This window comes from Ruegeria sp. AU67, from assembly GCF_900312795.1.
Classification (GTDB): Bacteria; Pseudomonadota; Alphaproteobacteria; order Rhodobacterales; family Rhodobacteraceae; genus Ruegeria; species Ruegeria atlantica.
Genome location: NZ_OMPH01000019.1, coordinates 1 through 229,375, shown reverse-complemented (window position 1 = coordinate 229,375; position 229,375 = coordinate 1). Strand labels below are relative to the sequence as shown.

224 protein-coding genes, 5 tRNA genes and 1 pseudogene (1 of these 230 cut by a window edge) are annotated in these 229,375 nt (G+C 57.8%); 116 read left to right on the top strand and 114 right to left on the bottom strand.

The features are described 5' to 3' along the window. The 3 genes from DK510_RS09415 to cls form a co-directional block, all read left to right on the top strand. Positions 1-111: the 3' portion of an arylsulfatase gene (locus DK510_RS09415; protein ID WP_109311849.1), read on the top strand. The gene continues 1,491 nt to the left of window position 1, outside the view; the window shows 111 of its 1,602 coding nt (coding positions 1,492-1,602); its start codon lies off the left edge, out of view; its stop codon occupies positions 109-111. Between the two features lie 102 nt (positions 112-213). Further along, entirely contained in the window at positions 214-1,203 is a 990-nt protein-coding gene (locus DK510_RS09410; protein WP_109311848.1) for an HAD family phosphatase, read from the top strand. 24 nt (positions 1,204-1,227) lie between these two features. Continuing rightward, a complete protein-coding gene (cls, locus tag DK510_RS09405; protein ID WP_109311847.1) occupies positions 1,228-2,640 on the top strand; it encodes a cardiolipin synthase in 1,413 nt (470 codons plus the stop codon). On the opposite strand, the gene DK510_RS09400 is transcribed toward cls, so the two are convergent. After that, positions 2,637-3,071: an ion channel gene (locus DK510_RS09400; protein WP_109311846.1), complete on the bottom strand. Its 435-nt coding sequence runs from the start codon at positions 3,069-3,071 to the stop codon at positions 2,637-2,639. The genes cls and DK510_RS09400 overlap by 4 nt on opposite strands. Before the next feature lie 170 nt (positions 3,072-3,241). On the opposite strand from DK510_RS09400, the gene DK510_RS09395 reads away from it, so the two are divergent. The 3 genes from DK510_RS09395 to DK510_RS09385 are packed head-to-tail and all read left to right on the top strand — an operon-like array spanning position 3,242 to position 7,330. Further along, complete coding sequence (locus DK510_RS09395) at positions 3,242-3,889, top strand: ABC transporter ATP-binding protein (RefSeq protein ID WP_109311845.1); 648 nt, start codon at positions 3,242-3,244, stop codon at positions 3,887-3,889. Continuing rightward, a complete protein-coding gene (locus DK510_RS09390; protein ID WP_109311844.1) occupies positions 3,886-6,300 on the top strand; it encodes an ABC transporter permease in 2,415 nt (804 codons plus the stop codon). The genes DK510_RS09395 and DK510_RS09390 overlap by 4 nt, the downstream gene beginning before the upstream one ends. After that, complete coding sequence (locus tag DK510_RS09385; protein WP_109311843.1) at positions 6,290-7,330, top strand: lipocalin-like domain-containing protein; 1,041 nt, start codon at positions 6,290-6,292, stop codon at positions 7,328-7,330. The genes DK510_RS09390 and DK510_RS09385 overlap by 11 nt, the downstream gene beginning before the upstream one ends. Before the next feature lie 14 nt (positions 7,331-7,344). Here DK510_RS09385 and DK510_RS09380 read toward each other — a convergent pair whose 3' ends face one another. The 3 genes from DK510_RS09380 to DK510_RS09370 form a co-directional block, all read right to left on the bottom strand. Then, positions 7,345-7,776, bottom strand: coding sequence for a universal stress protein (locus DK510_RS09380; protein ID WP_109311842.1), 432 nt, complete (start codon positions 7,774-7,776; stop codon positions 7,345-7,347). Beyond that, a complete protein-coding gene (locus tag DK510_RS09375) occupies positions 7,773-10,382 on the bottom strand; it encodes a TRAP transporter permease (RefSeq protein WP_109311841.1) in 2,610 nt (869 codons plus the stop codon). Before DK510_RS09375 ends, DK510_RS09380 begins: the two co-directional genes overlap by 4 nt. A 102-nt stretch (positions 10,383-10,484) precedes the next feature. Next, positions 10,485-11,453 carry a TAXI family TRAP transporter solute-binding subunit gene (locus DK510_RS09370; protein ID WP_058271718.1) on the bottom strand — a complete coding sequence of 323 codons (969 nt, stop codon included), beginning with the start codon at positions 11,451-11,453 and terminating at the stop codon, positions 10,485-10,487. A gap of 389 nt (positions 11,454-11,842) precedes the next feature. Here DK510_RS09370 and DK510_RS09365 point away from each other — a divergent pair, with 389 nt between their 5' ends. Further along, positions 11,843-13,336 (top strand): BCCT family transporter, encoded by a 1,494-nt coding sequence (locus tag DK510_RS09365; protein ID WP_234998995.1) that lies wholly within the window; start codon positions 11,843-11,845, stop codon positions 13,334-13,336. Between the two features lie 332 nt (positions 13,337-13,668). Here DK510_RS09365 and DK510_RS09360 read toward each other — a convergent pair. Beyond that, positions 13,669-13,754, bottom strand: a tRNA-Leu gene (locus DK510_RS09360). Positions 13,755-13,900: 146 nt separating this feature from the next. Here DK510_RS09360 and DK510_RS09355 point away from each other — a divergent pair. Beyond that, positions 13,901-14,479, top strand: coding sequence for a YqaA family protein (locus DK510_RS09355; RefSeq protein ID WP_058278010.1), 579 nt, complete (start codon positions 13,901-13,903; stop codon positions 14,477-14,479). Continuing rightward, complete coding sequence (locus DK510_RS09350; RefSeq protein ID WP_109311839.1) at positions 14,476-14,940, top strand: disulfide bond formation protein B; 465 nt, start codon at positions 14,476-14,478, stop codon at positions 14,938-14,940. Before DK510_RS09355 ends, DK510_RS09350 begins: the two co-directional genes overlap by 4 nt. A 6-nt stretch (positions 14,941-14,946) precedes the next feature. Here the strand turns inward: DK510_RS09350 and DK510_RS09345 are convergent, their stop codons facing one another. Then, complete coding sequence (locus DK510_RS09345) at positions 14,947-15,531, bottom strand: HNH endonuclease (protein ID WP_058278012.1); 585 nt, start codon at positions 15,529-15,531, stop codon at positions 14,947-14,949. 213 nt (positions 15,532-15,744) lie between these two features. Here DK510_RS09345 and DK510_RS09340 point away from each other — a divergent pair, with 213 nt between their 5' ends. Both DK510_RS09340 and DK510_RS09335 read left to right on the top strand, forming a co-directional pair. After that, positions 15,745-16,350: an rRNA large subunit pseudouridine synthase E gene (locus tag DK510_RS09340; RefSeq protein ID WP_109311838.1), complete on the top strand. Its 606-nt coding sequence runs from the start codon at positions 15,745-15,747 to the stop codon at positions 16,348-16,350. A gap of 31 nt (positions 16,351-16,381) precedes the next feature. Next, positions 16,382-16,807, top strand: coding sequence for a VOC family protein (locus DK510_RS09335; protein ID WP_109311837.1), 426 nt, complete (start codon positions 16,382-16,384; stop codon positions 16,805-16,807). Between the two features lie 4 nt (positions 16,808-16,811). Here the strand turns inward: DK510_RS09335 and DK510_RS09330 are convergent, their stop codons facing one another. From DK510_RS09330 to DK510_RS09315, 4 genes are read right to left on the bottom strand one after another with little or no spacing between them, the layout of a single operon-like run. Then, positions 16,812-17,114 carry a putative quinol monooxygenase gene (locus tag DK510_RS09330; RefSeq protein ID WP_109311836.1) on the bottom strand — a complete coding sequence of 101 codons (303 nt, stop codon included), beginning with the start codon at positions 17,112-17,114 and terminating at the stop codon, positions 16,812-16,814. After that, positions 17,108-17,611, bottom strand: a complete 504-nt coding sequence (locus tag DK510_RS09325) for a GNAT family N-acetyltransferase (protein WP_109311835.1) — start codon at positions 17,609-17,611, stop codon at positions 17,108-17,110. Before DK510_RS09325 ends, DK510_RS09330 begins: the two co-directional genes overlap by 7 nt. Positions 17,612-17,613: 2 nt before the next feature. Further along, positions 17,614-18,279, bottom strand: coding sequence for an alpha/beta hydrolase (locus DK510_RS09320; protein ID WP_058271726.1), 666 nt, complete (start codon positions 18,277-18,279; stop codon positions 17,614-17,616). Beyond that, the gene (locus DK510_RS09315; protein WP_109311898.1) at positions 18,276-18,908 is read right to left on the bottom strand and encodes a DNA-3-methyladenine glycosylase; all 633 of its coding nucleotides are present in this window, start codon (positions 18,906-18,908) and stop codon (positions 18,276-18,278) included. Before DK510_RS09315 ends, DK510_RS09320 begins: the two co-directional genes overlap by 4 nt. Before the next feature lie 97 nt (positions 18,909-19,005). On the opposite strand from DK510_RS09315, the gene DK510_RS09310 reads away from it, so the two are divergent. Continuing rightward, positions 19,006-20,223: an MFS transporter gene (locus DK510_RS09310; RefSeq protein WP_109311834.1), complete on the top strand. Its 1,218-nt coding sequence runs from the start codon at positions 19,006-19,008 to the stop codon at positions 20,221-20,223. Here DK510_RS09310 and DK510_RS09305 read toward each other — a convergent pair. Further along, the gene (locus DK510_RS09305) at positions 20,220-20,636 is read right to left on the bottom strand and encodes a MarR family winged helix-turn-helix transcriptional regulator (protein ID WP_109311833.1); all 417 of its coding nucleotides are present in this window, start codon (positions 20,634-20,636) and stop codon (positions 20,220-20,222) included. The genes DK510_RS09310 and DK510_RS09305 overlap by 4 nt on opposite strands. Positions 20,637-20,727: 91 nt before the next feature. Between DK510_RS09305 and DK510_RS09300 the strand changes: the two genes are divergently transcribed. Then, the gene (locus DK510_RS09300) at positions 20,728-21,318 is read left to right on the top strand and encodes a YceI family protein (protein ID WP_109311832.1); all 591 of its coding nucleotides are present in this window, start codon (positions 20,728-20,730) and stop codon (positions 21,316-21,318) included. Here DK510_RS09300 and DK510_RS09295 read toward each other — a convergent pair whose 3' ends face one another. The 3 genes from DK510_RS09295 to cysS all read right to left on the bottom strand — a co-directional run bounded on the left by DK510_RS09295 (position 21,319) and on the right by cysS (position 25,379). Next, positions 21,319-22,101, bottom strand: coding sequence for a squalene/phytoene synthase family protein (locus DK510_RS09295; RefSeq protein WP_109311831.1), 783 nt, complete (start codon positions 22,099-22,101; stop codon positions 21,319-21,321). Then, the gene (gene cimA, locus DK510_RS09290) at positions 22,098-23,732 is read right to left on the bottom strand and encodes a citramalate synthase (RefSeq protein WP_109311897.1); all 1,635 of its coding nucleotides are present in this window, start codon (positions 23,730-23,732) and stop codon (positions 22,098-22,100) included. Before cimA ends, DK510_RS09295 begins: the two co-directional genes overlap by 4 nt. A 72-nt stretch (positions 23,733-23,804) precedes the next feature. Continuing rightward, on the bottom strand, positions 23,805-25,379 hold the full coding sequence (gene cysS / locus DK510_RS09285) for a cysteine--tRNA ligase (RefSeq protein ID WP_109311830.1): 1,575 nt from the start codon (positions 25,377-25,379) through the stop codon (positions 23,805-23,807). Positions 25,380-25,595: 216 nt separating this feature from the next. Between cysS and DK510_RS09275 the strand changes: the two genes are divergently transcribed. Both DK510_RS09275 and DK510_RS09270 read left to right on the top strand, forming a co-directional pair. After that, a complete protein-coding gene (locus tag DK510_RS09275; protein WP_109311828.1) occupies positions 25,596-25,940 on the top strand; it encodes an MmcQ/YjbR family DNA-binding protein in 345 nt (114 codons plus the stop codon). 58 nt (positions 25,941-25,998) lie between these two features. Then, positions 25,999-27,186, top strand: coding sequence for a pyridoxal phosphate-dependent aminotransferase (locus DK510_RS09270; protein WP_109311827.1), 1,188 nt, complete (start codon positions 25,999-26,001; stop codon positions 27,184-27,186). Between the two features lie 6 nt (positions 27,187-27,192). Here DK510_RS09270 and DK510_RS09265 read toward each other — a convergent pair whose 3' ends face one another. Next, positions 27,193-27,711 (bottom strand): outer membrane protein, encoded by a 519-nt coding sequence (locus DK510_RS09265; RefSeq protein ID WP_109311896.1) that lies wholly within the window; start codon positions 27,709-27,711, stop codon positions 27,193-27,195. A gap of 417 nt (positions 27,712-28,128) precedes the next feature. Between DK510_RS09265 and DK510_RS09260 the strand changes: the two genes are divergently transcribed. Continuing rightward, positions 28,129-29,673: a trimethylamine methyltransferase family protein gene (locus tag DK510_RS09260; protein WP_109311826.1), complete on the top strand. Its 1,545-nt coding sequence runs from the start codon at positions 28,129-28,131 to the stop codon at positions 29,671-29,673. Between the two features lie 54 nt (positions 29,674-29,727). On the opposite strand, the gene DK510_RS09255 is transcribed toward DK510_RS09260, so the two are convergent. Together DK510_RS09255 and DK510_RS09250 are read right to left on the bottom strand one after the other, a co-directional pair. Next, entirely contained in the window at positions 29,728-29,973 is a 246-nt protein-coding gene (locus tag DK510_RS09255; protein WP_108859061.1) for a hypothetical protein, read from the bottom strand. Positions 29,974-30,517: 544 nt separating this feature from the next. Next, a complete protein-coding gene (locus DK510_RS09250) occupies positions 30,518-34,138 on the bottom strand; it encodes a vitamin B12-dependent ribonucleotide reductase (RefSeq protein WP_109311825.1) in 3,621 nt (1,206 codons plus the stop codon). A gap of 534 nt (positions 34,139-34,672) precedes the next feature. Between DK510_RS09250 and DK510_RS09245 the strand changes: the two genes are divergently transcribed. Beyond that, entirely contained in the window at positions 34,673-35,107 is a 435-nt protein-coding gene (locus DK510_RS09245) for a hypothetical protein (RefSeq protein WP_109311824.1), read from the top strand. 10 nt (positions 35,108-35,117) lie between these two features. Here the strand turns inward: DK510_RS09245 and DK510_RS09240 are convergent. The 4 genes from DK510_RS09240 to pdxH form a co-directional block, all read right to left on the bottom strand. Further along, positions 35,118-35,194 (bottom strand) — tRNA-Pro (locus DK510_RS09240). Positions 35,195-35,237: 43 nt separating this feature from the next. Then, on the bottom strand, positions 35,238-35,705 hold the full coding sequence (locus tag DK510_RS09235; RefSeq protein WP_108858523.1) for a DUF192 domain-containing protein: 468 nt from the start codon (positions 35,703-35,705) through the stop codon (positions 35,238-35,240). Between the two features lie 7 nt (positions 35,706-35,712). Next, positions 35,713-36,219 (bottom strand): cold-shock protein, encoded by a 507-nt coding sequence (locus tag DK510_RS09230; protein ID WP_369934646.1) that lies wholly within the window; start codon positions 36,217-36,219, stop codon positions 35,713-35,715. 142 nt (positions 36,220-36,361) lie between these two features. Then, entirely contained in the window at positions 36,362-36,967 is a 606-nt protein-coding gene (gene pdxH / locus DK510_RS09225) for a pyridoxamine 5'-phosphate oxidase (protein WP_109311823.1), read from the bottom strand. Positions 36,968-37,102: 135 nt separating this feature from the next. Between pdxH and fabI the strand changes: the two genes are divergently transcribed. The 5 genes from fabI to trpE all read left to right on the top strand — a co-directional run bounded on the left by fabI (position 37,103) and on the right by trpE (position 43,106). Beyond that, positions 37,103-37,909, top strand: a complete 807-nt coding sequence (fabI, locus tag DK510_RS09220) for an enoyl-ACP reductase FabI (RefSeq protein WP_109311822.1) — start codon at positions 37,103-37,105, stop codon at positions 37,907-37,909. A gap of 4 nt (positions 37,910-37,913) precedes the next feature. After that, positions 37,914-38,423, top strand: a complete 510-nt coding sequence (gene gpt / locus DK510_RS09215; RefSeq protein ID WP_058271741.1) for a xanthine phosphoribosyltransferase — start codon at positions 37,914-37,916, stop codon at positions 38,421-38,423. Between the two features lie 57 nt (positions 38,424-38,480). Further along, a complete protein-coding gene (locus tag DK510_RS09210) occupies positions 38,481-39,656 on the top strand; it encodes an aminotransferase (RefSeq protein WP_109311821.1) in 1,176 nt (391 codons plus the stop codon). A gap of 84 nt (positions 39,657-39,740) precedes the next feature. Continuing rightward, positions 39,741-41,582 (top strand): peptidyl-prolyl cis-trans isomerase, encoded by a 1,842-nt coding sequence (locus DK510_RS09205; RefSeq protein WP_109311820.1) that lies wholly within the window; start codon positions 39,741-39,743, stop codon positions 41,580-41,582. A 12-nt stretch (positions 41,583-41,594) separates the two neighbouring features. Beyond that, complete coding sequence (trpE, locus tag DK510_RS09200; RefSeq protein WP_109311819.1) at positions 41,595-43,106, top strand: anthranilate synthase component I; 1,512 nt, start codon at positions 41,595-41,597, stop codon at positions 43,104-43,106. Between the two features lie 45 nt (positions 43,107-43,151). Here the strand turns inward: trpE and DK510_RS09195 are convergent, their stop codons facing one another. Beyond that, the gene (locus DK510_RS09195; RefSeq protein WP_109311818.1) at positions 43,152-44,744 is read right to left on the bottom strand and encodes a divergent polysaccharide deacetylase family protein; all 1,593 of its coding nucleotides are present in this window, start codon (positions 44,742-44,744) and stop codon (positions 43,152-43,154) included. A gap of 195 nt (positions 44,745-44,939) precedes the next feature. On the opposite strand from DK510_RS09195, the gene DK510_RS09190 reads away from it, so the two are divergent. From DK510_RS09190 to lexA, 6 genes are all read left to right on the top strand, one after another. After that, positions 44,940-45,521: an aminodeoxychorismate/anthranilate synthase component II gene (locus DK510_RS09190; RefSeq protein WP_109311817.1), complete on the top strand. Its 582-nt coding sequence runs from the start codon at positions 44,940-44,942 to the stop codon at positions 45,519-45,521. Then, positions 45,518-46,537, top strand: a complete 1,020-nt coding sequence (gene trpD / locus DK510_RS09185) for an anthranilate phosphoribosyltransferase (RefSeq protein ID WP_109311816.1) — start codon at positions 45,518-45,520, stop codon at positions 46,535-46,537. Before DK510_RS09190 ends, trpD begins: the two co-directional genes overlap by 4 nt. After that, positions 46,534-47,346, top strand: coding sequence for an indole-3-glycerol phosphate synthase TrpC (gene trpC / locus DK510_RS09180; protein WP_109311815.1), 813 nt, complete (start codon positions 46,534-46,536; stop codon positions 47,344-47,346). Before trpD ends, trpC begins: the two co-directional genes overlap by 4 nt. Continuing rightward, positions 47,346-47,819 carry a cyclic pyranopterin monophosphate synthase MoaC gene (gene moaC / locus DK510_RS09175; protein ID WP_109311814.1) on the top strand — a complete coding sequence of 158 codons (474 nt, stop codon included), beginning with the start codon at positions 47,346-47,348 and terminating at the stop codon, positions 47,817-47,819. Before trpC ends, moaC begins: the two co-directional genes overlap by 1 nt. Next, the gene (glp, locus tag DK510_RS09170; RefSeq protein ID WP_109311813.1) at positions 47,816-48,988 is read left to right on the top strand and encodes a gephyrin-like molybdotransferase Glp; all 1,173 of its coding nucleotides are present in this window, start codon (positions 47,816-47,818) and stop codon (positions 48,986-48,988) included. Before moaC ends, glp begins: the two co-directional genes overlap by 4 nt. Before the next feature lie 78 nt (positions 48,989-49,066). Continuing rightward, positions 49,067-49,765 carry a transcriptional repressor LexA gene (lexA, locus tag DK510_RS09165; RefSeq protein WP_109311812.1) on the top strand — a complete coding sequence of 233 codons (699 nt, stop codon included), beginning with the start codon at positions 49,067-49,069 and terminating at the stop codon, positions 49,763-49,765. On the opposite strand, the gene DK510_RS09160 is transcribed toward lexA, so the two are convergent. Continuing rightward, positions 49,762-51,804, bottom strand: a complete 2,043-nt coding sequence (locus tag DK510_RS09160) for a ComEC/Rec2 family competence protein (protein WP_109311811.1) — start codon at positions 51,802-51,804, stop codon at positions 49,762-49,764. The two genes, lexA and DK510_RS09160, sit on opposite strands and share 4 nt — an antisense overlap. Positions 51,805-51,882: 78 nt before the next feature. On the opposite strand from DK510_RS09160, the gene gltX reads away from it, so the two are divergent. Both gltX and gltA read left to right on the top strand, forming a co-directional pair. Then, positions 51,883-53,283 (top strand): glutamate--tRNA ligase, encoded by a 1,401-nt coding sequence (gltX, locus tag DK510_RS09155; RefSeq protein ID WP_109311810.1) that lies wholly within the window; start codon positions 51,883-51,885, stop codon positions 53,281-53,283. A 121-nt stretch (positions 53,284-53,404) separates the two neighbouring features. Continuing rightward, a complete protein-coding gene (gene gltA, locus DK510_RS09150) occupies positions 53,405-54,700 on the top strand; it encodes a citrate synthase (protein WP_109311809.1) in 1,296 nt (431 codons plus the stop codon). Between the two features lie 54 nt (positions 54,701-54,754). Here the strand turns inward: gltA and DK510_RS09145 are convergent, their stop codons facing one another. Beyond that, a complete protein-coding gene (locus tag DK510_RS09145; protein ID WP_109311808.1) occupies positions 54,755-55,819 on the bottom strand; it encodes a PA0069 family radical SAM protein in 1,065 nt (354 codons plus the stop codon). Between the two features lie 300 nt (positions 55,820-56,119). Between DK510_RS09145 and DK510_RS09135 the strand changes: the two genes are divergently transcribed. The 3 genes from DK510_RS09135 (at position 56,120) to DK510_RS09125 (ending at position 58,749) form a co-directional block, all read left to right on the top strand. Continuing rightward, a complete protein-coding gene (locus DK510_RS09135; protein ID WP_058271755.1) occupies positions 56,120-56,818 on the top strand; it encodes a B12-binding domain-containing protein in 699 nt (232 codons plus the stop codon). A gap of 152 nt (positions 56,819-56,970) precedes the next feature. After that, entirely contained in the window at positions 56,971-58,005 is a 1,035-nt protein-coding gene (locus DK510_RS09130; RefSeq protein WP_109311806.1) for a Hint domain-containing protein, read from the top strand. A gap of 75 nt (positions 58,006-58,080) precedes the next feature. Continuing rightward, positions 58,081-58,749, top strand: a complete 669-nt coding sequence (locus DK510_RS09125) for a DUF1638 domain-containing protein (RefSeq protein ID WP_058278208.1) — start codon at positions 58,081-58,083, stop codon at positions 58,747-58,749. 3 nt (positions 58,750-58,752) lie between these two features. Here the strand turns inward: DK510_RS09125 and DK510_RS09120 are convergent, their stop codons facing one another. Then, on the bottom strand, positions 58,753-59,163 hold the full coding sequence (locus DK510_RS09120) for a SufE family protein (RefSeq protein ID WP_109311895.1): 411 nt from the start codon (positions 59,161-59,163) through the stop codon (positions 58,753-58,755). A 139-nt stretch (positions 59,164-59,302) separates the two neighbouring features. Here DK510_RS09120 and DK510_RS09115 point away from each other — a divergent pair, with 139 nt between their 5' ends. Continuing rightward, the gene (locus tag DK510_RS09115) at positions 59,303-59,827 is read left to right on the top strand and encodes a hypothetical protein (protein ID WP_109311805.1); all 525 of its coding nucleotides are present in this window, start codon (positions 59,303-59,305) and stop codon (positions 59,825-59,827) included. A gap of 6 nt (positions 59,828-59,833) precedes the next feature. On the opposite strand, the gene rnd is transcribed toward DK510_RS09115, so the two are convergent. The 3 genes from rnd to purM all read right to left on the bottom strand — a co-directional run bounded on the left by rnd (position 59,834) and on the right by purM (position 62,747). Continuing rightward, positions 59,834-60,991 carry a ribonuclease D gene (rnd, locus tag DK510_RS09110; protein ID WP_109311804.1) on the bottom strand — a complete coding sequence of 386 codons (1,158 nt, stop codon included), beginning with the start codon at positions 60,989-60,991 and terminating at the stop codon, positions 59,834-59,836. 116 nt (positions 60,992-61,107) lie between these two features. Continuing rightward, positions 61,108-61,704: a phosphoribosylglycinamide formyltransferase gene (gene purN / locus DK510_RS09105; protein ID WP_109311803.1), complete on the bottom strand. Its 597-nt coding sequence runs from the start codon at positions 61,702-61,704 to the stop codon at positions 61,108-61,110. Beyond that, positions 61,701-62,747, bottom strand: a complete 1,047-nt coding sequence (gene purM / locus DK510_RS09100; RefSeq protein ID WP_109311894.1) for a phosphoribosylformylglycinamidine cyclo-ligase — start codon at positions 62,745-62,747, stop codon at positions 61,701-61,703. The genes purN and purM overlap by 4 nt, the downstream gene beginning before the upstream one ends. 107 nt (positions 62,748-62,854) lie before the next feature. On the opposite strand from purM, the gene DK510_RS09095 reads away from it, so the two are divergent. Beyond that, positions 62,855-62,931 (top strand) — tRNA-Ile (locus tag DK510_RS09095). 480 nt (positions 62,932-63,411) lie between these two features. On the opposite strand, the gene DK510_RS22785 is transcribed toward DK510_RS09095, so the two are convergent. From DK510_RS22785 to DK510_RS09085, 3 genes are all read right to left on the bottom strand, one after another. Beyond that, entirely contained in the window at positions 63,412-63,582 is a 171-nt protein-coding gene (locus DK510_RS22785; RefSeq protein ID WP_158507028.1) for a hypothetical protein, read from the bottom strand. A 255-nt stretch (positions 63,583-63,837) separates the two neighbouring features. After that, complete coding sequence (locus DK510_RS09090) at positions 63,838-64,098, bottom strand: hypothetical protein (protein WP_109311802.1); 261 nt, start codon at positions 64,096-64,098, stop codon at positions 63,838-63,840. Positions 64,099-64,211: 113 nt separating this feature from the next. Further along, positions 64,212-65,531: an ATP-binding protein gene (locus tag DK510_RS09085; protein ID WP_109311801.1), complete on the bottom strand. Its 1,320-nt coding sequence runs from the start codon at positions 65,529-65,531 to the stop codon at positions 64,212-64,214. A 44-nt stretch (positions 65,532-65,575) separates the two neighbouring features. Between DK510_RS09085 and DK510_RS09080 the strand changes: the two genes are divergently transcribed. The 3 genes from DK510_RS09080 to DK510_RS09070 all read left to right on the top strand — a co-directional run bounded on the left by DK510_RS09080 (position 65,576) and on the right by DK510_RS09070 (position 66,847). After that, positions 65,576-66,490 carry an MBL fold metallo-hydrolase gene (locus DK510_RS09080; protein ID WP_109311800.1) on the top strand — a complete coding sequence of 305 codons (915 nt, stop codon included), beginning with the start codon at positions 65,576-65,578 and terminating at the stop codon, positions 66,488-66,490. A 77-nt stretch (positions 66,491-66,567) separates the two neighbouring features. Then, positions 66,568-66,642 (top strand) — tRNA-Asn (locus DK510_RS09075). Between the two features lie 130 nt (positions 66,643-66,772). Then, a tRNA-Asn gene (locus DK510_RS09070) sits at positions 66,773-66,847 on the top strand. Positions 66,848-66,867: 20 nt separating this feature from the next. On the opposite strand, the gene DK510_RS09065 is transcribed toward DK510_RS09070, so the two are convergent. The 4 genes from DK510_RS09065 to zwf form a co-directional block, all read right to left on the bottom strand. Next, positions 66,868-68,487, bottom strand: coding sequence for a long-chain-fatty-acid--CoA ligase (locus tag DK510_RS09065; protein WP_109311799.1), 1,620 nt, complete (start codon positions 68,485-68,487; stop codon positions 66,868-66,870). Between the two features lie 188 nt (positions 68,488-68,675). Then, positions 68,676-70,286 (bottom strand): glucose-6-phosphate isomerase, encoded by a 1,611-nt coding sequence (gene pgi / locus DK510_RS09060; protein WP_109311798.1) that lies wholly within the window; start codon positions 70,284-70,286, stop codon positions 68,676-68,678. Between the two features lie 5 nt (positions 70,287-70,291). Next, entirely contained in the window at positions 70,292-70,963 is a 672-nt protein-coding gene (gene pgl, locus DK510_RS09055; protein WP_109311797.1) for a 6-phosphogluconolactonase, read from the bottom strand. Continuing rightward, on the bottom strand, positions 70,960-72,414 hold the full coding sequence (zwf, locus tag DK510_RS09050; protein WP_109311796.1) for a glucose-6-phosphate dehydrogenase: 1,455 nt from the start codon (positions 72,412-72,414) through the stop codon (positions 70,960-70,962). Before zwf ends, pgl begins: the two co-directional genes overlap by 4 nt. 161 nt (positions 72,415-72,575) lie before the next feature. Here zwf and DK510_RS09045 point away from each other — a divergent pair, with 161 nt between their 5' ends. After that, positions 72,576-73,529 (top strand): radical SAM protein, encoded by a 954-nt coding sequence (locus tag DK510_RS09045; RefSeq protein ID WP_109311795.1) that lies wholly within the window; start codon positions 72,576-72,578, stop codon positions 73,527-73,529. On the opposite strand, the gene DK510_RS09040 is transcribed toward DK510_RS09045, so the two are convergent. Together DK510_RS09040 and DK510_RS09035 are read right to left on the bottom strand one after the other, a co-directional pair. Then, positions 73,530-74,225, bottom strand: a complete 696-nt coding sequence (locus tag DK510_RS09040; RefSeq protein WP_109311794.1) for a hypothetical protein — start codon at positions 74,223-74,225, stop codon at positions 73,530-73,532. Positions 74,226-74,316: 91 nt separating this feature from the next. Continuing rightward, positions 74,317-74,586, bottom strand: coding sequence for an usg protein (locus DK510_RS09035; RefSeq protein WP_058271768.1), 270 nt, complete (start codon positions 74,584-74,586; stop codon positions 74,317-74,319). A gap of 193 nt (positions 74,587-74,779) precedes the next feature. Here DK510_RS09035 and gyrA point away from each other — a divergent pair, with 193 nt between their 5' ends. Beyond that, complete coding sequence (gyrA, locus tag DK510_RS09030) at positions 74,780-77,509, top strand: DNA gyrase subunit A (RefSeq protein ID WP_109311793.1); 2,730 nt, start codon at positions 74,780-74,782, stop codon at positions 77,507-77,509. 54 nt (positions 77,510-77,563) lie between these two features. Here the strand turns inward: gyrA and DK510_RS09025 are convergent, their stop codons facing one another. The 4 genes from DK510_RS09025 to DK510_RS09010 all read right to left on the bottom strand — a co-directional run bounded on the left by DK510_RS09025 (position 77,564) and on the right by DK510_RS09010 (position 82,337). After that, positions 77,564-78,736: a DsbA family protein gene (locus DK510_RS09025; protein WP_234998992.1), complete on the bottom strand. Its 1,173-nt coding sequence runs from the start codon at positions 78,734-78,736 to the stop codon at positions 77,564-77,566. Between the two features lie 174 nt (positions 78,737-78,910). Then, a complete protein-coding gene (locus tag DK510_RS09020; protein WP_109311791.1) occupies positions 78,911-80,380 on the bottom strand; it encodes a carboxypeptidase M32 in 1,470 nt (489 codons plus the stop codon). A gap of 5 nt (positions 80,381-80,385) precedes the next feature. Next, positions 80,386-81,531, bottom strand: coding sequence for a heme A synthase (gene ctaA / locus DK510_RS09015; protein ID WP_109311790.1), 1,146 nt, complete (start codon positions 81,529-81,531; stop codon positions 80,386-80,388). A 62-nt stretch (positions 81,532-81,593) separates the two neighbouring features. Beyond that, positions 81,594-82,337 carry an RNA methyltransferase gene (locus DK510_RS09010; RefSeq protein ID WP_109311789.1) on the bottom strand — a complete coding sequence of 248 codons (744 nt, stop codon included), beginning with the start codon at positions 82,335-82,337 and terminating at the stop codon, positions 81,594-81,596. A gap of 153 nt (positions 82,338-82,490) precedes the next feature. Here DK510_RS09010 and DK510_RS09005 point away from each other — a divergent pair, with 153 nt between their 5' ends. The 4 genes from DK510_RS09005 to DK510_RS08990 all read left to right on the top strand — a co-directional run bounded on the left by DK510_RS09005 (position 82,491) and on the right by DK510_RS08990 (position 85,715). After that, complete coding sequence (locus DK510_RS09005) at positions 82,491-83,111, top strand: thiamine phosphate synthase (protein WP_109311788.1); 621 nt, start codon at positions 82,491-82,493, stop codon at positions 83,109-83,111. Positions 83,112-83,165: 54 nt separating this feature from the next. Beyond that, the gene (locus tag DK510_RS09000; protein ID WP_109311787.1) at positions 83,166-84,059 is read left to right on the top strand and encodes a PfkB family carbohydrate kinase; all 894 of its coding nucleotides are present in this window, start codon (positions 83,166-83,168) and stop codon (positions 84,057-84,059) included. Further along, positions 84,056-84,970: a pseudouridine-5'-phosphate glycosidase gene (locus DK510_RS08995; protein WP_109311786.1), complete on the top strand. Its 915-nt coding sequence runs from the start codon at positions 84,056-84,058 to the stop codon at positions 84,968-84,970. Before DK510_RS09000 ends, DK510_RS08995 begins: the two co-directional genes overlap by 4 nt. Positions 84,971-85,037: 67 nt before the next feature. Beyond that, on the top strand, positions 85,038-85,715 hold the full coding sequence (locus DK510_RS08990; protein WP_109311785.1) for a DUF502 domain-containing protein: 678 nt from the start codon (positions 85,038-85,040) through the stop codon (positions 85,713-85,715). Here the strand turns inward: DK510_RS08990 and DK510_RS08985 are convergent, their stop codons facing one another. Both DK510_RS08985 and DK510_RS08980 read right to left on the bottom strand, forming a co-directional pair. Then, positions 85,716-86,741 (bottom strand): patatin-like phospholipase family protein, encoded by a 1,026-nt coding sequence (locus DK510_RS08985; RefSeq protein ID WP_109311784.1) that lies wholly within the window; start codon positions 86,739-86,741, stop codon positions 85,716-85,718. A gap of 64 nt (positions 86,742-86,805) precedes the next feature. Continuing rightward, on the bottom strand, positions 86,806-87,579 hold the full coding sequence (locus DK510_RS08980; RefSeq protein WP_109311783.1) for a 3-hydroxybutyrate dehydrogenase: 774 nt from the start codon (positions 87,577-87,579) through the stop codon (positions 86,806-86,808). A 293-nt stretch (positions 87,580-87,872) separates the two neighbouring features. Here DK510_RS08980 and DK510_RS08975 point away from each other — a divergent pair, with 293 nt between their 5' ends. Both DK510_RS08975 and DK510_RS08970 read left to right on the top strand, forming a co-directional pair. Beyond that, positions 87,873-89,687, top strand: a complete 1,815-nt coding sequence (locus tag DK510_RS08975; protein WP_109311782.1) for an extracellular solute-binding protein — start codon at positions 87,873-87,875, stop codon at positions 89,685-89,687. A 469-nt stretch (positions 89,688-90,156) separates the two neighbouring features. Continuing rightward, positions 90,157-90,393: a hypothetical protein gene (locus DK510_RS08970; RefSeq protein ID WP_058271932.1), complete on the top strand. Its 237-nt coding sequence runs from the start codon at positions 90,157-90,159 to the stop codon at positions 90,391-90,393. Here DK510_RS08970 and DK510_RS08965 read toward each other — a convergent pair. Continuing rightward, entirely contained in the window at positions 90,382-91,005 is a 624-nt protein-coding gene (locus tag DK510_RS08965) for a helix-turn-helix domain-containing protein (protein WP_058271780.1), read from the bottom strand. The genes DK510_RS08970 and DK510_RS08965 overlap by 12 nt on opposite strands. A gap of 65 nt (positions 91,006-91,070) precedes the next feature. Between DK510_RS08965 and DK510_RS08960 the strand changes: the two genes are divergently transcribed. The 6 genes from DK510_RS08960 to DK510_RS08940 all read left to right on the top strand — a co-directional run bounded on the left by DK510_RS08960 (position 91,071) and on the right by DK510_RS08940 (position 97,126). Further along, the gene (locus DK510_RS08960; protein WP_109311781.1) at positions 91,071-92,588 is read left to right on the top strand and encodes a class I adenylate-forming enzyme family protein; all 1,518 of its coding nucleotides are present in this window, start codon (positions 91,071-91,073) and stop codon (positions 92,586-92,588) included. After that, entirely contained in the window at positions 92,585-93,244 is a 660-nt protein-coding gene (locus DK510_RS08955; RefSeq protein ID WP_109311780.1) for a DsbA family oxidoreductase, read from the top strand. The genes DK510_RS08960 and DK510_RS08955 overlap by 4 nt, the downstream gene beginning before the upstream one ends. Before the next feature lie 75 nt (positions 93,245-93,319). Further along, positions 93,320-94,528 (top strand): multidrug effflux MFS transporter, encoded by a 1,209-nt coding sequence (locus tag DK510_RS08950; RefSeq protein ID WP_109311779.1) that lies wholly within the window; start codon positions 93,320-93,322, stop codon positions 94,526-94,528. A gap of 53 nt (positions 94,529-94,581) precedes the next feature. Beyond that, positions 94,582-94,797, top strand: coding sequence for a hypothetical protein (locus DK510_RS22780; RefSeq protein ID WP_160116488.1), 216 nt, complete (start codon positions 94,582-94,584; stop codon positions 94,795-94,797). An 11-nt stretch (positions 94,798-94,808) separates the two neighbouring features. Further along, positions 94,809-96,473 (top strand): tetratricopeptide repeat protein, encoded by a 1,665-nt coding sequence (locus DK510_RS08945; protein ID WP_109311778.1) that lies wholly within the window; start codon positions 94,809-94,811, stop codon positions 96,471-96,473. Further along, entirely contained in the window at positions 96,470-97,126 is a 657-nt protein-coding gene (locus DK510_RS08940) for a hypothetical protein (protein WP_109311777.1), read from the top strand. The genes DK510_RS08945 and DK510_RS08940 overlap by 4 nt, the downstream gene beginning before the upstream one ends. On the opposite strand, the gene mfd is transcribed toward DK510_RS08940, so the two are convergent. Together mfd and DK510_RS08930 are read right to left on the bottom strand one after the other, a co-directional pair. Beyond that, positions 97,123-100,581, bottom strand: a complete 3,459-nt coding sequence (gene mfd / locus DK510_RS08935) for a transcription-repair coupling factor (RefSeq protein WP_109311776.1) — start codon at positions 100,579-100,581, stop codon at positions 97,123-97,125. The genes DK510_RS08940 and mfd overlap by 4 nt on opposite strands. A 19-nt stretch (positions 100,582-100,600) precedes the next feature. Continuing rightward, positions 100,601-101,128, bottom strand: coding sequence for a component of SufBCD complex (locus tag DK510_RS08930; protein WP_109311775.1), 528 nt, complete (start codon positions 101,126-101,128; stop codon positions 100,601-100,603). A gap of 119 nt (positions 101,129-101,247) precedes the next feature. Between DK510_RS08930 and hemB the strand changes: the two genes are divergently transcribed. The 4 genes from hemB to DK510_RS08910 all read left to right on the top strand — a co-directional run bounded on the left by hemB (position 101,248) and on the right by DK510_RS08910 (position 106,100). Then, positions 101,248-102,246: a porphobilinogen synthase gene (gene hemB, locus DK510_RS08925; RefSeq protein WP_109311774.1), complete on the top strand. Its 999-nt coding sequence runs from the start codon at positions 101,248-101,250 to the stop codon at positions 102,244-102,246. 142 nt (positions 102,247-102,388) lie between these two features. Beyond that, the gene (locus DK510_RS08920) at positions 102,389-102,961 is read left to right on the top strand and encodes a YSC84-related protein (RefSeq protein ID WP_058271789.1); all 573 of its coding nucleotides are present in this window, start codon (positions 102,389-102,391) and stop codon (positions 102,959-102,961) included. Positions 102,962-103,133: 172 nt separating this feature from the next. Next, positions 103,134-105,596, top strand: a complete 2,463-nt coding sequence (locus DK510_RS08915) for a penicillin acylase family protein (RefSeq protein WP_109311773.1) — start codon at positions 103,134-103,136, stop codon at positions 105,594-105,596. Between the two features lie 108 nt (positions 105,597-105,704). Then, on the top strand, positions 105,705-106,100 hold the full coding sequence (locus DK510_RS08910) for a nuclear transport factor 2 family protein (protein WP_109311772.1): 396 nt from the start codon (positions 105,705-105,707) through the stop codon (positions 106,098-106,100). A 12-nt stretch (positions 106,101-106,112) separates the two neighbouring features. Here DK510_RS08910 and DK510_RS08905 read toward each other — a convergent pair whose 3' ends face one another. The 5 genes from DK510_RS08905 to trkA all read right to left on the bottom strand — a co-directional run bounded on the left by DK510_RS08905 (position 106,113) and on the right by trkA (position 110,967). Continuing rightward, positions 106,113-106,397, bottom strand: a complete 285-nt coding sequence (locus DK510_RS08905) for a putative quinol monooxygenase (RefSeq protein ID WP_109311771.1) — start codon at positions 106,395-106,397, stop codon at positions 106,113-106,115. A gap of 18 nt (positions 106,398-106,415) precedes the next feature. Next, on the bottom strand, positions 106,416-107,687 hold the full coding sequence (gene hflX / locus DK510_RS08900; RefSeq protein ID WP_108858469.1) for a GTPase HflX: 1,272 nt from the start codon (positions 107,685-107,687) through the stop codon (positions 106,416-106,418). Beyond that, positions 107,687-107,926, bottom strand: coding sequence for an RNA chaperone Hfq (hfq, locus tag DK510_RS08895; RefSeq protein WP_005982826.1), 240 nt, complete (start codon positions 107,924-107,926; stop codon positions 107,687-107,689). Before hfq ends, hflX begins: the two co-directional genes overlap by 1 nt. Before the next feature lie 126 nt (positions 107,927-108,052). Then, on the bottom strand, positions 108,053-109,591 hold the full coding sequence (locus DK510_RS08890; protein WP_109311770.1) for a TrkH family potassium uptake protein: 1,539 nt from the start codon (positions 109,589-109,591) through the stop codon (positions 108,053-108,055). Further along, positions 109,591-110,967, bottom strand: a complete 1,377-nt coding sequence (gene trkA / locus DK510_RS08885; protein ID WP_109311769.1) for a Trk system potassium transporter TrkA — start codon at positions 110,965-110,967, stop codon at positions 109,591-109,593. The genes DK510_RS08890 and trkA overlap by 1 nt, the downstream gene beginning before the upstream one ends. Positions 110,968-111,063: 96 nt before the next feature. On the opposite strand from trkA, the gene DK510_RS08880 reads away from it, so the two are divergent. Continuing rightward, positions 111,064-111,546, top strand: a complete 483-nt coding sequence (locus DK510_RS08880; RefSeq protein ID WP_109311768.1) for a hypothetical protein — start codon at positions 111,064-111,066, stop codon at positions 111,544-111,546. A 12-nt stretch (positions 111,547-111,558) separates the two neighbouring features. On the opposite strand, the gene DK510_RS08875 is transcribed toward DK510_RS08880, so the two are convergent. The 5 genes from DK510_RS08875 to dusB all read right to left on the bottom strand — a co-directional run bounded on the left by DK510_RS08875 (position 111,559) and on the right by dusB (position 118,803). After that, entirely contained in the window at positions 111,559-112,968 is a 1,410-nt protein-coding gene (locus DK510_RS08875; protein WP_108858466.1) for a sigma-54 dependent transcriptional regulator, read from the bottom strand. Then, a complete protein-coding gene (locus tag DK510_RS08870) occupies positions 112,965-115,253 on the bottom strand; it encodes a PAS domain-containing sensor histidine kinase (RefSeq protein ID WP_109311767.1) in 2,289 nt (762 codons plus the stop codon). Before DK510_RS08870 ends, DK510_RS08875 begins: the two co-directional genes overlap by 4 nt. Before the next feature lie 99 nt (positions 115,254-115,352). Beyond that, complete coding sequence (locus tag DK510_RS08865) at positions 115,353-116,720, bottom strand: response regulator (RefSeq protein ID WP_109311766.1); 1,368 nt, start codon at positions 116,718-116,720, stop codon at positions 115,353-115,355. Between the two features lie 38 nt (positions 116,721-116,758). Beyond that, positions 116,759-117,823: a nitrogen regulation protein NR(II) gene (locus DK510_RS08860; RefSeq protein ID WP_109311765.1), complete on the bottom strand. Its 1,065-nt coding sequence runs from the start codon at positions 117,821-117,823 to the stop codon at positions 116,759-116,761. Next, positions 117,820-118,803, bottom strand: a complete 984-nt coding sequence (dusB, locus tag DK510_RS08855) for a tRNA dihydrouridine synthase DusB (protein ID WP_109311764.1) — start codon at positions 118,801-118,803, stop codon at positions 117,820-117,822. The genes DK510_RS08860 and dusB overlap by 4 nt, the downstream gene beginning before the upstream one ends. Positions 118,804-118,987: 184 nt before the next feature. Between dusB and DK510_RS08850 the strand changes: the two genes are divergently transcribed. The 6 genes from DK510_RS08850 (at position 118,988) to DK510_RS08825 (ending at position 124,967) form a co-directional block, all read left to right on the top strand. After that, a complete protein-coding gene (locus tag DK510_RS08850) occupies positions 118,988-120,118 on the top strand; it encodes a bifunctional 2-C-methyl-D-erythritol 4-phosphate cytidylyltransferase/2-C-methyl-D-erythritol 2,4-cyclodiphosphate synthase (RefSeq protein WP_109311763.1) in 1,131 nt (376 codons plus the stop codon). After that, on the top strand, positions 120,115-120,612 hold the full coding sequence (locus DK510_RS08845; RefSeq protein ID WP_109311762.1) for a phosphatidylglycerophosphatase A: 498 nt from the start codon (positions 120,115-120,117) through the stop codon (positions 120,610-120,612). Before DK510_RS08850 ends, DK510_RS08845 begins: the two co-directional genes overlap by 4 nt. Further along, positions 120,609-121,088, top strand: a complete 480-nt coding sequence (locus tag DK510_RS08840; RefSeq protein WP_109311761.1) for a CinA family protein — start codon at positions 120,609-120,611, stop codon at positions 121,086-121,088. Before DK510_RS08845 ends, DK510_RS08840 begins: the two co-directional genes overlap by 4 nt. Positions 121,089-121,245: 157 nt before the next feature. Continuing rightward, entirely contained in the window at positions 121,246-122,427 is a 1,182-nt protein-coding gene (locus DK510_RS08835) for an ammonium transporter (protein WP_109311760.1), read from the top strand. A gap of 143 nt (positions 122,428-122,570) precedes the next feature. Next, on the top strand, positions 122,571-123,251 hold the full coding sequence (locus DK510_RS08830) for an orotate phosphoribosyltransferase (RefSeq protein WP_109311759.1): 681 nt from the start codon (positions 122,571-122,573) through the stop codon (positions 123,249-123,251). A 225-nt stretch (positions 123,252-123,476) separates the two neighbouring features. Then, positions 123,477-124,967, top strand: a complete 1,491-nt coding sequence (locus tag DK510_RS08825; RefSeq protein ID WP_058278098.1) for a replicative DNA helicase — start codon at positions 123,477-123,479, stop codon at positions 124,965-124,967. Between the two features lie 3 nt (positions 124,968-124,970). Here DK510_RS08825 and DK510_RS08820 read toward each other — a convergent pair whose 3' ends face one another. Further along, the gene (locus DK510_RS08820; RefSeq protein ID WP_234998990.1) at positions 124,971-125,513 is read right to left on the bottom strand and encodes a GNAT family N-acetyltransferase; all 543 of its coding nucleotides are present in this window, start codon (positions 125,511-125,513) and stop codon (positions 124,971-124,973) included. A gap of 229 nt (positions 125,514-125,742) precedes the next feature. Between DK510_RS08820 and alr the strand changes: the two genes are divergently transcribed. The 7 genes from alr (at position 125,743) to DK510_RS08785 (ending at position 132,337) form a co-directional block, all read left to right on the top strand. After that, complete coding sequence (gene alr / locus DK510_RS08815; protein WP_109311758.1) at positions 125,743-126,777, top strand: alanine racemase; 1,035 nt, start codon at positions 125,743-125,745, stop codon at positions 126,775-126,777. Next, complete coding sequence (locus tag DK510_RS08810) at positions 126,774-127,556, top strand: ABC transporter permease (protein WP_109311757.1); 783 nt, start codon at positions 126,774-126,776, stop codon at positions 127,554-127,556. The genes alr and DK510_RS08810 overlap by 4 nt, the downstream gene beginning before the upstream one ends. Then, complete coding sequence (locus DK510_RS08805; protein WP_109311756.1) at positions 127,553-128,299, top strand: ABC transporter ATP-binding protein; 747 nt, start codon at positions 127,553-127,555, stop codon at positions 128,297-128,299. The genes DK510_RS08810 and DK510_RS08805 overlap by 4 nt, the downstream gene beginning before the upstream one ends. A gap of 534 nt (positions 128,300-128,833) precedes the next feature. Continuing rightward, complete coding sequence (locus DK510_RS08800) at positions 128,834-129,286, top strand: paraquat-inducible protein A (RefSeq protein ID WP_109311892.1); 453 nt, start codon at positions 128,834-128,836, stop codon at positions 129,284-129,286. A gap of 147 nt (positions 129,287-129,433) precedes the next feature. Beyond that, entirely contained in the window at positions 129,434-130,216 is a 783-nt protein-coding gene (locus DK510_RS08795) for a DNA repair protein (protein WP_109311755.1), read from the top strand. Positions 130,217-130,336: 120 nt separating this feature from the next. Then, positions 130,337-131,698 (top strand): DNA repair protein RadA, encoded by a 1,362-nt coding sequence (gene radA / locus DK510_RS08790; RefSeq protein WP_109311891.1) that lies wholly within the window; start codon positions 130,337-130,339, stop codon positions 131,696-131,698. Positions 131,699-131,737: 39 nt separating this feature from the next. Continuing rightward, entirely contained in the window at positions 131,738-132,337 is a 600-nt protein-coding gene (locus tag DK510_RS08785) for a CvpA family protein (RefSeq protein ID WP_058271814.1), read from the top strand. Between the two features lie 207 nt (positions 132,338-132,544). Here DK510_RS08785 and DK510_RS08780 read toward each other — a convergent pair whose 3' ends face one another. After that, positions 132,545-132,964, bottom strand: a complete 420-nt coding sequence (locus tag DK510_RS08780; protein WP_160116487.1) for a hypothetical protein — start codon at positions 132,962-132,964, stop codon at positions 132,545-132,547. A gap of 718 nt (positions 132,965-133,682) precedes the next feature. Between DK510_RS08780 and DK510_RS22775 the strand changes: the two genes are divergently transcribed. From DK510_RS22775 to DK510_RS08760, 4 genes are all read left to right on the top strand, one after another. Further along, positions 133,683-133,823, top strand: a complete 141-nt coding sequence (locus tag DK510_RS22775) for a hypothetical protein (RefSeq protein ID WP_160116486.1) — start codon at positions 133,683-133,685, stop codon at positions 133,821-133,823. A gap of 36 nt (positions 133,824-133,859) precedes the next feature. Further along, positions 133,860-135,383: an amidophosphoribosyltransferase gene (gene purF, locus DK510_RS08770; protein WP_058271817.1), complete on the top strand. Its 1,524-nt coding sequence runs from the start codon at positions 133,860-133,862 to the stop codon at positions 135,381-135,383. A gap of 268 nt (positions 135,384-135,651) precedes the next feature. After that, entirely contained in the window at positions 135,652-135,900 is a 249-nt protein-coding gene (locus DK510_RS08765; RefSeq protein WP_058271935.1) for a hypothetical protein, read from the top strand. A 41-nt stretch (positions 135,901-135,941) separates the two neighbouring features. Further along, a complete protein-coding gene (locus DK510_RS08760) occupies positions 135,942-136,586 on the top strand; it encodes an SDR family oxidoreductase (protein ID WP_109311753.1) in 645 nt (214 codons plus the stop codon). 60 nt (positions 136,587-136,646) lie between these two features. On the opposite strand, the gene DK510_RS08755 is transcribed toward DK510_RS08760, so the two are convergent. The 4 genes from DK510_RS08755 to DK510_RS08740 all read right to left on the bottom strand — a co-directional run bounded on the left by DK510_RS08755 (position 136,647) and on the right by DK510_RS08740 (position 139,158). Further along, the gene (locus tag DK510_RS08755) at positions 136,647-137,489 is read right to left on the bottom strand and encodes an ATP-binding protein (protein WP_109311752.1); all 843 of its coding nucleotides are present in this window, start codon (positions 137,487-137,489) and stop codon (positions 136,647-136,649) included. A 116-nt stretch (positions 137,490-137,605) separates the two neighbouring features. After that, positions 137,606-138,481: a twin-arginine translocase subunit TatC gene (gene tatC / locus DK510_RS08750; RefSeq protein ID WP_109311751.1), complete on the bottom strand. Its 876-nt coding sequence runs from the start codon at positions 138,479-138,481 to the stop codon at positions 137,606-137,608. Continuing rightward, positions 138,478-138,936 carry a Sec-independent protein translocase protein TatB gene (tatB, locus tag DK510_RS08745; RefSeq protein WP_058271821.1) on the bottom strand — a complete coding sequence of 153 codons (459 nt, stop codon included), beginning with the start codon at positions 138,934-138,936 and terminating at the stop codon, positions 138,478-138,480. Before tatB ends, tatC begins: the two co-directional genes overlap by 4 nt. Before the next feature lie 6 nt (positions 138,937-138,942). Beyond that, positions 138,943-139,158: a twin-arginine translocase TatA/TatE family subunit gene (locus tag DK510_RS08740; RefSeq protein WP_058271822.1), complete on the bottom strand. Its 216-nt coding sequence runs from the start codon at positions 139,156-139,158 to the stop codon at positions 138,943-138,945. A gap of 217 nt (positions 139,159-139,375) precedes the next feature. Here DK510_RS08740 and DK510_RS08735 point away from each other — a divergent pair, with 217 nt between their 5' ends. Further along, positions 139,376-139,684: a hypothetical protein gene (locus tag DK510_RS08735; protein ID WP_058278112.1), complete on the top strand. Its 309-nt coding sequence runs from the start codon at positions 139,376-139,378 to the stop codon at positions 139,682-139,684. 15 nt (positions 139,685-139,699) lie between these two features. After that, positions 139,700-140,371, top strand: coding sequence for a YafY family protein (locus DK510_RS08730; protein WP_109311750.1), 672 nt, complete (start codon positions 139,700-139,702; stop codon positions 140,369-140,371). Between the two features lie 61 nt (positions 140,372-140,432). Here the strand turns inward: DK510_RS08730 and DK510_RS08725 are convergent, their stop codons facing one another. From DK510_RS08725 to DK510_RS08690, 8 genes are all read right to left on the bottom strand, one after another. Beyond that, on the bottom strand, positions 140,433-141,602 hold the full coding sequence (locus DK510_RS08725; RefSeq protein ID WP_109311749.1) for a LysM peptidoglycan-binding domain-containing M23 family metallopeptidase: 1,170 nt from the start codon (positions 141,600-141,602) through the stop codon (positions 140,433-140,435). A gap of 63 nt (positions 141,603-141,665) precedes the next feature. Beyond that, entirely contained in the window at positions 141,666-142,316 is a 651-nt protein-coding gene (locus DK510_RS08720) for a protein-L-isoaspartate(D-aspartate) O-methyltransferase (RefSeq protein ID WP_058271826.1), read from the bottom strand. Continuing rightward, positions 142,313-143,095 carry a 5'/3'-nucleotidase SurE gene (gene surE / locus DK510_RS08715; RefSeq protein WP_109311890.1) on the bottom strand — a complete coding sequence of 261 codons (783 nt, stop codon included), beginning with the start codon at positions 143,093-143,095 and terminating at the stop codon, positions 142,313-142,315. The genes DK510_RS08720 and surE overlap by 4 nt, the downstream gene beginning before the upstream one ends. A 120-nt stretch (positions 143,096-143,215) precedes the next feature. Then, on the bottom strand, positions 143,216-144,301 hold the full coding sequence (locus DK510_RS08710) for an ABC transporter ATP-binding protein (RefSeq protein ID WP_234998988.1): 1,086 nt from the start codon (positions 144,299-144,301) through the stop codon (positions 143,216-143,218). Positions 144,302-144,381: 80 nt separating this feature from the next. After that, on the bottom strand, positions 144,382-145,428 hold the full coding sequence (locus DK510_RS08705; protein WP_109311747.1) for a methyltransferase domain-containing protein: 1,047 nt from the start codon (positions 145,426-145,428) through the stop codon (positions 144,382-144,384). A gap of 105 nt (positions 145,429-145,533) precedes the next feature. Next, a complete protein-coding gene (locus DK510_RS08700) occupies positions 145,534-146,646 on the bottom strand; it encodes a hypothetical protein (protein WP_109311746.1) in 1,113 nt (370 codons plus the stop codon). Between the two features lie 2 nt (positions 146,647-146,648). Next, complete coding sequence (locus tag DK510_RS08695; RefSeq protein ID WP_109311889.1) at positions 146,649-147,428, bottom strand: SDR family oxidoreductase; 780 nt, start codon at positions 147,426-147,428, stop codon at positions 146,649-146,651. Between the two features lie 68 nt (positions 147,429-147,496). Continuing rightward, a complete protein-coding gene (locus DK510_RS08690; RefSeq protein WP_109311745.1) occupies positions 147,497-147,859 on the bottom strand; it encodes a nuclear transport factor 2 family protein in 363 nt (120 codons plus the stop codon). A gap of 109 nt (positions 147,860-147,968) precedes the next feature. Between DK510_RS08690 and DK510_RS08685 the strand changes: the two genes are divergently transcribed. The 3 genes from DK510_RS08685 (at position 147,969) to DK510_RS08675 (ending at position 152,295) form a co-directional block, all read left to right on the top strand. Then, positions 147,969-149,576 carry a peptide chain release factor 3 gene (locus DK510_RS08685; RefSeq protein ID WP_109311744.1) on the top strand — a complete coding sequence of 536 codons (1,608 nt, stop codon included), beginning with the start codon at positions 147,969-147,971 and terminating at the stop codon, positions 149,574-149,576. A 189-nt stretch (positions 149,577-149,765) separates the two neighbouring features. After that, complete coding sequence (locus tag DK510_RS08680) at positions 149,766-150,695, top strand: glycosyltransferase family 2 protein (protein WP_200833227.1); 930 nt, start codon at positions 149,766-149,768, stop codon at positions 150,693-150,695. A gap of 184 nt (positions 150,696-150,879) precedes the next feature. Continuing rightward, on the top strand, positions 150,880-152,295 hold the full coding sequence (locus DK510_RS08675; RefSeq protein WP_200833226.1) for a DEAD/DEAH box helicase: 1,416 nt from the start codon (positions 150,880-150,882) through the stop codon (positions 152,293-152,295). Here the strand turns inward: DK510_RS08675 and DK510_RS08670 are convergent. From DK510_RS08670 to DK510_RS08660, 3 genes are read right to left on the bottom strand one after another with little or no spacing between them, the layout of a single operon-like run. After that, a complete protein-coding gene (locus tag DK510_RS08670) occupies positions 152,292-153,194 on the bottom strand; it encodes a DMT family transporter (RefSeq protein ID WP_109311742.1) in 903 nt (300 codons plus the stop codon). The genes DK510_RS08675 and DK510_RS08670 overlap by 4 nt on opposite strands. Positions 153,195-153,215: 21 nt before the next feature. Continuing rightward, positions 153,216-154,100 (bottom strand): fatty acid desaturase, encoded by an 885-nt coding sequence (locus DK510_RS08665; protein ID WP_109311741.1) that lies wholly within the window; start codon positions 154,098-154,100, stop codon positions 153,216-153,218. After that, positions 154,093-154,296, bottom strand: a complete 204-nt coding sequence (locus DK510_RS08660; protein WP_109311740.1) for a DUF2061 domain-containing protein — start codon at positions 154,294-154,296, stop codon at positions 154,093-154,095. Before DK510_RS08660 ends, DK510_RS08665 begins: the two co-directional genes overlap by 8 nt. Positions 154,297-154,402: 106 nt before the next feature. Here DK510_RS08660 and DK510_RS08655 point away from each other — a divergent pair, with 106 nt between their 5' ends. Both DK510_RS08655 and DK510_RS08650 read left to right on the top strand, forming a co-directional pair. After that, positions 154,403-155,266 (top strand): helix-turn-helix domain-containing protein, encoded by an 864-nt coding sequence (locus DK510_RS08655; RefSeq protein WP_058271837.1) that lies wholly within the window; start codon positions 154,403-154,405, stop codon positions 155,264-155,266. 94 nt (positions 155,267-155,360) lie between these two features. After that, positions 155,361-155,543, top strand: coding sequence for a hypothetical protein (locus tag DK510_RS08650; RefSeq protein WP_058271838.1), 183 nt, complete (start codon positions 155,361-155,363; stop codon positions 155,541-155,543). Here DK510_RS08650 and DK510_RS08645 read toward each other — a convergent pair. The 4 genes from DK510_RS08645 to DK510_RS08630 all read right to left on the bottom strand — a co-directional run bounded on the left by DK510_RS08645 (position 155,540) and on the right by DK510_RS08630 (position 159,082). After that, positions 155,540-156,301, bottom strand: coding sequence for an SDR family oxidoreductase (locus DK510_RS08645; RefSeq protein WP_109311739.1), 762 nt, complete (start codon positions 156,299-156,301; stop codon positions 155,540-155,542). The two genes, DK510_RS08650 and DK510_RS08645, sit on opposite strands and share 4 nt — an antisense overlap. Next, positions 156,298-157,764 carry a carnitine 3-dehydrogenase gene (locus tag DK510_RS08640; protein WP_109311738.1) on the bottom strand — a complete coding sequence of 489 codons (1,467 nt, stop codon included), beginning with the start codon at positions 157,762-157,764 and terminating at the stop codon, positions 156,298-156,300. The genes DK510_RS08645 and DK510_RS08640 overlap by 4 nt, the downstream gene beginning before the upstream one ends. An 8-nt stretch (positions 157,765-157,772) precedes the next feature. Next, positions 157,773-158,102 (bottom strand): hypothetical protein, encoded by a 330-nt coding sequence (locus tag DK510_RS08635; protein WP_109311737.1) that lies wholly within the window; start codon positions 158,100-158,102, stop codon positions 157,773-157,775. Between the two features lie 65 nt (positions 158,103-158,167). Beyond that, a complete protein-coding gene (locus tag DK510_RS08630; protein ID WP_058271842.1) occupies positions 158,168-159,082 on the bottom strand; it encodes a 3-keto-5-aminohexanoate cleavage protein in 915 nt (304 codons plus the stop codon). Positions 159,083-159,215: 133 nt separating this feature from the next. Here DK510_RS08630 and DK510_RS08625 point away from each other — a divergent pair, with 133 nt between their 5' ends. Further along, the gene (locus tag DK510_RS08625; protein ID WP_109311736.1) at positions 159,216-160,202 is read left to right on the top strand and encodes a GlxA family transcriptional regulator; all 987 of its coding nucleotides are present in this window, start codon (positions 159,216-159,218) and stop codon (positions 160,200-160,202) included. A gap of 85 nt (positions 160,203-160,287) precedes the next feature. On the opposite strand, the gene purD is transcribed toward DK510_RS08625, so the two are convergent. Further along, positions 160,288-161,550 (bottom strand): phosphoribosylamine--glycine ligase, encoded by a 1,263-nt coding sequence (purD, locus tag DK510_RS08620; RefSeq protein WP_109311735.1) that lies wholly within the window; start codon positions 161,548-161,550, stop codon positions 160,288-160,290. 74 nt (positions 161,551-161,624) lie between these two features. On the opposite strand from purD, the gene xseA reads away from it, so the two are divergent. Beyond that, positions 161,625-163,118 carry an exodeoxyribonuclease VII large subunit gene (xseA, locus tag DK510_RS08615; RefSeq protein WP_109311887.1) on the top strand — a complete coding sequence of 498 codons (1,494 nt, stop codon included), beginning with the start codon at positions 161,625-161,627 and terminating at the stop codon, positions 163,116-163,118. A 12-nt stretch (positions 163,119-163,130) separates the two neighbouring features. Here the strand turns inward: xseA and DK510_RS08610 are convergent, their stop codons facing one another. Beyond that, entirely contained in the window at positions 163,131-163,556 is a 426-nt protein-coding gene (locus tag DK510_RS08610) for a hypothetical protein (protein ID WP_282118867.1), read from the bottom strand. A 103-nt stretch (positions 163,557-163,659) separates the two neighbouring features. On the opposite strand from DK510_RS08610, the gene DK510_RS08605 reads away from it, so the two are divergent. The 5 genes from DK510_RS08605 (at position 163,660) to DK510_RS08585 (ending at position 167,960) form a co-directional block, all read left to right on the top strand. Further along, complete coding sequence (locus DK510_RS08605) at positions 163,660-164,298, top strand: lysoplasmalogenase (protein WP_109311734.1); 639 nt, start codon at positions 163,660-163,662, stop codon at positions 164,296-164,298. 58 nt (positions 164,299-164,356) lie between these two features. Beyond that, positions 164,357-165,520, top strand: a complete 1,164-nt coding sequence (gene ftsY, locus DK510_RS08600; protein ID WP_109311733.1) for a signal recognition particle-docking protein FtsY — start codon at positions 164,357-164,359, stop codon at positions 165,518-165,520. Positions 165,521-165,606: 86 nt separating this feature from the next. Then, positions 165,607-166,509: a DMT family transporter gene (locus DK510_RS08595; protein WP_109311732.1), complete on the top strand. Its 903-nt coding sequence runs from the start codon at positions 165,607-165,609 to the stop codon at positions 166,507-166,509. Positions 166,510-166,525: 16 nt separating this feature from the next. Beyond that, complete coding sequence (locus DK510_RS08590) at positions 166,526-167,131, top strand: inner membrane-spanning protein YciB (RefSeq protein WP_109311731.1); 606 nt, start codon at positions 166,526-166,528, stop codon at positions 167,129-167,131. A gap of 160 nt (positions 167,132-167,291) precedes the next feature. After that, a complete protein-coding gene (locus DK510_RS08585; protein ID WP_058274845.1) occupies positions 167,292-167,960 on the top strand; it encodes a Crp/Fnr family transcriptional regulator in 669 nt (222 codons plus the stop codon). Positions 167,961-168,180: 220 nt separating this feature from the next. Here the strand turns inward: DK510_RS08585 and DK510_RS08580 are convergent, their stop codons facing one another. The 6 genes from DK510_RS08580 to rpiA form a co-directional block, all read right to left on the bottom strand. Continuing rightward, positions 168,181-169,617 carry a Do family serine endopeptidase gene (locus tag DK510_RS08580; protein ID WP_234999003.1) on the bottom strand — a complete coding sequence of 479 codons (1,437 nt, stop codon included), beginning with the start codon at positions 169,615-169,617 and terminating at the stop codon, positions 168,181-168,183. Between the two features lie 185 nt (positions 169,618-169,802). Beyond that, positions 169,803-169,997, bottom strand: a complete 195-nt coding sequence (locus DK510_RS08575) for a DUF2065 domain-containing protein (RefSeq protein WP_109311729.1) — start codon at positions 169,995-169,997, stop codon at positions 169,803-169,805. Further along, complete coding sequence (gene hflC, locus DK510_RS08570; protein ID WP_108858947.1) at positions 169,997-170,893, bottom strand: protease modulator HflC; 897 nt, start codon at positions 170,891-170,893, stop codon at positions 169,997-169,999. The genes DK510_RS08575 and hflC overlap by 1 nt, the downstream gene beginning before the upstream one ends. Continuing rightward, the gene (hflK, locus tag DK510_RS08565) at positions 170,893-172,038 is read right to left on the bottom strand and encodes an FtsH protease activity modulator HflK (protein WP_108858948.1); all 1,146 of its coding nucleotides are present in this window, start codon (positions 172,036-172,038) and stop codon (positions 170,893-170,895) included. The genes hflC and hflK overlap by 1 nt, the downstream gene beginning before the upstream one ends. Positions 172,039-172,110: 72 nt before the next feature. Beyond that, a complete protein-coding gene (gene gor / locus DK510_RS08560) occupies positions 172,111-173,469 on the bottom strand; it encodes a glutathione-disulfide reductase (protein WP_109311728.1) in 1,359 nt (452 codons plus the stop codon). Positions 173,470-173,792: 323 nt separating this feature from the next. Continuing rightward, a complete protein-coding gene (gene rpiA / locus DK510_RS08555) occupies positions 173,793-174,578 on the bottom strand; it encodes a ribose-5-phosphate isomerase RpiA (RefSeq protein WP_109311727.1) in 786 nt (261 codons plus the stop codon). Positions 174,579-174,745: 167 nt separating this feature from the next. On the opposite strand from rpiA, the gene DK510_RS08550 reads away from it, so the two are divergent. From DK510_RS08550 to DK510_RS08535, 4 genes are read left to right on the top strand one after another with little or no spacing between them, the layout of a single operon-like run. Beyond that, positions 174,746-175,447, top strand: coding sequence for a glutathione S-transferase family protein (locus DK510_RS08550; protein ID WP_109311726.1), 702 nt, complete (start codon positions 174,746-174,748; stop codon positions 175,445-175,447). Between the two features lies 1 nt (position 175,448). Then, positions 175,449-176,822: an L-serine ammonia-lyase gene (locus DK510_RS08545; RefSeq protein ID WP_109311725.1), complete on the top strand. Its 1,374-nt coding sequence runs from the start codon at positions 175,449-175,451 to the stop codon at positions 176,820-176,822. A gap of 24 nt (positions 176,823-176,846) precedes the next feature. Further along, positions 176,847-177,257: a GFA family protein gene (locus tag DK510_RS08540; protein WP_109311724.1), complete on the top strand. Its 411-nt coding sequence runs from the start codon at positions 176,847-176,849 to the stop codon at positions 177,255-177,257. 39 nt (positions 177,258-177,296) lie between these two features. Further along, on the top strand, positions 177,297-178,211 hold the full coding sequence (locus DK510_RS08535) for a DMT family transporter (protein WP_109311723.1): 915 nt from the start codon (positions 177,297-177,299) through the stop codon (positions 178,209-178,211). Here DK510_RS08535 and DK510_RS08530 read toward each other — a convergent pair. Further along, positions 178,156-178,863, bottom strand: a complete 708-nt coding sequence (locus DK510_RS08530) for a thiamine diphosphokinase (protein WP_109311722.1) — start codon at positions 178,861-178,863, stop codon at positions 178,156-178,158. The genes DK510_RS08535 and DK510_RS08530 overlap by 56 nt on opposite strands. 121 nt (positions 178,864-178,984) lie before the next feature. On the opposite strand from DK510_RS08530, the gene DK510_RS08525 reads away from it, so the two are divergent. Next, complete coding sequence (locus DK510_RS08525; RefSeq protein ID WP_109311721.1) at positions 178,985-180,649, top strand: hypothetical protein; 1,665 nt, start codon at positions 178,985-178,987, stop codon at positions 180,647-180,649. Positions 180,650-180,723: 74 nt separating this feature from the next. Here DK510_RS08525 and DK510_RS08520 read toward each other — a convergent pair whose 3' ends face one another. Then, positions 180,724-180,966, bottom strand: coding sequence for a DUF2842 domain-containing protein (locus tag DK510_RS08520; protein ID WP_109311720.1), 243 nt, complete (start codon positions 180,964-180,966; stop codon positions 180,724-180,726). Further along, positions 180,966-182,261 carry an adenylosuccinate synthase gene (locus DK510_RS08515; RefSeq protein WP_109311719.1) on the bottom strand — a complete coding sequence of 432 codons (1,296 nt, stop codon included), beginning with the start codon at positions 182,259-182,261 and terminating at the stop codon, positions 180,966-180,968. The genes DK510_RS08520 and DK510_RS08515 overlap by 1 nt, the downstream gene beginning before the upstream one ends. Before the next feature lie 91 nt (positions 182,262-182,352). On the opposite strand from DK510_RS08515, the gene DK510_RS23280 reads away from it, so the two are divergent. After that, entirely contained in the window at positions 182,353-183,144 is a 792-nt protein-coding gene (locus DK510_RS23280) for a hypothetical protein (protein WP_234999007.1), read from the top strand. Between the two features lie 11 nt (positions 183,145-183,155). Here the strand turns inward: DK510_RS23280 and DK510_RS23275 are convergent. Further along, positions 183,156-183,212 (bottom strand): annotated as a pseudogene (locus tag DK510_RS23275) (hypothetical protein); the annotation flags it as partial. Between the two features lie 75 nt (positions 183,213-183,287). Beyond that, a complete protein-coding gene (locus DK510_RS08510) occupies positions 183,288-184,859 on the bottom strand; it encodes a UvrD-helicase domain-containing protein (protein ID WP_234998987.1) in 1,572 nt (523 codons plus the stop codon). 23 nt (positions 184,860-184,882) lie between these two features. Between DK510_RS08510 and DK510_RS08505 the strand changes: the two genes are divergently transcribed. Beyond that, a complete protein-coding gene (locus tag DK510_RS08505) occupies positions 184,883-185,182 on the top strand; it encodes a hypothetical protein (RefSeq protein WP_109311718.1) in 300 nt (99 codons plus the stop codon). A 358-nt stretch (positions 185,183-185,540) separates the two neighbouring features. Here the strand turns inward: DK510_RS08505 and DK510_RS08500 are convergent, their stop codons facing one another. Next, on the bottom strand, positions 185,541-186,848 hold the full coding sequence (locus DK510_RS08500) for a tetratricopeptide repeat protein (protein WP_109311717.1): 1,308 nt from the start codon (positions 186,846-186,848) through the stop codon (positions 185,541-185,543). Between the two features lie 211 nt (positions 186,849-187,059). On the opposite strand from DK510_RS08500, the gene gntH reads away from it, so the two are divergent. The 3 genes from gntH (at position 187,060) to DK510_RS08485 (ending at position 191,520) form a co-directional block, all read left to right on the top strand. Then, positions 187,060-188,388: a guanitoxin biosynthesis MBL fold metallo-hydrolase GntH gene (gntH, locus tag DK510_RS08495; RefSeq protein WP_109311716.1), complete on the top strand. Its 1,329-nt coding sequence runs from the start codon at positions 187,060-187,062 to the stop codon at positions 188,386-188,388. Positions 188,389-188,515: 127 nt separating this feature from the next. Then, positions 188,516-190,273, top strand: coding sequence for a hypothetical protein (locus tag DK510_RS08490; RefSeq protein ID WP_109311715.1), 1,758 nt, complete (start codon positions 188,516-188,518; stop codon positions 190,271-190,273). After that, entirely contained in the window at positions 190,270-191,520 is a 1,251-nt protein-coding gene (locus DK510_RS08485) for a HupE/UreJ family protein (RefSeq protein WP_109311714.1), read from the top strand. Before DK510_RS08490 ends, DK510_RS08485 begins: the two co-directional genes overlap by 4 nt. A 290-nt stretch (positions 191,521-191,810) precedes the next feature. On the opposite strand, the gene DK510_RS08480 is transcribed toward DK510_RS08485, so the two are convergent. Beyond that, on the bottom strand, positions 191,811-192,704 hold the full coding sequence (locus DK510_RS08480; protein WP_109311713.1) for an AraC family transcriptional regulator: 894 nt from the start codon (positions 192,702-192,704) through the stop codon (positions 191,811-191,813). A 168-nt stretch (positions 192,705-192,872) separates the two neighbouring features. On the opposite strand from DK510_RS08480, the gene DK510_RS08475 reads away from it, so the two are divergent. After that, positions 192,873-193,826 (top strand): SDR family oxidoreductase, encoded by a 954-nt coding sequence (locus tag DK510_RS08475; RefSeq protein ID WP_109311712.1) that lies wholly within the window; start codon positions 192,873-192,875, stop codon positions 193,824-193,826. Between the two features lie 85 nt (positions 193,827-193,911). Beyond that, entirely contained in the window at positions 193,912-194,040 is a 129-nt protein-coding gene (locus DK510_RS23495; RefSeq protein WP_255414866.1) for a hypothetical protein, read from the top strand. 73 nt (positions 194,041-194,113) lie between these two features. On the opposite strand, the gene DK510_RS08470 is transcribed toward DK510_RS23495, so the two are convergent. The 4 genes from DK510_RS08470 to DK510_RS08455 form a co-directional block, all read right to left on the bottom strand. Then, positions 194,114-195,160: an aldo/keto reductase gene (locus DK510_RS08470; RefSeq protein WP_109311711.1), complete on the bottom strand. Its 1,047-nt coding sequence runs from the start codon at positions 195,158-195,160 to the stop codon at positions 194,114-194,116. Positions 195,161-195,447: 287 nt separating this feature from the next. After that, a complete protein-coding gene (locus DK510_RS08465; RefSeq protein WP_109311710.1) occupies positions 195,448-196,641 on the bottom strand; it encodes an NADH:flavin oxidoreductase/NADH oxidase family protein in 1,194 nt (397 codons plus the stop codon). Positions 196,642-196,795: 154 nt separating this feature from the next. After that, positions 196,796-197,254: a DNA polymerase III subunit chi gene (locus tag DK510_RS08460; protein WP_109311709.1), complete on the bottom strand. Its 459-nt coding sequence runs from the start codon at positions 197,252-197,254 to the stop codon at positions 196,796-196,798. 4 nt (positions 197,255-197,258) lie between these two features. Further along, a complete protein-coding gene (locus tag DK510_RS08455; RefSeq protein ID WP_109311708.1) occupies positions 197,259-198,725 on the bottom strand; it encodes a leucyl aminopeptidase in 1,467 nt (488 codons plus the stop codon). A gap of 240 nt (positions 198,726-198,965) precedes the next feature. Between DK510_RS08455 and lptG the strand changes: the two genes are divergently transcribed. The 5 genes from lptG to rsmA all read left to right on the top strand — a co-directional run bounded on the left by lptG (position 198,966) and on the right by rsmA (position 205,361). Then, the gene (lptG, locus tag DK510_RS08450; protein ID WP_109311707.1) at positions 198,966-200,066 is read left to right on the top strand and encodes an LPS export ABC transporter permease LptG; all 1,101 of its coding nucleotides are present in this window, start codon (positions 198,966-198,968) and stop codon (positions 200,064-200,066) included. Continuing rightward, a complete protein-coding gene (locus DK510_RS08445) occupies positions 200,066-202,228 on the top strand; it encodes an LPS-assembly protein LptD (RefSeq protein WP_109311706.1) in 2,163 nt (720 codons plus the stop codon). Before lptG ends, DK510_RS08445 begins: the two co-directional genes overlap by 1 nt. Next, positions 202,219-203,472 (top strand): peptidylprolyl isomerase, encoded by a 1,254-nt coding sequence (locus DK510_RS08440; RefSeq protein ID WP_109311705.1) that lies wholly within the window; start codon positions 202,219-202,221, stop codon positions 203,470-203,472. Before DK510_RS08445 ends, DK510_RS08440 begins: the two co-directional genes overlap by 10 nt. Further along, the gene (pdxA, locus tag DK510_RS08435) at positions 203,469-204,434 is read left to right on the top strand and encodes a 4-hydroxythreonine-4-phosphate dehydrogenase PdxA (RefSeq protein ID WP_109311704.1); all 966 of its coding nucleotides are present in this window, start codon (positions 203,469-203,471) and stop codon (positions 204,432-204,434) included. Before DK510_RS08440 ends, pdxA begins: the two co-directional genes overlap by 4 nt. Before the next feature lie 84 nt (positions 204,435-204,518). Then, positions 204,519-205,361: a 16S rRNA (adenine(1518)-N(6)/adenine(1519)-N(6))-dimethyltransferase RsmA gene (gene rsmA / locus DK510_RS08430; protein WP_109311703.1), complete on the top strand. Its 843-nt coding sequence runs from the start codon at positions 204,519-204,521 to the stop codon at positions 205,359-205,361. Positions 205,362-205,420: 59 nt separating this feature from the next. Here rsmA and DK510_RS08425 read toward each other — a convergent pair whose 3' ends face one another. The 3 genes from DK510_RS08425 to prfA all read right to left on the bottom strand — a co-directional run bounded on the left by DK510_RS08425 (position 205,421) and on the right by prfA (position 208,146). Further along, a complete protein-coding gene (locus DK510_RS08425) occupies positions 205,421-206,011 on the bottom strand; it encodes a DUF4167 domain-containing protein (RefSeq protein ID WP_109311702.1) in 591 nt (196 codons plus the stop codon). Positions 206,012-206,248: 237 nt separating this feature from the next. Further along, on the bottom strand, positions 206,249-207,094 hold the full coding sequence (gene prmC, locus DK510_RS08420; protein WP_109311701.1) for a peptide chain release factor N(5)-glutamine methyltransferase: 846 nt from the start codon (positions 207,092-207,094) through the stop codon (positions 206,249-206,251). Next, positions 207,091-208,146: a peptide chain release factor 1 gene (gene prfA, locus DK510_RS08415; protein WP_058277596.1), complete on the bottom strand. Its 1,056-nt coding sequence runs from the start codon at positions 208,144-208,146 to the stop codon at positions 207,091-207,093. The genes prmC and prfA overlap by 4 nt, the downstream gene beginning before the upstream one ends. Before the next feature lie 63 nt (positions 208,147-208,209). Here prfA and DK510_RS08410 point away from each other — a divergent pair, with 63 nt between their 5' ends. Next, entirely contained in the window at positions 208,210-208,497 is a 288-nt protein-coding gene (locus DK510_RS08410) for a hypothetical protein (protein ID WP_109311700.1), read from the top strand. On the opposite strand, the gene DK510_RS08405 is transcribed toward DK510_RS08410, so the two are convergent. The 4 genes from DK510_RS08405 to DK510_RS08390 form a co-directional block, all read right to left on the bottom strand. Beyond that, on the bottom strand, positions 208,438-208,836 hold the full coding sequence (locus DK510_RS08405) for a DUF1499 domain-containing protein (protein ID WP_370246255.1): 399 nt from the start codon (positions 208,834-208,836) through the stop codon (positions 208,438-208,440). The two genes, DK510_RS08410 and DK510_RS08405, sit on opposite strands and share 60 nt — an antisense overlap. A gap of 72 nt (positions 208,837-208,908) precedes the next feature. After that, on the bottom strand, positions 208,909-209,856 hold the full coding sequence (gene speB, locus DK510_RS08400) for an agmatinase (protein WP_109311698.1): 948 nt from the start codon (positions 209,854-209,856) through the stop codon (positions 208,909-208,911). A 62-nt stretch (positions 209,857-209,918) separates the two neighbouring features. Beyond that, positions 209,919-210,887: an agmatinase gene (gene speB / locus DK510_RS08395; protein ID WP_109311697.1), complete on the bottom strand. Its 969-nt coding sequence runs from the start codon at positions 210,885-210,887 to the stop codon at positions 209,919-209,921. A 13-nt stretch (positions 210,888-210,900) separates the two neighbouring features. Further along, positions 210,901-212,064, bottom strand: a complete 1,164-nt coding sequence (locus tag DK510_RS08390) for a M20 aminoacylase family protein (protein ID WP_109311696.1) — start codon at positions 212,062-212,064, stop codon at positions 210,901-210,903. A 66-nt stretch (positions 212,065-212,130) separates the two neighbouring features. On the opposite strand from DK510_RS08390, the gene mazG reads away from it, so the two are divergent. The 3 genes from mazG (at position 212,131) to DK510_RS08375 (ending at position 214,439) form a co-directional block, all read left to right on the top strand. After that, positions 212,131-212,988 carry a nucleoside triphosphate pyrophosphohydrolase gene (mazG, locus tag DK510_RS08385; RefSeq protein ID WP_109311885.1) on the top strand — a complete coding sequence of 286 codons (858 nt, stop codon included), beginning with the start codon at positions 212,131-212,133 and terminating at the stop codon, positions 212,986-212,988. Positions 212,989-213,051: 63 nt separating this feature from the next. Continuing rightward, a complete protein-coding gene (locus DK510_RS08380) occupies positions 213,052-213,993 on the top strand; it encodes a nucleoside hydrolase (protein ID WP_109311695.1) in 942 nt (313 codons plus the stop codon). Then, positions 213,990-214,439: an N-acetyltransferase gene (locus DK510_RS08375; RefSeq protein WP_109311694.1), complete on the top strand. Its 450-nt coding sequence runs from the start codon at positions 213,990-213,992 to the stop codon at positions 214,437-214,439. The genes DK510_RS08380 and DK510_RS08375 overlap by 4 nt, the downstream gene beginning before the upstream one ends. Before the next feature lie 48 nt (positions 214,440-214,487). Here DK510_RS08375 and DK510_RS22960 read toward each other — a convergent pair whose 3' ends face one another. The 6 genes from DK510_RS22960 to DK510_RS08350 all read right to left on the bottom strand — a co-directional run bounded on the left by DK510_RS22960 (position 214,488) and on the right by DK510_RS08350 (position 219,023). Beyond that, entirely contained in the window at positions 214,488-214,655 is a 168-nt protein-coding gene (locus DK510_RS22960) for a hypothetical protein (protein WP_186437364.1), read from the bottom strand. A gap of 151 nt (positions 214,656-214,806) precedes the next feature. After that, a complete protein-coding gene (locus DK510_RS08370) occupies positions 214,807-215,346 on the bottom strand; it encodes a GNAT family N-acetyltransferase (protein ID WP_109311884.1) in 540 nt (179 codons plus the stop codon). A 46-nt stretch (positions 215,347-215,392) separates the two neighbouring features. Beyond that, on the bottom strand, positions 215,393-216,670 hold the full coding sequence (gene eno / locus DK510_RS08365) for a phosphopyruvate hydratase (protein WP_109311693.1): 1,278 nt from the start codon (positions 216,668-216,670) through the stop codon (positions 215,393-215,395). A 145-nt stretch (positions 216,671-216,815) separates the two neighbouring features. Continuing rightward, entirely contained in the window at positions 216,816-217,697 is an 882-nt protein-coding gene (locus DK510_RS08360) for a DMT family transporter (RefSeq protein WP_109311692.1), read from the bottom strand. Positions 217,698-217,833: 136 nt separating this feature from the next. Beyond that, complete coding sequence (locus DK510_RS08355) at positions 217,834-218,247, bottom strand: Fur family transcriptional regulator (protein WP_058277587.1); 414 nt, start codon at positions 218,245-218,247, stop codon at positions 217,834-217,836. 71 nt (positions 218,248-218,318) lie between these two features. Further along, positions 218,319-219,023 carry an endonuclease/exonuclease/phosphatase family protein gene (locus DK510_RS08350; protein ID WP_109311691.1) on the bottom strand — a complete coding sequence of 235 codons (705 nt, stop codon included), beginning with the start codon at positions 219,021-219,023 and terminating at the stop codon, positions 218,319-218,321. A 14-nt stretch (positions 219,024-219,037) separates the two neighbouring features. Here DK510_RS08350 and DK510_RS08345 point away from each other — a divergent pair, with 14 nt between their 5' ends. The 3 genes from DK510_RS08345 to DK510_RS08335 all read left to right on the top strand — a co-directional run bounded on the left by DK510_RS08345 (position 219,038) and on the right by DK510_RS08335 (position 221,173). After that, positions 219,038-219,220 carry a hypothetical protein gene (locus DK510_RS08345; RefSeq protein WP_109311690.1) on the top strand — a complete coding sequence of 61 codons (183 nt, stop codon included), beginning with the start codon at positions 219,038-219,040 and terminating at the stop codon, positions 219,218-219,220. An 8-nt stretch (positions 219,221-219,228) separates the two neighbouring features. After that, complete coding sequence (locus DK510_RS08340; protein WP_160116485.1) at positions 219,229-220,116, top strand: DMT family transporter; 888 nt, start codon at positions 219,229-219,231, stop codon at positions 220,114-220,116. Between the two features lie 85 nt (positions 220,117-220,201). Further along, positions 220,202-221,173: a cation transporter gene (locus DK510_RS08335; protein WP_109311688.1), complete on the top strand. Its 972-nt coding sequence runs from the start codon at positions 220,202-220,204 to the stop codon at positions 221,171-221,173. A gap of 11 nt (positions 221,174-221,184) precedes the next feature. On the opposite strand, the gene DK510_RS08330 is transcribed toward DK510_RS08335, so the two are convergent. Beyond that, the gene (locus DK510_RS08330; protein WP_109311883.1) at positions 221,185-222,603 is read right to left on the bottom strand and encodes a YdiU family protein; all 1,419 of its coding nucleotides are present in this window, start codon (positions 222,601-222,603) and stop codon (positions 221,185-221,187) included. Between the two features lie 85 nt (positions 222,604-222,688). Here DK510_RS08330 and DK510_RS08325 point away from each other — a divergent pair, with 85 nt between their 5' ends. Together DK510_RS08325 and DK510_RS08320 are read left to right on the top strand one after the other, a co-directional pair. Continuing rightward, complete coding sequence (locus tag DK510_RS08325; protein ID WP_109311687.1) at positions 222,689-223,108, top strand: cupin domain-containing protein; 420 nt, start codon at positions 222,689-222,691, stop codon at positions 223,106-223,108. A 3-nt stretch (positions 223,109-223,111) separates the two neighbouring features. After that, positions 223,112-224,014, top strand: coding sequence for a fatty acid desaturase (locus tag DK510_RS08320; RefSeq protein WP_109311686.1), 903 nt, complete (start codon positions 223,112-223,114; stop codon positions 224,012-224,014). A 96-nt stretch (positions 224,015-224,110) separates the two neighbouring features. Here DK510_RS08320 and DK510_RS08315 read toward each other — a convergent pair whose 3' ends face one another. The 3 genes from DK510_RS08315 to DK510_RS08305 all read right to left on the bottom strand — a co-directional run bounded on the left by DK510_RS08315 (position 224,111) and on the right by DK510_RS08305 (position 226,021). Continuing rightward, positions 224,111-224,503, bottom strand: a complete 393-nt coding sequence (locus DK510_RS08315) for a VOC family protein (protein WP_109311685.1) — start codon at positions 224,501-224,503, stop codon at positions 224,111-224,113. Next, positions 224,472-224,807, bottom strand: a complete 336-nt coding sequence (locus DK510_RS23615; RefSeq protein WP_109311684.1) for a winged helix-turn-helix domain-containing protein — start codon at positions 224,805-224,807, stop codon at positions 224,472-224,474. Before DK510_RS23615 ends, DK510_RS08315 begins: the two co-directional genes overlap by 32 nt. Before the next feature lie 155 nt (positions 224,808-224,962). Continuing rightward, positions 224,963-226,021 (bottom strand): anhydro-N-acetylmuramic acid kinase, encoded by a 1,059-nt coding sequence (locus tag DK510_RS08305; protein WP_370246267.1) that lies wholly within the window; start codon positions 226,019-226,021, stop codon positions 224,963-224,965. A gap of 209 nt (positions 226,022-226,230) precedes the next feature. Here DK510_RS08305 and DK510_RS08300 point away from each other — a divergent pair, with 209 nt between their 5' ends. Then, positions 226,231-227,499: an MFS transporter gene (locus tag DK510_RS08300; RefSeq protein WP_109311682.1), complete on the top strand. Its 1,269-nt coding sequence runs from the start codon at positions 226,231-226,233 to the stop codon at positions 227,497-227,499. Between the two features lie 91 nt (positions 227,500-227,590). Further along, positions 227,591-228,844, top strand: coding sequence for a tyrosine--tRNA ligase (gene tyrS / locus DK510_RS08295; protein WP_109311882.1), 1,254 nt, complete (start codon positions 227,591-227,593; stop codon positions 228,842-228,844). A gap of 102 nt (positions 228,845-228,946) precedes the next feature. Here the strand turns inward: tyrS and DK510_RS08290 are convergent. Further along, positions 228,947-229,375: hypothetical protein (locus DK510_RS08290; protein WP_200833225.1), on the bottom strand; the 429-nt coding region annotated here is incomplete at its 5' end.

Below are 229,375 nucleotides of genomic sequence, written 5' to 3'. Positions count from 1 at the left end.
GTAGGCCAGTTCCTTGATACTTTCGAAGAGTTCCCACCGCGGCAGAAGCCCGGTAGCTTTACGATTGGCGATGCCAAGGACAAGATCTTCAGTCAGGTTGGCTCGAAGTAAAACCGAAAAACCAGAACCCGCAGTACCCATCTGGCACTGCGGGTTTTTTTGATTTGTTTGCAGCATTTTTATTGCCGCAAGATGCGTCAAAGGTAACGAACCATGACACGAACACTCTCTGCTCTTGCTGTGGCAGTCGCTCTGAACAGTTTCGGAAATTTCACCGCGTCAGCGGACCCGCTGCCCTCTTGGGCGGAATCGGATTCGCGGGACCGCATTATCGAATTTGTCGCCGCCGTGACCGACCCGCAGCGCCCTGAATATGTGACGCCAGCAGAAAGGATCGCCGTTTTCGACAATGACGGCACGCTTTGGGCCGAACAACCTGTGTATTTTCAATTGATCTTTGCTATGGATCGGCTGGCTCATATGGCTAAGGATGACCCTTCGATCCTGACTACGCCCGTTTTGCAGGCCGCTGCGACAGGCGATCTGAAGACGGTCGCGGAAGGTGGTCATGATGCCTTGATCGAGGTGTTGAATGCCTCTCATTCCGGCGTCACGGTCGACGAGTTCCAAAGCGCCGTCGCCGACTGGCTGGAAACCGCCCGGCACCCGGAAACCGAACTGCCCTATGACCAGATGACCTATCAGCCGATGGTCGAGTTACTGCGGTATTTGCGAGACGAAGGGTTCAAGACCTACATTGTCTCCGGCGGTGGAGTGCACTTTATGCGCGTCTTCGCCGAGGAAGCCTATGGCATCCCACCCGAACGGATTCTGGGTACATACATGGACACCACTTATGACAGCGCGGACGGTGGACCGGTTATCACCAAAGCTGATGGCATCGCTTTTGTGGACGACAAGGAAGGCAAGCCGATCAACATCGAGCGCACGATCGGCAGACGCCCGATTCTGGCCGGGGGGAATTCGGATGGCGATTTTGCCATGTTGGAATGGACCACCACAGGCGATGGCCTACGGTTGGGTGTTCTGATTCACCATACCGATGCAGAACGTGAATGGGCCTATGACCGGGAAAGCCCAATCGGCAAACTGGTCGATGGATTGGACAAAGGGCCAGACATGGGTTGGGTGATTGTAGATATGGCGCAAGACTGGTCACGCATCTACACTGGGGCAAACTGAACCACCACGGAGCCCGATAACCCCATGTGGACACTGCTTGTTTCCGCCTTCGTCTTTGCGCTTTACACAACAGCAGTTTTCTTTTCTGTACGCGCGGCCCAAACCGCGCGGACACCTCAGGGCGCGGTCGGGTGGGTGGTCTTTCTGATCTCGGCCCCGATGTTTGGCGTGCCGCTTTACCTGTTTTTGGGACACCATAGATTTCGGGGCTACCGTATCGCGCGCAAGGAAAGCCAGCGCGTGGTTCAGGGGATCAAGACTTTCGCCGACTACTCAACGCCCGATGCCGACAAATTGCTTATCAACCCCAAACCGTTCGAGGCGCTGGCGCAAATGCCCGTGTCGCGCGGCAACGGGGCAGAGCTATTGGTGGATGGGCAGGCCACCTTTGATGCGATTTTTGAGGCGATTGATGCTGCCAAAACTTACGTTCTGATCCAGTTCTACATCGTTCGCGCCGATGCGTTGGGTCAGAAGCTGAAAGACAAGCTGATCGAAGCAGCCAAACGCGGTGTCAGCGTCCGGTTCATGATGGATGCCGTCGGCAGTTACGCCCTACCCAAGGACTACATCGAAGAGATGCGCGAGGCCGGTATCGCCGTTTCGGATCCGCATGAACAACGCGGACCAAAATTCCGTTTCCAGTTGAACTACCGCAACCACCGCAAAACCGTTGTTATCGATGGCGAAACGGGATTCATCGGTGGTCACAACATCGGGGTCGAATATCTGGGCCAGGACCCGCATTTCGGACATTGGCGCGATACCCATGTCAGGTTGACCGGCCACATTGTCCGGCAATTGCAGTTGATATTCATCGAAGACTGGCATTGGGCGCATGAAGAAGATCTGATCGACCAGTTGGATTGGGCCGGGTCCGAGGCGGACCAGGACATCAATGCGCTGCTAGTCGCGACAGGCCCCGGCGATGAAACCGAAACCGGGTCGATGATGTTCTTCGCCGCCATCACAGAGGCGCGGAACCGGATCTGGATCGCGTCCCCCTATTTCGTACCCGACATCGATATCATGACCGCCCTGAAACACGCGGCTTTGCGCGGTGTCGATGTGCGCATTCTTGTTCCTGATGTTATTGATCACCGCCTGCCGTGGCTGGCGGCTTTTGCCTATTTTGATGAAGTTCGCGCCTGCGGTGCACAAGTCCTGCGCTATACGGACGGGTTCATGCATCAAAAGGTCTTCGTTGTGGATGACTCACTGGCCGCAGTGGGCACGACCAATCTGGACAATCGATCATTTCGGTTGAATTTCGAGGCAATGGCCCTGTTCTTTGATCCCCAGACCACAGCCGCAGTCGATGCGATGCTGCAAAAAGACTTTGCCAAAAGCTATGAGCTGACGCGCTATCTGGAACAGCAACCAGTACACATACGCCTCGGCGCTCCGCTGGCGCGATTATTCTCACCCATCCTTTAAGCCATGAACCTTTCCTGAAACACCCGGGTCATAAGGGCGACCATGTAGGCCGTGGACAACCCAAAGGCCAACAGGCCTGTAACTGCAGCAAAAGTACCGAAAATCCGCAGATCTTCGCCCAAGACGATGTCGCCGTAGCCAAGTGTTGTGAATGAGACCAACGAGAAATAAAGCGCCGTGTTCCAGTCGGGCAATACATCGCCGAAAACCCAGACGATGGCCCAAATCCAGACCTGAATGGTGTGGGTCGCGACAATAAAGGCAAGCGCGGTTGCAATTGGACCGGCCGTTGCCAAAATTGCACCTCTGGCTTCCCAACGCTCGATCAGCCTGTTGATGGCCAGCGTGCACATTGTCAGAAGAAAGATTTCGACCAGAAAGCAAAGCCCGAGAAACGTGCTGCCCCAAAGGATCTGCTGTGACAAGGTCATGTTTTCGCATCCTGAATTGTACCGACGACGGATCGCCTAACAATGACCTGCACTTTCGGCTGAGACAACCCGCTCACCCATGTTCATAGTGCGGCGAAAGGAACCTATGACGTGTCAGCGCTGGACAGTTGGCGAAACTGTTGCAAATCCTTGTAAAAATGAGGGCGAACATGCTTGTGATATTTGACAAGGTTCAGAAATCCTATCCCGGTGGTCGGCCGGTCCTGTGCGACGTGTCATTGTCGCTGGATCGCGGCCAAACGCTAGCCCTGACCGGCGAAAGCGGCAGCGGTAAAAGCACCCTGCTGAACCTTGCTGCTGCATTGGACACTGTGGACAGAGGGGAAATCACACTGGACGGCGTAGCCCTGTCGCAACTGGATGATCCGGGCCGGGCCGCCCTGCGCCGCACGTCCTTATCGCTGGTGTTTCAGCAATTTAACTTGATCCCATCTTTGACAGCAGGTCAAAACCTGTCGTTTCATGCCCGGTTGGCCGGATGCCACGACCCCGATTGGTGCGCCCATCTGGCCCTGCGGCTGGGCCTTTCCGATCTGCTTGATCGATATCCCGAGAACCTGTCGGGCGGACAACAACAGCGCGTTGCCATCGGTCGTGCCATGGCCGCCCGGCCCAAATTGCTACTGGCGGATGAACCTACGGGAAACCTGGACGAAACCGCCAGCGCCACCGTTCTTGACCTCATGTTGGCTCTTGTTGCGGATACCGGGGCCGCGCTGCTTTTGGTCACCCATTCGCACGAGATTGCGGCCCGTTTGGATCGGCGTGTGCATCTGTCTGGCGGGCTTATCGCATGACGCTGACCGTCATTCAGGCGCTGGCTTCTCATTGGCGGGCGCACAGTCTGCAACTGGCGACCCTGCTGATCGGCCTGGCCCTTGCAACCGGTCTTTGGTCGGCGGTGCAGGCCATCAATGCCGAGGCCCGCGCCAGTTATGATCGTGCCGCCGATCAACTGGCACTGGGTCGGTTTGACGAATTGCACAACCCCGCCGATCCAATCCCCCTGTCGCGTTACGTCGAGCTGAGGCGCGCGGGCTGGCAGGTTGCTGCGGTACTGGAAGGCCCATTGCGGGTTCAAGGTCAGACATTACGGGTCCTTGGCGTAGATATGGTGGCCTATCCCGCCCTGCCCGCCGTCACACAGATGGAACAAAGCAGCACGCCACCCGACCCTGCCGATATGTTGACCGCGCCGGGGCGATTGCTGACGACCCCGGTTTTGGAGCCGCTATTGGCCGGCCAGACCGGTTTGCCTCCGATCCTGATCAGCGATGCCTTACCGCCCGATCTGATCCTGACCGACATCGGTGTGGCCGAGACGTTACTGAAGAAGCCGGGAGAGATTTCGCACCTGATCATTTTGCCGGATCAGCCCGGTTCAATTCCACCGCTGTCGACTATTGCCCCCGAATTGGAGCGGGTCCCGGCACAGGAACAACTGGATACCGCACAACTGACCGACAGTTTTCACCTAAACCTGTCCGCCTTTGGCCTGCTGTCCTTTGCGGTGGGTCTGTTCATCGTGCACGGAACCGTGGGCCTGGCCTTTGCCCAGCGGCGCGGCATGATCCGAACCTTGCGCGCTTTGGGTGTTTCGATGCGACGGCTGGTTTGGCTGATCATGGCTGAGCTTTCCGTGCTGGCGATTGTCGGCGGAATACTCGGTTTGGTGCTTGGCTTTTTCCTCGCAGGCGCGCTGTTGCCGGATGTGGCTGCAAGTTTGCGCGGACTTTATGGCGCACCTGTCAGCGGCCAGATCTCATTGCAACCACAATGGGCACTGTCCGGGTTGGCGATGGCCTTGGGTGGCACGTTTCTGGCCAGCGGACACGCCTTGTATCGCCTGTCGCGAATGCCGATTCTAAGCGGCGCAGGCTTGCAGGCCTGGCGTAGCGCGGCTTCGGGTAGCTGGGTCGTCGCCCTTGCCGGTGTCGCCGCTATTGTCGGTGGCATTCTGGCCCTGTTGTTGTTCGGGGGGTTGGTGGCCGGTTTCGTCATGGTCGCCGGGTTGCTGGTCGGATCCGCGTTGGTATTGCCCTATGCCTTGTCGCGCGTCCTGATCCTGTTTCAGCGATCAGCGAAAGGGCCAATAGCCCAATGGGTCTGGTCGGACATGCGCGCCCAACTGCCGGGCTTATCTTTGGCGCTGATGGCCCTGTTGCTGGCGCTTGCCGCGAATATCGGCGTAGGCACGATGGTTTCCAGCTTTCGGTTGACCTTTACCGGCTGGCTGGACCAGCGCCTTACATCCGAGCTCTACGTCACCGCTGCCACCGATCAGCAGGGTAAGGACATCGCAGAATGGCTGAACCCGCAGGTAGATGCCATCTTGCCGATCCGAAGCGTTGAACTGGCGAAATCGTCGGGGCCTCTGTTTCTCTATGGTATCATCGACGATCAGACTTATCGTGAGAAATGGCCGCTTATCAGCACCTCGGAACGTGTTTGGGACCGAGTCCACGACGGAACCGCTGTGCTGATCAACGAACAACTTGCCCGCCGGGAAAACCTTTGGCCTGGCGACTCTTTGGCCATCACACCCGCCGACACGATGACCATCGCAGGTGTCTATTCGGACTATGGCAACCCAACCGGTCAGGCCATCGTTTCTATGGCCCAACTTGATCAGATCGCGCCCGGCGCTGAGGCGCGCCGGTTTGGCATTCGTGTCGCGCCTGATCGGGCCACGGATCTGGCTCAGGCCTTGCGCGAGCAGTTCGACCTGCCCCGCCGAGCAGTCGTCCAGCAAGCTGCAATGAAGGCGCAATCCATGCAGGTGTTCGAAAAGACCTTCGTTGTGACCTCGGCCTTGAACATCCTGACGCTGGGGGTTGCAGGGTTCGCCATTCTGACCAGCCTGCTGACGTTGTGGACGCAGCGCCTGCCCCAAATTGCACCCATCTGGGCACTTGGGCTGACCCGTGCAGAACTGGCCCGGCTTGAACTTTTACGCAGCGTGCTGCTGGCCGCTTTGACCGCCTTGCTGGCTCTGCCGCTGGGGTTGGCTTTAGCGTGGACCTTGCTGACTGTCATCAATGTCGAGGCGTTTGGCTGGAGGCTGCCGATGTACCTGTTCCCTGTCGACTGGGTTTATCTGTTGGGTTTGACCCTGCTTGCGGCAACCGTTGCCGCGGCCCTGCCTGCCGCCCGTTTGCTGCGCCTGCCGCCTGCGGATCTACTGAAGGTGTTTGCCAATGAACGTTAGGATCTGGCTTATAGTCTTGCTGCTGGCCGTGCCGGGCATTGCCTGCGCGCAGGGATACGCAGGCCTGGGCGGTTCGGCTGAAGGGTTCACTGTGCCCCAGCCGGAATATGCGTTTCAATTCCCGCAGGATCATGGCCCCCACCCAGACTACCGGATCGAGTGGTGGTATCTGACAGCAAACCTGAAAGGTGAAGACGGGCGCGATTACGGTATCCAGTGGACCCTGTTTCGGTCCGCACTGAAACCGCATGAGGTCGAGGGGTGGCAAAGCCCGCAGATATGGATGGGCCATGCTGCGGTGACCACGCCCGACAAACACTATTTCGCGGAGCGTCTGTCGCGCGGCGGCATCGGTCAGGCAGGGGTTACGGCAGCGCCATTCGAGGCGTGGATCGACGAATGGCACATGCGCGGGTCAGACCCAAACGTGGTCAGCCTTTCTGCAAACGGCGCGGATTTCGGCTATGACCTAAAGCTCGAAGCCAACGGGCCGTTCGTGTTTCACGGCGAGAACGGATATTCGGTGAAATCCGGCGACGGGCAAGCCAGCTATTACTATTCCCAGCCGTTTTACGAGGTAAAAGGCGTTTTGCGGCTGCCAGATGGCGACGTGGCGGTCACCGGGCAAGGCTGGCTGGACCGCGAATGGTCATCACAACCTTTGGCCGCAGATCAAAGCGGCTGGGATTGGTTCTCGCTCAGCTTTGACAATGGCGACAAGATGATGGCTTTTCGGTTACGCGGCGACCGAGGTGATTTCACCGCGGCTACGTGGATCACCGCCAATGGTACGACGACCGCGATCCCCGATGGTTCGGTCACGTTCGAGCCGCTGACGACCGCGCCCGTTGCTGGCCGCGACGTACCTGTCAGATGGCGCGTCACATTGCCTGACCGGGATCTGGACGTCGAGGTATCAGCGCTGACACCCGACGCGTGGGTGGCCACCCGGTTTGAATACTGGGAAGGTCCCGTCCAGATCAGCGGCAGCCATTCCGGACGGGGATATCTTGAAATGACAGGGTACTGATCCGCCCAGTTTTCTTAGCGCACCACGTAGACAGAGACGTCTGAATGCCGCACGACCCGTGCAGCATTTGGGCCCAGCAGATAATCTTTCAAGTCGGGTTTGTGCGCACCGATCACGATCAGATCGCTGCCGGCGCTTTCTGCAGTTTTCAGGATTTCCTGATAGGCAGTACCTGTCGCGACCACGTGGCGGATCTTTTCATTCCGATCTGCCCCCAGTGTGGACACACACATCTCGGCTAGTTTGGTATGTGCCTCTTCCAGAGCCTTGTCGTGAAAATCACTTTCGAAAAAGCCAGACACCCAGCTTTCTCCGAAATCCGGCAGGACCGTCACCACATCCAGTTGAGCACCTTCCTGATCGGCCAGCTTCGCAGCTTTCTGTAGGACATGCGTATCAAGATCGCCGTTGCTGATATCGACGGCACAGAGCACAGCGTTTGTCATGCGGTCACCTCTTGTCTGGCGGCACGGCCGCGCTGAAGGAAAGCGATCAGACCCAGCAACAACATTGCCGGAATATAGATCAACTGTTTCGGTGGCTGACTGGCCGGCAAGCTGACCGAAGTCAGGCGCACCGCCTCATCCCCATAGTAGTCGAAGATATCCAGATCATCCGCGACCGGAGTTCCGAACAGCGGCTCTTCCAGTTTGACCAGGCCGTCTTCCTCAAGCAGCAGCAGGCCCATCGCGTCGACACGCGCTTGCCCACCCTCCTCGCTGCCAACGGGAACAACAACCGTCGTGTCCGTCATCTCAAGCGTGTCAAAGTCCGGCCCGCTGATGACCATGCGCACCTCGGTACCCGGAGGCGTTTCGCCGATGGTCTCCACAAACGCAGCAGGCTCAACCGAGGTAAACGGTGGCGCAATGCGGTTCATGAAGAAGTCGGGCCTGAACAGCGCGAATGCCACCAGGATCAGCGCGATGCTTTCATAGATCCGGCTGCGGGTCAGGAAGTAACCCATTGTGCCGGCCGTAAAGACGAGAATGGCGATTGTCGCAAATATCGCCACGGTTATGCCTTCGACCCACGTCACATCAATCAGCAGCAGGTCAGTGTTGAAGATGAACACGAACGGCAAGGCCACGGTGCGCAGGCTGTAAAAGAACGCGATGAAACCGGTTTTGATTGCGTCACCACCGGATACTGCGGCGGCCGCAAAGCTTGCCAATCCAACCGGCGGGGTCACGTCTGCCATGATCCCAAAGTAGAAGACGAACAGGTGCACCGCGATCAACGGCACGATAAGTCCGCTTTGCGCACCCAGCTCAACAACCACACCAGCCATCAGTGAACTGACCACAATATAGTTCGCAGTTGTCGGCAGGCCCATGCCCAGGATCAGGCTCAGCAGGCCGACCATAATCAGCATCAGGATCAGATTGCCGCCTGACAGGAACTCAACCAGGTCAGCCATCACTTGCCCGACACCAGTCAAGGTCACGGTGCCCACGATGACGCCTGCAGTTGCCGTTGCCAGCGCGATACCAATCATGTTCCGCGCGCCGTCGATCATGCCCTGCCAAAGGTCTGCGACACCATCAATGAACGTGTTGTAGACGTTGCTTTGCCCGCGGAATATCGCCTTGAGCGGCTTCTGCGTCAGCAGGATCACGAACAGCAGCGTCGTGGCCCAGAAGGCCGACAGACCCGGTGACTTCTGCTCGATCATCAAGAAGTAGACCAGCACGATAATCGGCAACAGGTAGTGCAGCCCAGCTTTGTAGATGTCGGCAATGACCGGCAAGGTCACTTCTTTGGCGTTTGGATCATCCGGCTCAAGATCCGGCACCTGAGCGGCCAGATACAGCAGTGCCACATAGATGGCACAGATGATCAGGCTGAGGACCAGCCCAGCCGATGACGGCACCCAGCTAGTGACTGCTTCGACCGGGAATTGAGAACCGTAGCACAGTCCGGCAAAGACCAGGAAGAAGGACAACATACCAACAACTGTGCGCGCCAGCTTTACGTCGCGGTCGCCCAGCGTGGGCATGTTCCGCTTCACGGCCTCAAGGTGCACGATGTAGACAAGCGCGATGTATGAAATCGCGGCAGGCAGGAAGGCGTGGGTGATCACCTCGACATAAGAAATGCCGACATATTCCACCATCAAGAAGGCCGCAGCCCCCATCACGGGCGGCATGATCTGGCCGTTCACGGATGAGGCAACCTCGACCGATCCGGCCTGTTCGCTGCTGAACCCAACACGCTTCATCAGCGGTATGGTGAACGTACCGGTGGTCACAACGTTGGCGATGGACGAACCCGAGATCAGGCCGGTCGCGGCCGAACCCACGACGGCCGCCTTGGCAGGACCACCACGCAGGTGCCCCAAGGCACCGAAGGCCATCTTGATAAAGTAGTTCCCTGCCCCGGCCTTATCCAGCAAGGCCCCGAACAGAACGAACAGGAAAACGAATTTGGTCGAAACCCCAAGCGCGATACCAAACACGCCCTCGGACGTGATCCACATATGGCTCATGGCCTTTTTCAGGCTTGCGCCTTTCCAGCGAATAACCTCGGGAACCCAATCAGAGGATCCGAAAAACACATATACCAGAAAGATCGTCGCAATGATCGCCATTGCGGGGCCAAGCGCACGACGCGCGGCCTCGAACAACAACAGCAGACCAACCAGGGCGACCCATTTGTCGGTGTCATCCGCAAGACCGCCTGCATCGACGATCTTGTTGTAAAAGAAATAACCATACAGCGCGACAAAGGCGCCCAGCAGCCCCATGATCCAATCCTGAACCGGGATATAGTTGCGCGGGCTTGATTTCAGCGCCGGATAGGCTGCAAAGGCCAGAAACAACGCAAAGGCCAGGTGAAACTGCCGCGCGTTGTTCACAACGCTGCCGGGCAGAACATAGTTCGCCAGAGGCGAGGCCAGGACGACCTGAAAGATCGACCAGATCGCGGCCACCACGGCCAGGAATATCCCGACATTACCGACCGGATTACGTCCACCCGCATCGGATGAGGCCACAAGATCCTGTAGCTCTTCTTCGGATAGCGGACGATTGGATTGTGTGTCGGAACTCATGAAATGTCTCCCCGTCGCGGCCATTTTTGGCCTTCTGATCCACCCGATTTGTTCGGGTTTGGGTCGCAGGGCGCCCGTTGGGCACCCCGCTTTAGGTCTGGCTTACTGAACCCAGCCTTTTTCTTTATAGTACTTCTCAGCACCCGGATGCAGCGGAGCCGACAGGCCATCTGCAATCATCTCTTCGGGCTTAAGGTTGGCAAATGCAGGGTGCAGCTTTTTGAAATCGTCGAAGTTCTCGAAGACCGAGCTGACAACCGCATAAACTGCGTCATCTGACACGTCTGCCGAGGTCACGAACGTCGCGCCCACACCAAAGGTCGAGGTGTCGCCATCCGAACCACGGTACATGCCACCGGGGATTGTCGCAGTACGGTAGAACGAGTTGTCGTCTACCAGCTTGCTGACGGCGTCGCCGCTGACGTTCACCAGAACCGAGTCACAGGCTGTAGTCGCTTCCTGGATCGAACCCGACGGGTGACCAACGGTGTAAACCATCGCGTCGATCTGATTGTCGCACAGAGCCGCCGACTGTTCAGCCGCTTTCAGCTCGGTCGCCAGTTCGAAATCGTCGGTGGTCCAACCCATTTCGCCCAGCAGGACTTCCATCGTGCCGCGCTGACCGGAACCGGGGTTGCCGATGTTGACGCGCTTGCCCTTCAGGTCTTCGAAGTTGGTGATGCCGGAATCGGCACGTGCAACAACGGTGAATGGTTCGGGGTGTACCGAGAAGACGGCGCGCAGGTTTTCGAAGGGGCCAGCCTCTTCGAATTTCGAGCTGCCGTTATAGGCGTGGTACTGCCAGTCGGACTGGGCAACACCAAACTCCAGTTCGCCTTCGCGAATGGTGTTGATGTTGTAGACCGAACCACCGGTCGACTCGACCGAGCAACGCACGCCGTGCTCTTTGCGGCCTTTGTTCACCAGACGGCAGATCGCGCCACCAGTCGGATAGTACACGCCGGTCACACCGCCGGTACCAATGGTGATAAACTCTTCTGCATAAGCGGCCGGAGCCATAAGAGCTGCGGTAACGACCGCGCCCAGGCTAAGCTTGCTGCTATTTTTCATTTTTGAGAACTCCCAACTCTTATTGTGGATGAGAGACAGTTCAGCGGCCCCCATCCAGGGACCTTGCCGGTACGGCAAGCGAACCCGTCTTGCAACGGGTCAAGCATCTGAAATTTAAAAGTCTCCCAACGCCTTTGACGTTTCATTCAGACACTCCGCTTGTCAACCCCTGCGCGGGGTATGAAGGCCCCGATCCGCAGATGTGAGGAGATTTCCGAAAGTTTCCCCCTTTAACGGGGCGGTTTCGCACAGATCGGCATCACTGGGCCGGATCATGAACAACCGTGCCAGCTAAATATCCAAAAACACTTTGAAAGTTTGGATTTCGCAACCTAGGCTTGGCCTAACGACCCGATGTTTCATGAATTTACGCGGAAGGGTTCTGGACAGTGGACGGCAAATCACCCAGCCCGATGCTTTTGATTGCTCTAGCCCTCAGTGCGGCCATCGCAATCTGGGGCATTGCTGACCCGCAAGGCTTGGGTCGCATTGCTGCATCAGCGGTTGAAACGCAATTCAACAGCCGCGGCTGGTTCATCATGCTTGAAGTCAGCGGGCTTTTGTTTGTGGTCCTCTACTTGGCCTTGTCAAAGTTCGGAAGTATCCGCCTTGGCCCAGACACAGCCGAACCCGAGTTTTCAACAACCGCCTGGATCGCAATGTTATTTGCTGCCGGGATGGGTGTCGGGCTGCTGTTCTATGGGGCGGCAGAACCCCTGACCCATTACGAAGTGCTGCGCCAGTACGGTAGCGATGCCGAAGCGGCCAGTTATGCGATGTTCGTGACCTACTTGAACTGGGGATTCCACGCCTGGGCGATTTACGGAATCGTCGGATTGGTCATCGCCTATTTTGCCTATCGCCGAAATCGCACTTTGTTACTGAGTGCCCCAGTCACCGACGCACTTGGCGAAGCAGGATGGACAAAAGCGCTGGGGTGGGTTTTCGATCTGCTCTCGATCGTCGCAATTGCCGTCGGGTTGGCGGGCTCTATGGCCATGGGGGTATTTCAGATCCAGACCGGACTGGCAGGCCTGTTGGGTATAGAAACCCCGGGCGTGCTGACGCTGCCCGTTTTTGCCGCGCTGTGTATTGCGTTCATCATACCGTTGCGTCGCGATCTGGGCGACGGAATGGCCCTACTGTCCAACGCAGCAATGCTGATCGCCGTCGGGATGATGGTCTATCTTCTGGTGCTGGGTCCCACATCTTATCTGATGGATGGCATCGTTTCGGGATTCGGACGCTATCTGTTCGGTGTCCTACCCGCAGGATTCTCGACCGCGGAATTCTTCGACGACCTCTTGGTCGACTGGTTCCACGGCTGGACGCTGAACTATATGATCTGGTGGCTGGCTTGGTCACCTTTCGTGGGCATTTTTATCGCCCGGATTTCCCGCGGACGCACGATCCGAGAGTTTCTGATCGGAGTCGTCGTCACCCCTACACTTTTCTCTATCCTGTGGTTCGGCGTTTTTGGCGGCTTGGGTTTTTTCGATGCTTTGCGTCAGGACGGAGCCTTATCAGCCGTCAACGCAGAGAACCTTGACGCAACAACATTTGCGTTGCTTGAGCGCTTCCCGCTAGATGGCATCACAAGAATAGCAACAATCCTGGCCGCGTTCCTGTTCGTGGTTACCAGCGTCGTAAGCGCCGGGTTCACCCTTGCGATGATAGGGACCGGAGGCGACGACAACCCCTCCCCCCGAATTCGTACGATTTGGGGCATTATCCTTGGCGCGTTAGGGATGGCGATGATTCTGGTGGGCGATATCTCGCTGGTAAGGTCCATAATAGCGCTGTCAGCCATCGCCTTCGTGTTTATCGTGCCAATTCTTGTTGTCTGTCTGTTCAAACGTTTGGCGCAGGAGGACCGATCATGAGTGGCCAATTGATCGACACCGCACTGAACCTAAGCGTTTTCGCCTATGTTGGGTTTCTGGCGTGGCTGATCCTGCGACGCAGTAAGTGAGCGCAGAAACTGGGAATGGATTCGGCATGAACAACCCTAGTTTGTTCGCTTTTTCCTGAGTTTGCCGGAAAACTTGCCCGAAAAAGCTGCGCGCAATCCGGAACTTAGATTGTCGCCAAGCTTTCCAACGACCGTCAAAACCCCGACATTTTCGGTACCGGACCAAAAGTGGCAACATGAGCATTCGAAATGCCAAAAAAGAAAAAACAGAGAGCAGGTTACCCTAACTCTCTGTTTTTACCTTGGTACCCAAGGCCGGACTCGAACCGGCACGTCCGTTAGGACGGGGGATTTTGAATCCCCTGCGTCTACCATTCCGCCACTTGGGCCACGAACACTGGATTAGCGCTCATAATCGGGAAGGTCCAGAGGCAAAAAACAACCGATATTCAGTTTGTTTTCTTCAGGCACGGTTGACGACCCATCAGGCGCATGGTTTGGCTGACGCAACAAGAGAACGGGATTTTAGCATCTGATGTTGCGATCGCTCTATGACTGGACCATTCGTCTGGCCGAACACCCGCACGCGCTTTGGGCTCTGGCCATTGTGGCATTTGTCGAAAGCTCGTTCTTTCCGATTCCCCCGGACGTTCTGATGATTCCCATGATTCTTGCGCGCCCGTCGCGCGCCTGGCTGATCGCGACGGTCGCCCTGGTGGCGTCGGTGCTGGGAGGCATGCTGGGTTATGCGATCGGCGCGTTCTTCTATGAAAGCATCGGCCAACCCATCCTCGAATCCATGGGCAAAGCGCATGCCATGGAAGAGTTCAACACCAAGTTCAACGACTTCGGATTCTGGGCCGTGCTGGGCGCAGGGATTACCCCATTCCCGTATAAGGTAATCACCATCATGTCCGGTTGGACGGGCATGCCGCTGGGCACATTCATCGCCACGTCGATTCTGGCCCGCGCGCTCAGGTTCTTTGTTGTTGCCGGGCTGCTTTGGGGCTTTGGTGAACCCATTCGCAACTTCATCGAAAAGCGTCTGGGGCTTATGTTCACTCTGTTTGTCATCCTGCTGTTCGGTGGGTTCTTAGCGGTGAAGTTCCTATGACACGCAAAAAACTGTTGATCCTGATTGCGGCGGGCGGTTCCGCTGCGCTCTTGCTGGGCGCATGGGCGTTTCAGCACCTGGGCGGTATGGCCCCGTGCAAAATGTGCATCTGGCAACGTTATCCTCACGGCGCGGCCGTTCTGATTGGGGTTTTAGCCTTTGCCTTTCCGGGCATTCGCCCCCTACCGCTTTTGGGTGCGGTTGCTGCGATGGTGACTGCCGGGATTGGCATGTACCACACAGGCGTCGAGCAGAAATGGTGGGAAGGTCCAACCAGCTGCACGTCGGGTGATATTGGCGGGTTGTCCGCTGAGGAGCTTATGGATCAGATCATGTCCGCGCCACTTGTGCGCTGTGATGATATCCCATGGGAGATGTTCGGCCTATCGATGGCTGGCTGGAACGCTGTGTTGTCGGCTGGTCTGGTTTTGGTCTGGCTGGCCGCGTTCCGCGCGAAATAAGCGTTACTACGCGTCCAGTTCGGCATCCCAATAAAGAAAGTCGATCCAGCTGTCATGCAGGTGGTTCGGGGGGAACTTGCGCCCGATGTTTCGCAGCGCCTCGGCATCTGGCTGACGCGGCGGTTTGCGCAGCGACATGCCCGCCTGCCGCAGCGATTTCGACCCCTTCCTTAGGTTGCAAGGGCTACAGGCCGCCACAACGTTCTGCCAACTGGTCACACCCCCGGCAGCCCGCGGAACAACATGGTCAAAGGTCAGGTTGTCACGGCTTCCACAATACTGGCAGCGGAATTCGTCCCTTAAAAATAAATTAAAGCGCGTGAAGGCCACGCGCTTTCTGGGTTTTACATAGTCTTTCAGGACAACGACCGAAGGTATTCGGATCTCGGTACTTGGGCTTCGGACGACCTCGTCGTATTCGGCCACGATGTCCACCCTGTCCAGCCAGGCCGCCTTGATCGCTTCTTGCCAGGGCCACAGGGATAAGGGGTAATAGGACAAGGGGCGATAGTCGGCGTTCAAAACCAATGCCGGATGGTGCTTTAGGGCACCCGGTTCCCTGACAAATTCGGTCCTGAATTCTCCGTCCATATCGGAATCGCTCCTCGCTCTGCTCTGCCCGTTATTGACACCAGAGCGGGGAACACCCGCCCCGGCCTTAACTTAACTATATATCGTGTTAAAACTCTGACAAGCCCTGAGTTTCCACAACATCTCGGGTATTGAGTATGCCTGTTCCGTAACAGAGGCGTGACAGTTATCCACAGGTTGCGTTCTCTGCCTCTGGCAGGCTATGGCGGGATCATGAGCTGGTTCATACGATTCAACAAACCCTTCGATGTGTTGCCGCAGTTTACCGACCGCGCAAATGCAGAGACGCCGCGCAGCACATTGTCGGATTTCATCGACCTGCCCGGTGTGTATCCGGCTGGCCGTCTGGATCGCGACAGCGAGGGCCTGATGCTGCTGACGGACAACGGCCGGCTGCAGGCGCAAATATCGGACCCCAAGCACAAGATGCCCAAGACCTATTGGGTTCAGGTCGAAGGTCTGCCCGATGCTGCTGCCCTGAAAGCCCTGCGCGACGGGGTCGATCTGAAGGATGGAAAAACGCGCCCTGCCAAGGCCCGGTTGATGGTTGAGCCCGAAGGCCTGTGGCCACGAAACCCACCTATCCGCGTACGCCAAACAGTACCGGACAGCTGGATTGAACTGACCTTGCGCGAAGGCCGCAACCGGCAGGTTCGACGCATGACGGCAGCGGTCGGTCATCCCACCCTGCGCCTGATCCGCGCCCGGATCGGGGACTATACGCTAGAGGGATTGGCGCCCGGTCAGTGGGACAGCCTGACAGCTCCTACATTGGTTTCCGCACCGAAGCGCAAACGGGACCGCCGACCGCGCAGGTGACAAAAACGTCCTTTTGTAATAGACTTAAGGCATGAAAGTCACCCGAAGCACACCATCCCCAGAGGGGATCCTTGAGGCCGCGCTTTACGTTGGCGACATAGACGCAGCCGAACGATTCTATGGTGAGATACTGGCGTTAGAGTGTATTCAACGCGTCGCGAACCGACATGTATTTTTCCGCGTCGGCGGATCGGTGTTGTTGCTGTTCAACGCTGATGAGACGGCAAAACCGCCGGAAAATCCAAACCTGCCCGTCCCGCCGCATGGCGCACGCGGTCCCGGTCACGTCTGCATGACTTTATCGCGGACAGAGATCGACGAAATGCGCAAGCATCTGCTGGAGTGGAACATCCCCATAGACGCCGAGTTCGATTGGCCAAGCGGGGCACGGTCGCTGTATGTTCGGGACCCCGCCGGAAACTCGGTGGAATTCGCTGAAGGTCACCTGTGGGACTAAGACCCTAGCGCAGCGGTTTCTTTTCTCCCCCGACAATCCGGTAGATGTCACTCGAGATAACGCCCACTTCGCCCAGAATAGCCTGAAACTGGGCCATATGCGGGGCAGCGAAATGCGCCTCGAGCGCGGCCTGATCCTGCCATTCTTCATACACGCGGAACTTGTTGGATTGCCCGAGTATCTGGCTGAATTCATAGATCAGGCAGCCGGACTCTCTTATAGTCTCGGCAACCATTTTCTGTGCGGCCTCAAGGGCTTTGTCGACACTATCTAGCGACACTTCAACCGTTCCGGTGACTATCAGCATGTCGTTTCCTTCTCCAATTCAAACCGTTTCGAAATCCTGTCGACTGGCGTCCCGCCTTGCAGAGAAACAGCATAAGTGACCGAATAGTCGCGGAAACCCATCTTGTCGTAATAGCTATGCCCCTGCCGGTTGTCGGCCCGGATCGTCGCGTTGAGCGCGCTGAACCCAAGGGCCGCGGCATAGGTCGTGGTTTCTGAGAACAACGCCCGCCCGGCCCCTTTCAACACCGGCTCTCGCCGGGTGAAAGCCGCGATATCCGCGCAACCTTCCGGCAGGTTCGCATTCGTGCCAAGCCATTGAAACCCGGCCACCTCACCCTGTTCATCAAGGGCAACGTGGCAACAGATTTTGTCTGCGCCGTTCAGGTAGACTTGGGCAAACAGCGCCTCAGAAAACGGTGTTTCAAACGCGGTCGTCCCGCCGATAGCAATGATTTCGTTGAGAATACGACAGGCAACGGTCACATCCTCAGGCATCATGGGACGGACCGCGATCATCGCTACAGGCTCAGCTTGTCGCGCATAAAGGCCAGCGCGACGCTAAGACCGTCCGGGGCAATCCCGTGGCCGGTGCCTTTCATGACATGCGCATATACTTCTTTGAAATCTGCAGCCTGCAGTGCTTCGGCAGCTTCGGGCAACGATTGTGGTGGAACCACGTCGTCGGCATCACCATGCACCAAAAGGATCGGCATTCGGCTGACGGTTTCGTCGGGCAGCAGGTCCGGTTCCAACAACCGGCCAGAGAACGCAACAATCCCAGCCACCGGGTCTTCGCGGCGCGGCGCGACGTACAGGCTCATCATCGTACCTTGCGAGAACCCAAACAGGACCACCTGCTCTGGCAGCACATCCTCATCCACCATAAGCGCATCGAGGAAGGCGTTGAAATCGTCGGCGGCCATTTCCATGCCACGGCGTGCTTCTTCTTCGGACGACCCGTCAATCCACGGGATCGGAAACCACTGATATCCGTTGGGCATTCCAGGAATCTGTTCCGGCGCATCGGGTGACACAAACAACGTGTCGGGCAGATGTTCCCCCAGCGGATCGGCCAGCCCCAGCAAATCGGCCCCGTTGGCGCCATAGCCGTGCACGAACACCACGACCGAGCGTGTATCGCCCGAAACCGGCTCTTTTCGGAGCGCATTCAAAACCCGTGTCATCTGATCCCTTCTCGTTCTTTTGCCACCCGGTAATAGGCCCACAAAACCCGCGCCGCAACCGACCGCCAAGGCGACCAGGCTTCGGCCATCTGGCGCAGCTGTTTGTCGGTCGGCCGATCGGGCAAATCAAAGAGGATGCGCGCAGCTTCTTGCAGCGCCAGATCGCCCGGCGCGATCACGTCAGCGCGGCCAAGCGAAAACATGGCGTAGATCTCGGCGGTCCAGACGCCAATACCCGACACCTCGGTCAGGATCGCCACCACGTCATCGTTTGAAACGTCCCGCAAGGCTTTGTAGTCAATGCGCGCCTCAGCCAAAGCGCGGGCGTAGCGAATTTTTTGCCGGCTCAACCCAACTGCACGCAGATCATCGTCGGTGGCCCACATGATTTTGCGCGGGCCGGTCAGTTTCGCATCCTTCAACCGGTTCCAGATCGCATTGGCCGAGGCCACACTCACCTGCTGGCTGACTATGGCGCTAAGCAGTTGCGCAAACCCGTCCGGGCGACGGCGCAAGGGCAACGGACCGGTCTGTTCCATCGCATAGGCCATGCGCGGGCAGCTTTCGGCCAGCCACGTAGCGCCTTCTTCTACGCAGTCGGGTGTTTCTATGATCCGTCCAACGGACATGTGCTCTCCGGCCTCGATGATCGACTGCACGTTAGGCCGCTTTGCCGCAGATGCAACCCGCTTGTGCACAATCGTTTTCGCCATTACGCATGTGCTCATGACGATGACCGCCACCCCCTCCGACAACAGTCAGGCCAAACGGAATGTCGCCGTTCTGGTGGCCGCGCAGGCCTTGCTTGGCGCACAGATGCCGATGATCTTTATCGTCGGTGGGCTGGCCGGACAGTCATTGGCAACCAATCCCTGCCTGGCGACTCTGCCCATATCTTTGATCGTCCTTGGCTCAATGCTGGCGGCGACGCCGATCTCGGCCATCATGCAACGGTGGGGTCGCCGGGCTGGATTTCTGGTCGGCGCGACGGCAGGGGCTTGCGGCGGGCTTGTCGGCGCTTATGGCTTGTTTCTGGGGTCATTCCCAGTGTTTCTTGCTGGCAGCCTGCTGACCGGCATCTACATGAGCGCGCACGGTTTCTACCGCTTTGCCGCCGCTGACACCGCATCGGACGATTTCCGTCCCAAAGCGATTTCCTACGTCATGGCGGGCGGTCTGGCAGCGGCAATCATCGGGCCTCAGATCGTCAAACTGACCTCGACCGCGTATGTCATCCCTTTTCTCGGTACGTATATCGCTGTCATCGCAGTGAACGTCATTGGCTCGGCCCTGTTCTTATTCCTCGACATTCCGACCCCGCCCAAGCCTGCGGCTGATGCCCCCAAAGGACGGTCCCGAATCGAGCTTCTGAAGACGCCGCGCATCGCGGTTGCGATCATCTGCGCCATGGTGTCCTACGCGCTGATGAACCTTGTGATGACGTCGACACCGCTGGCCGTCGTGGGCTGCGGGTTCAGCGCCAATGACGCGGCGGATGTCGTCACCAGCCACGTGTTGGCGATGTACATTCCCAGCTTTTTCACCGGACAATTGATTGCCCGCTTTGGGGTCGAACGGATTGTGGCACTGGGCCTACTCATTCTTGCCGCAGCCGGAGTGGTGGCTTTGCAGGGCGTTGAACTGGGTAATTTCTTTGTCGCGCTGATCTTGCTGGGCATCGGCTGGAACTTTGGTTTTATCGGCGCAACCACCATGTTGGCTGAATCGCACGACGTCAGCGAGCGCGGACGCATGCAGGGGTTGAACGACTTGCTGGTGTTTGGTGGCGTCACGTTTGCCTCGCTGGCTTCCGGTGGGCTAATGAACTGTTCTGGCGGCTCTCCGATTGAAGGTTGGACCGCGGTGAACGTCGCGATGATCCCCCTTCTGACTTTGGCGGGCGGCGCGCTTTTGTGGCTGACGATGCGGCCCCGAACGGCCTAATCGTTAAGGTTCAGTATCGGTGCAAAGGCACCTAATCTCTGTGCCTCGGCGATCCCCTCATCAATGTGCATGCGGTAGATATCCCACATCTGCCGTCTCAGGGTACGGCCTTTGTCGGTAATGCGCAGGATTTTTCCCCGTCCGTCCCCCGCCGCAGCATGGCGCGTCAACAACCCGTCCTCCGCCATCCGTGCGACCTGCCGGGAAAAGCTGGACTGATCAAACAGCAGCTGTTGCTCCAGCTGTTTAGGTCGCAGGCCGTCTGGCGCTCGTTCCAACTCCCACAACACGTCATACCAGTGCAGCCGTGGATATCCCGCTGCCACCAGCGCGCGCTCGGCCCGGGAAAAGATCCGGGTGCGTGTCTGGTTCAGTGCGATCCAAGCCGCCTCTCGCTCTTCAAATCCGCTCATCACGCCTCCGCGAGGATTGTGGTTTTTCTTTGCTCATCATTTTAGATGCATTTACATGTTAATTATCAACCCTGCAAATCAGAGAAATGTCATGAAGCTGTTTACCGCATCTGCCCTCGTCTTGGCACTGGCCACACCAGTCCTTGCCGAAACTTATCACTTTGATCAAAGTCACACCGAAATCCGTTTCTACTACAACCACGCGGGACTGACCGAACAATCCGGCGAATGGACCACCGTATCCGGCACCGTCGAGTTTGACCCCGAAAATGTCACCGCAACCAGCGCGGATATCACAATCGACGCCTCAAGTGTTGAAACCGGTTGGGGGCCGCTCAACGACCACCTCAAAAGCGGTGACTTCTTCGATGTCGAAGCTTACCCAAACATCAAATTCGTCTCGACCTCGGCGGTGCAAACCGGTGCAAGCACCCTGCAAATGATCGGAGATTTGACAATCAAGGATCAGACCAAGCCCGCAACGCTTGAGATCGACCTGACCTTCATGGGCGAACATCCCCTGGCCGGATTTTTCGATTATTACAAAGGTGACTGGGTTGGCGTCGAAGCCGCTGGCCAGCTTTTGCGCAGCGAGTATGGCGTCGGGATGTTTGCCCCGGGAACGTCAGACTTGGTGCAGCTGAAAATCTCGGCCGAAATGCGCGCCGGCGGCTGGGAGTAATTACCAGCGCCCCGTTGCCGCCTGCACCATCAATGACAGGCGGCGGCGGATTTCACCCGGCCCAAGGGTTCCAGAGGCGACCCTGTCCGGGCGCGCAATGACCTGCTTTAGAACCAATTCAGTTTGCCAACCGGCATGCAACGCGGCAGCAGCTTTTGCCGAAACCGAGTATCGCTGAGTACGTGCCCGTTTCAACCGCCTGTACGCTTTTTCGGCCAGACGCTGAACACCCGCAGGCGTGCCATCCAGCAGCGGAATTCGCCCACGCGCTTCCAGATCCGGAATGGCGCGCAACCAATTGGCAACCCCAACGGCATAGCCAAAATCCCGCACGACATCTTCATCCGCAGACCCAAGGGCCTGTGCCGCCACCACCGTGAGCGTGCCCGAGCTGTGGTTTATGTATGCGTCGAAATGATCTTCGTCCTCGAACGGGTCGCGATAAATATCCCAACGCCTTACGGCCACATATTCATCCATCATCGACGCAAGATGAGGGGACAGGACACGCGACAGCGGTGTGACGACCTCATGCCGACGCACGGTTGGACCTTCGGCAATCTCTTGCAAAGCATCGCGCCACCATTGCAGGCGCATCTCGGCAATCATCGGCTCTTGCGTCACCCAGGGTACCCGGGCGACTTCGATGTTCAGCGCATAGATCGGAAACAACACCGCCCGTGCGGAAACTAGGGCCGCCATGGCTGCCATGAATCGGTCGGGATCGGCCTTGTGCAACAGTGCAGCACAGGCCTTGACGTCATCGTCAAATGGCGCACTCACTCGGCAACTGCCGACTGTGGGCCGCAATCACGCACCAGCTTCCACTGAATCGCGTCCAGCAGCGCCTCGAACGAGGCATCGACTATGTTCGCGCTGACACCAACGGTGGACCACCGGCGCCCCTGCCCGTCTTCACTATCGATGATGACACGGGTCACGGCCTCGGTGCCGCCCTGCGTGATACGCACCTTGAAGTCGACCAGGTGCATATCATCCAATATCCGCGAATACTGCCCCAGATCCTTGGCCAGCGCCTTGGCCAGCGCGTTCACCGGACCCCGGTCACCGCCGGACCCATCCAGAGACTCGCTGACCGACAGCTTCTTTTCACCATCGACCTTCACCACAACAACGGCCTCGGACAAGCTGACCATCTTGTTGTACTTGTTCTTGCGCCGTTCAACGGTCACCTTGTACCGCTTTACCTCAAAGAATTGAGGCAGTTGACCCAGTTCATCCCGCGCCAGAAGCTCAAAGCTGGCCTGCGCGGTGTCGTAGGAATAACCTTCTGCCTCGCGCAGCTTGATCCGCTCGAGGATACGGCCCAAAGCCGGGTCACTGGGCTCGACCGACAAACCGGCCTCGATCAAGCGCTGGCGCAGGTTCGACTGCCCCGCCTGGTTCGACATCGGAATGATCCGTATGTTCCCAACCGACGCCGGATCCACATGTTCATAGGTCGTCGGGTCCTTGAGGATCGCGCTGGCATGCAGCCCTGCCTTGTGCGCAAATGCGGACGCCCCGACATAGGCCGATTGTTTGCTGGGCACCCGGTTCAGGATCTCGTCCAGCATGCGGCTGACGCGGGTCAGACCCGCCAGCGCCTCGACACTGACGCCGATGTCAAAATTTGATGCATAGGGTTCCTTCAGCAGCAGCGTCGGGATCAATGAGGTTAGATTCGCATTTCCGCATCGCTCACCCAATCCGTTCAAAGTTCCCTGAACCTGCCGCGCGCCCGCATCGACGGCCGCCAAAGAACAGCCCACCGCGTTTTCCGTATCGTTATGGGTATGGATACCCAATCGGTCCCCCGGTAGACCCGCCGCGACCATCTCGGACACAATCCGCGACACTTCTGCGGGCAAAGCGCCGCCATTGGTGTCGCACAGAACAACCCAGCGCGCACCGGCATCCATCGCGGCCCGGCAAACCTCAAGCGCATAGGTTGGATTGTCCTTGTAGCCGTCAAAGAAATGCTCGGCATCAAACAGTGCCTCGCGCCCCTGCGCGACTATATGCGCAACCGAGGCACGGACGTTCTCGACATTCTCCTCAAGCGAGATGCCGAGCGCATCCGTCACGTGATAATCGTGCGACTTACCCACCAGACAGACCGCCCGCGTGCCCGCGTTCATCACCGCCGCCAAAACATCGTCATTCTCAGCCGACCGGCCCGACCGTTTGGTCATCCCAAAGGCCGTCAAGCAGGCTGACGTTTTGGGAGCCGCATCAAAAAACGCGCTGTCCGTCGGATTCGCCCCCGGCCACCCGCCTTCGATGTAATCCACGCCCAACTCGTCCAGAGCCTGAGCGATCTGCGCCTTCTCAGCGGTCGAGAACTGCACACCCTGTGTCTGCTGCCCGTCGCGCAGAGTAGTGTCGTAGAGGTAGAGGCGTTCTTTGGTCATCGTTCTGGCTCTTTTGGTTTGATCGGCGGTACTCATTCACGCACTTTTTTTGAGCGTGGCACGTATACTAACTTAAGTCTCCGCAAGCAGGTTTTTGTATTGTTGCTCCAAACCTTCACGATCTTGCTTCATACGCGTAAGTGTTTCAGACCACTGCTTTTCTTTGGCCTGCTCTCTTCGCTCTGATGTAATGGCTCCGTCTGAAGTTCTTATGACAACGACATCAAACAGAGGAAGAACATTCCATTCAAAGCCGTCTTTTGTATCACGCGCTTCTATACCATAGACGCGAAGTTGATCCCGGATTTGATCAGACCAACCAAACAAAAGGCCACCAGTCTTTTTATCGCCAGATTTCATCAAATCTCTAGCATTTGATTTAATTCCGCTTCTGAGAGACATCCAACTCTCAACTTCATATTTTAAGTGCAAAGCATAATCGGCTCTTTCTTCTATCCAAGCCGCCATCTCTGGTTCTAAAAGCCCCAAGAAACGAGCGCTAGCCAAAAGTCCAGCCGCATCCCCTTCCTCAGCCAACCTGTGCAATTCGGCCAAGGCACCCGCGGTATTTAGATCATCCGCGACAGCGGCGGCGACCGCCGGCGAGGGGCTTTCGGCGGGCTCGACCCCAGAAGTAAGATCATGCCAAGACTCGAGTGTCTGCCGGGCCTCATCTCGCTTCTCTTTAGTCCAATCCATAGGCTGCCGGTAATGGGTCTGCAGGAAGACAAACCGGATCACCTCACCCGGAACGCCCTGTTCCAACAAGTCATGCACGGTGAAGAAGTTGCCCAGCGATTTGGACATCTTCTTGCCTTCCACCTGCAACATCTCGTTGTGCAGCCAGACGCGCGCGAACTCACCATGCGGATGGGCGCATTTGCTCTGGGCGATCTCGTTTTCATGGTGCGGGAACATCAGGTCGTTTCCGCCACCGTGAATATCAAAGCTCTCGCCCAGCAGCTCATAGCTCATGGCCGAACATTCGATGTGCCACCCCGGACGACCACGACCCCATGGGCTATCCCACCCCGGCAACTCATCGGTCGAGGGTTTCCACAGCACGAAATCCATCGGGTTCCGCTTGTAAGGCGCAACCTCAACCCGGGCACCGGCGATCATGTCATCCACCGACCGACCAGACAAAGCGCCGTAGTGCTCCTTCCAGCTGTCAACCGCGAACAGAACGTGTCCTTCGGCTGCGTAAGCGTGACCCTTCGCGATCAAATCCTCAATCATCGCAACCATTTGCGCGATGTACTGAGTCGCACGCGGCATCTCGTCGGGCTCAAGCGCGCCCAATGCGCCCATGTCGTGCAGATACCAGCCGATGGTTTCATCTGACCGCTCCTGCACCAACTGCTCCAGCGTGCCCTCAGCACCCGCTTTCTGGCGTGCCAGCGCGGTCGCGTTGATCTTGTCATCCACGTCGGTGAAATTGCGTACATAGGTCACGTGATCCGCGCCGTAGACATGGCGCAGCAACCGATAGAGCACGTCAAACACCACCACGGGCCGCGCGTTGCCCAGATGGGCGCGATCATAAACCGTTGGACCACAGACATACATCCGCACGTTTTCAGGATCGATCGGTACGAAATCCTCTTTCGTCCGTGTCCGTGTGTTGTGCAGTTTGATCGTCGTCATCGGTCGGCTCCTAAGAACGGCAAAGCGTGTCGCGTTGGCGCGGGCTTAGCAACTTGTCTCAGGGATGAAAACGAAAGAAACCGGCCCGCTTGATAAATCAGCAGGTAATGCAGCAGATAATGATGCAGGTCATACGGTTCATGTCCTTCCCCTAACATGGACAACGCGTTCAGCCAAGACTTGAGTTCAATCTCAAGGTGACGCACCCTTTCGACCATGAGCCGAGAATTCGTCAATTCAATCTGCCGCACGTTTCCAGGCGCTGACCTTTCCGACCCTTGGGGCGGAGGCCATGATGCCTGGAAGGTTGGCGGTAAGATGTTTGCCTGCATCGGCACTGCCAACGATGGCGTGTCCGTCAAAACGCCTGATATCGAGACGGCTCAGATGCTGATCGAAGCAGGTGTCGGTACCAAAGCCCCCTATTTTCATCGCAGCTGGATCCGCCTGCCGTTTGACTGTGACGAGGATGAGATGCGTCATCGGCTGGCCACTTCCTACGATCTGATGCGGTCTTCCCTGACGAAAAAAGTGCAGTCCACGTTGCCCCCACGAAGCTGATTGACATTTTCCAATGCCTCTGGCCCATTCTGCGCTGAAGACAAGATCGGAGCGTGCCATGAAACTGTCGCAGCGTATCACTCATCTGACCGGAGGTGGCAGTGATGGGTGGGATGTATTTTACCGCGCGCGCCGGATGATCAGCGAAGGGCACGTCATTACTGAACTCACCATTGGTGAGCATGACATTCGTACGCACCCGACCATTCTGGATGCCATGGATCTATCGGCGCGTCAGGGAAACACCGGCTACGCTGTGGTGCCCGGTTCCGATTTGCTGCGCGATACCGTTGCGGCGCGCATTCAGGCCCGCACTGGTCAGAAGACAAGCCGAAATAACGTGTTGATCACTCCGGGCGGCCAATCTGCCCTATTCGCAGCCCACGTGGCGGTGTGCGATCCCAGTGATGTCGGCCTATATCTCGATCCCTACTACGCGACTTACCCCGGCACGATCCGGGGCGCCGGTGCGACAGCCCGCGCCATCCAGACCACCGCTGAGGATGCATTCCAGCCGCGCGCGCAGCAGATCGATGCGGCGGCAGATGGTGCGGTTTCGCTGTTGATCAACAGCCCGAACAACCCCACTGGTGTCGTATATTCCCGCGAGACGCTGAACGGTATCGCAGATGTTTGCCGTGACCGCGACCTGTGGCTGATCTCGGATGAGGTTTATGACACGCAGGTCTGGGAAGGTGAGCATATCTCACCACGTACCCTGCCCGGAATGGCCGAACGTACTTTGGTCGTTGGTTCGATGTCCAAGTCACACGCGATGACCGGGTCCCGGTGCGGTTGGGTGGTCGGCCCCGAGGAGGTGATCGCCCATCTCATCAATCTGGCTACGCACACAACTTACGGCGTGCCTGGGTTCATTCAGGACGCCGCCAGTTTTGCCTTGAGCGCGGGTCATGATCTTGAAGAGGAAATCGCCGCTCCGTTCCGGCGTCGTCGCGCGTTGGCGGTCGAGATTCTTGCCACCCAGAACACCATTGGCCTCGTGCCGGCACAGGGTGCGATGTACCTGATGCTGGACATCCGCGCAGCGGGGCTAAGCGGTGAGGCATTCGCCAACGCATTGCTGGATACACACGCAATTGCCGTCATGCCCGGTGAAAGTTTTGGCACAGCGGCGGCAGGACACGTGCGGGTTGCGATGACAATTGATGACGACCGCTTTGCTGCAGCACTCAGAACAATTTGCGATTTCGCCGCCGCCCTGGCGGAAAGTCACGCGGCAGAATAGACGGCCTTAAAACCGGAAAGTTGTACGCAGGTTGAACACGTTGGCGTCAATATCGCCCTGACTTCGTGTGACGTCGTTAAAATCCTGACGCAAGGCCTCACCACTGATGACGAAACTGTCACCGATGGGATAGGCAATTCCGATGCCGTACACTGCAGCGGTGTCATTTTCCGGTGACGCATCCAATCGGGCCGCGCCCACGACGACATAGCCCAAGGCCGGTCCGAAATCATAACCACCGCGCAACTTAAGGCGGGTCAGACTGTCCACGCTGCCTTCACCCTGCCCCAAATCCAGAGAAAGCCGATTGTATTCCAGCTCACCGCCAAGAACGAAATTCCCGAAGTCATGGTCATAACCGACAAGCGGTCCAAAAGTCGTGTCGTTTCCGCCAGAGTTATTTGGGCCATCTACATCCGCATAGCCAAAGCTGAAGCCCGCATACGCCCCCGTCCAATCCTCTGCATATACCGGTGCATTGCCGATTGTCAGGCAGGTGGTCATGAGGGCCATCAGGGCTTTCATCAACCTCTCCAAAATTCCTTGCAGCGCGCCCACCAAACGATGGGCTTCATCACATAAAACTTGGTCTGCAATCGTTAAAAATCCATTGAGATCACGGACCACTCTTAAATAAGTGATAGAAGCTTAACAGATTTTCCCACATTCGGGAAAAAACTTTACCCCACGGCAAGAACGTGATGCCGACAAGGCACAACACTTCGTTTTTGGCCCCACAGGTCGCAAACAGGACAGATTATGCGCCTTCGTATTGAGAGAGTTTGCATCACCAATTGAGGACCCGCATGCAAAGTGACGTTTGGAAGATTCGCCTGATCAGCCGTACCATTGGTGCGGATCGCGGGCGTGCCGCGCGTGGGCGGCCAGTTGTGGTCTGAGTACACTCACCCTGAACGTACTTTTTCGACCGGACCTTAAATTATGAACGAACAAACCCGAAATTCATCGCGCAGCGGCGGTCGTGCCGCGCGCCGTGCGGCCCGTGCCACAGCGCTGCCCGAACATCTGCGCCCTATCCGCCCCGGCATGGAGAGCGGCATGCTGAAGGTGCTAACCCCGGCGCAGATCGAGCGTATCCACCAAGCCGCGCTGACCGCGCTGGAAACCATTGGTCTGGCGGACGCCCCGCAAAGCGGGATCGACTATCTTGTCGGCGCTGGCTGTATCTTGGGTGACGACGGGCGTATCCGCTTCCCCCGCGCCTTGGTCGAAGACACAATCGCCAAGGCCAATCGCTCGGTCACCTTGCATTCAAGGGATGGCAACTCTGATCTGGAACTGTCGGGCAACCGCGTCCACTTTGGTACTGCCGGCGCGGCTGTCAGCATGGTTGATGTTCACGGTCAGGAATACCGGGATTCGACACTTCAAGACCTGCACGACGCGTCTCGAATCTGTGAACAACTTGAAAACATTCACTTTGTTCAGCGCCCAATGGTGTGCCGCGACATCGCCGACAACCTCGAGATGGATTTGAACACGGTCTACGCCACCACGTCCGGAACGTTCAAACATATCGGCACGTCCTTCACCGAACCCAGCCATGTTGCCCCCGCGATCGAGATGCTGCACATGATCGCTGGTGGAGAGGATAAGTGGCGAGAACGGCCCTTTATGTCGAACTCGAACTGCTTTGTTGTTCCACCGATGAAATTCGCAACCGAAAGCTGCGAAGTCATGGAGGAATGCATCAAGGCAGGAATGCCCGTTCTGCTACTATCGGCCGGAATGGCCGGCGCCACCGCGCCTTCGACAATCGCCGGTGCTATTGCGCAGGCCACCGCCGAATGCCTGGCCGGATTGGTTTATGTAAACGCTGTAAGTCCCGGTGCACCCGCGATTTTTGGCACCTGGCCCTTTGGCCTTGATCTGCGCACAGGTGCGATGTCCATCGGGTCTGGCGAACAAGCACTCCTGACAGCGGGCTGCGCCCAAATGCACCACTTCTACGACTTGCCGGGCGGCGCGGCCGCCGGTGCATCGGATGCGAAACTGCCCGACATGCAAGCCGGGTGGGAGCAGATGTGCTCGAACGTCATGGCCGGGCTTTCGGGTTTGAACATGGTGTATGAGTCCGCAGGCATGCATGCCTCGCTGCTGGGATTCTGCCATGAAAGCCTGATCCTCAGCGATGATTTAATCGGGCAAGCACAACGCTGTGTACGCGGCATCGAAGTGACGGACGAAACGCTGGCACTGAATCAGATGGCCGAAGTCTGTATCGGCGGACCCGGTCACTATCTGGGAACCGATGCAACGCTGAGCCGAATGCAGGCGGACTATGTCTACCCGACTTTTGGCGACCGGTCGTCTCCGAAGGAATGGGTTGAAATTGGCAAGCCCGATTTGATCGAAAAGGCGGTGAAGCGGAAGGAAGAGATTCTCTCGACGCCGTCTCCGGCCAGATTCGATCCGCTTTTGGATGCCGAACTGCGCGGCAGGTTTAACATTTATTTGCCGGCGTAACCCATTGAAATATGGCGGCCCGCGGGGGTACGGGCCGCCGATGCCTTCGCAGGATTAACCGTTGCTGGGCGGTAGCAACCCTGCTTCCTGCGCGATGGCAATTTCATCTGCGTCCAGCGACCCGTCGCCGTTGGCGTCCATCGCCGAGAAACCATCGGCGTCAACCTCGGGCAGAACGGCCTGAACTTCTTCTATGGTCAGAACCCCATCGCCGTTGGTGTCCGCCGAGGACTGCGCGGCAGCCATCGCCGGCAGGCCCAATACGAATGCGGAAATGATTGCCAGGTTTTGCGGTTTCATTGTGATGCCTCCTAAGTGGTATTTGTGTGTGTTTTCGTCCGGACAGGCACCACAGACACCAAACCGATGAACCCCGTCACCCCAACCCGGCATCACGCCCTGTTTCGCGCCATTCTTCGCGTGTTTGTCCGAGTCGCGTCTGCAATCAACCGCTGGGCGAAATGTACAATCCACGTTTCGGCGGTTCTTGCCCGATGCGCCTGTGCCGTTCCGGCAAGGCCCTGCCTAAATCACCGACTCGGGGGGCAAAAAGAAAGGGGGCCGAAGCCCCCTGTCAGTTTCGCCATCCAGGCTCCATTCGTTGACCGCCCGGTGTTTTGTTTGCCTGCGGCCTGGACGTCGCATGGAACGAGCGCACCCGTCCCGTGAGAGAGTGGGAAAGAGCAAATATTCCGCCCCACCCTGTTCCCGGTCGACACGGGCATGTCGACCGAGTGGACCTAGGCGTATTTGGTAAGTCTCAACGCCTTGCTCCGTGTTCGTCGGGATCGGACATCCGAGGGGAAACCCTGATCCCTACACCCCGCCTGACGGGGCGTTTTCCTTAGCTACACCCGCTGGTTGCCCCGCAGGTGTTGCACTTCATGCAGGTGCCATTGCGCACCAGCGTGTAATTTCCGCATTCGCCGCAAGGATCGCCCTCGTACCCCTGCATCTTGGCCTTGGTCCGTGCGTCCATGCCCGTGGCAACGGCAGTTTCCGCAACCGGAGCTTCGAATTGCGCGGCCGGTTCTGCCATGCTGTTCACTTCCGGTTGGCCGCCGTTGAACACCACCAGATCCTGCGGCAGACGTTTGCGCAGATAACCGGTCGAGCTGATTTGTTTCAACACTTCCAAGGACTTGGACGCGGCGCTGTCGCTGATTTCAGATACGTTGGACAGACCATCTTCCTCGCCGCGGCCCAGATCATCAAATGTGGCACCTTCGGGTTTCACATGGGCCAGATCGGTGCGGTCCAGATAGGACACGGCAAGTTCGCGGAAGATGTAATCCAGGATCGACGTCGCGTTCTTGATCGAGTCGTTGCCCTGCACCATTCCCGCTGGTTCAAACTTGGTGAAGGTAAAGGCGTCGACGAATTCTTCCAGCGGAACACCGTATTGCAGGCCAACCGACACTGCGATGGCAAAGTTGTTCATCATCGCCCGGAAGCCAGCGCCTTCCTTGTGCATGTCGATGAAGATTTCGCCCAGTTTGCCGTCTTCGAACTCACCTGTCCGCAGATAGACCTTGTGGCCACCGACGATCGCTTTCTGGGTGTAACCCTTGCGGCGATGCGGCAGTTTCTCACGATGGCTGCGGATGATTTCCTTGACGACGACCTTCTCAATGACCTTTTCGGCGAGAACGACGGCCTTTTCATGGGCCGTGCCGCTCTCCAGCACCTCTGCCGCCTCGTCATCGTCCTCGACCAGTGCGGCTGCCAGCGGCTGCGACAGTTTAGAACCGTCACGGTATAGCGCATTGGCCTTCACACCGAGCGACCAGCTGAGCTCATAAGCCTTCTGGCAATCCTCGATGGTCGCGTCATTCGGCATGTTGATCGTTTTGCTGATCGCACCCGAGATGAAGCTTTGCGCCGCAGCCATCATAGTGATGTGGCTATCAACCCCAAGGAAACGCTTGCCTTTCTTGCCGCACGGGTTGGCGCAGTCGAAGATCGAGTAATGTTCTTCCTTCAGATGCGGCGCGCCTTCCAGCGTCATGGTTCCGCAGACATGGTCGTTGGCCGCGTCGATATCCGCCTTGGTAAAGCCCAGATGGCGCAGCAGATCGAAGGTCGGGTCATTCAGTTTGGTCGCCGGGATGCCCAGAACGCCGGTGCAGAAATCCTCGCCCAGTGTCCACTGGTTGAAGACGAACCGGATATCAAAGGCGCTTTCCAGCGCGGCATCCACCTTGGCCAGCTCATTTGGGCCAAACCCGTGACCCGTCAGCGAGGTGTGGTTAATCCCCGGCGCGTTGCCGATGGTGCCGTGACCAACCGCGTAACCCACGATCTCTTCAATCTGAGACGAGGAATAGCCCTGCTTCTCCAGCGCTGACGGCACCGAGCGGTTGATGATCTTGAAGTAACCGCCACCCGCGAGCTTTTTGAACTTCACTAGGGCAAAGTCCGGCTCGATCCCGGTCGTGTCGCAATCCATCACCAGACCAATTGTGCCGGTGGGCGCGATCACCGTGGCTTGCGCGTTGCGATAGCCGTTCTTTTCGCCAAGGCTCAGCGCCTCGTCCCAAGCCGACATCGCCAGATCGACCAGACGCTTGTCCGGGCAGTTGCCATGGTCCAGAGGCACCGGCTTCACGGCCAGTTTCTCATACCCATCGGTCACACCTTGCGAGGCACGGCGGTGGTTGCGGATAACGCGCAGCATGTTGTCTGCGTTGCGCTCATAGCCCTTGAAGGGTCCAAGCTCTCCGGCAATCTCGGCCGAGGTGGCATAGGCCACGCCGGTCATGATCGCGGTCAGCGCGCCACAGATCGCCCGACCCTCATCCGAGTCGTAGCTGTAACCCATGTTCATCAGCAGACCGCCGATGTTGGCATAGCCCAGACCCAAGGTGCGGAAATCATAGGACAGTTGCGCGATTTCCTTGGATGGGAACTGCGCCATCGTGACTGAGATTTCCAGCGTCAGGGTCCACAGGCGCGAGGCGTGCATGTAGTCTTCCGCCTGGAACTCACCATCCTTGAGGAAGGTCAGCAGGTTCATCGACGCCAGGTTACAAGCTGTGTCATCAAGGAACATGTATTCCGAGCACGGGTTCGAACCGCGAATCTCACCATCTTTGGGGCATGTGTGCCATTCATTGACGGTGTCGTGGAACTGAATACCAGGATCGGCACAAGCCCATGCGGCGTGGCCGACTTTTTCCCAAAGGTCGCGTGCCTTGACTGTCTTGGCAACTTTGCCATCGGTGCGGTTGATCAGTTCCCAATCGGCATCTTTCTCAACTGCGGTCAGAAATGCATTGGTCACACGGATCGAGTTGTTCGAGTTCTGACCCGAGACCGAGCTATAGGCTTCCGAATCCCAGTCCGTATCGTAAGTCGGGAATTCAATGCTGTCGTGACCCTGCTTGGCATAGTCCAGAACGCGCTTGATGTAAGTTTCTGGGATCGCGACCTTTTTGGCATCGCGAACCGCGTCCTTCAGGGCGTCATTCTTCTTGGGATCATACGCGTCGTCTTGCGCGCCGTCCCATGTGCGGATGGCCTCGAAAATGCCGTTCAGCATCTTCTCGTGCATCTTCGATCCGGCTACGATCGAGGCCACCTTCTGCTCTTCGATCACCTTCCACTCGATGAATTTCTCGATGTCAGGGTGATCAGCATCGACGATTACCATCTTTGCTGCTCGACGGGTTGTTCCGCCTGATTTGATCGCGCCAGCGGCGCGGTCGCCGATCTTGAGAAAGCCCATAAGGCCCGAGGACTTGCCGCCACCCGACAGCGCCTCGCCTTCTGCGCGCAAGTGGCTGAAGTTGGTCCCGGTGCCCGAGCCGTATTTGAACAGGCGCGCCTCGCGCACCCACAGATCCATGATGCCGCCTTCGTTCACCAGATCATCATCGACAGACTGGATGAAGCACGCGTGCGGCTGCGGATGTTCATACGCGGATTTCGATTTGGTCAGCTTGCCGGTCTTGTAGTCGACGTAGTGGTGACCTTGCGCGGGGCCGTCGATTCCATATGCCCAGTGCAGACCCGTGTTGAACCACTGTGGGCTGTTCGGCGCGGCGCGCTGGGTCGCCAGCATATAGCGCATCTCATCAAAGTAGGCGCGCGCATCCACTTCCGTCGAGAAGTAACCACCCTTCCAGCCCCAATAGGCCCAGGCGCCCGCCAGGCGGTCAAAAACCTGCTTTGAAGACGTCTCACCATCGAACTCCGCGTCATCGGCCGGGACCGAGCGCCACAGAAATTCGGGGACGTCTTTCTCTTTTACTTTCTTAAGCTTAGTCGGCACGCCCGCCTTACGGAAATACTTCTGCGCGATGACGTCGCTGGCAACTTGGCTCCACCGCGTGGGCACTTCGATGTTGTCTAGGCGAAAAACGATGGTGCCATCGGGGTTTCGGATCTCAGACGTCGCTGAGACAAAGTCCAGTTCCGCATAAGCGTCCTGCCCCGGTTTCGTAAATTTCCTGTCAATCTTCATGTCCGCACGCCCTAGATTCAATCAACTTGTCTTTCAGCGTCAGGTCCTCAGACGCGGACCGATCGCCATGCCGTATAAAATTGGGCGCAATAGACCAGCCGCTGCATTCTGCAGCGCAAAACCGATCAAACGGTTGCACGTTACTATGATGTGCTTTCCGACCCTTGCCCTGTGCCCTATTCTGGTTTTGATACCAGATTTTGTGGCAACCCTTCCGGCCCATACAACTTGGCGTATCGACCCATAGATCGTCAACGCCATTTTTAAGTCATTTTTGATATCTTTTGTGTTGACCCATTTCTGACAACTTGCATCCGGACACCCTGTTCTGATTCCTCCACAGGTTCATCCACCGGGTACACGCAGCGATTTCAAAAACCCGCAGGTTAATTAACTGTGTTTCCCGGCACAGTTATCGGAATTTGATAATCTAACGCTAAGATGTCTAAGTTGGATGAGAATCACGAAGCGGTCATTTTGATCCGCGGCGCTGGGTAAACAGCCAGGCGCGATCACACAAAGGGGAGCGGACAGATGTCGTTGTTACGTTTACTTCCGATTCTGGCCCTGATCGTGGCCTGCACACCACAAGATGTGCGCCCTCCGGCACGCAGCGCCCAGTTCGATGATTTCCCCAAAAGGCTGTTCGACACGTTCGAGATAAGCTGCGACGGCCCGGGTGAACGCTTTGAAAGTACCGGGAATCGGGTTTTCGAATGCACCGAGCTTCTACCTCCGGACATGACCGCTTTTCTGATTCTCAACTATGACGGTTACCCTCAGGATCTGCCCAAAAGCGTGATGCGGCTGACAACGACCAAGAACAACTCGGGCTACCGTGTCGATGCTGAGCTGTATTTCAACGTCCCACGCAAAAGCGGCCCGTCGGTCAAAGTACCAGTGGAAAGCGAAACGCTGGATAAGGCGCTTGGCGCGCTTTACCAAGCGTTGGGTGGATCACCAACATAAGTGAAAGAAGTGGTCGGGGCGGCAGGATTCGAACCTACGACCCCCTGTACCCAAAACAGGTGCGCTACCAGACTGCGCCACGCCCCGAACCGTGCGCCTTCCTAACCATGCCAATCTGATTTGAAAAGCCCTAACAGGACCAAATTGCAGGACCTTGCGAAAAAATTTCGTGCCGCATGACGGTTCCGGGCTTAATCGAGTAGCGCGCGGCCAGTCCGGCGTTGATTTCGAGAACCGCAAAGACGGAATCGCCACCCTCGATTGGCGTCAGATCACCGGGAATCGCACCTTGGTGGACATGCGTTACCGTACCGGCCCGATCGAGGAAAATGATGTCCAGGGGAATCAGCGTGTTCTTCATCCAGAACACCACGGGCTGCGGCGGGTCAAAAACGAACAGCATGCCCGAACGGTTTGGCAGCGACTCGCGGAACATCAAACCGCGCGACCGATCCTGCGGGCTAATCGCCAATTCGATATTGAATCGGATCTGAGCCGAGTCGTTCTTGATGTCGATCTGATCAGGCTTACAGGCAGCCCAGGTCATCCCGGACCAAAGCAACAAAACCGCTAAAAGACCCGGAAAAAACTTAGGCATGAAACACTCAGTCGTCCAAAGCAGCTTCCCAGGCCAGTACCTGAGCCGCCATACGTCCACGCTTGCCACTGATGACACGCATCGCGAGGGCCTCGCCCGGCTGCAGGTCCGACAGACCAGAGCGGCGCAGAACTTCGATATGCAGGAACACATCTTCACCACGGCCAAAAACATTGGCGAACCCAAAGCCTTTGCCTTTGTCGAACCATTTGACTCGCGCGGCCTCTAGCGGGGCAGCGGCGATCTCAACCGGATCAAGCTCGGCAAAATCAGCCAGCATCATCGTGTCCGTCCGCGCGGGCGGATCGACACTGATGACCTCAACCGCCTGAACACCACGGTCCGTGCGATGGGTCATGATTTCTATGCCCGCACCATCTGCGACCGAACTTTGGCCGAAGTTGCGCAACACATTGACGTGCAACAAAATATCCGGACCGCCCTCATCAGACACAACAAATCCGAAACCCTTTGCAGGGTCGAACCATTTCACGTGTCCACGGACGCGGTACATGTTGTTCAGATCTTCTGGCACGGCGTTCCCATCGCGAAAATTGTCATTTCGTTAAGGGTCCGATGTGTATGGGAATGGCTCGCAAATTCAAGCTGAAAAAACCCTTTGTTTTCGGCTTCTTGCATTTCACGATACGCGAACGTCATGGATTTAACCTCTGTATCTGCCAGTCGGAACCCACTTGATCCCGCTGCCATCGGAACCTGTCGTGCAACCGAAAGGCCCCATCGGCCCAGAATTCGATTTCGGTTGGCACCAGCCGATAGCCGCCCCAGAACGGCGGGCGTGGCGGGTTCGGGCCCAACTTGGCCGTCACCTTGGCCACCTCGGCCATCAGAACCGAGCGACTGCTGAGAGGCTGAGACTGCTTGGACGCCCAGGCCCCCAATCGACTTTTTAGCGAGCGGGACGCATAATACTCATCCGCCTGCGGCCCGCTTTCTCTGGTTATTGTACCACGAACTCGGATTTGCCGCCGCAGAGATTTCCAATGCATCACAAAAGCAGCTTTTCCGGCGCCGTCCAACTCGGCCGCCTTGGCACTTTCGTAGTTGGTGTAGAACACAAAAGCTGCCGGTTCGATCTCTTTCAGAAGAACCATTCGCACATTCGGCATACCGTCCGAATCGACGGTCGCCAAAGCAATAGCGTCCGGATCGTTCGGTTCGTTCTCTTTGGCCTCAGCCAGCCACCGCCCCGCTATTTCAAACGGATCGGTGCCGGCAAATATGCCGCTACGTTCGCTCATTCCCATCCCCTGGAAACTAATAAAGCCCACCCTAGGGCGAGAACCCGCCACGGGCAAGAGCGCGCGGCCTTGATGCAGCGCACCCAATGGCATAAACCATCCCAACATAACGCGAAGACAGGCGGAGAACCAAACATGTCAAATCAGTTGATGGCCGGCAAACGCGGCCTCATCATGGGACTGGCCAATGATAAATCAATCGCATGGGGAATAGCCCGTGCCTTGTCCGACTCCGGAGCAGAGCTGGCTTTTTCATATCAAGGCGACGCACTTAAGAAACGCGTTGATCCACTGGCCGCACAGCTTGGCAGCGAAATTGTTCTGCCCTGCGATGTAAGTGACGAAGAATCGATTGATACGCTGTTCACATCTCTGGAAGAGAAATGGGGCGAGCTGGACTTTGTTGTTCACGCCATCGGTTTTTCGGACAAGAACGAACTTCGGGGCCGTTACGTCGACACGTCGCGCGCGAACTTCAAACTGACAATGGACGTGTCGGTCTATTCCTTTACCGCCGTGATGCAACGGGCCGAAAAGATGATATCCGAAGGCGGCAGCGCAGTCACCCTGACCTATTATGGCGCGGAACAGGTGATGCCCCATTATAACGTGATGGGTGTTGCCAAAGCTGCGCTGGAAGCATCGGTCAAGTATTTGGCCGAGGATCTGGGCAAGGACGGTATCCGCGTGAATTCGATCTCGGCCGGTCCGATTAAGACGCTGGCCGCCAGCGGCATCGGCGACTTCCGCTATATTATGAAATGGAACGAGTATAACTCGCCCCTGCGTCGCAACGTGACCATCGACGATGTCGGCAAATCAGCTCTGTATCTGCTGTCTGACCTCAGCAGCGGTGTAACAGGAGAAAACCTGCACGTGGATTCGGGTTATCACATTGTCGGCATGAAAGCCGTCGACGCACCTGACGTCGAAAAGGGTTAATGACATGAGCGCCAAGGATCGCCTGCCCCACGAAAAAGGGTTTCACATCAGCTGGGATCAAATTCACCGTGATTCCCGCGCCTTGGCCTGGCGTTTGGACGGGCAAGGCCCGGATGACGGCGCATGGCGCGCAGTTGTGGCCATCACCCGTGGTGGTATGGCACCTGCGATGATCGTCAGCCGCGAGCTGGACATTCGCACCGTCGACACAGTCAGCGTGCGCTCGTACCACCATCAGGACCAAGGCGAAGCCGAGGTGTTGAAAGCCCCCGATGCCCAGCTGATGCGCGACGGCGAAGGTATTCTGATCATCGACGATCTGGTCGACAGCGGCAAAACGCTGGAGCTGGTGCGCGCAATGTACCCCAAGGCGCATTTCGCGACAGTTTACGCCAAGCCCAAGGGTCGTCCGATGGTGGACACGTTCATCACCGAGGTCAGCCAGGACACCTGGATCTTTTTCCCTTGGGATATGGCCCTGCAATATGTCGAGCCCTACCGCGGGACCGACTAAAAGAACCCTCTCAACCCACAAGGAGTGAGGCAAAGCCTTACAAAGGACAGGCCCGTCATGACCCAGTCCCGCACCACCGCGACTTTTGCCCCTCCGGTCATGGAGGCGCGGCGCTGGTTGGAGGGGGTGGAGTTTCCTGATGACCGTCCCCTGATCAACGTCAGCCAAGCGGCCCCGGTCGATCCACCGCCCCTGGCGTTGCGCGAAGCGATTGCCAGCTTTGCCGTGACCGAAGACAGCGCCCATCTTTACGGGCCGGTTCTGGGCAATCCTGCCCTGCGAGCTGAACTCGCCCTTCAGATCGGGTCGCACTATGACGCGCAGGTGTCCAACGATCAGGTGGCAATCACCTCGGGTTGCAATCAGGCATTTGCTGCTACGATCACAGCAATCACCGATCAGGATGACGAGGTCATCGTTCCGACGCCCTGGTACTTTAATCACAAGATGTGGCTAGACATGGCTGGCGTCCGAACCGTGGATCTGCCAACCGATGACGCTCTGCTGCCCGATCCGGACGCAGCCCGTGCTCTGATCACCGACAAAACACGCGCCATCGTTCTTGTGACCCCGAACAATCCCGGCGGAGTGGAATACTCTGCCCCTTTGGTGCGCGCATTCTTTGATCTTGCCCAGGAGGTCGGCATCCGGCTGATCGTGGACGAAACATATCGGGATTTCGACAGCAGCAGCGGCCCACCGCATGACCTGTTCGCCCAGCCTGACTGGGATCAAACCCTGATCCACCTCTATTCCTTTTCCAAAGCATACAGGCTGACCGGCCACCGTGTCGGCGCGATTGCGACCGGCACTGACCTGCTATCCGAGATTGAAAAGTTTTTGGACACGGTCGCCATCTGCCCAAGCCAGATTGGCCAGCACGCAGCCCTTTGGGGAATGCAGAACCTGTCGCAATGGCTGGCAGGTGAACGGGATGAGATCCTCGACCGCCGCGCCGCAATTGCCGAGCTGTTGCCAAGCCTGACGGACAAGGGTTGGCGGCTGCTGGGTCTGGGCGCTTATTTCGCCTATTTCGAACACCCTTTCGATATCCCATCGGACGAACTGGCCCAACGACTGGTCCCCGAGGCCGGCATCCTGCTGCTGCCCGGCACAATGTTCATGCCCGAAAATGATTCGGCCGGAAAACGTCAGGTTCGTATCGCATTTGCCAATCTGGACCGCGCCGGATTGGGGCAATTGTTCGAACGGCTGGCTGCTCTGTCCTTCTGAGCTTGCTCCCCGACGGTGCGCGTCGTATTCAGGGCCGCAACCGACGGGGCAGTTACCTGCCGACAAAAGCACGAAGAGGGCACAATGGCCGCAGGCGTAAAAAAGTTATCAAAGACCTTTGTCTGGATTCTCATGGGCCTTTTGATGCTCGGACTTGCAGGGTTTGGCGCAACCAGCCTCTCTGGCACCGTGCGTTCGGTGGCCCAGGTCGGGAACGAGGATATCTCGGTTGATGACTATGTCCGCGAGCTGCAGCGCGAGATCCGCGCGGTTGAACAACAGACAGGCCAGCCTTTGCAAATGTCGCAGGCCATGGAGTTTGGTCTGGATCGTCTTGCCTTGTCGCGCCTGACGGCGTTGGCAGCGCTGGACAATGAGGTCGGTTTGTTGGGTATCTCGATCGGTGATGAGAACCTGCAGGAAGAAATTGTTGCGATTCCGGCTTTTCAGGGCGTCAACGGCACATTTGACCGCGACGCGTATCAGTTCCAACTGGAACAGGTCGGCATGTCAGACACCGAGTTCGAATCGGACCTGCGCAAGGAAACATCCCGCACAATCGTGCAGAGTGCCGTGGTTAGCGGTGTGAAGATGCCCGAAACCCTCACGCAGGTGTTGACCGACTACGTTGGTGCCCGCCGCAGCTTTACCGTTGCAACTTTGGCGCCTGACGCCCTGCCCGCACCTGTTGCCGCCCCGACCGACGAGCAGGTCCAAACGTTTTATGATGAGAACACCGAGCTGTTCACCCTGCCTCGCACCAAAAAGCTGACTTATGCGATCCTGTCACCCGAAATGCTGCTCGACGACGTGGAAGTCGACGAGGATTCGGTAAAGCGTTTGTACGAACAGCGCGCGGCTGAATTCCAACAGCCCGAGCGTCGCCTAGTTGAACGCCTGACCTTTCCGGATCAAGAAGCGGCACAAACGGCCATGGCTCAGCTAGAGGTCGGCGGTGCAACCTTCGAACAACTGGTTCGGGATCGCCAGCTTGAGCTCAGCGATATCGATCTTGGCGACGTCACCCGCGAGGATCTGGGCGAAGCCGCCGATGGTGTCTTTGCTGCCGATCTGGACGCTGTCGTCGGCCCGCTGCCTTCCACCTTCGGACCGGCGCTGTTCCGCATCAATGGCTCGCTTGCCGAAAACAACACGTCGTTTGAAGATGCCGCCCCTGCCCTGCGCGAGGAATTGGCAGCCGATCGCGCCCGCCGCCAGATTGAGGCGCAGGCCGAGGATATCAATGACCTGCTGGCCGGTGGCGCGACTTTGGAAGAACTGACCTCCGAGACCGAAATGGAGCTGGGTCAAATCGACTGGACCGCGCAAACCGGTGAAGGCGTCGCCGCCTATGACGGGTTCCGCAGCGCAGCCGAAGCCGTGCAGGATGGCGACTTTCCCGAGGTCGCGTTTCTTGAAGATGGCTCGATCTTTGCCTTGCGTCTGAATGAGGTTCTTGAACCCCGGCCGGAACCGATTGATTCTGCGCGTGACCGCGTTGTTGCCGCCTGGACCCAGGCCGAAACCAACAAGGCGTTGGAAGAACAGGCAAATGCTGTTCTGGAGCAGGTGCAGACCGCTGGTGACTTTACGGCTACCGGATTGCCGTTCCGCGTCGAAAACGCCCTGACCCGCACGGCCTTTTTGGAAGATGTACCTGCAGACTTCATGACTCAGGTCTTTGAAATGGAGCAAGGTGTCCTGCGCGTCATTCCCGGTGCCGGAACCGCGTTTATCGTGCGTCTGGATGAACTGTTGCCACCTGCCGAAACAGATGAGCTGCGTCAGGTCCAAGCGGCCCTTACCGCGCAGCTGGATCAGGCTTTGGCACAGAACATCTTTGATGCGTTTGTCCGCGATGCACAGGTCCGTGCCCGTCCCGTCGTAGATCAGCAGGCCCTGAATGCTGTTCAGGCGAGCTATTAAAAGAGGCTGAATATGGCGCTGACCCCCGACTTTGACAGCTTCGCCCGCGCCTATGAGGCAGGCGAGAATCAGGTTGTATACACACGCTTAGCCGCTGATCTGGACACGCCGGTATCCTTGATTCTCAAGCTGACAGGCGCGCAGAAAGACGCGTTCATGTTGGAATCGGTTACCGGTGGTGAGGTTCGTGGCCGCTATTCGATCATCGGGATGAAGCCGGACCTGATCTGGCGGTGCCAAGGCGAGACGTCCGCGCTGAACCGTTCGGCCCGGTTCGACCCTGACGCGTTCTCGCCCGAAACGGGCAACCCGATGGATAACCTGCGGGCGCTGCTGGCGGAAAGTAAGATCGACCTGCCGGACGACCTACCCCAAGCCGCAGCCGGGCTGTTTGGCTATCTCGGCTATGACATGGTGCGGCTGGTGGAATACCTGCCTGATGTGAACCCTGATCCGCTCGGCCTGCCTGATGCCATCATGCTCAGACCCTCGGTCATTGCTGTGCTGGACGGCGTCAAGGGCGAGGTCACGGTTGTGTCGCCCGCATGGGTCAGCGAAGGGCAATCGGCCAAGGCTGCTTATGCACAGGCCGCAGAACGTGTTATGGACGCAGTACGCGATCTGGAACGCGCCATGCCCGCCGAAACTCGCGATCTTGGCGATGCGTCCGAGGTCGCGGCACCGGTGTCGAATTTCACCAAATCCGGGTATTTGGAAGCGGTCGAAAAGGCCAAGGAATACATCCGCGCGGGCGACATCTTTCAGGTTGTTCCGGCACAGCGCTGGACTCAGGACTTTCCGCAACCTCCTTTCGCGCTCTATCGTTCGCTTCGGCGCACGAACCCGTCGCCCTTCATGTTCTATTTCAACTTTGGCGGCTTTCAGGTCGTGGGGGCCAGCCCCGAGATTCTGGTGCGCGTCTTTGGCGATGAGATCACGATCCGTCCGATCGCCGGCACGCGCCCACGCGGCGCGACCCCCGAAGAGGATAAAGCCAACGAAATCGACCTGCTGGCCGACAAGAAAGAGTTGGCAGAACATCTGATGCTTCTGGATCTGGGTCGCAACGACACCGGTCGGGTCGCAAAGATCGGCACTGTGCGCCCTACCGAAGAATTCATCATCGAACGCTACAGCCACGTGATGCATATCGTGTCGAATGTGGTCGGTGAATTAGCCGAAGACAAAGACGCGCTGGATGCCTTCTTTGCCGGAATGCCTGCGGGCACCGTTTCAGGCGCGCCAAAGGTTCGTGCAATGGAGATCATCGACGAGCTCGAGCCCGAAAAGCGCGGCGTTTATGGCGGTGGTGTGGGGTATTTCAGCGCGGGCGGCGACATGGATATGTGTATCGCCCTGCGTACGGCCATCGTGAAAGACCAGAAGCTTTATATTCAGGCAGGCGGAGGCGTGGTCTATGACAGCGACCCCGAGGCAGAATTCATGGAAACCGTCCACAAATCGAACGCCATTCGGCGCGCTGCTGCGGACGCGGCCCGGTTTACCGGCTCTGGCAACTCTTAAAGAATAGCGGCTGACCTCATGGTCAGCCGTTTTTCATTATCAGCCTTACTGAGCTTCTTGCGTCATGACCGCTGAAATCGGGGCCATGGCCACGCGGCCACCGCGATCTTCCAGCCCCCATAGCAACAGGGCCGAGATCGTGTCCGGGCGCAGCCGCCCCAACATGACGACAGTTCCCTGCTGACCAGCCCGGAACGCCGCCTGATCCAAAAAACGTCGCATGATCGTGGGGTCCTGGCGGGCACTGTCGATGTCGCGAAAGATGACCCCGGAAGGGATGCCACTTCGAGCGGCCAGTTTCTGGACAGTGTTCAGGCCATTATCCTGGGTGATAAGCCCGCGCCCGGTATCACCGGCAATTGCGGCCACCTGATCGGCCAATTTGCGATTACCCTGAATGCCGGTTCCCACGCCTTCCAGAATACCAACGGTTTCCGGCAGAGTGTCCAGCCACACAGCCATCGAAACCTCAGCATCTTGTGCGCTGGCCGCCTTGGGCAGGTCGGCAAGGGCCAGAACCTCGAAACCCGCTGCGCGATGGCGGGCCATTTTTTCGGCCGCATCGGGGTCAGACGGGCTGACGGCAAAGCTCAGTGGGTATGGGAAATCCTTCAACGCCTCGGCTCCAAAGGCCCCTTCATCATCAATCAAAATGATCGACATAAGCGGTTTGGATTCGGGGTTTTCGAACTTGGCGGCATAGGCATCAATTGGCTTACCGGGCAGAAGTACCGCGGGTTGCTCGTCCGCTGAAACCGGCGCGTCATCGCGTTCAGTCAACGGGACGACTCGTTTGCCAACGGTCAGACCGTCGGCATCCGTTTCTTCACCGCCGATCTGTGGGACCGCTGCGATCCGGGGCAGCTTTTTAAGCTGTGGGTCTTCTTCCCCTTCTACGGCAATCGGGTTTTCCTCAAGCGGATCGACCTCGGGCTCCAGGGGTTCGATTGCCGTGGGTTCAGGCTGCGGCTCGGGTTCCGGTTGAACCGCTGCGACCTCGGGCTCGGGCTGAGGTTCTGGTTCAATTTCCGTTTCGGTGACTTCCGGCAACGGCTCTGCGATTTCAGGCTGGGTCTCTTTCACCTCGGGCTGCACCTGTTCCACTTCCGGCTCGGGCAGTATTTCCAGGACTTCGGGCGCGGGCTGCGGCTCAACCTCGGCAATGGTCTCTTCTTGCTTGGGTGCAACCGGCGGTTCCGGCGCGGTTTCCGAGATGATCGGCTCACCTTCGGTGCTGGGCAATGGCTGCAATTGCGCAGGTGGCTGCGGCACAACCGGAGCCTCGTTTGATGTGGTTACCTCAACCGTTTCAGGTATTTCGACCCCTTCGACCTGTGTGACCGCCTCGCTGATCGTCGGCTCAGAGTCTGGCACAGTCTCTACGTCCGCCAGCCCGGCAAGATTGTCCGTTTGATCCCCGGACGCATCGGATGTCACCGGCGCCGCGGTTACCAGATCGGCATCTGCCGCCGTCTCAGCCGCTTCGGTGCTGACTTCAGGGGTCGCAGCCGGTGCCGGCTCGGGGGCCTCGGCGTTTACAACCGGTTTCCGGGTCAAAGGGGTATTCAGGGATAGTACCACACCAAGCAGACCAACAACGACCGCCCCTGCGATCATCCCGCCTAAAAATCCGCCCATCTTAACTGCCTCTCGCCTTCATCCTGCTTCGATCGCCTCAACGCCGTTTACCGCGCCTTTGGCCTGCGATTGCGCCCTGAACAGGATGTCCTCTTGACGCTGCCCCGCAAGCCTGAGCATGTATGTCCCGACATTATACCGTGGCCAGGGGCTGTATCGCCAGTCCGAAATGCCCAAGCCGAGACAAGTGCCCAAATGCTGCTGCTGATCGACAACTACGACTCGTTTACCTACAATCTGGTACACTATTTAGGCGAACTTGGCGCCGAAATGGTCATTCGGCGGAATGACGCCCTGGATGTACAAGAAGCCATGGCGATGAACCCGGCAGGAATCCTTCTCAGCCCTGGCCCGTGCGATCCTGATCAGGCCGGAATTTGCCTTGCGCTGACAGAAGCAGCAGCCGAAACAAAGACACCGCTTCTGGGGGTCTGTCTTGGTCATCAGACGATTGGGCAGGTGTTTGGCGGCAACGTTGTCCGCTGCCACGAGATTGTCCACGGCAAGATGGGTATGATGCACCACACCGGTAAAGGCGTGTTCGCTGGCCTGCCCACCCCGTTCGAGGCGACCCGCTATCATTCGCTTATCGTGGATCGGGACACATTGCCAGATAGCCTTGAGATCACAGCAGAACTGGAAGACGGCACCATCATGGGCCTGCAACACAAAGCATTGCCCATTCACGGCGTCCAGTTCCACCCGGAATCAATCGCCTCCGAGCATGGCCACGCTCTGCTCAAGAATTTCCTGTCCGAGATGAAAGTTCCTGCATGAGCGACGCTCTGAAGCCACTGATCGGAGCCGCTGCCGATCGACCCTTAACGCGTGCGGAGGCTGAACAAGCATTTAGCATCCTGTTTGATGGCGAAGCCACGCCCAGCCAGATTGGCGGCCTGCTGATGGCGATGCGTACACGCGGTGAAACAGTAGACGAATATGCAGCCGCTGCCGCCGTGATGCGCGCAAAGTGCAATGCGGTCAATGCACCGGCAGGTGCGATGGATATCGTTGGCACTGGCGGCGACGGCAAAGGCACCCTGAACATTTCAACCGCCACGGCGTTTGTTGTGGCTGGGGCTGGTGTCACTGTCGCCAAACACGGCAATCGAAACCTGAGTTCCAAATCAGGTGCCGCGGACGCCTTGGGACAGCTGGGCATCAACGTTATGGTTGGCCCGCAAACCGTTGAAAAGGCTCTGCAAGAAGTCGGCATCGGCTTTATGATGGCACCCATGCACCATCCTGCGATTGCGCATGTCATGCCCAGCCGGCAAGAGCTTGGGACGCGTACGATTTTCAACATTCTTGGCCCGTTGACCAACCCCGCTGGTGTTCGGCGTCAACTGACCGGTGCGTTCAGTCGCGACCTGATCCGCCCAATGGCGGAAACGTTGGGACTGCTGGGCGCTGAACACGCCTGGTTAGTGCACGGATCAGATGGCACGGATGAGTTGACGATCACCGGCGTAAGCTGGGTCGCCGCGCTGGAAGATGGCGTTGTGAAAGAGGTCGAGCTGCATCCTGAAGACGCAGGGCTGCCGGTCCACCCGTTCGAGGATATCATCGGCGGAACGCCCGAAGAAAACGCCGTCGCATTCCGCGCCTTGTTGGACGGCGCGCCATCGGCCTACCGCGACGCTGTACTGTTGAATTCCGCCGCGGCCCTTGTGGTTGCTGGCTCTGCTTATGACTTGAAAGACGGTGCTGCCAAGGCGCGGGAAAGCATCGACAGCGGAAAAGCTAAAGACAAAATCGCGGCCCTGGCCCGAATTACGCAGGAGGCCGCATGACCGAGACGGTTCTGGACAAGATCAAAGCCTACAAACTTGAAGAAGTTGCAGCAGACAAAGCGCAGAAGTCGCTGGAAACGCTGGAAAATGAGGCGCGCAGCGCGCCCGAAATCCGCGGCTTTGCAGACGCGCTACGCGCAGCGGCGCGTCGGGGGTACGGCCTGATTGCCGAAGTCAAGAAAGCCAGCCCGTCCAAGGGTCTGATCCGCCCGGATTTCGACCCGCCTGCTCTGGCCAAAGCCTATGAGGAAGGCGGCGCTGCGTGTTTATCGGTGCTGACCGACATGCCGAGTTTTCAGGGTGCAAAAGAGTACCTGACCGAAGCCCGGGCTGCCACCGAGCTTCCGGCGCTGCGCAAGGATTTTATGTACGACCCCTATCAAGTGGTCGAGGCGCGTGCTTTGGGTGCGGATTGCATCCTGATTATCATGGCATCGGTAGAAGACGCCCAAGCCGCCGAACTGGAACAAACTGCATTCGACTGGGGTATGGATGTCCTGATCGAAGTTCACGACCAGGAAGAACTGGAACGTGCAGCAGAGCTGAAAAGCTCACTGATTGGGATAAACAACCGCAATCTCAAGACCTTCGAGACATCTCTTGACACCACACGACATCTGTCCAAGCTTGTACCTGCGGGCCGGACGATCGTCTGCGAAAGTGGTCTGAGCACGCCTGAAGATCTGGCCGATATCGCACGCTACGGCGCGCGCAGCTTCCTGATCGGTGAGAGCCTGATGCGTCAGGACGACGTGGCAGCTGCCACCCGCCACCTTCTGGCAAGCCCTCTGATCCCCGGAGTCATGTGATGCCCTTGACCCATTTTGATGCTCAGGGACAGGCCCATATGGTCGATGTCTCGGAAAAGGAAGTCACCGACCGCGTCGCCGTGGCGGCTGGCCACATCAAAATGGCGCAGGACACCTTTGATCTGATTTCCGAAGGCCGCGCTAAGAAAGGTGATGTTCTGGGCGTGGCACGCCTTGCAGGCATTATGGGCGCGAAGAAAACGCCTGATCTGATCCCTTTATGTCACCCGCTCCCGGTCACCAAGGTAGCTGTCGAACTGACGCTGGATCCCGACTTGCCCGGTGTGCAGGTCCAGGCCACGGTCAAAACATCAGGCCAGACCGGAGTCGAGATGGAGGCGCTGACAGCCGTGTCCACGGCTGCGCTAACGGTCTATGACATGACCAAGGCCGTGGATAAGGCGATGGAAATCGGCGGCATTCACGTATTGCTAAAAGATGGCGGTAAATCAGGACGTTACGAAGCAAAATGATCACCGTCGAAGAGGCCCGCGCGCTGTTGTTTGAACTGGTCTCGCCCCTTCCAGCCGAGACCGTTGCTTTGTCCGACGCCGCAGGTCGTGATCTGGCTCAGGATATCGAGGCCACCCGTGACCAGCCGCCTTTTGAGGCATCCTCGATGGACGGTTACGCGCTGAAAGCGACCGAGGTCGAGCTGCACGCGATGTTCAAGGTCATCGGCGAGTCGGCGGCTGGCAATCGCTACCCTGGTCGCGTCGGGCCCGGACAGGCAGTGCGTATCTTCACCGGCGCCCCGGTCCCCGCAGGTGCTGATTTCGTTGTCATACAAGAAGATACCGAACGTCGCGGCGACCTGATCACAATCTCGGACCTGCCCGGCCCAAAAACGAATATCAGACCTGCGGGCGTCGATTTCAAAGCAGGCACAAAAATCCCGGCCCCACGTCAGTTGCGCGCCGAGGACATCGCGCTGATGGCGGCGATGAACGTTGCGACCGTACCAGTGACTCGAAAACCTGTCGTCGCTCTGATCTCCACCGGTGATGAGCTGGTGATGCCGGGTGAAACCCCCGGCCCCGATCAGATCATCGCATCCAATACGTTTGGCTTGAAAGCACTGCTGGAAGACGCTGGCGCGCAGGTCCGCATCCTTCCGGTCGCGCGCGATACGGTCTCATCGCTTGAAACTGCCTTCGGACTGGCCGAAGGAGCAGATCTGGTGGTGACCATCGGCGGCGCATCGGTTGGAGACCACGATCTGGTGTCAGATGTCTCAACCGGGCTGGGAATGGAGCAATCTTTCTACAAGATCCGAATGCGCCCCGGCAAACCACTGATGGCGGGTCGATTGGGACAAACGGCAATGGTCGGCTTGCCCGGAAATCCTGTCAGTGCAATGGTTTGCGGCTATCTCTTTCTGTTACCGATGGTACGCCGGATGTTGGGTGTCGAACAGGTTCTGCCCCCATTGCGATCCGCAAGGCTTGCTGAACCGCTCGGCGAAAACGGTCCGCGTGAGCATTACATGCGGGCTATGCTGGATGAAACCGGCATTCGCGCATGTTCCGATCAGGACAGTTCACTGCTCAGTGTTTTGGCGCAGGCAAACGCTCTGTTGGTGCGGACTCCGCATGACCCCGCCCGACCTGCCGGGGATGAGGTTCAATACCTGCCGATCTAAATCCCGCTCAAATTCGTTGACACAAAACGTGAACATGCGTAGAACAAAAGAAAACGCATGACCGATGAGGTGTGAGCAATGTTGACCAAGAAGCAGTTGGATTTGTTGGAATTCATTCACAAACGCGTTCAGGCGGACGGTGTTCCGCCCAGTTTTGATGAAATGAAGGCCGCGCTGGACCTCAGGTCCAAATCTGGCATCCACAGATTGATTACGGCACTAGAGGAACGTGGGTTCATTCGGCGTCTGGCGCACCGTGCGCGGGCCATTGAAATCGTCAAACTGCCGGAAAGCCTGGGTGGAGAACCCACAGTGGCCTTCAAGCCACGTGTGATCGACGGCGACAAACCGTCCGGCCCCCGCCCCGCGAATTTTGAGCCGGTGACTGTGGATGCGATGGAATTGCCAGTGATGGGCCGCATCGCCGCCGGTGTTCCAATCGAAGCGATCAGCCACGTCTCGCACCGCGTCGCGGTACCCGGAACAATGGTTTCCGGAAAAGGAGAGCACTACGCGCTGGAAGTGCGTGGCGACTCGATGATCGACGCGGGTATCAACGATGGCGACGTGGTGGTAATCCGGGAAACCTCGGTTGCCGACAACGGCGATATCGTTGTTGCTCTTGTCGAAGATCAGGAAGCCACCTTGAAGCGGTTCTTCCGCCGCGGGCAGGCGATTGCGCTTGAGGCCGCGAACCCCGCCTATGAAACCCGCGTTCTGCCGGAAGATAAGGTCAAGGTGCAGGGTCGTCTGGTTGGACTGATCCGCAGCTACTAAAACTGCTTGGTATCCCGGTTCCCGGATGTGTTCGGGGACCAGAGCCTGTCGCCCATCACCTCTTTAGACGTTGTGATCTTGCCGCCCGACAGGGACAGGCTTCCCGTTTCCAGCAGCCGTTTCGGATCAAAGACTTCACAGCCACCGGACAGTTGCAGCGCCACGGCAGAAATCACGATCTGATCGGCATTGCAGGCACTGATCCCGCGCGCCGCGCGTTTGCCTGTAACGTGCAACACCTCTTTGCCCTGCCAGTCATACCGTTGAATGGTGCCGGAATCATGCGGCCAACGGCTGGCCGCATGCAGCTGATCTGCCCCGTCCCCATCATTTTCCAGCCAGACGGTTGCGACAAACCCGCTTCCCTTTTTCTTACTCAAGGCGCGTCCTTGTTCGGTCATCACGCCAACAAGACCACCACTATCCGCAACCAGTATTTCAGGGCGATTTCCCTGCCCCCATAATATCAACGCCACGGCCATTGGTGCCACCCCAACCCATTTGGCCCGTCCTTGCCACAGCGCAAGCCACAGGCCGCCAAGCGCAATTAGCGGCAGGACAGGGTGCGGCGGGCTGACAACATATCCTTGCGCGCCGTCAAATCCCGATACCCATTGCGAAACCGCAAGAATCCACTCTAAACCCAGCCCCATCACCGCCAGCGGCACCATCTCAAGACCGAATGGCGACAGCAGTGCTGCCACCACGGCCGAGGGGACGACAACCATGCCCATGACCGGCACCGAAAGCATGTTGGCCAGAAGGCCATAGTGAGACAATGTGTTGAAATGCGCCGCACCAATTGGCGCGGTTGCAAATCCCGCGATAGTCGAGGACATCAGCAGGCCCGCAACAGGTTTCAGCCACTTTGGCCCCGGCATCGGTCCAATGTCACGCAACGCTCCGAACACCGCCACAAGCGCTGTCGTTGCGGCAACAGACATTTGAAACCCCGGGCTAAGCAAGGATTCGGGGCGCAGACTGAGTACGATAAGTGCGGCGACCGCAACGGCCCGTAGGGAAATCGCGCGTCTGTCGATCAGTATGGCCATCAACATGACACTCGCCATGACAAAGGCGCGTTCCGTGGCGACATTCCCCCCAGACAGTAACAAGTAAATCGTGGCCGCGAACATCGCGCAGACAGCCGCCAGCTTGCGCACAGGCAATCTGAGAGCCAGCGCAGGAATGGTTGAAAACAAAAGCCTGCACATCAAGTAGACGAACCCGGTCAGCAAGCCCATGTGCAGGCCCGAAATCGCCAACAGATGCGCCAGGTTGGATGCGCGCAGTGACTTTAGCGTTTCTTGCCCCATACCGCTGCGATCACCCGTTGTGACGGCGGCCGCAAACCCGCCAATCTCACCCGGCAGGATCGTGCGGACATGGTTGGAAATCGCCATTCGCCATGCTGTAATGCGGATGCCTTCGGGCTGCGGGGGCGCAGCGATCAGCACCGGAACTCGGGTGTATCCCACGGCCCCCAGTCGTTGAAACCACGCGTGTCGCCGAAAATCGAACCCTCCCGGTTCCACCGGGCCTTGTGGGGGCGACAAATGGGCAGTGGTCATGATCCTTTGGCCGGGCGCTAGTGAGCGTGCGTCGCCGTGCAAGGAAAGCCGGACGCGCTGCGGCCGCCGGTCACCGGGCACATCCCCTATACGCACCCGATCCAGCGTAATCCGCAGCGCATCCGACGCAGAGCGGTCCATGGCTACAACCCGCCCCTCGACCGGGCCGTAATAACGCCAGGACAGGACCGGCTCTGCCACCGTGTGGGCGCGCCCGCCCGCCAGGATAAACCCGGCAGCGATCAGCGCCCCCCCTGTTGTCAACGCAGCCCAGCCAGACGGAAGCCAGCGCACCAAGCCTAAGCAAATCGCGATCACGGCAACGAGGCCTGCATAGACCATCCACCCCGGTTCAAACCGCAGGCTGAAATACAGACCAATACCGACTGCCAGACACACCGGAGACCACTGAAACAAATACCCTGTCTGGTTCAGTAATGCGGTCTCGACCCGTGCCAGAACACGCATGGTTGCCCCCGTCCTTCCGGCTCGTTAGACAGGCGCCAATCTATGCCCGACACGGTTACCAAAAGGTTAATCCACACAATGTCCGATCAGGTCGTCACTCGTTTCGCCCCGTCCCCAACCGGTTTCCTGCATATCGGCGGGGCCCGTACGGCGCTGTTCAATTGGCTTTATGCCCGCGGCCGCGGCGGCAAGTTCCTGTTGCGGATCGAAGACACCGACCGTGAACGTTCGACCCCCGAAGCAACGGCTGCAATCCTGCAAGGGATGGAGTGGCTGGGTCTTGATCACGACGGCGATGTAATTAGTCAATTCGAGGGTGCCGAACGTCACGCCGAGGTGGCGCATCAGTTGCTGGCTGAAGGCAAGGCGTACAAGTGCTTTTCAACGCAGGAAGAGGTCTCGGCCTTCCGCGAACAAGCGCGGGCCGAGGGGAAATCGACCCTGTTCCGCAGCCCTTGGCGCGATGCAGACGCGTCCTCCCATCCAGACGCTCCGTTTGCGATCCGCATCAAGGCGCCTCAGGACGGCACGACGGTAATCCGCGATCAGGTTCAGGGTGACGTGGCCATTCGCAACGATCAGTTGGACGACATGATCCTGCTGCGGTCTGATGGGACGCCGGTCTATATGCTGGCGGTCGTGGTAGATGACCACGACATGGGTGTGACCCATGTGATCCGTGGCGACGACCACCTGAACAACGCCGCGCGGCAGATGATGATTTATGAGGCTATGGGCTGGGACGTACCTGTCTGGGCGCATATCCCCCTGATCCACGGGCCGGATGGTAAAAAGCTGTCCAAACGCCACGGTGCTTTGGGCGCGCAGGAATATCAGGCCATGGGCTATCCAGCCGCAGGTATGCGCAACTATTTGGCGCGTCTGGGTTGGAGCCACGGTGATGATGAATTCTTTACGGACGCACAGGCCAAAGAGTGGTTCGATCTTGACGGAATCGGCAAAAGCCCTGCCCGTTTCGACCTGAAAAAACTGGAAAACCTGTGCGGGCAGCATATCGCCATCGCGGATGATGCTGCGTTGCGGCAAGAGATCGAAGCCTATCTGGCAGCGGCAAATTTACCTAACCTCACGGAAACACAATCCGGTGATCTGGAACGTGCGATGTATTGCCTCAAGGATCGCGCGCGGATGTTCCCGGAACTTCTTGAAAAAGCTCACTTTGTGTTGACATCTCGGCCAATTGACCCCGATGAAAAGGCTGCAAAAGCGCTGACCTCAGTATCCGATGGTATACTGAGTGAATTGACGCCGCACGTGCAAAATGCTAGCTGGACGCGAAACGAACTGGAGCAAACCCTAAATTCGTTTGCAGAAGCGAAAGAGGTTAAGTTCGGCAAACTGGCGGGCCCGTTGCGGGCCGTGTTGGCAGGTCGGGCAGTGACGCCTTCAGTTTTTGACATGATGCTTGTGCTGGGGAAGGAAGAAACCCTGGCCCGGCTTTCTGACGCAGCGACGTAAACCCAATCTTCATATTTGGGTAACGCTGCTCCGCTAACACCCGGACTGCGCGCCCGCGCGCAGCCGTTGCCCGCAAGGTCGGACAGCGATTCGACATGCGTAAGAATGAGGAAGGGACACTATGACCGACAGCAATAAAACAGCCACTCTGACAGTCCATGGTGAAACGTACGAGTTGCCGGTTCATTCTCCGACCGCTGGACCTGACGTCATCGACATCCGTAAACTGTACAGCGATGCCGGAGTGTTCACCTACGACCCCGGTTTTACGTCAACCGCAAGCTGTGACAGCACCATTACCTATATTGACGGCGAAAAAGGCGAGCTGCTGCACCGTGGCTATCCGATCGACCAGCTGGCCGGAAAATCGCATTTCCTAGAAGTTTGCTATCTGCTGCTGTACGGAGAGCTGCCGCAAGCCAAAGATCTAGAGCAGTTCGAAACCACCATCACGCGCCACACCATGCTGCACGAGCAGATGCAGTATTTCTACCGCGGCTTCCGTCGAGATGCGCACCCGATGGCGATCATGGTGGGCGTCGTTGGCGCGATGTCGGCTTTCTACCACGACTCAACCGATGTATCGGACCCTCATCAGCGCGAGGTTGCCTCGCACCGTCTGATCGCCAAGATGCCGACAATCGCCGCATGGGCCTATAAGTATCACATCGGCCAGCCCTTCGTTTATCCGCGCAACGATCTGGACTACGCGTCCAACTTCCTGCGCATGTGCTTTGCGGTTCCCGCCGAAGAATATGAGGTAAACCCGATCCTCAGCCGTGCTATGGACCGGATCCTGACTTTGCACGCGGATCACGAACAAAACGCGTCTACCTCGACCGTGCGTCTGGCATCTTCGTCGGGCGCCAACCCGTTCGCATGTATCGCGGCGGGCGTGGCCTGCCTTTGGGGCCCTGCCCATGGTGGCGCAAACCAGGCGTGTTTGGAGATGTTGGAAGAGATCGGTTCCGTCGATCGTATTCCGGAATACATCGACCGTGCCAAGGACAAGAACGACCCGTTCCGCCTGATGGGCTTTGGCCACCGCGTCTACAAGAACTTCGACCCGCGCGCGACTGTGATGAAGCAATCAGCCGACGAAGTGCTTGAACTGCTTGGCGTCGAGAACAATCCAAAGCTGCAGGTTGCCAAGGCACTGGAAAAGCAAGCGCTGGAAGATCCGTACTTTGCCGAAAAGAAACTGTTCCCGAACGTGGACTTTTACTCGGGCATCATCCTCGAGGCGATGGGTTTCCCCACCTCAATGTTCACGCCGATCTTCGCGCTGTCGCGCACCGTTGGCTGGGTCAGCCAATGGAAAGAGATGATCGCAGATCCACAGAACAAAATCGGTCGTCCGCGTCAGCTTTATCTGGGCGAAACGACCCGCGATTATGTGGACATCGAAAACCGCTGATTACCTGTAATAAATTCGAAACGCCTCGGATGTCTGTCCGGGGCGTTTTTCGTTTCAGAAAAGGGTCAATTGGTCCCCTGCCTGTGCGGGCCTGGAAAACAGATCGCATCGGAGCGGCAGTGTTCTTGTGGCCAACCCCAAACGTTTGACCGCGAGCTTGAAGCGCTTGGCCACCAGCCCGGCATACTCCCCCTCCCCCCGCATGCGGTGCCCCCAGCGCGGGTCGTAGTCACGACCGCCGTGCATTTCGCGCAGTTTGGACATGACCTTTTTAGCTCGCGCCGGCTCATGCTGATGCAGCCAGGATTGCCACAGCTCAGAGACTTCGCGCGGAAGGCGCAGCATGATCCAGGTCGCGGAATCAGCGCCCGCGTCTTGCCCGGCTTCCAGCATGGATTCCAATTCGTGATCCGTCAGACCCGGTATCAAAGGCGATGTCATGACGCGTACCGGCACACCTGCATCGGTCAACCGTCGGATCGTCGCCAGCCGTCTTACAGGGGATGGCGCGCGTGGTTCCATCCGTCGAGACAAGCCTGGGTCCAAAGTTGTCAACGAAATGCCGACCCGAACCAACCCAAGTTGCGCCATAGGGGTAAGGATATCCAAGTCCCGCTCGATCATCGCACCTTTGGTCACGATTGCGACCGGGTGCTGGAACTCTTGCAAGACCTGCAGGCAAGCCCTTGTGATTTGGTGGTATTTTTCGATCGGCTGATACGGGTCGGTGTTTGTTCCCATCGCAATGGTCGCCACTTTGTACCGGGCTGAGGACAGCTCTTTCCTCAGAACCTCTGCCGCGTTTGGCCGTGCAATCAGCCGGGTTTCAAAATCCAATCCCGGCGACAATCCCAGGTAGGCATGTGTCGGGCGGGCAAAACAGTACACGCACCCATGCTCGCACCCGCGATACGGGTTAATCGAGCGGTCGAACGGCAGATCGGGCGATCGGTTGTAGTTGACCACACTGCGCGCAACCTCTTCCCGGACCTCGGTTCTGAGCTGGGGAAGCTCTTCTTCCATCTCCCAACCATCGTCACAGGCCTCGGTCGCAAAGCGTTCGAATCTGCCTGATTCATTGCTGGCCACGCCGCGGGCCTTTATGTTGAGTGCAGGCATATTTGTTCCCGTTATGTTCTTACTCAGGAATCAATAGACCCTGAATCGCCATGCGACAAGGAAAACTGCGCGAACCGCCCTATTCGCCCCCGATCCTGGACGCCCAGTTTTTCCCCGGTTGTGAACAGATTGCAGGATGTTGTTGCAGATAATTCCATCGTGATCGCAAACAATTTGACGTATAGGTCGGTCCCGGAACTGCCAAGGTCGCAATCGTAACAGTCTAACTGCGACGAAATGGCCAAAACGGAAAAAATGCCACCACGGGCCGATGGCCCGCCCAGCACAGGGAAATGCCCCATGTCCGATGAAGAAGACATCGTCCTGTCCGAACTCAACGACGACGAACTTGTCGAGCAGATGTTCGACGATCTTTATGACGGCCTGAAAGAAGAGATCGAAGAAGGTGTGAACATCCTGCTTGAACGCGGATGGACACCATATGACATCCTGACCAAAGCATTGGTCGGTGGCATGACCATCGTGGGTCACGATTTCCGCGACGGCATCCTGTTCGTGCCCGAGGTTTTGCTGGCGGCCAACGCGATGAAAGGTGGGATGACGATCCTCAAGCCGCTGCTGGCCGAAACCGGCGCGCCGCGGGTCGGCAAGATGGTGATCGGCACCGTTAAAGGCGACATCCATGATATCGGCAAAAACCTGGTATCGATGATGATGGAAGGCGCTGGTTTCGAAGTCGTCGATATCGGCATCAATAACCCGGTCGAAAACTACCTGGAAGCCCTGGATTCCGAACAGCCGGACATTCTGGGCATGTCGGCCCTGCTGACCACCACGATGCCCTACATGAAAGTGGTCATCGACACGCTGATCGAACAAGGACGGCGTGAAGATTACATCGTACTGGTTGGCGGTGCCCCTCTGAACGAGGAATTCGGCAAGGCCATCGGCGCAGACGCCTATTGCCGTGACGCCGCCGTGGCGGTGGAAACGGCCAAAGACTTTGTTTCGCGCAAGCACAACCAGCTTGCCGGCTGATCCTGCTCACAAGGAAATGATCAAGGCCGCCCTTTAAAGGGCGGCTTTTTTCGTTTTTGGGCTTGTTACTCATGGAAATTTGGACAAATTAAACCTGTAGTTAAGGCCCAGTTTGTTACGCGGGTTTGGTTAAAGAGTTTTTGGGGTACGGAATGCCGACGACATTCAATGCTATTTTTCTTGGCAATCTTGCAATCATCGACCCGACTGAGGGTAACAACACCGCTGAAAACGCGGGCGCTTTGGTTGGACAAACTTTTGGTGGTCCGGGTGATCCATTACTTGACGACGCTGTCGTTTGGACACCGGTAGGAAACCCTGGTGGAACCTACGAAAACAACGCCAACTCTGACGTGGATTTTTTTGCAATTGATGGCGCTGCGACCACTTTCGATGCAGCTGTCGCCTACAATGCGACAATTACGTATGTCGACGGCACAACGGCAGACATAACGGCAGTCATCGCGCAAGACACGCTCGGGAACACTTTTCTGGTTCCAGAATTCTCAGCCAACAGCGATCAGGCCGCATTGGAATTTGCGGGCATCAGGTCACTAACGCTCAACAGTATAAACACCGCTACAACCACGGGTTTGAACGCTGACCGTGAATCCTGGGACATCGCCAGATGTTTCGCAACCGGCACTCTGATCAAAACGGAACGTGGTTTGGTCGAGGTCGAGAATTTGCGCGTGGGTGACAAAATTCCGACGCTGGATCATGGGTTTCAAACACTGCGTTGGATTGGCTCTCAGACCGCGCGTGCCGCAGGCGTGTTCACGCCTGTGCTGATCAAGGCGGGTGCGCTTGGCAATGATCGCGATCTCTTGGTCTCGCAACAGCACAGGATGCTGATCAGCGACTGGCGGGTCGAGCTGCATACTGGCCACGCTGAGGCGCTTGCGCCTGCCAAGCATTTGGTGAATGGCCGCGATATCGTGATGAAGCCCGGCGGTCTTGTGACCTATTATCATCTAATGTGCGATCAGCACGAACTGATCTGGGGCGAAGGGTGCCTGAGCGAAAGCTTTCACCCCGGAATTCAGGCGTGGAACAGTTTTGAGCATGAAACACGGCAAGAGATCCTGTCGCTGTTTCCGGAACTGGCCAGCCACGGGATCACCGCCTATGGTCCCCCTGCTCGCCCATCGCTTCAATCTTTTGAAACGCGTGCGTCGGTGGCCTGACACGGGATGTCGGAAGCGGGCTTGCCTTGATCCGGCATTCATTCTTTGATGCTGCAATCCTTCAAGGAATTGACGATGCAGCAGAACACCACACCGGATGACGCAAGCCTGACGACAAAAGGCTATACCGAAGACACTCGGCAAGGCGGCATACTGCTATTGGCATGCGGTGCGCTGGCGCGCGAAATCCTGCATCTGAAAAAGCGCAACGGCTGGGATCATATGACCCTGACGTGCCTGCCCGCCATACTGCACGTCCACCCCGAACGGATTACGCAGGCTGTCGAAGAAGCTGTTGCCAAGCACCGCGGTAACTTTGATCAGATCTTCGTCGTCTATGCCGACTGTGGCACCGGAGGGTTGTTGCAGAAGGCTTGCGAAGAGATGGGCATTGAGATGATCAAAGGCCCGCACTGCTATTCCTTTTTCGAAGGAAATCAAGCCTTTGAAGACCATGGCGATGATGAAACGACGGCCTTTTATCTAACGGATTTTTTGGCCCGTCAGTTTGACGCCTTTGTGTGGAAGCCGCTGGGTCTGGACCGCCACCCCCAGCTGCGGGACATGTATTTCGGGAACTATACCAAGCTTGTCTATCAAGCCCAAACAGACGACCCGGACCTGACGGCCCGAGCACAGGAATGCGCCGAACGCATGGGTTTAACGTTTGAACGGCGCTTCACCGGCTATGGCGATCTTGAAACCACCCTGACCGAGTGGGCCACCCGCAAGCCGACAGCCTGAACGTCAGGCGTTCTCTTGCGCGACCTCGCGGATACGCTCAATCATTGACCGCAAACCGTTAGAGCGTTGTGCGGACAAGTGATCATTCAGCCCAAGGCGCGCCAACTCGCCGCCCGCGTCGACCTTTGGGACTTCGCCAACAGGCAAGCCATTATACAAAGACCGCAACACCGCAATCAGCCCGCGCACGATCAACGCGTCGCTGTCACCGTCGAACCGGAAAACACCGCCGTCGATTACGGGATGTATCCACACCTGACTGGCACAACCATGCACCTTGGTGGCCGGCACTTTGAGCGCATCATCCAGCGGCTCCATCGCCTTGCCCTGATCGATGACATGGCGATACCGGTCTTCCCAGTCATCCAGAAACTCAAAATCCTCGACGATTTCCTCAAAGGCGGGCGTTGCCATTTCGCAGCGGTCCTTTTTGTTGCGATCACATTTGTGACCTATGCCTCTGTTGGGCACCTGTCCAGCCCCGGTGTGGGTTTTCAATCTTTGGAATTTACGATAACCCATTGCTGAAAATACTTCTCTGGGCTTTGGGACCATGAAAAAATCAACACCTCTTCTATTGGTCAGCACTCTGGCACTGGCCGCCTGCAGCGGCTGGAGCGAGTCGCGCGTGAACCCGACCAATTGGTTCGGGTCCAGTACACCTGCCCCTACTGAAGTATCCGTAAACGAAGCCGATGCTCTGGTGCCCGAAGGGCGTGACGGCCCGGGCCTGTTTTCGCGACCTGAAAAGGAAGTGATAGGCTTTGCCATAACCAAGGTAGATGAGCTACGCATCGACCCCACACCAACTGGGGCAATCATCTATGTCAAAGGTACGGCCTCAAGACAGGGGGCTTACAATGCGCGCCTTGTCCGCGTGGAAAGCGAAGAGAACGAAAAAAACGGCATTCTGGAATACACGTTCGAAGTCAGCTACCCAAGCTACGCAACCAATCTGGGCTCCGAAAGATCGCGTGAAGTCAATGATGCCACTACGGTTGGCCGGGCCGAACTACGAAACATCCGTCTGGTTCGCGTTCGCGGCGAACAGAATACATTGGAATCCCGGCGGCGCTAAAGGCCGCTAAAGCGACACGACTTGTACGGATTGCCCCTTGGCGGCCAGAGCGATCTTGCCGTCACACAGTTTCAGGGCATCTTCGCCAAACACCTCAAATCGCCAGCCTGACATTGAAGGCAGCTTGCGCTCGCCCGCAGCCAATTGGTCCAGTTCGGAACTTGTTGCGATCAGCTTCGCCGCCACGCCCGAGCTTTCGGTTTTGGACTTGAGCAACACGCGCAGCAGATCGGCAAGCGCCGGGTTGATCTTTAGCTTGTCACGGCTGTTATCGACTCGCGGCATTTGATCGGCAGGGCAATTTACCCCGCGTTTCACCGCCGCCAGAATACCATCGGCAATCGCGCCTTTGCGTGCCTCGCGCAGCAGCAAACGCGAACCGCCGAGATCCGATGGCGTTTTCGGCTTGGTTGAGGCAAGCTCGATCAGGGCGTCATCCTTGAACACACGGCTGCGCGGAACGTTGTTCTCCTGCGCATAGGATTCGCGAAACTGCGCCAACTCGCGCACAACGGCCAGGAACTTGGCCGAATTCGTCCGGGTTTTTACCCGCTTCCATGCATCTTCGGGACGGATATCGTAAGTTCCGGGCTGGGTCAGGGTGCGCAACTCTTCGGATACCCAATGGCTGCGCTGTGACTTGTTCAACTGGGCCGCCAGATATTCGTAGATCTGCCGCAAATGCGTTACATCTGCCAAGGCATAGGTCTTTTGTGCATCTGTCAGCGGCCGACGTGACCAATCGGTAAAACGCGAGGTTTTGTCGACGCCTTCCTTGCAGATTTTACGCACCAAAGTCTCGTAGCCCACCTGCTCACCAAAGCCGCAGACCATCGCGGCGACCTGGGTGTCGAACAGAGGTTGCGGGAACACGGACGCCTCGACCCAGAAAATCTCAAGATCCTGCCGCGCGGCGTGAAACACTTTGACCACGCTTTCATCACGAAACAGCTCATATAGCGGATCCAATGACAGGCCATCGGCCAATGGGTCCACCAGAACGGCACTGCCTTCATCATCAGATGGAACCGCAAGCTGCACCAAACAGAGTTTTGAATAGTAAGTCCGTTCGCGCAGAAACTCGGTATCTACGGTGACATAGTCATATTCCGCCGCGGCCTTGCAGAAATCGGCCAGCTCTTGCGTCGTCGTCAGGGTTTTCATGCGCGGTGCTGTTCTTGCTCTTGTTCTGTGCGGCTGATTGTCTGTTTCATTCCGTACCCAGCCGTATTGCGGACCATAGGATGAATTTGACGCGGGTGTAAATCATCCTGAGACGTTCAGGGCAGCAACACCGGAGTCCGATCCCCACTGGCGTAACGGCGCAACACTGTAGGGTAGAGTTTGTGTTCCCATACCAGAACCCGGGCGGCCAATGCCTCGGGCGTATCACGCGGTTCAATATTCACCCGCGCCTGCCCAAAGATCGGTCCGTCATCTAAAGCTGCGGTGACTTCGTGGACCGAACATCCATGTTCTGCGTCCCCGGCTTCAATAGCGCGCGCGTGGGTATTGAGACCCTTGTATTTCGGCAGAAGCGAAGGGTGGATATTCAGCATCCGCCCCTGAAAGCGCGAAACGAAATCACCGGTCAGAACGCGCATGAACCCTGCAAGGCAAACGATATCGGGTTGAGCTTCTTCCAGCGGTTTCAGCAACTCGGCCTCAAACGCGGCACGGTCGCACTTGAACGGTCTGTGATCCACCGACGCGGTTGGAATGCCACGCTCTGCCGCCTTTGTCAGGCCACCCGCGTTCGCATCATTGGACAGAACCAGACAAGGCCGCGCAGGGTGATCGCCGGTCATGCTGTCGACCAGCGACACCATGTTCGACCCCCCACCAGAGATCAGAATTGCGACGCGCTTGTGGCTCACAACAGGGTGCCCGAATAGGCCATGCCCGCTGTCCCGATCACAGTGCCGATCCGCGCAACCGTTTCGCCCGCGTCGGCCAGTAACGCCGCCAGATCATCCGCGCGATCCGCGTCACACGCGACGATCATGCCAATGCCGCAATTGAAGGTCTTCAACATCTCGGCCTCGACGATTCCACCGGTTTCCGCCATCCAGCGGAATACAGGCGGCAAGTCCCATGCATTCAGGTCAATCTCAGCGCCCAGCCCCTCGGGCAACACGCGCGGCAGGTTTTCGGTCAGGCCACCGCCAGTGATATGAGCCAGTGCATGAACGCCCCCTGCCCGGATCGCCTGCAACGCAGGTTTCACATACAGACGCGTTGGGGTCAGCAGCGCCTCACCCAGAGTGCCGTCGCTGAACGGTGACGCGGCATCCCAGCCCAGCCCCGAAATCTCGACCAGTTTGCGGACCAACGAATAACCGTTGGAATGCACACCGTTCGACGCCAGCCCCAAAAGCACGTCGCCGTCCTGAACTCCGGCCGGCAGATGCGCACCACGCTCCATCGCGCCGACCGAGAACCCGGCCAGATCGAAATCACCATCCGGGTACATGCCGGGCATTTCCGCAGTTTCACCACCGATCAAAGCGCATCCGGATTGGACACAGCCTTCGGCAATGCCTTCGATAATCCGTGCGGCTGTGTCTGTATCCAGTTTGCCGGTCGCAAAGTAATCCAGGAAAAACAGCGGCTCAGCACCCTGACAGATCAGATCGTTGACGCACATGGCCACAAGGTCGATGCCCACGCCGTCGACAACACCGGTATCAATGGCGATGCGCAGCTTGGTGCCCACCCCATCGGTGGCCCCAACCAGAATCGGGTCCTGATATCCAGCATCCTTTAGATCGAACAGAGCGCCAAAGCCGCCCAGCCCGCTCATCACACCCGAGCGGTTGGTGCGTTTTGCGGCCGGCTTGATCCGGTCGACTAGGGCATTCCCCGCATCAATATCAACGCCTGCATCGGCATAGGTGATTCCGTTCTTGCCCGTGGTCATGGCCAGCCCCTTATGAATGGTTCCCGCGCGGGTTATTCGATTGTGCGACTTGTTGCAACGGTCAGGCTTGACGCGGCCGTTCACCATGGTACTCAAAGCGCTCAGGCGGGCCTGTAGCTCAATTGGTTAGAGCAGAGCGCTCATAACGCTTTGGTTGCGGGTTCAAGTCCTGCCGGGCCTACCACCGTCTACTTTTTCATTGTTATCAGTTACAGATACTTGCCAGACCAGCAATGCACGGTGTTTCTACTGTACTGCTCAAACATAAGATGCATTCTTAATCTGCATGATTGCCCAGAAACTCTGAGCCTCATTCAAGCCCCTAGCGTACGGAGTCCCCGCTCAAGCGGAAGTGCCATTTGGTGCATACAAGAGAAATGACACACCCGCATACTATACTTTTGGATACATCACCTATTCGAATGGGTTTTTGGCTATCCCATTTCCATTCAGTGAAACTCGTAAATTCATGTTTTTATGATCTTGCACGTCCCATACATGTGCATCCCAGCCTCCGACCAGCATCCAGTAGGAGGAAATTAACCGGCTTCGCGACCCCTCCGCTCACTCGGACCGCGAAGCTGGTTTTTTTGTGCCGTTTTTGAAATGGAAATAGGTTTTCAAAGCCAAAGCGCACCGGCAAACCTCCAATTGAAGTCCCTACCTACTTTGGAGGTTCACCGAAGTATCCACCAAAGTATCCGACCATCGCACCCAATACGCCAACTACGATGACAATCGAGATCAATGCGCCACTGCTTTTTGAGTAATATCCAAGCGTCACGAGCCCGACGACAAATATACCAACCAAGAAATACAATACAGTGTTGTCCATACCTAAACCTATGCCGCAAAAGACGTTCTGTAACGTTACGATATAAATACGCCTCAAGTCTAATGGGGGAGCTATACCCCATTAGACACCAGGGTAGCCACTCGTTCCCGCTCCAAAAAACCCGCGTTGTTCGGAGGGAAACCGTTACAAACAACGCGGGAGGCAGTTGGGGTAGTGAAGGCGATACGGAGCGGGTCAAGAATTGGACCAAAAAACCCTGGGTAAAGCCGTTCGGTCTAATATGAGGCGGTAACTTTACTCTTCAGGATCTGTCGCTTCAGCCTTTTGGAAAACTGCCAAGGTGACAAACAACCCGCCGATCAGCAGCAAATGGCCCAATGCGGTTACTCCGAAAACAAAATAGCTACCAACCATCAGCGAGAAGATTGCGCTCCACATCCATGCCAACATCTGCATCAGCATGTGTGCTGTGGATAGAGAGTATTTTTTTAGTGGGTTTTTTGTTTCATCCATTACCGATACCCACGATGATTTCACGTCGAAACTATTGGTCATGACTTCCTCCCATTCTAAAGGTTGTACGGGGTGATCGGTGCTTTAGACCAAAGAAAAATTATGCGCGCCGCTTGTGGCTGCGACATAAATCATGAATTCCGGTCCTACCAAAATCATCGCCCAACAATGATATCTGCGCAAAGACCGCCCAGCCTTTCACTTTTACCAAGCCGCAGAACACCGCCATGTGCGCGGGCAATATCCGCAACAATCGCCAACCCAAGACCAACGCCACTGCCCTGATTCTGGTTGCGTGCGGGATCAAGACGCGAGAACGGTTTTACAGCCTCAGTGCGCTGCTCTACCGGAATGCCTGGTCCGTCATCTTCGACCCGGATGCGCGTGGTTTTGGGCGTCAGGGACAGGCTGACCTCGGCCCGGTTGCCGTATCGCACCGCATTGCCAATCAAATTTTCGACCGCGCGGCGCATGGCCATGGGGCGCAGCATCGCCGTGCCGTCACCTTCGACTGAGACCAATTCGGCCTGATGACCTGCCCGTCGCGCGTCTTCGACGATCTGACGCAACAACACTGCAGGTTCGATCGCCTCGGCTGGCCCCTCGGCGACACCACGTGAGAAATCAAGGAACGCATCCAGCAGCAATTGCATTTCGTCCACGTCCTGTTTAAGCGGTGCCGCCTCATCCTCGGGCAACATGGAAAGTCCCAGTTTCAGGCGCGTCAGCGGCGTTCTCAGGTCGTGGCTTACACCCGACAGCATCATAGTACGCTGTTCCATCTGTCGCTCGATTCTAGCCCTCATTTCCAGAAACGCACTGCCGGCTGCGCGCACCTCTATTGCGCCCCCCGGCGTATATGGCACCACCCTGCCCCGACCAAAGGCCTGCGCAGCGTCAGAAAGGCGGGTAATAGGCCGCAGCTGATTGCGCATATAGAGGAATGAGATCGTCGTCATCACAACGGCAAAGAACATCATGGTCACAATCAACTGATGCGGCGCCGTGGGCGACAGGCGGCGGCGATCTATCGTCAGCTGAAGCAGCCCCAGATCGGTTTCAAGATACAACAGAGCTTCATCACCCGAAGGCAAAGCCACGGCGACCAGATCGGGCAGCCCCGCTCGCAAATGGTATTCGACCTGTGGTGCGATAAAATCGTACCACCGACGCCTGTCCGCCATCGGGTTTTCGTCGCCGTCAACAAAACGGGCTTTCATATCAAGCACCGACAAATCCGGGCGTATCGCTGCCAGCGCCTGCTGCTGGGTCTCGGCCTTTTGCATGGTTTCAAGGACCAAGGTCACTTCGCGCGTGGCGGTTTCGGTCATCTGCGCGGTGACGTCCTCGAGATGCTTTTGCAAAAAAGCAATTCCAACCACCAACAACAGCACGACAACAGGAAGAACCAGAATTAGTGCGGCCCGGGCATAAAGGCTGCGCGGCATATATTGTTTGAGCCATCGACTGAACATGCGCTAAACCTAACGGGCTGATCCGCCAAGAGAAAGAGCTCAGAATGCAGGCGCCTGACGATTTCAACCCGCCCCCCGGTCTGGCGATCGACTTACAACCCGGGCTGCGGCGGATACTGGCCCCGAATCCGTCCCCGATGACCTATCGCGGTACGAACACGTACCTTTTGGGAGAACGCAATTTGGCGGTCATTGATCCCGGTCCTTTGAGCGATGCTCATCTTGAAGCGATTCTGGATGCGGTGCAGCCGGAGCAACGGATCAGCCATATTATTGTCACGCACAGCCATCTGGACCACTCGCCGCTTGCGGCACCATTGGCAGCACGCACCGGCGCGCCGATTCTGGCCTTTGGCGGACCGCAGGCCGGACGCAGCGAAGTGATGGCGCAACTGGCGCGGCAGGGTCTGGCCGGAGGTGGCGAAGGAATCGACACCGCGTTCCGCCCGGATATCGAGGTGGCAGATGGTGAGATTATTGCGGGCGATGACTGGCAGCTTGAGGTCATCCATACGCCTGGTCACTTGGGCAATCATATCGCGCTGGGCTGGGGTGATGTTTGCTTTACTGCCGATCATGTCATGGGATGGGCCAGCTCGCTGGTTTCTCCACCGGATGGGGACCTGACAGACTTTATGCAGGCGTGCCACAGGTTGCGTGCGCGGGATTGGGCCGTGTTTCACGCGGGTCACGGTGCAGAGATCACCAACCCTTCTGAAAGGTTGGATTGGCTGATCACTCATCGGCTGGCCCGCGAAGCGCAGATACTGGCGGCGCTGGAGGAGCAGCCCGGAAGCGCCCGACAACTTGCCGAGCGCGTCTATACCGACACGCCAGCCGCGCTTTTGCCCGCAGCTGAACGCAACGTGTTCGCACATCTAGTTGATCTTTATGGAAAATCTCAAGTTTACACTTCCGACGCACTTTCAGTCGATGCCATGTTTTCAAGGTCAGCATGAACACGCAGAACTTTTTTTCCGTTTGATGCAGTTCCCCTCTGGACGGGCAAAAAACGGGTTGTTATACGCCCCTCAGTTCCGGCGTAGCTCAGCGGTAGAGCAGTTGACTGTTAATCAATTGGTCGTAGGTTCGATCCCTACCGCCGGAGCCAAAATTCCCTAATATCAAGACCCTCATACAGCGCCAAATTTGGTACTATTCGGATTGATGCCATTTTAGCGAAAAAAATTCTGCCCCCCACTGGACGCCGTAGAAACGGGTTGCTATACGGCGCGAACCGTTCCGGCGTAGCTCAGCGGTAGAGCAGTTGACTGTTAATCAATTGGTCGTAGGTTCGATCCCTACCGCCGGAGCCATTTTCAACAATATCAGGCGCTTAGCCCATCAAGGCACTCTCGAAGTCTGCGCGCAGGTTGCGCTTTAGGACCTTGCCGGTCGCGTTCAGTGGCAATGCATCCACAAAGACTACCTTATCAGGCACCTGCCATTTGGCGATTTTACCGTCGAAGAAAGCTAGCAACTCCTCTTCGGTCGGGTCCGCGCCCTCGGCTTTGACGGCCACCAATAGGGGACGTTCGTCCCATTTGGGATGCGGCACACCAACAACGGCCGCAGTGGCAAGTTGCGGGTGGGCTACGGCGATGTTTTCCAACTCGACCGAGCTGATCCACTCGCCCCCGGATTTGATGATGTCCTTGGACCGGTCGCGGATAGACATGTACCCGTCGGGGTCCAGCGTTGCGACGTCTCCGGTCGCGAACCATCCGTCCTGCAGCAGGTCTTCATCCTGCATCTGGAAATAGCTGTCCAACACCCAATGCCCGCGCACCAGCAGATCGCCCTGCGTGACGCCGTCATGAGGCAGATCATTGCCGTCATCATCAACGATTTTCAACTCGACCCCATAAGGCGGACGACCCTGGCTTTCGCGCAGCTTGTGTTGTTCTTCAGGCGGAAGGTCCAGATGTTTGGCCAGTGGGTTGTTCGTGCTTCCCAGCGGACTCATCTCGCTCATGCCCCAGGCGTGAACCGTATCGACACCATAGGTCTCGCGAAAAGTTTCAATCATCGAGGGCGGGCACGCAGCACCGCCAATCACGGTGCGGTTCAAGCTAGCCAGTTTGCTACCTGACTTCTCGGCATGTGCCAGCAAGCCTTGCCAGATCGTCGGAACTCCCATTGCCAGCGTCACACCATATGTATCGACCAGATTCACTAGGGCTTCGCCATGTAGACCCGGCCCGGGCAGCACCATGCGTGAACCCGACATGGCGCAGGCATAGGGCGACCCCCAGGCGTTGACGTGGAACATCGGAACCACCGGCATCACGACATCCATAGCAGAAAAGCCTATGACATCACGCGTATTCGATCCAAAACTGTGCAGAACAGTCGAGCGGTGCGAGTACAGCACACCCTTGGGATTGCCCGTCGTGCCGGAAGTATAGCAAAGGCTGGACGCTGTGTTTTCATCGAAACTCGGCCACTGAAAATCGCCATCGCCAGTTTCGATCAGGTCATCATAGAACGCGATGCCAGGGATTTGGGCAACGGCGTCTTCATTCCGTGGGCCCATCAAAACGAAATGGCGCACTTCGGTCAGGTGTTCGTGCAGGGCCGCGACCAGAGGGATGAATGTCGCATCAAAGAACAGAACCCGGTCTTTGGCGTGGTTGATAATGTAAGTCAGCTGTTCCGGGAAAAGCCGGGGGTTCACCGTGTGGCACACAAAACCCGCGCCGGAGGTGGCATAGTAGATCTCCAGATGTCGCCGGTTGTTCCAGGCCAACGTGCCAATTCGATCCTGCGGCTCCAACCCCAGCTTGGTCAGCGCTGATCCCAGTTTTCGCGCGTTTTGCGCCACTTGCTCCCATGTGGTTTCGGTGACCGATCCATCGGTTTCGACCGAGTAGATCTCGGTCTGGCCATGATAGCGTTCGGCGTGATCAATCAGCGACGAAATCAGCAAAGGCTGCGTCATCATCTGTCCCAGCATGGACATCCTCCCATTATCAGCGTCGCCTCTATTGGGCAGTGCTGTCTGCTTGCCTGATGCCACTCGCCAGCGTGCGCAAGGCAAAGTGTTCAGGGCGTTCCCTAAGAACAGACCCTGCCAATCATTTAATTGTCTGACAATAAAAGAATGCAGCCTGCCTTCACGGCAGACTGCAAAAAACCGCGCTACTAACCGCGGTGGCGCATTGCATAGGCAACCAAGGCAGCGGTCGAGCCGTCTTTGCCGGATGCGCTTTCTTCTCCGTCGACGATCGGGCCGAGAGATGTCGCAAGTTCCTTGCCCAGCTCAACGCCCCACTGGTCGAACGAGTTTATGCCCAATAGGACGCCCTCGACAAGCACACGATGTTCGTAAAGCGCGATGATCTGGCCCAGAACAAACGGCGTGAGCATTGGATACATCAACGTTGTCGAAGGACGGTTGCCCGGAAAAACACGGTGACGGGCTTGCCGTTCCAGCTCGTCCCCTTCCAGCCCCTTCTCCGCCATCCGTTGCCGTGCTTCGCCCAAGGATCGACCGCGCATCAGCGCCTCGGACTGCGCCAGGCAATTGGCCAGCAACAGTCGGTGATGGTGGGTCAATTCCGGTTCGTGCCCCTCGGCCGCGACCATGAACTCACAGGGGATCACGTCGGTGCCTTGGTGGATCAACTGATAAAATGCATGCTGCCCATTGGTGCCCGGCTCCCCCCAGACGACGGGCCCCGAGGGAATGGTCAGAGAGTTGCCATCCATGGCAACAGATTTGCCGTTCGATTCCATCTCGAGCTGTTGAAAATACGCTGGCAATCGCAGCAAGCGCTGATCATAAGGCAGCACGGCCCGGCTGGCATGGCCCAGAACTTGACGATGCCAAATGCCGACCAAAGCCAGCATAACGGGCATATTTTCGACCCAGTCGGCGGCGCGGAAATGTACATCCATCGCCTGCCCGCCGCGCAAGAATGCGTCAAAAGCATTCGACCCTACGGCGATCATCACCGGCAAGCCAACCGGACCCCAGACCGAATAGCGCCCGCCAACCCAATCGGCAAAACCGAAAACGCGCTCTTGGGGAATACCAAAGGCTTGGGTTTTGTCCTGGGCGCTGGACACGGCGGCAAACTGTTTGCCCGGATCGCCGCCGCCATCTTCCATCCAAGCTCGCGCGGTTCGGGCATTGGTCATCGTCTCGATGGTCGTGAAGGTTTTGGAGGCAACAATCACCAGTGTCCGCGTTGGATCAAGCTGGCGCAACGTATCTGCGATGTGAGCACCGTCTACGTTCGATACATAATGCAGCCTTGGCCCATCGTGATACGGCGACAGCGCATGTGTTGCCATCACCGGGCCCAAGTCCGAACCACCGATGCCGATATTGACCACATCGGTAAAGGCGCCCCCTGCCCCAGTGAACGCGCCGCCACGCACCTCTTCAGCAAAGACGCGCATCCGTTGCAACGTGTCCAGAACGTCGGGCATGACGTCCAACCCATCGACTTCGACAGGACCACCGTCCAGATTGCGCAGCGCAGTGTGCAAAACCGCGCGACCTTCGGTTTCGTTGATCTTTTCCCCGTCGAACATCGCCGCGCGGCGCGAGGCCAGACCCGCCTCATCACACAAAGCTATCAGGGCCTTACGGACCTCATCCGTGATCTGAGTTTTGGAGTAATCAAACAGCAGATCGCCGGTCGATGCAGAAAATCTCTGCGCGCGGCTCGGATCGGTTTCAAACAGGCCTAGGATGGCTTCGTCCTGAGCGTCGGATGCAAGGGTTTTGAGCGGGTTCAATTGCATCTGCGTTACTCCGCCCAATGAACCGTCATGCCGGCCAGCGTAGCGGCGATCGGGGCCTCTTCTGGTGGCAGAGACATGGCTTTGTCCAGCGCATCGCGCTTAGCGGTGCCAAAAATAATCAGGTGTTTGGATAGCGCTCCATCCAACACGGGGCCAGTCAGTGTGATCCGCGACTCGGGTTGAGTTTCAGGACGGGCGACTGCAAGCGGTGGCGCGTGACTGTCCAGCGCGTCCTCAAGCCCCGCCATCCCGGGAAACAGAGAAGCAGTGTGCATATCTTCACCCATTCCAAGAACCAGAACAGACAAGGGCAAGACTGGTGTAATCAAGGATTCGATTTCCGGCAGGACATCGTCCGGCTCTTTACCTTCAACATATAGCGGCACATATTGAGCAGCCGAAGCACGGTTCGTCAGCAGGCGTTGCCGGATCAGCCGTTCGTTCGAACGGTCGCTGTCACCCGGAACACAGCGTTCGTCGGTGGGCAGTACCCGCACACGGTCCCATTCCAGATCAGCCGCGCACAGGCCATCGAATACCGGCCCGGGGGTCGTACCGCCCGGCACGGCCAATGAAACCATGTCTTGATGCAGCAAGGCAGCCTCCAACTCTCCGGCCAAGGCGTTTGCCACATCAATGGCCAGCATGTCGCGATCAGCATATTCCTGAATCTTCATGGGTTTATTCCTTGCCAGCGGCGACCATCTCGTTTCATCAGCAGCTCGGCGTCGCCCGGGCCTGTGCTGCCGCTTTCATAAGGTTTTGGAACGTCACCGCGCGCGTGCCAGCCCGCGATGATCGGGTCGGTCCAGGCCCATGCGGCCTCGACCTCATCCCCGCGCATGAACAGGGTCTGGTTGCCACGGATCACGTCCATCACCAGCCGTTCATATGCATCCGGCGGGTCTTGGTTTCCCGACCCCAGCGCCTCGGCGAAACTCATGTCTAAGGGCACATCGACCAGACGCATACCGCCCGGCCCCGGTTCCTTGATCGTCACCTTCAGCGTGATACCTTCGTTCGGCTGCAGGCGGATCGACAGGACATTCGCATGGCGTCCGGCCTCTTCGCCAAATATCGAATGCGGCGCATCCTTGAACATCACATTGATAACCGAAGACCGCGCCACCAGACGCTTGCCCGTGCGCAGATAGAACGGCGTACCCGCCCACCGCCAATTGCTGATATGCGCCCGCAGCGCCACATAGCTTTCGGTGGTCGAGCGCGGATTGCGCACGGTTTCGCGGTATCCGTTCCCGCTGCCGCCTCCATCGAACTGCCCACGCACGATATGATGCGGTTCGACCTGATCGAGGGCGCGAATGACCTTTAGCTTTTCATCCCGCACTGCGTCCGGATCAAACTTTGCCGGCGGCTCCATCGCGATCAGGCACAACAACTGCATCAGGTGATTCTGCATCATGTCGCGCATGGCGCCTGCGCGCTCATAGTACTCTTCTCGCCCGGAGATACCCACGGATTCGGCCACGGTGATCTGAATGTGATCCACATACTGGCTGTTCCACAGCGGTTCGAACAGCATATTGCCGAAACGAACCGCCATCAGGTTCTGAACGGTTTCCTTACCCAGATAGTGGTCAATCCGATAAATCTGGCTTTCTCTGAAATGCTCAGCCAGGGTCGCGTTCAACGCCTTTGCGCTTTCCAGATCGTGCCCAAAGGGCTTTTCGACGACAATCCGCGTATTTTGCGTCGCCAGATCATGTGCCTTGATCCGCTCGGCCAATGGTCCAAACAGACGCGGGCCAACAGAAAAGTAAAACGCCCGCACCCGGTCATGGTTCAGTTTGTCGGCAAGCTGTTCCCAGCCCTCATTCGAATACCCGTCGAGGGTCACATAGTCGACGCGGTCCAGAAACGCGCGCAATGCGCCCTCGTCTTGGCATTGCGCAGCCGCGTGGGTTCGCAGCGATTCGGCGACCATTGCCTGAAACCCCGCGCGGTCATGGACCGTGCGCGCCGCGCCTATGATTTGCACACCTTCGGCCCACTGCCCTGAACAAAAGCGCCGAAACAGGGCCGGTAGAATCTTACGTTGCGCCAAATCACCGGTCCCGCCAAAAATGACGAGATCGAACGGATCAACAGGTATGACGCGAGAAACCATGGTTTTTCCTTATCTTGCCCCGCCGGGCATGTCCAATGTTAGCGCAATCGGTCAGCGTAAATCCCCCATCATCAAAACTCTGTCAGGTCGCACTTGCCTGACTTAACTAATCCGAGTCGAGCAGCTACATCAGAAGTAACTTCAAAGAACCGGATACCGGAATGAAAGACAACGCGCCTCAGACCGCCAATATCGGCAAGTTTCAGAACAAATTGGTGACAGCAGATGGGCAAACCCGCGCTTCCGTAGCGCTAAAAAAACCCGAGACGTTGTGGTTCAATACCGGAACCCTTTGCAATATCGAATGCGTCAACTGCTACATCGCCAGTAGTCCAACCAACGACGCGCTGGTCTATATCACCACCGAAGAGGTGCGCGACTACTTGGACCAGATCGAAGAACGCGACTGGCCGGTGCGTGAGATTGGGTTCACTGGGGGCGAGCCCTTTATGAACCCGGAAATGATCGACATGACTCGTGTCGCGTTGGAACGCGGCTATGATGTTTTGATCCTGACGAATGCAATGCTGCCGATGATGCGCCGCAAGATGCGTGAAGGGCTGCTGGATCTGAAGCGCAACTATGGAAACAAGCTGACACTTCGAGTTTCCGTGGACCACTATCGCCCCGAACTGCATGACGAGGAACGCGGCAAAGGAAGCTTTGACAAGACGATAACTGGCATGGAGTGGTTGCACGACAACGGGTTCAATATCGCTATCGCAGGGCGCACGGTCTGGGGTGACAGCGACGCCGACAGCCGCGCCGGGTATGAGGCGTTCTTCAAGCGGCACAGCTTTGACATCGACGCACAGAATCCTGGCCAGACCGTTTTGTTCCCCGAGATGGACGAAACCGTCGAAGTCCCGGAAATCACAACCGCTTGCTGGGGCATTCTGAACAAAACACCCGAGGCTGTTATGTGTTCGAATGCCCGCATGGTGGTAAAACGCAAAGGCGCGGATCGCCCTGCCGTTCTGGCCTGCACCCTACTGCCGTACGAGCCTGAGTTTGAAATGGGCACCACACTGGCCGAGGCCGAGGCCGACGTACACCTCAACCACCCACATTGCGCAAAGTTCTGTGTTCTGGGCGGCGCCAGCTGCTCGGGCTGATCAGTTCAGCTCGGGCGACTTCCAGTATTTTGTGCCTGACGCCCCAGCCGAAACGCGCCAGCCCTTTTTGCTGAGCACAAAAAACGACCGCCCGTCTATGAACCTGAGCGTCTCATCGGTGCGCTCATCTCCATACATTGCGCCGGATTCCGCAGTCGCGTCGTAACCTTGCGTGATAAAACTGTCCAAATCTGCTTGGGTTTCAAACAGGATCACGAATTTGGTCTCGAACCCGCCGATACCGATCGCCGCGCCCACGCCGCCGGTTCCCATATTCATGTAGGTGTGCTGACCAGTGTCTTTGTTCACGGCAACACCGCGCCCGTACCCTGCGGACACCGGAAAAACTGTCACCTTGCGGGAATCGAACGCAGCATATCCCGCACTGACATCATATAGCGCTTGTGCTTGGGGATTTTCGGCAAGCAACTGCGCCAACACATCGACGGCCATGACATCCAGCTTGGCGCGTGTCTCTTCGGGCGTCGCCTCGTTGGACAGCAAATCAGAGGTGGACGTGATGGTTTCGTCAACCGCGTTCGCCCCTTTTTCGAGTGTCTGCCCGACGGTTTCTGCCCCGCGTCCGACAGCATTAGCCGTATTTTCAGCGCCCTTCTTGATTTTATCAAGGACACCTTCGGCCGACACCGGCCCGGCTAGGCAGATGGCAACTGCAATCAATAAAACTCTGGGCATTCCGTGTTTCCGCTTGTGGCCAATGACTTCGCCGCCACGATACCGGATGCACCGGAAATGTATATGGGTTTGGGCCTGATGCGCCCCGGCGTCAATTCACTCGGAATTCGCCTACCACGTTGCGCCATTCCCCAGGCGCGATCATCTTGCGATGTGTAAACCGCACGGAATGCAGCGGTCCTTCAATCTCTCGCTGCCAGAATTCAATAAAATCGAATAGTTTGGGATGATCCGGCGCAAGGTCGTATTCCTGCCAGATAAATGTATTGAGCACGTGAATATAGTCGGGCATGTGATAAAAAAATTCGGCCGTCGTCAGCCCATACCCCTTGAGCATCAGTTCTGTTTCGCTTTGCTCCATGCAGACCTCCAAAATTGTTGCAAGGTCTCTTCAGCATAACACAGAAACCACCTAACCCTTGGTTAACAATATGTTACCCCAGTGTTACGGGTGTTTTTTGCCCAGATTGCGCTGCTTGCTTGCACCTTATGTGCCGGGTCTGATAAGGTACATCCACAAGATATAGACCCAGCACAATAAACGGGCAGGTTACGTGAGCGATACGCCAGAAACCCCAGAAAACATGGATGAAACACCGCCCCAGCGTCCCGTATATGACGGCCCGACGGTATCCATCGAATCCGAGATGCGCACGTCCTACCTGGACTATGCGATGTCGGTCATCGTGTCCCGCGCGATCCCCGATCTGCGGGATGGCTTGAAACCGGTGCACCGGCGCATCCTCTATGCCATGCACGAGACGGGCAACACCCACGACAAGTCATACCGCAAATCGGCCCGTCCGGTTGGCGATGTCATGGGTAAATACCACCCACATGGTGACAGCGCGATCTATGACGCGCTGGTGCGGATGGCGCAGGATTTCTCGATGTCGCTGCCGCTGCTGGATGGTCAGGGCAACTTTGGCTCGATGGACGGCGATAACCCGGCGGCCATGCGCTATACCGAAGTGCGGATGGACAAGCCGGCCGCATCTCTGTTGGCCGATATCGAAAAAGAGACAGTCGATTTTCAGGACAACTACGACGGCAAGGACCGTGAACCGACGGTTCTTCCCGCCCGTTTCCCGAACATGCTGGTCAACGGTGCCGGTGGTATCGCCGTCGGCATGGCAACCAACATCCCGCCGCACAACCTTGGCGAAGTCATCGATGCAACGCTGGCGCTGATCGATGAACCGGATCTGACATCTGAACAGCTGATCGAATATATCCCCGGCCCTGATTTCCCAACCGGTGGTGTGATGTTGGGCCGTTCCGGCGCGCGCAAAGCTTATCTGGAAGGGCGCGGCAGCGTCATAATCCGCTCCAAGACCCGCGTTGAGGAAATCCGCAAGGACCGCTATGCCATCGTCGTGGACGAGATCCCCTATCAGGTGAACAAGGCCTCGATGATCGAAAAGATCGCCGAAGCCGTTCGCGAAAAACGCATCGAAGGCGTCAGCCACGTTCAGGACGAATCCGACCGCAATGGGGTGCGTGTCGTGGTCGAACTCAAACGTGATGCGACGCCCGAAGTTGTTTTGAACCAGCTTTTCCGTTTCTCGCCGATGCAGACCTCGTTTGGCTGCAACATGTTGGCGCTGAATGGTGGCCGGCCCGAGCAGTTGACCCTGCGCCGGTTCCTGACCTCCTTTATTGACTTCCGTGAAGATGTCGTCGCCCGTCGCACTGCGTACGACCTGCGCAAAGCCCGCGAACGCAGCCACATCCTGTGTGGCCTGGCCGTGGCCGTGTCGAACGTTGATGAGGTCGTCGCCACAATCCGGTCATCCGCTGACGCGGCGCAAGCGCGAGAAAAGCTGATGACCCGCCGTTGGCCCGCGGCTGAGATCGAAAGTTATCTGCGCCTGATCGACGATCCTCTGTCCAAGATGAACGACGACGGCACCTATAACCTGACCGAAGTTCAGGCCCGCGCCATCCTCGACCTGCGTCTGCAGCGACTGACTCAGATCGGTGTCAAAGAGGTCACGGACGAACTGGAAGAACTGGCAGCTAAGATCCAGGAATACCTCGATATTCTGTCCTCTCGAGAGCGCATCATGTCGATCATCGGAGATGAGCTGCGCAGCGTTCGTGAACAGTTTGCCGTGCCCCGTCGCACCGAGATCGTCGATTGGTCCGGCGACATGGAAGACGAGGACCTGATCGAACGTGAGGACATGGTCGTGACCGTCACGTCGGGCGGCTACATCAAGCGTACTCCGCTGGCCGATTTCCGTGCGCAAAAGCGCGGCGGCAAGGGCCTGTCGGGGATGCAGACCAAGGAAGAGGATGTTGTCACCAACCTCTTCGTGGCCAACACCCACACGCAGCTGCTGTTCTTCACGACGGATGGCATGGTCTACAAGCTCAAGACCTGGCGTCTGCCGCAGTCGGGGCGCACAGGCAAGGGCAAGGCAATCGTCAACATCCTGCCGATCCCGACCGGTGTTTCCATCGCCGCGATCATGCCCGTAGATGTACCTGATGAAGAATGGGAAAACCTGCAGATCATCTTTGCCACCAGCGCGGGCGACGTGCGTCGTAACCGTCTGTCGGATTTCACCAATGTCCGGCGCAACGGCAAGATCGCAATGAAACTGCCCGAAGATGTTGAGCTGGTGAACGCCCGCATCTGCTCGGAAGATGAAGATGTGATGCTGGTCACCAATTCAGGCCGTGCGATCCGCTTCCGCACCACCGATGTACGGGTGTTCAACTCGCGCGAATCCACCGGTGTGCGCGGTATCAGGCTGTCCAATGGAGACCGCGTGGTTTCGATGTCGGTGATCCGCCATTTCGAAGCGACCCCCGAAGATCGTGTGGCTTACCTCAAAATGCGCCGTGCGGTTGCAGGGCTTACCGAAGATGACGCTGGTGACGACGAGGAAGCCGCGGCGAGCAGTGATTTCAACCAAGAAAAGTATGCCGAGATGTCGGCAGCCGAAAACCTGATCCTGACAATTACGGCGGGCGGCGCAGGCAAGCTTAGCTCCAGCCACGACTACCCGGTCCGCGGACGCGGCGGGATGGGCGTGGCCGCCATGGACAAGGCGATGCGTGGTGGCGAACTCGTCGCCTCGTTCCCGGTCGATATGGAAGATCAGATCATGCTGGCGACGTCCAAAGGCCAATCGATACGGGTGCCGGTTGATGGGATTTCGTTCCGCTCCCGCTCGGCCGGTGGCGTGAAGGTCTTCAACACCGGCAAAGGCGAAGTGGTCGTCAGTGTTGCCTGGATCGCCGATCAGGGCGACGAGGACGAAGCGGAAGAGTAACCGACTGATCCATAACACTATTCAGGCGCTACACTTTCGGGTGTGGCGCCTTTTTTAAATCAAAAGGTCTTCAACAGCCCAAAGGCGATCCTGTCCCCAGACACTTTCCCCGGCGACGCGGAAACTTGGGACACCCCACAACCCGATCTCTTGCAGACGGTCCTGATTGACCGCTACCCGATCTCTCCATCGATCTGAGCTAACGTTCGGTTTCGCACTCTGCCAATCCAACCCCGCGTTTTTGACGATAATCCGAAGCCCCCGATCGGTTGCAGCATTCAGACCCTCTGACCAGACGCCGCGCAGGAAGGCGGAACAGAACTCAGGCAGTTTTTCCTGCGCTTCGGCGTAATCCAGTAAGGCATAGCCACGCTCTACCCCTTTGCCTAAAGGATCACAGATACGCCCAAATGGGATCCCCAACCGCCGCGCTTCGCGCACGCAATCATAAAGGATGTAGGAGGACTTGGGTGGAGGGACGGGTAAGCCTCGCATCAACATAGGCAAAACCAGCCTCAGAACCAGTCGTGCGTTGTAATGGCGTGCCAAATCGACAGCTCGGTCAAATGCCAGATACGAATAAGGGCTGCGGAAAGAAAAGAAGAACTCGATCTCCTGATCCTGAGACTTCTCTTGTTCCAATTGCACTGAAGGCAAAGACACTATCGGTGACGACCCGCTTCCCAGACCCGCGTGCAGCAACCGGTCTTCGAGATAATGAAGACGATCAACGCCCCAATACCATTCACCATCGTAGTGAAACGTTCCGCCGAGATAGTGACCCAAATCGGAAAGTTGTTGGTCACCATCCTCGATCAGCGCAGCCGGTAAGGGGTGATCCGAAGACGAAAAACCCTTTCCCGACCAAAGATCTTCGCTGATATCTCGGACATTGTTAACAAAGCTATCGTTCGTCAGTTCGGCTGCCATCTGTTTTTCCGCAACTGCAATGAAAGCCTCGTCAGGAACTGAGCCTTCAGGGGGGCTGAGACCAAGCTTTCGGGCCAGACTTGCCGCATCTTTGATGGCATTTTGCCGATATGCTGCCGGGTCCGGCAAAGCCTCTGCCGGAGGGCCCGAAATCAGATGCGGGCGCAGCTCGACATCATAGGTGTCTAGAAACTGCTGCAAGACCTGTGCGGTGAGGTGACAGTATGGGTCGGAAACATCATGGAAATAATGGACAACGCGCGGGCGGTTCAGCACGTGATGCTTTGCCTCCAGCACGCGCCTACGCGCCACCAGGCGCGTGTTGCTGGTCAGAATTGACGCTAAGTGTGGTTTGACATGTGTTGCAAAGAACAAGGTGGTTCCTTTGGTAAAACCGTTCGAACCACCCTACCCTCATTCAGGTCAAAACCAATGCACCTACACGGCAACTTGACGAAACGTTTTCTGACCTCAGAGCCCGTATAACCCGCCAAATTTCTGTTCCAGATACCCGAGTAACGGGTCAGGTCCGGGTTCCATACCGCTTGCACGCTGAATGGTCTCGCGTGGAGCGTAAAGCCCGCCATGTTGCTGCACATTCTCGTGCAGCCAATCGGTTGCGCCTGACGTGTCACCTGCTGCCAGTTGCGCATCCAGTTCCGGCACAGCGTTCCGCAACGCTTGGTAAAGGCATCCTGCATAGACATTGCCCAGCGAATAGGTTGGGAAATAACCAAACAGACCAACTGACCAGTGCACATCCTGCAGACATCCGTTCGAAGGTTTGTCGACCGCATATCCGAAATCCGCCTTGAAACGGTCGTTCCACGCGGCCTCAAGATCATCCACTTGGAGGTCACCGGCCATCAGCGCGCGTTCCAGATCAAAGCGCAGCATGATGTGGAGGTTGTATTGCACCTCATCCGCCTCGGTGCGGATATAACCGTTGTGAACACCGTTGACCGTTGCATAGAACGTATCCGCGTCGGTGATGCCAAAATCGCCAAACGCGTCTTTCATTTGGCCAAACAGCCAACCGGTAAAGGTTCGGGATCGGCCCAGTTGGTTCTCGTAAATCCGGCTTTGGCTTTCATGCACACCCATCGACACACCCCGCCCCAAAGGCGTCAGGGCGTAGGCTGGATCAATCCCTTGTTCATAGGCGGCATGGCCGACCTCGTGAATCGTCGAATAGAAACAATTGAACGGATCGGTTTCACTGGTCCGGGTGGTGATCCGAACATCCGAGCCACTGCCCGAGCTGAACGGGTGAACAGCCTTGTCGATGCGGCCTGTATTCAGGTCATACCCGAAAGTGGTTGCCAGTTTTTCCGACAATTGCATCTGTTTCCGCTCATCGAAACTCCCCGTCAAAGCCTGAGGCGCAGATTTTTCCAGAACAGCGGCGCGCAGCGCCACAAGACGCGGGCGCATCTGGTCAAAGATTTCGGCGATTTGCGACCCGGTCGTGTAAGGCTCATAATCCTCGACCATCGCGTCGTAGATATTGCCACCCTGCGCCAGTGCAGCGCCTTCTTCACGCTTTAGCGCCACGACCTCGCCCAAAACGGGCAAGAAAGCGGCGACATCTTCGTCTGCGCGGGCCTGCGCCCAGGTTCCCTGTGCTGCTGACGTCACGCGCGCAATGGCCGTTGCCAAATCGGCAGGCACCTTGACCGTCCGTTCATAGGACCGGCGGATTTCGCGCAATTGCGCCTGACCGACCTGGTCCTGAGGGTCGGCTTGTTCCAGCCATTCAGCCACACGGGAATCGGATCGGCGCGCGTGCAAAACCGCTTCAATCGCTGCCATTTCCTCGGCCCGCTGCGACGCGGCCCCCCGGGGCATCACCGTTTCCTGATCCCAGCCCAAACGCCCGGCAATTTCGCCGAGAGCCGAGGTTTCGCGCTGAAATGCCATCAGATCGTCATATGCACTCATGGAATTCAGGCTCCGCGCAAAGAGGTTGCTATTGGGTAAGCGGTAAGGAACCGCGCCCGCAGGATAAGGGTCCAGACGACGACGGCCATGAACTGGTGGAAGATGGCGATCTGCCACGGTGCTGCGTAGATCACGGTCGCGATCCCAATCACCACCTGCAGCGACAGCGCGGCAAAGGCTGCGTTGAAGGCAAAGCGCGTTTGCGGGTGAGCGCTGCTGCTGCCGCGCCGCCAAACGATGATACCGAAGATAAACAGCAGATAACCCGCACAACGGTGGATGAACTGAACCAGACCCGGGCTTTCAAAGAAGTTGCGCCACATCGGTTCCAGCATCGCCATGTCAGGCGGCAGAAGCTGACCACCGATCAGCGGCCAATCGGTATAAGACCGCCCGGCGTCGATCCCGGCGACAAGCGCACCAATGAGTATTTGCAAAAAGGCGAAATGCATCAACCCGGTGGATAGCGAGAACAATTTCGCCTCTTTGGCGCGTCGGGCCTGCATCAGGTCACGTTCGTCGCGGCCCAGCTCAAAGATGTACCATGCAAGGAAGCCGAGAATTACAAAAGCCAGCCCCAGATGAATCGCCAGACGATAGCTGGCCACAGCAATCATCCCCTCGCCCTGTGTCACGCCCGAGGCGACCATCCACCAACCGACTGCACCCTGAACACCGCCCAAAAGGCCCGGAATCAACAACTTACCGGTCCAGCCGGTTGGTATTTTCCGCGCGATAAGGAAGCCAAAGAAACCAAGCGCCCAGACCAGCCCAATCACGCGCCCTAGCTGACGATGGCCCCATTCCCACCAGTAGATGGATTTGAAGTCACCCAGCTCCATCCATTGGTTCTGAATGCGCCACTGGTCGATTTGCTTGTATTTGTCGAACTCGGCTTGCCAGTCCGCCTCATTCATCGGCGGGATGGCCCCGGTAATCGGCCGCCACTCGGTGATCGACAACCCGCTGTCAGTCAGGCGGGTCAGCCCGCCCACAGCGATCATGACGACCACCAGCGCAAACAGGATCATCAGCCAGGCGCGAATGGCCTTGCGCGCACCCCCGCGGCCACGATCGATCATACCCGGTTGAACGGCTTGTTGTTTTTCAGTGTCTGAGACGTCTTCGAAGATGCTGCGCTTACCGCTCATGCTGTCCTCTTGTGCCTTGGATTTTGTCGCAAGCTAGGGTGAAGCGGAACATAGGTCCAGCCTCAGCCTTTGTCTTTCCAGCGGACCATCTGCCGCATGACCCCATGCAGCATCTGCACATCCGCCCGCGTCATGCGCATCCGCGACCACAGGTTGCGCAGGTTGGTCTTCATACCCTCAGCCTTTTCGGGTGGATAAAAGAACCCCGCCTCTTCCAGCCGGTCTTCATAGTGTTCGACCAGTTTCTCCACCTCGATACCCGTGGCCCAGTCGCCCTTGCCCAGATCGGTGGCCTCATGAACCACATCGCCGGTTTGGCGCATCCACTCATAGGCGGTCAGCAACACGCACTGCCCAAGGTTTAGCGAGGCGTATTCCGGGTTTACCGGAACCGAGATGATGGCGTTTGCCTTAGCGATGTCTTCGTTTTCGAGCCCTGCGCGTTCCGGGCCAAACAGAACACAGACCTTTTCACCAGCAGCAACCTTTTCGGCAGCCAATTGCATTGCGCGTTCCGGGCTGTAGACCGGCTTTGTCAATCCACGCTGTCGCGCCGTGGTCGCAAAAACAAAAGTGCTGTCGGATAGCGCACCGGCCAGATCGTCATATAGCTGCGCCTCACCCAACAGACGCCCGGCGCCGCTGGACATCGCCACAGCCTTGGGGTTCGGCCACCCGTCCCGAGGTGCCACGATCCGCATCCGGTCCAGCCCGAAATTCCACATCGCCCGCGCGGCGGCGCCGATGTTTTCACCCATCTGCGGGCGCACAAGCACGAATGAGGGCTGAGATTTATCGCTGGGCATGGCTGTCTCCGAAGGTTCCGCCTGCTCTAATCTGCGCGCACAGGCAGGGCAAGCCATCCGCGCCTTCATTTGGGCCGGAAACCAGCATAAAAGTTTGCTTCCCCGCCGCAATCCGCTAAACCGCGCAAAAGACTGAAAGCGAAGGACGCGCCAATGGACACCCCCGAGCAGCCGCAGATTTACCTGATTACGCCACCGACCATCGAACTGAGCAGCTTTCCCGACCGCTTGGCCAGCGTGCTGGACGGGGCAGAGATCGCCTGTATCCGTCTGGCCTTGGCTGGTGGCGATGAAGACACCATCGCCCGCGCGGCGGATGCCTGCCGCGAAGTTGCCCATGCGCGCGATGTGGCGCTGGTGATCTCAAACCATGTTCTGCTGGCGCAGCGGTTGGGGCTGGACGGGGTGCATCTGGATGACGCCGCGCGCTCGGTCCGGTTTGCACGCAAGGAATTGGGCGCGGAAGCCATCGTTGGCAGCTTTTGCGGTGCGTCCAGCCATGACGGCATGTCGGCTGGCGAGGCCGGTGCGGACTATGTCGCCTTTGGACCAGTGGGCGCGTCAACGCTGGGTGATGGCACAATCGCCGAAATGGATCTGTTCCAGTGGTGGTCTGAGACGATCGAAGTTCCGGTCGTTGCCGAGGGTGGCCTGAACCCCAACCTGGTTCGCGATCTGACCCCCTGCACCGATTTTTTCGGTATCGGGGACGAGATCTGGTCACAGGATGACCCTCTGGCCGCGCTGAAGGGTCTGACCGACGCTATGCGTTGATCCGTGCGAGCGTTAACGCTTGCACCTACGCCGGGGCTGCGGCATGACGACGACATGACACAAAACAGCGACATCCTTTGTATCGGATCGGTTCTTTGGGACGTGATTGGCCGGTCCGCCAGCGCCATGCGGCAAGGGTCGGACGTGCCGGGGCGGATCACCCGCCTACCGGGTGGCGTGGCCATGAACATCGCCATGACACTGGTGCGTTTTGGCATGACCCCCACCCTGTTGACCGCCATCGGGCGCGATCCTGAGGGCGATGAGTTGGCAAATGCCTGTTCCCGACTGGGCATGGTGACGGATCACATTTACCGTTCGCAGGATTTGCCGACCGACCGTTACATGGCGGTCGAAGGGGCCAACGGCTTGATAGCAGCCATCGCTGATGCGCATTCGCTTGAGGCCGCGGGTGCCAAAATCCTGCGTCCATTGATGCACGGGCCTTTAGGGTACGAAAACGAGCCGTTCGAAGGCCCAATCGCGCTGGACGGCAATCTGACACTGAACTTGCTTGAGGAAATCGCCCAAAGCCCCGCCTTTGCCCGCGCCGATCTGCGTGTGGCACCGGCCTCGCCCGGTAAAGCCGAACGCTTGCTGCCGTTCCTGAAACATGCGCGTGCCACGCTGTATGTGAACCTCGAAGAAGCCGGCATCCTGTGCCAGCGCGAATTCAAGGATTCCGAAAGCGCCGCCAAAGGCCTGCTGGATCGCGGCGCGCTGCGGGTGTTGGTCACCGACGGCGGAAGCTCGGCCACGGTTGGTAATGCGGATGAAATCCTGACCCAAACACCCCCGTCCGTTCTGGTTACTCGAGTAACCGGCGCAGGCGACACATTCATGGCGGCCCACATCGCCTCAGAATCCGACGGAGCATCCAGCGCCGAGGCTCTGACCCGCGCCCTGAACGCCGCCGCAACTTACGTATCCGGAGAAACCCCACTGTGATCGACATTCAATATTCCGCCGAGGTCCGCGCCGCCAAGGACGCAGGCCAGCCTATCGTGGCGCTGGAAAGCACCATCATCACCCACGGGATGCCCTACCCTCAGAACATCGAGGTCGCGGCACAGGTCGAACAGGATATCCGCGACGCGGGCGCAATTCCGGCAACCATGGCCGTGATTAAAGGCAAACTGCATGTCGGGCTTGAGGCTGATGAGCTAAAAGCGTTGGGTCAGGCGCAGGGCGTCGCCAAGCTGTCCCGCGCTGATATGGCCGCCTGCATAGCAACCGGCGGCACTGGCGCGACGACGGTCGCAGCCACAATGATCGCCGCGCATTATGCCGGGATTGAAGTGTTTGCCACCGGTGGCATTGGCGGCGTGCATCAGGGTGCCGAGACGACCTTTGATATCTCAGCCGATCTGCATGAGCTGGCCCAGTCTCCGGTTACGGTTGTGGCCGCGGGCGCAAAGGCCATCCTCGATCTGGCAAAAACGCTCGAGGTTCTGGAAACGCTGGGCGTTCCGGTCATCGCCTTCGGGCAGGACGAATTCCCGGCCTTCTGGTCGGCCAAATCCCCTTATGCCGCGCCCCTGCGCATGGACAGTGCCGAGGACATCGCCACTGCACACGCCACACGCCGCGCGCTTGGCTTGCCTGGTGGCCAGCTGGTCGCCAACCCAATCCCGACCCCCGATCAGATCCCGGCCGAAGAACTGGCACCCATCATTGCATCAGCGCAGGCCGACGCAGGCGCGCACCGGATCAGCGGCAAGGGCGTCACGCCGTACCTGCTGCAACGGATTTACGAACAGACCGAAGGGCGTTCGCTGACGGCCAATATTGCCCTGGTTCGCAATAACGCTCGACTGGCGGCCGGAATTGCTCGGGCGCTGTCCGACCGAACCGATTGACATAAGCCTATTGTACCAAAGCACCCAACTGCTTAACTAATTTGGCAGAAAACCGCTCAGGACCGCAATGAACACGCCATTTGACGAAGAACCACATCGCCGCCCGGGCCTGTTTTCGCGACTGCGCGCGTCTTTCCTGACGGGCATCGTCGTGATTGCGCCTGTGTGGCTGACCATTTGGCTGATCTGGTCCGTGGTCGGCTGGATCGACAGTGCGGTTCTGCCCATAATTCCACAACGGTTCCAGCCGCAGGAATACGTGGGCATCAACCTGCGGGGCGTCGGCGTTGTCATCTTCCTGATCTTCACTGTTCTGGTAGGATGGATCGCCAAAGGTATTCTGGGCCGGTCCCTGATCCAAATTGCCGAAAGTCTTGTCAGCCGGATGCCCGTCGTCCGGTCTGTCTATTCGGGGATCAAGCAGATCTCGGAAACGGTTTTTGCGCAGACTGAACGGTCGTTCGAAAAAGCATGCCTGATCCAATACCCGCGTCGGGGCATCTGGGCGATTGGTTTCGTCTCTACCGCGGCAAAAGGCGAAGTCAGCGAGCGGGCTGAAACCGGGGGTGAACTGTTGGGTATCTTCGTCCCGACCACGCCCAACCCGACCTCGGGCTTCCTGCTGTTCTTCCCAGCCGAGGACGTGATCCTGCTGGATATGACCATCGAGGACGCCGCAAAGCTGGTGATTTCCGCAGGCCTTGTTTACCCCAACGAAAAAGACCCGACGCAGCCGCCCGAGTGATCAGCCAAACATCTCGGGCAGGTCGACGGTGCTGCGTGCGCCAAGATCAGCTTTGTGATCGCCAATGAACCGATGCGCCGCGGCGCGCCCGGCGTCCTTCAGTTTATGCAGTATCACAGGGTTGGGAACCGTCTTGGTCGCCACGGACAAATCGTTCATCAATTCGTCATCCGCGATCATGTGAACAAACACGCGGCTCATCTCTCCGGCCGTCAGCTTGCCGTCCGCCAGCAGACGTTGAACAAAATTGATCGCCCGCAGCTCGCGAAACAGGGATGAGTTAAAGCTGATCTCATTGATGCGGTTCTGGATCTGCTGCGGAGTTTTCGGCACCTCATCACGCTCAAGCGGGTTGATGTTCACGACCACGACGTCTTCAGGCAAATCACTGTTAAACAAAGGGTAAAGCGCCGGGTTTCCAGTGTAACCACCATCCCAATACGCCTCGGTCCGGCCCGAGCTGGGGTCAAATATCTCGACGGCCTGAAACAGGCTCGGCAGGCAGGCCGAGGCCAAAATGGCATCCGTTGAAATCTCTTCGCCGGTGAACACCCGGATCTTGCCGCTGCGTACACAGGTCGCGCAAACAAACAACTGGGGTCCTTGATCCGTGCAAATCTCATCAAAGTTGAACCGATCCACAACCGGTTCCAGAGGATTGCGATAAAAAGGACCATAGGCATAAGGCGACACCATTCGCGACCAGGCATCACCAACCGAGAATGGCAGTGAATACTCCATCGACTGGGCAATCTGCGCAGGCTCCAGCGCCTGCATCCAGTTGGCAAGGCGCATATCCCCCACCGCACCCATCCGTGCCCATAGCCCGTCCAGACAGGCCCGCGCGCCGTCGCGTCCGTTGTGCACCATCCCGGATTTGAACGCAGCGCCATTCAGCGCCCCTGCCGAGGTCCCAGTGATGGCTGCGACCTCGATATCCTCTTCGTCCAGCAGCCTGTCCAGCACGCCCCAGGTAAAGGCACCGTGCGCGCCGCCACCCTGCAAAGCCAGATTGATCCGTTTCACCGTCCTGCCCCTTCATCTTTTCCAAAATACTCCGGGGGTACGGGGGCAGCGCCCCCGTGAAACCTCACAACGCCGTCCAGCCACCATCCACGGAAATCGTCGTACCCGTGATCTGCGCTGCCGCATCCGAGCACAAGAAGATCGCGGTGCCACCCAATTGTTCGACCGTGGCGAATTCTTTCGAAGGTTGCCGTTCAAGCATCACGTTCTTGATCACGTCCTCACGGCTCATGCCGTATTCCTTCATGGTGCCTGGGATCTGTGCCTCGACCAATGGTGTCAGGACGTATCCCGGGCAGATCGCATTGCATGTTATCGGCTCCTGCGCGGTTTCCAGCGCCACGGTTTTGGTCATACCAACCACGCCGTGCTTTGCCGCTACATACGCAGCCTTGAACGGAGACGCCGTTAACCCGTGTGCCGAGGCGATATTCACAATACGTCCCCACCCGGCCTTCCGCATCATTGGCAGCGCGGCGGCCATCGTATGAAAAGTCGAATTCATGTTGATCGCGATGATCGCATCCCACTTTTCGACCGGAAACTGATCAACCGGCGCAACATGCTGAATGCCGGCGTTGTTCACCAGAATATCACAAGCACCCGCCTTTTCGATCAGCGCGCGGCATTCTTCACCTTTGGACATGTCCGCCTTGATATAGCGTGCGCTGGTAGCGGTCTCTTTCGAAATCTCAGCGGCCAGCGCATGATCTTCGTCGCGGTCGGTAAATGAATTCAGCACCACGTTAGCCCCGGCCTTCGCCAGCTCGCGCGCGACGCCTAATCCGATCCCTGAATTCGATCCGGTGATAATGGCTGTTTTTCCCGAAAGGCTCATGGCCGAACTCCCACAAAGTCAACTTTGGCGACACAGTGCCATGCTGCAGCTGCAAAGAAAACGGGGAAACATTCGGGCGACGCATCCTACGTCAGATCCGGACAAAAAAAACGCCCGCACGAAGCGGGCGTTAAGTTATTGAGGCAGGTTTCATACAGGCAAGAAACCTATCGAGCAGTGCATCCTTTATAAGCAATTTCTTGTGTTCGTCCAAGCTAAAAGTTTGAAAACAAGAAAAATCATAGCTACGATGAATCCCAACAAAATAAGGCCAGAGCAGGATTGTTTCCAAAATGAGCCCCGATTTTCTACGCCCCGTTCGTCCATTGATCGCGGGAATCACTGCACTTTTGAGCACGTCAATTGCTTATGCAGAATCGACCCATGGCATAGCTATGTATGGTGACCCCGCCTTACCACCGGATTTTGTGTCCCTGCCCTACGCAAATCCGGACGCGCCAAAAGGCGGGAAAGTCGTGTTCGGAAATACGGGCGGCTATAACAGTTTGAACCCGTTCGTGCAAAAAGGCAGCTCGCCCTGGCAATTGCGATTTTGGACCCATGAGGGCCTGATGGGTCGATCCTGGGACGAACCTTTCACTCTTTACGGGCTGTTAGCCGAATCAGTTGAGACCGCGCCGGACCGATCCTGGGTCGAATTCACCCTGCGTGAGAACGCCGAATTCTCGGATGGTACACCAGTCACAGTGGATGATGTCATCTGGTCGTATGAGACTTTAGGCACCGAAGGCCACCTGCGATATCGCGGGTTGTGGGGCAAGATAGACAGTATCGAACAGACCGGTCCCCGCACGGTGCGCATCACCTTCAACGAGCCCGACCGCGAGCTTGCCCTGATTGCAGGCCTGCGCCCGATCCTGCAGAAAGCCCAGTGGGAAGGTAAAGATTTTGCCAATGCCGGGTTGCATGACATTCCGGTCGGAACCGGGCCCTACATCGTCGACAGCTATGAGGCCGGTAGATACCTGAACCTCAAGCGGAACCCGGATTATTGGGGCACTGATATTCCCTTCCGTAAAGGCACCATGAATTTGGACGAAATGCGGATCGAGTTTTACGGCGACGGCACAGTTCTGTTTGAGGCCTTCAAAGCCGGTGAACTGACTGCGGTACGTGAATTCAATGCCGACAAATGGGCGAACCAATACAATTTCCCGGCCGTCCAGCGTGGAGATGTGGTCAAGACCGAGATCCCACACGGCAAGCCTTCGGGCATGACCGGGTTTGTCATGAACACCCGCAAAGCGCCGTTTGCCGACTGGCGTGTCCGCGAGGCGCTGACACTGGCATTCAATTTCGAGTTCATCAACGACACGATTACCGGTAACGCGCAGCCGCGTATCTCATCCTATTTCTCGGGCTCGGACCTTGCGATGCAGCCCGGCCCGGCAAGTGATCGCGTCGAAGAGCTGCTATTGGAGTTCAAGGACGACCTGCCCCCCGGAACGCTTGAAGGCTATACCCTGCCGGAAAGTGACGGATCGGCCCGCAATCGTTCGAACATCCGCGCTGCAACCAAACTGTTGGCTGAGGCTGGTTGGACCATCCAGGACGGCGTGCTGCGTAACGAAAACGGCGATGCTTTTACGCTGACCGTGTTGCTGCAACAGGGCGACACCGAAAGCGAAACAGCAATCGAGATCTACGCGCGCGCGCTGGAACGTCTTGGCATCGCTGTGAACACCGAACAGGTCGACAGCGCCCAGTTTACAAGCCGAACGTCGGCGCTGGATTTCGACATGACCTATTTCCGTCGCGCATTGTCCCTGTCACCCGGTAACGAGCAGCGCCTGTATTGGGGCAGCGAAAACGCGGACACTCCAGGCACGCGCAACTTGATGGGGGTGGCTTCGCCCGCTGTGGACGGAATGATTGACGCCATGCTGGCCTCGGAAAGTCATGAGGATTTCGTCGCTGCAACGCGTGCGCTTGATCGTGTGTTGACCGCCGGGCGCTATGTCATTCCGATCTGGAACTTTGATGTGGGCCGGATCGCCCACGCCAAGGAACTCAAGCAGCCGGAAAACTTGCCGATCTATGGCGATGGGCCCGAGTACATGCCGCAGGTTTGGTGGTACGAAGAGTAACCGGTCACGCGCGGCTCCAAAAGGACGTAGGCGGAAAACGGCACACAGCCATATGGCACCGCATATTGCGGGGCGAATTTCTGGCGCGCCGACATGTTGCAACTGCCCCTACGTTAAGTGTTCCCTAAAAAAACTCACACAAAAAGCTTTACTGAACGGGTTTTGGCGATATAGCTTGTACATATACTGCAGTGCGCTGCACGAATTGATTATTGCTTTGAAATTCAAAACGTAACTCTTCGTCCGGTGCGCAGCACATCGAATCTACGGACCGGCCTCCACTCACTCAAAAATCAGGTCCGTCTGCCCGTTGCGGATAGGCTGCAACGGGCACTTTCGACCCCGCCAAAAATCTATCCGCCATCCGACCCCGGGTGCGACATTTTGTCATGCCCGAACACCCCCATCACATACGTACGCTGGTTCTTGGGACGAGCGGTTTGAAACCATGAATACGGAAAGCTGTCTAATGTTGAAATGGACCGATCTGACGCAAGACTGGAGTGCAATGTATACCCGCGCCAAACGGCGCTTTCCAAACCTGCGGGATCAGGACATGGTGCGGTTAAGCCAAGACCGCAAATGTTTCGAAGCGTATCTGGCTGAACGCCATCAACTGACCATGAACGAAGCCCACGAAGAGCTTGAGGACTTTTTGTTCACGGAAGGTTTGAACCGGGAATTCAGCCGGTCGTTAAGTAAGTGATGTCACCCACAGGATCATTGCATCTTCGTCGCTGACCGAGATTACATTATGACCCATGCTCCCGTCGTAATAGGCGCTGTCGCCGCGGCGCATTTCGACTGGTTCATAAAACTCGGTATAAAGGCGCACAACACCCGTCAGGACATACAAGAACTCTTCTCCGTCGTGGCGGACCCAGCCGTCGAACTCATCCATTGACCGCGCGCGGACACGGGCCCGATAGGGCAACATCTGCTTTTTTGTCAGCGTTTCGGCCAGCAGTTCATGTTCATAGGTGGTTGTGGGATGGGCAGACCCTTCGCCCATGCGCGTCACGGCCATCCGGCCGATCACCTGGTCCCGCTGTGGCGCCGTAAACAGCTGCGGCACCGAAATCTCAAGACCGGTCGCAAGCTTTTTCAGCGCGTCATAGGTGGGCGACATTTGACCGTTTTCGATCTTGCTGAGTGTTGAACGCGCCAAACCGGCCTGCGTGGCCGCCTGTTCAAGCGTCCATTTCCGCGCTTTCCGCAGCTCGCGCACACGCGCGCCGAGGTCCAGTGGTTCAACTTCCGTATGTTCGCCCGAGTCCCGGGCAATGCGGATCAAAGATGTCTGGTCTTGGGTGCTCATGCGTCATTCTATAGGCGCAGCCCGTCGTGCTTGCAACGCAGCAGTGGTCGCGCTAGCCAGTTGCCATGCTTTCTATTTTTGATCAGGGGCCGCCGCCGGCCTGCCCGTCTCCGTTCAATCTGGCAGCGCATGTACTGCGCTGTGCGGACAGGCTTTCGGACAAGACCGCCCTGTCCGTCGTGGGTTCCACGGATGCCCGGAATTGGACGTATTGCGAGTTGCAGCAGGCCATTCTGGGCACTGGCACAGGGTTGTTGAATGCCGGTTTGGAGCCCGGCGATATCGCGTTGATGCGGCTTGGGAACACGGTCGATTTCCCGATTGCCTATCTCGGAGCGATTGCTGTCGGCATCATCCCGGTCCCAACATCATCGCAGCTGACCGAGCCGGAAACAGAGCGCATGATCAAGGATCTCAGACCTGCCGCCATTCTGCGTGACCCACAAGTTGCGTGCGCCGCGCACCCGGTTCAGATTGACCTGTCCAATTTGGCCGGAATGCGTGATCTGCCTGCTGCTGAGTTTCAAATGGGTGACCCGGAAAGGATGGCCTATGTCGTCTATACTTCGGGCACATCGGGAAAACCGAGGGCTGTGGCCCATGCCCATCGCGCCATCTGGGCGCGTCAGATGATGGTGGATGGCTGGTACGGGCTGCGTGAAACCGATCGCCTGTGTCACGCGGGCGCGTTCAACTGGACCTATACCTTAGGCACTGGTCTGATGGATCCCTGGACCATTGGCGCAACGGCTCTTATCCCCGCGCCGGGCACCGACCTGGACGCACTACCCGCCCTGCTACGCCATCATCAGGCCACCATCTTTGCTGCAGCACCGGGCGTATTCCGTAAGGTGGTGAGCTCAACAGACGACCTCGACCTACCGGAATTGCGGCATGGGTTATGCGCCGGAGAAAAACTGTCACGGCATCTGCATGAACAGTGGACGCAAGCGACCGGCACTGAACTCTACGAAGCTTATGGCATGTCCGAGTGTTCGACTTTCATTTCGTCCAGCCCGGCGCATCCAGCGCGGTCCGATGCATTGGGACAGCCGCAGCCTGGCCGCCGTGTGGCCATCCTGGGACCTGACGGTCCCGTACCTCAGGGTCAGGAAGGCACCATTGCCGTACACAGGTCCGACCCCGGCCTGATGCTGACCTATCTCAACGCCCCGGACGAGGCCGAAGCCCGGATGCAGGACGACTGGTTCCTTACCGGCGATCAAGGAGCCATGGCCGTGGATGGCCAGATCACCTATCTGGGCCGCGATGACGATATGATGAATGCAGGCGGCTATAGAGTGTCACCGGTTGAGGTCGAGGCCGCGCTGTCCCGATATCCCGGCATCGCGCAGGTCGGGGCTGCGGCAGTCGAGGTCAAACAGGACACATTTGTGATAGCAGCCTTCTATACAGGACCGGAAAAGCTGGACGACGACGCCCTGCGTACTTATGTCGAGGCAAATCTGGCGCGCTATAAGCAACCGCGCACCTTTATCCATCTGCCTGAACTGCCCACCGGCGGGAACGGGAAACTTCTGCGCCGGGCGCTGCCGGCCTATTTCAAGGCGACCAACCCATGACCGAGACCGTCAAGCTTGATATCATGTCCGACCCGATCTGCCCGTGGTGCTATATCGGCAAAACCCATCTGGACAAGGCGCTAGCGGCGATCCCGGACCATCCGTTTGTGATCGAATGGCATCCGTTCCAGTTGAACCCCGACATGCCGGATGCCGGGATGGATCGCCGCGAGTATCTCGAACGCAAGTTTGGGGGCAAGGAAGGCGCGGTGCGGGCCTATGCTCCGGTCGTTGATCATGCTGAGAGTGCAGGTCTTAAGATCGACTTCGAGGGCATGGAGCGTACGCCCAACACTCTGGACGCGCACCGTCTGATCCATTGGGCCGGGATTGAAGGCAAACAGAACGCCGTTGTCGACGCACTGTTCGATGCCTATTTCGTACAGGCCCGCGATATCGGCGATCATGAGGTTCTGGCGGATATTGCCGACAACGCGGGCATGGACGCCGCAGTCGTTCTAAAACTGCTGAAATCCGATGCCGATCGCGAGGATATCAACAACCGTGACAGCCATTCCAGGCAAATGGGCATCAGTTCTGTCCCGACGTTCATCGTTGCCAATCAACATGCCGTCCCCGGGGCGCAACCCCCTGAAATGTGGGAAAAAGTGATTGCTGAAATCAAGTCTCAACTTGAGGCTTCCCCTGCAAATTAGCACAGACCTCTGTGCAATTTGACACCTAGCGTCAACTGATTTGCCGTGATAGCGCGAACAGATCAGGAGGGCGTTATGGCTAATCGCATGTCACGGGGTGAGTTCGTAGCACTTGTCGCAATGATGTTTGCGACAATCGCGTTTTCGATCGATTCCATGTTGCCTGCACTGCCAAATATCGGCGCGCAACTCAGCCCCAACGACGTCAACAAAGCCCAGCTGATCCTGACTTCGTTTGTGTTGGGCATGGGGATTGGCACGTTTTTCACCGGTCCGCTGTCGGACGCCTTTGGCCGCAAACCAGTGATTTACGTCGGATCGGCACTGTATATCATCGCAGCGGCAGCTGCCTGGGCCAGTTCATCACTCGAAATGCTATTGGTCGCCCGTGTCTTCCAGGGGATCGGATGTGCGGCCCCGCGCGTGGTGGCCATGGCAATTATTCGCGACCTGTATTCGGGCCGCGAGATGGCGCGGATTGTATCGATTGCAATGATGATCTTCACCCTGGTACCGGCGATTGCGCCAATGCTTGGTGCCGGCGTGATCGCACTGACCGGATGGAGGGGTATCTTTGCCTCATTCATCCTGTTCTCACTGATCACCATCGTCTGGATGGGCCTGCGCCTTCCGGAACCCTTGTCGGTCGAGAACCGTCGCCCGCTGCGCCTGCCCCTTATACTGGACGCCGCGCGCCAGATGTTCACACACCCAACTGTCCGACTGTCGATCTTGGTTCAGACACTGTGTCTGGGCATGTTGTTCACCATGTTGACGATGGTTCAACCGGTCTACGATGTCATCCACGACAGTGCCGACAGTTTTCCGTTCTGGTTCGGGTTCGTGGCTTTGATGGCGGGCTCAGCCAGCCTGCTAAACGCGGCACTCGTTATTAAATTGGGCATGCGCCGGATCGTGACATGGGCGTTAGGCGCGCAGGTCCTCTTTACCACAGCCGTCATCGCCCTGAATGCGGCAGACCTTTCGCCCACGCTGTCCTTCGCCGTTTTTGTAAGCTGGCAAACGGCGGTTTTCTTTATGGCAGGCATGACTATGGGCAACCTGAACGCCATCGCGATGGAGCCTATGGGCCATATCGCGGGTATGGCAGCCTCGGTGATCGGAGCGATCTCGACCGTGTTTGCTGCCGCGATTGCGGCGCCTATCGGGCAGATGTTCGACGGGTCCATCACCCCGCTGGCTGTCGGTATCCTGGCCATGAGCGCCGCGGGCTTCGGCCTGATGCTGCATATGGGGCGGATCGAAAACAGGCTGCCAGCCTGATCTGTGCGACGGAAAAAAAGTACGCTAAACTTCCCTGAAATTATGGGGCACCAATGGCGAAGAACTTCCATCATCCCAACCCAAGGTCACGTAAACCAAGTGAGTTTGCGGGCACTTGGAAGGGTCGTGCTTACCGGCGCGGTGTCGCCAGAGCCCTATTGATAAACCTGTTGGTGTTTTTTGCGGTGTTCACGTTGGCAGTCTATGTCGTGCAGGTCCGGGAAAATGCACAGCAAAATCCCAAGGTTTGGACTTTAGGAACCCATTGAAGGGGGGATCAATGAGCGACTATTACGATCTTGGCGCATATTCCTGTCCGATAGCGACGGCTTCAACAGACGCACAGCTCTGGTTCGACCGAGGGCTGAATTGGACCTACGGCTATAACCACGACGAAGCAGTAGTGTGCTTTCAGCGCGCGCTTGAATTCGACCCCGACTGCGCGATGGCCCACTGGGGCGTGGCTTATGCCGCGGGCCCAAACTACAACCTTCCTTGGAACTTGCTGGATGACCGCGGGCAACGAAAGGCGCTGGCACTGGCCTATGATGCCACGCAGAAAGCCGTGGCTTTGGCTAAAGGGTGCAGCCCGACGGAACGGGCGCTGATCCGCGCCCTGCCCGCGCGGTATCCACAGCGCGATCCTGTCGACGACATGCATGGCTGGGATCACGATTTTGCCGCCGCGATGCGCGTGGCCTTTGCAGAGCAGTCGGATCACCTCGATCTGCGCACCATCTATGTTGAGGCGCTGCTCAACCTGACCCCCTGGCAGATGTGGGACCTGAAAACCGGTAATCCCGCTGAGGGCGCCGCGACGCTGGAAGCGCAAAAAGCCCTGGAAGACGCGATGGCAGACGATCCAGCGGCGATGTCGCATCCGGGTCTGTTGCACCTCTATGTTCATCTGATGGAGATGTCGCCAACACCGGAAAAGGCGCTGAAGGCCGGGGATATCCTGCGCACATTGGTCCCGGATGCGGGGCATTTGGTGCATATGCCAACCCATATCGACGTGTTGTGTGGGCACTATCAGAACGTCGTTCACTGGAATGAAAAGGCGACCGAGGCCGACTTGAAGTATTATGAGCGCGAAGGTGCGTTCAACATCTACACAGGCTATCGCCAGCACGACTATCATTTTGCCATCTACGGCGCGCTGTTCCTTGGCCAGATGGAACCCGCACTGCGCGCCAATCAGGGCATCTGGGACACCACCCCCGAAGAGATGCTGCGCACGGAAAGCCCGCCCATGGCGGATTTCTTCGAAAGCTACATGTCGATGGGGCCGCATATCCTGATCCGATTTGGCCGGTGGGAAGAAGCAAAGGCCCTGCCCTTGCCCGAGGATCAGGACCTCTACCGCACTGTCACCGCAACCACTCATTACGCACGTGCAATCGCCTATGCGGCCACAGGTCAGGTGGCCGAAGCAGAGGCCGAAGAGCAACTGTTCCTTGCCGCCAAGGATCGGGTTCCGGAAACCCGGCTGCTGCACAACAACCGCGTGATCGACTTGCTGGACATCGCCCGCGAAATGCTGCGGGGCGAGATTGAGTATCGCAAAGGCAATTTTAACGCTGCATTCGCCCATCTTAGGCGCTCGGTCAAATTGGACGACACGTTGCCCTACGACGAGCCTTGGGGTTGGATGCAACCCGCGCGCCACGCGCTTGGTGCGTTGTTGTACGAACAGGGCCAAGTGCCCGAGGCCGAAGCAGTGTATCGCGAAGATCTTGGGCTTGGCGGCACTCTGAGCCGCGCCTCAATCCACCCCGACAATGTCTGGAGTTTAAAGGGTCTGCATGATTGTCTGAAAGCACGCGGTGAGACAGCCGAGATCAAACTGATCAAACAACGTCTTGATCTGGCGCTTGCCCGCGCTGACCGGGCCGTCGGGGCCTCGTGTTTTTGCGCGCAGGCAGCAATGAAGGTCGCAGAATGACCCGTGCACTGCTGCTGTCTTTGTTGATTTGCGGCCCAGCCCTAGCTGACCGCCAGTCTTTTACGCCGGTCGATGAAGCAGACCGCGATCCTACCCTCGTGGCCTTTCGGGAGAGTTTGTTGGCGAGCGTGGCCGCACGGGATACCGAGGCCGTGATCGCAGCCGCTTGCTCGGACATCTACCTCAGCCATGGCGGAAATGGCGGGCCCGGGGAATTTCTTGAGTACCTCGCCCCGGAAACCAGCGACTCTCAAGAAGATCAGATCCGCCAAGCCTATTGGAGCGATCTGGAAACCACCCTGTCCCAACCGGGCTATTTCGACGACGAGGGCGAGTTTTGGATGCCGCATCAATGGCAGATCACTTTGCCTGCCTCATTGGACCCTTACGTGGCCTACTTTGTGACCGGTGAGGACGTGACCCTTCGGCAAGCTGCCGAGCCGGGCTCCCCAGCGCTGAGCCTCATCAGCCACGAGATCGTCATCGTCCCGAACTATCGCGACGGTGCCGACTATCAACCGGTGATGCTGACCGACGGCACGCGGGGATTCATGCACGGCGACTTTCTATGGCCCATGACAGGCCACCGCGCCGCATTCGTAAAATCCGACGCGGGCGAATGGCAGCTGTGCACCTTTGTCAGCGGAGACTAGGCTTTCGCCTTTTTCTTCTTCGCTGCCATGACCTTTTCCGCCAGATCGCGGGCGATGGCGAATGCGCCTTTAATCTTGTCACTGTCCTTATTCCAGTCGCGCCGCACAACGATCTTGTTGTCCTTAACCTTGGCCAAACCGCGCTGGTTCTGAATGAACTCTACCAAACCCTCCGGCGAGGCGAACTTGTCGTTGTGGAACTGGATTGTCGCACCCTTCGGCCCGCCATCCAGCTTGGCGATCCCTGCCCGCTTGCACATCGCCTTGATACGCACGACCAGCATCAGGGTGTTTACCTCTTTGGGCAGCGTGCCGAACCGGTCAATCAGTTCTGCGGCAAAGCCTTCCAATTCGACCTTGGTCGAAAGCGATGACAAGCGACGATAAAGCCCCAAACGCACATCCAGATCGGGCACGTAATCTTCGGGGATCAGAACCGGTACGCCCAGATTGATCTGTGGCGCCCATTGGTCGTCGGCTTCCGACAGGCCTTCCATCTCACCGGCTTTGATCTTGGCAATCGCCTCTTCCAGCATCGATTGATACAGCTCATAGCCGACATCGCGCATCTGGCCAGATTGTTCCTCGCCCAGCAAGTTGCCCGCACCACGAATGTCCAGATCCTGCGACGCCAGCGTGAACCCGGCCCCCAGAGTATCCAGCGAGCCCAGAACCCGCAGGCGCTTTTCGGCTGTCGCCGTCAGTTTCTGACGCGGCTTGGTGGTCAGGTACGCATAGGCACGGGTTTTAGACCGCCCTACCCGACCACGGATCTGATAAAGCTGCGCCAGCCCGAACATGTCCGCCCGGTGCACGACCATCGTGTTCGCGGTGGGAATATCAAGCCCGCTTTCGACAATCGTCGTCGCCAACAACACGTCGTATTTTCCGTCATAAAAGGCGTTCATACGATCATCGAGTTCGCCCGCCGCCATTTGCCCATGTGCCACCATATAAGTCAGTTCGGGCAGCTGTTCTTTCAGGAACTCCTCGATCTCTGGCAGGTCGGAGATACGGGGAACAACGTAAAAGCTCTGCCCGCCACGATAGTGTTCGCGCAATAGCGCCTCGCGGACAGTGACCGCGTCGAATTCGCTGACATAGGTACGAATGGCCAGACGGTCGATCGGCGGTGTGCCAATGATCGACAGATCGCGCACCCCGGTCAGTGACAGTTGCAGTGTCCGAGGGATCGGTGTGGCGGTAAGGGTCAGAACGTGAATGTCGCTGCGCAGCTGCTTAAGTCGTTCCTTGTGACCGACGCCAAAATGCTGTTCTTCGTCGATGATCAACAGGCCCAGATTGTTGAACCGGATACCCTTGGCCAGCAACGCATGGGTGCCGATCACGATGTCGACGGTCCCGCGCGCCATACCATCACGGGTCTGCTGTGCATCTTTCGCGGACACAAAGCGCGATAGCTGCCGCACCTCCAACGGGAAGCCCCGGAACCGTTCCTTGAAGCTGGCTGCATGCTGACGGGCCAGCAAGGTGGTCGGTGCGATCACGGCCACCTGAACACCGGACATCGCGGCGACAAAGGCCGCGCGCATGGCAACCTCGGTTTTGCCAAAGCCCACGTCACCACAGATCAACCGATCCATCGGCGCGCCGGAATGCATGTCCTCCATCACCTCGGAAATCGCGCGCAACTGATCATCGGTTTCCTGATATGGAAAGCGCGCGCTGAACTCCTCCCACGCGTGGGGCGGCGGATCCATGACCGGAGCTTTGCGCAATGCGCGTTCCGCAGCGATACGGATCAGCTTGTCCGCCATCTCGCGAATGCGTTCTTTCAGCTTGGCTTTCTTAGCCTGCCACGCACCTCCACCCAAGCGGTCCAGCAGACCTTCGTCATGGCCGTATTTCGACAGCAACTCGATGTTCTCGACCGGCAGATACAGCTTGGACTGTTCGGCATATTCCAGCAGCAGGCATTCATGCGCAGCACCGGCCGCCGTGACCACTTCCATCCCAATGTACCGCCCGATCCCGTGGTCGACATGCACCACCAGATCACCGGGGCTGAGCGATTGGGTTTCGGTCAAGAAATTCTCGGCCTTGCGGCGCTTCTTAGGCTGGCGGATGAGGCGGTCACCCAGCACGTCCTGCTCGGCGATCACGGTCAGACCGGGCGTTTCAAACCCGTGCTCAAGCGCCCAGACAGCCAGATGCAATCCGCGTTTGCCAATCCGGGTGCCATCGGTGACAGGGACGGCTTCGGCCAGGCCTTCATCCTCGATCAAGCCTGTTAGACGCTCTCGCGCCCCTTCAGAATAAGACGCAATCAAGACGGGCCCCTTGGCCATCTTGTCGGTGATATGGCTTGCCAAAGCACCAAACAGGCTAATGTTTTCCTGCTGCCGCTCTGGTGCGAAATTGCGGCCAATCCGCCCGCCTGCATCGATCACACCGGGACCGCTGGCCTGAGGCAGCGGGCTGAACTGCATCACCCGCCGGTCCCCGACCGCCTGCTCCCATGCGGCATCGTCCAGATAGAGCAATCCAGGTGGTGTAGGCTTATACACCGTATCCATGCGCGAACGATTTTCCAGCGCCAGACGCCGCGTTTCATACTGATCGGCAATTGTATCCCAGCGGGCAAGCCGCGTGGGTGTCACCTGATCATCCACAGTGATCGTCGCATCCGGCAGATAGTCAAACAGGGTTTCCAGCTTTTCGTGGAAGAACGGCAGCCAGTGTTCGATGCCCTGATGCTTGCGGCCCGCGCTGATCGCCTCATACAGCGGATCATCGGTGCCCGCCGCGCCAAATTCGATGCGATAGTTTTGGCGGAACCGCGTGATGGCGGCGTCATCCAGAATGACCTCGGAAACCGGAGCCAATTCGACAACATCCAGCTTTTCGGTCGTGCGTTGCGAAACCGGATCGAACCGGCGCGCGCCGTCCAGCACGTCTCCGAACAGATCCAGACGTACGGGACCGGTTTCGCCCGGTGGGAAAATGTCGATGATACCGCCGCGAACCGCGTAATCACCCGGCTCCATCACCGTCGGACTTTGGGTGAACCCCATGCGCACAAGGAAGTTCCGCAGCGCCGTTTCATCGACGCGATGGTTCACGCGGGCGGTAAAAGCAGCCTCGCGCAGCACATCCCGCGCAGGCACGCGCTGGGTCGCCGCGTTCAGCGTGGTCAGCAGAACAAACCGATCCGGCATCTGATGCACCAGTGCCGCCAAAGTCGCCACACGCGCCGCTGCTATGTCGGCGTTGGGCGACACCCGGTCATATGGCAGACAATCCCACCCCGGAAACACAAAGACCGGCATATCGGGGGCGAAGAAAGCCAGTGCGGCCCGCATCGCCTCCATCCGTTTATCGTCACGCGCGACATGGCAGACCGGCCCGCCAACGCGCACGATCTCACTCAGAACAAGCTGTGCGTCAAACCCTTCGGGAGCGCCGCCAACCGTCACATGGTTCGGAGCTGTCATCGCCTTGCCTTTCTGATTTTCATCCCCCGAGAACGCCGATCGAGACGTTCTGGTACATACCCCAAAGTGACGTGATGACAATTGAGATCATGCCGATGATCTGGGTGTAAATCCTGCAGCGCACAAGGATCTTCGACACGCTTCCGAGCACCGGCTCGATGCCTTGCAACTTGCGCGCGGCGCGAATGTTGATCAGCATCACCAAACTCACCGGGAACAGCAACAAAAACACGGCCTGTGCAAATTCAACGCCATAATAGAAACCCAGCATCGCAAGCCCGGTAAAAAAGAAACAGCTCAAGGCAAGAATAACCAGGCCTGACATATCAACGATGTACAGCATCCTGTTACGGTTGATCCTTACGATATCCAGCAGGTCCTGCTCGGACTGACCGCCAACACGACGGGCACGCACAAGCAGATCGTAGGGAACCCCCATCGCCCAGTGGCTGGCCGACGACCAGAGCACCGCCAACACAATCCAGTACCACAGATTCGAAAAGCTGCGCATGTCGATGAGTTCGAAAATCGAAGAGTGCAAATCCACGCATCAGCCCTTTGTTCATTGTCCTTGGGGCGTTCTTCGCGCAGGCGCGTCCAATGTTACCCTTGAGACCATCGGGAATTCATGCCACCCAATGCACGATTATTCAAGGAGAGCGCGACATGAAACCGACCATCGCCCCCTACCCCCTTACGCGATTTCGCCGGGCGCGCCAATCCGATGCCATTCGTGGGTTGGTAAGGGAAAACACGCTGACGACAGACGATCTGATCTGGCCGGTTTTTGTGCGCGATGGTGAAGGCATTGAAGAACCCGTACCTTCGATGCCCGGCGTTGTGCGGCGCTCGGTCGATCTGATCGCCAAGGCCGCAGTTGAGGCACAGGCTATGGGCATCCCGGCGATCTGTATCTTTCCTTATACTGATCCCAGCCTGAAAACCGAAGATTGCGCCGAGGCGTGGAACCCAGACAATCTGTCGAACCGGGCCATTCGGGCGATCAAATCTGCGGCCCCCGATATCGCCGTGATGACCGACGTGGCGCTGGATCCATATAACATCAATGGCCATGACGGCTATGTCGTGGATGGCGAGATCGTGAACGATCAGACCGTCGAGGCATTGGTCAAAATGACACTGGCGCAGGCTGAGGCCGGGGCCGACATCATTGGACCCTCAGACATGATGGATGGCCGCATCGGCGCAATGCGCCGCGCGCTTGAGGCTGCAGGGCACCACAACGTGATGATCCTCAGCTATGCCGCTAAATATGCCAGCGCATTCTACGGCCCCTTCCGCGATGCAGTGGGCGCGTCAGGTGCGCTGACCGGAGACAAGAAGACCTACCAGATGGACCCGGCCAATTCGAACGAGGCGCTGCGCCTGATCGAGCGTGACCTGACAGAAGGCGCAGACATGGTGATGATCAAACCAGGCATGCCCTATCTGGATATCTGTCGCCGCGTGAAAGACACGTTTGGCGCGCCAACCTATGCCTATCAGGTGTCCGGTGAATACGCGATGATACAGGCAGCTGCGCAGAACGGCTGGATTGATGGTGAGAAGGTCATGCTGGAAAGCCTGCTGGCCTTCAAACGTGCGGGTTGCGACGGAATCCTGACCTACTTTGCACCGCAGGTTGCTCGCGTTCTTCAAGGCTAAAACCCCGGGCGGTCGCGATTTTTCGCCGATTGTGAACGCTGTTGGGCCAGCTTTCCCGTGACACACAGGCGCAATCGGCGTATTCTTGCACACAAGATCGGGAACACCCGACACTTCAGGCAGTTTATACAGAGAAAAAAACATGAGCAGTTCCAACTCTCCCCGACTAAACCGTCGTGGCTTTGCGCTTGGCATGGCCGGGCTCACACTGACCGCAGCATGCGGAAACGGTGTAGGCAATTCCAATGCGGCCCAGATCGACGCCCGTGTGAACGTGACGCTGAACGAAATGTTCAGCAAGTACCCCAACACCGTCGAGATCGCCAACAAAGCTGACGGCATGCTGGTGATGCCACTAATCACCGAGGCCGGGTTCATCTTTGGCGGTGCCTATGGCCAGGGCGCGCTGCGCATTAACGGCGCAACGGTCGACTATTACTCGGCCCTATCCGGCAGTGCTGGTCTACAGATCGGCGCGCAACAATATGCGCACGTCCTGTTCTTCATGACCCAGGACGCACTGGATGACTTCCGTCGTTCCAGCGGTTGGACCGCAGGGGCGGATATCGGCTATGTCGTCGATGCGACCGGCGACTCGCTCTCGACCGACACAACCCAATTGCGTAAGCCCGTATTGGCCGCCGTTTTCGGACAGGCCGGCCTGAAATTCGGCGCGACCGTCGAAGGCACCAAGTACACGCGCATTATCCCCTGATACCGAATACCACCCCCCCTTTGCCACGGACCCCGCCACATGTTCAAAACCATGTGGCGGGGTTTTTCATCTCAACATGTTAACTCAACGTTCGCGCGGCGTTCCTCTTTCGGTTACCCGGTCCTTCCAGTAGGGTTCAGCCAGTAATTTCTTATGGGGATATGGGGCGTTCATGGGTCTTGTCTTTCGCTGGCTGGTTCGGATTGCTACGGGTCTGGTCCTGCTGGCCGTCGCGGCTGTAGGCCTTGTCTACTTTCTCGCCAGCCAGTCCCTGCCGGATTATGACCAGACCGTCCAAGTCAGCGGGCTGCGTGCGCCGGTCGAGATCGTGCGTGACACCGCCAATGTTCCGCATATTCTGGCCGAAAGCGACCCTGACGTATTCTTTGGCCTGGGCTATGCCCATGCGCAGGATCGCCTGTGGCAGATGACCGTGATGCGACGCACTGCGCAGGGCCGTTTATCCGAAGTGTTCGGCAAGCGCACTGTCCCTATCGACAAGCTCTTGCGCCGTTTTGACCTTTACAGTCTTGCCCACCGCTCGGTCGAGGTGCAGGACGATTACACCAAAGCTGCGCTGCGCGCTTATTCTGCGGGCGTCAATGCCCGGCTGGATGAGATCAATGAGAACGCATTGGGACGCGGCGCGCCCGAGATGTTCCTTTTCAACGCATCTGTATCGCCGTGGCAGCCCGGCGACAGCATTGCGATCATCAAACTGATGAGCCTGCAACTGTCTGGCCATTTGAAAGATGAGGTCCTGCGCGCCCGCACATCCCTGATGCTGAACGATCCAAAGCGGCTGGCCGATATCCTGCCAGACGTACCGGGCGCGGGTATTGCGGCGCTGCCGGAATATGCGTCTTTGTTCCCAGAACTGCCGCGCTATGCCGAAGGCACGCCAATGCCCGACACGCCGCTGTCACCATTCCCTAAACGCGGCTTGGCCGGGGCGTCGAACGCGTGGTCGGCCGCGCCCTCGCGTTCCGCGATCGGAGGCACCCTGCTGTCCAATGACCCCCATCTGGGTCTGACCGCACCGGGCATTTGGTACCTGGCACGGCTTGAGCTTGCCAAAGGCGGTGTTATCGGCGCGACCATTCCGGGCGTTCCGGCGATCATGACGGGCCGCAGTGATAGGTTGGGCTGGGGCCTGACCTCGTCTTACCTGGACGATCAGGATGTCCACATCGAACAGCTGAACCCGGAAAACCCAGAAGAATACCTGTCGCCTGATGGTTTCAAACGGTTTCGCTCGCGCCCCTCGATCATCGAGATCAAAGACGAAGCTCCCATCACCCTGACTCTGCGCTGGACCGAGAACGGACCCGTCTTGCCCGGTAGCCATTACGATCTGGAAACGATCACCCCGCCCGGGCACGTTGCCTCATTGGCCTGGACCGCACTTAGCCCGCGCGACACGTCGATGACGGCTTCGATGGCATTAATGAATTCGGACAGTGTGCGCGAAGCCATCGACGTGGCCGAACTGTTCATTGCGCCGTCGCAAAACCTGTCGCTGGTCGACAAGGACACGATCGGCATGAAGCTGATCGGCGCAATGCCTGGCCGAGACATTCGCAACCAAAGCCGCGGCCGTATCCCAACGCCCGGTTGGTTGGCCGAGAACCTGTGGCAAGGCCGCTTGCCTTATGCAAACAACCCCGAATTCGTGACGCCAGCAGGCGGGATTCTGGGCAATACAAACAACAAGATCATCGACCGCCCCTTTCCCAACCACGTCTCATACGAATGGGGCGACACCCAAAGGGTGCACCGTTGGGAACGCCTGATGCAATCGCGCGAGGTTCACACCCGCGACAGCTTTATCGAAGCGCAACTTGATACCGTCAGCTTTACCGCCCGTTCACTTCTGCCGCTAATCGGCGCCGATCTTTGGTTTACCGGAGCCTCTGCGCCCGAGGGCACACCGGAACGCCAGCGTCAGGTCGCGCTGGCCCTGCTGGCCGAGTGGAACGGTGAGATGAACGAGCACCTGCCTGAACCGCTGATCTATGCCGCATGGTTGCGCGCGCTGCAAATCCGGCTGATCTCGGACGAGCTGGGGCCGCTGGCGGCCGAATACAAACATGTTGAGCCGCTGTTCATCGAACGGGTGTACCGCGATATCGACGGCGCGTCGGTCTGGTGCGACGTGCGTCAGAGCGCACCCGTGGAAACCTGTACCGACATGGCACGACTGGCGCTGGACGATGCGCTGATCTGGATCAGCGAGAAATACGGTGGTTCGCTGGAATCCCTGCGCTGGGGAGACGCCCATCAGGCCACGCATGACCACCCGGTTCTGGGCACGGTTCCCGTTCTGCGGTTCTTCGTCAACATCCGCCAATCCACCAGCGGCGGCGACAACACCCTGCTGCGCGGGCGGACATCGGGCGAAGGGCCCAACCCTTTCCAAAACGTCCACGGTGCGGGATATCGCGGTGTCTATGATTTTGCCGATCCCAACAGCTCGGTCTTTATCACGGCAACGGGTCAGTCGGGTCATTTCCTGTCGCGCTACTACGACGATCAGGCCCAGCTTTGGCGGCGAGGTGAGTATATCCCCATGTCACTGGACATGGATCTGGCCCGCGCGGCAGCGGTCGGTGTAACCAACCTGACCCCGCGCTGATTTCACTGCTTCGGCAGGACCTTGCCCCTTTTGCAAGCTGCCGTGGACGCGCGCAGGTGTTTTCGCCTACGATCTGCAAGCCGACAATTCGGGACCTTGGGGGTACAGATGGCCAGTATTCGGGATATGATGAACAATCTCGCGCGCGATTACGCAATCGCGTGGAGCTCGGGCGACCCAGAGGCCGTTGCCGGCTTTTTTGCACCCGACGGGCAGATCACGATCAACCGGGGTGAACCAATTGTCGGCCGTGCCGCCGTCGCAGACATGGCGCGCGGATTCTACGCCGACTTCCCGGATCTGGAAGTGCGCTGCGACATGCTGCGTTGGGCCGGATCACACGCGATTTTTGTCTGGACGCTGGAAGGCCATCACTCAGAGACCGGCAACCACGTCGTCACGCGTGGTTGGGAAGAATGGGAATTGACCGCTGACAACAAGGTGCAAACGTCGCTGGGTTGGTTCGATGCTGACGAATATCAGCGCCAGATAGACGGGCAGTAGCGGACGCCCCGCCTAAACGCGCGTGATCTGGTAGTCGCGCGGAATGCCTTCTGTCACCTTGAACCAGGTCGAGGCTTTGGTTCGCGCTTGATGGGCGTCAAAGGCCGCTTGGTTTTCAAAAATTTCGTGTACGTTGAACCGACCGGGAATATCCGCGTTTTCTGTAACGTCGAATGTGATGCAACCCGGTTCGGCCCGAGTCAGGGCGATGTGGTCCGGCAACGCCTCCCGCACCTGTGTGACACGGTCGGCAGGCACCGAAATATGACCACGCAGAACCACCTTAACTTTTGCCATCGTGACCTCGCTTATCGATCAAAGCGCGGCGAACTGCGCCGCTTGCTTGTCGGTCCACAATACGGTGATCTGAAATCCGTCATCCGTCTGCTCTTCGGATTGCACGACATCCTGACGGAACAGCCACGCACGCTTGTTGCCTTCGGCAAACGCCAGCGTCAGAACTGTCTCGTGCCGAACCCCTTGCAAATTAACCGCGATCTCGGCCAGCAATGGTTCGATGCCTTCGCCCGTCACGGCGGAAATGGCAAAGATCGACGGGTCGCGGTCGGCCCGGGCAAACGTGGCCTCGCGCTCATCTTCGTTCAACAGGTCGATTTTGTTCCAGACCTCAAGCCGGGGCCGTTCATCATCAACGCCCAACGAGGTCAAAATGGTTTCGACATCCCGGGCTTGCGCCTCGGTGTCTTCATGGCTGATGTCACGCACATGCACGACGATATCTGCGCCCAAAACCTCTTCAAGTGTGGCGCGGAAGGCCGCGACCAGTTCGGTCGGCAAGTTCGAAATGAACCCCACCGTGTCCGACAGAATCACCTCGGGACCATCGGGCAGTTCAACCCGCCGCATGGTCGGATCCAGCGTGGCAAACAGCATGTCCTTTGCCATTACCTCGGCCCCGGTGAGGCGATTGAACAAAGTTGATTTACCGGCGTTCGTATAGCCCACCAGCGCAACAATCGGATACGGCACCTTTGCCCGAGCAGCACGGTGCAAGGTCCGGGTCTTGATTACCTTCTGCAATTGACGGCGCAGGCGCACAAGCTGATCGTCGATCGCCCTTCGGTCAGCCTCGATCTGGGTTTCACCGGGACCACCGACAAACCCCAATCCACCCCGCTGACGTTCAAGGTGGGTCCAGGCGCGAACCAGACGCGTACGCTGATAGCTGAGCGCGGCCATCTCGACTTGCAGCACACCTTCACGGGTACGAGCGCGGTCGCTGAAAATCTCCAAAATCAACCCGGTCCGATCGAGGATTTTAACCTTCCAAGCCTTTTCCAGATTGCGCTGCTGAACTGGAGTCACGGGACCATCGATCAGAACCAGCTCGACCTCGGCGTCATGAAACCGTTCGCCCAGCTCCTCGATCTTGCCGGTCCCGAACAACAGGCCTGGCTGGGCACGTGGCAGACGCACAATATCGGACCCGATCACATCCAGATCGGGCAAAGCGGCAGCCAGTGCCACCGCCTCTTCCAACGCCGGTCCAGGGACACGGCGCTGTTCATCTGATTTGATTTCCGGATGCAGCACCCAAGCCCGGGTGCGCGTCCTGTCGTGTTCCATCAAGAGGCGTCTTCGCCCTCATACAGGTTGATCGGCTGCGACGGCATGATCGTTGAAATTGCGTGTTTGTAGACCAGCTGCGACTGTCCGTCGCGGCGCAACAATACGCAGAAATTGTCGAACCAGGTGATGACACCCTGCAATTTCACACCGTTAATCAGGAAAATTGTGACCGGGACCTTTGCTTTCCGTACATTATTCAGGAACGCGTCCTGCAGATTCTGTCTGTCCGAAGCCATATTATTATAATCTCGCCATTGTTCTTGCTACGCGCTGCGGACCAACGCGCTCCCTCTGGCAGAGTATGGAGTGTCGTTAACCGATATTCCAGATGAAAAATAAGGTGTCGGCAAAGGTGAGGATTCTTAGTCTCGCCAGAGGGTTGGCGTAATCAGCGCAATGATCGCCAAAGTTTCCAACCGTCCGATCACCATCGCTGCACACATGGTCAGCTTTGCGCCCCAGGGCAAATCGACCAGACGGATGGGAACATCGGTGGCCAGTTCAATCAACGGCCCGGTGGTGCTGAGCGCCGCGACGCTGAGGACCATCGCCTGTTCAAACCCCGACCCCATCGCGGCCAGCAGCAGATTGAACAGTGCTGCGGTCAAGGCAAACATCATCAGGAAGATCCAGGCGATAAAGGCCCCGTCGCTTTGAATGCGACGGTTACCGCCGCCAATGCCACTAACGGATGAGGGATAGATCAACCGATCAATCTCGCGCGCGCCATTGAGGTACAGGGCAAAGACCCGCAACAGTTTGACCCCGCCCGCCGTTGTGGCCACCCCTCCTCCGATCAGGGCGAGGCCCATCAGGATCAGCCCGGGGGTGCCAAGGCCGGACAATTGCTGCGCATCGTTCCAGTTTGCGCTTTCGAATCCGGCTGTGGTCAGGAAAGACAACGCCGTAAAGATCATGCCCCAGATCACGCTAAGTGCCTGAAGCGGTTCCAACTGATTGCCGATTTCCAGAACGCCGGCCCAGACGCGCGCGAACAACAGTGCCGCGACGACACCCACAATCATCAGGCCAATCCGGAATTCGGGGTCTTGGTCCAGCCGGGAATAGCCTGTGGTTGCCGTATCGGTCGAAAAGGTCAGCCGCGACAAGGCGAAGAACAGGAATAGAAACAGGATCGCCTCGCCCGTTATTCCGGCCTGCGCCCCCTCCAGCCCGCCGACCGGAGATATCCCCGACGTGGCCATGGTTGACATGGCGTGACACACGGCAGTCAAACCGTTTTCGCCAGCGATCAGTAGCAATATCCAAATGGTTGCGGTCAGACCGGTATAGACTGGTGTCAAGGTCCGGGTCACACGGATCAGACGGCCGCGGGGGTCGACCTCTTCGCTTTGTGCGACGCCCGACACCGGGCGACCGGGCTGGCCGCGCGCCGTAATCTCGAACCCGCCCAGCGACAAGGGCGCCAGAATTGCGGCGGCAGCAATCCACATCAGCAAGCCGCCCATCCAGCCGACCAAAGCACGCCACAGGTGCAGCGGCTCGGTCAGGCGATCCGGGTCCGGAAACAGATCTGCACCTGTGGTGGTCACAGCGCTGACCATATCGAAATACGCATTCAAAAAGGTGGTGGTGCCCAAGGCATCATGCAGCGGAATCGCCAGAAACAGCGGCAAAACGGTAAAACACCCCAACAACACCGCCAGTTGCCCCAGCGTCCCACGTCGCGGCACGCGGTTTGATGCTGCCACAGCAATCGTGGACACCACGAACAACCCCAGAAGGCCGGAATAGAAAAACGATCGCGACGTGTCGTGATCATCCAAGGCCAGCGCGTAAATCGCCGGAATCCACATCGACAGCGCGGTGATTCCCCAGATTAACAGAAACAGCGGCAACCGCTGTATCAAAGTGATCTGTTGTCTCAGAGCGCGCGCCATCAGAAGAAATCGATTGAAACCTGCATCAGGCGCTCGACCTCGGGCACGTCCTTGGCCATCGCAAAGATCGCCACCACGTCCTTTTCGTCGATCCGCAGGCTGCCTGTCGGGCGCAAAAGCTCATCGCCTTTTCGTACAGCACCCACCAGAACGCCTTCGGGAAAATCGATATCCCGCAGCTTCTGCCCGGCCATGGGCGAGGTCGACAGCACCTCGGCCTCGATCACTTCTGCCTCGGCATCCCCGATAGAATACACCTGCCGCACCCGCCCGTGGCGAATATGGCGCAGGATCGAGCTGACAGTGGTTGCACGCGGGTTGATATAGGCGTCGATCCCCAGTGGGCCCATCAGGGCAACCATGCTGGGATCATTGATCAAGGCAATTGCCAAGGCACAACCTTCGGCCTTGGCCCGTACCGCAGCCAGCATGTTGGCGCGGTCGTCATCGGTGACCGCCAGCATCGCGTCGGCGCGTTCGATCCCGGCCTCGCGCAACAAGGCGGCATCAAGCCCGTCGCCATTCAGGACAATCGTCCGCTCCAGTGTTTCGGCGGCTATTTCAGCGCTTTGGCGATCACGCTCGATCACCTTGGCACGCACACGGCTTTCACGTTCTTCCAGCGTTCGGGCAACTTCCAGACCGACATTGCCGCCGCCCACAATTACCACGCGGTCCTGCTTTTTGTGGGTCTTGCCGAAAACCTCCATCGTGCGGTCCACGTCTTTGACATTGGTAAAGACATAGCATTCGTCGCCGACAAACAGCTGATCTTCGGATTCAGGCGCAAACAGCGTGCCATCGCGCCGAACTCCGACAACGATTGAGCTGAGCGTCGAAAACAGGTCCGTGAGCTGCCGCAGAGGTGTGTTCACGATGGGGCAATCTTCGTCGATACGGATGCCCAGAAGCTGCGCCTGTCCATCCATGAACATCTCAGTATCAAAGGCGGACGGGGCCGAAAGGCGGCGCATGGCAGCGGCTGCGACTTCGCGTTCAGGGCTAATCACGACGTCGATGGGCAAGTGGTCACGACGGAACAGATCCGAATGGATCGCCTGCAAATACGATTTCGCCCGCAACCGCGCGATCTTGCGCTGGATGGAAAAGATCGAATGCGCCATCTGACAGGTGACCATATTCACCTCGTCCGAATGGGTCGCTGCGATGATCATATCGGCATCACGCGCGCCTGCACGCTCAAGCACGTCAGGATAGCTTGCAAACCCAGCAATCCCCTGAACATCCAGCGTTTCCGTTGCCCGACGCACCAGATCGGGATTGTTGTCCACCACCGTTACGTCATTCAGTTCGCCCGACAAGTGACGTGCGATCTGCCAGCCGACCTGACCGGCACCGCATATGATGACCTTCATGTTTCTGGCCCTTCTGCCTGAAATCCTTGAATGACAGATGCCCCTATAGCGGTCAATTGAATTGTCATTCAGACAAAGCTGGGGCAAGATAACCCTATGAAATCAGTGCTTCACTTACTAATTCCGCTGACTATCCTGTCCGCTTGCAGCGGCCCACTTTCACTGTATTACCGCGAAGGTGAAAGCGTGTCGCGCGCGCAGTCCGAGACCACGCAATGTCAGGTTAAGGCGGTAAATGACGTTCCCGTGGCTAATCAGGTGCGGCAAAGCCCGCCCACATACTGGCCGGGACGCACTTATTGCGACAACCGTGGGCACTGCTATCGCTCGCCTGGTTGGTGGGAACCCGGGCGCGTGTATACGGTCGACGTGAATGCCGGTCTGCGCAATCAGGTCGAGGCCCAATGCATGGCTAAAAAAGGCTTTCGTCCGATCAGCTTGCCACCCTGCAAACAGAGCGTAAAGTCTCAGGTTCCACCTGCGCGCACAACGAAACTGCCGCCGCTGGGAACCCAATCCTGCTATGTGAAATTCGACGACGGCTCATTTCAGATCATCACCCCGGGTCAGGCAGGGTAAAGCCCCGGCGGATTATTCCGCCGGTTCCGGTTCGTCGATTTGCGCCACCCGCGCCCCGGATTTGTTCGAGGTCACAACACCAAGCGATTTCAGCTTACGGTGCAACGCGCTGCGCTCCATGCCTACAAAGCTGGCGGTTCGGCTGATATTGCCACCGAAACGGTTGATCTGGGTCAGCAGGTACTCACGCTCGAACGCCTCGCGCGCTTCGCGCAGCGGCAGAGTTGCCAGTGCACCAGACAAAACCACGCGACCCGAGTCGTCGGTTTTCTCTTCTTCGGTTGGCAATTCGCGGGCTTCGATTGGACCTGTTCCATCGCCTAGGATCAGGACACGCTCGATCAGGTTCTTCAGCTGACGCACATTGCCGGGCCAGGTCATGGTCTGCAACAATGCCACCGCCTCTTCCGAGATCTCGCGAATTGGCAAGCCTTGGGATTCGTTGCACATTTCAATGAAATGCTGTGCCAGAACCGGAATATCCTCGCGCCGGTCCTCCATCGAAGGCACGGCGATCGGCACGACGTTCAGGCGGTGATACAGCTCTTCGCGGAACCGGTCGGCTTCGATTTCGGCATCAAGATCGCGATTTGTCGACGAGATGACCCTCAGATCCACTCGCACCTTGTCAGACCCGCCTACCCGCTGGAATTGCTGGTCGACCAGAACCCGCAGAATCTTGGATTGCGTCCCTAAGGGCATGTCGGCCACTTCGTCAAAGTAGATCACGCCTCCGTGGGCCTCTTCCAGCAAGCCGGATTCGATCCCGCGTTCCGTTGACTCGCGCCCGAATAGCACCTCTTCGACGCGTTCAGGCTCGATCCCTGCGCAGTTAACGGTGACGAATGGCGCGTTTGCGCGGTTGGAATGGGCGTGGATGTAACGCGCGGCAATCTCTTTGCCCGACCCGGCTGGCCCGCTCAACATCACACGGCCGTTCGACTTGGTGACCTTGTCCAACTGGCTCTGCATCGCCCGGAACGAGGCCGATTTGCCGATCATGTCCGAGTTGGTGACCTCACGCCGCTTGAGCGAAGCATTCTCGCGGCGCAAGCGCGAGGTCTCCATGGCGCGGCGGATCACGACCATCAACTGATCAATGTTGAACGGCTTTTCGATAAAATCGTAAGCGCCCTGCTTGATGGCGGCCACAGCAATTTCGATGTTGCCGTGACCGGAAATGATCACCACCGGCACGTCGGGGTTGTCGCGTTTGACCGACTTCAGGATATCGATCCCGTCCATACGGCTGTCTTTCAGCCAGATATCAAGGATCAACAGACCCGGTGGCTCGGAATTGATCGACGACATACACTCATCCGAGTTTGCCGCCAGCCGGGTGGAATAGCCTTCGTCCTCCAGAATGTCGGACACCAGTTCGCGAATATCGCGTTCGTCATCTACGATCAGAATGTCGCTCATCTTTGGCCTGCTTTCAGTTTGTTAGTATGAATTGCCTGCTTTTGTGGCGCTGCAGTCTGGGAAATTTTGCCCCCCGGCAAACGGATCACGGCCATCGCGCCGAAATGGTCCTGTCCGTCAAAAACGGGCGCGTCTTCCAGGGTCAGCGCTCCGCCATGTTCTTCTATGATTTTCTTGACTATGGGCAGGCCCAGACCCGTGCCCTCGTCGCGTGTAGTGACATAGGGTTCAAACAACCGCGCCCGATCTTCGGGCAGCCCTATGCCATTGTCCGCTATTGTAATGACCGTCCCCGCATCATCGTTGGAAATGTCCACCTTGATCTGTGGCTTCAAATTTTCTGGCGGACCTTTTTTCTTAAGTGTTTCAATGGCCTCGCCCGCGTTCTTTATCAAATTGGTCAATGCCTGGTTCAACATCGTCGCGTCCACATCCGCCAGGATGGGCTTGTCCGGCAGGGTCGCGTCGATCTGCACATCCGGCTGTCCGGCTTGCTGCAACAAAACAGCTTCGCGCACCAAGCCGACGACGTCTTCCTCACGCCGATCGGGTTCAGGCATCCGCGCGAATTTTGAGAACTCGTCCACGATCCGCCGCAGGTCGTTGGTTTGCCGCACGATCACATCGGTCATGGATACAAGGCTGTCACAATCCTCTTCGTCCAGTTTGCGCGAGAATTTGCGCTTGATCCGTTCCGCGCTGAGCTGGATGGGTGTCAACGGGTTCTTGATCTCATGGGCAATACGGCGGGCCACATCGCCCCAGGCCGCCATACGCTGTGCACTGACCAGATCGGTCACATCATCGAAGGCCACCACGTAGCCCTCCAGCCCTCCATCTTCGCCGCGCCGGATCGCCATTCGCACCAGCAAGTTTTCCAACCGCCCTTTACGCGTGACCTTAACCTCACCCTGCACGGCCTCTTGACCGCTGGCTTTCAGATTCTCGAACAAGGGAAGGAATTCGGGAACTGCGATGCCGATAGCCAATTGTTCTTCACCGCGCGACCAGTCCAGAAGACGCTCGGCCGAGCGGTTTACGAATGTGACACATCCATCCGAATCGACGCCGACTACACCGGACGTCACCGAGCTCAGTACAGAATCGAACAGGCGGCGGCGGCGTTCAATTTGACGCGTGTTTTCCAACAACGTTTCGCGCTGCCCTTTAAGTTGCCGCGTCATCTGATTGAAATAACGACCTAACATGGCGATTTCGTCATCGCTGGCCTCTTCGATGACCTGAACGCTCAGATCCCCGGCGCCGACCCTTTGTGCGGCTGTAGTCAGACGGCCAACCGGGCGCGACAGGCGTTCAGCGAACCACATCCCCAACGACATCGCGGCAAGGATCAGGATGACCGCAAAGCCCAGGTACAAAAGTCCGAATTCAAAAAGAACCCGGCCCCTTTCACTTTCAAGCTGTTGGTAGAACTGAACCGTTTCCTTGGTGTCATCCAGCAATTTCAGCAGTTCGCCATCCACCTCGCGGCTAACATAGAGATACCGGTCCAGATACGCCTGCAACGGCGCCAGCGCGCGGAACTCGTTGTTTTGCCAATCGGCAATAATCAGAAGGCCGCTGTCGGTCGCTTCAACCATCTGTTCCGGTGTCGGTGGTTCATAGTTGAACAAGTAGGACCGGTCGCCACGGGATTTGATTTCTCCACTGCCATCAATGACATAGGCTTCGCGCAAGCCCCGCTGAATCTGCGATTGTCCCTGTGCCAGAACCTCGCGCAATTCTGCGTCCGAGATGTAGAAGTCCAGCGTTCGCGCATTGTCGAGGAATCGGGAAAGAACGATAGCGTCCTGTGTCAGGCCGCTACGGTGCTCGAGCTCATAGGCCTCGGCCGCCGACAGGGATGATCCGACAACCTGACGGACCCGATCCGAAAACCATCCCTCAAGCCCGATATTCACCGTAAGGCCGGCAAAGATCGCGACGGTCACTGTCGGCACCAGGGCCAGCAAGGTGAACGCACCGATCAGCCGCAGGTGCAGACGAGACCCGGCAGATTTTGCCCGGCGTGCAGCGATCAGGCTGAACACCTGCCCCAGAACAAGTGCTGCAACGACCAGCACATAGACCAGATCCGCCAGCAGAATCAGCCGAAGCGTTGGCGCTGCCGAACCCAAATCAAACGGACCGATGACCAGATATGTGGCCAACGCCAGAAGCGGCCCCAAAAGGACCAGCCCCAATGTGCTAAAATTGCGCAGTTTTCGGGATTTCCGCCACCGATCAATCGATAGGATCAGCCCGCTCTGTGCTCGGGTTGCCACCGTCTGCCCTCATCCTGATGTGCCGCTTACGCGGCGTACCGCCATATCTCGTGGTCGTTGCCGGGCTTGTACCCGGATGCCACGCTTTGTGTGGCGATATTACATCAGTTTGCGTCGTCGTGTCACCTGAATATCGAGATCGGTGATTTTTTTGCGCAGCGTATTCCTGTTGATCCCCAGCAAATCCGCACATTTCGCCTGATTTCCGCCGGTTGCGTCCAGTGCCTGCTCGATCAAGGGGCCCTCAACCTCGCGTAGGATGCGCTGATACAGGCCCGGAGGTGGCAACAAATTGCCGTGCAGATCGAAATAGCGACGCAAATGACGGGCCACAGAGGCCGAGAGTTTCTCCCTTTCGCCGTCACCAAGAATCGGTTCCGCTTCGGGCTGACTACCCAAAACCATCTCAACCTCGGCTTTCGATATTTCTTCGGCCCGGCTGGTCAGGCTTAAACGTCGAATCGCGTTTTCCAGCTGTCGCACATTACCGGGCCAGGAATACCGACGCACCAGCTCTACCGCCTCGGGGCTGAGCCAGCGCTTTGTGCCATGTTCCCGTTCCTCACGGGCAAGGAAGTGATCAACCAGCAGGGTGATATCGTCCACCCGCTCGCGCAGCGCAGGCACATGGATCGTCGCGCCGCACAGTCGATAATACAGATCCTGACGCACCCGCCCGCTTTCCATCGCTTCGGTCAGATCCGATTGGCTGGTCGCCATGAAACGCGGAAGATGATCGCCGGGCGTGTCCATCATCCGGACAATACGTGCCTGGACCTCATCTTCGATATCAGCGATTTCATCAATCAACAGAGTACCGCCCCGCACCCTGGCCATAATGCGCGCAGGCCCTTCGAGGTCACGCAGATCACCGGCAGTCGCAGTGACGAAGGGCAGCGTGCGTCGGTCCGAGAAATCATGAATAGCTCGTGCTATCAAGGACTTGCCGGTGCCACTTTCACCGGAAATCATGACCGAAAGATCGGTATTCATCACGCGTGCCACAAGGCGATACAGCGCCTGCATCCCCGGAGTGCGCCCAACCAGCGGCAGCTCCTCAGGACGGTCTTCGGCCGGTACGACCGCATCCGCCTGCACGAGTTGCTTTTGCTCCAAGGCCCGTGCGGTCCGCTTCATCAGGTCCGGCAGGTCAAAAGGCTTGGGCAGATAGTCATATGCGTCCGCTTCAGCCGCCTGAATGGCGGTCATGATCGTGTTCTGCGCCGAAATCACGATGACCGGCAGCCCCGGACGGTCCTGCGCGATCTTGGGCAACATCTCGAGCCCGTTGCCATCCGGCATGACGACGTCCGAGATTACAACATCCCCTTTGCCCTCACCGACCCAGCGCATCAGAGTCGTCAGCGAGGATGTCGCATGCACCTTGCACCCGGCTCGCGTCAGGGCCTGAGTCAGTACGGTTCGGATTGTGCGATCGTCATCTGCGACCAGTACTGTGCCATCCATCAGGTGCTCTCCTTACTATCTCTGCCCGGTTGTCCAACTCAGGTCGCGGCGCGCGGCGCGCGCCTGAGGGACAGACGGAATACGGTGTGTCCCGGAACCGACTCGGCCAAAATCCAGCCATCGTGGTCCGAGATGATTTTACTGACCAGCGCCAACCCAAGACCGGTGCCGTTTTCCCTGCCCGACACAAACGGATCGAAAATGTCGCTGCGGATCTTGTCCGGCAACCCCGGACCGTCGTCGATGATTTCAATCTGCAGGGGCAAAGAATGCCCCGAACCGTCGCTGCGGCGCAGGCGGAAGGAATGTTCGAAATACGTCCGCAGGCGGATCGTTCCGCCGTTGGGGGACGCCTCGGATGCATTTTTGAGCAGGTTCAACACCACCTGCAAAAGTTGATCTGGGTCACCATAGGCCAGCGGCAACGAGGGGTCGTAATCTTCGATAATCGTCATATGCGCGCCAAAACCCAACAGCGCTGAGCGCCGCGCACGGTCCAGAACGTCATGGATATTGACTGGTTTGAAATCTGGCTGGGTCAGGTTCCCAAATTGCTCGACCTGCTCTAACAGCTTCACTATTCGCCGGCTTTCAGCAACGATAAGATCTGTAAGTTCAAGGTCTTGTTGGCTGATATTCATACTTAGAAGCTGCGCGGCACCGGTGATCCCCGCCAACGGGTTCTTGATTTCATGCGCCAGCATTTCGGCCATGCCAATCGCCGATTGCGCAGCAGATTTTACCGTGTTGCCCCGCGTCATCCGCCCCGCCAGTTCGCGTGGGGACATGGTCATGATCATTGACCCCGGATGCCCAAGCAGCGGCGCAATTTGCAAAGCGCATTGCAGCGGCGCCCGATTACCTGACCCCACATCGACATCATTCACGAAAAGCGGTGTGCCCTGTTGGCGCGCACGCAAAAACGCTTCTTCCAGTGGGGCATCCACGGCTATCTGGTCCCAGACCGGGTGACCGATGACTGCATTGCGGGACGCATTCAGGAACCCCTCTCCGGCGGAATTCACATCGGTGATCCGGTCATCGGCATCAATGATGAAGGCCGGAACCGGCAGCGACGCCCAGATGTTCTGGTCCGAGGTCATGCTGCTGCCTCTGCGTCGCCGTGCAGGGCATCGCCCAACAGGCGCAGCACCTCGGCGGTATCCCGCGAGGTCAATACCGCACGGCGAAGGGTTGCCGGGGTCGCGGCCTCATCCATGTACCAGCCAAGATGCTTACGTGCCACGCGCAGCCCCAGATCGGTGCCGTAAAAGTCCAGCATCGCCTCATAATGAGCGCGCACCATGTCGATCAGGTCGCCATTGGCGGGGATGACCGGCGCTTGTGCGCCATACAAGTCGTGGCACATCTGCGCCAGCAGCCAAGGCTTACCCTGCGCCCCACGCCCAACCATGACGCCATCAGCGCCTGACTGGTCCAAAGCCGTGCACGCTGCATCAGTATCTACGATATCCCCGTTCGCGATGACGGGGATCGAGACCGACTCTTTCACCGCTCGGATCGCTTGCCAGTCCGCGCGTCCCTTGTAGAACTGGCACCGCGTACGCCCGTGGATTGTGACCAGTTGGATGCCCGCACCTTGCGCCCGGCGCGCCACATCTGGTGCGTTCAGCAAGTTGTCGTCCCAGCCCAGACGAGTTTTCAGAGTGACCGGAATGTCGACAGCCTCGACCACGGCCTCAATCAGCGTCAGCGCGTGGTCCGGCGTCTTAAGCAGCGCCGAACCGGAATAGCCATTCGTCACCTTCTTTGCCGGGCAGCCCATATTGATATCGATCACCCGCGCCCCGCGATCGGCCACCTGACGCGCAGCCTCGGCCATCCAATGCGCCTCGCGCCCGGCAAGTTGAACAGCGGTGTTTTCAACGTCAGCAGACAACTCGGCCCGTTCGCGCACGCCCGGTTTGGCCTGCACCATTTCCTGACTAGCGACCATTTCGCTGACGACCATGCCCACGCCAAAGCGCATCACCAGATCGCGGAACGGCCGATCAGTGATCCCGGCCATCGGGGCCAGCATGACCGGCGGATTCAAGGTTTTGTCGGCGAGGTGTAGGGTCAAAGTGCTTAATCCTTGGGCAGTTGCGACTTAGATATCGAATTCCGCGCATATGAACAACAAAACGGCAGGAAACAAGCTTGCAAAATCACCACTTGCCTATTTTTTAAGCAACTTGACGTGGGTGATTGCCTCTACATTCACCGCAGCTTAAACACTGCGCTCAAATCATCGGAGAATTCGCCCAATGACCACCGCCGCCATCATCGTCGCCGCAGGACGCGGATTGCGCGCCGGAGGCGGCATTCCCAAGCAATGGCGACCATTGGCCGGACGCAGAGTTGCAGACTGGACCATCGACCGCTTTCGCCATCAGGTCGATCATATTGTTCTGGTGCTGTCCGAGGATGATCAGACCGCTTGGGACGAGTTTTTAGGCTCTGATCTGCTGCTGGCAAAAGGTGGCAGCGATCGTGCCGGGTCGGTACGGAACGGGCTGGATTCATTAGATGGGCAGGGGATCGAACATGTCCTGATTCACGACGTCGCCCGCCCCTGCGTAAGCAGCCAGACTATTGCGGACGTCCTGACCGCCCTAGCCACGAATGAGGCTGCAGCACCCGGTCTGGCCGTTACAGATGCGCTCTGGACCGGTGACGAAGCCGCTGTGACCGGAACGCAGGACCGGACGGGTCTTTTTGCGGCGCAGACCCCACAGGGCTTTCGCTATGACGCGATTGTCGCGGCGCACGCGGCCCATTCTGGCGGCGCGGCGGACGATGTCGAGGTCGCCCGCGCCGCGGGCATGAACGTGGTGATCCTGCCGGGCGATGCCGATAACATCAAAATCACAAGACCCGAGGATTTTGCCCGGGCGGAACGCGTATTGGGGACGGACATGGATGTAAGACTGGGTAACGGCTATGACGTGCATCGCTTTGGCGACGGGGATCACGTGATCCTGTGCGGCGTCAAAGTTCCGCATGACCGGGGGCTACAGGGCCATTCTGATGCGGATGTCGGCACGCATGCGGTTACTGATGCAATCTATGGCGCGCTGGCGCAGGGCGATATCGGCCAGCACTTTCCGCCCACGGACCCGCAATGGAAGGGCGCAGCAAGCGAGATCTTCCTGCGCCACGCGGTCGAGTTGTCAGTCCAGATGGGTTACAGCATCTCAAATGTCGATTGCACGCTGGTCTGTGAATTCCCCAAGATCGGTCCACACGCACCCGAGATGCGTGCAGAAATGGCGCGCATCATGGGGTTGCGCGTCGATCAGGTTTCGGTCAAGGCGACCACGTCCGAACGCCTTGGTTTTACCGGGCGAAGCGAAGGCATCGCCTCGCTGGCCACAGCTTGTCTGGTGAAGTCATGAACGCCGCGCGATTGATCGGGACGGTTTGCGGCGTCGGATATCTGCGCCCGGCACCCGGAACATGGGGATCTCTGGCCGCCCTGCCCCTGGCCTGGGTTCTACATACGCTGGGCGGTTTTCCCTTGTTGGTCATCGCCACTGTCGCTGTTTTTGTCGGCGGCCTGTGGGCCACGCAGGTGATGACTGCAGGACAGGATGACCATGACCCGTCCGAAATCGTCATTGACGAGGTTGCGGGGCAATTCATCGCGCTCTGGGCTATTTCCTACCCATCTTGGGCTCATGGAATTGATATCACCGATCTTTGGCCCGGCTGGATCGCGGGTTTCCTTCTGTTTCGCTTGTTCGATATCACCAAACCCGGCCCTGTCGGTTGGGCTGATCGCAAAGGTGATGCGATGGGGGTAATGCTGGACGACGTTATCGCCGGCGCCTTTGCCGGGATCGGCGTTCTGGTTCTCGCCGGCATCTCACACGGTGTTCTGGGCCTATGAATGTCGCCGCCTTGCTTGACCGCGCCAAGTCGAAAGGCGTGATGATCGCGACAGCCGAAAGCTGCACCGGCGGCATGGTCGCCGCTGCGCTTACGGATATCCCGGGCAGCTCGGCCGTGGTGGATCGCGGGTTTGTCACCTACACCAATAAAGCCAAGCAGCAGATGCTGCGTGTGCAGCCCGAAACGCTGGAAACTCATGGCGCGGTGTCCGAGGAAGTGGCGCAAGAGATGGCCGATGGCGCGTTGAGGAATTCAGACGCGCAATTGACCGTGTCCATCACCGGCATCGCGGGTCCAGGTGGATCCGAATTCAAACCCGAAGGCCGCGTGTGCTTTGGATTGGCAGTGGACGGGCAGAAGACGATAACCGAAACCGTGGAATTCGGGGCGTTGGGGCGTGATAAGGTCCGGCTGACCGCCCGCGATCATGCCTTGGACCTGTTGTCGCGCGGCCTTTCGTCAATTGCTCAATAATCTAGCACCTCACTCATTTTGGCGCTCATTTAATCACCGGTTCACAAAAGGCCCTTAAAACAGGCATCAAAAACCACCTCTGCCTCTTTTTTCCCCGCCTTCTCTCCGCTTCAACGCCAGCTACGCAAGCTGAAGACGCCACAGAGGAGACCGGCTGATGAACGGAGCCGATACCGCCTGGATCATAGTTGCAACTGCACTGGTCCTATTCATGACATTGCCGGGCCTCGCCCTGTTCTATGGCGGCCTCGTGCGCGCCCGGAACGTGCTGAGCGTTTTCATGCACTGCTTCTCAATCGCCTGTTTGATGAGCATACTTTGGTTGGTCGCCGGATACTCGATCGCATTTGGTGACGGTGGGTCGGGCCTGTGGGGCGGTCTGGGCAAAGCCTTCCTGAACGGAGTTGATGTCGACAGCCTGTCGGGCACCCTGCCCGAGGTTCTGTTCTTTGCCTTTCAGATGACCTTTGCAATCATCACCCCCGCCCTGATCATCGGCGCGTATGTCGAGCGTGTGGGCTATGGCTTTGTGATGATCTTCTCGGGCCTGTGGATGCTGCTGTGTTACGCACCGGTTGTTCACTGGATCTGGGGCGGCGGCATTCTGACCGATGGCGGCATTCTGGGCGAGATCGGCGTGCGTGACTTTGCCGGTGGCATTGTGGTGCATGAAACGGCAGGTCTGGCCGCGCTGATCATCGCCGTGGTCCTTGGCCCGCGCCGCAACCGCACAACCCCGCCACACAACCCTGGCTACGTCATGATCGGCGCTGCGATGCTGTGGGTCGGCTGGTTTGGCTTCAACGGCGGCTCACAATTGGCGGCAGATGGCGGTGCCGCTATGGCGATAACAGTCACGCATATCTCGGCCGCAACCGCATCGCTGACATGGGCGCTGTATGAACGCATCAAATATGGCAAAGCCTCGATGGTGGGCCTGGTTACAGGTACGATTGCGGGTCTGGCTTCGATCACCCCAGCTTCGGGATATGTCGATCCGGTTCAGGCGCTGATCATCGGTGCCGTAGCAGGCGTGCTGTGTCAGGAGGCCGTGAACATTATCCGTAACAAGCTGAACATCGACGACACTCTGGACGTGTTCGCGGTGCACGGCGTAGGCGGCATCTTTGGCACCATCATGATCGCTGTGTTCGGCCTGGGTGCCTGGACCGCGCAGTTGGGCGGGCTGGTCATCGTAGGTGTCTTTACGGCAGTTGTCACATTTGTGTTGATCAAGGTGGTTGCGCTGATCACCCCGCTTCGCGTAGATGCAGAAACCGAGACAAACGGGCTCGATCTTTCGGTACACGGCGAGCGTGCCTATGACATGAGCAGCTAAGCCCACCTTGGCTGCCTCTTGCCCGCAAGGGCCAAAGCGGGCCTCTTCGTGAGGTCCGTTTTTCTTTTGCGCACACCCCTCTCGACTCTGGGTCTGAGGACAGGCTATCAGCCCGCAATGCCATTCAGCCCAGAGGTACCGTTATGATCCCCAGTTCATTCCCCGACAGCACCGAGATTGCCCGCCTGACCGCGCGGATGTTGCTGGAGATCAAAGCTGTCCACTTCAATTCGCGTGAGCCGTTCACGCTGGCCAGCGGATTACCCAGCCCGACTTACATCGACTGCCGCAAGCTGATCTCTTACCCGCGAATCCGGTCGACCCTGATGGATTTCCTGACCGTCACTGTGATGCGCGAAGCGGGTTTTGAGGCGTTCGACAATATCGCAGGTGGTGAGACCGCGGGCATTCCATTCGCCGCAATGGTCGCAGAGCGTATGGCGCTGCCGATGACCTATGTGCGCAAAAAGCCAAAGGGTTATGGCCGCAACGCCCGTATCGAAGGCGCGATGAGCGAGGGTGAACGCGTGCTGCTGGTCGAGGATCTGACCACCGATGGCGGTTCGAAACTGTCTTTCGTGGATGCGATCCGCGAAACAGGTGCCACTTGTGGGCACACGGCGGTCATTTTCTACTATGGCATCTTCCCCGAGACCGAAAAAACCCTGGGCGAACACGGCATCCAACTGCATCACCTGTGCACATGGTGGGATGTTCTGGCCGAGGCCAAAGCGCAGAAAGCCTTTGATCAGGAAACACTTGACGGTGTCGAAGCCTTCCTGAGAGACCCGCGTGGCTGGCAGGAAGCAAATAAATCCACGTAAACCTCTTGTGGACAGATTGGGGATAAGCCCAGAAGAATCGGTCGACCGGCCACGATATCTGGTGACTTTTCCCCCAATTCCTACATAATAAGCTACGCATACACAGGTATCCAAACTGTCAGGAAAGTTATCCCAAGGCTTTATCCATAGTTAGCCACAGGTATTTCCAGATAGCCGACACGCCAAAATAGCGTGTAGAAAGCGCCGCAGGGCAGCGGGGACAAAATGAACGAAATAAGCAGCATCGAGCAAGCAGCAGCTCGGATTCAGAACGCCGAAACCATGCCGCATTCCATTGAGGCCGAACAGCAGCTTCTGGGTGCGATCCTGACCAATAACGATCTTTATGATCGGGTCGCCTCAATCATCGGGGCCGAGCATTTCTATGACCCGGTTCACTCCCGGATTTATGAGGTCGCCTCGACCCGAATTGCTAAGAATGCACTGGCCTCGCCGGTGACACTAAAATCCTTCATGGCCGAGGATGAGGGCCTGCAGGAACTGGGTGGCCCGGCCTATCTGGTCAAACTGGCAGGCGCATCGATCAGCGCCTTTGCGGTGCATGACTATGCCCAGATGATTTATGATCTGGCCATCCGGCGCGAGCTGATCCGCCTGGGCCGCGATATCTCGGACAAGGCAGCGCGGGTCGACATCAGCAGCGAACCAAAAGAACAAATCGTCGAAGCCGAGCAACAGCTTTATCAGTTATCCGAGCAGGGCCAGACCGAACAGGGATTTCAATCCTTCCTCAAGGCGGTCACAGAAGCCGTCAACGTCACCAACGAAGCGTACCAGCGCGGTGGTGGCATGGCAGGGATTTCCACCGGTCTGGCCGACTTGGACAAACAACTGGGTGGCTTGCACCCGTCTGACCTGATCATTCTTGCCGGTCGTCCGTCGATGGGAAAAACCTCTCTGGCGACCAACGTGGCATTCAATGTCGCCAAGGCGTACAAACGTGGGCTGAAACCAGACGGCTCAGAGGGCGCGGTTGACGGCGGTGTCGTTGGCTTTTTCTCATTGGAAATGAGTGCCGAACAGCTGGCAGGCCGAGTTCTGGCTGAAGCCTCCGAAATCTCATCCCATAAGATCCGCCAGGGTGACATGACCGAGTCCGAGTTCCGCCGCTTTGTCGACGCGGCCAAGGAACTGGAAGCCTGCCCGCTTTTCATTGACGACACGCCCGCCCTGCCGATTTCGCAGTTGGCGGCTCGGGCACGCCGTTTGAAACGGACACATGGTTTGGACCTGCTCGTTATCGACTACCTGCAGCTGTGCCGGGGCATGGCCGAAAACCGCGTCAACGAAATTGCCGAGATTTCGATGGGCATGAAAGCCATCGCCAAGGAATTGCAAATTCCGGTGATCGCCCTGTCCCAGCTCTCGCGTCAGGTTGAAAACCGCGACGACAAGCGCCCACAACTGTCCGACTTACGGGAATCAGGCTCGATCGAACAGGACGCCGACGTGGTGATGTTCGTGTACCGCGAGGAGTACTACAAGGAACGCGAAAAGCCCGGCGATCACGAACTTGAAAAGATGGAAGAGTGGAAGCAGGCGATGGAACGTCTGCACGGCAAGGCCGAAGTCATTGTCGGTAAGCAGCGCCACGGTCCCATCGGCACGGTTGACCTCTCGTTTGAGGCGCAGTTCACCCGTTTTGGAAATCTGGTCAAACCCTGGCAACAGGACGGACAGATTGAGGGTTATTAACCCTCACCACAGCTCGGGTTTGTTGAATGCACTGACACAGTGAGATGACGCCTTGAACGGCGCCATCTCAGCCCCTGTCAACGATTGCCCCAACCACCCGTGCGGATGGCTTAACGGCAGAGGAGCTTGGGCGACTTTTTCTGAAATCGGAAAAAACCCGGTTTTGCCGTAGTAGTTCGGATCGCCGTAAGTCACCACAAAATCCACTTTGTCACGGCGCAGCTCGCCCAACCCAAACGCGATCAGTCGCTGCCCTATCCCCGCTTTCTGGCGATCTGTACGCACGGCAACCGGCGACATCAGGAACACCTGTCGCGGATCTTGGTCAAAGCGCAGCCGCGAAAACAGGATGCAACCCAGCAGTTGGGGGCCATCATGGGCAATGGCACCGTGCAGGTCATCTCTGTCCGTCGTCTCCAATAGATCGCTGACCAGCGCACTGATCACTGCTCCCTCTTCTTTACCCTCAGATGCCGTGAATACGTCGCGAAACAGTTCAGGCAGTTCGGTCGCATACGCATTGTAGTCCCAGGTCATTTTCAGCATGGAATTCCTCTCACTTCATCGTCCGGCTCTGAGTAAACGATTTACTTATACAACGTTCGTTGAATACGTGGCGGATACAATGTCGAGGCAGCTGTAATATTCCTAAAAGTCAGGAAAACCGCCATTGTCCCTGCCGTAGCGGCTAGAAGCCGCCCGGTACTCGCAAAATCTCCTCAAGAATTGCTGTTTACCCCCTTGACCTGCCGCAATCCAATGTCATGAACACTCCATGGGTACCGCACACTTAACGATCAATCTTCATGCGCTTGCCAGCAATTGGCGGGCACTGGACGCAAAAACAAAAGTCGAAACCGGAGCAGTTGTCAAAGCTGACGCTTATGGGCTTGGAGCTGGGCCAGTGTCTGCGACCCTGGCTGAAGAAGGGGTTCGCCAATTTTTTGTCGCCGCCGCCGAAGAAGGCGCCGCTGTGCGCGAGGCGGTAGGCCCCAAGCCGCAGATTTTCGTGTTCTCTGGTTTCATGGAAGGGGACAATGGGCTACATTATGCAGATAATCTGATCCCTTTGATCAATTCGCCGGAACAGTATAAGAGGCTCCGGCAGGCAATGCCGGATCGCCCTTTTGGGGTCCAATTGAACAGTGGCATGAACCGCCTTGGGCTTGACCCCGCAGACTGGGCTGAACTGCGGCCCGAGATGGAGGCCAATAGCCCGGTGGTAGTTATGTCACATCTGGCCTGCGCGGATGAGCCTGATAACCCGATGAACCAACAGCAGTTGAAAGCCTTCCGCGAGATGACAGATGGCGTGACTGCCCCCCGTTCTCTGGCTGCTACGGGTGGTACGATGTTGGGGTCCGAATTCCACTTTGACTTCTGCCGCCCCGGCATCGGCTTGTACGGCGGCATGCCCTTTGCCGAAGCGAAACCCGTTGTCGCGATCGACCTGCCTGTTATCCAAGTCCGCCCTGTCGACGTCGGTGAAACGGTCGGATACGGCAACAGCTGGATTGCGCGTCGTCCCTCTCGCATTGCAACCGTTGCCGCCGGTTACGCTGATGGTTTGCACCGCGCCATCGGTGGTGGGATCGACGTGTTTTTTGGCAACCAGCCCTGCCCGGTTGTCGGACGCATCTCGATGGACCTGATCACGGTTGACGTCACCGATCTGCCCGAGGATCCCAAACGCCTGCGCATTCTAAACGGACACCAAACAGTCGACGACCTGGCCGAAGCCGCCGGCACCATCGGATATGAAATCCTGACGTCGCTGGGCGCGCGTTATTCCCGGGGATACGTGGAATGAACCCTTTGGCCGCGCTGGGTGGGTTGGGCCATGCGGTCCTGTCCATGCTTGCCAATTTTGGCAAGGTGGGAATTTTCGCGCTGGACGCGATCTCACACATCTTTCGGCCACCCTATTACCCGCGCGAGTTTGCCGTTGCCCTGATGAATGTCGGCTGGCTGTCGCTGCCGGTTGTTGGCCTGACCGCAATCTTCACCGGCGGTGCGCTGGCCTTGCAAATCTATGCGGGCGGCGCGCGTTTCAACGCCGAGGCCGTGGTACCCCAGATCGTCGCCATCGGCATGGTGCGCGAACTTGGTCCGGTGCTGGTCGGCCTGATGATCGCCGCGCGCGTGACGTCATCCATCGCAGCAGAAATCGCTACGATGAAAGTGACCGAGCAGATCGACGCGCTGGTCACCCTGTCGACTCACCCGATGAAATACCTAACCGCACCGCGTGTTCTGGCCGCTCTGATCACCGTGCCCTTACTGGTCGGTATCGGAGATATCATCGGCATCGCAGGCGGCTATGTGGTTGCGACCCAAAATCTGGGCTTCAACGCCGCGACGTACCTGCAAAACACGGTCAATTTCCTTGAAACCAAGGACATCGTGTCATCGCTGGTCAAAGGCGCAGCCTTCGGCCTGATCGCAGCCATCATGGGCTGTTACTACGGCATGAGCTCGGGCCGGGGTGCGCAGGGCGTTGGCCGAGCAACCAAGTCCTCGGTCGAATCCGCTGCGATCATGATCCTCGCCGCCAACTTCATTCTCACAGGGGTGTTCTTCTCGGTATGATCAGGATGGAGAACGTAGCAAAAGCCTTTGGCGACAATCAGGTTCTGCAGAGCATGAGCCTTGAGATCCCCAAAGGCACCTCGATGGTCATCATCGGTGGTTCGGGCACCGGCAAGTCCGTGGCGCTGAAGTGCATTCTGGGCCTGATCAAACCCGATAGCGGGATGATCCACGTGAACGGCAAAGACGCGGCCAAGGGCGACCGCGATAAGTTTCTGGCCCGCTTTGGAATGCTGTTTCAGGGCGCGGCTTTGTTCGATTCACTGCCCGTCTGGCAAAACGTTTCCTTCCGTCTGCTACGCGGCCCGTTGAAGCGGCCCGCCGAATACGCACGTGAGATCGCCATCGAGAAACTGCGCCGCGTGGGCCTGAAATCCGACGTGGCCGACCGCTTTCCGTCCGAACTGTCGGGTGGAATGCAGAAACGCGTGGGCCTTGCCCGCGCCATCGCCGCCGAGCCCGAGATTATTTTCTTCGACGAACCCACCACTGGCCTTGACCCGATCATGTCCGGCGTCATCAACGACCTGATCCGCGAGATCGTGACAGAAATGGGCGCGACTGCGATGACCATCACCCACGACATGAGTTCCGTCCGTGCGATTGCGGACAACGTGGCCATGCTGCACGGAGGCGTCATCCAATGGACCGGCCCGGTCAGCCAGATGGATGCCTCGGGCGATCCTTACGTGGAGCAGTTCATTAGTGGGAGTGCTGAAGGGCCGATCGAGGCGGTGCGGTGAACCCAAATCCAAGCAGCAGTATTCTCAACAAGAACTGAATGTTGACGATGATTGTCTTACTTAGCTTACTTCTTATTTTGCCAACTACAGCCGCATTGGTCGCGGCTACACTTGGAAGAAAAATCAATAATAACACTACGCACCAGAAAGCTGGCCATATACTAACATGGTCACAGTGCTTCTGCTGCGCATGGATAGTGCTTTCAATCATCGTTCTCCTTAACTTGTCATACGTTCCAGACAAACTAATGAGTTCGAATCTCATTGGGAAATTGTTGGAAGTGATAGTAGTTACCCCGATTTTTGTAAGTACGATTGCAGCGATTGGCGCCGCAGCATTTTCAATCTACAAACGGCTCTACACGGCTCATGCATTTGCCTCAATCATCATGTGCATTTCAGTGATTTGGTTATTATTTTCGTGGTCATCAAGAATTTTTGGGTGATTGGGGTCACTCCCCATTATATCATGTTAAGGACGATATCAGATCAGAACAATTGCTTGGAATGCCGCAGTCTCCCCCCAATTTATCCATGCCCCTCCGCCTCGCTACTCTCTCCCTCCTGATCCTCTACCCCATCGCGTGGTTCGCGCCGCTGATGCGCGCGGGGTTCCTGCCGATCTTCGGCCTCAGCGAGATCAGCGTCATCACCGGCCTGCAGTCGCTGTGGAAATCAGACGTCTTTCTGGCACTGATCGTTACCATCTTCGCCCTGTTTGCGCCCTATATCAAAACAATCGGTACCGCCTTGATCCAATGGGACATGCTGGACCCACGAATCCAACCCGCACTCAACATCCTCGGGAAAGTGGCTATGGCCGACATTTTCCTCATCGCGCTATACATCACGCTGGCCAAGGGAATCTCTTACGCCACCGTTGAGACCGCGTGGGGTCTTTACCTGTTTACGGCGTGCATTCTGGCCTCGCTCGCATTGGGACACATTACCGAAATGACACGTGGTTCACGAAATCCTCAGACGTAATTGATTGAAAACGCTTATCTGAGTATCATCTTTATATTTCGAGCAGAAAATTTTTGTAGTTTCGGTCCTGAGCGGATCATTCTGTGTGTGTTAGATGTTCCCCGCTTTGGGCCGGTGTGTTCCGGTTTCAAAAGGAGTTCGTCTAAGATGACTGCCCTCCACAACATTACATTGCAATTTCAGAATGCCTTTTTACGACTGACTTTTTTCCTCATTTGCACTGCGGCATTTTTCCTGGTCGGTGCCTGTCTTTTATCCGCCTTGGGGGTTCTGCCCTGGCTGTCCATGCAGGCCGGTTTCGGCAACGATCCGGCTATGGACGCGGGCATGTATATCCAGATCGGCCTGACCGTGCTGATTCTCATGCTGGCGTTCTATCTGCCCGCTAATGCCCGGATGATGGCGCTTGAAACGTCACATCGTAAGTTCTCATTGAACATGTATGACGTGGCTCAGGCCTACCACTTGGCTCATTCAGCGGATCGCGGCGAAACGTTTCTGCTGTCCTCGGAATTCGACGCAGTTAAGGAAAGGATGGCCTTCCTGCGCCACCACCCCGACCTGCAATCACTCGAACCCGAAATCCTGGAGCTGGCCGCACAGATGAGCCATATCAGCCAAGAGCTGGCAGAAACCTATGGCGATGCCCGCGTCAGCCGCGCCCGCACGTTCCTGCAGCAACGTCAGGAAGAGATCGAAACGTTCCAGAAGCGGATCGAAGAAGCACAGGTCATCCAGCACGAGCTGCGCCAATGGACCCACGATATCGAGATGGAAGAATCCATTGCCAAATCGCAGCTGGCACGTTTGCGGGACGAACTGTTTGAACTGCTGCCCGAATTGTCGGCACAGCTTCAATCGTCCGTGGACGACCGCGATCCCAAGAAATCGAGCGTCATAGCGATGTCGCCGCCCCGCGCCGCCGAATAGGTGCGACGGCGCCCGCCGGGAACGATGGCCCATCGGGCCTGAGGACGCGGCGCGCCACCGGCGGAGGTGAAAGCCCTGCAAGGGCTTGAAGAACCGCCCGCGCTCGGGCACCAAGGCCGAATGGCAAAGACAACTTTCTCCTGCTCGGCCTGTGGCGCAACGCATTCCCGGTGGTCCGGGCGGTGCGACGGCTGCGGTGAATGGAACACAATCACGCAAGACGTGCCTCTTTCGGCTGGCCCTGCAAAGAAATCCCTCGGCGGCAAACGTGGCCAGTGCATTACACTCACGGACTTGTCGACCGAGGAAACACCGCCGCCGCGCACCTTGTGCGGCGTAGAAGAACTGGACCGCGTTTTGGGTGGCGGTCTGGTCCCGGCCTCGGCCCTGCTGGTTGGGGGCGATCCAGGTATCGGCAAGTCGACGTTGCTGTTACAGGCCGCAGCGCGGTTTGCACGTGCTGGCGTCAAGACGGTTTACGTGTCTGGCGAAGAAGCCAGCGCTCAGGTGCGCATGCGCGCGCGCCGTCTGGGTCTAGAGGACGCACCTGTTCAACTAGCCGCCGAAACCAACCTGCGGAACATACTGACGACGCTTGAGGCTGAGAAACCCGGTCTGGCCATCATCGACTCGATTCAGACCATGTGGGCCGACAATGTGGACAGCGCACCGGGCTCGGTGTCACAAGTCCGTGCCGCGGCGCATGAATTGACCACGTTTGCGAAACGACACGGTGTTTCAATCATCATGGTCGGCCACGTCACTAAAGAAGGCCAAATTGCAGGTCCCCGCGTGGTCGAACATATGGTGGACACAGTCCTATACTTCGAAGGAGAGCGCGGCCATCAGTTCCGCATTCTGCGGGCGGTCAAGAACCGCTTTGGCCCTGCGGACGAGATCGGCGTGTTCGAAATGACAGGCAAAGGCCTGGCACAGGTAACCAATCCATCGGCCTTGTTTCTGTCCGAGCGCGGCACACCCAGCCCTGGGTCGGCCGTATTTGCCGGGATCGAAGGCACACGCCCCGTTTTGGTTGAATTACAAGCGCTTGTAGCCCCGTCCCCGCATTCACAACCGCGCCGGACCGTTGTTGGTTGGGACAGTGGCAGGTTGGCGATGATCCTCGCCGTGCTCGAAGCACGCTGCGGCATCCCTTTTGCGGGTCTCGATGTGTATCTCAACGTCGCCGGCGGATTGAAAATTGGTGAACCCGCCGCAGACCTGGCCGTTGCCGCAGCCCTTCTGAGTGCCCGAGAAGACACAGCCCTGCCCGCAGATACCGTTGTTTTCGGAGAAATCTCGTTATCTGGGGCACTTAGACCGGCCCCACAGACCGAAAACAGGTTGAAAGAAGCCCAAAAACTTGGTTTCACATCGGCAATCGCTCCAGCGGGCGGCAAAACCGGTACTGTGGCAGGTCTGACACTCACCCGACCCTCTGATTTGGTTGGGTTTGTTGGCGAAACCTTCGGAGCAGGTTAAAGTCGCCCCCTGAGGGGCAGAAAAAAACAGGCGAGGGCCATGGAAGGTTTTACAATAATTGACGGGGTCGTTGCCCTGATCGTCGTCGTTTCAGGCATTCTTGCCTATTCGCGCGGCTTCTTACGTGAGGTTCTGGCCATCGCAGGCTGGGTCGCAGCCGCAGTGCTGGCCTTTATCTTTGCACCCCAAGCGGTGCCACTGGTCAAAGAGATCCCGGTTGTTGGGGATTTTCTGCGCGACAGCTGTGAATTGTCCGTCATCACGGGCTTTGCTGCAGTGTTTGCAGTTGCACTTATTATTGTCAGCATCTTTACGCCCCTGTTTTCGTCGATCGTCCAGCGATCTGCTTTGGGCGGACTGGATCAGGCACTTGGTTTCTTCTTCGGCATCGCCCGCGGCATCCTGTTGGTTGCCATCGCGTTCTTTGTCTATGACACGGTGATGACGGGTCAGTCCTATACGATCGTTGACGAAAGCCGCTCGGCCAAAGTGTTCGAACAGTTCAGCGACAAGATCGAAGAACAGAACCCCGAAGCGGCTCTTGGCTGGGTCACCCGCCAATATGAAGAACTGGTCGCCAGCTGCGCAGAAGGTTCCGCACCGGCCGAGGATCTGACAGCTCCCACGACTACGGAATAAATGCCTGGCACGGGTGCCACCCATGCTGCAATTGTTGAAACGAGCCGCCGCTTTGCCGGCGGCTCGTTTTCGTTTGTGCCCGTGCTTTTTTTGTAATTGTTTGGAAGATCTTTCCCTGAACGGTTGTCATTAAGTACTTCTTGGGTGTCTTGCCGGGTCTTCAAAAAACCCACACATCCCGATCAAAATCCTCCTAAAAGCGCACTTCTACTTGAGTTTCCAAGTGTTCTTTTTCGGTTGTCCGTTTTCGTAGATCCGAAACTCATTTGCGCCGATGCGTTCGACGCTCCAGCACTTTTGCCCCCAATTCCCTTTCTCACACCACTGATCGTTTTTGACGAACCAGTCCCCCGTGTATTTGTCCTTACCGTCCCAAAGCCCGTTGAGTTTGCCGTTCTTCTTGCTTGTTGCCTTGCTATATGCCTGAATCCACGGCGTCTTTCCGTCATTGTTAGAGACGCCAGACAACTGGCCGCCAGGTATTGTGGCAAGAAGCTCTTCCTGAGTCATGAACACCTGCGCAAACGCTGTTGTCGTCGTCATGGCTCCAAAGCCTGCAGCAATGACTGCCACGCTCAGAAATGAACGCACACTTTTGAGTTGAAAATTACAAAGTCCGTAAGACATGAAACACATCCTTTTCGACAAATCCGAGATTGTAATGACTACTTTTCCCGTTGAGCTACCAGAGAGTCTCAACGCTAGGATTGTATCACAATGACACCAAAACCCCAAAAACTGACGCTGATGGCGCACTGTGGAAGGAAATCACGTCTAATCCGGTCCCATTCCGGGCGCCCGACCAGACTCACCAGATACCCGCTTGTCAGAGCCCGGTACAAAAACAATTAGCTGAAGAGTTTTCGAGATATCTTTTCGACAAAAAAGGGCACTGGTTCGCAGCTACACCCGTTTATTTTTGCTTAGTAAATCTTCGAGTTCAGACGAACCCTTCGCCTGCACAAACCGTGCATCTAATCGTCTTCAAACCGAAACAGCCGTCGCAGCGATTGAATATCGGCTTTCCGTGAATGTCGCGACTTTTGATAACCTCTCCCGATCCGTTACAGATCTGGCAAGGTGCCCGCCCCATACCCCTGCATCGGTGACACCGGCGCTTTACCGGTTCTTCTTTTTTGTTTCCTTGTTTGTGCTGCCACATGGCGGGTATCCGATCGAACCTTTATCATTGCCGAAAACTCACTATGTCGACCATGACACCACATGCCTGCGGTCCCTGTCACCTTTTCATGTTGTTTTTGACAAAATCCGCATGCGTCAAATCGCGAATGTGATCCTTTGATGACACAGGCGCGCTTAGGCATTATGTGAGTGGCGAACTGACATGGAATCGGAGCTGCCGATCTTGCTGTATCTGTTTTCTTACGCGCTCGCCCTTGCGACGCTGGCGTGTTTGCGCCGCCAATCGGCCGGGCGACAATGCGTACAGATACCGCTGTCCAGACGGCCCGACCCGCACACCTAATCAACATAAACACGTCATGGAAATTGGAGCCCGTACATGTGTGGCATTTTAGGGATCGCAAGCAGGACACATGATGTCTTTGCCGAAATCTATGACGGGCTGCTGATGTTGCAGCACCGGGGTCAGGATGCCTCGGGGATCGTGACCTATACCGGTGAGTTCTTCCGTGAGAAGAAAGCGAACGGGCTGGTCAAGGACGTCTTTAACGCCAGTGACGCCGAGACCTTGCTGGGACAGGTCGGTATGGGACATGTGCGCTATCCTACGGCCGGATCGCTCAGCGCGGCTGAGGCGCAGCCGTTTTTCGTCAACGCGCCCTATGGCATCTATCTGGTCCATAACGGCAATATCACCAACACCGCCGAGCAGCGCGAGAAAGTCACCGCCAAATACAGCCGTCATCTGCGCACCACTTCGGATTCAGAGATTCTGCTGAATGTTCTGGCGGACAAAGTGGCCGACGCAATCAAGGTCAACGGCAATGCCGAACCCATCCGCAATATTTTTGCCGGTGTAAAGATGACAATGGAACGCGTTCAGGGTGCCTATTCAGTGATCTGTCTGGTGGCCGGCGTTGGTATGCTGGCGTTCCGCGATCCCTACGGTATTCGCCCCCTGTCAGTTGCCAAGCGCGATGTGGATGGGGACGGCGACGACTATGCCTTTGCGTCCGAAGACGTGGCATTCGGCATTAATGGCTTTGAAAAGCTGCGTGATGTGAAACCGGGTGAGGCCATCCTGATTGACCTCGACGGCAACATGCACACGTTCCAGGCAGTCGACGGTCAGCTGACCCCTTGTATCTTTGAGTACGTCTACCTGGCCCGTCCGGATTCGCTGTTGGATGGTGTTTCGGTCTACAAAACCCAGATGCGTATGGGTCAGACGCTGGCGCGCCAGATTGAGGCTGCAGGGCTAGAGATAGACCGCATCATCCCTGTGCCGGACAGCGCGCGACCTGTGGCACTTGAGGTCGCGAAAGCCACGGGCATTCCTTACCGTGAGGGTCTGGTCAAGAACCGCTATGTAGGCCGCACATTCATCATGCCCGGTCAGGAAGAGCGGCAGAAATCAGTGCGCCGCAAGCTGAACGCCGTTCCGTTGGAGTTCAAAGGCCATAACGTATTGCTGATCGACGATTCCATCGTGCGCGGCAACACGATCAAAAAAATCGTTCAGATGTGCCGCGAAGCCGGGGCCAAGAAGGTGTTCATCGCCAGCGCCTCGCCACCGGTAAAATTCCCCAACGTTTATGGTATCGACATGCCCACAAAGCATGAGTTGATCGCAAACGGTAAGAACATTGAGGATATCCGGCAGGAGCTGGGCGCAGACGCCCTGTTCTATCAGGATCTCGATGACCTGATTTGGTCCGCCAAGGAAGGTAACCCGGATATCGAATCCTTCGATTGCTCGTGCTTTGACGGGAATTACATTACCGGCAGCGTCAGCGAAGACTATCTGGACAGCCTCGAAAACAGCAGCCGGGTCAGCAAGAAAAAGCAGGACATGCAGGTGCCCGGCGGGTCCTGGAATGCGGCCAAACTGGCGTCCGGCTAAGAGTACGCGCCCGAATCAGACTGCAGTGATGGCCCGTTTCGCAATTGCGATGCGGGCCTTTTCACGTATGGGCCGCGCCTGATCGGTTGGTTTTCGCGCACAACTTTTCGATGAAGAAACCGCAATTGCAGGAGCTTTGGCGGCGCAGTTATTCAGCCGCGCTATCGCGCAATCCCCGCCTCTTTAGTTCCTGTCCTTCGTTTGATAGCGCATTTGCCGAACCACTCATAAAACAAGGGGTCAGGCCAACGTGGCCAGGCCGAAAATTATGTCAAACGCCAACGTCAAAAACGCGGCCACACAGACGGGCGCGCTAAAGAAGAATTCAGTCTCTGTGCTGGGCGTCTTTGGTCCAAAAGCTGACATGCGTGCGTTGGTGCGCCTGTCGTCAGGCCGGGTCAAAGAGGTCAAGCCCGGCAGCCGGGTGTCGTCAGGCACTGTGATTGCCATTGATGACGAAGGCGTCATGCTGCGACAAAGCGGCCAGACCAAGCGGATCGTCATCCCCGGAAGTTAATCTGTCTTGACGCCCTGCGCGCATGGGTTCAAACCGCCCTTATGACCGATCAGACTAAAATTGCCCTCATCACCGGGGCTTCGCGCGGATTGGGTGCTGCCCTGGCCGAAGCTCTGGCACCCGAGTATCACATCGTCGCCGTTGCCCGCACCACTGGTGGGCTGGAAGAGTTAGACGACCGGATCAAAGCCAAAGGTGGCGCGGCCACGCTTGCGCCGATGGACATCGCGGACCCGAACGCCATGGCGACCCTGTGCCGGGGAATCCATGACCGATGGGGCAAAGTTGATCTGTGGATGCACACTGCAGTCCACACCTCGGCCCTGACGCCTGTGCATTTCGTGGACCCCAAGGAATGGACGAAGGCGGTCAACATCAACGCAACAGCCACGTCGGTTCTGATCCCGTATATTGCGCCCCTGTTGGGCGACAGCGGCCATGCGGTGTTTTTTGACGATCCCAAAGCGGGTGAGAAGTTCTATGGCATCTATGGAGCAACCAAGGCCGCGCAACTGGCGCTTGCCCGCAGCTGGGCGGTGGAGACAGAACGCACGGGTCCGCGCGTGTTGATCGTGGAACCCGCGCCGATGCCCACGGCTGTGCGCGCTCGGTTCCACCCCGGCGAAGACCGCGATGTGTTGACTAGTCCTGCGGATGAGGCGGCCCGAATTCTGACGCTGTTATAGGAATAGCCCTTTAGGCCATGCGTCCGGCGGGGATATTTTTGGCCAGTTGAAGCGGGCGATCTACGCGATATGTACGCCGTTGCGCCCAGCCAGATCTACAAAGAACTGCCACGCCACGCGACCCGAGCGTCCGCCCCGAGTGGCTTGCCATTCGATGGCCTCGGCGCGCAGGATATCGGCGTCTACGGATACACCATGAGCCGCGCAATACCGATCGATCATCGCAAGGTATTCATCCTGATCGCAGGGGTGGAAGCCCAGCCACAGGCCGAACCTGTCAGAGAGCGAGACTTTTTCCTCGACCGCCTCTGACGGGTTGATTGCGCTGGAGCGTTCGTTTTCGATCATGTCCCGCGGCATCAGGTGACGGCGGTTCGAGGTCGCATAGAAAACAACGTTTTCGGGGCGGCCCTCGATGCCTCCGTCCAGCACCGCCTTGAGCGACTTGTAATGCTGGTCATCGTGGCTGAAAGACAAGTCATCACAGAACAGGATGAACCGGTGTGGCGCTGCCCGCAGATGGTTGAGAAGACGCGCGACCGAGCCCATGTCTTCACGCTGAAGTTCAACCAGTTTGAGGTCAGGAAATTCCGCCTGCAACGTACCGTGGACAGCTTTCACGAGGCTGGATTTGCCCATGCCCCGTGCGCCCCACAACAGCGCGTTGTTGGCCTTGTACCCGGCCGCAAAGCGGCGCGTGTTGTCCAGCAGCGTATCACGTGAGCGGTTGATGCCCACCAGCAGGTCCAGATCGACACGGTTGATCTGTTTGACCGACTCCAGCCGGTCCGGCTCGACTTGCCAGACAAAGGCCGGGGCAGCTTCGAAGTCGGGCGCGGCCAATGGGGCCGGTGCCATGCGTTCCAAGGCGTCAGCGATACGGTTCAGGGCTTGGTCGTTCATAGGCGCCTCCGGTCGGTTTTGCTGGTTTCAAACCATGTTCTGCCGGGTGCAACAAGAGCCGCGTACAAAAAAGGCGCGCCCCAACGGGCGCGCCTGATTGTTACCTATCATCAGGATTACTTGCCTTCTTCTTCCTGAATGATCTCTTCATCCGCTTCTTCTTCGTCTTCATAGTATCCATCGGCGCGCAGTTGTTCCTCGCGCTTCTTCTCAACACGTGCGACCAGGAAGATCGAAACCTCGTACAGCCCATAGACGACCACGAACAGGATGACCTGCGTGATCACGTCAGGCGGTGTCACCAGCGCGGCCAGAACCAGAATGGCAACCACAGCGTATTTACGCACGCCCCCCAGACCTTCGGCAGTTACCAACCCGGCTTTGCCCATCAGGGTCAATAGAACCGGCAGCTGGAAACACAGCCCAAAGGCCACGATGAACTTGATCGTCAGGTTCAGGTATTCCTGTGCCGAGCCCTGGAAGACCACGCTCAGCGGCGCTGTGACCGTGCCGTCAACCACTGCCTCGCCTTCCGCTCCGAACTGCTGGAAGCCCAGGAAAAAGTCGTAAGCCAGCGGCGTGACCACGTAAAACGCAAAGCTTGCCCCCAGCAGGAACATGAACGGCGACGCCAGCATGAACGGCAGGAACGCATTCTTTTCTGTCCGGTACAGGCCTGGTGCCACGAACCGCCACATCTGCATCCCGATATAGGGGAATGCCAGTATGAAGCCGCCCAGCAGCGAGACCTTGATGGCGACGAAGAACCCTTCCTGCGGTGAGATGAAGATCAGCCCACAATCCTGTCCGCGATCAGCAAGTACCTGACACAAGGGATTCGTCAGGAAGTTAAACAGCGGCGTAGCGACCGTGAAACAGATTATCATCCCGATCAGAAACGCCACGACGCAGTGAATCAACCGCGTGCGCAGTTCTGCCAGATGCTCGATCAATGGGGCCGAGCTGTCTTCGATCTCGTCGGTATTGCTCATGTCTTGCTTTCAGTATTCAGCGCGGCTTCGGCCTCTTCAGCCTTGGCTAGCGCATCCGCAGCTTCTTTGGCCTTACGCTCGGCAGCGGCACGCGCGGTCGAGGCCTGGATCTTCTTGGCCTGCTCGGCACGTTCAGCAGCCAGCTTGCCTGTCTCGCTGTCGGGGTCGAACTTGGTCGGGTCCATGCTCTTGGCCATTTCCTGCGCGGCTTCTTTGACACCGTCCATGGCGGTGTTCACGGGATTGGTGGCCGCATTCAGACCCTTCTTGATCTCGTTCACGCCCGCCTGATCCGCCGCCTCGTTCATGGCGCTGCTGAACTCGCGCGCCATGCCACGGGCCTTGCCAACCCAGCGGCCGACATTGCGGAACAACACCGGCAGATCCTTTGGCCCCACAACGATCAGGGCAACAACGCCGATGACCAGAAGCTCGGTCCACCCCAGATCAAACATCTGCGCTTAGACCTTGTCTTTGTCTGTCTCGGGCGTGACGTCTTTGGCCACCTCGGACGCGTCCTGCTCCAGCTCGTCCGCACCTTCTTTAACGCCCTTCTTGAACGAGGTGATGCCTTTGCCCACTTCGCCCATAAGCGAGCTGATTTTGCCGCGGCCAAACAGCACCAGCACCACAACGGCAATCAGCAGAAGACCGGGAAGTCCGATATTGTTAAGCATGTCTCTTCTCCTTTGAAGTCGGCGCAAGCGCGCCGGGAATGTGATCTGGCACTGTGTTTACGCCCGTGCGGTCCATCGCAAAAGCGTGTCGGCCCGGTTCTGTGCCCAAAAACGAACGGATCACGCGATTTTTGAGGACTCGCATTTCTCAACTGACAGGTTTATGTCAGTTGTAAACACGTACAACAGCCCTGTCTCATCAAAACAGGAGCATGACGTGACACAAATCGCAGAAACCGTAACCTTCAAACTCGCGGCCGATGTAACAAAGGAGGATTTCGTGAACATCATGAAAGGCACAGAATCCTTTGTTCGGAACGCGGACGGCTTTGTCTTTCGACGCCTCAGCGCAGGGGATGATGGGCTTTGGACCGACACAGTCATCTGGGCCGACATGGATTGCGCTCAATCCGCCGCCGCAGCCTTTCCAAAGCAGGATTTCGCTCCTGCGGTGATGGCTGCAATCGCGCCGGACACGGTGACTATGCGCCACGATGCAATCCATTGGACCATCGGAGCGTCATGACAAGCAGGACATCCCATGCGCCGCTCTGATCGGCTGTTCGATATCATCCAGATCCTGCGCGACGGTAGACTGCACCGTGCGCAGGACATCGCGGACCGGCTTGAGGTGTCGGTCCGCACCATCTATCGCGACATGGATACGCTGGTTGCCTCGGGCGTCCCGGTCGAGGGCGAACGCGGCGTGGGCTACATGGTGCGTGAGCAGATCACCCTGCCCCCTCTGAACCTGACCCCTGCCGAACTTGAGGCGTTGAACCTCGGTATGGCCATCGTAGCCGAAGCCGCAGACCCCGACCTCAAGGCCGCAGCCACGTCGCTGGCCGACAAGATCGATGCCGTGTTGCCCACGCAAGTAGTGGCCGAGGCTGACAGTTGGAAATTTGCAGTCTATCCCTTTGCCGATGCGGCGCGTGGGCTGGCGCATATGGCCCCGATCCGCGCCGCCATCAAATCCCGCCAGAAACTCCGTCTGTCTTACCGTCGGATCGACGGCGTTCTGACTGATCGGGTCATACGCCCGCTGCACATGGAATACTGGGGGCGCGTCTGGACCCTGACGGCATGGTGCGAGTTACGTCAGGGGTTCCGTGTTTTTCGCATAGACCTGATCGAAACAAACTTGCCCCTGCCCGAGGTCTTCGCAGACGAGCCCGGCAAGAGCCTTAGCGATTATGACCCGCACGCCTGACAGGTCTCGTCTTCTCTCGAATACTCTGGCAGAAGGCACATCCCGCTCGGGGCCATAACCCTCACCGCAGATAGGGTTCCGGATCGACAGATTCGAACCCTTTACGCACCTCGAAATGGACGTAGGCATTGTCGCCGCCGCGCAAGGAGGCGATCTTTTGGCCGCGCTTGACGCGAGCACCCTTTTTCACAGTGATGTTCTCGACATTCGCGTAGACGGTCAGCAGGTCGCTGTTGTGCTTTACCACAATGATCGGCACCTGATCCGCGTCCGCCGTGATTGCGGCAACAGTACCCGCAGCGGCAGCGTTAACCGGGCTACCCGGCGAGGCCGCAATGTCGATGCCTTCGTTCGAGCCCTTTTTATAGGTGCGGATGATCGTACCTGTGACAGGCAGTCCAAGCGCAGAATTGCTTTGCGTAGTTGGCGCTTCGGCGGTCACGTCTGGCGCGGGCTCGGCGGGCTTGATGACTTCATCCGGCAGAGGTTGCGTCGCGCTGGGTGGCGTCGGTGTCGGCGATCCCTGCCCAGGTTGGGTGATCGTAGTCGCAGGGACTGTTGTCACGGCGGCCGCCTCCTGACGGGGCGCAGGCTGGTTCTTGATAGGAATCAGCAGAAACTGTCCTTCACGCACGGTAAAGTCCGACCCCAGCCCGTTCCACTCGGCCAAGGCATCTACCGGCACGTTATACAGGCGCGCGATCGTATACGCGGTTTCGCCGCGCTTGACCTTGTGGCGAATGGGTTCGGGTCCCGCCGGCGCAGGGGCCGGAGCAGGCGCGGCGGTTGGTTGTGCCGGTTCCAGCGTCGATGTGCGCACCGACCCATCCGCCGGAGCTGCGTCAATCGCAGTGCCTGCAATTGTCGCGATATCGACAGAGCTGGCCGCGCTGACGGTACGGGGCAAGGCGACCACCTCGCCATCACGCAGCTGGTCCGCAGCTTGCAATCCGTTAAAACGCGCGACTTCCGCTGCCGGTAATCCGACCCGGGCGGCGACATCGCCAACCGTGTCGCCCCGGCGCGCAACGGCCACTTGATAATTGGGATAGGTGATCACGCCACGCGCATCCGGAGCAGGCCGGTTCGCGGTGGCCGCCTGCGCCGCATCGGCCGTAGAAAACCCGCCGACGTTGCCTCGCAGGTCATAATCTATGGGGCCTTCGCATCCCGCGAGGAACGCCAAAGACGCTACACCTGCTGCGACTGCTGATTTGGAAACTGCTCTCATTTTACTGTCCTCACCGCCTGCCCCTGTTGTCCGGGGTTCCAGCGCTTATCGCGAAATATTTCTTTACGCTCCGTCTTTGCCAAGCCCTTCTAGCAGGGGCACGAACCGAACGGGCAACAATTCATCATAGTCCAGGCCGGTCTCGGTGCGTCTGACCCGGATCAGAGTCTGAACCGCATCCGACTGTCCCACCGGCAAAACCATGATACCGCCGATTTTGAGCTGCGCCAAGAGCGGCCCGGGCGGGTCCTCGGCGGCGGCGGTCACAATGATACGATCAAACGGGGCTTGTTCCGACAAACCGAACGACCCATCCGACAGCATCGCCGTCACATTGGTCATCCCCAATTCACGAAATAGCTCGCCAGTTTCGCGCACCAGACGTTTATGACGTTCAACCGTATAGACCCGGCGCGCTAGCTTGGACAGAACCGCGGCCTGATAGCCCGACCCTGTACCAACTTCCAGCACCGTGTCACGAGGGCGCACATCCAGCGCCTGCGTCATCAGCCCCACTACCGAAGGCTGGCTGATCGTCTGGCCACAGGCGATCGGCAGCGGTGTATCCTCATAAGCGCGCTCGGCGAACAGACCCTTGACGAAACGGCCCCGATCGACCTGTTCCATCGCAGCTAGAACGCGCGCATCCGTTACCCCGCGCGACCGCAGGGCAAAGAGGAACTGCATGGTTGTTTCTGGATCAAGTCCGCTCATTCGATCGACTTCAGTTGTTCCAGAACGTCATGGGCCGTCAGGTCCGCACGCATCGGTGTGACCGAGATGTAGCCCCCAAGGTTAACCGCCGCATCGGTTCCGGGTGCGGTCGGGTTATGCTGATAGCCGCCCTTGATCCACAGGAACCGCCGACCGGACGGCGAACTGTGCGGTTCAACCGAGAAATTGGTATCCCGGCGAAAACCCTGCGGCGCGATGCGCGTCCCCAGAACCTCATCCGCCGGCACAGGTGGGAAATTCACGTTGTAAAACAGGCGGTAATCGCCCTGCTCTTCAGGCGTTGCTTTCAGTATTCGCCGCACAAGGTCGGCCCCGTAACGCGTTGCAGCCTCAAAAGGATCATCCAGACCCAGGTTGCGCGGCCCGAAATACTGCGACAAGGCAATTGCAGGAATACCCTGCAGGGCGGCTTCCATCGCCCCACCCACCGTGCCGGAATACAGCGTGTTCTCGGCCGAGTTGTTGCCGCGGTTCACACCGGACAACACCAGATCGGGCGGCGTGTCTTTCATGACGTCGTGCAGCCCGGCCAACACACAGTCAGCGGGTGAGCCTTCGGCGGCATAGCGGCGTTCGCCCAGCTTGGCGACCATCATCGGGTGGGTATAGCTGATGCAGTGGCCGACACCCGATTGTTCGAACGCGGGTGCCACGACCCAAACCTCGCCATCCGGGCCTGCCAGATCGGCGGCAATCGCCTCAAGTGCGATCAGCCCTGGGGCATTGATCCCGTCATCATTGGTCAGAAGTATACGCATAAGCCCCATCCACCCGGCGTTTTGCCCTTGATAGACCCGCCCCCGCGTCGCGGCAAGCAAAGCGCGCGTCCAATCTGATGCTTTCGCGCACCACTTGGCGCTAAACTGTGGCTTTCCAGCCTAAACCGGGAAAACGAAACACCTGTCACGTCGGATGGTCAGCCACATGACCCGTCCCGGACTGGGAACAAAGACATTGGGCACCGTCGCCCTCAGGATCGAGCCGTCATGGTCCATCCGAAATTCAACAAGGCTTTCGTTGCCCAAAAACCGTGCCCGCTCGACTACGCCCCGCGCGGCAACGCCGTCGGTCGGTGTCGGCAGCGGCCCCTTGCCGTTACGGTCAAAGTCCAGCCGCACGTGCTGAGGGCGGAATACGATTTCGACATCTGTATTGTCCGGAACGCCGGGTGCCAGAAATTGCCCGAATGGCGTTTCGGCCAAGGCTCCATTCACTTTGGATTGCAAAACATTGATATCACTAAAAAACGCCACCGCCGCCTTGTCCGCCGGGCGGGTAAAGACGTTGTAGGGCGCGCCTTGTTGCACGACTTTACCACGCCGCATCAGGGCGATTTCATCCGCCATGCGCATCGCTTCTTCCGGCTCATGCGTGACTAGAACAACTGCGGCGTCCTCTTCCTTGAGGATCGCAAGCGTTTCATCGCGAATGCCGTCCCGCAACCGGTTGTCGAGGCCCGAGAAAGGTTCATCCATCAGCATGATCCGCGGACGCGGGGCCAATGCGCGGGCCAGTGCCACACGTTGCTGCTCGCCACCTGACAGATGATGCGGGTAGTCATCGACGAAACGCATCAGGTCGACTTTGCGCAGCAGCGCTTCGACGCGGGCGCGCTTTTCGTCCCTATGCCCCTTCAGGCCAAAGGCCACATTGTCGGCAACGCTGAGATGCGGAAACAGGGCAAAATCCTGAAACATCAGCCCTATTTCACGCCGTTCGGGCGGCACACGAAACACCGTGTCACAGATCAACTTGCCATCGACATAGATTTCACCGGATTCCTGCATCTCGACCCCGGCGATCATGCGCAGGGTTGTCGACTTGCCGCAGCCCGAAGGCCCCAACAGACAGGTCACCTGCCCCGCCCGCACCGTCAGCGAGACGTCATCCACAACAACCCGCCCTTCATACCGGGCGATCAGATTTCGGATTTCCAACCGAGGAGGAGTAGCGTTTTCTGTCACCGATGGGCCCCGTTGCCTTTCCCGATCAATTCCATCGGGCTTAGGCGGGGATAACAACCCCGCCCCTCAGGCGCAAGAGATCAGCAACAGCTGCCGGATGGGGCCTCGCCCATGGCTTCAAACGGGCTTTCACCACCGCAGCCTTCGAAAATCCCGTAGTGGGTCGAGAAATCGCCAATGAAGTCGAAATGCCGGGCAAAACGGGTGTCTTTCAACATTATCCACGTGTTGCCGCAGACAGGAAAGACCCTACCTGCCTCGATCGCGTGGTGATCATCCAGTTCGAACAGATGCGGGGCGTTCGGGATGGTGCCCTTGTAGATCACGGCCTGGCCGTAATCTTCACACGCAGGCTCCAACTCGGGCAGCTTGAACAGGCGGTAGGTGGCGGACAGGAATTTAAGAGGCGCAACACGCTCTTCGAGCACCGCGTTTTCAATAGTCAGCGGACGATGCGTGACCCGGCGCGGGTCGCCAAAGCCAGCCTTGCGCGACATCGACAGAAAATCGTTCCAGTACAACGCGCCTGACAAGCATTCGCCGTACAAAACCTCATCCTCGGCCATCTCTTTGGGCACGCGGCGGTCTGAATAGACGTCCGAGAAATACATCTCGCCCCCGTCTTTCAACAACCGGTGCGCGCCGCGCAAAACAGCCTCTTTATCGGTGGCCAGATTGATCACGCAGTTCGAGACGATGATGTCAAAAGAACCGGGTTCCAGGTCAAGCTCATCCAGCTTTTCGATATAGCCATGGTGGAATTCCACATTGCTGGCAGAATGCCCAAAGGCCTGCGGGTGATAGTCCTGATGCGCCCGCGCGACGTCCAGCTGTTCCGGTGTCATATCCACACCCACAACACGCCCCTTTTCACCTACCATTGCGGACAAGGCATAAACATCACGTCCCGCACCACAGCCGAGATCCAGAATGCTCATCCCCTCAAGGTCGTGCGGAGCGATCAGACCGCAGCCATAGTAGCGCGTCAGAACTTCGTCATGAATTTTCGACAAGATCTTTTTGACATGATCCGGCATGTCATCAGGCGTACAACACGCGTTTGTCTGCAAGTCCGAGCTGCCCTGCAAGACTTCGCCATAGTAATTCTGCACTGACTCATGCTTCATCGCGGTTATCCTTTTGTCTGATGGCTGCATAGCAGCTAATGCAGCGCGGGGCTTGGCGCAATCCGGGCCTTTAGAATCTGACGAAAGCGTGAGGGCGTGTAGGGGTTATGCCATCAGTTCGAAATCAACGCCCGCGCGCAGTTTGCCGTTAACCTGTATCTCAAGCCGATGCGCACCGGGGATAAGTTTGAACGTGGTCGCGTCACCTTTGAGCTTGTGCTTTTTGGTCAGGGTAAGAGCACCGTCTGCCAACGCGGACTGTTTCAGCTTGTGCACTTTGGCAGAGGTTTTACCCCCAGGCCTTTGAAAATGAACAATGTAATCCACCAAAACAGGTTGGTCGCCGTTACCACTCAGCATTACATCGAATTCCAACGCGCCGCCGATCCTTGCATCACCCTTTATGGTAACATCGGCCGAAACCTTCGCATCCGGGTCAAAGCCCAGCATTTTCATGGCGCGCGGATGGCCTGCTTTCACAAGACCACGCAAGGTGTGCGAGGTCATCCAGTCCAACTCATCCTGATCCTGTTGCCCTCTCGTGTCCCACTCCTGCAACCGATCCAGAACCAGATCGGGATCTTTCTTGGAGATGTCGTTCAGGTGGTTGGCTACCGACCGCGTGACATATCGCGTCCCATCGGCATGCAGCCGGTCCAGTAGAGGCAGCGGATCGGTCAGGTCCAGCCCCACCGCCTGCCCCCAAGGCAAACGCGGTCTTGTGCCTTCGCTGACCAGTCGGCGCACGTGGTAACTGTCGTGTATGCACCATTCCTGCATCCGCGCCAGCACCTGTTCCTGATGGGTATTGAGGAATGGCCGTATGGCCCATTCCATTGAAAACCTCTGGGTCAGTTCCTCAAGCACATCCAATGACTGATCCGGATGATCCATCCCCACGGCAACAACCCAGTCACCCAGCGGCGCAAAGATGAAATCACCAAAATCATCATCCGTTTTGCCGGGATCCAATGGCGGCGGCAGAGCGCGCAGCAGCGTTGGTGCGATCTGAGGCACGTCGCCCGACACCGCATGTTGCAGACATTCGGCGATCCAGGCCATCCTCTCTTTCAACTCCAGATCCAGCAGACGCGACATGACCTGCGCCTCAAACGCCTCGGCATCAAAGGACGGGTCCGCGCCCGCGAAAAGTCCCGCCAAGTAGCGGGTCTTTTCGACATTAAACAGTTGATCTTTAAGCGAGAAGTTTTGTGCCATGATCACATCGTCAGGTTGGTGGCGCCACCATCCAGCAGTATGTTCTGCCCGACAATGAAACCGGCATTCTGCGAACACAGGAACGCACAAGCTGCACCAAATTCTTCACGCGTTCCATACCGTCGCGCCGGGATGGTTGCCGCGCGTTCAGCGCGCGCCTCGTCCATTGAAATTCCTTTTTGCTCAGCCACGCCACCATCCAGTGAGTCCGCCCGGTCGGTGGCGTGAATGCCCGGCAGCAAGTTGTTGATCGTTACACCTTTTGGTGCCACCTGACGCGCAGTTCCCGCGACATACCCCGTCAAACCGGTGCGGGCCGCGTTCGACAGACCCAGTGCGGGGATCGGCGCGCGCACAGATTGCGAGGTGATATTCACCACCCGGCCCCAGCCTTTGTCCATCATCCCAGGCAACAAAGCCTTCATGAACGCAATTGGCGTCAGCATGTTGGAGTCCAGCGCTTTGATAAAATCATCGCGATCCCAGTCCGACCACAAACCCGGGGGCGGGCCTCCGGCATTTGTCACAAGGATATCAACACTCTGCGCGACTTTTATCACCTGTTCTTGCCCGTCAACCGAGGTCACATCGCAGGCGACGGTTTGCACGTCCACCCCATGTTCAGATCGCAGGCGCGTGGCCTCGGCTTCCAAAGCCTCAGACCCGCGCGCGTTCATCACCAGATCAACGCCGGCCGCTGCAAGCGCCTCGGCACAACCCAGACCCAAACCTTTACTACTGGCACAAACCAGCGCACGTTTACCTTTGATCCCAAGATCCATCTGATCCTCCCTGTCTTTGCCGCACATCTAGCACCAGCCTTTCAGGGAAGACCAGAAACCAAAACACGTTAGTAAAAGAATTCTTCGCGCACGATCTTGCCGTCTGCGACATGGTAAATAGCGACTTCGCGCATATCAAAACTGTCGCCACTTTCCTTAACTGTGCCCTGCACTTCGAAGATCACGGCAAAGCGGTCGTCGCCATGCATAAACGGTTCGCTGACCGAAGCGCCGCTTACATCATGCGCGCCTTCCCACCATTCATGTTTGCCACGTATGCCATCACGACCTGCGGTTTCACGACCCATGCCCATGGCATCTGTCGCTTCGACCGAAATGGCATCGTCTGCATAGAGTTTGTCCAAATTCGCTTTGGCCCGGCCTTCCCGACATCCAGCGACCAGTTCGTCTGCAATTTTTTTTAAATTCATCACACCTCTCCACTATTTGTTCACTATATGTTCTCATTGCCAAAGCTCTGCGATTCGAACCAGTCCCTTTGTCTTGCCTCGGCAGGATTCCCCGCATATACGCGCGTTCATGCTTGATACCGCCACCAACCAACCCGTTTTGCCGCCCGAGATTGCTCGGCGCCGGACATTCGCCATCATCTCGCACCCGGATGCGGGCAAGACGACGCTGACCGAAAAGTTCCTGTTGTACGGGGGCGCCATTCAAATGGCAGGTCAGGTGCGCGCCAAGGGTGAGGCAAGACGAACACGCTCGGACTTCATGCAAATGGAGAAGGATCGCGGTATCTCGGTTTCCGCCTCGGCAATGTCGTTTGACTACGACAACTTCCGGTTCAATCTGGTGGATACGCCCGGTCACAGTGATTTCTCGGAAGACACCTATCGCACGCTGACCGCAGTGGACGCCGCCGTGATGGTTATCGACGGCGCGAAAGGCGTGGAAAGCCAGACGCAGAAACTGTTCGAGGTCTGTCGCCTGCGTGACCTCCCGATCCTGACCTTCTGTAACAAGATGGACCGCGAAAGCCGCGATACGTTCGAGATCATCGACGAAATCCAGGAAATGCTGGCCATCGACGTCACCCCTGCTGCCTGGCCCATCGGCGTGGGCCGCGATTTCATCGGCTGCTATGACATGCTGCGCGATCGGTTGGAACTGATGGACCGCGCCGACCGAAACAAGGTGGCCGAAAGCGTCGAAATCAATGGGCTGGACGACCCGAAACTTGCCGAACACGTGCCCGAGCATCTGTTGGAAAAGTTCCTTGAAGAGGTTGAGATGGCGCGCGAGCTGCTGCCCGCCATGGACCCGCAGGCAGTGCTTGAGGGGCATATGACCCCGATCTGGTTTGGTTCGGCGATCAATTCGTTCGGTGTCAAGGAACTGATGGAGGGCATCGGCGCCTATGGCCCGCAGCCGCAGATCCAGTCTGCCGAACCTCGTCAAATCGCGCCCGACGAAAAGAAAGTCGCCGGCTTTGTCTTCAAAGTTCAGGCAAATATGGACCCCAAGCACCGCGACCGCGTGGCATTTGTTCGTATGGCATCGGGCCATTTCAAGCGTGGCATGAAACTGACCCATGTGCGGTCGAAAAAGCCGATGGCGATTTCGAACCCTGTGCTGTTTCTGGCGTCCGACCGTGAATTGGCCGAAGAGGCCTGGGCCGGTGATATCATCGGCATCCCCAACCACGGGCAATTGCGCATCGGCGATACGCTGACCGAAGGCGAATCTATCCGGGTGACCGGCATCCCCTCATTCGCGCCTGAACTGCTGCAAACCGTGCGCCCCGGCGACCCGATGAAAGCCAAACATCTGGAAAAGGCGCTGATGCAGTTTGCCGAAGAAGGTGCGGCCAAGGTGTTCAAACCCTCAATCGGATCGGGCTTTATCGTTGGCGTCGTTGGCGCGCTGCAATTTGAAGTGCTCGCCAGCCGGATCGAGATGGAATACGGCCTGCCCGTTCGGTTCGAAGCATCTCAGTTCACCTCGGCCCGCTGGGTCAGCGGTGACAAGGCCGAGGTCGAAAAGTTCGTCAACGCCAACAAGCAGCACATCGCCCATGATCATGATGGCGACATCGTCTATCTGACGCGCCTTCAGTGGGACATCGACCGGATCATCCGCGACTATCCCGAACTGAACCTGACGGCCACGAAAGAAATGATGGTGTGATGTGTCAGGCTGATTGCACAGGCAACATGGCCTGTGCAATTTTACACGCATGAATGACGACCTCCAGACGCCCACAGGCGCAGTACACGGGTTCGGCGCCCAGAAAAAACTTTTTGAATTCAGTATGGAATCGCCCGACGCTCATTCTTGCGTTGCGCGTAAATATGGCGTCGCACAACAGGTCTGGGCATGACGACCTGGGGCATCGTCTCAATGGTTCGCGGATCGACCCGCGACATACTCAGGTTCGCGGCCCATCACCTCGATCTGGGTGCGGACTATCTGTACATCTACCTGGACGAACCCAACCGTGAGGCGCACCGGGCCCTCAGGAAACACCCAAAAATCAGAGCGCGAATCTGCGACGATGCCTTTTGGGAGAAACGCAAACGCGACCGCCCGGACCGCCATCAGGTTCGTCAGACACTTCATGCCACATTCGCCTATCGCAACACCGATCTGGACTGGCTGGCCCATATCGACGTGGATGAGTTCCTTTGGTCTTCAAAACCCATCCGTGAGCAGTTGCAATCCGTCCCCGCCGAAATCCCTGCCGTCCGCGTCCGGCCGATGGAGGAAATGTCAGGGGGCGAAGATCTGTTCAAAGCACATATCCCCAGCGGACCGGACCGTTCAGCCATAGTGCAGTCGATCTATCCCAACTATGGTGGCTTTGTTCTTGGCGGGTTTCTCAGCCATGTTCAGGGTAAATTATTTGTCCGTACAGGTATGGAAAAGCTGAACTTTCGAATCCACAATTTGTTTCAAAACAAAAAGCTTCTGCCCTGCAAATTTGAACTTCCGGGGTTAGAGCTGTGTCATCGCCACGCCCCGGATTGGAACCACTGGGCGGCGCATTATCAGTTCCGGATGGCGCGTGGGTCCTATCAACCCGGCATGTCCCCTAATGTTCCGCGCGAACTGGGCGGTCTGAACAAGAATGAGCTGTTCAACTGGATCGAGACAGAACAGGGCCAGGACGGCTTGCGCGCGTTCTATGACGAAATTAGCGGTGCCGATCCTGGCGTACGCACACGTCTCGAAGAATATGGGTTGATCCGGCACAGACCGCTGGATCTGGACGCGAAAGTTGTGAAACACTTCCCCGGAAGCTGCTGAATTGTTGCGGAAAATCTGCAGTGGGCGCTAGCGACGTCAGGTTAAGGGCTCTTCATTTGACCCTGCCCCATGATTTTGTTATGTCCGCGCAAAGCCGCAATGCGCCTGACAGCGTATGGCCATCCGGGCCCGGCATTCCATTGACGCGCGGGCTAGGTCTAGTGTCCGCATGAACCGGACATACATGACAAAATTTAACGAACTGAACCTGAACCCGAAGGTCCTCAAAGCCATTGAGGAAGCCGGATACGAAACGCCCACGCCAATTCAGGAAGGCGCGATTCCCGCTGCCCTTGAAGGTCGTGATGTTCTGGGCATTGCTCAGACCGGTACCGGCAAGACGGCCAGCTTTACGCTGCCGATGATCACCTTGCTGGCTCGTGGGCGCGCCCGTGCACGTATGCCGCGCTCGCTGGTGCTGTGCCCAACCCGGGAACTGGCCGCGCAGGTGGCCGAGAATTTCGACACCTACGCCAAACACCTGAAACTGACCAAAGCGCTGCTGATCGGTGGCGTTAGCTTCAAAGAACAGGACGCGTTGATCGACCGGGGCGTTGACGTCCTGATCGCCACACCGGGTCGCCTGCTGGACCATTTCGAACGCGGCAAGCTACTGCTGACCGGTGTTCAGATCATGGTTGTCGACGAAGCTGACCGGATGCTGGACATGGGGTTCATCCCCGATATCGAACGCATCTTCTCGCTGACGCCGTTCACGCGCCAGACCTTGTTCTTTTCGGCCACTATGGCGCCCGAGATTGAGCGGATCACTGACACCTTCTTGTCTGCACCCACGCGGGTCGAGGTTGCGCGTCAGGCCACCGCTTCGGAAACTATTGAACAGGGCGTCGTGATGTTCAAAGGCGGTCGTCGGGATCGTGAGGCAAGCCAAAAACGCAATGTCCTGCGGGCACTGATCGACGCTGAAGGCGAGAAATGCACCAACGCCATCATCTTCTGCAACCGCAAGACCGATGTGGATATCTGCGCCAAGTCTCTCAAGAAATACGGCTATGACGCCGCCGCGATCCACGGCGATCTGGATCAATCCCAGCGCACGAAAACACTCGACGGCTTCCGGGACGGGTCTTTGCGCCTACTCGTGGCCTCGGACGTGGCCGCGCGCGGATTGGATGTGCCATCCGTCAGCCATGTGATCAATTTCGACGTCCCCGGCCACCCCGAGGATTACGTCCACCGCATTGGCCGCACCGGTCGCGCCGGGCGTGAGGGCAAGGCGATCACGATCTGCTCTTCCCGCGATGAAAAGGCGCTGGCGGCGGTGGAGAAGTTGATTCAGAGAGAAATTCCCCGTCTGAACAACCCGATTGAGGCGGATGACTCCAAAGCCGATACCCCAAAGACCGAGAATCAGCCCAAAGCGGCGGACACCAAAAAGTCCGATCGGCGCAAAAGCGAGCCCCGTACGGAAAGAGAGCCTCGTAAGGATAGAGAACCGCGCAAGGATAGAGAGCCCCGTAAGGACAAAGAGTCCAAAGGCCGCGGTCGCAGAGACGACAGGGGCCCTGCAGTTGTCGGCATGGGCGATCACTTGCCCAGCTTCATCGCCCTCAGCTTTGACGAACGCCGTGCAGGCTAAATCGTAAGCACCAGTGCCAGTATCGAGGCACCAAGCAACGTCATCCCGGCGATCTCGCGCCGGGTGATTCTTTCGCGGAAAAACAATAGCGAGGCGAACAGGCTGAAGATCAGTTCGACCTGCCCGAGAGCTTTGACATAGGCCGCGTTTTGCAGCGTGAAGGCAAAAAACCAGCAGAACGATCCACATAGACTGGTGAGCCCGACAAAAACGCTCGTTCGGCGTGTGTCCCAAACTGCGCGCAGCTCGGCACGGTCGCGCCACAGCAACCACAGTCCCATGCTGAGGAATTGGAACGAAACCACCACGGCCAAGGTGACCAGTGCCCGAAACCAGGCGTCTAAATCCCCCAGTTCCAACGAGGCACCGCGATAGCTAACGGATGAGAAAGCAAACAGCACGCCCGAACCCAGCCCAAGGCGCGATGCACGGTTGGTGAGGTGTGCCCACCAAGCCCCTTCCCCACCAGGGCTTTTCGATAACAGCAAGACCGCCACCAGTCCCAGAACAATCGCAAACAACGCACCCGAGGACACCTGATCGCCCAGGACCAGAAATCCGACGATGGCGGTTTGGATAACTTCAGTCTTCTTGAATGTAATACCGACGGCAAAATTGCGTTGCTTGAACAGGGCCACCACGCAGATGGTCGCCAGTATTTGCGTAGTCCCGCCGATCACTGCAAACAACCAGAAACGCCCGGTCAGGGCCGGCAGGCTGAACCCGGTCAATTGCATCGCCACGATCAGCGCAAGAACGGCCAACGGCATGGAATAGGCAAAACGCGCAAAAGTCGCGCCGGCTGCCGAAAGTTTCACGGTGCTCAGCGACTTTTGCAGCATGAACCGCACGGTCTGAAATGCCGCGGCGGCGATGGTGATGGGAATCCACAAACTCATGGATTCCCTTGTGTCGTCAAATCAACCCTTTGGCCAGAGCGGATGCTCGACCGGGTCCTTGGTACGCCAGAAATAGGACCGGAAAATCTGCCCGTAAGACCGGTAGACATAAGCGTGGTTGCTGGCCAGATAGCGGTCTTTTCCGGCACGATAAAGCGCAGGCAACCGATACCACGGAGCACCGGGATTCATGTGATGAACGACGTGCAGATTGTTGTTCAGAAACAAAAAAGCCAACAATCCACGATCTTCAACGATGACGGTTCGGGCGCTGGAGTTTTCGTGCGCTCGGTGTTCAAGAAACGTCCGGATCTTGACCAGGCCCAAGCCAATGTAAGCAGACAGAACAAAGGCCCATACAGGCATTGGAGACCCAGCAACCACCCACAAAACCGCGGCCACCCCAACCAGGTGCAGCCCCCATGCCAACAGTACGGCTCTGTCTCCGCGTTTGGCGCCGCGCAACTCATCCCGAAAGAAGAGATACTGACCAATCGTCGGGCCCAACACCATGCGCCCGAGTAGTGTGTTGTTCGCCCTCAGGAGCCGCTTTTGCCAGCTTTTGAGCGTATTCCAAACCTTCGGGTCCAGATAGTTCGACTCGGGGTCGTCATAGGGGTCGGTCAGGGTCGAATCCCTGTGGTGCGCCAGATGTAGGTCGCGGAACCGGTTGTAAGGAATGAACAAGGTTAGCGGCAGCGCCATCAGCGCCTCGTTCAGCCAACGCGTGCGGAACGGGTGCCCGTGCAGCGCCTCGTGCGTCAGTGATGAGTGCAGCGCCGCGACCAAGCCCATGGCGGGGATTGCCAGCCAAATGGGAAGTGTGAATATCACCGTCAGCCACGCTGCATAACACGCAATGATCAGGGCAAAGGTGCCCCACTCGGGACCCGGCCGCTCAGACATTTCGACCCCATGAGATGCCTGCCCAGACACGCTCATAGATCACGTACATCGTCAGGCCGATGCCCGTGTTCACAATCGCCAACGTCCCACCAACTGCGGCAGAGCCTGTCGCGATAAGACCCACCAGAGTCATCATGACCAGGCCCATCGCATTCCACACCACAGCCTTCACGACCGATCTTCGTCGCGTTTCCATTCCGTCACCCATATTATTGTTATTTTTTAAGAATTACGGATCGTGGCCGAGTTGAAAATTCTGAATATGATTAACAAAATTCATCATCCATGATATAAATCAACATATGACGGATAAATTAGACAAACGAGACCGCGCTGCACAGTTTCGCCAACGCCTTGCCCGCGCGATGGAAGAACGTGACATCAGCCAAAGCGCGCTGGCCCGGGATATCGGTGTCGACCGATCGACCGTATCCCAACTTTTGACTGGCGAAGGTGCGCGCCTGCCGAACGCGCATGTCGTTGGCAGCTGCGCCACAGCGCTAGGTGTTTCGGCTGACTGGCTGCTGAGCTTATCGGATCGGCCAGAAAGCGCTGCAGAGCTTCTGGCGCTTTCTCTGAGTATGACCAAGGCGCCACGCGCGCTGGTCGATGAGCGCATTTTTGAATGGCACAAAGAAGCGGCTGGCTACAAGGTTCGCTATGTACCTGCCACCCTGCCCGACATGCTGAAAACCCGCGCTGTGCTAGAGTGGGAATACGCCCCCCATCTGGGGCGAACGGCGGATCAGGCCATCGGCGCATCAGAAGACCGGCTGACGTGGATGCGCAGTGCGCAATCAGATTATGAAATCGCCATGCCACTGTATGAGATCGACAGCTTTGCCCGCGCGACCGGATACTACGAAGGCCTGTGCCCAAAGATCAGGATGGATCAGATCGACCACCTGTTGGAGCTGAGCGACCAGCTTTATCCCCGAATGCGCATCTATCTGTTTGATGCCAAACGCCTCTATTCTGCGCCGGTCACGATTTTTGGCCCGCTGCTGTGTGTGTTCTACGCGGGCAGTCACTATATGGCCTTTCGGGACCGCGACAGAATCGAAGTTTTTTCCCGTCATTTCGATACGTTGGTGCGAGAAGCGGATGTGACGGCGCGGGACTTCCCCGATCATCTCAGGCAGCTGCGATCAACGATTTCCGCCTGATAACGGCCTCATAGATGCGTAAGCGACCAAGGTGTGATATCGTCACTTGGCGCGAACTTTCGAGCGATCCGATCACAGACGGAGGACCATAGGAATGGACGCATTAAAAACTGCTCAATACGCACGGGCGCTTTATTCCGCCCACGGAGATCAGGCTGAGGCGGAAGCCGCGCAGAAGATGCGCGAATGCAAAGACGCCGGGAACATGCAGCAAGCCCGCGACTGGCAGGCGGTTCGCCAGAGCATCCGCCAGATTCGCGGACCCAATCAGGGTTAGATTTTCGGGTCGGGGTTGACGGTGTGCCCATCAACGGCAATCACCTGCCCCGACACCAGCCGCGCCGCATCCGATGCAAGGAACACGGCCATATTGGCGATGTCGTGACCTTCGACAAAGCGACCCATTGAAGTGCCCGAGGCGTAACCGTCATAGACTTGGTCACGCGTCATGCCCTTGGCGTCGGCTTCTCGCTGCAGCACGCCTTCCATCCGTGGGCCTTCTACTGAGCCAGGGCAGATGACATTGCATCGCACGCCATGCGCGCCAAGCTCCATCGCCAGGGTCTTGGCCAGACCGATCATCCCCCACTTCGCAGCAGCATAAGGCGCGCGATTAGGGTACCCATATTGGCCAGCCGTCGAAGACGTAATGACCACCGCGCCACTGCCCTGACGTTTCAGGATCGGCGCCGCGTGTTTGGCGCACAGAAAGGCACCCTCCAGATTTACTGCAAGGCACATGCGCCAATCGTCCAATGCAACGTCTTCAACCGAAGCGGTTGGTCCCGCGATTCCTGCGTTTGCGCACAGGGTGTCCAAACCACCCCATTCCGCCTCGATGTCTTGGAACAAGGTGGCCACGGCATTCTCGTCCGCGACGTTCGCCTCGGACCGCCGCCAATGCGCCGGACAAACTGACAGCGCCTTCGGGTTGACGTCAGCCACCCAGACCTGCGCACCAGCTGCGTCAAAGGCTTTGGCCATAGCGCGGCCAACGCCCGAGGCGCCAGCCGTGATCAGAACGCGCCCACTCATGCCGGTTTGCGGATCGCAGCACCCGCACCTTCAGGATAAGGCAATCCAGCCTGAGCTTCGGCGATCCGGGCCATAGCCGCTTCGATCTCGGCCGAAGGTGCGCTCGGACGACGGGTTTCCAGACTTACATGCAGCAGGAAGCTTTCGCCCGTGGCCAAAAGCTTGTCGCCTTCGTACATGGAATGGAACACGTGCAGCTTCTTGCCCTGCCCCAAAAGCAACTGCGTGCGCACTTCGATCTTTGCACCCGCGTGGACTTCGTCGATATAGCGGAGGTGGTTTTCGGCCGTAAAGTAACTGCCACCCGAGGAGATGTAATCCGCATCGCAGCCCATGATTTCCATGAAGCGGTCGGTCGCTGCGGCGAAGGCTTCAAGGTACCGGGCCTCGTTCATGTGGCCATTATAATCCGTCCAATCCAACGGCACTGCACGCGCCAGTGTCAGAATTGGTTGGCTCAGATCGGCCTGATCCATCGTCGGCAAGGCACCCGGTTTCAGCGCCGCGTCATGCTGGTTCAAAACAGCACCGGCCCCATAATCTTGTGCTTTGAGGGCCCGCATCATGCCAACAAGGTTGTTGTCCCGAATACGCTCCAATTCGCGGATTGAGTGCATGCCCGATTGTGCGTCAGACTGATCCGCGATCATGTCGACCAGCTCATCAGTGAACTCGGGCACATCCATCAACTTGGTCCAGGGCCATTTCAGTGCCGGACCAAACTGCGCCATGAAATGCCGCATCCCCGCCTCGCCACCGGCCACGCGATAAGTTTCGAACAGACCCATCTGTGCCCAGCGAATGCCAAAACCCATGCGAATTGCTTCGTCGATCTCTTCAGTCGTGGCGATACCGTCCTTGACCAACCACAGCGCCTCGCGCCAGACGGCTTCGAGGAACCGGTCAGCAATATGCGCATCAATTTCTTTTTTGACATGCAGAGGGAAGAAACCCACCGATTTCAACAGGTCCTTCGCGCGGTCGACCAACTCGGGCGTGTTCTTGTCGGTCGGCACCAATTCGATCAGCGGCAGCAGGTAAACCGGATTAAACGGGTGTGTCACCACGATTTGTTCAGGGCGCAACGCGCCTTCCTGCAACTCGGACGGTTTGAACCCGCTGGTTGACGACCCGATGATCGCCTCCGGATCGCAGGCCTCTTGCAAGCTTTTGTAAACCTTCAGCTTCAGATCCAGCCGTTCAGGTACACTTTCCTGAATCCAAGTGGCCCCTTGCACGGCGTCCGTCAGATCGTCGTGGAAGGAAAGCGCCCCTTCAGACGGCAAAAGCACATCACTCAACCCCGGCAGAGACCGGCGCGCGTTGTCCAGAACTTCACCAATCTTGCGCTCGGCCTCAGGGTCCGGATCAAAAACCCGAACGTCCCAACCGTTAAGCAAGAACCGCGCGGCCCACCCGCCACCGATTACACCACCACCGATGATTGCTGCTGTTTGTGTCATTTCTTTTCCTAGTCGATACAGATCACCAGCTCGCGTCCCGTCTCATCCAGATGAGGAATGCACCCGAACTGCGGCGTGACCGCGCTGCATTGTTTGGTCTCGGACAGGCAAAAGCCTTGACAGTCCGAACCTTTTTCACAGGTCTTGCCCGCATCTGCCAGCGGCAGAACGCACACATATTGCTGGGCTTTGCCTGCAACCTCGTAGACACCGCCTTTGGCTTCGCAGGCCTGCCTCCCATTGTTCACAGAAGCCGCCTCCGCCTTTTCATCCGCCGGAAGGCAAGCCGCCATAAGCCCCGCTCCAACGACAGCCAGACACCGCAACATCACTTTCATGAGTCTCATTCCCTCAGTTGATGCCCCGGTGTCATGGCAAGGCGAACTTCCTACAAGGAGAAAATTCAACCCTTAGGTGCTCGTTTCACCAGCCCCAGCTTCTCACGCACTTCCTGCGCGCCGATCACCCGCGCGCCCATGTTCGAAACGATGGTGTTCGCCCGCTCAACCAGCTGCCAGTTTTCCGCAAGAACGCCTTTATCGAGGAACAGATTGTCCTCAAGGCCAACGCGCACATTGCCGCCCGCCAGCACCGAAGCCGACGCATATGCCATCTGGTTCCGCCCAAGCGCGAATGCGCTGAAGGTCCAGTCATCAGGCACGTTATTCACCATGGCCATAAAGGTGTTCAGATCATCCGGAGCCCCCCACGGCACGCCCATGCACAGCTGAACCAGTGCCGGGCTGTCCAGTACGCCGTCCTTCACCAGTTGTTTGGCGTACCACAGATGACCAGTGTCGAATGCTTCGATCTCGGGCTTCACGCCCAGATGCGTCATCATCCGGCCCATCGCCTGCAGCATGCCTGGCGTGTTGGTCATGACATAGTCAGCTTCGGCAAAATTCATGGTGCCGCAATCAAGAGTACAGATTTCGGGCAGACATTCAGCCACATGCTCCACCCGAGCAGCCGCGCCGATCATGTCGGTGCCGTCCGCGTTCAACGGCAGCGGAGATTCCGTCGGGCCAAAAATCATGTCGCCGCCCATCCCGGCGGTGAGGTTCAGCACAACGTCGACCTCGGCTTCACGAATGCGATCAGTCACCTCGCGGTACAGGTCCAGACGACGGCTGGGTGCACCGGTTTCCGGATCACGCACGTGGCAATGCACGATGGCCGCGCCTGCCTTGGCCGCGGCGATCGCACTTTCGGCAATCTGCTTGGGCGAACGCGGCACATGCGGGCTGCGATCCTGTGTTCCGCCCGAGCCGGTAACAGCGCAGGTGATGAAGACTTCGCGGTTCATTTCCAGTGGCATGGTGTTTTCCCCAACTTATACCCGGTTTTGACCTAAGTTATCCTCAGGCTTCTCCCCGGATTCCGATTTGCGTTCATCCCCGACTCTGGCGCAGCTTTATGGAAACAACTTGCCAGAATGCGAATCGAACTTGATGAAATCCGCAAAAAACATATTGCAGCCCGAACATCGCGCCCTAAAAACGGCCGTGCTGGTTCTGGATGAATGCAACACGCTCAGCTTTGCCTCGGCCGTTGATCCCATGCGCGCCGCCAACCGTCTGGCGGACCGCCCAGCCTTTGACTGGGATTATGTGACGGCCACAGCGGAACCGGCGATGCTGACCAGCGCCCTGAATGTTCCAGGCACACCGCTGGCTCGGTTGCAGGGTTGCGACCTGATGATCGTCATTGCAGGTTTCCAACTGGCCCGTCACGCCACACCCAGCTTGCTCGCCGGACTGCGCCGCATTGCCGGTACCGGAGCCACCATGGCTGGCATCGACGGCGGCCCTTGGCTACTGGCCGAAGCCGGCCTGCTGAACGGCCACTCCGCCACAACACACTGGGAGGATCTGGACAATTTCGCGACCCGCTTCCCCGAAGTCGATGTTCGCCCTGACCGATTTACTGTGTCCGGCAACCGGCTGACCTCAGGCGGGGCGATCCCCGCGGTCGAGATGATGCTACACATCATCGCCGCGCGCCACGGCGCAGGTTTTGCCGCCCGTGTATCCGGCCTGTTCCTCTACGATGGCGCGCCAAGCCCGACAAAACCACAAAGCCGCACTGGCGCACCGCATCGCCATACGGCCCTGACCGCAAAGGCGAACTCTCTCATGGAAAGGTCTCTTGAGGATCCGCTGCCATTGGCCAACATCGCCGATACCTTGGGCACCAGCCCGCGTACCCTGCAGCAGCAATTCCGCTTGCGCCTGAATACAACACCACAGGATCACTATCTGCAACTGCGCCTGGCCGAAGCGCGGCGTCTGGTAACCGATACGGATATGCCATTGATGGACGTGGCACTCGCCACAGGCTTTGCCTCACAATCCAGCTTTGCCCGTGCTTTCCGCACCGCCCACGGTCTGTCGGCCAGAGACCTCCGTCAGGACCGGATCCAGCCCACACATCACTGACCGGATCCGCTTCATCTGGCTAAAAATTTCCCGGGGGAGTCGCGCAAAGCGCGGCGGATGCAGAGCCCCCTGTCCTACCAACCACTCAAAGAGATCGCCAGCCGATATCGCGGCGGTAAAAGCCTTCGGGCCAATCCACACCTTCAACCATCGCATAGGCCCGGTCGCGCGCCTCTTGCAGTGTATTCCCGCGCGCGGTCACATTCAGAACCCGCCCGCCTGCGGCGTGAACATGCCCATCAACGGCCTTGGTGCCGGCGTGAAAGACCATGTTGCTGCTGTCCTCTGGTAGCGCATCCAAGCCCTTGATCGCAGATCCTTTTACGTAGGAACCCGGATACCCCTGTGCCGCCATCACAACGGTGATCGCATGATCGTCAGCCCAGTTCACCTGCGTCTCGCTCAAACGACCCTCGGCCGCGGCATGAAGCAGGTCCAGAACCTGGGCACCAAGCCGCATCATCAGAACCTGGCATTCCGGGTCACCAAAGCGGACGTTGTATTCGACCAACCTCGGTTGGCCGTCCTTTATCATCAGTCCCGCGTACAAAATGCCCTGAAACGGCATGCCCCGGCGCTTCATCTCGGCCATGGTCGGGCGCACGATCTCTTCCATCGCGCGCGCCTCGATCTCGGCGCTCAGGACCGGGGCTGGGGAATACGCCCCCATACCGCCTGTGTTTGGGCCCGTGTCGCCTTCTCCCACGCGCTTGTGGTCCTGCGCCGTGCCAATGGACAGAATATCTTCGCCATCACACAAGACGAAGAGAGACGCCTCTTCTCCCTCCATGAACTCCTCAATCACCACCTCGGCCCCCGCGCCACCAAAAGCGCCGCCGAACATGTCGTCGATGCCCTCCAGCGCGGTCTGTTCGTCCATGGCGACGATCACACCCTTGCCTGCCGCCAAACCATCGGCTTTGACCACGATCGGCGTGCCCTGTTCGCGGACGTAAGCCTTGGCAGGCTCGGCCTCAGTGAACCTTGCATAGCCTGCGGTCGGAGCGTTCGACGCGTCACAGATTTCCTTGGTGAAACTCTTCGATGCTTCCAACTGCGCCGCATCGGCGGACGGGCCAAAGACCAGCACACCCGCTTCACGCAGACGATCCGCGACGCCAGCGGCCAGGGGCGCTTCGGGGCCGACGACCACGAAGTCAATCGCGTTCTCTTCGGCAAAACTGACAACCGCGCCGCCATTCTCGATATCCAGCGCAGCACAATCGGCGATCTGCGCAATCCCGGCATTTCCCGGCGCCACGATCAGGCGGTCACATTTGGGATTTTGCATCACCGCCCAGGCGAGGCTGTGTTCCCGCCCGCCGCTGCCGAGAATAAGGATGTTCATGAAGGTCTCCGATCTGCTTGGCCTCGCCTTCCGGGCGTTCTAAGCTGGCCGGGCATTTGACACAAGGCGCTGAAATGTCCGACCTGCTTGATGACCCGATCCCGGGCCAAAACACCCCAGAATACTCCGTTTCAGACATCTCGGGCGAAGTGAAACGCACGCTCGAAGGCACGTTTGGACGAATCCGTGTGCGCGGTGAAGTCGGACGCGTGTTTACGGCGCGTTCGGGGCATCTGTACTATGACATCAAGGACGACCGGAACGTTTTGGCCTGCACCACCTGGAAAGGTCAGGTTTCGGGCCTATCCGTGGTGCCGGAAGAAGGTCTTGAGGTTGTCGTCACCGGTCGTCTGACGGCCTTTGGCGCGCAATCGAAATACAACCTGAACGTCGATGAGGTCGCGGTCGCCGGGCAAGGCGCACTTATGGCCTTGCTGGAAAAGCGCAAGAAACAGCTCGAGGCTGAAGGTCTGTTTGCGCCCGAACGGAAAAAGCCTCTGCCGTACCTGCCGCAGATCATTGGCGTGGTGACCTCACCATCTGGTGCTGTGATCCGGGACATCCTGCACCGCCTGCGAGATCGCTTCCCGCGCAAGGTGCTGATCTGGCCCGTCGCTGTACAGGGCTCAAACTGCGCGCCCGAGGTTGCGCGGGCCATCGAAGGGTTCAACAAGCTGACACCTGGCGGTTCACTGCCCCGCCCCGACCTGATCATTGTCGCCCGGGGGGGCGGGTCGATCGAGGATCTTTGGGGCTTTAACGAAGAAATTGTCGCGCGTGCGACGGCCGCTTCGGACATTCCTCTGATTTCAGCCGTTGGTCACGAAACAGATACGACGCTGATCGACTTTGTATCAGACCGCCGCGCGCCAACACCGACCGCCGCGGCCGAGCTTGCCGTGCCGGTTCGAATGGAAATACTGGCCTGGACAGGTGAGCAAGGCGCGCGTCTGTCTCGTGCCGCTTCGGATGCGGTTCAAAGGCGGTCTCAACGGCTTCGTGATCTGTCCCGCGCGTTGCCTCGCCCGAACAGTTTGTTGAACACTCCACGCCAACGACTTGATTTGATTGCAGATCGGCTGACGCCCGCACTGAATCGCGGCGTCCAGAACCGACGTCTGCAGGTCGTCGAGCTGTCCGCACATCTGCGCCCGTCGACGTTGCGCAATCTCGTTTCGACCAGAAACGAGGCCTTACGCAACCTGTCATCCCGTCTGTCTCTGCGCCCAATCCACAGAGAGATCGAACAACAAAAGCAGAATATCAACAGGTTGGCCGACCGTATGAACGCGGCACAGGCCACGCGCCTGGATCGGATGCGGCAACAGCTGGACGCCGCTGATCGCTTGCGTGAAACACTTAGCTACAAGGCGACGTTGCAGCGTGGCTACGCTGTGGTCCGAGCTGAAGGCGAGGTTCTGACAACCAAGAAACAGGCGTCAAAACACAGCGCATTCGAGATCGAATTCGCAGATGGTCTGCTGAATACGGGCCAACCCACGACTTCAGCGGCGGCACCTAAGAAGTCAGCAAAGAAAGATGCACCGGACCAGGGCTCGCTGTTCTAGCCGAATGCGCCTTCAGACCCCGACTTCGGGGCCGAGACAAACCATTTCTTCATTGATGTCCTCGGCCTCGTACAGCTCGGTGGCGTCCGAGTTGCCCTCGAACAAGGCGATCAGGCCCCCGTCAGACTTGGTAAAGACCCAGCATTGCGGGTCAATCCGGTCTTCGTAGACAAAGCAGATCTGGCCCGCTTGTTCGTACCAGACACCCTCTTTGCAATTGCCGTCCAGAAAAGACCAGATCACGCGGCGATTGGGCAAATAGCGTTCGACGCCGTAAACCGTTCCCTGAAACCCATAGAACATGGTTTTTCCGCGCGTATAACTGTCGAATTCAGCCCCAGACAAAGCTGACTGAGCCGCTGCCGTCTGCGCAGAAAGTGTCAGAAGAATCGCAATACGCCTGAGCATGGGAACATTCTGACAGATGCCGGTCAGCATCGCCAACAGACAATCCCCTAAACCGGCTGCCTTAACGTCACCGCTTGAGTTGTAATGGCGATCCCGGTGATGCTGCCAAAAAAAGCCAAATGGGGGACATTTGATGACAACCGCTTTTTTCTGGATCGCTGCCGCGAGCGCGCTGGCCTATTTGCCGATGTCACCGCGCCCGGCCAGCCCCCTGCGATCCCTCTTCAAGACGGCCTCTGTCGCGCTACTGGCGCTGGTTGCTGTCTTAAGTGGCGCCCCCATGCTACTGACCCTTGCGCTAGTCCTGTGCGCCTTGGGCGACGCGCTGTTATCACGCGAGACGGACTCGACCTTCATGGCAGGGATCGGTGCATTTGCAGCAGGCCACCTGGCCTATATCGCTCTGTTCCTCAGCCATCCATACAGCGACACCGCTCTGATCTTCGACAAGCCCGGCATCTTTTGGTCGCTGATCATCCTCGGGATCGTTGCTGCAACCCTGCTCGCCCCCCGCGCCGGTGACCTCAAGATACCGGTTCTGGGCTATATCCCGATCATCCTTGGCATGGGCATTACGGTCCTCGCCTTGCCCGAGGCGGGCGCGTTACGCTGGGCCCTGCCCGCCGCACTGGCCTTCATCGCGTCGGACCTGATACTGGCGACTGAAAAGTTTCTGCTGCCTGACGGCCATCCGGCGCTACGCATCACGCCCTATATGATCTGGGTCCTCTACTGGGGCGCGCAAGCGGGGCTGTTGATTGCGTTTTTGTGACCCTTTGCAACTGCCGCAAATCCGCATTAGGTGAGAGGAACACCTGCGGAGACTAAAAATGGCGTTTTTCTCAAAGCTCAAGGACAAGCTGTTCAAATCCTCGTCCCGCCTCGAACAGGGGCTGGATGCCATCGTCGAAGACGGTGGCGAGGAAACGACCGCCCCCGATCCAGTTATCCCCGAGCCTGAGCCGCAGCCGGAACCGGTTCCCGAAATTCCGCAGCCCGGGCCAGAGACACCTGAACCCGCCCCTGTGCCACAGCCGGTCGAAACACCTGAACCCGCACCGGTCGATCCAACCCCTGCCCCGCCACCACCTGAGGCCGCGCCATCCAAAGGGGTGTTGGGACGCCTATTTGGCCGGAACGAAGCCAAGGCCGTCATCCGTCGTACGTTGGACGACGATATGCTTGAGCAGCTAGAGGAACTGCTGATCGCCTCGGATATGGGCGTCGACACCGCACTGCGGGTCACATCAAACATGGCCGAGGGGAGGTTGGGTCGAAAGCTCTCCACGCAAGAGATCAAGCAATTGCTGGCCCAGGAAGTCGCGCGCGTAATGGAACCGGTTGCCAAGCCCCTGCCCATCTACCCCAAGCGCCCGCAGGTCGTTCTGGTCGTTGGCGTCAACGGGTCCGGCAAAACCACAACCATCGGCAAACTGGCCAGCCAGTTCAAAGGCGCCGGCAAAAAGGTTGTCATCGCCGCCGGGGACACCTTCCGCGCCGCCGCCGTCGAACAGCTCCAGGTCTGGGGCGACCGCGCCGGTGTGCCGGTGCTGACCGCACCCGAGGGGTCTGACCCGGCCTCATTGGCTTTCGACGCCCTGACCCGCGCGCAGCAAGACGGCGCAGACCTGCTGATGATCGACACTGCCGGTCGCCTGCAAAACCGATCGGACCTGATGGAAGAACTGGCCAAGATCGTCCGCGTGATCCGCAAAATCGACGAGACCGCCCCGCACAACACGCTGCTGGTGCTGGATGCCACCACTGGCCAGAACGCGCTGAGCCAGGTCCGGACATTCCGCGACCTCGCTGACGTGTCAGGCCTGGTAATGACCAAACTCGACGGCACCGCCAAGGGTGGCGTATTGGTTGCACTGGCCGACAAGTTCGGCCTGCCGATCCATGCCATCGGCGTCGGAGAACAGATCGACGACCTCGCCCCCTTCGACCCCGAAGAGTTCGCCGCCGCCCTCACTGGCCTGGACCGAACCTGATCCCCCCTTCATCTGGCCCCAAATATCCTCCGGGGGTCTGGGGGTGGAAAACCCCCAGCCTCTCCTCCCAGCGAAAAGACTGACATTTGAGCGACTGGCTGATTTCTCTCGAAGGCACCGAAGCGGGCCATCAGCTGGCTCTTGGCCTCGCTCTGATGGCCGCCTTCCTGCATGCGGTATTTGGCGCACTGCAGAAAGGCCGTCACGATCCCTGGCTGTCCCGAGGTGCAATCGACGCCTGCTATTGCCTGATGGCCGCCCCTTTTGCCATTTTCGTGGTACCGTGGCCTGAACCCTACATGTGGTCCATCTTCGCCGTGGTCTGGGTGATCCACATCGCCTACAAGGTCCTTCAGGCCATGGCATATACAAAGGGTTCATACACTGTCGTCTACCCGGTCGTACGAGGCACTGGCCCCCTATTCACGGTCATTGGCGCCTATCTGCTCTTTGGCGAGACCTTTACCGGGATTCAATGGTTTGGCGTTTTGGTCCTGCTGGCCGGTATCTTCGGTCTGGCCGCCTATAACTTGCGTTTTCTGGAAACCAACCGGGAAACGCTGGGCATCGCGCTGATACTGGCCATCGCAACCGGCCTGTTCGTCGCGCTCTACACCACTTATGACGCCTATGGCATCCGTGCCACCGCCGACCCGTTCACCTTTCTGGCGTGGTTTTTCATGATCGACGGTTTTGCGATGCCGATTTACGCATTCCTCAGATGGCACGCCATGATCAACCGCCCAGCCGTCGGCCCATTGATGTTGCGGGGCTTGGCCGGAGGCATCATCGCCCCTATGTCCTTCGGAGCAATCATGCTGGCCACCCGCCTGGACAAGGTCGGCGAAGCCGCCGTTCTGCGAGAAACCTCGACAGTCTTCGCGGCGCTTATCGGGTGGCTGGTGTTAAAAGAAACTGTGGGGCCAAGACGGGTCGCGCTGATGGCATTGATTGCATTGGGCGCCGTAATAGTTGAAATGGGCGGGTAAAAATCAGGAAACCGACATGTCAGGCAAAAAAGAAATCAATCCGTTTCTGAAACAGGCGTTGGAGCTTGGGCCCCCTCTGGCCTTTTTCTTCATCTATCTACGCCTGCGTGACGACAGTTTCCTGATCGGAGGCATCGAATATTCCGGCTTTATCGTCGCCACGATCATCTTCGTCCCGCTGATGCTGGCCGCCATGGGCATCCTCTGGGTCCTGACCGGCAAACTTAGCCGGATGCAGATATTCACCGCCTTCATGGTCATCTTCTTTGGGGGCCTGACCGCTTGGTTCAATGATGAGCGGTTCTTTAAGATGAAAACCACGCTGGTTTACGGTTTTTTCTCGGTCATCCTTGGAATTGGCCTTCTGCAGGGGAAATCCTATCTGGCCTATGTCCTCGAAGACATGCTGCCGATGCGCCATGAGGGCTGGATGATCCTGACCCGTCGGTTGTGCGGCTGCTTTGCGGTTCTGGCCGTTGCCAATGAATTTGTCTGGCGAACCATGTCGACGGACCTGTGGGTCAAAATTGAAACTTTCGCCTTTCCGATCGCGCTGATGGCGTTCCTGATGCTTCAGTTCAGTCTGTTGCAACGCTACATGGATGATCCAGACCACCAATAGGCGAACTATGATAATCGGTGCGCAGCTTATGCGTTTGCTTTCATATTGAGCCGTCACACAGCGCGCAATCAGACAAACCAATAAAAACCTTGGAATAATAGCCCGGCTGTGGAACATTGGGGCACCACTCAACACCAGCAGCTGGAGACCCCTCAACCACATGAAGGCACTCCCAAACAGCGGATTCCTGTCCGAGGCATCAGACCGACTCAGGGCAATGCTTTCGGCACTCGCGACCGAGATTTCCTTGGATCAGGGCCAGGTGCTGTTTGAGCAGGGGGACGAAGGCGATGCGCTGTATGTGATTTCTGAAGGTACGCTCGAGGTTTCATTCCTTGCGATGAGCGGGCGCAAGCTGTCTTTGACCCTTATGAAGCCGGGCGAAGTGTTTGGCGAAATTGCGTTGTTCGACAGCGGGCCGCGGACCGCCACAATAGCAGCGGCCGAGCCATCTAGCGTGCTGCGCGTGCGCCGCAGCGACGTGATGGACCAGATCCGCCAGCACCCCGATCTTGCCGTCGACATGATCCGTCTGGCGGGCCTGCGCATGCGCTGGATGGGGTCACAGCTAAACGAACAAGTGTTCTTGCCGATGCCCATTCGTCTGGCGCGCAAATTGCTGCATCTGTCTGCCCTTCAGGACGACCCCGCCATGCGCATCACCCTGTCCCAAAGCGAATTGGCCGAGTTCGTCGGTGCCACGCGCGAGGCCGTATCCAAGACGATTTCCACTTGGAAACGCGACAATGTTGTCGAGGCATCCCGCGGCGGGTTGATGATCCAGGACTTTAACGCCCTGAAAGAACTGGCCGAATCCGACTTAATCTGACCTTGTGACCTCCTTCACATACGGCGCATGCCAAAATAGCTAATGTCTTAGTTGTTACCGTAGGGGGCCAGAGAATCATCCCCGATATCTGTCCACTGGCCTCTCCCTGTACCAGAGCCATGCGCCTCCCCGGCGTGTGGCTCACTTACTTTCAGCGCCACGTGGAACGGAAAAGGCCGAGGCATTGCCCCGGCCTTGTCACAACGTTTGATGTGGTGCGTTACTCGCCCAAGCTCAGCGCCACAAAGCGGGGGTCGCCACCGCGTCGTACAAGCAACAACAGCGATTTACGCCCGGCCTCACGCGCTTCTTCCATGCGTGCTTCCAGGTCTTCAATCGACGTCACCTTTTGCTGTCCAGCCTCGGTGATCAGATCGCCGGCGCGCAACCCTTTGGAAAACGCCTCAGAGGCTTCATCCACTTCGGTCACAACCAGCCCATCGGCGTCTTCTTCCAGACCAAGATCCGTGCGTAGCGTGTCCGTCAGCGGCGAAATGGTCAGACCAAGAATGTCAGCATTCTCTTCCGTTGGAGCCTCAGACGTTTCCTCGTCGCCCTGATCGGCCCGTTCGGCATCCTCACGACGACCCAGAGTAACCAGGACGGTCTGTGTTCCGCCATCGCGATGCACGACAACACGCACGGCTTTGCCCACGGTTGTCTCGCCGACCTGACGCACAAGGCCGCGTGTATCTTCGACCTCGACCCCATCAAAACTGAGGATCACGTCACCAGCCAGCAGACCAGCATCTTTCGCCGGCCCATCCGGAACATCGCTGATCAGCGCACCGCCCGGCTTGGCCAACCCCATTGCCTCGGCCATGTCCTCGGTTACGTCCTGAATGCGAACCCCCAGCCACCCACGGCGGGTTTCGCCGAATTCACGCAGTTGGTCGACCACCTTGACCACGACGTTGGACGCCATTGAAAAGCCGATCCCGATCGAGCCGCCGTTGGGCGACAAAATCGCTGTATTCACACCAATCACTTCGCCATTCATGTTGAACAGCGGACCGCCCGAGTTGCCCCGGTTGATGGCCGCGTCGGTCTGGATGTAGTCGTCATACGAGCCGCTCAGCGCCCTGTTGCGGGCCGAAACGATCCCGGCCGAAACCGAGAAGCCCTGCCCCAACGGGTTGCCCATGGCAATAACCCAATCACCGACACGGGCGACGTCACTGTCGCCAAACTGCACGTATTGCAGCGGGCCCGGGGCCTCGACCTTCAGCAGCGCAATATCGGTTTTCTCGTCCGTGCCGATCACCTTGGCAGGCAGTTCCTCCGGCGGCTGTCCATCACCGGGGAAGAACTCTACCAGGATTTCATCGGCCTCGGCGATCACGTGGTTGTTGGTGACGATGTAGCCGTCCTCGGAAATCACGAACCCCGAACCCAGCGCGTTGCTGCGGCGCGGGCGATTTTCATCATCACCGTTCCGGTCCTGAAAATCGCGGAAGAAATCCTCGAAGGGCGACCCTTCGGGCACAATGCCCTGCGGGCCGGTCTGGCCTTCAATCAACGTTGAGGTGGTAATGTTGACCACGGCCGGGCTGATCTTTTCTGCCAGCGGCGCCAGACTTTCGCTCCGCGCCTGTGCTGCGACGGCTTGGGCCAGAACAAGAATCATCCCCGCAATGGCCAGCCACATCAGCCGCATGAAACCAACACCCTCATCCTGCCGGACTGAAATACTGCGTGCTTGTGCCTGCACTTGGGAACTCCTTGTCAACAAGTCTTGTAAAACTGCCTTCGGGCAAATCTTCTCAGGAACCAATGTAGTCGGTTTGTCCTTGCCCGCAACTCGGGATCGCGGGGAAATCACTTGCAAGTGAGGTCACAGCGTCAAAACCCAACCTGATAAGCCCCCCATAGCAAGATAAAGCCACTGACTACGCTCAGCAAACCGGCCAGCCGCCGCGCCTGCTCGGGCATTGACCGCAATGCCTCTAACATGCGCTCAATAAGCGAAGGGGCCAGCGCATAGGCCAGCCCCTCTACAATCAATACCAGCCCGAAAGCCAGAAGGATCAGCCCCATTATTCGGAGGCCGCAGCAGCCGGAGCTGGTCGTCCGGTCGGCGAAGCGAGGTAGTTGAAGAACTCGGAATCCGGGCTCAGAACCAACGAGCTATTGCCGCCCTGCAACGCGTTCTCATACGCGGTCAGCGAACGGTAGAATTCAAAGAACTCCGGGTCCGCGCCATAGGCTTCGGCAAAGATCGCGTTACGTTCGGCGTCCGCTACACCACGGGTGATTTCGGCCTCACGACGTGCATCTGACACCAGTTCGACCACGGTCCGGTCAGCTTGCGCACGCACACGCTGCGCCGCCTCGTTACCACGGGCACGTTCGTCTGTTGCTTCACGTTCCCGCTCAGCCTTCATACGGTCGAAGGTCGCCTCAAGGTTGGCCTGTGGCAAGTCGGTCGCCTTCAATCGCACGTCGATTACAGTCACGCCCAGCGCCTGTGCTTCGGCAATCGCGCTGTTTCGGATGCGCAGCATCAGCGCCGCACGGTCCGAGCTCAGGATGTCACGGGACGAAACCGAGCCCAGAACTTCGCGGGTTTCGGCCCGCAAAATACGATCCAGACGATCCTCGGCAACCGGGATACCACCGACACCAACGGCCTGGCGGAACTGGTTCAAATCTGAAATCCGGTAACGTGCGAATGCATCGACAACCAGACGCCGATCGTCCAGAGGGGTCACCTCAAGGGGCTGTACGTCAATAGACAGGATACGGTCGTCATAGCGGACAACTTCTTGAATCACCGGGATTTTGAACGCTAGACCGGGGTCTTCCTTGACCGCGACGACACGACCAAATTGCAAGACCAGCGCGCGTTCACGTTCATCCACGATGAAGATCGAAGACAGGCCAACGACGCCAAGGATCACGACAAGAATGAGGATAATGGGTGATTTACGCATCAGTTGCTCTCCCCGGCAGGGCTACGACGCAGCTCGTTCAGCGGCAGATAGGGCACAACGCCCTGCCCTTGCCCAGATGAGTTCTGGTCCAGAATGATTTTGTCAACGTCGCCCAAAATCTGCTCCATACGTTCCAGATATAGACGCTTGCGCGTCACATCGGGTGCTTTGGAATATTCCTCCAGAACTGCACTAAAGCGGCTGGCTTCACCCCGCGCACTGTTGATCTGTTGGGCGCGATATCCTTCTGCCTCTTCCAGAACCTGCGCAGCTTCGCCGCGCGCTTCTGCCAACACCTTGTTCGCATAGGCATCGGCTACGTTCTGCAACCGGTCCCGTTCTTGCGCAGCAGCCTGAACGTCGCGGAAGGCGGCGATCACGTCCTGCGGCGGGTCGGCTTTGTCAAAGTTGACGCGGACGATATTGATCCCTGAATCATAACTGTCCATCGTGGATTGGATAAGTTCCTGCAAGCGATCCGCGATAACACCACGATCCCGGTTTAGGATCGGTGCAAGCTCGCTTTGAGCGATAATCTCGCGCATCGCTGATTCCGACACCGCACGGATCGTTTGGCGCGGATCACGCAAGTTGAACAGGAACTTCGCAGGGTCATTGATGTTCCAGACGACTTGATAGTCGATATCGACCACATTTTCGTCGCCGGTCAGCATCAAACCATCATCACTGCCGCGGGCGCCGCCCATATCTTCGTTTTGTTCGCGGGTGACCGGGATTACCTCGGCGGTAACGAAAGGCCACGGCGCAAAGTTCAGACCCGGATTTCCGACGGCCGAGAATTCGCCGAGGAACAACTCAACCGACTGTTCTTCGGGCTTGACTGTGTAAAAACTGGCCGCCCCCCACAATACCGCCGCGACGACGACACCAATAAGAACCGTACCTTTTGTGAAGATGGGGCCACCGCCGCCAGAGCCCTGACCGTTGCCACCTCGGCCTGAACCGCCGCGGCCGCCCATCAGGACGCGCAGCTGTTCCTGGCCTTTCTTCATCAGCTCATCAATCTCGGGGATCTGCGGACCATCGCCTTCGGGGGGCTTGCGCCCATCACCGTTGTCACCCCGATTTCCTCCGCCGCCCGAGGAGCCTCCGCCCCCCCAGGGGCCGCCGCTATTGCCCGCCATATGTATCTATTCCCTTGTGTTGGACCGTGTGATCACGGGTTCCCTTGTAACTTGTGTGCGCGCGGTTGCAAATCAAGCAGTGCGCACAGGTTGCCGCATTGTTACCAATTCCTCTGCCATCACTGGATGAACGGCAACCGTGCGGTCGAAATCTTCCTTGGTTGCGCCCATTTTGACGGCGATGCCAGCCAACTGGATCATCTCACCCGCGCCCGGCGCGACGATGTGGCAACCCAGAACCTTGCGGGTCGCCTGACTGACGATCAGCTTCATCAGCACCCGTTGTGTTCCACCAGCAAAAGCTTTTTGCATTGGCTTGAACGATGTCGCGTAAACCTCAATCGGTTCCTGTGCCGCGCCTTCTTCTTCGCTTAGGCCTACCGTTCCGAATTCCGGTTGGGTAAAGATCGCGGTCGGGATCAGTTCATGATCCACTGGAGTCGGGTTGCCTTTGAACACGGTTTCGACAAAGGCCATCCCCTCGCGGATCGCGACGGGTGTCAGGTTCACGCGGTCGGTCACGTCGCCGATGGCATAGATCGAGGGTACGCCAGTCTGGCTGTACTCATCCACCACGATCTCACCTTTGCGGCCACGTTCCACGCCCAGCGCCTCGAGGCCCAAATTATCCGCATTCGGGGCACGCCCGGTGGCGTACATGACCACGTCGAACTGATCCTCGGTGCCATCGGTGGCCTTGACGCGGATATTGTTGCCTTCTTTTGTCATTTCCAGCACGTTGGTGCCCAAACGAACATCGATGCCGTTCTGGCGCATCTCTTCGCAGATCAGGCCACGTGCTTCTTCGTCGAAACCTCGCAGAATTTGCGCACCGCGATAGAACTGAGTGGTCTTGACACCCATCCCGTTCATAATCCCCGCGAATTCGCTGGCAATATAGCCGCCACCGACGATCAGAATGCTTTGGGGCAGTTTTTCGAGGTGGAAGATCTCGTTCGACGTAATCGCCAGGTCCGATCCTGGGAACTCGGGCACGACCGGACGACCGCCTGTGGCGATCAGGATGTGCTTGGCTGTCTTGCGTGTCCCATCCGCCAATTCGACCGTATGTGGATCCACAACGGTCGCCCGTTGGTCAAAACTTTCGACACCGTTGTTCTTCAGGATATTGCGGTAGATGCCTTCAAGCCGGTCCAGTTCAGTCACCAGCTTGCCGTGAAAAGTATCCCAGTTCAAAGCACCGGCCTGAATGTCCCAGCCATAGGCCTGCGCATCCCCGACCATGCCCGAGAATTCACTGGCGAAGACCATCAGCTTCTTAGGCACACAGCCCCGGATGACACATGTGCCGCCGTAGCGGTCTTCTTCGGCCAGCCCCACTTTGGCACCGTTCTCACCAGCTGCCACACGTGCGGCCCGGACCCCGCCTGAGCCTCCGCCGATAACGAACAGATCATAGTCAAAGCTCATTTGTCCTGCCTCTTCCAAATTTCCGCAAGCGCCCGCAGGCCTTGCATGGGGTGTACTCTATCTCGCGCTGCTGTCCAGAGTGATCGCCGGGGCGCCAGCCTCTTCGATTTCTCGAACTTGCGCAGGGAACCGCTACAGCGTTGTGAACAAACGCCCAGATATGGTTGCTTTTGTTTTATTCAACGACGGCCTCCGCGTCTCGGATTGGTCAAACCAAGTGCCAATTTGTACGTGTCCCAAATCGTTCGCGGTCGCGACTTCACTCAAAGCAATGTAGCGTCCGAATAAAACGAGTGAAGAAAAGCGATCTGTGTTTGCTCCGCTTAATCCGCCAGATCCGAGAACAAGTTCTCGCCTGCCTCCACTGACTGATCAAGTTCGATCGTTCCATCGTTGATATCGCGCAGCTCGACCCGACCATCGCCGTGGCCGATCACAACTCTGTCACAGATGTCGATGAACAAACCATTCTCGACCACACCCGGAACCTGATTAAGCACCAGCGCCAGTTGCCTGGCATTTCCGATGCGCTGAAGGTGGAGGTCCAGAATGTGATTGCCCTCATCCGTGACAAACGGCGCCTCTCCGTTCATGCGCAGCGCGGCAGAAGTGCCCAGAACGTCCATCGTATCCAACGCCTCTTGGATCAGCGTTCGCGTAGTCTGCCAGCCAAAAGGGATAACCTCGACCGGCAACGGGAATGCGCCCAGCGTTTCGACCTCTTTCCCGGCATCAGCAATAACGATCATCTGATCGCTTGCCGTGGCAACGATCTTTTCCTGCAGATGCGCGCCGCCCCCACCTTTGATCAGGTTCAGATCGCCGTCAAATTCATCCGCGCCGTCAATGGTCAGGTCTAGCCAACCCGCCTGATCCAGCGAGACAACCTCGATCCCTAACTCACGGGCCAGTTGCGCGGTACGGGTTGAGGTCGGAACAGCCTTGATCCGCAAACCTTCCTGCTGCACCCGGTCTCCCAGACGGCGGACCATCCAGGCGGCCGTTGATCCGGTGCCCAGCCCAACGCGCATCCCGTCCTGAACTATATCGGCGGCCCGTCGCGCCGCGACAAATTTGGCTTTGTCTATGGGTGACAAATCTCCGGTCATTGTTGCATTCCCCCTTGGTATTGCGGAATTTATACGGAATGTCCGACCCAACTGCGAGCGCCAATTCGCCGATCCAGCGGGCCAACTTGTCGCGAAACTACGCGTTTCCTATTGGAAACGTCGCAATCGAGACGTTCGACATCCCAGCTGGTGTATAAATACAGCCCATGAACGCGCCCTATAGATTGCACTTTGCCCCCGACAATGCCTCTCTGGTGATCAGACTGGTGCTGGAAGAGATGGGCCTGCCTTATGAGACGGCTTTGGTGGATCGACGGCAAGACGCACAGGATGGCGCGGCTTACAGAGGGTTGAATCCGAATGGTCTGATCCCGGTTCTTGAAACACCGCAAGGCCCGATCTTTGAAACAGCCGCCATCCTGTTATGGCTGGCAGATACACATGCGCAACTGGCTCCCGCCTCTGACAACCCGGATCGGGCTGCGTTCCTGAAATGGCTTTTTTTCGCATCGAACACTTTGCATGCCGATCTGCGCATCCTGTTCTATGCCGAAAAATACATCGACGCGGCACAGGCCGAAACTTTGCGCAACGGTATCCGCCCGCGCCTACGCCAACATCTTCGGGTTCTGGATGACGTTGCTAAAACTGCGCCCAGCTGGTTGCACGCCGATCAGCCCTCGGTCCTTACATACTACCTTGCCTGCCAGATGCGGTGGATGTCCCTTTACCCGGAGCGCGCTGATCGCAGTTGGTATCAATTGGCGGATACGCGTTACCTGCAATCCATTCTGATACGCCTGGAAAACCGTCCCGCAACCCGGGCTGCCATCGCGGCCGAGGGGTTGGGGGTTACCCCCTTCACCAGTCCATCTTATGCTCACCCTCCAGAAGGCTCTGCTACCTGATATGTTCTTGTCTGTTTTTGATATGTTCAAAGTGGGCATCGGCCCGTCCTCGTCACACACAATGGGGCCGATGGTTGCCGCCGCACGGTTTCTGGACCTGATGCGCGCCTCGCCGTTTGAATTCGCCGGTCTTCGCGGATCGCTGCACGGATCGCTGGCTTTTACTGGCGTAGGTCACGCAACAGACCGGGCTACGATCCTTGGGCTGGCCGGGTTTGTTCCTGACACCTATGACAACGACAAGGCCGAGGCCGCGTTGGCTGCTATTGCTGAAACGCACTCAGTCACGCCCGAGGGGTTGCCGACCCTGCAATTCGATCCAAAGGCCGATCTGATCTTTGACTACGACCACAACCTGCCGGGTCACGCCAACGGTATGATCCTGATGGCTACCGACGCACAGGGCGACGTGATCCTGCGGCAGGTCTATTATTCCGTAGGCGGCGGTTTTGTCCTGACCGAGGAAGAACTGGCCGAAGGCAAAGCGACCAATGACGGCCCCGCCGTGCCTTTCCCGTTTCACTCGGCGGCCGAAATGCTGGAGATGGCAAACGCTAGCAGCAAAAGCATCGCCCAGATGAAGCGCGAGAACGAAATCGCGCGGGGCTGTGCGGACAGTTTCGCCAAAGGCACCGCGCGACTTTGGGAAGTCATGAACAACTGTATCGAACGTGGACTGAAGACGGATGGCATTCTACCCGGCGGCCTGAAAGTGCGCCGGCGCGCCAAGGGCATCCACGACGCGTTGTTGGCCGAACGGGGTATGAACCTGAACGCGCCGCACACCATCAACGACTGGATGAGCGTCTATGCGATGGCGATAAACGAGGAAAACGCGGCTGGCGGGCAAGTCGTCACTGCGCCCACAAACGGGGCAGCTGGTACGATGCCTGCCGTACTGCGCTATTACCTCGATCACGTTCCGGGTGCCTCGGAAAGCCATATCGAGGACTTCCTCCTTACGGCAGCGGCCATTGGCGGGTTGGTCAAATACAACGCCTCGATCTCAGGCGCTGAGGCTGGGTGTCAGGCTGAAGTTGGAAGCGCCTCGGCAATGGCTGCAGCGGGCCTCTGCGCCGTGATGGGTGGTACGCCCGAGCAGGTCGAAAACGCCGCCGAAATTGCATTGGAGCATCATCTGGGCATGACCTGCGACCCGGTCGCTGGTCTGGTGCAAGTTCCTTGCATCGAACGCAACGGTTTGGCGGCCATCAAAGCCGTCTCGGCTGCTTCACTTGCGCTGCGTGGCGATGGGAAACACTTCGTGCCGCTGGATTCAGTGATCGAAACCATGCGCCAGACCGGGCATGATATGCATGAGAAGTACAAGGAAACGTCTCTGGGCGGGTTGGCCGTAAACGTGCCAAACTGCTGACAGTGACAGCAATGGAGGTCAACGATGCAAGGACATTGCCTGTGCGGCACCATCCGCTACGAGGTTGATCCTCCGGTCCTGTCCTGCGTGAGCTGCCATTGCGATAGTTGCCGCAGGCAATGTGCGGCCCCGATGACGACCTATTTTGGCGTGCGCGACGGGCAATGGCGCTGGACTGGCGAGTCTCCGAAAACCTTTAATTCCTCGCCCGGTGTCGAGCGCAGCTTTTGTCCCAATTGCGGCACGCCGATCTCGTTTCGATCCCAAGCAATGTCGGACGTGCTGCATTTGTATGTCGCCACATTAGAGGATCCCAACCAATTGCAGCCCACACTGCACGTGGCCCATGAAGAACGGCTGGATTGGCTGAAACTGGACGACGACCTGCCCGTCTGCATCGGACCCGACTACACGAAGGTGCAGCCGATTTCATAGAAGCTTTCAACCGGGTGCCAAAACCCGTAGCGTCGCCGCATGACCCAGGATCGTCCCGTCTTTGGCATCTTCTTGATGCTGTGTTTTTGCGTGCTTGCACCGATGGGCGATTCCATCGCCAAGCTGCTGGGTGAGACGACACCGGTCGGCGTTCTGGTGTTTATTCGCTTTGCCGTTCAGGCGTTGATCCTGATACCTTTGGTGGCCCTGACCAGGCGGCACTGGCGCATGCGTGGACGTCTTGTGTGGCTGGCGTTCATCCGAACGGTTCTGCATATCGTCGCTATCGCGGCAATGTTCAGCGCACTGCAATACTTGCCGCTGGCGGATGCAGTCGCCATCGCCTTTGTCATGCCCTTCATAATGTTGTTGCTGGGCAAGTACGTGCTGGGTGAAGAGGTCGGTATGCGCCGCCTGATCGCCTGTGTTGTCGGGTTCGTGGGCACTCTGCTGGTCATCCAGCCCAGCTTTGTTCAGGTCGGTGCCGCCGCTCTGTTACCCTTGGTCGTTGCGATTGTCTTTTCCCTTTTCATGTTGGTGACACGACAGATTGCCAAGGAAACCGACCCAATATCCTTGCAGGCCGTATCCGGAGTGATGGCGACGGTTCTGCTGCTGCCGGTTCTGGCGCTGGGAACACTCGGCAATGTTTGGGAGCTGTCTTTCATTGTTCCCGAGCGTGAAAGTCACCTGCTGCTGATCGGAATCGGTGTCCTGGGCACTGTCGCGCATCTATTCATGACGTGGTCGTTGCGCTATGCGCCGTCCGCCACGCTGGCCCCCATGCAGTATCTTGAGATCCCGGTGGCGACGTTCTTTGGCTGGTTGATCTTCCATGACCTTCCGGATGGCATGGCCGCTGTCGGCATTGGTATCACCGTCGCCGCAGGCCTGTATGTCATTCTGCGCGAGCGGGCCAGCGCCCGGTCTGCCCCGACAGAAACGCCTGCATAACCTGATCCAGAGCGTATCGCGGCACCATCACCAGCAATCCCGGCGCATCCACCGTCAGTTCAACATCCGCCAGCGCGCGGTTGGATGTGCCTACCTGCCCGCCTGGTTCCATCACCAAATCGTCGATGGGCCACTCCAGCCCTCTGCTGGTACCGGTTACCCGCTGAAACGGAAAAAATGAAACGACATCGCCAGGGGTGATACACAGGGAAATCTGTGGAGGCGCGTGGAAGACGACCTCGGTCTCGCCCAACAGGACACAGGGGCGATCCTGTCTCTGAACCAACGTGTTAAGAACAGCAAGCTGATGGTCCAACCTCCCGCCCAAGAACCCTGCCCCCAACACAACAGGCGCGTCGATGCTGCGCAGGGCCTTGTCAAAATCCGTGCTGTTTTGTTCCCGTATGGGATACAACCGGTCCACTGGAATTTGGTCTTTGTGTCGGCTGTCCAGCGAATCGAAATCACCAATCACGGCATCAGGGAGGCGACCCGATTCTACCAATGGGGCGGCTCCACCATCGGCCGCCACGACCGTATTGGCGCGAATCAGCATCACCTCCAGGTCGTCAGGGCCGATTTCCCCACCTCCGACCAGTGCAATTGGCTCAAATGACCGTACAATTGGGCGTTTTTTACTTAGATTGATCATTTTTCCCGGATTTGGACACATTGAGACCACAAAATGATAGGTTCATGCAGAGAGTTCCGAGCCAATAGGTGTGCCTGCATAAGGTGGTTGGCTCTCGTAGTTTGTAGAGGACGTGCGTCTGATGGTACAGAACAACAAGGTATTGACCGTTTCTTATGGAACCTTCTCCTGCACTTTGGAAGGATTCGACGATTCATTCGAAACGATGAAAGCAATCGCAGAATACTTCCGCGATCTTTCTGCCGATGATCGGTATTTTGGTTCTGAACCCCCACAACCTGACGCAGAAATGCTGACCCGGATCGCAAAGCGCGACGCCGCAAAACATGTAGAAGCCAGCCAGAGCGATTCCGGCCTGTTGTTGCGCGCGACCCAGCAGGCTGCAAAGCCAACCCCTGCTGTGGTTCCAACCGCTGCGCAAGCAGACCCCCAAGTGATGAGCCCCAGTGCCACCCCCCCTGCACAAGGGGCCGGGTCGTTCTTTGCTGATGCCGAGCCGGTTGAAAGCGCGCCTGCCCCAGCTGCCGACAGCATTGCCGCAAAACTGCAGCGCATCCGCGCCGTCGTTTCGCATTCCGAAGAAAATTCGGTTATTTATACCGAGGACGAAGACACAAACCTGGGTAATCAGCCAGCTGCCCCGAAGGATGCAGTCGCCGCCGCGTTTGAGATGGGCTCGCTCGATTCGTCGGACCTTACCGAAACGGACGAGCCCGAAGAGGCCATTGAACCTACGGCGCCGGCTTTTGAGGCGGAAAACCTCGAGGATAACCCCTCTCTGGCTGAACCTGTGGCAGAGGCCGTAGCCCCCAAGGAACCGTCAGAAGCTGAGGTCGTAACATCCAAAGAACCGGAAGAACCCGGTCAACCGATCTCGATGCAGCAGTACACCGACTACGAAGACGAGGAAGAGGCGCCCACACCCTCTGCCCTTTTCACTGATCTTGAGGAAACGGCCGAAACCGATGAGGCCAGCAATATACTAAGCGAAGACGCCGAAGAGGATCAGATCGAAGAGGTCGTGGAGGCAAACGATGGTTATCTGACCGCCGAGGATGAGGCCAATGTTCTAAGCGAGATCTCGAAGGTCGAAGCCGCAATGGACGGTCAATCACCGAACGAAACTGCCCTGGATCAGGATTTGTCCCGCCTGATGGACAAGGCCGACAGCCAGATGGATGACCCGGCGACCAGCACGCAGCGCGAAACCTATTCGCATCTGCGCACGGCCGTCGCCGCAACCGAAGCTGAGCGCGAGGACCGACCCCAGCAAGAAGAGTCCGAGGAAAGCGGATATCGCGGGGATCTGACCTCGGTCGTCAGCCCGCGCCGCCCCGAGATTCAAGTCACCAGCATGCGCCCTCAGTCGGACACCTCGTCGCCGCTAAAACTGGTTGCGGAACAGCGTGTCGACGCAAGGGAACAGGACTCCGGTCCAGTGACCCCGCGCCGCGTTACGTCCAAGTCAGAAGACGAAGCAGGCGACTCCAACGAAGAAGGTGGTTTTGCCCTGTTTGCACAGGAACAAGGCGCACAATCGCTGCCCGACCTGTTGGAAGCTGCAGCCGCCTACTTGTCGTTCATCGAAGGTCAGGAACAATTCTCGCGCCCACAGCTGATGAATAAGATCCGCTCGCTCAAGCAGGACGACTTCAACCGCGAAGAAAGCCTGCGCTCGTTCGGTCAATTGCTTCGGGACGGCAAGATCGAAAAAGCCGGTGGAGGTCGCTTCGCTGCATCAACGCAAATCGGGTTCCGTCCTGACGATGAGCGCGCCGCAGGCTGAACTTAAATAATCAAAAGAAAAAGGGGCCGATGCAATCATCGGCCCCTTTTTTGTAGGGGAAAAGAAGCACTCTCTCAATCTTCCGACTGATCCGGGTCTGCTTGCCCAACGCCTTTGAACACGAACTTGAAGGGCAAGGCCCACACGATGCCCAGACCGACATAGACCAGCAGTTCAAGCCAGATCGGCGGGCGATCAAGCCAGTTCACAACCGTCACCACAGCCACGATGTAAAGCGGCAAACCAATCAGTAAAAGCGCCAGAGACCAGCGGCGGCGCGCCTTATAGCTGAGGCCTTGTTTCTGTTCCTCTGCCATTAGTCTGCAAACGGGTCTGTCACCAGAATGGTGTCATCCCGCTCCGGGCTGGTAGACAAAAGGGCGACGGGACAATCGATCAGCTCTTCGACCCGGCGCACGTATTTGATGGCATTGGCCGGCAGATCCGCCCAGCTGCGCGCCCCTTCGGTGGATTCGCTCCAACCCGGCACCTCTTCGTAAATCGGCTTGCAGCGCCCCTGTTGGTCGGCGGCGGTCGGAAGATAGTCCAGACGTTCGCCATCCAATTCATAGCCAACGCAGATTTTCAGGGTTTCGAATCCGTCCAAAACGTCCAGCTTGGTCAACGAGATACCGTTCACACCGCTTGTCGCGCATGTCTGGCGCACCAGGCAGGCATCGAACCAACCACAACGACGTTTGCGGCCTGTGGTCGTCCCGAACTCGTGCCCACGCTCACCAAGCCGTTGACCATCGTCGTCTTCCAGCTCTGTCGGGAACGGACCCTCGCCTACACGGGTTGTGTAGGCCTTGACGATGCCCAGAACGAAGTCGATGGACCCCGGACCGATACCCACGCCCGTCGCAGCCTGACCGGCAATAACGTTGGACGAAGTCACGAACGGATAAGTCCCGAAGTCAATATCCAGCAAAGCGCCTTGCGCGCCTTCGAACAGGATGCGTTTGCCGGCCTTGCGCTTTTCGTTCAGCACTTTCCAGACGGGGGCCGCGAAGGGCAGAATTTGCTGTGCAATCTCTTTCAGCTGAGCGATCAGCGAATCCCGATCAACTGGCTCGATCCCCAACCCTTTGCGCAGCGGGTCGTGATGTTGCAACGCACGGTCGACACGTGCCTCAAGCGTCGCCTCATCTGCCAAATCAGCAACACGAACAGAGCGACGACCAACCTTGTCTTCGTAGGCCGGGCCGATGCCCCGCCCGGTTGTCCCGATCTTGGTGCCTTTGCTGGCGGCCTCTTCCCGCGCACGATCCAACTCACCGTGGATCGGCAAAATCAAAGGTGTGTTTTCGGCAATCATCAGCGTCTCAGGCGAGATATCAACGCCCTGCGCCTGAATGGTTCCGATCTCTTTGATCAGGTGCCAAGGATCCAGCACAACACCGTTTCCGATGACACTCAGTTTTCCGCCGCGAACAACACCGGACGGCAGCGCATGCAGCTTGTAGACTTCACCATCGATGACCAGCGTGTGACCGGCGTTATGTCCGCCCTGAAAGCGTGCAATTACGTCTGCCCGCTCACTGAGCCAGTCGACGATCTTGCCTTTTCCTTCGTCACCCCACTGGGCGCCGACAACAACCACATTGGCCATATCCGGTCCTTTTGCGCTGAGTTATCAAACTCGGCTCGTATAGCGGGGGGAAAGCGACAGGGAAACCGGTAATTCGACGCATGCAGAGATCGTGCTGCGCACGATGCCTACGGCGGGGATTTTTTTTGGCCAGATGAAGAAACGGATTCTCCGCTTTATCCGGCTAAAAAAAATCCCGGGGGAGTCGCCCGGCACGGGTGGCGGGGGCAAAGCCCTTAGCCCGTTCGATAGTTGTACTTTCAGTTGTGGTCGAGAAGTTATCACGCCTGATTACGATCTCTGTGGCATTGCCCCAGGCGCGAACGTCAAAATCGGCCCTGAGCGGCCCTTTATCGCAAGTGCAGCGAATGAGCGCTTGACCGCCCTACTTGTCGTTCTGATCTTTCCCGAAAACCCTATCAGCCCCCTTGACCTCCTCAAAGACCAGTTCAGGCACAACGACTTCTCAATTGGCACGTTTCATCAGGTGATGAAAACGCTCAGCGGCATCTTCCTTGCGCCGGTATATGATGGCCGCGATCTCGCCGGTGACAAAATTCGTGCCTATCGGGGGCGCGAATGCCTTTGCCATCCGCCCGAGGGGCCGCCCTTGAAGATCCTCGACCTGCCAGCGATCTCCGACACTGGAGAGCCTGATTGGCGCGCCGACCTGCGCTTCAGAGATCGCCTGGTGAACAATGTGCCGATCACCTTGGCGGCCTGCAAACGACAGGTCGACCATCCTCATTTCGGGCGATTGAAAGAACCGGCGTGGGCCAGGGACTGTCGCCAAGTCGGGCATCATGTGCCGCATGACGACGGATGGCGACTCGCTGGGAAGGTATTCGTGTTGTCGTTACTCATGACGATCAAATTGCGCCGTGCACGTGTCATGGCGACATAGAACAAACGCCTCGGGGCGTCCTGATCTTCGTTTCGCGAGGGCCGTTCCCAACCGCCATCCAGGATCACGACATCGTCAAATTCGAGACCTTTCGCGCTGTGCGCCGTCAACAATTTGAGGCCACGCTGCTCGCCCCATGAATCCTACGACCATTCAGCAAACCATTCGATCACATCAGGGCTCGGGAGCGCTTTGCCATCAACTTCACGCGCAAGTTGGCCAAGTCCCTCGCCTATCCGGTCAGTCCAACGGCTTGTGGGTATCGCATTTAGGGTTTCAGTAAGGTCGCCCAAGCTGACCAAAGCTGCATGCCTCTCGCGTAGGCCGCCGATGAACCTCCGCATCTCACGGGTGCGCCACACACTAGGCAAGTTTTCGTTCGCCATTTCGACTGGAATTCCATGCCCCTCGGCAAAGTCGCGGACTGGCAGAAGCTTGCGCCAATCACGAGAAATGATTGCCGCGCCCTTCCAGCTCCAATCCGGGATCAGTTTTGACAGGCGGATCATCTCGTTGACCGCCGCAAGGGCCTGAGCGTCATTTCCGGCTGGGCAGCCAAGGATTTGGACCCGCCCCTGCGCGACCGGGTCGAGGCTTTCCATGATACTCCCGGCCGGGTCCTTTTGCCTCGATTCGTCGACAGTAATACCATGCCCTGTTTTCATACGTTCCCGAGACCTTTCGATTACGGCGTTCGCCGCAATGATGATGTTCTTTGACGAGCGGTAATTGTCGGTCAGAAAAACCGGCTTGGCTGAATAATCTTGTTCGAATTGCCGAATGTGGCGTACCGATGCGCCGGCAAACGCATAGATATTTTGGTCGTCATCGCCGACCGCGAACAGTTTGATCCGTTGATCAGGGTCGTCGATACTGCGACCGGCCACTGCTGCGATCAGCGCGTATTCCTCGGGTCCTACGTCCTGATATTCGTCCACGAGAATCCATCGGAACCCTTGGATCAAGGTTTCTCGCAAGGCTTCGGCCTCGACTTTGTCCAGCCCGTCGCCACGCAAGAGACGTGCCGCATCGATCAGAAGCGTTTCGAAATCAGGTTCGTCGGCCGCCAACTGTCCGGCGAAACTCGCGCCAATCAACCTCATGGCTAAGGCATGGATGGTCAAGACCGTCACGAAGCGAGCATCTTCGCCTATCAGTAGACGCAAGCGTTCCCGGATCTCGGCGGCCGCGTGGCGATTGTAAGCGAGCACCAGTATTCCGTTTGGATCTTCGCGTTTAATCCTGACCAGATAGGCAACGCGATGGACCAATACGCGTGTCTTGCCCGATCCCGGCCCCGCGAGCACCAGCACATTGGTCTGTTCGCGGTCGTCACGAACGATCTGTTCTTGTGTCGAATTCCCCAGATTGTCGACGATCTCAGCGTAAGACTGAGGCGTTGCCTGCCGTCTGAACTCCGAAATTTTCCCCGGCATCCAAGCTTTCATGAAGTCGGACTGCTCCATTGCGAAATAGTCATGCGCGAGTCGCTGGGCCTGATCGATATCGTCGATGCCCTTGCTCGCATAGGCCGCCATCACGTGGGTCTGGACGGTCTGTTCGGTGTAGTGGTCTTCGAGCGGCGCGAAATTCTGAGTGGTAAAAGCGCCGCCTTTCCGATTGATGTGCAACGTCATGGCCGAGCGGAACACGGACAAACCCTTGCCCAGAGTCACCACCTGTTGTTCGTGCAACCATAGAAGCGCCCGGTCCATCAGCTTTGCAGGATCAATGACAGATGTACGCGCTTGGCATCATTGCAAACATCGGCAAAGCGCAAGCCGAGGACGCCGCAAAAATCATGGAGGCATTTGCGGATACGCTGCCTGCATTCCTTGAAGCCGCGCTCGAAGACGAAGCCTTCGGGCGCAAAGTCTTCGTGCCCTTTGAAGCCGTTGTCAAAGTCGGCGCCGCTAAAAAGATACAGCGTTATCCGCTGCGTCCAACAGGCATAGTCCAAGAGGTCGAGACACTGCGGGAGGCGAAAAAGAGCAAGTCGAAGGTGAAGGTAAGGCCAGATTCCGGACCCAAGGGGTAAGCGGCTAACGGCACCCAAAAGCAAAGAAAAAGGGCGCGGCTCAAGCCGTGCCCTGCTTCGGTGTGGTGGCATTTTCTGCCCTGGCTATTCCGGGCGCTCACAGTGTCTAAAGCGGACCTTCACCGCGTAGTCCTCAAAGTCGGCTTTGCGGACTTTCCCGACTTTCCAACACCTGAAGTCACCTTGTGCTTTCGGCCCATTCCTGCCTTTGATCGCTCTAAGGCATTTCGGTAGCTTTCTGGGCATTGCTGCCCTTCGCGGCATGCGCGAGATTGAGATCTCGCTGAATCCACGGTCTGACTAACAAACCTTACTTACAATTTTTGGAATTGCCATGAAGATTTCTCTACGCGTGAAATCAGTCCGGATTGTTGTCCAAACTTCTTATGTTTCTCATAACTTTCTCGACATGTGATGGATCTCTAAAAATGCCAGCCAGCATCTTTCCTACGTCGGCATCAGGCCAGGATTTCCTTAACTCGGCGTATTTTCGAGCGGCTTCTTTGGTATTACCCAATTCATTCAATGCGGCCGTTTGATAGGCGAAGGACGGGGCGCTGATCGGGTCTCCGTACTCTGCGGCTGCCGAAAAGGAATCCAGTGATTTCTCGTAATTTTCCAAGTGGAAACTCGCAGCACCAAAAATGTTTCGATTGGCAAATCGCTGGTTGCTTCGACCTCCGTTCATGGCTTTGGCCGCAGAGCTCGCAGCTTCGGCAAAATGACCTGAGAACAATGCGATCGAGCCATGTATGTCCAACACATGCTCATCATCTGGTGCAAGTGTCGCGGCTCGTGTTGAGATTCTCATGGCCTCATCAAATTCTCTGTTAGCAAATTTAACCCAAGCCTGAGCTGACTGGGCCCATGGATCTGTCGGAGCAAGGCGGCGTGCTTGATCAGCCATGGTCACTGCTTCGTCGAGCAGTGCATTTTTTTTCGGGCCTGGCGGGGTTAGGATTGCCAGATTTCCGAGCGCCTGAGCCGCACCGGCATAGCCGCCATGGTAATCGGGGCCAAGTTCGATAACCCTGCGGAAAACTTCAGCCACCAACTGTTGGCGCGGCGCATCAAATATGGGAAACATCATGCTTCTTGCCTGATTGGCCAGATTCATGGCCTGCAATGAAGACGCCGATTGTTCGATGACGGCCTGACGCTTTAGCGTGTCTTGTATTGGAAACTCGGCTCGGGTTTGGCCGGGATCAGAAGGGTTGTTCTCGATAGTGATGGAAGCAACGGCGATGCCGATAGCGGTTCCCGTGACGAAAGACATGGCAGCCCAACCGAACGCGCGACGGGAACTTTCGTGCCCGGATGCGGCAACTTCGACCCGTTCAAACCTTGGTCTGTAACCCCCGGTGTCAACGAATATTCGGACGGGATCGGCGGTTCCTGCCGTGTCATAGTAGTGTTCAAGATTTTGCCTCAGACGCCGCGCATCCACCCTGACAACATTGTTTGCATCCCCTTCTTCAGTCGGATCGCGATCATACACATCCTGAGCAATTGTTTTGCCCATAATGAGCTCACCGCGGCCTTCCAATTCTTCGGTCACGATGTACTTCAAAAAAGCACAAAGCCGATCCAAGTGAGAAAACAACTCACTTTTGCACACCGCCTCCAAAGCATTACTCTTGTCGATGTCCTTAATGTCTGAAGGCATTTTTACCCTTTAATTACAAGGTTACACCAATCGTATTCAGATATTATAATGCACTTCTGACCTGCGTGAGTCACCCCTGTGTCACAGTGAGTCCGTTACTCAGCTGAAAATCCTGAGGAACACTAACCTTGCATCGCGACCGATGTCCCGTCGGTGACGGCCTCTTCGATATTCCGGAGTTGTCGGCGAGTTTTGCAAGGGAGTGTTAATCATGAATAGACGAAAACGACTATTGAAGTACTCAGCCTATCTGGTGGCCGGGTTGACGTTTGGGTTCTGGCTGGCCGCCCCGAACGGAGGGCTGAAGATCCTAAGTTATACCTTCGGCCCTTCGATGGCCTTGGCTCAGGAAACGCCAGAAGTGTCCCCGGTCAAGGCGAGAGAGAGAGATACGTATTACCCAAACAGTGAGGACCTGAAACCTGACGAAATGCGGGTGATTGCCTGCGGGACCGGGATGCCGACCACCCGAGCGGCGCAAGCGGCAGCCTGTTTCTTGGTAGAACTTGGAAACGGTGACAAGTTCCTGTTCGATATCGGTTCGGGATCAGCCGAGCGGATTTCGTCGCTGCAAATCCCCTACAACTACCTCGACAAAGTGTTCATCGGGCATTTGCACACCGATCATTTCGGTGCGCTGCATGACCTATTCATTGGTGGCGCTTTGATGGGACGCAATGTTCCTCTTCGGGTATGGGGACCCAGCGGCGCAGTGCCGGAACTTGGCACGGCCTATGCCTTGGACCGTATGCAGGAAATGCTGTCGTGGGACTTGGCAGGCCGGGCCGGAAACGTGGATTTCCGCGGCTATGTCATGGATGTGACCGAGTTCGACTACAAGCTTGAGAATGAACCGATCTACGAGGAAAACGGCGTTGTTATTCGCACATTTCCCGCGATCCATTCCATTGATGGCTCGGTCAGTTATGCGCTGGAGTGGAATGATCTGAAGTTCGTCTTCAGCTCGGACACCTACCCCAACAAATGGTTCGTCGAATATTCCAAGGACGCTGACCTGGTAATCCATGAGTGCTTTATTGCTGTGCCCGAACTGGTCAGCAAAATGAAGTTCACACCGGAATCAGCATTGCAGGTGGGCACACAAGTTCACACTGCACCAGAGGCGTTCGGCAAGGTCATGAGTGAGATCAAGCCACGCATGGCAGTCGCGTACCATTTCTTCAATGACTTTGACACCGTCAATGGCGTGTATGAGCGTATACGATCCACCTATGACGGCCCGCTCAGCATGTCCGAAGATTTCATGGTCTGGAACGTGACCAAGGACGACATCGTCGTGCGCATGGCTGCAACCGAAGAACGGACCTGGGCACCGCCGTTGGCGGCCCCCGCAGAGGCGCCAAAAGTAGAAGACAAAACTGCGATGGCGGAACAGCTCGGGGTGGAAACCCTCGATTTCAGTGACTTTGTCGCAAGTGGGGTTTGGGATGTCGAGGATGTCCTACGCCCAATCTACGAGGAGGCCAGCGAAGCTATGGGGCAAGAGTATCCATACCCGGAGAAGTCCGAACCCAAATAAGTCCTGAAAACAAACCGGTGCCTTTTGGCATGCCATCCGGCACCGGCCTCTGTGCTTCTTTTTTCAGGCAAAACCTCGGGCTTGGATCAGGAAGCACAGAATAGGGCCTGCAAAGGAGTGTTCTCTCATGATGCCTTTTAAACCTTTGATCATTCTTGCCGTCTTTTTACTCTTGCGCCCGATACCAACGCAAGCCGACTTGCTGCCAGCGAATGGTGCGGAAACTGCTGCTAACTTCGCCGAAATTTCTGTTCTGGAAGACCGAGTCCGGGTCGCGTTGGAGATCGACCTTGGTGATGTTCACGGCTTTCTGGCGAAACCTGGGGACGGTGAAGATCAGGTCAGCAGCCTGACCGAAAGAACAGGCAAAGCGTTGGAAGTTCATGCAGATGGCACGGCCCTTGTACCCGAAACCTATCAGCTTGAAGTGCGCCCCAGAAAACCGAGGGTAACAGCGTTCAGGCCAAGCTACGGCCTGCCTTCAAATGACGAACGATCAGCGCAGGTCGTTTCCGTCGTCCTTGACTATCCTTTTACTGACCAACCAACGGAAATTGAATTCAAACCGCCGCTCACATCTGATGGAATTCCAACCGCGGCCATCGGGGTGATCTTCGATCACCTTGGCGTGGCCGTCACAGATTATCGATATCTTTCCCGGTCTGAGGTGTTTTATCCCAACTGGAACGACCCCTGGTACAGTCGGTTTGAGAACCCGAACCTGACCAGGCACCACAAATCAGCGCTCATGTCCTTCGTGTCTGTTGAGCCGCGAGAAGTTCGCCACGAGGTGATCTTCCGTCTGCGTGATTTGGAAGGCTGGGTCGATCTAAGACTTGGAGAAACGACAGACCTTGATGCCGCTGCGATGGCCAATATTGAGCAGCAGGCCATCGATTTGTTTTTGAGTAGCAATCCATTGACAATTGACGGTCAGCCTATCGTTCCAAGCGCGGCAAAGGTTGAGCAGCTTTCTGTTGGCGTTAATGGTTTGAAAGTTCTTGAAAATCCGTTGAATACAAATCGGGATACTGCCCTGCTTGGCATAGTTCTGTCTTACCCCCGCGATACATTGCCCAATGAGGTTTCCTTGAAATGGGACTTATTTACTGAAGAAGCAGAAACCATACCTGTTCAAATTTCGGATCCCGCCGGGGCTGTGCCCGGGCAAGTGACCCGAGATGTGCCCGACATTTCGTGGAAAAACTATATTCTGAACTGGAGTGATCCAAGAACACAGCCGGTCAGGGTTGCCGCTGTGCGCTCTATACCGGTTCCGGTCTGGTCACTTGGGCTTGTTGTCTTTGCAGTATTCCTTGGGGCGTTTGCATGGCGAAACCGCTCGGGTCAGTGGCAGGGATGGGCTGTGGGTGCCCTTTCAATCTGTCTCGCTGCCACCGTTCTGAGGACCGCGACGTGGGAAATGACACTTCCGGCCGGTACGCTGGCCAACACAGATGCAGCTGTCGAGATTACCGAGAAAATTGTCTCAAACCTCGCAACTGCGCGATTGGAGACGCAGGGCCCCCAGATGTCAGAAGTCCTGAATGCTTTCGTCACCGCACAGGCACTGAATGACGTCGGGGCAGAAATCCGGCGCGGTTTGTCTGTATCTCTGCCATCGGGTGCCACCGCTCAGATCGAATCCACTGAAGGGTTGGTGGTAGAAAGCGTCGATCCCAACGCAGATGGCAGCAATCAGGTATTGGCCCGCTGGAACGCCACGGTCAGTGGCGGTCATTGGGGCCACTTGCATCGTCGCACCGTGTCGTATCGCGCATTGCTGGAAGTCCGGCAGTACGAAGACGCATGGTTCTTAACAGGTCTGACAATTCTTGAAGCTCGAGTGAATCGTCAATTCACATCGGAAGGAGGCAACTCATGAGGCATGTCTTCATATTTCTTGCAGCCGTTATCAGCTTGCTCACTCAGCCCGCATTGGCTCATTTCAAGCTGAATCAGAACGTACGAGTGCATCACGTGTCTCATTCCGGCGATGGGTTGGACATCTATCTACGAATGCCGATGTCCTATGTTATGGCGGGTCTGGTCGGGTCTGAAGATTCCGAGGGCCTGCCCACCCCGGCGCCATATACATACAATCAGATCGAAGGTGGTGTTCTGATGCACTATCTGGATCAACACGCGCTGCGAAGCGATCCGGAAGGATTGGCAGCTCTTGCAGCCGATACTGTTGATTTGTCGGTCGAAGGGCACGCACAACCCGTAACTGTCGTATCCATGCGATTGCATCCCCTGGGGTCTGAGCTGGGGTTTGCCACCCTGGAAGAAGCACAATCCGCGGTAACTGGTAGGAACGTATTTCCGCGCGCCGTAGGCGAGACCTATGTCGGCGACGTCATGCTGGATCTGCACTTGCGCTACAATATCGGTCCCGTTGACACATACAGCCTTTCACATAGATCAAACCCCGGACTGCCGGGGCAGGAAGATACAGCGAACCTAATCCTTGATTACAATGGAGAGCTAATCCGCACTTTTCGCGCGACCGGGCTTATGCACGATCCGGTCACCGTTTCCGGATCTGCAACCGCTGCCGCTTCGACCTTTGTTGTCGAGGGCATTCGACACATATTGGAAGGCCCCGACCATGTTCTATTCGTACTTTGTATGATCATCGGAGCGCTGAACCTGCATAGCCTGTTGGCGCGCGTAACGGGATTCACCCTTGGCCACACGGTGACGCTGATCCTCGGCTTTTTTGGCATCGCCCCAAGCGGCGCATGGTTCATCCCGACAGTCGAGTTGGCAATTGCTTTGTCAATTATCTACGCCGCCATAATGGCCGTCCGTCCTTCTGACCAAAAACATGGTGATCTAAAAGCTTTTGCCATCACCTCAAGCATTGGTCTGCTGCACGGATTTGGCTTTTCCTTCATGCTGCACCAAATCCTGCGGGTTGATGCGCCAAATGTCTGGCACAGCTTGCTTGCCTTCAATGTTGGTGTCGAAATAGGGCAGTTGATGATCGTTTTGCTGATCTGGCCTCTTGTTCTGTTTCTACGCAAGTTGCCGGGCCGCGTATGGGTCGGGTCGCGAGCCGCCGTTGCCGCCTGTGCCAGCCTGATCGCCATGATTTGGGTTGTAGAGCGGGCGGAGTTTTTCGTGTGATGCGGTCTGGGATTATGGCAGCTTATGTGTGCATTGTCGCCGCTGTTTTAGCTCCCAACACTCGTTACTATGGGCACTGAGCCGAATTGCTGTGGCGATGCTCAGACTCCGAAATGCTCGCCGAGAATGACCGGAATGTGCCCTGGACGACAAATGCTGCACTCATCACCTAAGTCGTCTTTGGGCTCGATGCGGTCATTCGCAGAATTTTTGTGTGCGTCTGTTTCGCGGACAAAGCGCCATTCCGCTGCGGCTGCGCCAAGGTCTGCTTTTCTATCAAAAAAACAACCTCAAGCAACACCCGCCTGTAGTTGCTGTGCATCACCCCATTGTCTTGGCGATTGCCCATACATGCGCCTGAACTCGCGACTGAATTGGGACGAGCTGACATAGCCTACGTCCATTGCGGCTTCGTTTACGGGCATGCCACCCGCGATCTTCATGGCGGCGTTGTTGAGGCGCATCGACTTAACGAATTGGATTGGTGCCATCGTCGTGACCTGCTTGAATTTTCGATGGAAGACCGCCCGGCTCATGCCCGCCCGGCTCGCCATATCGTCAATCGAGATTGACGCATCCAGATTTGATGACACATGCGCAATTGATCGCGCAATGGCATTACCTGCGCGGAATGCCTGCCGGGCGAAAGTGCCAGCTTCTCCCTTCAGGATCGAATAGAGCACCTCGCGCAATCGCGCCTCGCCGAGAACCGATGTATCCGTCTCGCTGTCTCCGAGCCGCAGTAGCCGCAACAGCGCTTCCGTGAACCCATCGTCCCATCGCGCGAGCCTAATTCCCGGCTCCCTCAGCTCTCCTTTGACCGAAGGCAGAGCGCCCCCGGCATTTTCCATCTCCATTTCCAGCTCGGCCATGGCGCGTTGCTCAAGAGAGATCATGACCCCGTAGAGTGGGCTGTCATGTGACGCCAAAGGCGTCCCCGCCTTGACCGGCATCGACATTGGGCAGCAGAGATACTGGCTGTTGTCGTATTCGTATCTTCGGCCATCCAAAACGGCTTCCTTCACCCCGCTGACAATGGCCACGACGCAGGGTTCGTAAACGGCCGGAACACAGGGGATTGATTGCTTGGCACGAAAAAACCGCACACCCTTGATGCCCGTCTCCGTCACGCCGTCCGTTTCGGTTCGGTCTGCGATGATTTGCTTGATCTGATCCTTGCTCATAAGAGCGATGTAATGGCTCCAGGTCGATGCTGGCAACTACCTTGATACAATCGGGCAAGTATTTGCGATGATCTTGCCTGTTTCTGCATGCTGGCGAGAGCTATCTGCATTTCCATGCTTAAACAAAGTTCGCTTGGCCCATGCGCCAACGCGGATAGGAGACAAAAGATGCCAGATACCACATTTGGACCCAAAGGCTGGATGCCTGTGCGCCTCGGCGACCTCTCCGGCAAGACCTACCTCATCACGGGTGCCAACGCTGGTGCCGGGTTCCAGGCCGCGCGGACGCTCCTCAAAAAGAACGCCAAGGTTGTGATGTTGAACCGCTCGGCTGAGAAGTCTCAGGCGGCAGTTGCGAACCTGAAGAGTGAGTTCGGCAGCGAGGCGGAAGTGAGCTTCATTTGCATGGACCTGGCCTCGCTTGCAAGCGTACGCGAAGCTGCGGACGAGGTTCTGAATTCCGTTCCCCGGATCGATGCGCTCATCTGCAATGCTGCTATCGCGCAGGTGCCAACCCGCAAGCTGACAAAAGATGGGTTCGAGAGCCAGCTTGGCACAAACCACTACGGTCACTTCCTACTCTGTGGTCTTCTGTTTGAACGGATTGAAGCCTCAAAAGGTCGGATCGTTGTTGTCGCCAGTCTTGGCTACAACATGGGTCTGAAGACGATCAAGTTTGACGACATGAACTGGGAAGAGGGTTACGGGCCTAATACCGCCTACTCACAAAGCAAGCTGGCGCAAATGATGTTCGCCTATGAACTACAGGACAGGCTTGCCGCCGCTGAGCGCACCGAGGTCGACGTCTATGTCTGCCATCCCGGCTCGTCGGCAACGTCACTGATCAGCACGAGTGGCAACCGGACGATACGGTTCATCTGGTGGCTCATGACCAAGACGCCGATGGTTCAAACGGCCGAGCAAGGGTCCTATCCCGAAGTCATGTGCGCCACCGAAGAGACTTTGACCGAACAACGCGCGCTTTACGGGCCGACGGGCCGTATGGAAGCGGTTGGCCAGGTCGGTAAGGGTACATTGAATCCGCACGCGTATGACAAACCCGTCATGACAAGGCTTTGGGACGTGACTGAAAAAGCGACAGGGTTCAGCTGGGAACTTTAGCCCAACCGGGTGCAACGCGATTGTCGATGCTCAGCCTCAAGAGCGGAAGTTCGTGCGCCGCGCAGCATCCGGAGGAACGGGCTCTATGCTTACGTTCGCCACGGCAATGGCCAATGTGTGCAAAGGGCTGTCCGCGGCGTTCAAGTATCCTGAACATCATTATCTTGATAGCGCGTTTATCGCCTTGACGGTCAACAATGTGCGCGGGCGCTAAAAATTTTGACCCAAGCCGACAATTGCGAGGAGGTGCCAACCAGAAGTGCAATCGACGACTTGGCAGCGCGCCCCTAGAACGGCATCGGATGCGCGCGATGCGCGGCACCGATATCCGCCAGAACGTCATCCGCCAACACCACCTCTGTGCCCGCCAAAATATGGGCCAGCTGCGCAACCGTAGTCGCGCCAAATATGGCAGACATCATGAACGGGCGTGTCCGGCACCATGCCAGCGCCATATGCACCGGATCCAGGCCATGCCGCTGCGCGATCTCCAGGTAGGCATCGACGGCCCCAAACACACGCTCGTACTTACGCCCACCCATGGTCGGAACCAGATCCATGCGCGAACCTTTAGGCACCGCTCCGCCCTGATATTTGCCCGTCAGAAACCCTGCAGCCAACGGAGAAAACGCCATCAGGCCGACATCCTCGTGCACGCTTAGCTCGGCCATATCGGTGTCGAAATGGCGGCACAGCAGAGAATACTCATTCTGAACCGAAGCGACCCGAGGCGTGCCCATCTGCTCGGCCAGCCGAAGCCATTGCGCGGTGCCCCATGCGCTTTCATTCGACAGGCCGAATGCGCGGATATTGCCCTTGTCGACTTGCTGTTGCAGGGCTTCAAGACATTCCTGCATATTCGCCAACACCTCATCGGTGTTGTGACCAGACGGCGCATAGTCCCAGTTCTGTCGAAACATGTAACTGCCGCGATTGGGCCAGTGAAACTGATACAGATCGATGCAATCTGTCTGCAAACGACGCAGAGATCCCTCGATCGCTTCGGGAATCGTTTGCGCAGAAATCGGTGCCCCGTCGCGGGCATGGGCGAAACCTGCACCGGAATGTTTGGTCGCCAGAATGTATTCCGCCCGCCGCGCGGGGTTCACCGCATTCCAGTTGCCCAGGATTTCCTCGGTCCGCCCCACGGTCTCTTTCAAGACCGGGTTCACCGGGTACATTTCAGCAGCGTCAACGAAATTGATCCCCGCCTCCAGCGTCATATCGATCTGGGTATGTGCATCGGCCTCAGAGGTCTGCGCGCCAAACGTCATGGTTCCAAGGCACAGATCCGTCACTTCAATACCAGTGCGCCCCAATGGGTTCTTTTTCATCTCAAAATCCTTCTGCTCGCAACGTGGCGCACCCTAATGCAGAGAACAGGTAGGGCAAGGGTGCAGGCGAGCAATTCCGGTGCAACAAGGGGTTGGGCTTATTCAAACCTCTCTGCAAAAAGCGGAATAAAGCCAAACGCAGCACACGGCGTTTCTGCCCCCTGTGATACGGGTATCCATGCCGATTCCAGCGAATGCGCTTTTTTTTAAGTTTTGGTCCGCCATGCGGACCAATGCTGCCGGTCACTGCGGCTGCGCCAATGTCGGCTTTAGGTTGCTCGTGAAGTTCACCTGAAATGAGAATTCCAAACCTCTCGTCGAACCTCATCTCTGGCCTCGTATGCCGCTATTGCTTCCTCTAGCTCGTCGGGTTCAAGCGCGTTTTCCCCCCTGGCGATCCGCGTGACTTGCATCGTGTACCATGCAGTCACACCGCCTTCCGGAGGGTTTTTGAAACGTGGGAATTGCGGCTCGTCGCGTTGATCGGAAAGCCAAAATGATGGCAATTCTGGATCAACGACCAATGCGCGGGCCAATCCAACGAGATCTGCCTTGCCTTCTGCAATGGCGCTTTTGGCCTGTGCAAGCGTCTTGAAACCGCCCGTCACCATAAGGGGAATGTTCGTTTTCGCACGCGCACGTTCAGAAAAATCAAGAAAATAGGCACCGGAACCCGCACGATCCGATGATGACGCAGCACCCGGAAAATATGTGCCACCGCTGACATCAATCAGATCAATTGTTGTTTTGTCTAATGCCGCAATGACCTCAAGGGATTCATCTTCAGCGAAGCCGCCTTCAAGTTGATCCGTCGCGTTCAACTTGATGCCCACAGGGAAATCCGGGCCAACGGCATCACGCACGGCGCTGATCACTTCCAGCAGCAGTCTCATCCGGTTTTGCAAAGCACCGCCATAGGCATCTTCGCGTTTGTTGAATAGCGGAGACAGAAACTGGTTGAGTAAGAATCCATGGGCCGCATGCAACTCAACGCCACCGAACCCGAGCTGCTTGGCAAGGTTTGCCGTGCGTGCAAATTCGGCCGGCAGCGCGTGGATGTCATCCAAGGACAGCACGCCGCATTTCAGACCAGGCAAATCAAGTCTACTCGGACCCTTCGGCGAGCTGATCGGAGCATCCGCCATCGCACCTGCATGTCCAAGTTGCGGCCATAAATGGGCGTCGTTGGTTGCCCCTGCCTGTGCAAGTTTTCTTAGAAATGCGAAATCGGATTGATCGTTCATAACCAAATTGCCGGGCTTCTCTGCAAAATGAGGTGTGCCTTGCACTTCGCCGATGATCGACAGGGCGAGGCCGCCAGTTGCCCAACGCTCATAGAGCTTGATTTGATCATCACTTGGATTGCCTTTGCCATCACCAAGCGAGTCAGACATCGCCGATTTAGCAATACGATTTTTAAGAGTTACACCGCAGGGCAGAATTAGCGGCTGGCGCAAGAGAGACTGGGCTTTATTGGACATTTGGTTCCTCAAACTTAGGCCTTAAAGATTGAAAGCAGTCATTTTTGCCGTGTACCGCATCCGTCAATTTGGACTTCAATTCGGTCATTGAGGCGTTTCTGATCCCACATTCTTGCGCAATGACCACCATACCTTCCGGAAAGTGGCTCGGGCCCTAAGCCTCAGCCTTCTTTTCCCAGCGCCCGGATTCTTCGGACCAGTATTGGGCGGAACATCCCGCACCGGTCAAAGCCTTCCACTGCCCGCGCGCGTGTTGAACGGCCTCTGCGTCATTGCCATCGAACAAGATACATACACGGTCCAATTTCTTGATCTCTTCGGGGTCGACCGCCGCGCCATCTACCGCCATGACACAAGACGGGTCATTGGCAGCCTGCGCCTCGGTCGTCAGCAGGATCGGCTGCGCGGCATCGCGCGGACCGCCTGCGCGGCCATGTGGCAGAAACCCTTCCTCGGGCCCCTGCCAAAGCTTTTCATCCAGCCAGTCCATCCGCGCGGGATCGCTGCCCCGCACGGCAATCTTCCACCCGGCCTGCCGTGCCTTGTCCAGCAGCACCGGCAAGGTATGCTCCAACGGTTGGCGGGTCAGGTGATAGAAATAGACGGCACCCATCGGCTTACTCGAAGTTGTCCTGAACGAAACGGCTCAGCGCGCGGACACCCCAGCCGGTTGCGCCCTTCGGGGCGTAGGATGTCTCGGACGAGACCGAAGCAACACCAGCAATATCCAGGTGAATCCAGGGCATGTCTTCTTTTACGAACCGCTGCAGGAACTGCGCCGCCGTGATCGAACCCGCAGGGCGTCCGCCCACGTTCTTCATGTCGGCGATCCGCGACTTCAGCTGCTTGTCATAGGCTTCGCCCAACGGCATTCGCCATGCGCCTTCGTCCTCGGCCCCTGCCGCCTTCAGGAAGGCATTACAGAACGTGTCGTTGTTCGAAAATACGCCCGCGTTCTCATGCCCAAGGCCGATAATAATCGCTCCGGTCAGGGTGGCCAGATCGACCATGCCCACAGGCTTGAACCGTTCTTGCGCGTACCACATCACGTCGCACAAAACCAAACGGCCCTCGGCATCGGTGTTGATGATCTCGACCGTGTCGCCCTTCATGGATTTGACCACATCACCCGGACGCGTGGCGTTGCCCGAAGGCATGTTTTCCACCAATCCGACCAAGCCGACAACGTTGGCCTTGGCCTTGCGTTTAGCCAGCGCGCGCATGGTGCCAGCAACGACACCCGCGCCGCCCATGTCCATGGTCATGTCTTCCATGCCACCCGCAGGTTTCAGCGAAATACCACCGGTGTCGAACACCACGCCCTTACCGACCAAAGCCAGCGGCGCGTCATCTTTGTCGCCGCCATTCCATTGCATCACCACAACCTTCGAAGGGCTGACCGACCCCTGCCCCACGCTCAGCAGCGTACGCATGCCCAGCTCAGCCAGTTTGTCTTCTTCCAGCACTTCGACCTCAAGCCCCAGTGCCTTCATCTCGTCCAGACGGTCGGCGAATTCGGTGGTGGTCAGGATATTCGCAGGCTCGTTGGTCAAATCGCGTGTCATGCGGACACCGTCGGCAACGGCGTAGAGCGGTGCAAACGCAGCCTCGATCTCATCCGCCTTCTGGTGGGTTATGATGACTGAACCGGCCTCATCAGACTCCTTGGTTTTGTGCGCATCAAAATCATAGCTGCGCAGCGCGATGCCCATGGCCAGAACCTCGGCCTTGACCTGATTGCCCGACATCACCAGCAGGTCCTTGCTGCCCGCCAGCTTGGCCAGCGCGGCACCGGCCTTGCGGGCCTCGGCGGGTTCGGGGCGGCGCGGCAGGACCAGAACGTCCAGCGCCTCGGCTGCCATGCCGGATGGCCACGCCATCGAGATCACGTCACCGGTTTTCACCTTTTCGAACCGCTCGCTTTCGACCAGCCGTGTCACAGCTCCGCGGGTCAGGCGGTTGGCGCGACGGGCGGCGGGGTTCATTTTGCCGTCGGACGGGATGATTATGGCCACGCGCCCTTCGGCCTGCGCCATCGTATCCATGTCGGGGTCCTGGAAATGGATCGGTACAAGACTGCTCATTGCGAACTCCTCAAAATCAGTTCCCCAAGACCTAGCCCGCGCCGCGCGGCTTGACCAGATAGCAGTTTTCCCCGGCCCGCATTTGGATTACAGTCCCGGAAAAAATCCGACAGGCTCGGGGGAGAAGGTTTTGGCAAGACAGAGCAGGCATAGGCCGTCGCGCACAATTGCGTGCAGCGGTGATTCTGGTCTGCACCCGACCAAAGGCTGTTTGCGCGTCTTTTCGGCAGGAGTTCCTTCGTGATCCTCGACCGCTACTTCGCCCGCCGATTCATTCAAAGTTTCCTGGTCATCGGCAGCATTTTCCTGACACTGATGATTCTGATTGACCTGATCGAACAGGTGCGCCGCTTTGACGATGCAAATCTGTCCTTTGGTCAGCTGTTGCAGTTGACGTTGCTGAATACGCCTGCCGCGATCAGCGAAATGCTGCCGTTGCTGGTCATCCTGTCCACGATCGCGTTGTTTATCGGTCTGGCCCGCAGTTCGGAACTGGTTGTGACCCGCGCCACCGGCCGATCAGGCATCCGCGCCCTGTTGGCCCCTGTGGTGATCGCCCTGATCATCGGCGCACTGGCGGTTGGCATGCTGAACCCCATCGCAGCCGCCACGTCGGAAGAGTACAAACAGCTTGCCGAATCCTACAAAAATAACGGCGGATCAACGCTGTCGATCAGCGCCGACGGCCTTTGGTTGCGGCAGGGATCGGCCGATGGCCAATCCGTGATCCATGCCCAGGATACATCCAACGGCGACAGGTTCACCCTTAATCAGGTAACGATCATTACCTTCGCCCCGGACGGAACACCGACCCAGCAAATCGTGGCCGACCAGGCCGATCTGGAGAACGGTACATGGGTCCTGACCAATGCCAAGATCTGGGCGCTTGAAGGCGGTGTGAATCCGGAAACCCACGCCGTTGAACATGTCCGGCTTGAGGTTCCCACATCGCTGACACGCCAGCGGATTCTGGACACGCTTGGCGATCAGGATTCCGTATCGGTCTATGACCTGCCGGAACTGATCCGTGACCTGCGCGAAGCCGGGTTTTCGACCAAGCAATATGAGGTCTGGTTGCAGGTTCAACTGGCCCGCCCCTTGTTTCTGATGTCGATGGTCCTGATCGGTGCGGCCTTCACCATGCGCCACGTGCGATTTGGCGGCACCGGGATCGCGGTTTTAACCGCCGTCCTGCTGGGATTTGGTATCTACTTCATTCGCAACTTTGCCCAAATTCTGGGGGAAAACGGTCAATTGCCTATCTTAGTCGCGGCCTGGGCCCCGCCCTTCGCAGCCATTCTTCTGTCCCTCGGCCTTTTGCTGCATGCGGAGGACGGCTGATGCGGCTTATTGCCAGTTTGTTTCTGTCCGGTGCAGTCGCACTGACCATGCCCGTGGGCGCATTCGCGCAATCTCAACCCGCTGCCGATGCCGCACAGGTTGCCACGCAAGAAGATCAACCTGCCCTCCTGGTGGCCGACCGGATCTTTATCACACCCGAGCGTAATCTGGTGGCCGAAGGGAATGTCGAAGCCTTTCAGGGCGACACCAAGGTCACGGCCACGCGCATCACCTATGACCGCGAAACCGGCAATCTGTCGCTGGAAGGCCCGGTCCGCATTGATCAAGGCGGCGAAACCACGTTGCTGGCTGATTCCGCCGAACTGGATGACGGGATCATGAACGGTCTGCTGATCGGAGCCCGCATGGTGTTCGATCAGCAGGTTCAGATCGCCTCGGTCCAGGCTGCGCGCGCGGGGGGGCGTTACACACAGTTCAGCAAGGTCTCGGCGACGTCCTGCCATGTCTGCGCCAATGGCAAACCGCCGCTGTGGCAAATCCGCGCCCGCAAGGTCACGCATGACCAATTGGAACGCCAACTGTATTTCGAAGGAGCACAGTTCCGGATACTGGATTTCCCGGTTTTCTACTTCCCCTATCTGCGCCTGCCCGACCCGACACTGGACCGCGCAACAGGATTCCTTGTCCCGTCGATTCGCACCACATCGCAGCTGGGAACCGGCGTGCAGGTGCCGTATTTCTTTAAGCTTGGCGACCACAAGGACCTGACGCTGACCCCCTATATCTCGGGGAAAACAAGAACACTGGGCTATCGCTATCGCCAGGCATTCAAACGCGGACGGATTGAGCTGAACGGCGCTTTCACCCGCGACGACCTGCAAGAAAACGAGGATCGGGGCTATCTTTTTGCCAACGGTTATTTCCTCCTGAACAACGACTTCCGCCTTTTGTTTGATGTGAAGACAACTTCGGATAACGCTTATCTCGCGGATTATGGCCTGCCCGATTTTGACCGGTTGCGCAGCGAAATCGCGCTTGAGCGGATCAAACGCGATACCGCCTTCCGCACCAGTTTCATCCATTACAAATCCCTGCGAGACAGCGAAAATGAGGAAGTGATCCCATCACGGATCTTCGACCTGTATTTTCAGAAACGCTACTTCCCAACCTCTGTCGGCGGTGAAGTTCGCTTGGGCTTTGTGGCCCACAATCACACACGCACCAGCGATCAGGATATCGTTGGCCGCGATGTCGCGCGTGCCACATTCGATGCGGACTGGATGCGCAGCTGGATTTTCGCATCGGGCCTCAGGGCTGATGCCCGGTTCGGGACATCGGTGGATATCTTTGACATCCGAGATGACAGCCAGTTTCCTGACCAGGTGACTCGCGCGGCCCCCCGCGCCGCACTCACACTGCGTTATCCGATGACCCGTCGGGAAAAGTCAGGCGCCACGCAGGTGCTTGAACCCATCGCGCAAGTCGGTTGGACGAACGTGACAGATCAGGACGTTCCCAATGACGAAAGCACCTTTCAGGAATTCGACCAGGGGAACCTGTTGTCCCTGTCACGCTTTCCGGCCCCGGATCGCCGCGAAGATGGCGCGACGGCGGTGTTCGGGGTCAATTGGGCGCGCTATGCCGCAAATGGCTGGCGCGCGCTTGCCACTGTCGGACAGGTCTTCCGCTCGACCGCTGACCCCAACTTCAACCTGACGTCGGGCCTACAGGGTACCGCCTCCGACGTGTTGTTGGCCGGTCAGTTGCAAACCGCCAATGGCTGGTCTTTGGCGGGACGTGGACTGTTGAACGGTGATTTCAGCTTTTCCAAGGCCGAGATGCGCGCTGGCTGGAACAAACGGAATGTCGGCCTTACCGGCAGCTATGTCTGGCAAGAACCAGACCCGGCGGAAAATGCGGATGATGAGATATCCGAGATCCGCATGAATGGGCGTTACCGTGTCGACCAAAACTGGTTGACGCAGGCCTATGCGCGCTATGACCTCAGCGAATCCGAACCGATCCGATATGGGCTGGGCGTTACCTACCAGAATGAGTGTGTAAAAGTTAACATGACCGTCAGCAGGCGATTTACCTCATCATCAAGTATTGAGCCTTCGACAGAATTCGGGTTTACCGTTGCCCTGACAGGTTATTCCGTCGAGGGTGACGGCCAACAGTACAAGAGAAGATGCAGTTGATTTCACGTTTCTCGCGAATAGTCCGTTCCGGTTGGTTAAAGCCGGTTGCACCGGCACTGGCTGCCGCTTTGCTGGCCCTGTCCACTGGTCACAGCCAGGCTCAGAGCCTGTTTTCACCTGCGATCAAGGTCAACCAGGACATTGTCACCTGGTACGAACTTCAGCAGCGCCAGCAATTCCTGACTGTTCTGGGTGCCCCTGGCGCCACCGAGGACGAAGTCCGCGACTCGCTGATCGACGAACGACTGCGCAAACAGGCCATGCGTGACGCAGGAATCGAGGTCGCACCTGAAGACATTCAGGTGGGCATTGATGAGTTTGCAGCCCGTGGCCGTCTTTCGACCGATGAGTTCCTGCAATTGCTGGGCGAATCTGGCGTTTCCCCCGAAACCGTGCGGGATTTCGTCGCTGATCAGCTGTCGTGGCGCGACTACGTCAGTTCGCGCTTTCTGTCGCAGGCCAGGCCGAGCGAAGACGAGATCAACCGGGCTTTGGGACAGGCCGGGAGTGGCGGGCTTCAAGTCCTGATGTCGGAAATCATTATTCCGGTCACGCCGCAGACCTTGGCCCAAGCCGAATTGCTAGCCGAAGAGATCGCACTGCTTGAAGGTTTCGATGCGTTTTCCTCTGCCGCCACACAGTATTCCGCAGCTGGCACACGCGATGACGGCGGGCGTTTGGAATGGCTTAACCTGACCGACTTGCCGCCTGCCCTGCAACCCGTGATTCTAGGTCTCAAAACGGGCGACATCACACAGCCCTTGTCGTTGCCCAACGCGATCGCCTTGTTCCAGCTGCGCGGATTGCGCGAAGTAAGCACCAGCGCGCCGCGTTACTCCAAGATCGACTACGCGATTTACAACATGGCCGGCGGTCGCAGTGCCGAAACCCTGGCCAAAGCCGCCGAGTTGCGCGAACAGATTGATAACTGCGACGACCTCTACGGTATCGCCAAGGATCAACCTGCCGGGGTACTGCAACGTGTCGAAGCCAGCCCGTCCGAGATCCCCCGCGATGTGGCGCTTGAGCTGTCCAAGCTGGACCTGAACGAAGTTTCGACGACGCTGACGGGAAACAATGGCCAGACTCTGAAGTTCCTGATGCTATGTACGCGCACATTGGACCGGGGCGAAGACACGACGCGCGTGGATGTAGCCAACGCCCTGACACAACAGCGCCTTCAGGCCTTTGCCGAAAGTCTGGTTGAACAGCTCCGCGCCGACGCGACGATCATCGAGCAATGACCGCGCCCATCGCGCTTAGTTGTGGCGATCCCGCTGGAATAGGCCCTGAAATCGCCGCCAAAGCCTGGTCAAAACTGCGCGCGAGCTGCCCGTTTTTCTATATCGGCGACGCGGCGCATCTGCCGGCAGGCACGCCTACGCAGCGGATCAGCGATCCGGCACAGGCCATTGATATCTGCGCGAATGCCCTGCCTGTTCTGCAATTGAGCTTTCCCGCCACAAACGCAGCAGGCCAACCGGACCCGTCCAATGCGCCCAGTGTGATCGACGCAATCGAATCCGGTGTTTCCCTGGTGCAATCCGGTGCCGCATCGGCGCTGTGCACTGCACCGATCCACAAAAAGGCCCTGATCGACGGGGCCGGGTTCGCCTATCCTGGCCATACCGAATTTCTCGCCGCTCTGGCCGGGCGCAAGCGCGTCGTGATGATGTTGGCCAGCGAGCAGCTTCGCGTGGTGCCCGCAACGATTCACATTCCGCTGTCGCGCGTCCCGTCCGAGCTCACCCCCGACCTGCTGCGCGAAACCATCGCCATTACCGCTGAAGGCCTGCGCAGACAGTTTGGTATCCCCCATCCCCGCATCGCCATTGCAGGCCTCAACCCGCATGCGGGCGAAGGCGGTAAAATGGGGCATGAAGAACTGGACTGGATCGCCCCTCTGATATCTGATTTGCCGGGCGATACCTGCACGGTTACCGGCCCATACCCGGCGGACACGATGTTCCACGCTGCCGCCCGCGTCCGATATGACGCCGCAATTGCCATGTATCACGATCAGGCATTGATCCCGATCAAGACGCTCGACTTCGACCGTGGCGTCAACGTGACCCTCGGCCTGCCCTTCATTCGCACCTCGCCAGATCACGGCACGGCACTGGATATCGCCGGACAGGACATGGCAAACCCCACCAGCCTGATCGAGGCGCTGAAACTAGCCCAACGGATGGCACAAAGCGCTTGATCCTTCACCTGGCTGAAAATATCCCCGCCGGAGGCAAAAAATCACTGGCGTTCCCCCCCGGACACGCGCCACGGTAATCGGATCATGAGTTCAATCGACACCCTTCCCCCTCTACGCGAGGTTATCGCGACACATCAGCTCTCGGCGCGTAAATCGCTGGGGCAAAACTTTCTGCTGGACCTCAACCTGACGGCCAAGATCGCGCGGCAGGCGGGCGATTTGACAGAATGCGACGTGCTAGAAATCGGCCCCGGCCCCGGTGGTCTGACCCGTGGCCTGTTGTCCGAAGGTGCGCGCAAGGTCGTCGCGGTCGAAAAAGACACCCGCTGTATCGCTGCCCTGAATGACATCGCTGCTGCTTATCCGGGCCGTCTTGAGGTCATCAACGGCGACGCCCTGGAAATCGATCCGCTGGCGCATCTGACCCCGCCGATCCGCATCGCGGCGAACCTGCCGTATAACGTTGGCACCGAATTGCTGGTGCGCTGGCTGACCCCGCCCGAATGGCCGCCGTTCTGGCAAAGCCTGACGCTGATGTTCCAACGCGAAGTCGCAGAACGCATCGTTGCCCAACCCGGGGGCAAAGCCTATGGCCGCCTTGCGATCCTTGCCCAATGGCGGGCCGAGGCGCGCATCGCCATGTCCCTGCCCCCCGGGGCTTTTACGCCGCCACCAAAGGTCTCAAGCGCGGTTGTGCACCTGACGGCGCTGCCCGAACCGCGCTATCCGGCGGATGCCCGGGTTCTGTCGCGTGTCGTGGCCGCAGCTTTCAACCAGCGCCGCAAGATGCTGCGCGCATCGCTAAAAGGCGTGGCGCCGGATATCGAGGACCGCCTGCTCGCGGCTGGGATTCAACCAACAGAGCGCGCCGAACAAGTCCCGCTCGAAGCGTTCTGCGCGCTGGCCCGAGAAGTTCAAAAAAACTAATGTGCAAAGAAAAAGCCCGGGAGCGTAATCCTGGGCTTTTTTGAACTCTATGACGGAAATTACTCAGCCGCTTCCGGTGCATCACCGTTGCTTGTCGGCGCGTCCTCTGCCCCCTCTGGCGCAGGCTTTGGCTTGCGCGTACGCGGGCGACGCGGTGCTTTTTCTTTTTTCGCCGGTGCTTCGGTGGCAGCAGCAGCATCCTTGCTCTCCGGGGTCTCAACCAAACCGGATTCCGGGGTAGCTGCCTCGGGTGTGAAATCCATCACGTCCGGTTGCGGCGCTTCGGCCGGGTCCGACTGACGGGCGGCAGCTTCGCGCTCCTGGCGCTCGGCGCGTTCGCGATCCCGCTCAGCCTGACGCTCGCGGTTCTGGCGGTCTTGCTCTTCGCGTCGCGCTTCCATTTCGCGCTGTGCTTCACTCAGCAGGCGCAGATAGTGTTCTGCGTGCTGCTGAAAGTTCTCAGCGGCCACACGGTCATTGGACAGTTGGGCGTCGCGCGCCAACTGATTATACTTGTCGATAATCTGCTGGGGCGTACCGCGCACCTTGCCTTCGGGACCCGAGCTATCAAAAACCCGGTTTACGACATTACCCCCAGAAGGGCGGTTGCGGTTATTCTTGACCCGAGAGCGGGATTTGGAAGATCTCATTTACTTTACGTCAGCCTTGTCATTCGCTGTCGATCATCTCGCATCCTGCACTGCTCAAAAGCTTAGCTGTGACGCGATGTCGACCATTTTGGGCTTGGCGTCCGGGGCCCGCTGAACCAGCGTCATCCCTCCGACTGGTGTTGAGTAAACACGTCCTGTGCGTGCAGACAAGGGGGTTGTCCAAAAATTCGCAGCTTTTTTACATTAATCGGCGTATTTCGGCCTCAGGTTGCCGCATTAAAGCGGCATTTTGGCAAAAACGACGCGATCGCGGCCGTCCAGATCGGGAACGATCCGTGTGGTTGTCAAACCCGCCGACTCGAACAAAGCCGCGACGCTTTGCCCCTGCGTTGGCCCGATTTCCACCAACAGGCGACCGCCGGGCAATAGAAAGTCCGGCGCACCCGCCGCGATGCGGCGATAAGCGCCCAGCCCGTCCCCTTCGTCCGTCAGCGCCATGCGCGGTTCATGCACGCGCACTTCTGGCGAAAGGTCGGCCATTTCTTGCAGTGAAATGTAGGGCGGATTCGAAACGATCAGATCAAACTGGCCGTCAATATTCTGAAACCAGTCAGATTTCAGGATTTCCACCCGACCCTGTACCTGATGTTGCACTGCATTTGCGCTGGCCTGCAGACAGGCGGCCTCGCTCAGGTCCGCACCCACGCCCGAGGCACTGGCCCGTTCAGCCAGCAACGTGATCAGGATACAGCCTGAGCCGACACCCAGATCCAGTACATGATCGAACGGTTCGCTGAGCGCGGCTTCGATCAGCGCTTCGGTTTCCGGCCGTGGGTCCAGCACATCGCGACTGACGCGGAACCGTCGGCCATAAAACTCGCGCTCGCCCAACAGGTGCGACACCGGAACACGCACCGCACGCAGCGAGATCAACTGATCATAACGCTCTGCAATCTCAGGAGACAGCTCTTCGGGCGCGATCAAAGTGACCCGGCTGGCTTCGATCCGCGCCGCATGGGCCAGCAAAACGCGCGCGTCCCGTGCCGGGTCGGCTACGCCTGCCGCCCGCAATCGCGCCGTGGCTGCGACCATCGCCTGTGCTGCTGTCAGCGCGGCGATCATTGCGCCATATCGGCCAGCAGCCGCGCCTGATCATCGGCAGTCAACGCATCGATCACCTCATCCAGATCGCCCTGCATCACCTGATCCAGCTTGTATAGCGTCAGATTGATGCGGTGATCGGTCATGCGCCCCTGCGGAAAATTGTAAGTTCTGATCCGTTCAGATCGATCCCCTGACCCCACTTGGCTGGCACGATCAGCCGACCGCTCACTGTCGATCCGCTGACGCTCCTGATCATACAGCCGGGTTTTGAGCACCTGCATCGCAATCTCTCGGTTGCGGTGCTGCGATTTCTCCGAGCTTGTCACAACGATCCCCGTCGGCAGGTGGGTAATCCGAACCGCCGAGTCGGTTGTGTTCACGTGCTGCCCCCCAGCGCCCGAGCTGCGCATGGTGTCGATGCGAATATCATTGGCGTCGATCTGGATGTCCACATCCTCGGCCTCGGGCAAAACCGCGACCGTCGCAGCCGAGGTGTGAATGCGTCCGCCACTTTCGGTTTCGGGCACACGTTGCACCCGGTGCACGCCGGATTCGTATTTCATCCGGGCAAACACGTTTTCGCCCTTGATATGCGCCACGACCTCTTTAATCCCGCCCAAGTCCGAGGCCTGTTCTTCGATGATCTCAAACTTCCATCCCCGCGCTTCGGAATACCGCTGGTACATGCGCAGAAGGTCCCCGGCGAACAGCGCGGCCTCATCTCCGCCAGTTCCGGGGCGGATTTCCAGCATCGCCGGACGCGCATCCGCCGCATCACGGGGCAACAACGCAAGCTGCAAGGCGTGTTCGGATTCGGGGATGCGGGTCTTCAATGCCGGAATTTCTTCTTCCGCCAGTTCTTTCATGTCCGGGTCGGCCAGCATCGCCTCGGCCTCGGCCAGATCGGCGACCAGTTGACGCCACGCCATGATCTGATCCACAACCGGTTTGAGGTCGGAATATTCTTTGGCCAAGGCCGCAATATCCCCACCCGAGGCACCATCTGCCATGGCCGCTTCGAGGTACTGGAATCGCTGGGTTATCTGTTCAAGTCGTTCTTCGGGGATCATCCGGGCGGTGTCTATCAATCCGGCCCTTTGGTCAAGGCCCCTCACTATGCTAGGCTATTGCACATGAAACGGTTGATACTTGTTTGTACACTGCTCGTAACGCCCGCCCTGGCCGACGTGGTCGGCCCCGGCGGCAAGGTTCAGGACTGCTATTGCACCGACAAATCCGGAACCCGCGTCGAACTGGGCGAAATGATCTGCCTGCAGGTCGACGGCCGCATGTTCATGGCGCAATGCCAGATGTCTCTGAACGTACCGATGTGGCGCGAGGTTCAGGAGGGGTGCTTGTCCTCAGGGCTGCAACAGAGCAAGCCACTCATCAACACGAGCGCGGTTTACCCCAAAATCTGACCGGCCAAACCTGAGACGAGCGTAGATGCGAAGCGTGTCTCCGTCCTGTTGCACTGTCGCGTAGTCCGGAAAGCCGATCACTTTCGTGCGTGTGATGTAGGTAATCATCCCTTCATCAACAGACCCGGCCAAAACTGATGTTCGGTCTGAAACGCGTGCGAACGCATCCAGCCGCAGCAGGCCATCCGGCCCCGTTTCGACCACACGGACGACACCTCCATCAAGATCACGGTCCTGATCACCTATCGGTGCCACATGCCATTTTGCCGGGTCTGATGGTGCAAAACGAATGTATGCTCCAAGCAAAATTACCAGAACAACAATCAGCCACAGCGCCATTTTTTTCATCCCCGGACCAGCCCTTTCGCCGACCATATTCGGATCGCTTTGGCAGACAAGGTGCGAACTCTTTTACCGTGACGTCACGCCTGGCAATATGCACAGCAGTTCGAACAACAAGTTCGCTGCAGTCAGCGCCGTGTTGCCTGACGGATCGTATGGCGGCGACACCTCGACCAGATCGCATCCGACCACTTTCACACCCGAAAGCGCATGAATCAGCTGCAACGCTTGCGGCGTGGTCAGCCCTCCGATTTCAGGTGTTCCGGTGCCGGGGGCGTAAGCCGGGTCCAGACTGTCGATGTCATAGGTGATGTAGACCGGGTGGTCGCCGATCGTTTTGCGGATTTGTGAGCCGATCTCAGTCAGGTTCTGCTGCCACAGCTCCCACGCCGGGAATTGGCGAAAGCCCCAGTCCTGCGCCTCAGTGAAGTCGCTGGCCGCGTAACCCGAACCGCGAATGCCGATCTGAAAGGTCTTGTCCGGGACGATCAGCTTTTCTTCATAGGCGCGGCGAAAGACAGTACCGTGCGTTTCACGCTCGCCGAACATCTCTTCATTCACGTCGGCATGAGCATCCACATGCACCAGCGCGACCGGACCATGCTTGGCCGCAATAGCGCGCAAAATCGGCAGCGTGATCGAATGATCGCCGCCCATCGCAACGGGAATCACCGCCTGATCGAGTATTGAATCGTAGCTTTCCTTGATGATCTTCAGGCTGTCGGCCAGCGAGAACGTATTGATCGCCAGATCCCCGATATCCGCGATCTGCAGGCTGTCGAACGGAGCGGCCGAATTGGCCATATTATAGGGCCGGATCATCGCGCTTTCGCTGCGGATCTGTTTTGGCCCAAACCGCGTGCCGGACCGCCACGAGGTGCCGATATCCATCGGGATGCCCAGCACGGCCACATCCAGACCGGCCAGCGAGTCAGCCTGCGGCAACCGCATGAACGTGTTCGGCCCAGAAAACCGCGCCAGATCATTGCCGCTGATCGGTTGGTTAAAGTCTGTCATGCCCGTATTTCTCCCGTCCGGCTTTTGGTTAATCAGATACCGGAAAGATGGCTAACCAAAGGTTAATCCTGCACCAGCTTGTTCCACCCCAGCAGGCAAATGATCTGAGTCGCCACATGAGCACCTGCAATGGCCGTGGCACCTGACGTGTCGTAGGGCGGCGACACTTCGACCACGTCCCCGCCTTTGATATTAATCCCGGCAATGTCGCGCAGGATGATCTGCGCCTGAATGGAACTCAGTCCGCCCCAAACGGGCGTGCCGGTGCCGGGGGCAAAGGCCGGGTCCAGGCCGTCGATGTCAAAGCTCAGATAGACCGGGCTGTCGCCCAAAATACCTTTGATTTTTTTCGCCACTGCGGCGGGGCCGGATTCGTAGACTTCGCGCGCGTCGATGATGTTGACGCCCAGAGTATCCTCGTTGGTCGTGCGGATACCAACCTGAACCGAGCGTTTCGGGTCCACGATGCCGGATTTCACCGCCTTGTAGAACATCGTCCCGTGATCCACGCGGGACATGTCGTCATCGGCCCAAGTGTCGGTATGCGCATCGAATTGCAGCAGAGACATCGGCCCGTATTTCTCGGCATAGGCCTTGAGGATCGGGAAGCTGATATAGTGGTCCCCGCCTAATGTGACCGAAGACACATCAACGGCCAAAATAGTGCGGATGTGGTCGGTCAACGTATCGGGAAAGGCTGGGATATTGGCATAGTCATAAGCCATGTCTCCATAATCCACGATTGCCAGTTCGCTGAGCGCATCGAAGGGCCAGCCGTAGGGCGCATCGGGCGATTGCAAAGCGCTGGCCTCGCGGATTGCGCGGGGGCCAAGTCGGGTGCCGGGTCGGTTCGTCACGGCCTGATCAAAGGGCACACCGGTCACGGCGATATCCACGCCTTTCAAGTCCTTGGTATAGAGACGGCGCAGGAACGATGTCGCGCCGCCAAAGGTGTTTTCGTAGGACAGCCCTTTGAGATCAGGGTTGGTGAAGGCCTCGTCTACCTGATTTTTTGCGTCTTCCAGTGCCATATCTTCCCCCCGATCAGCCCAGCGGCTGTGCCTTTTCGACGATCCGCGCAAAGAACGAAGCGCCGACCGGCGCGATCTCGTCGTTGAAATTGTATTTCGGATGGTGCAGCCCGGCGCTCTCGCCCTGCCCCAAAAACAGATAGGCGCCGGGGCGCGATTGCAGCATGTACGAGAAATCCTCGGCCCCCATTTCGCGGCCCATGTTGCCCACCACACGCTCGGCCCCGGACACGTCGCGGGCCACCTCGGCGGCAAATCCGGCCTTTTCGCCATCGTTGATCGTGGCCGGGTAGTTCTTCTCGTAATCCAGCCGCGCCTCGACTCCGTATGAGGTCGCCTGCCCCTGTACGATTTGCTCCATACGCTCGATCACCATCTGCTGAACATTTGGATCGAAGGTTCGGACAGTGCCGTTGATGAAAGCCGTATCGGGGATCACGTTATTCACCGTCCCGGTGTGGATTTGCGTGACCGAGACGACCAGGTCGTCCAGCGCATAGTTGTTGCGGCTGACAATCGTCTGGATCGCCTGCGCAATGCCGCAGGCCGCCATCACCGGGTCTCGGGCTTCATGCGGCATGGCACCGTGACCACCAACGCCTTGAATATGAACCTCGAACGTATCCACCGCCGCCATGATCGGCCCCGGAGTGGTGTGAAACGCGCCAACGGGCAGGTTTGGCGCATTGTGCAGAGCGTAGACCTGAGAAATATCGAACCGATCCATGATGCCTTCTTCGACCATCACGCCCGCACCGCCGCCTTCTTCTTCGGCTGGCTGAAAGATCAGCGCCACGCGGCCACGAAAGTTCCGTGTCTCGGCCAGATAACGCGCCGCACCCAACAGCATCGTAGTATGCCCGTCATGACCGCAGGCGTGCATCTTGCCCGGATTGGTCGAGGCGTATTCGACGCCCGTTTCCTCAGGGATCGGCAGCGCGTCCATATCGGCCCGCAGACCAATCGTAGGCCCCTCACCCCGCCCGCTGATGATCGCGACGATCCCGGTCTTGGCAATACCTTCGTGCAGCTCGTCCACTCCGAATTCGCGCAGACGGTCCGCTACGAACGCTGCAGTTTCATGGCATTCGAACTCCAACTCGGGGATCGAATGCAAGTGTTTGCGCCATGCGGCCATATCGGCTGAGTAATCGGCAATTCGGTTGACGACGGGCATCTGGGGTGGACTCCTGATCGGGACTGCGGAATGGATGCATCTGACACCGGAACGAAAGGGTTCGCAATGGCCGAAAATCCTCTGATCCACGACAGCGATGCAGGTATCGAGCGCCTGTTGGAAATCATGCGCCGTCTGCGTGACCCGCAAACGGGCTGCCCGTGGGATATCGAACAGGATTTTGCCACCATCGCCCCCTACACGATTGAGGAGGCCTATGAGGTCGCCGACGCCATCGAGCGCGAAGCCTATGATGAGCTGAAAGGCGAGCTGGGCGACCTGCTGTTCCAGTCGGTTTTTCACGCACAAATGGCCGAAGAAGCCGGGCATTTCACCTTTCAGGACGTGGTGCAGACCATGTCGGACAAGATGGTCGACCGTCACCCGCATGTATTTGGCGATGAATCCCGCGATAAATCAGCGGACCAGCAGACCGTGGATTGGGAAACCATCAAGGCGGCAGAGCGCGCCGGCAAGGAACAGAAAGGCGCGCTGGACGGTGTCGCGGCCAACCTGCCTGCCTTATTGCGCGCGCACAAGCTGCAGAAACGCGCGGCCCGCGTGGGGTTTGACTGGCCTGATGCCAGCCATGTGCTGGCCAAGATCACGGAAGAGGCTGCAGAGCTGGAGGAAGCGCGCAATGCTAAGGACGCAGACGCGCTGGAGGATGAATTCGGCGATCTTCTGTTCGTGATGGTCAATCTGGGCCGTCATCTGGGCATCGAACCCGAGGCCGCCCTGCGCCGCACCAACGCCAAGTTCACACGCCGGTTCGAGCAGGTCGAGGCGCGGCTGGCTGCGCGCGGAAAAACGCCGTCGCAAAGCGATTTGGAAGAAATGGATTCGCTGTGGGACGAGGTCAAAATTGAAGAGCACCGCGCCAATGGCAAACTCCCGCCGGTAGGTGCGACGACCGAGGTCTGAAACCGCTGGACAAGCGTGGTGACACTTGCGAGTGTCCGCGCTTCAATACCCCGGAGGCAAAGCATGGCACCGCGCAAGATCATCATCGACACCGATCCCGGGCAGGACGACGCAGTCGCCATCTTGCTGGCATTGGCAAGTCCGGAAGAGATTGATGTTCTGGGCATTACCGCCGTTGCCGGGAACGTGCCGCTGGAACTGACGGCCAAGAATGCGCGGATCGTCTGTGAACTGGCCGGCCACACACATATCCCTGTTTATGCTGGGTGTGACCGCCCGCTAAACCGCCCTCTGGTCACCGCAGAACATGTGCACGGCAAGACCGGCCTAGACGGCCCCGTCCTGCCCGATCCGGAAATGCCGCTGGCTGACGGGCACGCGGTCGACTTCATCATCGACATCCTGCGCGCGCATGAGCCGGGAACCGTAACGCTTTGCCCGCTCGGCCCGCTGACCAACATCGCATCCGCCTTTCAAAAAGCGCCAGATATTGTTGATCGGGTACAGGAAATCGTTCTGATGGGCGGTGCGTATTTTGAGGTTGGCAACATCACCCCGGCAGCGGAATTCAACATCTACGTCGATCCCGAAGCTGCTGATATTGTGTTTAAATCCGGCGTTCATGTCGTCGTTATGCCGCTAGACGTGACCCACGATGCGCTGGTCACGAAACATCGCAATGACGCCTTCCGCGCGCTCGACAGTAAGGTCGGGCATGCCGTGGCCGAGATGACTGATTTCTTCGAACGTTTCGATATAGAGAAATACGGCTCGGAAGGCGCGCCGCTGCACGACCCGTGCGTGACCGCCTATCTGATCCGGCCCGAATTGTTTTCAGGCCGACACATCAATGTTCAGATCGAAACGCAATCCGAACTGACGATGGGCATGACCGTCGCTGATTGGTGGCGCGTGACAGACCATCCGCCCAATGCAATGTTCATTGGGGAAATCGACGCTGACGGTTTCTTTGCCCTGCTGACCGAACGGCTGGCCCGACTATGAGCGCCGCACTTCGCCTTGCGCGCCCCGAAGATCTGGACCGCCTGATGGGCCTGGTGACCGCGTTCCACACCGAAGCAGGGATCGCGCAGGACATGGACCAGACCCGCAATGCGCTGATCCCCTTACTAGAGGGTATTCCCCACGGTTGCGTCTATCTGATCGGCCCAGGGCGCGCGCCGCTGGGCTATGTCATCCTGACCTTCGGCTGGTCGGTCGAATTTGGCGGCATGGACGGCTTCATAGACGAAATCTACATCCGCCCGGCCGTTCGCGGCCGTGGCATCGCCACCGAAGTGCTGCTTGACCTGCCCAAGGCTCTGGCCGAGGCCGGTCTGACCGCCCTTCACCTAGAAGTTGATCGCACGAACGAGGCTGCGCATAAGCTGTACTTGCGCACCGGCTTCAAACCGCGCGATCGCTATGTCTTGATGAGCCGAAAGCTCTAAAACGGTCAGATACTTACGGGCGTCGCCGCCCGTCCCCCCGTGAAGGCCCTAGCGGGCTTCACCGCGATACATGTATGACGGCGTTTCCATACCCAGAACCGGGTCACTTGCGGACACCGCCTCCCCGGTGATCGGATAAGTACCAGGCCCTGCACAGGCCGCCAAAAATACAGTGCTGATCACTGAAGCTACGAGAAGGATTTTCGAACCAGTCATGTCGTTTCCCTTTCTGTAATGCAAGCACATTACGAGACACCGGGATCGGACAAATAGGTAAAAGTTCACACAAAATTGAATTTATGTAGGTGTATTTCTAACAAGATTGATTTTTACAAGCGATAACAACGCGTAAGACTTTGAAAAAAAATCACTCGATTTGCGAATTTTCCGCCTGAGCACCGGACAAAGGCATCTCAAAAAACAATAAGGTGTCTTTCGCGATCTCCGGAATCTCGGAATATGCGTCGCGCAGTTGGAAGCCCATCGACAGGTACAGACGCGTTGCCGATTCCAATGGTTTGCCCGTGTCCATGCGAATGCAGTCAAACCCCTGTTCACGGCACTGTTCAATCAAGGACATCATAACCGCATATCCTGCCCCTGTCCCTCGGGCGGCGTTATTTACAAACACCCGTTTTATTTCGGCAATGCCCGGCCCGATTGTCCGGAACATTCCGCACCCAACGGCATGTCCATCCTTTAGAACCAGCCGCACACCACCGCCCGGTGGGGCGTGTTCGACTTCGATCTCGTCCATCAGCCGGGCATAAACGTCGCGGGGATAAAAGGTTTTTACGACGCGCACGGACTTGGCGTCCAACGTCAGCAGGAAGTCGCGATATTCCCAACACAAACGCCGAACCTCATCAAAGTGGTCCGGCGTTTCAGCTTCGATGACTTTAAGCAAAACACGATCCTCGAAAAACACGAGGATCAGTCTAGCATTATTGACCTCAGTTGCGAAGGATCGACGCGCCTGCGTATTCCGCAACTTCACCCAGCGATTCCTCGATGCGGATCAGCTGGTTGTACTTGGCCAACCGGTCCGACCGCGCCAGCGAGCCGGTTTTGATCTGACCGCAATTGGTCGCAACCGCCAGATCGGCAATGGTCGCATCCTCGGTTTCGCCCGAGCGGTGCGACATCACGTTGGTATACCGTGCACGGTGCGCCATATCGACGGCACGAAGTGTTTCAGTCAGCGATCCGATCTGGTTCACCTTGACCAGCATCGAGTTGGCACAGCCGCGCTTGATCCCTTCGGCCAGACGCACGGGGTTGGTCACGAACAGGTCGTCGCCCACCAGCTGCACCTTGTCGCCAATCATGTCGGTCAGAGCTTTCCAGCCGTCCCAGTCATCTTCGGACATGCCATCTTCGATGGAAATGATCGGATAGTCATTGACCAAAGCCGCCAGGTAAGCCGCATTCTCGTCCGAGCTCAGAGAGATCCCCTCGCCCGCCAGCACGTATTTGCCGTCTTTGAAGTATTCGGTCGCCGCGCAATCCAGCGCCAGATGGATTTCCTCACCCGGCTTGTAGCCTGCCTTTTCAATGGACTGCAGGATGAAGTCCAGCGCCTCGCGGGTGGACGCGATGTTGGGCGCAAAGCCGCCCTCGTCGCCAACACCGGTGGCCAGACCAGCCGCCGACAACTCACGTTTCAGCGTGTGGAACACCTCGGAGCCCATGCGCACAGCTTCGCGGATATTCGCGGCCGAGGTCGGCATGATCATGAATTCCTGAATGTCGATCGGGTTGTCGGCATGCTCACCACCGTTGATGATGTTCATCATCGGCACTGGCAAAACGCGGGCCGACGTACCGCCGACGTAGCGATATAGAGGTTGCGTGGTGAAATCTGCCGCAGCCTTGGCTGTGGCCAGCGAGACGCCCAGAATGGCGTTTGCGCCCAGACGGCTCTTGTTCTCGGTCCCGTCCAGTTCGATCATTGCGCCGTCGATGGCGACCTGCTCGGTCGCGTCATAGCCGACCAGTTCTTCGGCGATCTCACCGTTCACAGCGGCGACAGCTTCAAGCACGCCTTTGCCCATATAGCGCGACTTGTCACCGTCACGCTTTTCCACCGCTTCGTACGCACCGGTTGACGCGCCCGAAGGCACAGCAGCGCGGCCCATGGTGCCGTCTTCCAGAATCACGTCCACTTCGACGGTTGGGTTGCCCCGGCTGTCAAGGATTTCGCGTGCGTGGATGTCGATGATGGTGCTCATGAGGCCCGTCCCTGTGGCTGCATTTGGTTGCATGCCTCATAACATCACCGGGCCAAAAGTAAACCAGTCATGTTACCGCTAACAGGTATATTCATGAGGGTTTAGGGCTAACAGCCACGTGTTTGCGCCAACGTGCGACGATCCGTCAGGCCGCAACCGCCATTGTGCGCGCCAGCCGGCGTTCGCGGATAAAGGTGTACATGCCCGATCCGAGGATCAACGCGGCACCGGCCACCGTCATCAGATCGGGCCGTTCGCCAAACATCAGCATCCCTGCCGCGATGGAAAACACGAGCCGGCTGTACCGGAAAGGTGTCAGGGCCGAGGCCTCTCCGATCCGCATGGCCGTCACGATGCCGTAATATCCCAGGACGCCAAAGCCGATTGCCCCCAGATACGGACCTACTTGCGTGGATTGCAGTGGAACAACTGGCTGAGCCAGAAACACCATCAGAACCACCCCGGCAAGGGCAACGGCGATATAGGCCTGCATGGCAACAACGGACGAGGCCACACGGACGTCCAGTTTGCGTGTAATCAGATCACGCGCGGCGATCGCAATTACGGTCGCGACAACGAACAGCGACTCGGGCTGAAACCCTTCCAAACCCGGGCGAATAATCATCAAGACACCAATAAAGCCTATTCCGATGGCGCTCCAACGTCGCCAACCGACCTGCTCGCCCAAAAACAGTGCCGCCCCCATAGTCACTGCCAGCGGCATCGCCTGAAAGACGGCAGCAACGGTGGACAGCTCGACCAGCGACAGCGCGGTAACAAAGGTCAGCGCTCCTACCGCCTCGGTCCCTGCCCGCGCCAGCGGCAGACCTTTCCACGCCTCCGGATCAAAGATGCGTTTACGCGTGGCCAATGACATCAGTACGAACACCAGCCCGCAGACCAGACCCAAAGCGATCATGATCTGACCCGTGGGTACAGTGATCGACAGATGCTTGATGAACATGTCCTCAAGTGCGAAGGCCGCCATCGATCCGATGATCAGCAAGATGCCGTGTACGTTGTTCATACGCGTGTCCGTTGAGATGGCGCGGGAAATTCCGCGACCTTAAGTCAGCAAAACCGTATCATCCGCGACGCCGCAAGCGATATTGCGACATGTTTCATGAATTGCCGTGCGGCAACCAATCGCGTTTCGTGATGGATCAGCCCTGTTTCAGCGGCACGCCGTACAGTTCCAACCGATGCCCTTTCAGCTTGTACCCAAGCTTGGCTGCGATCTTTTCCTGCAGGGCCTCGATCTCGGGATCGACAAATTCGATCACTTCCCCCGACTGCATGTCGATCAGATGGTCGTGGTGGTCCCTCTCGGCATCCTCATAGCGGGCGCGCCCATCACCGAATTCCAACCGCTCAAGAATCCCTGCCTCTTCGAACAGCTTCACGGTGCGATAGACCGTGGCGATCGAGATACCCGAATCCACCTTAGAGGCGCGGGCGTACAGCTCTTCCACATCCGGATGGTCATCACTTTGCTGCAACACCTGAGCAATTGTGCGGCGCTGACCCGTCATGCGGAGACCTTTGGCTTCGCAACGGGCGATGATCGTGTCGGACATAGTGACCCTCAGAGTAGTTCGGGTTTCTGTCTTAATACGTCTGCGCCGCTGGCGCCACAGGGGATTTGCGCCTAAGCGACCTTGCGAAGATCAGCCCAGATCGGCAGGTGATCTGATGCGATATGCGCAGGCCGCGCTTTGTGGACGCCATGCACAACGGCCTCAAGCCCAGCTCCCAGCGCGATCCGGTCCAGTGCGCCCAGAGGCTGTGCAGCCGGGAAACTGGGAACCGGGGGCAAAAATCGCATGTCGGGTGCAAGATGATCGAGCACCGGCTGGCGCGACCACTCGTTGAAATCTCCGGCCCATACGGTAGGCATCTGATCCAGATCCTCATCGCAGCGCCGGAGTTGATGGATCTGCTGCCGCCGAGAAGCGGGCAGAAGACCCAGATGCATCCCCATCACCCGAAGCGGCCCGATCTGGGTGTCGAACTCGACCCGAACTGCACCGCGAGGTTCCAGCCCGGGCAAATCATGGTGAGCGGTCTGGCGCACGTCAATTTTGTCACCGCGCCAGATGACCGCGTTGCCGTGCCAGCCCAAGCTGCCTGCGCCCCCCAGGTCGACAATCTGCCAACCGGCTTCATCCAACATGAAATGTGGCAAGGCAGCGGGTCGCGGCGGTAGCCTTTTGTCGGCCTCTTGCAGCACCACAATATCAGCCTGCATGCCTTCAATGACCTGCATGATGCGCTGAGGCTGGCGGCGAAAATCCAACCCGACGCATTTCTGGATGTTATAGCTTGCAATCCGCAGGGTTGATTGAGGCGACATAAGGTTCCGATCAAATGGACGAACCCCAAAGTGCCATGCTGGTGGCCGGGCGCAACCCCAGTCTTCTGCAGGAGCGGCAAATAAGAGCTTTTCGCGCTGCCAAAGTGCCCAATATTCAGGCAGGCGGCGCGATCAGGAATGCTGCGCTTGATCAACAGGGTGGCGATACTCTATCCCCGTGGAACGCGTCCAATTGAGGCCTGAAGTGGTTTCCAGCAACACACTCTCGAGCAACCGCACCTGGGCAAGCATTGTCCTAGTGATCGGTGGCATGATGTGGGGTCTCTATTGGATCCCCGTTCGGTTTTTCTATGATCTGGGCCTGACCGGGCCCTGGCCGGGTATTGCGATGTATAGCGTTGCGCTGCTGGGCCTAGTTCCCTTCATCCGGAAAGAGAGAGGGACGCTGGCCCTGCAATGGCGCGATCTGGTGTTCAGCGGTATGTTCACCGGCGCGGCCTTCAGTCTTTATTCCATCAGTCTTGTCTATACGGATGTGGTGCGGTCGATCCTGTTATTCTACCTCACCCCGATCTGGGGCACGATTCTGGGCCGGGTGTTTCTGGGTGAACGCCTGACTCTGGGGCGGCTTGCGGGCCTTGCCTGCGGTGTCGGCGGTCTATTCGTCGTGCTGGGCGACTCGGGTGGTATCCCGCTGCCCCAAAACAGCGGCGATTGGATGGCGTTGGCCTCGGGCATGTGCTGGGCGCTGGGTACGTTGGGGCTGTACCAAACCAGTACGATCTCAGCCTCGGGTCAGGTCTTTGCCTTTGTCGCAGGCGCGCTGATCCTTTCTCTGGTCAGCCTCACGGTTCTGCCCGAACCTGTATTGCCAACAATTGTGCAGGCGGATCTTCTTTGGACCCTTCAGTTTGTGCTGCTGTCGGCCTTCTACACCTTACCCATGGTGTTCATGACAATCTGGCCCGCAACCAAACTGTCCCCTGCCCGCGTCGGCATCCTCCTTATGAGCGAGGTTGTCGTCGGCTTGGCCTCGGCCGCCGCGTTCTCGGGCGAGCCGTTCGGGTTGCGCGAGCTGTTGGGCGCTATCCTGATTGTCAGTGCTGCGGTGCTTGAAATCGTGCGGGACTAGGACAACCCACCATCGCAGGTGTTGGCCTATCCCCCTCGAACGGGTATCTGTTGCGGAGTTTGATGCCCTATCAGGACGTTACCAGATGTCGATGCCAAATGCAGAACGCAGAAAGCAGCTTGAGGGGCGCGCGCTCATCATCGCCATGGGCGGCAACCTGTTCATGGGCGCGGCTGGTATACTGGCCGGGATTCTGTCGAACTCTAATGCGATCATGATGGATGGTCTGTATTCACTGGTCGGCTTTGGATCGGCATTTCTGGGCCGTCGTATCAGCCTGAAGATAGATGCAGGCCCCGACAAGCGCCGCCCCTTTGGCTATGCAGCGGATGAAGCGATCTTTTCCACCTTCCGCTCTTTGTCCTTGTTGGGATTGGTGCTGTTTGCCATCTCGAACGCGACTAAGAACATCTACAGCTACTACAACGGCATGATGCCCGAACCGCTGATATTCGGTCCGATGTTCATCTATTTTGCCGCCATTGGCCTGACCTGCGTTTTGCTGTGGGCGTTTCACTATTTCACTTGGCGGAAGACCGGGAAGGCCAGCGCAATCCTGCGGTTGGAATCCAAGGCGGCACTGTTCGATGGCCTGTTCACCGCAGCTGCAGCAATTGGCCTTGGAGCAATATACCTGTTCCGGGATGGTGCCCTATCTTCAATCGCACCCGTCGGCGACTCGATCATCGTGCTGTTCCTGTGCGTTCTGGCCATCGGATCATATCTGCGCGATTTCCGCGGCGGGCTGGGAGAGCTGGCAAACGCCACCGCAAGCCCCGAACTTCTTGCTGCTGCGCGTCGTGCCTTGCGCCCGGCAATCGCAGAGGACGGTGGCGCATTGCGAGATATGTCCGTAACCAAGCAAGGTCGGACCATTCTGATCACCGTCTACTACAACCCGCTGCGCGCGATTACCGCCGAAGACGTCGACACCCTGAACCTGCGCATGGTCCGCGATGCGCGCAGGGCAATCGACGGGGCGGATGTCTACCTGATGATCTCGCAATACGCCCGCCGTTGGCCGGATGAGGTCAATCCCTATCATGATGAGGCCTGAGCGCCAGAACTTCAGGTTCCACAGAACGTCGCATGGACAACTTCGGTCTCTGATGGCGGGCGTTTCAGATCATCCGTATCGGACTGATCCTCATAAGGTCGCGCCAGAACAGCGTTCAGCCTTTGGAACGGTTCGTAATCGCCCTGAACGGCCGACTGTATCATTTGTTCAACCCGGTGATTGCGCGGAATGAAAGCCGGGTTTGCGGCGGACATTACGGTGGATGGGTCCTGCTCACGCCCCAAACGCGCGTTCCACCCTTCGGACCATTCGTCGTACGCCGCAGGATTGGTGAACTGATCACGTGCGGCATCACTGCCCAGCGCCCTGAAGGTGTTGGTGAAATCCGCTTGGTTCTGCGCCATGCGCGTCAGCAGATCCGAGATCAGTTCCGGATCGCCCTCTTCCTCGTTCATCAACCCGATCTTGGCCCGGAACCGCTTCAACCAGCTCTCTTGTAGCTGCGCAGGCATGGCGTGTACAATCTCGGTCGCTTCTTCGACGGCTGCGTCCTTGTCTTCCATCTGCTGGATCAACGCCGTCGCCAATTGCGCCACATTCCAAACGGCGATGTCAGGCTGGTTGGAATAGGCATAGCGCCCCATCCGGTCGATCGAACTGTAAACCGTGTTCGGATGATAGCTGTCCATTAAAGCGCAGGGCCCATAATCGATGGTCTCACCCGCGATTGAGCAATTGTCGGTGTTCATCACCCCATGGATAAAGCCAACACCCATCCATGCCGCGATCAGCCGCGATTGCGCCTCCACCACCACGCGCAGCAGGCCCATCGGGCCATCCGCGTCAGGATAGTGGCGGTCTATTGCGTATTCCGTCAGGCGGCGCAGGCTGTCCAGTTGGCCACGCGCGGCGAAAACTTGGAATGTCCCGACCCGCAGATGGCTTTGCGCCACACGGGTCAGAACCGCACCGGGCATCGGCCCCTCGCGCAGCACAATCTCTCCGGTCTCAACTGCCGCCAGCGCGCGGGTCGTCGGGATGCCCAGCGCATGCATTGCCTCGGACACCACGTATTCCCGCAACACCGGTCCCAGCCATGCGCGGCCATCCCCCTGACGGCTGAACGGCGTTGGACCGGACCCTTTGAGCTGGATATCCCGGCGGAGGCCATCTGTCCCGATCGTTTCGCCCAGCAGAACAGCGCGGCCGTCGCCAAGCTGCGGGTTATAATTGCCGAACTGATGTCCCGAATAAAGCTGCGCAATCGGCTCTGCGCCTTCGGGCAGCGTGTTGCCAGCGAAGGCTTCAGCCATCTCCTCTACCTCCCCCGGTGTGACCTTCAATACCTTCGCCAATTCCGAGTTGAATGCGATCAGGCGTGGGGCACGCACAGGTATAGGTGCCTGCCGCGCATAAAAGCTGTTGGGAAGGCGAGCGTAGCTGTTGTCAAACGGGATCGTCAGGGTCATGCGGCAAACATATTCCTTGCGGACACGAATACCATAGCGGATCGCACCTTCCCGTGCATAATCATCGCAAAAGACAAGAGGCCCCATGACCGCTCAAGAGATCATCGACCACCTGAAACTGGAACAACACCCCGAGGGTGGCTGGTTTCGCGAAACCTGGCGCGCGGATAACGCGGGCCGCGCCACCGGCACCTGCATCTATTTCCTGTTGGCCGCTGGTGAAAGCAGCCACTGGCACCGCGTGGACGCCACCGAAATCTGGCTCTACCACTCAGGTGCTCCGCTGATCCTGTCGCTGAGCGCTACGGATGACGGTCCAGCCACCGTTCACATCCTAGGCCCAGACCTTTCAAAGGGCGCACCGCAATTGATCGTGCCCGAAAACCACTGGCAGGCAGCGCGCACCACCGGAGACTATACGTTGGTCAGTTGCACTGTTTCGCCCGGGTTCCAGTTTGACGGTTTCGAACTGGCCGAGCCAGGGTTCGACATAGCGCGCGGATGATGCATGGATCACCGCGCCCTCATAGCGTCGCTGCCACCCGAGACCAAAGATCAGCTACAACGGCGCTCGGACACAGCAGGTCTGCGTCATCTTCTGGGCTATCTGGTGTTACTGTCCGCCACCAGCGCGGGTATCGCGTGGCGGGTCCCTCTCTGGCCGGTCCTGATCCTGCCACAGGGTGTCTTGTTGGTGTTTCTGTTCACGCTCAGCCATGAATGCACCCATAAGACCCCGTTCAAGACCGGCTGGCTGAACGACGCTGTCGGACATCTTGTTTCAGTTCCAATCGCCCTGCCCTTTACGTGGTTTCGATATTTTCACCTAGCGCACCACAAATGGACGAACCACCCGGAGAAAGACCCCGAGCTTGGCGGCAAGCCACGACCGCAGGACCGGCTGAGCCTGCTGATCTACCTGTCCGGCTGGCCCTATTGGAAAGGCATGGCACTTGTCCTGTATCAAAACGCCTTTGGTCGCATCGACGCCCCGTACTTACCTGCGCGCCAACACACCGCCATGCGGGCTGAGGCACGTCTGCTACTGATACTCTACGCGGTCGCAGCCCTAAGCCTGCTCCTGTCGCCGCTGCTCCTCTGGCTTTGGATTTTTCCCGTTCTGCTGGGGCAACCATTCCTGCGCCTCTACCTACTGGCGGAACACGGCCTGTGTCCGCCAGTCGCCAACATGCTCGAGAACTCGCGCACCACGTTCACCAACCGGATCGTGCGTTTTGTGGCCTGGAACATGCCCTATCACGCCGAACACCACGCCTTTCCGAATGTGCCCTTCCACCAGCTGCCTGCATTGCACGGCTGGACGCGGGAACATTTGAAGTCGACTTCGTACGGATACTCGCAGTTTACAAGTAATTATGTACGAAGCGTGAAGCGCCAATCATTCATCTAGTTGGTTACGGATTGGCTGCATTGAGCCCGAAGCGACCGATGCTGCGTATAGACCAAACGGTAGCTTTCGGTACGTCCGGCAAAGGAATAGGTTTGTTCAGGCGTCTTTCATCTGGATCAACTGGATCAGGTTGCCACAGGTGTCATCAAAAACAGCCATGTGAACTGCGCCGGCATCCATTGGTTCGGTGGTAAACTCCACTCCTCGGTCGGTCAGCTTCTTCCACTCGGCATCGAGGTCTTGCACCTGAAATGAATGTGCCGCGATTCCATCGGCAACGATAGCTTCCTTGAACGGGCTCGTGGCGGGATGGTCGCTTGGTTCAAGTAGCAGCTCTGTTCCATCTGGGTCTTCTTCTGAAACAACCGTCAGCCAACGATTGGTGCCCAGTGGAATATTGTGTTTCACTTTGAAGCCGAGCACTTCGGTATAGAATTTTTCGGCCTTGTCTTGGTCGTCAACAAAGACACTGGTGACATAAATTTTCATGTCTTAGTTCCTTTCGGTTGTATTTTGTAAGCCACGATGCCGCAGCGATGTCGTCGTTGCTTACGCTCAAAGAATGCGCCTTCGTTCGCCCCTTCCATTCGACCTCGATCAATCCCGCCTTCTCTAAGACAGCAAGATGCTGGGAGACCGTCTGTCGGGACAAAGCGATTCCATCCTCTGCAACCGAAGCCGCGCATACCTCGAATAACGATTGAGCTGGCCTTTTGCTCAGATGGTCGATGATGCGACGACGGGTGCTGTCTGAAAGAGCTTTGAAGATTAAGTCTAGCTGGTCATCTGTCATAGGTCCTATATGCAGTTAGATTACTACATGTAAAGTGCAGTAATTTTACTGCATAACGGCTGAAGTAGAAAAGGGGACGTTTCAGGCTGGTAAACGAACGACGGAAAAGTCCTCAAAGCGAAGTCCGGGCATTCACCTATTAACCAACCGCCCCATTACGCAACCGAACTCACAACCCCACCACCGACCAGCGCTTTCACACCTGTCGTCCCTGGACACGACGTCGGCAGCCTGCGGGCGACGCGTGCCGCCAGATAGGCGAAGGCCTGCGCTTCAAGCATATCTCCGTCCAGACCCACGGCCTCGACTGGTTCGACCGGGCAGTCCAATGCAACGCGCAGCATCTCCATCAATACCGGGTTGTGTCTACCGCCTCCAGTGACCAACAGTCGCGAGGGTGGTTTGGGGCAATGCTCCATCCCCTGCACTACGCCCGCTGCACACATACCCGTCAGAGTAGCCACAGCGTCCGCATCGCTGAGCTCTTGCACCAGTTTGATCATCTCGGAAAAGTCGTTCCGGTCCAGTGATTTCGGCGGCATACGGGTGAAAAAAGGCTCGGACAAAAACAGTTCGAGCGCGCCTGTCTCAACGGTGCCACCCCGCGCGACGGCTCCGTCGCGATCCATCGGCAGGCCCAAACGCGCCTGCATCAGATCGTCAACCGGTGCATTCGCGGGACCAGTGTCAAACGCCAGCAACGCGCCCGGGGCTTCGGGGCCATCGAAACTTGGGTCCACATAAGTCAGGTTCCCGACACCGCCAAGGTTCAGAAAGCACAGCGGTTGGGTTGCTTCGATCCACTTGGCGCAGGCAAAATGAAAGAAAGGCGCCAACGGGGCGCCTTCGCCCCCCATCGCCACATCATCGCTGCGGAAATCCCAGACGACCGGCACGCCCAACGCCTGAGCCAGCCCTTTCCCGTCGCCCACCTGCAACGTCCCGCGCCCGCTCGGTTCATGAGCGAGAGTTTGGCCGTGCACACCGATCAGGTCGACCTCATCGAATTCAGACAGCGCCTCGGCATGGGCCAAGGTGACAAGCTCTGCCGCGGCATCCACGTCCGGCCCGTGCCACTGCCCTAAAGCGGCGCGCAGAACCGCACGCTCCTCATCGGAGTAGGCACGATACCCACTTGGACCAAATCCCAAAATCCGGTGCCCGTCCGTTTCGACGACCGCGGCATCCACCCCATCCATCGAAGTGCCGGACATCGCGCCCAAAACCCTGATCGCACCTGTTCGTTTGATGGCCCGCCCCACGGTGATCTCTCCTGCCGAATTATGTGTGTACCGTCATGGTTGATCGGCACAGCCCGTTTAACCTGCCCCTTCCGCCGAAGCCAAGGCAAGACGGTTCCCGCGAGGGTCGCGCTTTTTCCCGACAATTTGGTATAAGGAACACAAATTGGACTTAGTGGCATATGGCAGACACGTATTCGCAGAAACAACCCTCTGAAGGCCGGAACTATTTCCTGATCTTCTGGTCCGGTGCTCTGGCCACGATCGGAGGGCAGTTGATCAACCCAAATCTGGTGTTGCCGTTCCTGTATCTGGCTCTGGGCGCGCCAACGTTTTTTGCAGGAATGCTCCTGCCGTTTGTCACCGGATCGCGCCTGATTGCCGAGATCTTTGTTGCGCCCTTCATCAATCGGGCAACCCGCGCCAAGCTGGCCGTCTACGCACCGAACCTTTTGACGGCCGCAGTATTGGCGGCGGTGGCCCTGTTTTCAACAAAACTGCCCAGTGTGATGATCGTACTGCTGTTCCTGACCACCGCGATGGTCCTGGGATTGTGCCAGGGGATCACCAGCCTTGGAACCAGCCAGATCTACGGCATTTCAGTCCCCGAAGCGAAACGGAATCGGATGGTGTTTGCGCAGGCCACCATCTCGGGCGTTTTGGCCATCATCGTTGTTCTGATCACGCGCGACCTGTTGTCCGGGGACCAACCGATGCAGCGCCACATCGTCGTTCTGTGGTGCGGCGTGATTGCCATGTTTGCCGCAGGTGTTGCCTTTGCAGGGGTGCGACTGCTTGAGGATGAACAGCGCGCCCCTTTGCCGGAGCCGAATAAAAATCCCAAGCCCCTGGCCGAGTTGGCGACCGGATTCAAAACCGGTATGGCTTATCCGTGGTATCGCAAGTTTCTTTCGGCCCGACTGATCTTTGTATCGGTCGAGCTGGCGATGCCCTTCTACACGATCCATGCTGCGACGCTGCATATGGGGACCAAGCATTCGCTCAGCTATTTTGTCATAGGGGCCAGCCTTGGGATGGTGATCGGTTCGCTTTTGTGGGGATGGATCAGCGATCGTGTCTCGGTCAAACCTGTGATGTGGCTGGGATGCATGATCGCCGCAATCTCGGCCCTGATGGCGCTTGGCTTTACGTTCCTCGGTTACGCTCAGAACGTCTGGGTCTACGCGCTTGTGATCCTGCTGCTATCGCTGAGCGGGAATGGGGTGACCTACGGGCGCTACCTGTATCTCATTCAGATGAGCGTTGAAAAAGAGCGCCCCTATCTGGTCGCGCTGGGGGATGTCAGCGCTGGTCTTGTTGGAATTGTTTTTGCTGCGATCCTTGGGGCAGTCGCGCATTTGCATGATCCAATCACGCCGATTGTTGTCCTTGTGGTGTTGAACACCATCGCAATGCTCTATGCCTTCCGCTTGCCCCCGGTCAAAAGCTGACACAGCCCGCGTTTTCTTGGAAATGGTGCCTTTTCCTTACCCAATGCGCCGCCTATACAGTGCCCCGCAACATAAACCCAAAGGGCGCGATATGACCTACCACCCCAAATCGGATTTCATCGCCACGATGATCGAGCGCGGCTTTCTCGCCGACTGCACCGATTATCAGGGCCTTGACGAGGCGCTGATCAGTGGGTGCAAACCGGCCTATATCGGCTTTGATGCTACGGCCAAGTCGTTGCATGTGGGCAGCCTGATTCAGATCATGATGCTGCGCTGGCTCCAGAAAACTGGCCACCAGCCAATCACCCTTATGGGCGGCGGCACCACCAAGGTGGGCGACCCGTCGTTCCGTGCGGATGAACGCCCCCTGCTGGGTCCCGAACAGATCGACGAGAACATTGCGGGCATCAAAAAGGTGTTCTCGGCCTATATCGACTATGACAGCGACGCCGAAAACAAGGCGCTGATGCTGAACAATGCCGAATGGCTGGATGGCCTGAACTACCTTGATTTCCTACGCGATATCGGGCGGCATTTCTCTGTCAACCGAATGCTGGCGTTTGAATCGGTGAAATCACGGCTTGATCGCGAGCAATCTCTGTCATTCCTCGAATTCAACTACATGATCTTGCAGGCCTATGACTTCCTTGAGCTGAACCGCCGCTATGGCTGCGTTCTACAGATGGGTGGAAGTGACCAGTGGGGCAACATCGTCAACGGTATCGACCTGACGCGTCGCGTTCTGGATCACGAGATCTACGGCCTGACTTCGCCGCTTCTGACCACCAGCGACGGCAAGAAGATGGGCAAGTCGCAAGACGGTGCGGTCTGGCTGAACGCCGAGATGCGCTCGCCTTACGAATTCTGGCAGTTCTGGCGGAATACGACTGACGCGGATGTTAGCCGTTTCCTGAAGCTTTACACCGAAATGCCGGTGGATGAGTGTGATCGGTTGGGCGCGCTGCAAGGGTCCGAGATCAACGAGGCCAAGATCCGCCTCGCCAACGAAGTCACCGCCCTGCTGCACGGAACTGAGGCTGCGGCCAACGCCGAGGCCACGGCCCGTGAAGTGTTCGAAAAAGGCGGTGTTGGGGACGATCTTCCGACCCTGACCCTCAGCGCGGATGAATTAGGCGAAGGCATGTCCATCGTGCAAGTCATCGTGAAATCGGGTCTGGCAAAGTCCGGTAAAGAGGCCAAACGGCTGATCGCGGAAAACGGTGCCAAGCTGGATGACGCTCCGTTGACGGATGCCGGGTTGATAATCGACGCGGGTGCTCTTTCGTCGCCAATCAAGCTGAGCGCAGGTAAGAAGCGCCACGCGTTGGTTCAACTGGGCTAGCGGGCCAGTCACCATGAAGTAAACGAAACGGCCACCCTTTGCGGTGGCCGTTTTTTGTTTTAGGTATCGGCTAAGCTTAGACTCGCCCTTGCGAGAACTGCGTCACCTTTCGTCATCGTGGGCATTGTTACCTTGGCCTGGGCTATTGCCTTCCGGCCCGTTGCCGCCACCGTTGTTCCCTTTACTGCCGCCCTTACCGTCGCCGCCTTTGCCGCCGCCTTTGCCGTCGCCGCCCTTGCCGCCGCCTTTGCCGCCACCTTTGCCGTCGCCGCCTTTGCCGCCACCTTTGCCGTCGCCGCCTTTGCCGCCGCCTTTGCCGCCACCTTTGCCGTCGCCGCCCTTGCCGCCGCCTTTGCCGCCACCTTTGCCGTCGCCGCCCTTGCCGCCGCCTTTGCCGCCACCTTTGCCGTCGCCGCCCTTGCCGCCGCCTTTGCCGCCACCTTTGCCGTCGCCGCCACCATCATTGCCGCCGCCATCATCGCCGCCACCATCGTTGCCGCCGCCATCATCGCCGCCGCCATCGTCGCCGCC

Coding starts and splice junctions, on each gene's coding strand:
- DK510_RS09410 (WP_109311848.1), top strand. CDS start 214: ATGACACGAACACTCTCTGCTCTTGCTGTGGCAGTCGCTCTGAACAGT.
- cls (WP_109311847.1), top strand. CDS start 1,228: ATGTGGACACTGCTTGTTTCCGCCTTCGTCTTTGCGCTTTACACAACA.
- DK510_RS09400 (WP_109311846.1), bottom strand. CDS start 3,071: ATGACCTTGTCACAGCAGATCCTTTGGGGCAGCACGTTTCTCGGGCTT.
- DK510_RS09395 (WP_109311845.1), top strand. CDS start 3,242: ATGCTTGTGATATTTGACAAGGTTCAGAAATCCTATCCCGGTGGTCGG.
- DK510_RS09390 (WP_109311844.1), top strand. CDS start 3,886: ATGACGCTGACCGTCATTCAGGCGCTGGCTTCTCATTGGCGGGCGCAC.
- DK510_RS09385 (WP_109311843.1), top strand. CDS start 6,290: ATGAACGTTAGGATCTGGCTTATAGTCTTGCTGCTGGCCGTGCCGGGC.
- DK510_RS09380 (WP_109311842.1), bottom strand. CDS start 7,776: ATGACAAACGCTGTGCTCTGTGCCGTCGATATCAGCAACGGCGATCTT.
- DK510_RS09375 (WP_109311841.1), bottom strand. CDS start 10,382: ATGAGTTCCGACACACAATCCAATCGTCCGCTATCCGAAGAAGAGCTA.
- DK510_RS09370 (WP_058271718.1), bottom strand. CDS start 11,453: ATGAAAAATAGCAGCAAGCTTAGCCTGGGCGCGGTCGTTACCGCAGCT.
- DK510_RS09355 (WP_058278010.1), top strand. CDS start 13,901: ATGTTGCGATCGCTCTATGACTGGACCATTCGTCTGGCCGAACACCCG.
- DK510_RS09350 (WP_109311839.1), top strand. CDS start 14,476: ATGACACGCAAAAAACTGTTGATCCTGATTGCGGCGGGCGGTTCCGCT.
- DK510_RS09345 (WP_058278012.1), bottom strand. CDS start 15,531: ATGGACGGAGAATTCAGGACCGAATTTGTCAGGGAACCGGGTGCCCTA.
- DK510_RS09340 (WP_109311838.1), top strand. CDS start 15,745: ATGAGCTGGTTCATACGATTCAACAAACCCTTCGATGTGTTGCCGCAG.
- DK510_RS09335 (WP_109311837.1), top strand. CDS start 16,382: ATGAAAGTCACCCGAAGCACACCATCCCCAGAGGGGATCCTTGAGGCC.
- DK510_RS09330 (WP_109311836.1), bottom strand. CDS start 17,114: ATGCTGATAGTCACCGGAACGGTTGAAGTGTCGCTAGATAGTGTCGAC.
- DK510_RS09325 (WP_109311835.1), bottom strand. CDS start 17,611: ATGATCGCGGTCCGTCCCATGATGCCTGAGGATGTGACCGTTGCCTGT.
- DK510_RS09320 (WP_058271726.1), bottom strand. CDS start 18,279: ATGACACGGGTTTTGAATGCGCTCCGAAAAGAGCCGGTTTCGGGCGAT.
- DK510_RS09315 (WP_109311898.1), bottom strand. CDS start 18,908: ATGTCCGTTGGACGGATCATAGAAACACCCGACTGCGTAGAAGAAGGC.
- DK510_RS09310 (WP_109311834.1), top strand. CDS start 19,006: ATGACGATGACCGCCACCCCCTCCGACAACAGTCAGGCCAAACGGAAT.
- DK510_RS09305 (WP_109311833.1), bottom strand. CDS start 20,636: ATGAGCGGATTTGAAGAGCGAGAGGCGGCTTGGATCGCACTGAACCAG.
- DK510_RS09300 (WP_109311832.1), top strand. CDS start 20,728: ATGAAGCTGTTTACCGCATCTGCCCTCGTCTTGGCACTGGCCACACCA.
- cimA (WP_109311897.1), bottom strand. CDS start 23,732: ATGACCAAAGAACGCCTCTACCTCTACGACACTACTCTGCGCGACGGG.
- cysS (WP_109311830.1), bottom strand. CDS start 25,379: ATGACGACGATCAAACTGCACAACACACGGACACGGACGAAAGAGGAT.
- DK510_RS09275 (WP_109311828.1), top strand. CDS start 25,596: ATGAGCCGAGAATTCGTCAATTCAATCTGCCGCACGTTTCCAGGCGCT.
- DK510_RS09270 (WP_109311827.1), top strand. CDS start 25,999: ATGAAACTGTCGCAGCGTATCACTCATCTGACCGGAGGTGGCAGTGAT.
- DK510_RS09265 (WP_109311896.1), bottom strand. CDS start 27,711: ATGAAAGCCCTGATGGCCCTCATGACCACCTGCCTGACAATCGGCAAT.
- DK510_RS09260 (WP_109311826.1), top strand. CDS start 28,129: ATGAACGAACAAACCCGAAATTCATCGCGCAGCGGCGGTCGTGCCGCG.
- DK510_RS09255 (WP_108859061.1), bottom strand. CDS start 29,973: ATGAAACCGCAAAACCTGGCAATCATTTCCGCATTCGTATTGGGCCTG.
- DK510_RS09250 (WP_109311825.1), bottom strand. CDS start 34,138: ATGAAGATTGACAGGAAATTTACGAAACCGGGGCAGGACGCTTATGCG.
- DK510_RS09245 (WP_109311824.1), top strand. CDS start 34,673: ATGTCGTTGTTACGTTTACTTCCGATTCTGGCCCTGATCGTGGCCTGC.
- DK510_RS09235 (WP_108858523.1), bottom strand. CDS start 35,705: ATGCCTAAGTTTTTTCCGGGTCTTTTAGCGGTTTTGTTGCTTTGGTCC.
- DK510_RS09230 (WP_369934646.1), bottom strand. CDS start 36,219: ATGTACCGCGTCCGTGGACACGTGAAATGGTTCGACCCTGCAAAGGGT.
- pdxH (WP_109311823.1), bottom strand. CDS start 36,967: ATGAGCGAACGTAGCGGCATATTTGCCGGCACCGATCCGTTTGAAATA.
- fabI (WP_109311822.1), top strand. CDS start 37,103: ATGTCAAATCAGTTGATGGCCGGCAAACGCGGCCTCATCATGGGACTG.
- gpt (WP_058271741.1), top strand. CDS start 37,914: ATGAGCGCCAAGGATCGCCTGCCCCACGAAAAAGGGTTTCACATCAGC.
- DK510_RS09210 (WP_109311821.1), top strand. CDS start 38,481: ATGACCCAGTCCCGCACCACCGCGACTTTTGCCCCTCCGGTCATGGAG.
- DK510_RS09205 (WP_109311820.1), top strand. CDS start 39,741: ATGGCCGCAGGCGTAAAAAAGTTATCAAAGACCTTTGTCTGGATTCTC.
- trpE (WP_109311819.1), top strand. CDS start 41,595: ATGGCGCTGACCCCCGACTTTGACAGCTTCGCCCGCGCCTATGAGGCA.
- DK510_RS09195 (WP_109311818.1), bottom strand. CDS start 44,744: ATGGGCGGATTTTTAGGCGGGATGATCGCAGGGGCGGTCGTTGTTGGT.
- DK510_RS09190 (WP_109311817.1), top strand. CDS start 44,940: ATGCTGCTGCTGATCGACAACTACGACTCGTTTACCTACAATCTGGTA.
- trpD (WP_109311816.1), top strand. CDS start 45,518: ATGAGCGACGCTCTGAAGCCACTGATCGGAGCCGCTGCCGATCGACCC.
- trpC (WP_109311815.1), top strand. CDS start 46,534: ATGACCGAGACGGTTCTGGACAAGATCAAAGCCTACAAACTTGAAGAA.
- moaC (WP_109311814.1), top strand. CDS start 47,346: ATGCCCTTGACCCATTTTGATGCTCAGGGACAGGCCCATATGGTCGAT.
- glp (WP_109311813.1), top strand. CDS start 47,816: ATGATCACCGTCGAAGAGGCCCGCGCGCTGTTGTTTGAACTGGTCTCG.
- lexA (WP_109311812.1), top strand. CDS start 49,067: ATGTTGACCAAGAAGCAGTTGGATTTGTTGGAATTCATTCACAAACGC.
- DK510_RS09160 (WP_109311811.1), bottom strand. CDS start 51,804: ATGCGTGTTCTGGCACGGGTCGAGACCGCATTACTGAACCAGACAGGG.
- gltX (WP_109311810.1), top strand. CDS start 51,883: ATGTCCGATCAGGTCGTCACTCGTTTCGCCCCGTCCCCAACCGGTTTC.
- gltA (WP_109311809.1), top strand. CDS start 53,405: ATGACCGACAGCAATAAAACAGCCACTCTGACAGTCCATGGTGAAACG.
- DK510_RS09145 (WP_109311808.1), bottom strand. CDS start 55,819: ATGCCTGCACTCAACATAAAGGCCCGCGGCGTGGCCAGCAATGAATCA.
- DK510_RS09135 (WP_058271755.1), top strand. CDS start 56,120: ATGTCCGATGAAGAAGACATCGTCCTGTCCGAACTCAACGACGACGAA.
- DK510_RS09130 (WP_109311806.1), top strand. CDS start 56,971: ATGCCGACGACATTCAATGCTATTTTTCTTGGCAATCTTGCAATCATC.
- DK510_RS09125 (WP_058278208.1), top strand. CDS start 58,081: ATGCAGCAGAACACCACACCGGATGACGCAAGCCTGACGACAAAAGGC.
- DK510_RS09120 (WP_109311895.1), bottom strand. CDS start 59,163: ATGGCAACGCCCGCCTTTGAGGAAATCGTCGAGGATTTTGAGTTTCTG.
- DK510_RS09115 (WP_109311805.1), top strand. CDS start 59,303: ATGAAAAAATCAACACCTCTTCTATTGGTCAGCACTCTGGCACTGGCC.
- rnd (WP_109311804.1), bottom strand. CDS start 60,991: ATGAAAACCCTGACGACGACGCAAGAGCTGGCCGATTTCTGCAAGGCC.
- purM (WP_109311894.1), bottom strand. CDS start 62,747: ATGACCACGGGCAAGAACGGAATCACCTATGCCGATGCAGGCGTTGAT.
- DK510_RS22785 (WP_158507028.1), bottom strand. CDS start 63,582: ATGGACAACACTGTATTGTATTTCTTGGTTGGTATATTTGTCGTCGGG.
- DK510_RS09090 (WP_109311802.1), bottom strand. CDS start 64,098: ATGACCAATAGTTTCGACGTGAAATCATCGTGGGTATCGGTAATGGAT.
- DK510_RS09085 (WP_109311801.1), bottom strand. CDS start 65,531: ATGTTCAGTCGATGGCTCAAACAATATATGCCGCGCAGCCTTTATGCC.
- DK510_RS09080 (WP_109311800.1), top strand. CDS start 65,576: ATGCAGGCGCCTGACGATTTCAACCCGCCCCCCGGTCTGGCGATCGAC.
- DK510_RS09065 (WP_109311799.1), bottom strand. CDS start 68,487: ATGCTGGGACAGATGATGACGCAGCCTTTGCTGATTTCGTCGCTGATT.
- pgi (WP_109311798.1), bottom strand. CDS start 70,286: ATGCAATTGAACCCGCTCAAAACCCTTGCATCCGACGCTCAGGACGAA.
- pgl (WP_109311797.1), bottom strand. CDS start 70,963: ATGAAGATTCAGGAATATGCTGATCGCGACATGCTGGCCATTGATGTG.
- zwf (WP_109311796.1), bottom strand. CDS start 72,414: ATGGTTTCTCGCGTCATACCTGTTGATCCGTTCGATCTCGTCATTTTT.
- DK510_RS09045 (WP_109311795.1), top strand. CDS start 72,576: ATGAAAGACAACGCGCCTCAGACCGCCAATATCGGCAAGTTTCAGAAC.
- DK510_RS09040 (WP_109311794.1), bottom strand. CDS start 74,225: ATGCCCAGAGTTTTATTGATTGCAGTTGCCATCTGCCTAGCCGGGCCG.
- DK510_RS09035 (WP_058271768.1), bottom strand. CDS start 74,586: ATGGAGCAAAGCGAAACAGAACTGATGCTCAAGGGGTATGGGCTGACG.
- DK510_RS09020 (WP_109311791.1), bottom strand. CDS start 80,380: ATGAGTGCATATGACGATCTGATGGCATTTCAGCGCGAAACCTCGGCT.
- ctaA (WP_109311790.1), bottom strand. CDS start 81,531: ATGAGCGGTAAGCGCAGCATCTTCGAAGACGTCTCAGACACTGAAAAA.
- DK510_RS09010 (WP_109311789.1), bottom strand. CDS start 82,337: ATGCCCAGCGATAAATCTCAGCCCTCATTCGTGCTTGTGCGCCCGCAG.
- DK510_RS09005 (WP_109311788.1), top strand. CDS start 82,491: ATGGACACCCCCGAGCAGCCGCAGATTTACCTGATTACGCCACCGACC.
- DK510_RS09000 (WP_109311787.1), top strand. CDS start 83,166: ATGACACAAAACAGCGACATCCTTTGTATCGGATCGGTTCTTTGGGAC.
- DK510_RS08990 (WP_109311785.1), top strand. CDS start 85,038: ATGAACACGCCATTTGACGAAGAACCACATCGCCGCCCGGGCCTGTTT.
- DK510_RS08980 (WP_109311783.1), bottom strand. CDS start 87,579: ATGAGCCTTTCGGGAAAAACAGCCATTATCACCGGATCGAATTCAGGG.
- DK510_RS08975 (WP_109311782.1), top strand. CDS start 87,873: ATGAGCCCCGATTTTCTACGCCCCGTTCGTCCATTGATCGCGGGAATC.
- DK510_RS08970 (WP_058271932.1), top strand. CDS start 90,157: ATGTTGAAATGGACCGATCTGACGCAAGACTGGAGTGCAATGTATACC.
- DK510_RS08965 (WP_058271780.1), bottom strand. CDS start 91,005: ATGAGCACCCAAGACCAGACATCTTTGATCCGCATTGCCCGGGACTCG.
- DK510_RS08960 (WP_109311781.1), top strand. CDS start 91,071: ATGCTTTCTATTTTTGATCAGGGGCCGCCGCCGGCCTGCCCGTCTCCG.
- DK510_RS08955 (WP_109311780.1), top strand. CDS start 92,585: ATGACCGAGACCGTCAAGCTTGATATCATGTCCGACCCGATCTGCCCG.
- DK510_RS08950 (WP_109311779.1), top strand. CDS start 93,320: ATGGCTAATCGCATGTCACGGGGTGAGTTCGTAGCACTTGTCGCAATG.
- DK510_RS22780 (WP_160116488.1), top strand. CDS start 94,582: ATGGCGAAGAACTTCCATCATCCCAACCCAAGGTCACGTAAACCAAGT.
- DK510_RS08945 (WP_109311778.1), top strand. CDS start 94,809: ATGAGCGACTATTACGATCTTGGCGCATATTCCTGTCCGATAGCGACG.
- DK510_RS08940 (WP_109311777.1), top strand. CDS start 96,470: ATGACCCGTGCACTGCTGCTGTCTTTGTTGATTTGCGGCCCAGCCCTA.
- mfd (WP_109311776.1), bottom strand. CDS start 100,581: ATGACAGCTCCGAACCATGTGACGGTTGGCGGCGCTCCCGAAGGGTTT.
- hemB (WP_109311774.1), top strand. CDS start 101,248: ATGAAACCGACCATCGCCCCCTACCCCCTTACGCGATTTCGCCGGGCG.
- DK510_RS08920 (WP_058271789.1), top strand. CDS start 102,389: ATGAGCAGTTCCAACTCTCCCCGACTAAACCGTCGTGGCTTTGCGCTT.
- DK510_RS08915 (WP_109311773.1), top strand. CDS start 103,134: ATGGGTCTTGTCTTTCGCTGGCTGGTTCGGATTGCTACGGGTCTGGTC.
- DK510_RS08910 (WP_109311772.1), top strand. CDS start 105,705: ATGGCCAGTATTCGGGATATGATGAACAATCTCGCGCGCGATTACGCA.
- DK510_RS08905 (WP_109311771.1), bottom strand. CDS start 106,397: ATGGCAAAAGTTAAGGTGGTTCTGCGTGGTCATATTTCGGTGCCTGCC.
- hflX (WP_108858469.1), bottom strand. CDS start 107,687: ATGGAACACGACAGGACGCGCACCCGGGCTTGGGTGCTGCATCCGGAA.
- hfq (WP_005982826.1), bottom strand. CDS start 107,926: ATGGCTTCGGACAGACAGAATCTGCAGGACGCGTTCCTGAATAATGTA.
- DK510_RS08890 (WP_109311770.1), bottom strand. CDS start 109,591: ATGGCGCGCGCTCTGAGACAACAGATCACTTTGATACAGCGGTTGCCG.
- trkA (WP_109311769.1), bottom strand. CDS start 110,967: ATGAAGGTCATCATATGCGGTGCCGGTCAGGTCGGCTGGCAGATCGCA.
- DK510_RS08880 (WP_109311768.1), top strand. CDS start 111,064: ATGAAATCAGTGCTTCACTTACTAATTCCGCTGACTATCCTGTCCGCT.
- DK510_RS08875 (WP_108858466.1), bottom strand. CDS start 112,968: ATGAGCGACATTCTGATCGTAGATGACGAACGCGATATTCGCGAACTG.
- DK510_RS08865 (WP_109311766.1), bottom strand. CDS start 116,720: ATGGATGGCACAGTACTGGTCGCAGATGACGATCGCACAATCCGAACC.
- DK510_RS08860 (WP_109311765.1), bottom strand. CDS start 117,823: ATGACCTCGGACCAGAACATCTGGGCGTCGCTGCCGGTTCCGGCCTTC.
- DK510_RS08850 (WP_109311763.1), top strand. CDS start 118,988: ATGACCACCGCCGCCATCATCGTCGCCGCAGGACGCGGATTGCGCGCC.
- DK510_RS08845 (WP_109311762.1), top strand. CDS start 120,115: ATGAACGCCGCGCGATTGATCGGGACGGTTTGCGGCGTCGGATATCTG.
- DK510_RS08840 (WP_109311761.1), top strand. CDS start 120,609: ATGAATGTCGCCGCCTTGCTTGACCGCGCCAAGTCGAAAGGCGTGATG.
- DK510_RS08835 (WP_109311760.1), top strand. CDS start 121,246: ATGAACGGAGCCGATACCGCCTGGATCATAGTTGCAACTGCACTGGTC.
- DK510_RS08830 (WP_109311759.1), top strand. CDS start 122,571: ATGATCCCCAGTTCATTCCCCGACAGCACCGAGATTGCCCGCCTGACC.
- DK510_RS08825 (WP_058278098.1), top strand. CDS start 123,477: ATGAACGAAATAAGCAGCATCGAGCAAGCAGCAGCTCGGATTCAGAAC.
- DK510_RS08820 (WP_234998990.1), bottom strand. CDS start 125,513: ATGCTGAAAATGACCTGGGACTACAATGCGTATGCGACCGAACTGCCT.
- alr (WP_109311758.1), top strand. CDS start 125,743: ATGGGTACCGCACACTTAACGATCAATCTTCATGCGCTTGCCAGCAAT.
- DK510_RS08810 (WP_109311757.1), top strand. CDS start 126,774: ATGAACCCTTTGGCCGCGCTGGGTGGGTTGGGCCATGCGGTCCTGTCC.
- DK510_RS08805 (WP_109311756.1), top strand. CDS start 127,553: ATGATCAGGATGGAGAACGTAGCAAAAGCCTTTGGCGACAATCAGGTT.
- DK510_RS08800 (WP_109311892.1), top strand. CDS start 128,834: ATGCCCCTCCGCCTCGCTACTCTCTCCCTCCTGATCCTCTACCCCATC.
- DK510_RS08795 (WP_109311755.1), top strand. CDS start 129,434: ATGACTGCCCTCCACAACATTACATTGCAATTTCAGAATGCCTTTTTA.
- radA (WP_109311891.1), top strand. CDS start 130,337: ATGGCAAAGACAACTTTCTCCTGCTCGGCCTGTGGCGCAACGCATTCC.
- DK510_RS08785 (WP_058271814.1), top strand. CDS start 131,738: ATGGAAGGTTTTACAATAATTGACGGGGTCGTTGCCCTGATCGTCGTC.
- DK510_RS08780 (WP_160116487.1), bottom strand. CDS start 132,964: ATGTCTTACGGACTTTGTAATTTTCAACTCAAAAGTGTGCGTTCATTT.
- DK510_RS22775 (WP_160116486.1), top strand. CDS start 133,683: ATGGAATCGGAGCTGCCGATCTTGCTGTATCTGTTTTCTTACGCGCTC.
- purF (WP_058271817.1), top strand. CDS start 133,860: ATGTGTGGCATTTTAGGGATCGCAAGCAGGACACATGATGTCTTTGCC.
- DK510_RS08765 (WP_058271935.1), top strand. CDS start 135,652: ATGTCAAACGCCAACGTCAAAAACGCGGCCACACAGACGGGCGCGCTA.
- DK510_RS08760 (WP_109311753.1), top strand. CDS start 135,942: ATGACCGATCAGACTAAAATTGCCCTCATCACCGGGGCTTCGCGCGGA.
- DK510_RS08755 (WP_109311752.1), bottom strand. CDS start 137,489: ATGAACGACCAAGCCCTGAACCGTATCGCTGACGCCTTGGAACGCATG.
- tatC (WP_109311751.1), bottom strand. CDS start 138,481: ATGAGCAATACCGACGAGATCGAAGACAGCTCGGCCCCATTGATCGAG.
- tatB (WP_058271821.1), bottom strand. CDS start 138,936: ATGTTTGATCTGGGGTGGACCGAGCTTCTGGTCATCGGCGTTGTTGCC.
- DK510_RS08740 (WP_058271822.1), bottom strand. CDS start 139,158: ATGCTTAACAATATCGGACTTCCCGGTCTTCTGCTGATTGCCGTTGTG.
- DK510_RS08730 (WP_109311750.1), top strand. CDS start 139,700: ATGCGCCGCTCTGATCGGCTGTTCGATATCATCCAGATCCTGCGCGAC.
- DK510_RS08725 (WP_109311749.1), bottom strand. CDS start 141,602: ATGAGAGCAGTTTCCAAATCAGCAGTCGCAGCAGGTGTAGCGTCTTTG.
- DK510_RS08720 (WP_058271826.1), bottom strand. CDS start 142,316: ATGAGCGGACTTGATCCAGAAACAACCATGCAGTTCCTCTTTGCCCTG.
- surE (WP_109311890.1), bottom strand. CDS start 143,095: ATGCGTATACTTCTGACCAATGATGACGGGATCAATGCCCCAGGGCTG.
- DK510_RS08705 (WP_109311747.1), bottom strand. CDS start 145,428: ATGAAGCATGAGTCAGTGCAGAATTACTATGGCGAAGTCTTGCAGGGC.
- DK510_RS08700 (WP_109311746.1), bottom strand. CDS start 146,646: ATGGCACAAAACTTCTCGCTTAAAGATCAACTGTTTAATGTCGAAAAG.
- DK510_RS08695 (WP_109311889.1), bottom strand. CDS start 147,428: ATGGATCTTGGGATCAAAGGTAAACGTGCGCTGGTTTGTGCCAGTAGT.
- DK510_RS08690 (WP_109311745.1), bottom strand. CDS start 147,859: ATGAATTTAAAAAAAATTGCAGACGAACTGGTCGCTGGATGTCGGGAA.
- DK510_RS08685 (WP_109311744.1), top strand. CDS start 147,969: ATGCTTGATACCGCCACCAACCAACCCGTTTTGCCGCCCGAGATTGCT.
- DK510_RS08680 (WP_200833227.1), top strand. CDS start 149,766: ATGACGACCTGGGGCATCGTCTCAATGGTTCGCGGATCGACCCGCGAC.
- DK510_RS08675 (WP_200833226.1), top strand. CDS start 150,880: ATGACAAAATTTAACGAACTGAACCTGAACCCGAAGGTCCTCAAAGCC.
- DK510_RS08670 (WP_109311742.1), bottom strand. CDS start 153,194: ATGAGTTTGTGGATTCCCATCACCATCGCCGCCGCGGCATTTCAGACC.
- DK510_RS08665 (WP_109311741.1), bottom strand. CDS start 154,100: ATGTCTGAGCGGCCGGGTCCCGAGTGGGGCACCTTTGCCCTGATCATT.
- DK510_RS08660 (WP_109311740.1), bottom strand. CDS start 154,296: ATGGAAACGCGACGAAGATCGGTCGTGAAGGCTGTGGTGTGGAATGCG.
- DK510_RS08655 (WP_058271837.1), top strand. CDS start 154,403: ATGACGGATAAATTAGACAAACGAGACCGCGCTGCACAGTTTCGCCAA.
- DK510_RS08650 (WP_058271838.1), top strand. CDS start 155,361: ATGGACGCATTAAAAACTGCTCAATACGCACGGGCGCTTTATTCCGCC.
- DK510_RS08645 (WP_109311739.1), bottom strand. CDS start 156,301: ATGAGTGGGCGCGTTCTGATCACGGCTGGCGCCTCGGGCGTTGGCCGC.
- DK510_RS08640 (WP_109311738.1), bottom strand. CDS start 157,764: ATGACACAAACAGCAGCAATCATCGGTGGTGGTGTAATCGGTGGCGGG.
- DK510_RS08635 (WP_109311737.1), bottom strand. CDS start 158,102: ATGAAAGTGATGTTGCGGTGTCTGGCTGTCGTTGGAGCGGGGCTTATG.
- DK510_RS08630 (WP_058271842.1), bottom strand. CDS start 159,082: ATGCCACTGGAAATGAACCGCGAAGTCTTCATCACCTGCGCTGTTACC.
- DK510_RS08625 (WP_109311736.1), top strand. CDS start 159,216: ATGAAATCCGCAAAAAACATATTGCAGCCCGAACATCGCGCCCTAAAA.
- purD (WP_109311735.1), bottom strand. CDS start 161,550: ATGAACATCCTTATTCTCGGCAGCGGCGGGCGGGAACACAGCCTCGCC.
- xseA (WP_109311887.1), top strand. CDS start 161,625: ATGTCCGACCTGCTTGATGACCCGATCCCGGGCCAAAACACCCCAGAA.
- DK510_RS08610 (WP_282118867.1), bottom strand. CDS start 163,556: ATGCTGACCGGCATCTGTCAGAATGTTCCCATGCTCAGGCGTATTGCG.
- DK510_RS08605 (WP_109311734.1), top strand. CDS start 163,660: ATGACAACCGCTTTTTTCTGGATCGCTGCCGCGAGCGCGCTGGCCTAT.
- ftsY (WP_109311733.1), top strand. CDS start 164,357: ATGGCGTTTTTCTCAAAGCTCAAGGACAAGCTGTTCAAATCCTCGTCC.
- DK510_RS08590 (WP_109311731.1), top strand. CDS start 166,526: ATGTCAGGCAAAAAAGAAATCAATCCGTTTCTGAAACAGGCGTTGGAG.
- DK510_RS08585 (WP_058274845.1), top strand. CDS start 167,292: ATGAAGGCACTCCCAAACAGCGGATTCCTGTCCGAGGCATCAGACCGA.
- DK510_RS08580 (WP_234999003.1), bottom strand. CDS start 169,617: ATGCGGCTGATGTGGCTGGCCATTGCGGGGATGATTCTTGTTCTGGCC.
- DK510_RS08575 (WP_109311729.1), bottom strand. CDS start 169,997: ATGGGGCTGATCCTTCTGGCTTTCGGGCTGGTATTGATTGTAGAGGGG.
- hflC (WP_108858947.1), bottom strand. CDS start 170,893: ATGCGTAAATCACCCATTATCCTCATTCTTGTCGTGATCCTTGGCGTC.
- hflK (WP_108858948.1), bottom strand. CDS start 172,038: ATGGCGGGCAATAGCGGCGGCCCCTGGGGGGGCGGAGGCTCCTCGGGC.
- gor (WP_109311728.1), bottom strand. CDS start 173,469: ATGAGCTTTGACTATGATCTGTTCGTTATCGGCGGAGGCTCAGGCGGG.
- rpiA (WP_109311727.1), bottom strand. CDS start 174,578: ATGACCGGAGATTTGTCACCCATAGACAAAGCCAAATTTGTCGCGGCG.
- DK510_RS08550 (WP_109311726.1), top strand. CDS start 174,746: ATGAACGCGCCCTATAGATTGCACTTTGCCCCCGACAATGCCTCTCTG.
- DK510_RS08545 (WP_109311725.1), top strand. CDS start 175,449: ATGTTCTTGTCTGTTTTTGATATGTTCAAAGTGGGCATCGGCCCGTCC.
- DK510_RS08540 (WP_109311724.1), top strand. CDS start 176,847: ATGCAAGGACATTGCCTGTGCGGCACCATCCGCTACGAGGTTGATCCT.
- DK510_RS08535 (WP_109311723.1), top strand. CDS start 177,297: ATGACCCAGGATCGTCCCGTCTTTGGCATCTTCTTGATGCTGTGTTTT.
- DK510_RS08530 (WP_109311722.1), bottom strand. CDS start 178,863: ATGATCAATCTAAGTAAAAAACGCCCAATTGTACGGTCATTTGAGCCA.
- DK510_RS08525 (WP_109311721.1), top strand. CDS start 178,985: ATGGTACAGAACAACAAGGTATTGACCGTTTCTTATGGAACCTTCTCC.
- DK510_RS08520 (WP_109311720.1), bottom strand. CDS start 180,966: ATGGCAGAGGAACAGAAACAAGGCCTCAGCTATAAGGCGCGCCGCCGC.
- DK510_RS08515 (WP_109311719.1), bottom strand. CDS start 182,261: ATGGCCAATGTGGTTGTTGTCGGCGCCCAGTGGGGTGACGAAGGAAAA.
- DK510_RS08510 (WP_234998987.1), bottom strand. CDS start 184,859: ATGGACCGGGCGCTTCTATGGTTGCACGAACAACAGGTGGTGACTCTG.
- DK510_RS08505 (WP_109311718.1), top strand. CDS start 184,883: ATGTACGCGCTTGGCATCATTGCAAACATCGGCAAAGCGCAAGCCGAG.
- DK510_RS08500 (WP_109311717.1), bottom strand. CDS start 186,848: ATGCCTTCAGACATTAAGGACATCGACAAGAGTAATGCTTTGGAGGCG.
- gntH (WP_109311716.1), top strand. CDS start 187,060: ATGAATAGACGAAAACGACTATTGAAGTACTCAGCCTATCTGGTGGCC.
- DK510_RS08490 (WP_109311715.1), top strand. CDS start 188,516: ATGATGCCTTTTAAACCTTTGATCATTCTTGCCGTCTTTTTACTCTTG.
- DK510_RS08485 (WP_109311714.1), top strand. CDS start 190,270: ATGAGGCATGTCTTCATATTTCTTGCAGCCGTTATCAGCTTGCTCACT.
- DK510_RS08480 (WP_109311713.1), bottom strand. CDS start 192,704: ATGAGCAAGGATCAGATCAAGCAAATCATCGCAGACCGAACCGAAACG.
- DK510_RS08475 (WP_109311712.1), top strand. CDS start 192,873: ATGCCAGATACCACATTTGGACCCAAAGGCTGGATGCCTGTGCGCCTC.
- DK510_RS23495 (WP_255414866.1), top strand. CDS start 193,912: ATGCTTACGTTCGCCACGGCAATGGCCAATGTGTGCAAAGGGCTGTCC.
- DK510_RS08470 (WP_109311711.1), bottom strand. CDS start 195,160: ATGAAAAAGAACCCATTGGGGCGCACTGGTATTGAAGTGACGGATCTG.
- DK510_RS08465 (WP_109311710.1), bottom strand. CDS start 196,641: ATGTCCAATAAAGCCCAGTCTCTCTTGCGCCAGCCGCTAATTCTGCCC.
- DK510_RS08460 (WP_109311709.1), bottom strand. CDS start 197,254: ATGGGTGCCGTCTATTTCTATCACCTGACCCGCCAACCGTTGGAGCAT.
- DK510_RS08455 (WP_109311708.1), bottom strand. CDS start 198,725: ATGAGCAGTCTTGTACCGATCCATTTCCAGGACCCCGACATGGATACG.
- DK510_RS08445 (WP_109311706.1), top strand. CDS start 200,066: ATGCGGCTTATTGCCAGTTTGTTTCTGTCCGGTGCAGTCGCACTGACC.
- DK510_RS08440 (WP_109311705.1), top strand. CDS start 202,219: ATGCAGTTGATTTCACGTTTCTCGCGAATAGTCCGTTCCGGTTGGTTA.
- pdxA (WP_109311704.1), top strand. CDS start 203,469: ATGACCGCGCCCATCGCGCTTAGTTGTGGCGATCCCGCTGGAATAGGC.
- rsmA (WP_109311703.1), top strand. CDS start 204,519: ATGAGTTCAATCGACACCCTTCCCCCTCTACGCGAGGTTATCGCGACA.
- DK510_RS08425 (WP_109311702.1), bottom strand. CDS start 206,011: ATGAGATCTTCCAAATCCCGCTCTCGGGTCAAGAATAACCGCAACCGC.
- prmC (WP_109311701.1), bottom strand. CDS start 207,094: ATGATCGCCGCGCTGACAGCAGCACAGGCGATGGTCGCAGCCACGGCG.
- prfA (WP_058277596.1), bottom strand. CDS start 208,146: ATGATCCCCGAAGAACGACTTGAACAGATAACCCAGCGATTCCAGTAC.
- DK510_RS08410 (WP_109311700.1), top strand. CDS start 208,210: ATGAAACGGTTGATACTTGTTTGTACACTGCTCGTAACGCCCGCCCTG.
- DK510_RS08405 (WP_370246255.1), bottom strand. CDS start 208,836: ATGGCGCTGTGGCTGATTGTTGTTCTGGTAATTTTGCTTGGAGCATAC.
- speB (WP_109311698.1), bottom strand. CDS start 209,856: ATGACAGACTTTAACCAACCGATCAGCGGCAATGATCTGGCGCGGTTT.
- speB (WP_109311697.1), bottom strand. CDS start 210,887: ATGGCACTGGAAGACGCAAAAAATCAGGTAGACGAGGCCTTCACCAAC.
- DK510_RS08390 (WP_109311696.1), bottom strand. CDS start 212,064: ATGCCCGTCGTCAACCGAATTGCCGATTACTCAGCCGATATGGCCGCA.
- mazG (WP_109311885.1), top strand. CDS start 212,131: ATGGCCGAAAATCCTCTGATCCACGACAGCGATGCAGGTATCGAGCGC.
- DK510_RS08380 (WP_109311695.1), top strand. CDS start 213,052: ATGGCACCGCGCAAGATCATCATCGACACCGATCCCGGGCAGGACGAC.
- DK510_RS08375 (WP_109311694.1), top strand. CDS start 213,990: ATGAGCGCCGCACTTCGCCTTGCGCGCCCCGAAGATCTGGACCGCCTG.
- DK510_RS22960 (WP_186437364.1), bottom strand. CDS start 214,655: ATGACTGGTTCGAAAATCCTTCTCGTAGCTTCAGTGATCAGCACTGTA.
- eno (WP_109311693.1), bottom strand. CDS start 216,670: ATGAGCACCATCATCGACATCCACGCACGCGAAATCCTTGACAGCCGG.
- DK510_RS08360 (WP_109311692.1), bottom strand. CDS start 217,697: ATGAACAACGTACACGGCATCTTGCTGATCATCGGATCGATGGCGGCC.
- DK510_RS08355 (WP_058277587.1), bottom strand. CDS start 218,247: ATGTCCGACACGATCATCGCCCGTTGCGAAGCCAAAGGTCTCCGCATG.
- DK510_RS08350 (WP_109311691.1), bottom strand. CDS start 219,023: ATGTCGCCTCAATCAACCCTGCGGATTGCAAGCTATAACATCCAGAAA.
- DK510_RS08345 (WP_109311690.1), top strand. CDS start 219,038: ATGGACGAACCCCAAAGTGCCATGCTGGTGGCCGGGCGCAACCCCAGT.
- DK510_RS08335 (WP_109311688.1), top strand. CDS start 220,202: ATGTCGATGCCAAATGCAGAACGCAGAAAGCAGCTTGAGGGGCGCGCG.
- DK510_RS08330 (WP_109311883.1), bottom strand. CDS start 222,603: ATGACCCTGACGATCCCGTTTGACAACAGCTACGCTCGCCTTCCCAAC.
- DK510_RS08325 (WP_109311687.1), top strand. CDS start 222,689: ATGACCGCTCAAGAGATCATCGACCACCTGAAACTGGAACAACACCCC.
- DK510_RS08320 (WP_109311686.1), top strand. CDS start 223,112: ATGGATCACCGCGCCCTCATAGCGTCGCTGCCACCCGAGACCAAAGAT.
- DK510_RS08315 (WP_109311685.1), bottom strand. CDS start 224,503: ATGAAAATTTATGTCACCAGTGTCTTTGTTGACGACCAAGACAAGGCC.
- DK510_RS23615 (WP_109311684.1), bottom strand. CDS start 224,807: ATGACAGATGACCAGCTAGACTTAATCTTCAAAGCTCTTTCAGACAGC.
- DK510_RS08305 (WP_370246267.1), bottom strand. CDS start 226,021: ATGTCCGGCACTTCGATGGATGGGGTGGATGCCGCGGTCGTCGAAACG.
- DK510_RS08300 (WP_109311682.1), top strand. CDS start 226,231: ATGGCAGACACGTATTCGCAGAAACAACCCTCTGAAGGCCGGAACTAT.
- tyrS (WP_109311882.1), top strand. CDS start 227,591: ATGACCTACCACCCCAAATCGGATTTCATCGCCACGATGATCGAGCGC.